Genomic DNA, 225,205 nt, shown 5'->3' with positions numbered 1-225,205 from the left:
GTGATGCGCAGCGTGCGCTGGTCGCCGTCGATGATCGCCTGGCTCTTCGGCGCCGGCAACTCCAAGCCGAAACCCAACGTGTCGACGGGAAAGCCGATCGCGGAAAAGATCGCGTTCGCCGGACGATAGGCCTTGACGATGTCGTGGCGGAAGAAGAAGCCGCCGACGCATACGCCCACGACCAGCACCAGCAGGAAGATCCACGCGCCCAACGGCGATTTCTTCACCGTCTTCGGCTGGCGCTGGCGCGGGACGATCTCCTCGTCCGGTCCCAGCGGCGGCTCGTCGTAGCCGGCGCTGCGCTCGCGCCCGGGCGGCGGGGGCGGCGGCTCGAAGGCGTCATCCGCGGTCTCGGAGCCGGGGCCGTACTTTCCGCCGTCGGCGAACGCGGGCGGCTCGAACTCGTCCTCGTCGACCTCGGCTGCGGGCGCGGGCTTGGGTTTGGCCGCGGTCTCCTGCTTCGTCGGCGCTTTCTTGGGCGCGGCCTTTTTGGGGCCGGCCTTGGGGGCGGGCGGCTTCTTGGGCGCAGCCGATTTCGGCGCGCCGCCCTCCTCACCGTCGTCGGGCGAAGCGAACCATTTGTGCGCGCACTTGGCGCATTTCACGGTGCGGCCCTGCGCGCCGAGCGCCTCGGGCTTCACCTTGAAACGCGACCGACAGTTGGGACATGTCAGGATCATACGGGGAATCGGCCTTTCCACAGCACGCTTGCCTTATAGGATGTTGCCCTGATTCGCGCAACAAAGCGTAGCCTTTCAAACGGCGCGCCGTCCGCTTTACGCCGCCCGCGCTTCCGTGCGATTGTGAACCATCGGCGCAGGGTCCGCCGTCGGGCTCCGGACGCCCGCGCGCCCCTACCCGTCCGACGCCGGAATCGTCAACCGCCCTCAGCGGCGCCCGCGAGCAAGGTCGACAGAGCCCGCATGATCCGTTTCGAAAATGTCGGCATGCGCTACGGCGCCGGTCCGGAGGTGCTGCACGACGTCAGTTTCGATCTGCCGCCGGGCGCCTTTCGCTTCCTGACGGGGGCGAGCGGCGCGGGCAAGTCTTCGCTCCTCAAGCTGATGTACCTGTTCCATCGGCCGAGCCGCGGACTGATCAACATCTTCGATCGCGATCTCAGCACGCTGAGCCGTGACGAACTGCCGGAGCTGCGTCAGCGCATCGGCGTGGTGTTCCAGGAGTTCCGGCTGCTCGACCACCTGAGCGCGTTCGAGAATGTGGCGCTGCCTCTGCGCGTCGCGGGGCGCAGCGAAGGCCAGATCCGTAAGCATGTGGGCGAATTGCTGGAATGGGTCGGTCTGAAGGATCACCTGAACGCGCGGCCGGCGACCCTGTCTGGCGGTCAGAAGCAGCGCGTCGCCATCGCGCGGGCGGTGATCAGCCGCCCCGCGCTGCTTTTGGCGGACGAGCCGACCGGCAATGTCGACGATCGCATCGCGATGCGTCTGCTTTACCTCTTGGAGGCGCTCAACAAGCAGGGCGCCACCGTGGTCGTCGCCACGCACAATCAGGCGCTGATCGACCGGTTCGACTACCAGCGTCTGCATCTTGAGGACGGCGTGCTGCACGCGCAAACGCCGCCGCGCGCGCCGCGGCCGGAACCCCGCGGCGGCGGTCTAGGCCTGGGGTCCCGGCGATGAGCGCGCGCGGCCGGGCGATCATTCCTTTCGCCCAAGATCCGGCGGGGCGGCTGATGCCGTGGCTGATCGGCTTCATGACCTTCGTCGCCGGATTGGCGCTGGCGGGCGCGCTGCTGTTGCACGATTTCGCCGAAAGCTGGAGCCAGGGGCTCGCCGACAGCATGACGGTCCAGATCCCGCCCCCGGCGGACGAAATGGGCGACGCCGTGGCGGCCGAAGCGCGCCTCGACCGGGCGGTGGAGGACGCGGTGAGGATCCTCGCCGACGCCCCCGGGATCGCCGCCGCCGAGCCGCTGCCCGGATCGCGCATCCAGGCGCTGTTGGAGCCCTGGTTGGGCGAGACGCTGGACCCCGCCAGCCTGCCGCTGCCGCGACTGATCGCGGTGGAGGTGGCGGATATGCAGGAGGTCGATCTAGCGGTGCTGCGCCAGCAGTTGCAGACCGTCGCTCCCGGGGCGGCGCTCGACGATCACGGGCTGTGGCGCGCGCGTCTGGTCGCCTTCCTGCAGTCCTTGCAGTTGGTCGGCTTGGCCGTCGTCGCGGTGGTGATCCTGGCCGCCGCGACGGTTGTCCTGTTCGCCACCCGCGGCGGTTTGCTGGCCCATCACGAAACGATCGAACTGCTTCACTTGATCGGCGCGTCGGACAACTTCATCGCCCGCCAGTTTCAGCGCCAGGCCCTGCGCGCCAGCCTGAAAGGCGGCCTCGGCGGCGCGTTGATCGCCGGACTCACGGTGATCGGTCTCGGCTATGCGGCGGCGGCGACCGGGGCGGAGTTGCCGGGTCCCGCAGTGCTCGATTGGCCGGACTGGCCCTATCTGGCCCTTTTGCCGCTGGCGACGGCGCTGCTCTCTCATCTCGCCGCGCGGCGCACCGTGTTGCGCAGCCTGCGTCGGATGCCGTGAGCCATGGGCGCGCCGCGTTTCTCGCCCCGTGAACGACGACCCTGGCGGCGCCGGCTGTTGGCGACGCTTTTGGGCGCCGGCGCGCTGGCCTGGGCGCTCGGCTTTCTGGTCTACGCCGCCGCCCTGCCGGACGAGGTCGCCGACCCGGACCGACCCACGGACGCGATCGTCGTGCTGACCGGCGGCAGCCAACGACTGGAGACGGGGCTGGAGCTGTTGAGCCGCGGCGCTGCGGATCAACTCTTCGTCTCCGGCGTCTATCGCGGCGTCGACGTCGCCGAATTGCTGCGCATCGCCCAGCAGGAGCCGGGTCGCCATGAATGCTGCATCCACATCGACTACAAGGCCGGCGATACGATCGGCAACGCGCGCGAGACCGCCGCGTGGATGGAAGGGCGCGGCTTCGTCTCGTTGCGTCTGGTGACCGCCGCCTACCATATGCCGCGCAGCCTGATGGAGTTCCGCACCGCCATGCCCGATACGGTGATCGTGCCGCACCCTGTCTTTCCGCCCAACGTCAAGCAGTCCGCGTGGTTTCGCAATCCGGGCACGGCCGCCCTGTTCGCCGGCGAATATACGAAATATCTGCTGGCCCGGGTGCGCATCGCCTTGGAGGCGCTGATCGGCGCGGCCAAGAGCCGCGCGGAGCCGGAGGCGGCCCGGTGACGGTCAAAGCCGCCCGGCCGATGGACCGCGTTCGCTCGATCGTCTTCGCGCTGACGTTCTATCCTCTGACCACGGCGATGTTGATCCTGCTGCTGCCGACGCTGCTGCTGCCGATCCGATGGGCGCGACCGGTCTGCTACCTTTGGGTCGATTTCTTCGATTGGATGAGCCGGCGCGTGCTGAGAGTGCGCTACCGCATTCAAATCGACCGCGAGGCCTCGGACGCGATCGCGCGCGGGCCGGTGATCTTCGCCGCCAAGCATCAGTCGATGTGGGAGACGCTGATTTTCAACGCCTTGCTGAATCGCCCCGCCTTCGTGCTGAAAGAGGAATTGACGCGCATTCCGCTCTTCGGGCGGTTCCTCAAGAAGTTCGAGATGGTGGCGGTCGATCGCACGGCCGGGGCGGCCGCGCTCAAGGGTATGGTCCGCCAGGCGCGCGACCAGATCGAGAAGGGCCGGTCGGTCGTGATTTATCCTCAGGGCACCCGGGTCGCCCCGGGTGAAAAGCGCCCCTACCTCCCCGGCGCGGCGGCGCTCTACAGCCAGATCGACGCGCCGGTGATCCCGATCGCCCTTGACTCCGGTCGGCTGTGGCCGCGACGCGCCTTCGTGAAGCGCGCCGGGACGATCACGGTCAAGGTGCTCGCCCCGATCCCGAAAGGTCTCGACCGGAAAAGCTTCCTGCAAATGCTTAAGGCCCGCATCGAACAAGCCTGTGGATAACGATGTGGAGGATTGCGGCCGCGCCGCAGGGTTTGCGGATTTTCGCCCGTTGGCCAAGCGTTTAACCGACTGCGTCGGCTGCCGAACTATTTGGCCCTCGGCAAACAAAGGCCGAACATCGTTTGACTCCGCCGCAACCCCGCCCCTATACTGAAAAAGATGAAGGATTTCTTATAGTTAATTCGCCGTTCGCAGCGTCGAGAGCAACCGCCGCCGGGCGGAAAAAGCCCGCGATTCCAAGAAGGTGCAGATCGTGACCGACGCGTTCTCCAGGCGCATTTGGGACATGAAGTACCGGCTGAAGCGTCCGGACGGCTCGCCTGTGGACAGTTCCATCGAGGACAGCTGGGACCGGGTCGCCGCGGCGCTGGCCGAGGCCGAGGACGCGCCCGATCGCTGGCGGCCGGTCTTCCGCGCGGCGCTGCAGGACTTCCGCTTCATGCCGGCCGGGCGCATTTGGGCGGGGGCCGGGTCCGACCGGGACGTGACGCTTTTCAACTGCTTCGTCATGGGGACGATCCCCGACAGCATTCCCGGCATCTTCGACGGGCTGAAGGAGGCCGCGGTCACCCTGCAGCAGGGCGGCGGCATCGGCTACGACTTCTCCACAATCCGGCCCAAGGGCGCGGTGGTGCGCGGCGTCGGCTCCGACGCCTCCGGCCCGATCAGCTTCATGGAGGTGTGGGACGCGATGTGCCGCACCATCATGTCGGCCGGCTATCGCCGCGGCGCGATGATGGGCGTCATCCGCTGCGACCATCCGGACGTGGAGGCCTTCATCGACGCCAAGGCCGAGGCCGGACGCCTCATCAACTTCAACATGTCGGTGCTGGCGACCGACGCCTTCATGGAGGCGGTCGACGCCGACGCGGATTGGGATCTGGTCTTTGGCGGGAAGACCTATCGCACCGTGCGCGCGCGCGATTTGTGGAATCGCATCATGCGCTCCACCTACGATCACGCGGAGCCGGGCGTGATCTTCATCGACCGGATCAACGCGCGCAACAATCTGGCCTATTGCGAGACGATCGCGGCCACCAATCCCTGCGGGGAGCAACCGCTGCCGCCCTACGGCGCCTGCCTGCTGGGCTCGATCAATCTCGCACGCTTCGTCGACCGGCCGTTCGCGGAGGACGCCGCGCTCGACGAGGAGGCGATGGCCGAGACGGTCGCGACCGCCGTGCGCATGCTGGACGATGCGATCGACGTCTCGCGCTTTCCGCTGGAGGCGCAGCGCGAGGAGGCGCAGGCCAAGCGCCGCATCGGACTCGGGGTGACGGGACTGGCGGACGCGTTCCTGATGCTGCGCGTGCGCTACGGCAGCGCGGACTCGATCGCCCTGACCGAGCGCTGGCTGGGAGGGCTGCAGCGCGCGGCCTATCGCGCGTCGGTCGAGCTCGCGAAGGAGAAGGGCGCCTTTCCGCTGTTCGACGCCGAGCGCTATCTGGAGAGCGAGACGATCCGGCGCCTGGATGCGGACGTTCGCGACGCGATCGCAGCGCACGGCGTCCGCAACGGCCTCGTCACCTCGATCGCGCCGACCGGCACGATCTCCCTGGTGGCGGACAACGTCTCCTCGGGCGTGGAGCCGGTCTTCTCCTTCCGCGCCAAGCGCAACGTGCTGGCGCCCGACGGCGGGCGGGAAAGCCATGACGTGGTCGACTACGCCTATCGCCTGTTCCGGGAGACGTTCGGGGCGGAGGCGGAGGTTCCCGGATATTTCGTCGACGCCCAAAGGCTGGCCCCCGACGATCATCTGGCGATCCAGGCCGCCGCCCAGCGCCATGTCGACAGTTCGATCTCCAAGACCGTCAACCTGCCCGCCGACATCTCTTTCGAAGCCTTCAAGGACGTGTACGCCAAGGCCTACGCGATGGGCTGCAAGGGGTGCACCACCTACCGTCCGAACGAGGTCACCGGCGCCGTGTTGAGCGCGAGCGCGGAGGACGAGCCGGCGTCCGCCGACGATCCGAGCCTGTCGGTCGAGCCGGCCGAGACGCCGCCCGCCCAGGGAGCGGCCGCCGAAAGCCGGCCGGCGGCGCGCCCCGACGGCGAGGTGGTCTATATGAGCGAGCCGCTGGACCGCCCTCAGGCCCTTGAAGGGCGGACCTACAAGCTGCGCTGGCCGGAAAGCGACCATGCGATCTACATCACGCTGAACGACATCCAAGAAGGCGGCGAGGGCGGCCGGCGCCGGCCGTTCGAGGTCTTCATCAACTCCAAGAACATGGAGCACTACGCCTGGACGGTGGCCTTGACCCGGATGATCTCCGCCGTCTTCCGCCGCGGCGGCGACGTCGCCTTCGTGGTCGAGGAGCTGAAGGCGGTGTTCGACCCGCGCGGCGGCTACTGGATGGGGGGCAAGTACGTGCCCTCTCTGCTCGCCGCGATCGGCGAGGTGATCGAACGCCACATGGTGGAGATCGGCTTCCTCTCCGCCGGCGAACGGCCCGGTCTCGGCGGCGATCCCGCCAAGCGCGCGGCGGCGCAGGCCGGCGGCCGGCCGGGCGCGCAATGCCCGCGCTGCGGCGAAGCCGGCCTGGTGCGCGAAGAGGGCTGCGACGTCTGCGCCAGCTGCGGTTGGTCGCGCTGCGGCTGAGAGGCGCGCTTTCCTTGCGCGCCGCGCGGACTCGCCCTAAGGCTTTCCGTCATGATCTTGCGCCGCTCCCTCCTCGTCGCGCTCGCCTTTCTCGTCCTCGCGACGGGCGGCTACGCCGTCTATTGGTGGATCGCCGCCGCTCAGGCCGAGAGCGCAATCGACCGTTGGATACAGGATTGGCGACGCGGCGGCTACACGGTCGAGACGGCGGCGCGCACCCTCGGCGGGTTCCCCGGCGTGGTCACGCTGGATCTAGACGCCGTACGGCTCATCGACCCCGAAGGCGTCTGGGCCTGGGAGAGCGATCGCCTGCGTTTCGAAGTACGACCCTGGGCGCCGACCGACTACCGCGTTGAGCTGTTCGGGACCAGTCGCCTCACAGCGCCGATCGACGGGACGCCGCGCCGCATCGATTTGGCGGCCGAGCGCGCGGTCGGCGGGGCGGAGATCGATTTGAACGGCGCATTGCGCCGCGCGACCTTGACCCTCGACGCGCTCGCGATCGACAGCGCGGACTTGGCGCTCGACGCGGCGGCCGATCGGGTCGTCGTCACGCTCGACCTGCCGGCCGCGCCGCCGACGGGGGCCGACGATCCCAGCGCCGAGCTGATGCTGAGCGCCGACGGCGTCGACCTGCCGCCGCGCCACGCCGGGCCGCTGGGCGATCGGGTGGAGCGGCTGTCGACCCGCATGCGCGTGATGGGGCCGGTGCCGCAGGCGGGCCTGCGCCGCGCGCTGACGCTGTGGCGCGACGCCGGCGGGCGCCTGGAGACGCCGTGGCTCCGCGTCGGGTGGGGGCCGCTCGGCCTCGACGCCGAAGGCCAGATGACGCTCGACGGCGAGCTGCGTCCCGCAGGCGGCTATCAGGCGCGGATCAGCGGTCTCGACGGCGCGATCGAACGCTTCCGAGAGGCGGGGCTGATCGACCCCACGGCGGCCCGGTTGCTGGTCGGCGGCGCGCGGCTGTTCGCCCGACAGGGCTCGGACGGGCGCGCCTATATCGAGATGCCGCTGACGGCGGAGAACGGCGGGCTCTATCTCGGGCCGATCCGGGTGGCGCAGTTACCGCCGGTCGTGCCCGCGCCGCGCGATCCGACGGCCCCGCCGCCGGTCGCCCCCGCCCCGCCGGCCGGCGCCGTGGAGAGCGAGGATCTGCCCGAGATCCAGGACCCGCCCACCGTCGGTCCCGACTTCCCGCGCGACGGATAGCCGACGCCCTCACACGCCGCCGGCGTCGAACAGCACCAACATGCCCCACAGCGTGAAAAGGCTGGCCGTCGTCGAGAGCGACACGGCCGTGGCCGAGATCGCCTGGCCCGTCCCGTATTTCGAGGAGAAGACGAACACCATCAGCCCGACCGGGAGGCCGGCGGTGATGGTGGCGATCTCCACCCACTCCCGCTCCAGGTGGAAGAGGTAGGTCGCCAGCAGATACGTGATCGCCGGGAAAAGCAGCGTTTTGGCGACGGTGACGACGCTCGCCTGCAGGACCCGCCCCTTAATCCCGTGGCGCACCAGCGAAGCGCCCAGGACGAACAGCGCGCACGGCGCGACCGCCGCCTGCATCATCCCGGCGATCCCGTTGACCGGCTCCGGCACGCCGAGCCCGGAGAGGTTGGCGGCGAGGCCGAGGAAGATGCCCACCAGGATTGGGTTGGTCACCAGCGATTTCGCGACGTTTCGCGGCAGATCGCGCAAGGTTGAGCGATCTTCGGCCCCCTGCTGGACCTCCAGCAGCAGCGTGGTGACGGTGAAGAACAGGAGCCCGTGCACCGACAGGATAAGGAAGAAAGGCAGCGCGCCCTCTTCGCCGTAGGCGGCCAGCGTGATCGGAATGCCGACCATCACCGTGTTGCCGAAGGCGCAGGCCATGCCGGTCAGCGTCTGCCCCATCGGCGGACGGCCGAAGGCGAGACGCCCGGTCAACATGCCGAAGCCGTAGAGCAGGATCGCGCCCAGATAGAAGCTGCCGAACAATCCCCAGGGCGGCGTCGCCGGCAGATCGGTGGTCCCGACCGTGCGAAGCAGCAGGGCGGGGACGCAAAAGTTGAAGACGAAGCTCGCAACCGCGTCCACTGCGCCGTCCTTGATCCAGCCGAGCGCACGCGCGACGGCGCCGAAGACGACGACGCCGAAGACCGGCAGCATGATGTCGAGCAGGATCTCCATGGGCCGCGCAGATAGCCCTAGCCTCGCCGGAAAAACAAGCGCCCGCGGTTGCCAGCGGGCGGGGTCCGTGGCACTGCTGTCCATGCGGCGTCGCGCCGGTCCCGGCGCGTCACGAAGGAGGCGACGAGCATGCCCGATCTTTGGATCTACGGACGCAAACCCGCAGCGACGATCCGCTATCGCCACGGCGGCTTCAACGCGACCTTTCCGATGAACGGCCACACGGTGGTGGAGCAGGCCGGCATCGAGCGCGAACGCGCCGCCCAGCGCGCAGCCCGCGAGGAGGCCGACCGCGAGCGCCCGCCGACCCCCGAGGGCTTCGAGGCGCAGAACGTCCTCTCCTTCCCCGAGCGCGCCGCGCGCGGCAAGCGCGGGTCGGGACCGGGCCGGCCCGGCAAGCGGCCCGGCGGCTATCGGGAGTGAGCGGCGGCGCGTCGAGCGATTTGTCACACGCGCGCAACCTCTTTACCGTACCCCTCGGCGCGCGGCGGCGCGATTTTTACAAGGACGTGATAATTCGCCGCGTCAGGCCACAAAATGTTGTGGCGTGAATCGGTTCGGGCTAGACTCGGTCCCGATCCCGCCCTCCCCGATCGAGCGGATCGAGAGGGTCGAGCGAGGAGAGCGCGTACTGCGATGCGGCTGAGCTTGAGCGAACACCCGGCCCTGGTGCTGAACGCGGATTTCCGTCCGCTCAGCTACTTTCCGCTCTCCATCTGGTCATGGCAGGAAGCGATCAAGGCGGTCGTCGCCGAACGGGTCAACGTCATCAGCGAATACGACCGCGCCGTGCACAGCCCCTCCTTCGAGATCAAGCTGCCCAGCGTCATCTCGCTGAAGGAATACATTCAACCGGCCCGCCGGCCGGCCTTCACGCGCTTCAACGTCTTCCTGCGCGATCGGCTGCTGTGCCAATATTGCGGCGATCCCTTCTCCGCGCCGGATCTGACCTTCGATCACGTCATTCCGCGCAGCCAGGGCGGCACGACGACGTGGGCCAACGTCGTCTCCGCCTGCGGGCCCTGCAATCTGAAGAAGGGCGGACGCACGCCGGGCCAGGCGTCGATGCCGCTGCTGCGACGGCCGTGCGAACCCTCGACCTTCGAACTGCAGGAGAACGGCCGCGCCTTTCCGCCCAACTTCCTGCACGAAAGCTGGCGCGATTATCTCTATTGGGATACCGAATTGGAGGAATGAACGGCCGGCGCCGGCGCGCGCGCCCGCTCAGAACCGCTCCGACAGCCAGATGGCGAGTTTCGACGCCCGCTTGATCGCGCCGTAGAGGATCGGATAACCGGCGGCGCCTTCCGCGCCGTGCTCCAGCCCGATGTCGCGGTGCTCCAGTTCTTCCTGACGGAAGCGCTCGATCGTCTCTTTCAACTCCGCCTCGTCGTCGGGCAGGGCGTCGCGCTGTTGGCGGTAGTGCTCGTCGATCGTCTCCTCGACCGCGACCGTGCAGGCCATCGCCGCCTTCTCGCCCATCAGCGCGGTGCCCGCGCCCAGCGCGTAGCCGGCGGCGTGCCAGAAGGGGCTGAAGATGGTCGGGCGCACGCGCCGGCGGGTCATGATCTCGTTGAACGCATCGAGATGCACCTGCTCCTGCGCCTGCATGTGGCGCAGCACCTCGCCGTGACGGCCCGCGCCGAGGACCCGCAACTGGCCCTCGTAGATCCGTTGCGCGCCGTATTCGCCGGCCTGGTCGACGCGGATCATGCGCTCGACCTCCTGGGCGCGCCGGCCGCGGAACCCCGGATCGCCCGGCAGGTATTTCGGCCCCAACCGGCTGTTGCGGCCGCGCGGGGCGGGGCTGTCGGTCGTCTGCGCGCTCATCGTCTCTCCTCAGTTGCTGCGCGCGCCGGCGCGACGCATCACGCCCACGATCAGCGCGGCGCCGCCCAGCGACAGCAGCAGATTGTAGGCCGCCATCGACAGGCCGAACAGGGACCACGGCGTTTCGTCGCAGCGCGGAGGCGGCGGCCCTTGCAGGGATTGCTTCAGGCCGCCGAGATCGCTCGGCAGCGCGGCCGCGCCGCTGCAGCCGCTGGGTCCGGCCCACCAGCCGTACTCAACGCCGACATGATAGCCGGCGAGCCCCGCGTTGCCGAGGAGCGCCAGAGCCGCCAACCCCAGCGCCACCGAGGCGACCAGCGGCGCGCGGCGTCCCAGAATCGCGACGCAGGCGAGCCCCAAGGCGATCCACCAGGGCAGGCGCTGATAGAGGCACAGCTCGCACGGCGCCAGACCGACCACATGTTCGAAATAGTTCGCCGCGCCCAGCGTTCCCGCCGCCAGCAGCGCGACGACGATCCCCAGCGCTGCGGGACGGGAGAGAGCGTTGATCGGGGCGGACGAAGCGGTCATCGCAGGAATACTCTCCTGGTCGCGAAGGGCGGCGGCGTCAGATCAGATACTTAATCGCGACGAAGCCGCCGACCAAGAGGATGAAGAACAGCGTCGTCATCAGCCCGAAGCGCTCTTCGATCAGCGTGCGGATCGGCGGGCCGAATTTCCACAGCAAGGCCGCGACCAGGAAGAAGCGCAAGCCCCGCCCCACGATCGAGGCGCCCGTGAAGGCCAGCGGGTCGAGCGCCAGCGCGCCCGAGGCGATGGTGATGATCTTGTACGGGACCGGCGTCAGCCCGCCGCCGAAGACGATCCACCAGCCATATTCGTGATAGCGCTCGCGCACCGACTCCAGCGCGCCGGGCGCGGCGTAGAGATGGACCAGCGGCTCGCCCAGCGTCTCGAACAGGAAATAGCCGATGGCGTAGCCGCCGAGCCCGCCCGCGACCGAGGCCGCGAGGCACACGGCCGCATAGAAAAACGCCCGGTTCGGCCGCGCGATCACCATCGGGATCAGCATCACGTCCGGCGGGATCGGAAAGAAGCTGCTCTCCGCGAAGGACACGACGGCCAGCCACCAGACCGCATGCGGATGCGCGGCCTTGGCCATGGTCCAGTCGTAGAGGCGGCGGAGCGGAGTGAGCATGGAGCGATCGTCTATAGAACAGCCGGCGCGCGCGCAACGCACAACAAGACGCCCTGAAAAGCTTTATATTTGCAAAATCGCTATTTTAAATTGAATGATCGCCGACGAAACGGCCTGGCGTCGCTCGCCATGCTGTGACGACGCGGCGCGCGCAGGAGCGGACGGATCATGACCACCGAAATGAAACTGCATCTTCACAACGAGACGAAAGCGGAGAATCTCTATCTCGCAGTCTATCAGCGACCGCTTTCTGGAGAGCCGGACGGCCTGAATTCGATCGCCTGGACGGTTCAGCCGCTGGGGCCGGGCCAGTCGGCCGACCCGGTGATCTATCGCTTCGCCTATCAGCTCTGGGCGGCGGAGACGACCGTGGTCGGCGACGCGTCGCGCCGCACCACGCTGGTCGACGCCGCGCCAGGCGAACGCTGGAAGTTTCTGCAAGTGGACGCGACCTTCACCGCGATGCACCGGGCCGAGGAGCCCGCGACGTCGCACGGGTATATTGAACTGTTGAACGAGTCCCCGATGATGATCGACGCCGGTTTGGCGGTGGACGGCCGGCCGCTGCTGGTCCGCGAGCGTTTGGGACCGCAGCAGATTGCGGCGATCACGCCGAACCATGAGCTTTGCATCGCCGCGATTCCCGAAATCCATACCGGAGACGCCTTGCCGGCAGACATGGCCAAGCGTCCCGGCGCCGTGATCGACTTCCTGGCGGCGCCGGGGCCGGTCGATCGCGATGTGCGGGTCCGGGACGCCGCCGACGGGGCCGGCGGGCTGACTTGGCAGGTGACGCCGCACATCCATTAGCCGGGTTCGGACCGCCCCCGCCCCCTCCCGCCTTGCCCTCGCCCGCGCTTTGGCGTAGCAATCCGGGCGATCATTCGACACACCGGCGCCGGCCTGTCGCGGGGCTCGCCCGCTTCGGCGCCCAGGGGAAGGGATCTCGTACTCATCATGGCCAGGAAAAAGATCGCGCTGGTCGGCGCGGGCAACATCGGGGGCACGCTGGCGCTGCTGGCCGGCCTGAAGGAATTGGGCGACATCGTTCTGTTCGACATTGTCGACGGCGTGCCGCAGGGCAAGGCGCTGGACATCGCGGAAGCCTCGCCGGTCGAAGGCTTCGACGCGAAACTGGCCGGCGCCAGCGACTACAAAGCGATCAAGGGCGCGGACGTCGTCATCGTCACCGCCGGCGTGCCGCGCAAGCCGGGCATGAGCCGAGACGACCTGATCGGCATCAACACCAACGTGATGAAAGCCGTCGGCGCGGGCATCAAGAAGAACTGCCCGAACGCCTTCGTCATCTGCATCACCAACCCGCTGGACGTCATGGTCGGCGTGCTGCAGCGCGAATCCGGCCTGAAGCCGGAGAAGGTCGTCGGCATGGCCGGCGTTCTCGACAGCGCGCGCTTCCGCTATTTCCTGGCGGAGGAATTCGGCGTCTCGGTCGAGGACGTCACGGCCTTCGTCCTCGGCGGGCACGGCGACAGCATGGTGCCGCTGACGCGCTACTCCACCGTCGCCGGCATTCCCGTGCCGGACATGATCAAGATGGGCTGGTCCACCAAGAAGAAGATCGACGACATCGTCCAGCGCACCCGCGACGGCGGCGCCGAGATCGTCAATCTCTTGAAGACCGGCTCGGCCTTCTACGCCCCCGCCTCCTCGGCGATCGTCATGGCGGAAAGCTACCTCAAGGACAAGAAGCGCGTGCTGCCGGCGGCGGCCTATTGCCGCAAGGAGTACGGGCTGAACGGCCTCTATGTCGGCGTGCCGGTTGTGATCGGCGCGGGCGGCGTCGAGAAGATCGTCGTGATTGAGATGACCAAGCCAGAGCGCAAGATGTTCGATCACTCGGTCGATCAGGTGAAGACGCTGAACGAGGCGCTGAAAAAGGTCGAGGCGGAGCAGAAGAAGGCGCCCGCCAAGAAGGCGGCCGCCAAGGAGGCTCCCGCGAAGAAGGCGAGCGCCAAAAAGGCCGGCGCCAAAAAGGCCGGCGCCAAGAAGGGCGGAGCCAAGAAGGCCGCCGCCAAGAAGAGCTGAGGCGAACGGGGCGGCGTCGCGAACGCCGCCCTTTCCGTCCTGACGCCCGCGCCGCCGCCATGGGGGCGGTTGAACGGCGGGGGTATGCTGCTAAAGTGCCCGCGGATCGCCGCCGCCCGCCGCCTGCGCGCTGTCAGGCGGACGATCGGCCGGGGAAGACAAAGAACCGACAGAACCGAAGCCGCGCCGGGTCCGGCCTATCGCCGCCGGGGCGCGTCTTGAGGACACGGGGAACCAGGAACCCATGAACATCCACGAATATCAGGCGAAGGAGTTGCTTCGCCGCTTCGGTGTGGCCGTACCGGACGGCAAGGTCGCCTACACCGCGGAAGAAGCCGTGCAGGCGGCCAACGACCTCGGCGGCCCGATTTGGGTCGTGAAGTCGCAGATCCACGCCGGCGGCCGCGGCGCCGGGCGCTTTCAGAACGATCCCGACGGCAAGGGCGGCGTGCGCGTCTCCAAGTCGATCGAAGAGGTTCGCGAGAACGCCAAGGCCATGCTGGGTCGGGTGCTGGTCACCAAGCAGACCGGCGCTGAGGGCAAGGAGGTCAAGCGCCTTTACATCGAGGACGGCTGCGACATCCAGCGCGAGCTCTACCTCTCCATGCTGATCGATCGGGCGACCAGCCAGGTGACGATCATGGCCTCCCAGGAGGGCGGCATGGAGATCGAAGAGGTCGCGGCCGAGAACCCGGACGCGATCTGCAAGGTTTCGATCGATCCCGCCAGCGGCATTTCCGGCTTCCACTGCCGGCGCATCGCCTTCTTCCTCGGCCTTGAAGGGCCGCAGATCAAAAGCTGCACGAAGTTCCTGACGGCGATGTACAAGGCCTTCATCGAGCTAGACGTCAGCCTGGTCGAGATCAATCCGCTGGTCGTCACCGGCATGGGCGACGTGATCGCGCTCGACGCCAAGATGAACTTCGACGACAACGCGCTGTTCCGTCATTCCGACGTCGCCGACATGCGCGACGTGGACGAGGAGGATCCCTCGGAGATCGAGGCCTCCAAGCACGAGCTCAACTACATCAAGCTCGACGGCTCGATCGGCTGCATGGTGAACGGCGCGGGCCTCGCCATGGCGACGATGGACATCATTCAGCTGAAGGGCGGCAGTCCCGCCAACTTCCTGGACGTCGGCGGCGGCGCGACGAAGGAGCGGGTGACCGCCGCCTTCAAGATCATCCTGTCGGATGAGAACGTCGAAGGCATCCTGGTCAACATCTTCGGCGGCATCATGCGCTGCGACGTCATCGCCGAAGGCGTGGTCGCGGCCAGCCGCGAGGTGAACCTGGACGTGCCGCTGGTCGTGCGTCTCGAAGGCACGAATGTCGAGCAGGGTAAGAAGATCATGGCCGAGAGCGGTCTGCCGATCATTCCGGCGGACAATCTGGCCGACGCGGCCGAAAAGGTCGTGGCCGCGGTCAAGGAGGCGAAGTAATGGCGGTTCTGATCGACGCGAATACGAAGGTCATCTGCCAGGGCTTCACCGGCGCGCAGGGCACCTTCCACTCCGAACAGGCGATCGCCTACGGCACCAAGATGGTGGGCGGCGTGACGCCCGGCAAAGGCGGGGGCTCGCACCTTGACCTGCCGATCTTCGACACGGTCGCGGACGCGCGCGCGAAGACCGGCGCCGACGCCAGCGTGATCTACGTGCCGCCCCCCTTCGCGGCCGACGCGATCCTTGAGGCCATCGACGCCGAGACGCCGCTCGTCGTCTGCATCACCGAAGGCATCCCGGTGCTCGACATGGTCAAGGTCAAGCGGGCGCTGACGGGGTCCAAGACCCGGCTAATCGGGCCGAACTGCCCGGGCGTCATCACCCCCGACGCCTGCAAGATCGGCATCATGCCGGGCCACATCCACAAGCGCGGCAAGATCGGCGTGGTCTCGCGCTCGGGCACGCTGACCTACGAGGCCGTCGCCCAGACCTCGGCGGCCGGCCTCGGCCAGTCGACCTGCATCGGGATCGGCGGCGATCCGGTGAACGGCACCAACTTCATCGACTGCCTGGAGATGTTCCTGGACGACGATGAAACAGAAGGCATCGTGATGATCGGCGAGATCGGCGGCACCGCCGAGGAGGAGGCCGCGGAGTTCTTCAAGCGGTCCAAGGTGAAAAAGCCGATGGTGGGCTTCATCGCCGGCGTGACCGCGCCCCCGGGCAAGCGCATGGGCCATGCGGGCGCCATCATCTCGGGCGGACAGGGCACGGCGGAGAGCAAGCAGGACGCGATGCGATCGGCCGGCATCCGCGTGGCGGACAGCCCATCGGCTTTGGGCTCCACGATGGTGGAAGCCCTGAAGGGCTAGACGGCGAAGCGCGCCGGCGCCGGCGGAAGACCGGCGCCGGCGTCGCGCTTTTGGGCGGACGGCCGATCCCCGGCGGGGGCTTGGGCAGGCGGCCGACGCCGGTTGACGAAGGAGCGCTGAGGGCGATGGCGTATATCGGCGAGAGCACACCGCTTTACGGGGCGAACGAAACCTATATCGCGGAGTTGTTCGAGAAGTGGCGGAACGATCCCGACGGGGTCGACGCGGGGTGGCAGGCCTTCTTCGAAAGCCTCGGCGACGAGGACGAGGTGCTGCTCGGCAACCACTACGGCCCCAGTTGGGCGCCGCGCCAGACCAAGGTCGTCGGCCGCAACGGCGGCGATCGGGGCGAACTGACGCTTTCGGACGCGCTGAGCGAGCCGGTCAAGGACGGCACCCCCTTCCAGCAGTTGCTGGACTACATGAAGGCCGGCGGCGGCGTCTCGACCGACGCCGACCGGATCCGCCAGGCGACGCTGGATTCGATCCGCGCCCTCATGCTGATCCGCGCCTACCGCATGCGCGGGCACACCGAAGCGAACTTGGATCCGTTGAATCTCGAACATCGCGCGGAGCATCCGGAGCTCGATCCCTCGACCTACGGATTCGGCGACGGCGATTGGGATCGGCCGATCTTCATCAACTACTATCTCGGCCTGGAAAGCGCGACGCTGCGCGAGATCGTCAAGATCTGCCGCGAGACCTATTGCGGCAGCATCGGCGTCGAGTTCCTGCACATTCAGGACGGCGAGGAGAAGAGCTGGATTCAGGAACGCATCGAATCCAGCCGGAACCGCAAGGACTTCACCAATCTCGGCCGGCGCACGATTCTCGAGCGGCTGACCCACGCCGACGTCTTCGAGACGTTCCTGGACCGCAAGTACCGCGGCACCAAGCGTTTTGGGTTGGACGGCGGCGAATCGCTCGTTCCCATGATCGAGCAGATCTTCAAACGCGGCGCGCAGCTGAACCTTGAGGAGGTCGTGCTCGGCATGGCGCACCGCGGGCGGCTCAACGTGCTCGCCAACCTGATGCAGAAGCCCTATCAGCAGATCTTCGCCGAGTTCGAGGGCATGCCGGCGAATCCGGATTCGGTGCAGGGCTCGGGCGACGTGAAGTACCATCTCGGCACGTCGGCCGATCGGGAGTTCGAAGGCAAGACCATCCACCTGTCGCTGACCGCCAACCCGAGCCATCTCGAGTGCGTCAACACCGTGGTGCTCGGCAAGGTGCGTGCGAAGCAGCGCCAGCGCGGCGACAGCGAGCGCGACAAGGTCATGGGCCTGTTGCTGCACGGCGACGCCGCCTTCATCGGCCAGGGCGTGGTGGCCGAGACCTTCCTGCTCTCTCAGCTGCACGGCTATCGGACGGGCGGGACGATCCACATCGTCATCAACAACCAGATCGGCTTCACCACCGCCCCGTCGAAGTCGCGCTCCTCGCCCTATTGCTCCGACATGGCCAAGACGATCGACGCACCGGTCTTCCACGTGAACGGCGACGATCCGGAGGCCTGCGTCCACGTCGCGAAACTGGCGATCGAATATCGGCAAAAGTTCAAGAAGGACATCGTGATCGACATGTGGTGCTACCGCCGCCACGGTCACAATGAGGGCGACGAGCCGATGTTCACGCAGCCCTTGATGTACAAGAAGATCTCCTCGCACCCGCGCGCCCGGCAGATCTACGCCGAGCGGCTGGAGGCCGAAGGCGTCGTCGAGCCCGGGACCGGCGACAAGATGGTCAAGGAGTTCGAGACGACGCTCGACGCCGAATTCGACACCGCCAAGGGCTTCAAGCCGAACCGGGCGGACTGGCTGGAAGGCAAGTGGGCCGGCCTGTCGATCGCGGAGAGCGGCGCGCGCCGCGGCGACACGGCCGTCGACATGGATCTCCTGAAAGAGGTCGGCTACGCGATCAGCCAGACCCCTCAGAACTTCACCGTCAACTCAAAGATCCAGCGTCAGCTTGAAGCCAAGCGCAAGATGATCGAGACCGGCGAGGGGATCGACTGGGGCACCGCCGAGGCGCTCGCCTTCGGGACCCTGTTGTGCGAGAGCACCTCGATCCGACTCTCCGGCGAGGACAGCGAACGCGGCACCTTCTCCCAGCGCCATTCTGTGCTGGTCGATCAGGAGAACGAGAACCGCTACGTCCCCCTCAACAACATCCGCATGGGTCAGGCGCCGTTCGAGGTGATCGACAGCCCGCTCAGCGAGTTCGGGCTGCTCGGCTTCGAATACGGCTACGCCTCGGCGGAGCCCCATGCGCTGGTCCTGTGGGAGGCGCAGTTCGGCGACTTCGCCAACGGCGCGCAGGTGATCATCGACCAGTTCATCAGCTCGGGCGAGGCCAAGTGGCTGCGCATGTGCGGTTTGGTGATGCTGCTCCCCCACGGCTATGAGGGCCAGGGGCCCGAGCACAGTTCCGCCAGGCTCGAGCGCTATCTGCAGAACTCGGCCGAGGACAACTGGCAGGTCTGCAACGTGACCCAGCCGGCGAACTATTTCCACGTTCTGCGCCGGCAGGTGCGCCGTAACTTCCGCAAGCCGCTGATCCTGATGACGCCCAAGTCGCTGTTGCGGCACAAGAAGTGCGTCTCCAAGCTGAGCGAGTTCGGCCCCGGCACGACCTTCCACCGGGTGCTGTGGGACAACGCCCAGCTGGAGGGGACGCTCGCCGCGGACGAGAAGATCAAGCGGGTCGTGCTTTGCTCCGGCAAGGTCTATTTCGACTTGGAGGCCGAGCGCGACCGCCGCGGCATCAAGGACATCTATCTGCTGCGGGTCGAGCAGCTCTATCCCTTCCCCTTCTACGCGCTCGGGCAGGAGCTCTCGCGGTTCCCGAACGCCGACATCGTTTGGTGCCAGGAGGAGCCGGAGAACATGGGCTCCTGGCAATTCCTCGATCGGCGGATCGAACGGGTGCTGGAAGAGATCGCGCACGGCCCCTGCCGTCGGCCGAACTATATCGGCCGCGACGCCGCCGCTTCGCCGGCGACCGGTCTCGCCAAGCGCCACCAGGCGCAGCAGGAGCATATCGTCGACCATGCGTTGAGCTTGAAGCCGATGACGGTCACCGTCGGCGGGGTGAAAGTCGGCGGAACGCCGGCGCTGCGCGCGGACGCCGAGCTGGAGCCCGGCTTCGGCGCCCGAACGGCGCCGGCGGTCAAGGGGACGTCGAAGCAAGCCGGCGGGACAAAGGCCGCGGTCAAGAAAGCGCCGTCAAAGAAGGCCGCGACGAAGTCCGCGGCGAAGAAGACGGCCTCAAAGAAGGCGTCCGCCAAAAAATCCGCGGCCAAGAAGACGGCGGCCAAGAAGGGGTCCGCGAAGAAGTCCGCGGCCAAGAAGGCGACGGCGAAGAAGGGCTGACGGCGAGCGCCGGTGCAGCCGCGCGCAACTTTCACAGGGAATGACGCGCCGCCTAGGGCGGCGTTCGAACAACGGAAGACGGGATTAGGTCCATGGCCACGGATGTGACGGTGCCCACGCTCGGTGAATCGGTCAGCGAAGCGACGGTCATCAACTGGTTCAAGGCGGTCGGCGACGCGGTCGAAAAGGACGAGGCGGTGTGCGAGCTCGAGACCGACAAGGTCTCGATCGAGGTCCCCTCGCCGGTCGCCGGCGCGCTCGCGGAGATCGTCGCCGAGGAGGGAACCGACGTCGAGGTCGGCGCCGTGCTCTGTCGCGTCGAGGAAGGGGCGTCCGGTTCCTCCTCCGGCGGCGGCGAGAAGGAGGCGCCGAAAGAGGAGGCCCCGAAAGAGGAAGCGTCTAAGCAGGATGCGCCTGCGGCGGCTTCGGGCGGCGGCCAGGCGGCGACGCACGAGACCCTGTCCCCCGCGGTCGCCAAGATGGTCGCCGAAAACGACCTCGACCCCTCGAAGATTCCGGCCACGGGTCCCAAGGGCAATCTCACCAAAGAGGACGTGCAGAATTACATGGCCGGCGGCGGCGAGGCCCAATCGGCCGCCGGCGCAAAGGCCGCGCAGCCGGCGGCCCAGGCGCCGGCGAAGAGCCCCGGCGCGCAATCCAAGCCCGCAGCGCCGAGCTACGAGCCGGCCGGAGACCGCCCCCTCGACCCGCGCGGCGAGGAGCGGGTCAAAATGTCCAAGCTGCGCAAGGTCATCGCGACGCGTCTCAAGGAGGCGCAGAACTCGGCCGCCATGCTGACGACCTTCAACGAGGTCGACATGGGGCCGATGATGGACCTGCGCGCCGAGTACAAGGATCGGTTCGAGAAGAAGCACGGCGTGAAGCTCGGCTTCATGAGCTTTTTCGTGAAGGCGGCCGTCGTCGCGCTGAAGGAGCTGCCGGCCGTCAACGCCGAGATCTACGGCGACGAGATCATCTACAAGAACTACTACGACATCGGCATCGCGGTGGGCACACCGCAGGGTCTGGTCGTGCCGGTGCTGCGCGACGCGGACAAGAAGAGCTTCGCGGAGATCGAAGGGTCGATCGCCGACTTCGGCCGTCGCGCCCGCGACGGCAAGCTGACGATGGCGGAGATGCAAGGGGGCACCTTCACCATCACCAACGGCGGCGTCTTCGGCTCGCTGCTGTCGACCCCGATCATCAACCCGCCGCAGTCGGGAATCCTGGGCATGCACAAGATCCAGAAGCGCCCGATCGTCAATTCCGACGGCGAGATCGTCGCCGGCAACATGATGTATGTGGCCCACTCTTACGACCACCGCATCATCGACGGCCGCGAGGCGGTGACCTTCCTGGTGCGCCTCAAAGACGTGCTGGAGGATCCTGCGCGTCTGCTTATCGACGTCTGAGGCCTCGCTCGTCGGCGCGACACCGGCCGGTTGGCGGCGCATCGTCCTCCGCGGCGGCGCCGCGCCCCGCGCCGTCCGGAAGAACGACGCCGACGGCGTCAGGGCGGCGGGCGGCCGAGACGCCGACCTTTCCAGACGCCGACCTTTCCAGACGGCGAGCCGCCCAGACGGCGCCCCGCCCGTCGCCGCCCCGCCCGTCGCCGGCCCCCCGCCGCCGCCCCGACGCCGCCCCGCCGCCGCCCCACCCGCACAGGGGGCCAAGTCTTTGGAGGTTCTGAATTGCATTACACATTTTGTGTAATAAAGCCTGAACCGCGCGCCGGCGCGTCCGCGTTCTACGCTCCTGTGTCGGGCTTCGCCGCGCCGCAGGTCGCCGGACCGCAGGCCGTCGGGCTGCACCTGACCGGGCGGCCGGCCGCCGCACCGCACGCGGCAGGGCGAGAGACGGCGGCGCCCGCATCCCGATCAGACGCGCGGCGCGGGCTTTCGAACGGAGCGCGGTCGTGAGCCGGGACACAGCGCGGACCGCAGCGCTAAAGGGCGCGCGACGCTGCGTCGGCGTGCCGGCGTTAGGCATCGGGCTTTCGATGGTCGGATTCGGCGCGCTGGCCGCGGATCTCGGCTTCTCAGGGCTGCAGGCGCTGCTGGCGACCGCTCTGATCTGGGGGCTGCCCGGTCAGATCGCCTACGTGGAGTTGGCGGCCGCGGGCGCGCCGCTTTCGGTTCTGATCGCCGGCGTCGCCTTCGCCAACATGCGGATGCTGCCGATGACCGTCACCGGCCTTCCGGCGGTTCTGGGGGACCGCCGCCCGGGTTTTGCGGGCCGCCTGCTTCTTGTTCAGTTCATGGCCGTCACGGCCTGGACGCAGATGAACGCCGACACGCCGGATCTGCCCAAGCCCGCGCGGCTTCCTTACTATCTCGGCTTCGTGGCGGTGCTGTACGCCGCCGGGCTCAGCGGCACGCTGATCGGCTACGCCGCCGGCGCGGTGCTGCCGGATCCGGCGATGCGGATCGCGGTCTTCATGACCCCGCTCTATCTGCTGCTGTTGGTGGCCGCGGCTCGCCATCCGACGAATCAGGCGGCGGTCGGATTGGGCGCGGTCTTAGGGATCGCCTTGTTTCCGCTGATCGGCGACGCCTCCGTGCTCGCCGCCGGGCTTATCGGCGGGACTGTCGCGGTCGCCGCCCGTCGACGCGCGGACCCGCGCGATGGCTGATCCGCTTCCCCTGTGGCCCCTCTTGGCCCTGGCCGTGGCCGCGACCTTCGTCTGGCGCTTCGCCGGCGTCGTGGTGGCCGGCCGGGTCGACGTCGAAGGACGCTTCTTCGCCTGGATCGCCGCCGTCGCCTACGCGATGGTGGCCGGGCTGATGGCGCGGGTCATCCTGATGCCGCGCGGCGACATCGCCCCGGAGACGCTGTGGCCGCGCGCGCTGGCGCTCGCGATCGGCTTCGCGGTCTGGAAACTGAGCGGGAAACGCCTTACCTGGGGGCTTGGCGCAGGCGTCGGGGCCTTCGCCGCTCTGGTCGCGTTCGGCCTCGCCTGAGGCGGCGCGGGCCGTCAGGGGAGAGTTCGGCCGCGATGCACGCCTTCACCGTCAGCGAACTGATCCGCGCGCCGATCGACCGGGTATGGGCCGTCGCCGGCGACCCGACCCGCTTTCCCGAATGGATGCAAGGCGTCGATCAGGTCGAGCCCCCGGACGACGGTCCGATGGAGGCCGGCGCCCGGCTGCCGATTACAGTGACCGACCGCGGCCAGACGCGGACCAGCACGCTTAAGCTCGTGGAGTGGGACCCGCCTCACGGCTTCGCCATCGCCGCCGGCAACGACAGCGCCGGCACCCGCTACCGTTACCGCTTCGAGCCGGCCCGAGACGGGACCGCCACCCGCGCCGTCCTGGAGGCCGACGTGATCATCCAGGGCAAATGGCGCTTCTTCGCGTGGCTTCTAAAGAAGGGCATGAAGCGCGCCGACGGCGGACAATTGCGCGCGCTGGCGAGACTTGCGGCGCCGTAAGGCGGCGTCAGATCGGCTTCGGCTCCTCCATCGCGTCGAGACCGTCGTCGCCCCTCTCCTTTTCCTTCGGCTTCAGCGGGTCGACGCGGCGGATGATGATGTCGCCGTTCGGCAGGATCTCCGGCGCTTCATAGGTCGGGATCGTCATCAACAGCATCTCCAGCGCGGAGACGATCTTGCCCAGCCCCTCGCGCGCCAGATCCTCGGGCGAGCCTTTCTCTTCAGCCCCGGCCGCGGCGGGGCCGGCGGCCAGGACGACGCAGATCGCCGCGGCGGACAGAAGACGGCTCGGTCGAAACATCGCTCTAACACCTCCTCAGACGCGGGCGGCCCTCACCACCCGAGATTATAGCGCATCATCAGCGTTGAGTTGACGGAACTCTCGCCGTCGCGCAGCGCCGGCTCGCGGAGCAGCGGGTCGAGGCCCATTTCGGTTCGGGCGTCCACGCTCAGCCCCTCGGTCACGGTGACGCCCGCCCCCAGGTCGAGGCTGTTGCGCACCGGCCCCAAAGCGGTGTTGGGCGCGGTCAGCGGATCGGCCACTTCGAAGACGCTGCGGGCCCCGACCTGAAGATCGACGCCAGGGCTCAACGAATCCGACAGGCTCGCGCCCAACGAGCCTTGCGCCGGATCGAACGGGCTGGCGATCGGCTTTCCCAATTCGGCCTTGGTCTTCAGCGGCCCGCGCCCGATCTCGGCGTAGGCCCCCGGCGTTTCACCCGCCTTCACGCCGACTTCCGCGCCCGGTCCGCTAAGCAGCCGACCGTCGAACGATTTCTGCGGGGCCGGCGCAGGCGCCGCGACGCCGTAGTCCGGCAGCGGAAGCGCCACGCCGCGGTGGTCCGTCGCCGCACGGCCCTCGAGCGCTGGGGAGACATCCGGGGGCGGGGCCTGCAGGGCGGGCGATGCGCTCGGCGTCGGCGTCATCGGCTGGGGGCGCGCCTGATCGGCCGCCAGCGCCGGCCCTGCGAGACACGCGAACGCCGTCGCCGCCACAGCGGCGCGCCATCCTCTGCGTCCTCTCGCATCCCGATGCATGCTCTGCCTCTCGTCCTCAGAAAGTCCTGTCGTCGCGCGGACCGGAGGTGGGCCTTTTCCCCCGGGCTTCCAAGATGCGGCCCGACGTCGTCGATGGGGATAACGCCCGATCATGGCGAGGGCGTGGCGCGGTCGCGGCGCTGGCGCGGCCCGCGGCGGCTTGCCGATCCGCCCCGCCTGCGGCATGGTGCGCGCCAGTTCGGACCGGATTTTCGCGAAGGGGGATCGGCAGATGAGTGACGCCTATGACGTCGTGGTGATCGGCGCGGGGCCGGGCGGTTATGTGGCCGCGATTCGGGCGGCGCAGCTCGGCATGAAGACGGCCTGCGTCGAGGCGCGCGAGACGCTGGGCGGCACCTGCCTCAACATCGGCTGCATCCCCTCCAAGGCGATGCTTCACGCCTCGCAGATGTTCGCCGAGGCCGGCGGCGAGATGGCGCATCTGGGGATCAAGATGTCGCCCAAGCTCGATCTCAAGCAGATGATGGCTCACAAGTCCGAGACCGTGGAGGCCAACGTCAAAGGCATTGAGTTCCTGTTCAAGAAGAACAAGGTCGACTGGATCCGCGGCTGGGCCAAGTTGGCCGGCGGCGGCAAGGTCGAAATCGCCGGCGGCAAGGATAAGGGCAAGACCGTCGAGGCCAAGCACGTCATCATAGCCGCCGGCTCCGAATCCACGCCGATCCCGAATGTCGAGGTCGATGAGAAGCAGATCGTCACCTCCACCGGCGCGTTGGAGCTGGGCAAGGTTCCGAAGCATCTGGTGGTGATCGGCGGCGGCGTGATCGGGCTGGAGATGGGCTCGGTCTGGCAGCGCCTGGGCGCAAAGGTCACGGTGGTGGAGTATCTCGACCGCATCCTGCCGACGATGGACGGCGAGGTCTCCAAACAGTTCCTGCGGATTCTGAAAAAGCAGGGAATGGAGTTCAAGCTGAAGTCCAAGGTGACCGGCGCCGAAAAGACCAAGTCCGGCGTCAAGCTGTCGGTCGAGCCGGCCGCCGGCGGCGACGCCGAGGAGATTCAGGCCGACGTCGTGCTCGTCGCGGTCGGTCGTCGGCCCTTCACCCAAGGGCTGGGCCTCGAGGAGGCCGGCGTCGAGACCGACAAGCGCGGCTTCATCCAGGTCGACGCCGGCTACCGCACCAATGTCGAGGGCGTCTACGCCGTCGGCGACTGCGCGCCGGGCCCCATGCTGGCCCACAAGGCCGAGGACGAGGGCGCGCTGTGCGCCGAGATGATCGCCGGCCAAAAGCCGCATCTCAACTACGACGCCATCCCGAACATCGTCTACACCGAGCCCGAGGTCGCCTCGATCGGCAAGACCGAGGAGGACCTGAAGGAGGCGGGGATCGAGTACGTCGCCGGCAAGTTCCCCTTCTCCGCCAACGGCCGCGCGCGGGCGATGCTGGCGACCGAAGGCTTCGTGAAGATCCTGGCCGACAAGAAGACCGATCGCGTGCTGGGCGCGCACATCATCGGGCGCGAGGCCGGCGGCATGATCCACGAGATCGCGCTGGCGATCGAGTTCGGCGCCTCGGCGGAGGATGTGGCCCGGACCTGCCACGGCCACCCGACGCTGAACGAGGCGGTGCGCGAGGCGGCGCTCGCGGTCGACGGCCGGCCGATCCACATTTAGGGCCGGGCGTGTGACGCCCCGGCCGCCCGCCGCCTCCCAGCCCGCCCTCGGCGATCGCGCCAGCGTCTTCATTCTGCTGGCCGCGGCCTGCGGCTTTTTGATGCTGCCCGTCGGCGACACCTTCGGAAAGATCATGGGCGAGGCCGGCGTGGCCCCGACCCAGATCGCCTGGGGCCGGTGGGCCGCGCAGACGGTGATCCTGACCCCCGTCGTCTTCTGGCTGTACGGCGCCCGGCCGGTTCTGCGGCCGACGCGGCTTGATCTCCAGCTGCTGCGCGCGCTGCTGATCGGACTCGCGACGATCTGCTACTTCACCGCGATCCGCGACGTGCCGTTGGCCGACGCGGCCGGCGTTCTCTTCATCGCGCCCCTGTTGGTGACCGCCCTATCGGCCCTGCTGTTGAAGGAGCATGTCGGGATCCGCCGCTGGTCGGCCGTGGTCGTCGGGTTTCTCGGCATGCTGCTGATCGTGAAGCCGGGCACAGGCGCCTTCCAGCCGGGCGCGTTGTGGGCGCTGGGCGCGGCGTTTCTGTTCGCCGGCTTCATGGTGCTGACGCGCCGCATGGCGGGACTCAACAAGCCGCTGATCACGCTATGGTGGGCGGGGGCGGTCAGCACCGTCGGCATGGGCGCGCTGATCGTCCCGATCTGGACGCCGATCGGCTGGGCGGAAATCGCCATGATGTGCGCCATGGGCGCGATCATGGCGCTCGGCCATCTGCTGATCATCTGGGCGGCGGACAGGGTGGAGGCGAGCGCGATGGCGCCGTTGCCCTATCTTGAAATGGTGATGGCGACGGTGATGGGCTATGTCGTCTTCGGCGACTTTCCGACGGCCGTCACCTGGGCCGGCTGCGGGATCGTCATCGCCGCCGGGCTTTTCGTCGTCTTCCGCGAGCGCCGCGCGGCGCCGCTGCCGGACCATTGAGCCCGCGCCCCGAGAGGCGTAGCATCGGCGCGTCCCCGAAACAGGAGAGCCGAGCGATGGCCGAACAACAATACGTATCCTGGACCCGCATGGAGGACGGCACGGCCGAGGATTGGGCGCTTCTCGACGAGAAGGAGCGCGCCTTCAACGCCGATCATGTGGACCGGGTTTTGGCGCAGCTGAAGACGCTGGACGTGGACTGGGGCGGCTACCGCGTCACCCGCTTCGAGCACTCGCTGCAGTCCGCGACGCGCGCCCATCGCGACGGCGCGGACGAGGAAATGGTGGTCGCCGCCTTGCTGCACGACATCGGCGACATCCTCTCGCCCTATAACCATTCCGAGGCCGCGGCCGCGCTGCTCAAGCCCTATGTCAGCGAACGCGTCCATTGGGTGATCAAGCATCACGGTCTGTTCCAGGGCTATTACTACAATCACTTCATGGGCGGCGACCGCAACGCCCGCGACATGCACAAAGACCATCCGTTCTACGAGGACTGCGTCTACTTCTGCGCCAACTACGATCAGAACGCCTTCGATCCCGACTACGACAGCGAGCCGTTGGCGTTCTTCGAGCCGATGGTCCGCCGCGTCCTGGCGACGCCGAAATTCGGTCATCTGGAATTGGGGAACGACGAGCCGGCGGCGGCGGAGTAGGGGACGGGACGCCTATCGTCCCTGCGCGACGTCGCCCCTCCCTGACGGACGTCGGGGTCCAGGGCGGTCCGCACCGTCGGCGCTCTGCCGCGCTCGGCCTCGTTTTTCATTAGAGCTTGGGCGTGGCGGCGATCCCCGCCGTCGCTCAAATCTGCAGAGCCGGCGTCGGCCCGTCCTCCTCCAACTCCCAGCGCGCCGTCCAGGCCCCGTCGTCCCGCGCCAAGACCAGGTAGTTGCGCTGGGCGACGTAGGTCGCGCGCTGTCCCGGCAGCGGGCGCAGGGCGATCGGATGCGCCGGCAGCGGCGCTTCGCCCAGCGAGGCGAGGAGCCCCAGTCCGCGGGCGTAGCCCTTGGCCGGGGCCGGATGGGTGACGCCGGAGGCGACCAACTGGTGGACCGGTCCGCCCTCGACGGCCAAGGTCCCGCGCGTCGCCAGATGGATCTCGCCGGAGAGCAGCGTCGCGCGCCGCCCGTCTGCGCGATGCAGGTCGATCACCGTCTGCAGGAAGCGCTTCCATTCGTCGCGGTGCGCGCGGCTCTGCCATTGGTCGCGCAAATCGTCCTCGTACTTCTGCATCGTCGGCGTCAGGATCATCACCGCCTCGACCCAGGAGAGCCGGGGGCCCAGCGCCGGCACGCTGGAGAGGATGAAGGCGCGCCCGCCGTCGGGACGCTCGGCGGCCGCGCGCGTCGCCTCCAGGAACCCGGCCCAGCCGCGCTTGCCCATCACCCGCCAGGGTCGGCGCTCCGAGCGCAGGTCCGGCGCGATCAGATCGACGCCGGGCAGCGCCGCCCGCCAGCCCAGGCTGCGGCCGCTCTGATCTATGCAGATCGACGGCGTCTCCTCCGGATGGGCGCCCATCTGAAAGACCAGGAAGCAAGCGCGCGCCACCTCGAACAGCACCTCGCCGATCTTGCGGTCCAGCTTCACCGCCGGCAGCGATCCCCAGCCGTCACAGATGTCGTGGTCGTCCCACATGGCGAGCGAGGGAATTCGCGCGCTGAGCCAGTCGAACGGCGGCTCCGCGAAGGTCTGGAGGTACCGCTCGAACAGGGTCTCATGCAGCGCCGCACGCGCGTCCTCCGCCGTCGCGGCGTCGACGTCCTTCGGCCGCGCCCGCTTGGCCCAGGCCTGCACGGCCGGATGGCATTCCAGGATTTCGTCGGCGTAGAGCTGATCGCCGCCGTGCAGCAACAGGTGGAAGGGACGTTCGGCGTGCTCCGCGGCCATGCACGCCCACATCGCGTTGCGCTCGGCCGGGTCGCGATCCCGGTCGCCGTGCTCCTGGCCGTTGCAAGACGCGTAGGCGAGCCGCAGGTCCCCGTCATAGGCGGCGTTGACGGGATAGGTCTCGCCCTCGAAACGGTATTCGCACGGCCCGCCGGCCGGCAGCGTGAAGCTGTAGCCGAAGGCGCGCCGCCCCGCGCCGGCCAGCAGCGCCCGAGGCGCGGCCGGCCCGCCCTCGGTCTCGATCGCCGGCGGAGTCTCGCCCTCGGGCCGCACCACCACGGCCGCGAGCCGCAGGCGTCCGCCCTCTAGTCCGCGGAAAAAGAGGATCGGGCCAAGCCGATCCGGCGTCTCGCCCCGCATTGCCTCCGCGCCGATCACCCGCACCCTCACGCTCCGTTCGCCCTCGCCCCCCTCTCAAATAGGGAGCGGATCGGGATCGCCAAGCGTGAGAAGGTCAGGCCAACAGCCGTGCGTCGAAAGGATATCGGGTCAGGTTCTCGACCCCGGTCTCGGTGACGACCACCTGGTCCTCCAGCTTGACGCCGCAGGGGCCGCCGACCTCGCCGAAATAGACCTCGACGCACAGGCACATGCCCGGCTCCAGCACGCCGTCATAGCCGCAGGCGCCCCAATCTTCGGGATAGCGCAGGGAGGGGTATTCGTCGCACAGCCCGACGCCGTGATACATCACGCCGTAACGTTGCTGACGGTACTCGGCCGGCAGTTTCTCGCCCCGCTCCATCAGTTCGCGAAAGGAGACCCCGGGTCCGAGCAGCGCCATGTTGGTCTGGATGTGCGCGTAGGCCCGCTTGTAGAGATCGCGTTCGTAGTCGCTGGGCGGCGCTTCGCCGATCTTCCAGGTGCGCGACAGATCGGCGCAATAGCCGTAGGGGCCGACCAGATCGGTGTCGAAGGCCAGGATGTCGCCGTCGCGCATGACGCGCGGTCCGCATTCCTGGAACCAGGGATTGGTCCGCGGACCGGAGGACAGAATGCGGGTCTCGATCCACTCTCCCCCGCGGATATGGTTGCCCCGCTGCAGCACGGCCCAGGCGTCGACCTCCGTCATGCCGGGTTGGGCGGCCTCCTCCATCTCGGCCATCGCGGCCTCGCACGAGGCGATGGCGCAGCGCATGGCGTTCAGCTCGTTCGCGTCCTTGATCTTGCGCGCGTGCTCGGTGACCGCTTGGCCCTCCAGCACGTGAAAGCCCAGGGCCTCCAGGGCGCGCAGGCCGGCGATCTCGATCTTGTCGACGGCGAGGCGCCGGGCCGCCGGCCCGCAGCGCTCGCGGACGATCTCCGCCACCTCGCCCGCGAAGCGCGCGGCGTGCTCAGCCCCGCGTTCGGCCGATTCGAAATAGAAGAAGCTCGCCCCGTGGCGCAGGTCCTTCACCAGCGGCAGGTGGGCGGAGAGATGGTCGCTGGCGTGAAAATCCCACAGCGTCACATGCCCGTCCGCCGTCACCAGACAGGCCCGGCAGGGGTTATGGGTGATCCACAGCTGCATGTTGGTCGTGTCGGTCGCGTAGCGGATGTTCAAGGGATCGAAGACCAGCAGCGCGTCGATCTCGCGCCGCGCCAGTTCGCCGACGAGGCGCGAGAGCCGATAAGCCCGCAGCCGCTCCAGATTGGGCGGCGTCAGGCCGAGCGCCGCCCACTCCTCGAAGGCGAGGTCGCTCGGCCCGATCTCGACCCGGTCGTAGTCGTTGGGCGTCCCGTCGGGCAGCGTCTCGCCATTGGCGATGCGTCGGCGCGCCGGCGTGCGATAGGGGTCGATCTTCCGGGCCGCGCCCACCACCAACGGATCCGCCGACATGCGCCTCGCTCCTTCCGACGCCGATCTCTGTGACGGAAAGAGGAAAACGCTTTTCGTCGGGGCGCAAGCGCGCCTGCGACACAAGCAGGTCGCATTTAGCCGCATCCCGCGAGAGCGAGGCGCGCTCAGACGCCGCGGCGACGTCCCGCCGACCCGCCGCCGCGCGTGCGCGCGCTCATCCAGCCGAGGAAGATCAGCCACAGCACCGGGGCGACGATCAGCGCGACGATCGCCAGCGTCTGCGTCGCCTCGTCGAGCCGGCTCACCTGGACGGCGCGCAGTCCTAGGCCCGTTCCGCCGCTGACCAGGGCCGTCAGCAGGGTCGCCGCCGCGATCGCCGGCATGTCGCTTGCGCCGAACCAACCGCGACGCTCGCCGAGAAACCACAAGGGAACCAACGCGACCGCGAGGCCGTACAGGGCCGCCGCCGACACGAAGCCGTTCATGTCCGTTTGTCTCCGAAAGCAGAGGCGGGATCGCCTCTCAGATCCAGAAGATGCGCCCGGGCCGTCGCGACCGCCAGGAGGCGAACGCCGGATATTTTCTAATGGGTGGCTCAACGCGCCTCGATGCGACGCACGAACTCACGCAGGATGGCGCTCCACAGCTCGTCCTTCAACACCTTGTCCTCGACCCCGGCGTCCAGATTGGGGTTGTCGTTGACCTCGACGACCATCGGGCCGCGCGGCGTCTGCTTGACGTCGACGCCGTAGAGGCCGCTCCCGATCGGCCGTGCGGCGGCGAGCGCCGCGTCGACGATGTCGGAGGGCGCGTTCTCGATCGCCACCGTCTCGAACAGCCCCTCGTCGTGGCCGCCGCCGTCCTCATGTTTGACGATCTGCCAATGGCCCTTGGCCATGAAGTATTTCGAGGCGTAGAGCGGCGCGCCGTTCAGCACGCCGATGCGCCAATCGTAGTCGGTCTCGACGAATTCCTGCGCCAGGATCAGGTCGGACTCCTTCAGCATCGCCTTGCCGATGCTCTCAAGCTCGGCCCGATCGCGCGCCTTCTTCACCCCGCGCGAGAAGCTGGAGTCAGGGATCTTGAGCACCATCGGGAAGCCGATTTCGTCGGCCGCGCGCATCAGGATCGCGCGATCCAGCACCAGCGTCTTCGGGGCCGGCACGGCGTTCGCACGGAACAACTCGGCCAGATACACCTTGTTGCAGCAACGCAGGATCGAGAGCGTGTCGTCGATGCACGGCATTCCCTCCGCCTCCGCGCGTTTGGCGAAGCGATAGGTGTGGTGGTCGAGATTGGTCGTCTCACGGATGAACAGCGCGTCGTATTCGGCGAGCCGGGGCAGGTCCTTGCGCGTGATCAGCTCGACCCGCACGCTGAGCGCGACGCCGGCCTTCGCCAGCTTGTCGAACGCCTTCGGGTTGGAGGGCGGCAGTTCCTCCTTCGGATCGTGCAGCACGGCCAGCGTGTAGCGCGGCGCGGCCTGGGCGTGCGGCGTCGGGCGGGCGCGGCGCGTGTAGCGGTCGAGGCCGCGGGCGAACAGCGCGCGGCCCGCCTCGTCCAGCTTCTTAAGCTTCGGCGCGTCGACGTCGAGGATGCGCCCGCCGCCCTCCGTCGTGAAACGGATGGAAAGGATGGGGCAACGAAACGCGTCGAAGGCGGCCCGCGCCAGCGGGGCCAGCGCGCTCTGGTCGCATTCGCCGAAACAGACCAGCAGAGGACCGTCCGGCGGGGCGTCCTTCAGACGCTTCAGCGCTTTCTGCAACGCTGCGTCCAGATCGCCGAGCGCGCGTGAATAGATCCGCTTCCATCCGACCCACAGCATCGCTTCCGCCGAGGGCAGCATCCGCTCGCCCCGCGCCTCAGCCAGCAACGAGATGTAATAGCCGAGGCCCAGATAGCGCGTATCGGCGCACAGATTGATCAAGCGCGCGCGCTTCGGCGTGCGGGTCTTGCGCGCGATATAGTCGCGCGCCGAGATCACGGTGCGGCCGGGGCCCGGGAAGTCGAAGCTCTTGGGATCGTCGACGACGATGATATGGGCGGTCATGCCTTCCGGTCGCTCGCTTTCGGTCGGATCAACAAGACTGCGCGCTGTTTGGCGCGGCCGTAACGGGTCATGCGCTCGAAGTCCGCGCGCGGGATCGGCAGCAGCATGCGGTCGATCTGGGTCTGCCACTCGTCCGTATCGACGAACGGGTCGTGCACGAAGACGAAGCGCTGGTCCATGTCGGCGACGACGACCCAGTGCGGCGTACGCTCCCGATCGAGGGCGTAGGTGCTGATCAGCACTATCGCAGCCGCGCCTTCGCCGAGCGCCTGCTCTATCTCGCCGAGGCTCAAGCCGGTCTCGGCGATCGGCACGCCGGCTTGCGCGCACTGCGCGATGTAGTCCTCCTGCACCAGCCGGACGACGGCCTTCTTGGCGGGCTTGCGCACCGAATGGACGAACATGACGTCCGGGTCGCGCACATGGACGCTGACCGGGAAGCCGCGCCGGCGCGCCGACAGCGCCAGACCGTAGGGGCTTGTGCCGCCGATGCCGCGGGTCATGAAGACGGTCGTGCTCTCGCGCCAGAGCCGCAGTTCTTCCGTCCGGTCGGCGCGCACCGTCTCGTCCAGCGCGCGCATCGCCATCATCAGGCAGGCCGGTCCGCAGGTGAAGCCCAGCGACTGCGCGATATAAGGAAAGCGCGCGGGGTCGATGGCGCGGTGCGGCGCCAACTCCTTTTCCATCCGGATCGCGTCGCCGGCGTCGTCGTAATAGGCCGTGTAGGCGCCGAACGGCGCATAGCCGGCGGCCTCGTAGAAGCGGATGGCGCGCGCATTGTCGGCGCGGACCTCCAGGCGCAGATGAACCACGCCCCGCTCCGCGGCTTCGGCCTCCACGGCCTCCAGCAAGGCGCGGGCGATTCCGCGACCGCGCTTTTCCGGCGCGACGGCGAAGGAATAAAGGCGCGCCAACGACGTCCCGCGGTGGAACAGGACCATCGCGTAGCCGACAACGCGTCCCGCCTCTCCCGCCACGCCCGGCTCTTCCGCAAGGATGGTCGCCTGACGTCCGCGTTTGAGCAAATGCCGGAAGTTCCGCCGGCTCAACCGATCCCCGTCGAAAGCGGCGTTCTCGACCGCCAGCAAGGCGTCGACATCCGTCAATTGCGCAGCGCGCAGCATCAGCGCGGGATCGCGGGCGTTCTTCGGGGGGGCGACCGACATTCTCCAACCCTCACCAGACCAGGCGGCCGGCGTCTTGTCGCTCGCAGGGGCGAGGCGGGGCGTGCGGTCGTCTTCTATCGCGCGCTCATGCGCTTGTTTCGCCGCGCTGTAAAGCGCATTTTCCGAAGCGTCGCCGCGGCGGCGCAGGGACGGCGGTAAGGGGGCCTCAACCTCGACTGAGAACGGGATTGCGCGGGCGCACGGCTGTCGCCTGCCTGAAACCGCCGCGATCGCCATGCGCGGCCGGACGCATGCGACGGCGCGACCGTCGACCGCCCCTTGACCGCGAGGCGCGCCGGCCGAAATGATTGGGTGTCATTTCTCGAAACGGAGCGCCGCCCATGTGGTTCCTCACCAACCCCGCCAAGCTGACGATGCCGAGCCCGGACGAGGCCCTGCCCGGCCGCGATCGCCCGATGCCGGTTTCGAACGAGCATTGGGTGACGGGCAAGCCGCTGAAGCCGCCTTTTCCGAAAGGCATGGAAAGCGTGCTGTTCGCCATGGGCTGCTTTTGGGGGGCGGAGCGCGTCTTCTGGCAGGCGCCCGGCGTTTATACGACCGCCGTCGGCTATGCCGGCGGCTACACGCCGAACCCGACCTACGAGGAATGCTGCAGCGGCAAGACCGGGCATACGGAAGCCGTGCTGGCGGTCTACGACCCGGGCCGGATCAGCTTCGCCAAACTTCTCAAGTTGTTTTGGGAAAGCCACGATCCGACCCAAGGCAACCGCCAGGGCAATGACGTCGGCACGCAGTACCGATCGGCGATCTACACCACGACCGACCCGCAACTGCGCCTCGCGCGCGAATCCGCGCAGGCCTACGAACAGGTGCTGAAAAGGCACGGGCAGGGCGCGATCACGACGGAGATCAAGCCGGACCAGACGTTTTATTACGCCGAGGAGTATCACCAGCAGTATCTGGCGAAGAACCCGAACGGCTATTGCGGGATCGGCGGACTGGGCGTGACCTGCCCGATGCCGGCGGCGGACCAGCCGGCCGCGGAGTGAGGGCCAAACGGGGCCGCCGTTGGAGTCGGGCCGTCGGAGGGACTCAGCCTTCCTCCTCAATCTCGTAGGGAACGGCCTCCGCCTGCTCCGGCGGCAGGACGGCGCCGGCGGGCGGCGCTTCCTTTTCGCCCGCCTTGGCCGCTTTTTTCGCGTCTTTCCGGATTTTCTTAGGGGCGTCCTTGGAGCCGACATCCGCGCCCGGGCCGTGAAAGTCCCGCACCCCGGCGGTCAGCGCGGCGCAGGCCAGGCGAATGTAGCGCGGGATCTCCAGATCCTTCCCGTCTCGCTCGCCCTTTTCATAATACTGAACAACGCGTCGTTTCAGGCCCAGAGCGTGCGCCGCATCCTTCTGCGAAAGCCCCAGGCTCTTGCGCCAGCGCTTGAAATCGTCCGGCTCCATAGAACGCCCGCCCTGTTGCGATCCCCGCTGACAAATAGCGCACGCCGTGCGCCTCCGCAACAACCTGATAGACGATTTCTGTTACATGTATATGACATTTAATGCGCACAGAGTGCGCTTATACTCTTGAATAGCGCACGAGGTGCGCTAATGTAGGAGTCCCATCAGCGCACCGTGTGCGCTTTTCATAGGACGGCGCGATAGGCCTCGTAACGGGTCCGGCGCGCCGCCCCGCCAACCCCGGCCGGCCGTCTTTGCGGGACCGGTCGGCGCGCCAGAAGGTGAAAGGAGGGCGGCTCTTATGTTCGCAACCACCATCGACCCGGGCGTCGAGATGACGCCGACCGTGGCCGGCACCCTGCTCTATATCGGCGAGGAGGGCGGCTATCGCGACGAACTCAGCTTCGCGCGGCGCGAAGGCGCGGCGAAGCTGCCGCGCGCCAAGCGCAGCCGCACCCTCGACTGGGCCGCTCGGCTCGTCTTTCATGTGGTGTATCCGGGCTGCGACGCCTACGTCACCGATCCGGTCGACGTCCACAAGCTGACCCGCGAGCACGATGACGCGCAGGTGGAGATTCTTCCGGTGCGCGCGGCCTGACCCGCGCCCGCCCGCCGCCGCCCCCGTCGCCCGCCCCCGTCGGCTGCGCCCGTCCGCCGCAACCGCGGCGCCAAAGCCGCCCTCCAACGCCGCTCCTCCAAAGCCGCGGGGCGGGTCGAGAGGCTTGACCGTCGCGAATCCGGGCGGTAGCGTCTCGTCAATGGTGATGACCGGCGGATACGCGCTCCTTCCGGAGCTCCTTCTTCTCGGCCTACTCTAAGGGTGGGCGCGGGGCCACGCCCCATGCGCACATCCCGAAGAGCCCAAGGCCGATCTCGCCCCGCCCGAGATCGTTTCTCCCCCGAGCCCCCGAGAAACCGAGAAGAACAGAATGACCCGCCGCCCGCACACCGCCGAAAGCCTGACCCGCCGGCCCTTGGCCGCGCTGATTTCGTGCGGTCGCACCCGACTTGACGCCCGACTTAGCGCTCGACTTATCGGCGGCCGTCGGACGCGCCCCGCGGCCCCCGGCGGTCGATCCTTCGCCGCAGCTTCGCCTTACCCGATAGAACAGAATGCGCCGCCGGAGAGCGGCGCCCGATGACGAGGACACGACCCATGAACCGCATGCCCGTCGAAAAGTACCGCATGTATGAGCGGATCGACCTGCCCGACCGGACCTGGCCCGGCAAGGTCGTGGACACGGCGCCGATCTGGTGCTCGGTCGACCTGCGAGACGGCAACCAGGCGCTCATCGAGCCGATGGGCCCGGAGCGCAAGCACCGCATGTTCCGCCAGCTCGTCGCGATGGGCTTCAAGGAGATCGAGATCGGGTTTCCCGCCGCCTCCGACACGGACTTCCGATTCTGCCGGGAGTTGATCGAGCAGAACCTGATCCCGGAGGACGTCACCGTCCAGGTCCTGACCCAGGCGCGCGAGCATCTGATCAAGCGCACCTACGAGGCGCTGGAGGGCGTGCGCCGCGCGGTGGTGCACGTCTATAACTCGACCTCCACCGCCCAACGCCGCGTCGTCTTCAACATGGATCAGGAGGGCGTCAAACAGATCGCCGTCGAAGGCGCGCGGATGGTGAAGGAGGAGTCGCTGCGGTTCCCCGACACCGACTGGGTCTTCCAATATTCGCCCGAGAGCTACACTCAGACCGAGATCGACTACGCGCTCGACGTCTGCGAGGCGGTGACGGACGTCTGGGCGCCGACGCCCGACAACAAGTGCATCATCAATCTGCCGGCGACGGTGGAGGTCGCGACCCCCAACGTCTACGCCGACATGATCGAATGGATGCATCGCCGCTTCACGCGCCGGGACTCGATGATCCTGTCAGTCCATCCGCACAACGACCGGGGCACCGGCGTCGCGGCCGCCGAATTCGCCGTGATGGCCGGCGCGGACCGCATCGAGGGCACGCTGTTCGGCAACGGCGAGCGCACCGGCAACGTCGACATCGTGACGCTGGGCATGAACATGGTCGCGACCGGCGTCGATCCGGGCCTAGACTTCACCGACATCCCCTCGATGCGCAAGGTGGCGGAGTACTGCAACCAGCTGCCGGTCCATCCGCGCCATCCCTACGCCGGCGATCTGGTCTTCACCGCTTTCTCAGGCAGCCATCAGGACGCCATCAACAAGGGCCTGAAGGCCGTGCGCGAGAGCAATTCCGGCGTCTGGGACGTCCCCTATCTGCCGATCGACCCGAAGGACGTCGGCTCCTCCTACGAGGCGGTGATCCGGGTCAACAGCCAGTCCGGCAAGGGCGGCGTCGCCTACATCATGGAGACCGACTACGGCATCCGCATGCCGCGCAATCTGCAGATCGAATTCTCCAACGTCGTCCAGGGCGTGGCCGACGAGACCGGCAAGGAAATCGCCTCCCAGATGATCTGGGACTCGTTCGAGCGGGAGTACCTCGCCAACGAGACGCCGTTCCAGTTCGTCGATCACCGCACCGCCAGCGACACCCACGCCAGCGAAGTGCGCACCATCATGGCGGTGGTGAAGCGCGACGGCGAGGAGCTCTCGATCTCCGGGCGCGGCAACGGACCGATCGACGCTTACGTCAACGCCCTCAAGGAGGAGGCCGGCGTCGAGCTGCAGGTCACCGACTACAGCGAACACGCGGTCGGCGAAGGGGCGGACGCCACCGCGGTGGCCTATGTGGAGACCCGCACCGGCGACGGCGAACGGCTGTTCGGCGTGGGCCGCCACCCGAACATCGTGACCGCCTCCCTCAAGGCCGTGACCTGCGCCGTCAACCGCGCCCATCGCCGTCAGCTGGAGCAGAAGGCGGCGGAGTGAGGCGGCGTTCCCCCAATCAGCCTCCCCCTTCATGGGGGAGGTTGGAGGGGGTGCGATCTTCGAGAAGACGACTGAGCCGGCGCGCCGCGCCGGGAGTTTTCCAGAGCGCCTTGCGGCGCCGACCGTCCTCAATTCCGTCGACCCAAGAGCCCGCGCGCGATCACCTGCGCCTGGATCTCGCCGGCGCCCTCGAAGATGTTGAGGATGCGCGCGTCGACCAGGAAGCGGCTGATCGGCGTATCCTCCGCATAGCCGATCCCGCCGTGGATCTGCAGCCCGTCGTCCGCGGCCGCCCAGGCGAGGCGCGCGGCCAGCAGTTTCGCCATCCCCGCCTCCACGTCGCTGCGGCGGCCGCTGTCCTTCGCGTCGCAGGCGGCGAAGGTCAGCTGGCGCACCGCCTGCAGCTCGGCCGCGATCAGCGCCAGCTTGTCCGAGACGCGCGGGAAGGCGATCAAGGGCTTGGCGAACTGCCGGCGCGTCGTCGCGTAATCGACGGCCGCCGCCAGCGCGCCCGCGGCGGTTCCGACGGCGCGCGCGGCGGTCTGGATGCGCGCGCTCTCGAACGTGCTCATCAGCTGCGCGAACCCCGCCCCCTCGACGCCGCCCAGCAGGTTCTCGACCGGCACGGCGAAATCGTCGAAGGCGATGTCGTATTCCTTCAGGCCGCGATAGCCGAGCGTGCGGATCTCCGCCCCGCGCAGCCCCGCGACGGGAAACGGGTCGTCCACGCTCCCGCGCGGCTTCTCGGCCAGCAGCATGGAGAGGCCCTTATGCCCGGCCTCGTCCGGGTTCGTGCGCACGAGCAGCGTCATCAGGTCGGAGCGCGCGCCGTGGGTGATCCAGGTTTTCGCGCCGCGCACCAGAAAGCGATCCCCGTCCCGCACCGCGCGGGTCTTCAGGTGCGCAAGGTCGGAGCCTACGTCAGGCTCCGTGAAGACCGCCGTCGGCAGACAGGCGCCGGAGGCGATTCCCGGCAGGAACCGAGCCCTCTGCTGCGCCGTCCCGTTCTGGGCGATCAGATCCCCCGCGATCTCGGAACGCGTGCCCAGCGAGCCGACGCCGAGGTGGGCCGCGCTCAACGCCTCGGTGACGATGCACATCGCCCGCTTGCCCAGGCCCAGGCCGCCGTGCGCCTCCGGGATCGTCAGCCCGAACAGTCCGAGGTCCGCCAGCGCCTCCAGCACGCTCTCCGGGATCAGCGCGTCGCGCTTGTGCCACGCTTGCGCATGGGGGGCGACATGGTCGGCGGCGAAACGCCGGAAGCTCTCGCGCATCAGCGCGCCGTCCTCGCCGCCGTCGGCCAGATCGTCGCCGGGATCGCCCCAGGCGCCGTCAGCCAGCGCCGCGGCCAAGTCGGCGCGGACCTCCGGCGCGCCGCCGGCCGCGATCATCCGGCGCACGGCCGGGTCGCCGGCCAGCACGCCGGCGGCCTCCGGGCAGCCCAGATCGTGGGGGCGCACCGTCTCGCTCTGTCCCATCGGCAGACCGTAGGCGGCGCGCGAGAGATATTCGGAAAAGGCGATCGCGTGCTGCAGGCGCTCCGCCCGGCCGAAGCGCCCGACCGCGTCCAGACGCTCCGCCCAATGCTGCAGCGCCGCCAGCGCCTCCGCGTGGGCGGCGAGCCAGGCGAAGCCGTGCGCGCGGCGTTGCTCGGCCTCGAGCCGCGCGAGGTCGGGCTTGCCGCCCGGATCTATCACCGCCTGCGCCAGAGCGGCGCGCGCGCCGGCGACGTAGCGGCCGAGCGCGTCCAGAGCGGAATGAGCGTCGGCGAAGGGATCAACGGACGTTTCGGTCTGCATGGCCCCGGATGATGCCGGGCGGGACGGATGCGTCAACTGAAAGCGACGCCCAAGCCTATGAGCCCCCCGAGACCGGCCTCGTCCTGCGAGACGGGCGGCCGCGCGCCCGCCGCAGGACAGACCCTCGAGCCTAAGCTTATGCACAACGCCTTCATTCCGGGGAGCGGCCGACAGGCCGCGTCTCGAAGAACGAGGGCGCGGTCGGCTCCTACTGCGGCGCGCCGCGATAGAAGCGCCAGAGGAAGATCGAGCCGGCGCTGCGATAGGGCGCCCAGTGGGCGACCAGAGCGCGCGCCTCCTTGCCCTTCGGCCGATCCTCCAGGCCCTTGAGGCGGCGCAGCGCCTCCTGCAGCGCCATGTCATCGGCCGGAAAAATGTCCGGCCGGCCCAGCGCGAACATTGCGTAGACCTCCGCCGACCATCGCCCGAACCCGCGCAGACCGGTGATCGCCTGGATCACCGCCTCATCCGTCATCGCCGGCAGATCGTCGAGCGGCAAACGCCCGTCGAGGACCGCCACGGCCACGCCGCGGCAATAGGCGACCTTGGGCCGCGAGAGACCGGCGCCGCGCAGCGCCTCGGGATCCAGGGCGAGCAGGCGCTCCGGCGTGACCGCGCCGTCCATCAGCGCCTGCACGCGCGCGTTGATCGCCCCCGCCGCCTCCTTCGAGATCTGCTGGCTGACGACCGCGTCGATCAGCGGCGCGAAGCCGTGCTCCTTCACCCGCGGCTCGGGATAGCCGACGGCTTCGAGCCCGCGGGCGACGTCCGCGTCCTGGGCGGCGAGCGCGTCGAGCGCGGCGTTGAGGGAGGCCTGATCGCGCATGGTCCGGATGCTGATAGCGCGTCCGGGCGCAAGACGCTATACCCGGAGCCATGAGGACGGACGCCGACCCTTCCCCCCCCGTCACGCGCTTCGCGCCGAGCCCGACCGGCCGGCTGCATCTGGGCCACGCCTATTCCGCGCTGGTCGCGGCCCAGGCGGCGGAAGAGGCCGGCGGAACCTTCCTGCTGCGCCTTGAGGACATCGATCAGGGCCGCGCGCGCGCTGAGTACGAGGCGGGGATAATCCAGGATCTGCGCTGGCTGGGGATCGACTGGCCTGAGCCGGTGCGCCGCCAGTCGGAGCATTTCGAGCTTTATCGGGAGTTCCTCCACGCGCTCGAGGAAGGCGGCGTCGCCTATCCCTGCTTTTGCACGCGCAAGGAGATCCAGGCGGAGATCGCGGCGTCCGACAGCGCTCCGCACGGACCCGACGGCCCGCTCTATCCCGGAACCTGCAAGGGTCTTAGCCGCAGCGAGATCGAGGACCGCTTGGCCGAGGGCCGCGCCTACGCCGTGCGCCTCGATATGACGAAGGCCGCGCGCATGGCCGGCCCGCTGAGCTTCGCCGACCGGCGCTTCGGGACCGTCGCGGTCGATCCGGAGAGCTGCGGCGACGTCGTGCTGGCGCGCAAGGACGCCCCCGCCAGCTACCACCTCTGCGTCACGGTCGACGACGCGCTGCAGGGCGTGACGCTGGTGACGCGCGGCGAGGATCTGCTGCATGCGACCCATATCCACCGCATTCTGCAGACCCTCTTGGGCCTGCCCGAGCCGCGCTATCACCACCACCCGCTGCTGACCGACGAGAGCGGCAAACGCCTCGCCAAGCGCGCCGACAGCGAAAGCCTGCAGGCGCTGCGCCAGGCCGGCTGGACGCCGGCGCAGGTGCGCGCCGAGATCGCCGGGCGCGCCGAGGTCGCCGAGAGAGCCCGGCGAGGCGCGCATGACTGAGGAGCCGGCCAAGTCCCCCTGCGACGCGGCCCTGGCGGCCGGCGTCCGGACCGCATTGGCCGAGGCGGGCCCGGCGCCGCCGCCGCCCGGCGCCGCTCCGCAGCCCCGTCGCCGGCGCCTTCCCGGATTCCTGGCCTTTGCCGGCGGCGCGCTCGGCGCCTCGGCGGCCGGTTATCAGGGGGCGGACGCCCTGAGCGTGGCGCTTACGGCGGCGACGTTCGCGCTGCTTACCTTTCTCATGGGACTGCGGCTGGCGCGTCGGATGCACCCGAACCAAGCGGCGGAATGGGTGACGGCGGCGCGACGACACGCGCTCACGGCAGCCGCCGCCGGGCTGTCGGCGAGCGGGCGTCTCTCCTCCGCCGATCGGCTGGCGGCGGAGGATGTAGAAAACCCGACGCTCGATCTCAGACTGCTCGCCCAGGCGGGCGCCGCGCCGCCGAGCGCCGCCGGCTATCTGGAGGAGGCGTTGGCCGGCCGGGCCGCGGGCGTATCCTACGCGCTTGGCGCGGTGGATCATGGAACGCCGACGGCGCAGCCTGGTTCGGAGATGCGCGGGCGCTTGCTGCAGATCGCGTGCGATCGCCAAGTCGAAGGCGCGGCTCTCATGACCTGGGAGACCGGCGCGCTGGCTGAGGCCGCACACGACTGGTTCGCGCGCACGCATTTGAACGCCCGCCCGGTTGCGCCGCCCGCGGGCGTCGACGGCGTGCGCGGGCAAAGCGCGAACGGGACCGCGCCCTTCTCCGACCTGCCGCGGGGCTTCTTCGACGCATTGGGCGGGCTCCTGGGGGGGCGTGACCAACCGCCCTTTTTGTTGGCGGCGACCGATCGCCGGCTGCTGCTCTATCTCCAAGGCGAGGGGGCGCTGACCGGGGACGAGAGCGCCCTGCGCGACGCGCTCACCCGCGCGCAGAGCGACCCGTCGGCGCTCGAGGGTCCGGCGCTGACCGCGGCCGAGGAGATCCTTGCGCTGCACCGCCTCGTCGCGACGCTGGCCGAGCGCTCACCCGCGTCGGAGGCCTGAACAGATTTCGGCGTAGTCCGGCTCTGCGTCCGGCGCGATCAGGCCGCGACGGATGAAGAAGTCGATCAGGACCAGCGCGCAATTGAATTTGAAGCGATCGGTCTCGCGCACGATCTCGATCACCTCCTCGGCCGGCAGACGCATAAAGGCGTGCACCTCCCCGTCCGCGGCCTCGGGCGTGAAGTCCTCCGGCAACTCCAGATCGAAGCAGAACATCTCGTCCGGCTTGAGCCCCGCGGGCAGCGCGTGGCGATAGCTGATCGTCCCGACCGCCTGCGCCCGGGCGGCGAGCGCGGGCGGGATCGCCGCCTCCTCGCCGCACTCCTTCACGAGATTTTCCTGAAGGCCGAGCTCGGCCGGCTGACCGCCGGCGACGGTGTTGTCGAGCTCGCCCGGATAGGTGGGCTTGTCGTGCGCGCGCTCGGCGATCCACAGATCGAACCCGCCGTTCGGCCGGCGGACATAGCCGGTCATGTGGACGCCCCAACTGCGCACGCCGAGAAACGGGGCCGCCGCACGCTCGATCGTCATCAGCGTCGGCCCCCCGTAGCGCTCGGCCACGCGGTAGCGTTCGCCCCGCCAGGCCTCGATATGGCCGGCCTCGGCCAAGTCGGCCAGCGCGCGATCGACCGCCGTCTCGGCCCGGGCGGGCTCGCTTTCAGCCAGCGCGATCCCAACGCCCTCCCGGCGAAAGGCGCCGTCATGGCGCGCCAGCAGCTCAAGGCGGTCGCGGCGCACCCAGCCGATCCGGCGTCCGAACCCATGAAGCCCGACGTAGTCCGCCATGTCGGCGTTGTTGCAGGCGGCGATGCGGTCGAGAAAGCTCATGCGCTTTCCGGCCTCCCTCTTACGCGGCGCGCACCGCATGCGGCCCGCGCGCGGCCGGCGCCTTGGCGCCGACCAAGGCCGCGCGTACGCCGACCATGGCGCGCAGGGTGTCGCCCACGATCGCAGCGCGGCCGGGGGCGAGGCCGGCGACCTGCAGGTCGAGGGTCAATTCCTCGCCGTCCTCGCTGAGGCTTGCGACCAGGCGGGCGGGCGTCAGACCCAGCTTGGCGACGGCGCCCAACAGGCGGGGCAAGGCGCCCGGCTCGGCGTCGGCAAGCACGGTGAAGCAGGCGGTGACGCTCTGGGATTGGGTCGGTTCAGAGACTGGCGACATATCGATCGCTCCTGACGGTTTCGCACAACGCATGACGAGAGGCCCGGCGCGCCGCAGCGGCCGGGGTCGTAATGCGCGGAATGGCGAAACGCGTGAAACGATCGATCATGGCGTTATCGGTAGCGCGGAACGAGATCAGGGGCAAGGGGAGTAAAATGGCCGACGAAAGGCCTCTTCCCGTCATAGGGGGAAGGTGGGAGGGGGAGTGCGATTTTCGTGATAAAATCGACCCGGCGCGACGCGCCGGGATCCGTCAAGCGCGCCTGACGGCGCCCGCCCTTTTCCGGCCCTGCTTCCACCAAACAAGAGGGCGGCCCCGGCTAAGTCGACACCACCGTCCCGAATCCCTTCTCGCGCGCGACTTTCAGGGCGTGAACGGCGATCGCCGTGTCCTGCACGCCGGTCCCGGTCAGGTCGCAGACCGTGATCTGGTCGGCCTCAGTCCGGCCGGGTTTCAGGCCGGCGACGATCTCGCCCAGCTCGGTGACCGGCATGTCTTCGGGCACAAGGCCCGCGCCGACGGCGTGATGCAGTTCGCCGAGGCGCGCGGATTGTTCATGCTTGTCGCAGACGAAGAGCTCGGCCTCCGCCACCACCTCTGGCGCCAGTTCGTTCTTCTGTTCGGCGTCGGCGCCCATCGCGGTGATGTGCAGGCCGGGATGGAGCATGGCGCGGTCGATCAAGGGCTTGCGGCTGGGCGTCGCGGTGACGACGGCGTCCGCCTCACGCACAAGCCCGGAGAGGCTTTCGGAGACGGAGGCCTGACGGCCGGTCAGCCGCGTGATCTCCTGCGCCGCCTTGGCCGCGCCGTCGGGATCGCGGCCCCAGACCAGGATGCGGTCCACCTTGCGCTCGAGGCAGAAGGCCTTGGCCTGCAGGCGGGCCTGCATGCCGGCCCCGACGATCCCCAGGGTCGAGACGCTCTCCGGCGCCAGACAGCGGGCGGCGACGGCGCCGGCGGCGGCGGTGCGCACGTCGGTCAGATAGCCGTTGTCCAGCAGGACGGCCTGGACGACGCCCGTCTCGGCGCTGTGGACGGTCATCAGGCCGTTCGTCGTCGCCAGGCCCTTCTTCGGATTGTCGAAGAAACCGGGGCTGACCTTGACCGCAAAGCCGTCGAGGCCCGGGACGTAGGCCGTCTTCACGTCCACCTCGCCGCGGCGCTCCTCCATGTCCATGCGCAGGATGGGGGGCATCTGGACGGGCTTCGTCGCCAGCGTCGCGAAAGCCTCCGCGATCATGTCGACCGCGCCGGAATCGAGCTCGACGCACGCGCGCAGCTCCTTTTCCGTCAGCACCAGAACGTCCGCCATCGCCTCCTCTCAACCCCGCCTTTACGCAGCCGCTTCCGCCGCGAGATCCACATCCTCGCCCGAGGCTATGCGCGTGAACAAGTCCATATCGACGTTGCGCCCGGTGACGATCACGGCGATGTGATCGCTGGGCCGCGCGACCTTTCCGTGCAGCAGCGCGGCGACGCCGACGGCCGCCCCGCCTTCGACCGCCAGCTGATGCTCGCGGTAAAGCCAACGCATGCCAGACGCGATCTCCCGCTCGTCCAGCAGGATCGTCTCGTCGACCAGATCGCGCACCATCGCGAAAGTGACCTGGTTGTCGAGGCCGATTCCGCCGCCCAGCGAATCCGCCAGGCTCGGCGCCTCCTCCACCGCGACAGGACGGCCGGCGGCGAGGCTCTCATGCATCGCCGCGCCGCGCGCCATGCTGATCCCGACGAGGCGCGCCTGGGGCCGCCGCGCCTTGACCGCGGCGGCGACGCCCGCGATCAGCCCGCCGCCGGAGAGCGGGACGAGCACAGTGTCGACCTCGGGCCAATCCTCCACGAGCTCCAGCCCGCAGGTCCCCTGGCCGGCGACGACGTCCCTGTGATCGAAGGGCGGGATCATCACCATCCCCTCCTGCGCGACCAGCCGCTCGGCCTCGACCGCCGCCTCGTCCTGGCTGCGGCCGACGATGCGGGCTTCGGCGCCCAACGCCTCGACGCCCTCGACCTTGTTGCGGGGAACGAGGGCGGACATGCAGATCACCGCCCGCACGCCGACCTGCGCGGCCGCATAGGCGACGGCGCGGCCGTGATTGCCGGTCGAGCAGCAGGTGACGCCGCGCGCCCGCTCGGCCGCGCCCAGGCTCAGGATGGCGTTGGTCGCGCCGCGCAGCTTGAAGGCGCCGGTCGCCTGCAGTTGGTCGAGCTTCAGGCGCACCTCGCGCCCCGTCTCAGCGCTCAAAGCGGGGCTCGCCACCAGCGGAGAATGGAGCACATGGCCGGCGATCCGGCGACGGGCGGCGTCGATGTCGGCGATCCCCACCGGAAGGTCTGCGGGCTGCGTCATGAGCCACACCATAGGGGCGCGCCCGCGCGCGCATCAAGCGTAGGTTGGACTTGCCCCCGTCGGGAGCGGTATAACCCGCGGAGCGACGGATGAAAGACTGGTTCGGGAGGCTCGCCTATGGCCGCGTTCGAGAAGAAGACTCTGAAGGACTGGGAAGCGCTGGTCGAGACGGAGACCAAGGGCCGGACCCCCGACGAGCTCGCCTGGCGAACGCCCGAAGGGATTTCGATCAAGCCGCTTTATACGGCGGACGACCTGGAGGGGCTGCCGCAGATCGGGACCCTGCCCGGCTTCGCGCCGTTCACCCGCGGGCCGAAGGCGACGATGTATGTCGGCCGGCCCTGGACGGTGCGCCAATACGCCGGCTTCTCTACGGCCGAGGAATCCAACGCCTTCTACAAGCGAAACCTGAAGGCCGGGCAGAAAGGGCTCTCCGTCGCCTTCGATCTGGCGACCCACCGCGGCTATGACAGCGATCATCCGCGCGTCGAGGGCGACGTCGGCAAGGCGGGCGTGGCGATCGATTCCGTCGAGGACATGAAGATCCTGTTCGACGAGATCCCGCTGGAGGAGATGAGCGTCTCCATGACCATGAACGGCGCCGTGCTGCCGATTCTGGCGAACTTCATCGTCGCCGGCGAGGAGCAGGGCTGCCCGCCGGAAAAGCTGAGCGGCACGATCCAGAACGACATCCTGAAGGAGTTCATGGTCCGCAACACCTACATCTACCCGCCCGAGCCCTCGATGCGGATCGTCGCCGACATCATCGAATACACGGCCGAGAAGATGCCGCGCTTCAACTCGATCTCGATCTCCGGCTATCACATGCAGGAGGCGGGCGCGACGCTGACCCAGGAGCTCGCCTTCACGCTGGCCGACGGGCTGGAGTATGTCCGCGCCGCCGCCTCCAAGGGCCTCGATGTGGACAAGTTCGCGCCGCGCCTCAGCTTCTTCTTCTGCATCGGCATGAACTTCTTCATGGAGGCCGCCAAGCTGCGCGCGGCGCGCTACATGTGGGCCGAGCTGATGAAGAAGGAGTTCCAGCCGAAGGATCCGCGCTCGCTGATGCTGCGCACCCACTGCCAGACCTCGGGCTGGTCGCTGACCGAGCAGGACCCCTACAACAACGTGATCCGCACGACGGTGGAGGCGATGGCGGCCGTGCTCGGCGGCGCGCAGTCGCTTCACACCAACGCCTTCGACGAGGCGATCGGGCTGCCGACCGACTTCTCCGCGCGCATCGCGCGCAACACCCAGCTGGTGCTGCAGGAGGAGACCGGGATCACCCAGACGGTCGACCCGCTGGCCGGCAGCTACTACGTCGAGAGCCTCACCGCTTCGCTGATCGAGGAGGCGCAAAAGCTGATCGATCAGGTCGAAGAGATGGGCGGCATGACCAAGGCCGTCGACGAGGGCTGGCCCAAGATGAAGATCGAGGAGGCCGCCGCCCAGCGGCAGGCGCGCATCGACCGGGGCGAGGAGGTGATCGTCGGCGTCAACAAGTACACATCGACCGACAAGGACGAGATCGACATCCTGGACGTCGACAACGCCAAGGTCCGCGACAGCCAGATCGCGCGGCTTAAAAAGGTGCGCGAGAGCCGCGACGAGACGGCCTGCCGCGCCGCGCTCGACGCGCTCTCCAAGGCGGCCGAGAGCAAGGAGGGGAACCTCCTCGCGCTGTCGGTCGAGGCCGCGCGGGCGCGCGCGACGGTCGGCGAGATCTCGGACGCGCTGGAGCGGGTCTTCACCCGCCACCGCGCGACCATCCGCTCGATCACCGGCGTCTACGGCTCGGCCTACGAAGGGGACGAGGGCTTCATGAAGATCAAGGATGAGATCGAGACCTTCGTGGAGGCCGAGGGCCGCCGCCCGCGCATGCTGGTGGTCAAGATGGGCCAGGACGGCCACGACCGCGGCGCCAAGGTGATCGCCACCGCCTTCGCCGACATCGGCTTCGACGTCGATGTCGGCCCGCTTTTCCAGACGCCGGAGGAGGCCGCCGCCCAAGCGATCGAGGCCGACGTCCACGTCGTCGGCGTCTCCAGCCAGGCGGCCGGCCACAAGACGCTGGTCCCGCAGCTGATCAAGGCCTTGAAGGCCGAAGGCGCGGACGACGTGCTGGTCGTCTGCGGCGGCGTCATTCCGCCCCAGGACTACGAGTTCCTGATGCAGGCGGGCGTCGCCGCCGTCTACGGCCCCGGCACCAACATCCCCCACGCGGCGAGCGAAATCCTTCAGCTGATCTCGAAGGCGCAGGCGCAAGCCGCGGAGTAGCGCCGCCCTCTCGAAACGCAGGTCTCCGATCCCTGACGAAAGTCAGGGTCCAGGGCGGCCCGCACCGACCGTAACCTGCGGCCCTGGGTTCTGATTGTCATCAGGGCGCGGGAGAGCAAGGCGGGGCCGAGCGCCCTCAAAACGCCCCGATCCACACCGCCAGATCGGTCAGGGTCTGCAGATAGAACCCGCCCGCCGCCGCCAGCGCGTCCGCGCCGATCGTCCAGAGGCCCCACAAAATCAGGGCGGCGGAGAGGAACGGCCCCGCCCACATCGCGCCGACCGCCAGCGGCGCCGCCACCGCCTTCCACGCCCGATCGCCGTCGGTCAACAGCCGCGCGGCCGGCCGGCGGGCCCAAAGCGGCGCCAGCGCCTGCGCCCCCAACAGGCTCAACCCGCCGTGCACCGCCGTCGGCACGATTGTGGAGAAGACCATGGCGTAGAGCCACCAATAGGCGTGCGGATCGCTGTGCAGCCCCGCGAACAGGACGCCCAGATCCAGAATCGGAACCCCCGCGAGCCCGTTGAGCCCGGCGATCGTCGCCGTCAACGCCGCCCCCAGCGCGAGGAACAACACCAAGGCAATCGCGAGGTCAAACAATCCATACAAGAGCGGTTGCTGTGCTCGCAGGCCCATGCGCATCAATGATAGGGTCGTAGCGTAAGCAAATGCGTTTCCGAGACCCGTCACGACTGGAATAACTGAAAACAAAATAAACATCCATCTAGAGGAAGGGGAAATATTATCTCATTGGATTATAACAGTCGTTAAAATCCAAAACAAAGGAAGTGAAATCAATGTAATTATTTGAAACGGAAAATCTTTTATGAGTGAAAAATAACAAAAGAAATAATAAGAACAAATATAGAAGATCCTATTAATAAATATGAAATATTATTATCGATATCGTTCTGAAATAAAATTATTCCAAACATGGTCCCTAACCCAATGAATCCAACCGCCAACGAAGAAGATTTTGATTCAATAAATATGCTAATTACCGCTACGGTAAGCGATAGAGCAATGGGTGCAATAAATGTTGACGCAATTATCATTATTGGAAATAGATATTTCATATTTATAAGAACAATAGGGTTTTTAATGTAGTAAACTGTTTCTTGTATATATTACAAAAACATAAAAAATAAAAATAATAAAAAAATAACTCTTACACCGCTCGAATCTTCTCCAGATAACAGAATATCTCCACCTAATTCTACATCGTAGCCGAGAATCCACCACAAAACCGGCAAAAATATAGCCCCCGACATTGCACTTTTGAGACCTGCGTCGAAGACTGGCGGTGTGCATGAGGCGCGAACGGTGGGGAGGAGACTGGCGTTGTTCGGCACGTTGTCGCAGAAGCGCCACCAGAGGAGTTTTAGTTGGCGGCCCGCGGTGAACGTGTAGAGCTGCGTGAAGCGCGCCTCGTTCAGCGAGCGGGCGATATGCGCGCGCGAGGGCGCGTCGAGGGTTCCGAGCCAGGCGACGAGGCTGAGCGCCAGCCAGGTGAGCGCCACGACGACGGCCCAGGCCGGCAGCGGCGCGATGCCGACGATCACCACCAGCACGGCGATCGGCGCGAAGGTCGCGCCGGCGCGCGCCCAATCGAAAGACGGCGGCTTTTTCTCCGGCTGATCGCTCACGCCACTCCCCCTCTCGCCCCGTGCGGTGCAGCTTAACCGAGCAAGGGCGGGCGGGGAAAGCGGAAGGCGGGCGCTTTTTTCCGTCTCCTTCTCGGGGGCAGAGGGGCGGCGGGGGAGACGGCGCGATAGCGCCGGTCCTTCTCCCCGCTCCCGCGCACGGCTGTCCGGGAAAATCTGCGGCTCAGGGCCATGACGCCGCGCAGTTTCTGGCCCCCACGTCGCGGCGACGCGGGACAGGCCTTCGGAGCCTTGCTCAACCGCGCCCTCGTCCTTCGAGACGCGGCCTGTCGGCCGCTCCTCAGGATGAGGGCTAAGTGCTTAATAATAAGTGCTTGATAAAAGGCTCAAGACCTCATCCTGAGGCGGGCGCGCCAGCGCCCGTCTCGAAGGACGAGGTCGGCGTCTAAAGGCGCTCCGGCGTCTTTCCGGACAGCAGCGCTCCGTGGGGAGAAGGGTGGACGAGGGTGCGCGATCTTCCGACAGGAAGATCCCCTCGGCGCTCGGTCGTAACGAAGGATGTCGTCCCGGGCGGCCGTCAGGCCGACCCGGGATCTCGCGAACAACGCTCGTTCCTCGAGATCCCGGCTCTCCGCTGCGCTTCGGCCGGGATGACAACCGTTTTAAATGAAGACGGGCGCCCCGATGACGGGCGGAGGCGGCGGCGTCGCGCAGGCCCGAAGCCTCCCCCCTTTACGGCGGAGGTGGGAAGGGGCGCCGGCGACTGCGCTCAGCGGAACTGATCGAGCAGCCGGTCGAAATAGTCGAGTTCGAGGTCGGGTCGGGCGCGGTCGCCGGCGCGGCGGCGGAGTTCGTCGCGGATCTCCCGGGAGCGCTGCATTTCGGTTGCGCTCGGCACCTCGACCTGGCCGTCGGCGGCGCCGCGGTAAGTGTCGGACGGCCGCCGGCCGAGCGGATCGGTCCCCTCCATGCCGCCCTCGCCGCCGGTCATCTGCTGGCCCATGCCGGGCTGCTGGGCGAAGCGCTCCATCATCGCCTCGCGCGCGGCCTCGGCGGCGGAGCGCAGCTGGTCCATCGCGCGGCCCTGCGGGCCGACGGCCTCGCCCGGGCGGCCTTGGCGCAGCTGGTCGGTCGACTGGCGCATCTCGCCTTCCGCATTGCCGAAGGCGTCGGGGATGTCCCCCATCATCTCGCCGAAGCGGCGCATGACGTCGCCCAGCTGACGGCGCAGCGCCTCCTGAAGGGCCGCGTCCGGCGAGGGCGCCTGCCCGTTCATCCGCCCGGAGCCGTTGCGGTTCTGGCGCTGATTTTCGCTCGGCAGGTCGGACATGCCGTTCTGGCCCTGCATGCCCTGGTCGCCCTGCTGCGACTGCTGGAAGGTGCGGTCCATCAGCTCCTGCTGGCCCTGCATGACGTCCTGCAGGTCCTGCATCATGTCCATCGCCTCGCGCGCCTGCGGCGACATCTGGGGCTGCACGCCGGCGCGCATGTTCTCCATCATCTGTTGCAGCTGGCTCAGCATCTGCTGCGCGGCGTCCTTCATGCCGTTGCGCATCATCTCGCGGATCTGCTCCATCATGTCGTTCAGATCCTGCGGCGTGACGCTGTTCGCCAGACTTTCCGGGTCGATCATCGGCGGCTGTTCGCCGCGCTCCTGCATCTGCTGCAACTGCTCGGCCATGGCCTGCATATACTCCTGCATGGCCTGTTGCAGCTCGTCCATCAGGCGCTCCAGCTCCGCCATGTCGGCGTCGCGCTCCAAGGCTTCCTGCAGCGCGCGCTCGGCCGCGCGCAGCCGCTCGAGGGCCAGCGAGGCGCCGCCGTCCTCGATGTAGAGCGCCGTCTCCCACAGCTGCTGGATGATCGCGTCGACGACCGCCTCCGAGGGCTCGCGCCCCCGGCGATCGAGGTCGAGGCGCCGCACGGCGGCGTTGAGCGACAGGAAGACCGCCGCATCGTCGCCATAGGCGGGGGTGTTCCAGGCGACGGCGTCGAGGCCGTCGCGCACCGCCTCGCGGTTGGCGACGGGATCCCAGGCGAGCTGCCGGCGGAAATCGACGATCGCTTGGGCGACCGGATGTTGGAAGACCCGCTGCGGCAGGGTGAGGCGGATCGGCTCGCTCTCCCCCGTCTGGCCGATCGCGTCTTCGGCGCTCAGCGTCATCATAACGTCGCCGCCGGCCCAAGGATGGGCCGTGAAGTCGCGGTAGCTGGTGAGCGCCTCGCCGTTGCGCGCCGCGCCGGGGGCCGGCAGGTCGACCGTCAGCCGCTCTGAATCGGCGCCCGGTCCGCCGACGCGCGCGAAGGCGGCCGAGACGCGCGTCACCCCGTAGTCGTCCGCGCCGACATAGGTGAGGCGCAGCGCCAACTGCGGCGTCGTGAAAGGCTCTTCGGTTACGGCGATCGTCGGCGCGCGGTCGGGCGTCAGCGCGATGCGCCATTCGGCCGCGGCCTGACCGGCGACATCGAGGCGATAGAGACCCTCGACGGCGAGCTCGGTCTCAAGCCTGCGGGCCTCGGGGCCGAACGGCTCGAAACCGATCTCGATCCCGTCCGGGCCGCGCAGCACCGGCTCGGCCGGCGCGTTGGCGACGCGCAGCGCCAAGACGGCCCCGACCGGCGCCGCGATCGTCTCCGACCCCGACGCGTCCGCGCCCCCCGCCGTCGCGGAGGCCGTCTCGGGCGCCTCCTCCCGCACTCCGGTGCGGTCGAGATAGATCGGCGCGAGGCCAGTATACTCCGGCGGCGCGATCCAGGCGTCGACCGCGACCTGGGCGGCGGCCTTGGCGTCTACGATCCGGGGGACGAAGGCGTCGGCGAGGCGCGTCGCGCTCTGCCCGCCGGACGCCAGCAACGCGGCCCCCAAGGCGGTGAAGGCGAGAAGCCGCAGCGCCTTCGGATCGCGTCCGGCGATCCGCGGGCTCGGCGCGCCGACCTTCAAGGCGGCGATCCGCGCGGCCGCCCGACGGCGATGTTCGGCCCACAGCGCCTGGGCCTGCGGGCTCGGGTCGCTCGGCCGGTCGGCCAGCGCCTCCAGCGGTCGGTCTCCCAGATCGTTGATCCGCTCAAGCCGCCGACGGGCCGCCAGGTCGCTCGGCGCCGTCAACCGCCGCACGGCCCGGATCGCCAGGACGATGAAGACCAGCGCGAAGAGCGTCAGCGCGCCGACGTGTCCCCAGAATCCGAGGGCCGGCAACAGGCCGGAAATCGCGAGCGCGAGAAACAGCGCGAAGAGCGCCGTCGGAGCCCACAATTCGGCCCAGGCGCGCTCCCAGGCCAGGGCCGCCCAGGACAGCGCGAGGCGTCGCGCCACGGCGCCCTCTCCGGCGCGCCGCGTCGCATCTTCCCCGCCGGCCCGCGTCAAACCGGGGCGATCGTCGGGTCCGCGCTCGGTCGAGCGCGCCGCGTCATCCCCCCGGTTCGGCGCATCGGTCATCCGTCGGCTCCCGCCGCCCTCCGGGGCGGCTCGTCGTCGGAGAGGGAGGATAGCGCCCCCGCCTCCGGCTTCAACCAGTCCGGCATCCTATCAAGCCCCAACAGCTCCTCATAGGTCTGACGCGGACGCACCACGGCGTAGCGGTCGCCGTCGACCAGCACCTCGGGCGCCAGAAGCCGGCTGTTGTAGGTGGACGCCATGACCGCGCCGTAGGCCCCGGCGCTGTCGAAGACCACGAGCTCGCCCGCCTCGATTTTCGGCAGGGCGCGGGCGACCGCGAAGGTGTCGCCGCTCTCGCAGACCGGACCGACCACGTCATAGGCGATCGTCTCAGCGGGCGCGGCCGGCTGTTTGACCGGGCGAATCCCATGATGGCCGTCGTAGAGCGCCGGACGGATCAGATCGTTCATCGCGGCGTCGAGGATGAGGAAAGTCTTCTCGCGTCCGGGCTTCACGAACAGGGCGCGGGAAAGCAGCACGCCCGCGTTGCCGACGATGAGGCGCCCCGGCTCCAGCATGATCGGCAGGCCGAGGTCGCCCACCGTCTCCTTCACCACCCGCGCATAGGCGTCCGGCGGCGGCGGAGCCTCGGCGTCGTAGGGAATGCCGAGGCCGCCGCCGAGGTCGAGATGCGCGATGTCGATCCCCTCGGCCTGCAGCGCGCGGGTCAGCTCGGCCACGCGTTCGAAGGCGGCGCGATAGGGGGCGAGGTCGGTCAGCTGGCTGCCGATATGGACCGCGATCGAGACCGGCGAGAGGCCCGGCAGCTCAGCCGCCCGGCGGAACGCGTCCGGCGCGTCGATCAAATCGACGCCGAACTTGTTCTCCTTCTTGCCGGTGGAGATCTTGGCGTGGGTCTTCGCGTCGACGTCGGGATTGATTCGGATTGCGATCTGAGCGGTGACGCCCAGGCTCGTCGCCACTTGGCTCAGCGTTTCAAGCTCGGGCAGACTTTCCACATTGATCTGCTTGATGCCCGTCTCCAGCGCGAAGGCGAGTTCCGCGGCCGTCTTGCCTACGCCGGAGAAGACGATCTTCTCACGCGGGACGCCGGCGGCCAGCGCGCGGCGCAGCTCGCCTTCCGAGACCACGTCCGCCCCGGCGCCGAGGCGCGCCAGCGTGGCGATCACCGCGAGATTGCTGTTCGCCTTCACCGCGAAGCAGACGGTGGCGTCCAACTCCTGTTCGGCGAACGGATCGGCGAAAACGCGGTAATGTCGGGTAAGCGTCGCCGTCGAATAGACGTAGACGGGCGTGCCCACCTCCTCCGCGATGCGCGCCAGCGGGACCCCTTCGACGTGCAGCGCGCCGGCGCGGTACTCGAAATGATTCATAACGCACTGTCCGGATCGCTGTTTGGGTTAGGCGTCGCGCCTTGCGGATAAGTGCGCGGATAGGGCGCCGGATCGCCGGGCGGCGCCTGCGGCGGGCCCTTCTTGCCGCAGGCGGCGAGCAAAAGCGCCGCGCCGCCCGCCAGCGCCAGGCGGCCCGCGGCGCGTCGGTCGATGGGGCGATCCGCCCGCTTCTTGCGCTCAGCCATCGCCGCGCCCTCCTTCGCCGATCGTCTCATAGGAACCGCTCGCGCGCCACTTCGGCGGCGGCGCGCACATTGTCGGGCGCGGTTCCGCCCAAACTCGTCCGGCTGGCCGCCGAGGCCTCCGGCGTGAGGACCGAGTATATATCTTCGGTGATCCGCCCTTCCACCGCCTGCATCGTCGCCAACGACAGATCGGCCAGACCGCAGCCCGTCTCCTCCGCCGTGCGCACCAGCGCGCCGGTGACGTGATGCGCCTCGCGGAACGGCAGGCCGAGGACGCGCACCAACCAATCCGCCAGATCGGTCGCGGTCGGAAAGCCTTTAAGCAACGCCGCGCGCATATTGTCCGCGTTCGGGCGCATGTCGTCGACCATGCCGGCCATCGCCGCGACCGCCAGCATCAGGCTGTCGGCGGCGTCAAAGACGGGCTCCTTGTCCTCCTGCATGTCCTTGCCGTAGGTCATCGGCAGTCCCTTCATCACGCTCGACAGCGCGACGAAGGCGCCCAGAATGCGGCCCGGTTTGGCGCGCACCAGCTCGGCCGCGTCCGGGTTCTTCTTCTGCGGCATGATCGAACTGCCGGTGGTGAAGGCGTCGGAGAGCGTAATGAAGCCGAACGGCTCCGACATCCAAATCACGATCTCTTCCGCCAGACGCGAGAGGTGCGTGGCGTGGATCGAGGCGGCGGCCAGGAACTCCAGCGCGAAGTCGCGGGCGGCAACGCTGTCCATCGAATTCAACGTCGGCCGGTCGAAATCGAGCGCACGGGCCGTCGCCTCCCGGTCGATCGGGAAACTGGTCCCGGCCAGCGCCGCCGCGCCCAGCGGGCATTCATTGAGGCGCTTTCGGCAATCGGCCATCCGGCCCCGGTCGCGCCCCACCATCTCGACATAGGCCATCAGATGATGGCCGAAGGTCACGGGCTGCGCCGCCTGCAGGTGGGTGTAGCCCGGCATGAGCACGTCGGCGGACGCCTCCGCCCGCTCGATCAAGGCGCGCTGGAGATCGGCCATCGCGGCCTCCAGCCCGTCGATCGCGCCGCGCAGCCACAGGCGAAAGTCGGTCGCGACTTGGTCGTTCCGGCTGCGCGCTGTGTGCAGGCGCCCGGCCGGCTCGCCGATCAGCTCTTTCAGGCGCGCCTCGACATTCATGTGGATGTCTTCGAGCTCCGCCTTGAAGGCGAAACGGCCTTCGCCGATCTCCGCCTCGATCCGCGTGAGGCCGTCCAGAATAGCGTCGCGATCGGCCTCCGCGATGATCCCCTGCGCGGCCAACATCGACGCATGCGCCTTGGAGCCGCGAATATCCTCGGTCGCGAAGCGCCGGTCGACGTCAATCGACGCGTTGATCTCCTGCATCACCGCAGCCGGCCCGGCGGCGAAGCGTCCGCCCCACATTTCGTTCGCGCTCATCCCGATCCTAATCCTGATCCTTTATGCGACCGCGCGCATCTTGCCCGACGCCGGCGCGGCCCTATACCGTTGCGCGTCGTCTTACCCTGACAGGAGACCGTTCGTCCATGATCGCCTCTGACCCGCCCGGCCGCCGGGGTCGCCCGGTGACGCGCCGACGCGCGTTGCTCACGGCCGGCGCCGCCGTCGCCGCGCCGTTCCTGGCGGGCGGCCCGCACCCGGCGGACGCCGCGGACTATCCGCCCACGGCCGGCGCCATGCAAGGCTTCGTGCTGCTGAAGCGCCGCCGTCCGGCGAGCGACGCCCCCTTCTTCGACGCCGACGGCGCCGTGCGCCATTTCAGCGATTTTCGCGGCCGGACGCTGCTGGTCAATTTCTGGGCCACCTGGTGCGCGCCCTGCATCAAGGAGATGCCCTATTTGGCCGCCTTGCAGGACGACCTGGGCGGGCCGGACTTCACGGTGCTGGCGATCAGCCAGGATCGCGGCGGCCCCGAGGTCGCCGAGCCCTTCGTTCGCGATCGGCTGGGCCTGCCGGCTCTGCCGCTCTACTACGATCCTAAACTGACCCTCGGCCGCGACATGGGCGTGCGCGGCCTGCCGACCACCTTCGCCGTCGACAAGCGCGGACGGACGGTCGGCTATCTGGCCGGACTCGCCGATTGGAGCGGGCCGGACGCCAAGGCCCTGCTGCGCCACCTGACGGCGGAGGACGAGGCCGCGCCGCTCGAAGAGGCGTAAACCGCGCGTTAACCAGCCCCGCCCCATATTGTTAAGCGTCTGAAACCGCGGGCCGCGAGCGACGCGGCGGAATACCGCGCCCAGCGCGCGCGTGCTAGGCTGCAGGCTTAAGGGCTGCAACGCGTCGTCGGATCGACAGGCGGGCGAGACGGCCCGAGCAGGCGAGGAGACGGACTTCATGCGAAGGCGAGGCGGTATGGGAGGCGCCGGTCGGATGGCGGGGCTCGCCGCGGCGGTGGGCCTCGGGCTGCTGTTCGCGCCGACCCTCGCGCCGAACCAGGCGCGCGCCGACATGCACCAAGGCGGGACGCTGGAGCGCATCAAGCAGAGCGGCCTGCTGCGCTGCGGGGTGATCCGCAGCGGCGTCGGCGTCTCCGAGATCGACGAGACCGGACGTTGGGTCGGCTTCTTCCCCGATTTCTGCCGCGCTTTGGCCGCCGCCGTCGTCGGCGATCCGGAGGCTGTGGACTGGGTGGAGGTCAATTACGTCGTGCGCTTCGAGGCGTTGACCTCGGACGCGTTCGACGTGCTGATGGCGAACACCACCTGGACGGCGACCCGCGATACGGAGCTCGGCCTCGCCTTCACCCACCCGATCTATTACGACGGGCAAGGCTTCCTGGCGCATCGCGATCTGGGCGTGACGCGCCTGGACGAGGTGGGGGAGGCGAGCGTCTGCGTCAGCCGCAACACCACGACCATCCGCACTCTGGAAGAATTGGTCCGCACCCGCCATCCCGGGCTCGTCATCAAGGCGTATGACAGTTCGGAGGGCGTCTACTCCTCCTTCTTCTCGCGCGAGTGCGATTTGCTCTCCCAGGATCGCGTGGCGCTGGTCTCGCAACGGCTCAACCGCGCGGCCGATCCGAGCGACTACGTCTTGTTGGACGACGTGGTCTCGAAAGAACCGCTTGGACCGGCGACGCGCACCGACGACGAGGATTGGTTCGACATCGTGCAATGGACGGTTTTCGCGCTGATCCTGGCGGAGGAGCACGGCCTCTCCAGCGGCGCGCTCGACTCGTTCGCCACGAGTGAAAATCCGGAGGTTCGCCGGCTGCTCGGCCTCGACGAGGGGGTGGGCGCCTTGTTCAAATTAGACGACGGGTGGGCCCGCCGCGCGATCGAGGCGGTGGGCAATTACGGCGAGATCTACGCGCGCAATCTGGGCGCAGGATCCGCGCTGAAGGTCGACCGGGGCCTGAATGCGCTATGGACCGAGGGCGGCCTGATCTACGCTCCGCCGCTCAGATGAGCGACGCGGGCGGCGGGCCGACGCCCCGGCCGCGCTTGTGAGGAGGACGGCGGTGCGCTGGTCCTTGCTATCGGTGCGGTTCGTGACCGCAATCGCCCTGTTCGGCGTGATCACCTGCGGCAGTCTGCTGGCCGCCTTGATCGCCTTTCAGGAACTGCGCGGAGGCTTCGATCGTCTGCAGAACCGCACCCTGCCCGAGCTGATCGAGGCCGGACGGATCGCGCAATACTCCCAGGCCATCGCCTCGACCGCCCCGCAGCTCGCCGCCGTCGACAGCGAGTACGCCCGGCGCACGGTGACCCACGAAATCGACGATCAGTTGCGCCTGCTGGACGAGTACCTTGCCGGGTTGGGCGTCGACGCCTCCTTGGCCGACGGGATCGGGGAGGCGGCGCTCGCGCCTATTCTGGCCGAACGCGATCAGCTGGTCGCCAATCTCGACGCAATTGACGAGACGGTCGCCGCACGCCTCGCCGTCGAGAGCCGCTTCAATCAAAAGCTCGGCGCGATGCGCAGCCTGTTGGAGCGCGCCTACGGCTTCCACGGCGCGGTGATCGACCGGGCGATGCGCGAGGTCGGCGGCGAAATCGCGCCCGAAGAACGCCGCAGCGTGGCGGCGGTCAACCGCTGGCTTGAGACCGTCGACCGGATGTTGCTGGAGGGGGTGACGCTGGCCGGGATCGAGAACCCCGCGCTGATCCGACGCAATGAACGGCGCGCCGGCGCCTTCCTCGACGAGGCGGAGAGCGGGCTCAGCGCGACCGAGCGCCCGCCGGCCTCGGTGATGCGCGAGATGGAGGCGTTGCTCGCCGCCGCAACGCCGATGCTGCGCGGGCCGGAGAGCATCTTCGCGTCCAAGGCGCGTCTGGCGGCGCTGCGCCGGGCGGAAGCCGGCCTGCTGGCCAAGAACAAGATGCTCGCCAACCGGTTCGTCGGCGCCTCGCGCGACCTGTCCGCAGCCCTGCAGCGACAGACGGAGGCGTTGAGCGCGCGTTTCTCCAACGCTGCACGCGAGAGCGCGCTGATGCTGGCGGCGATCGCGCTCTTGGGCGCGCTGGGCGTGCTCGGGATCTGGCTCTTCGTTCGACGGCGAATCCTGACACGCCTGGCGCGGTTGGGTCGGGCGTTGGAAACCCAGCGCAGCGGGCGCGATGCGGCGATCCCGACCGACGGCGAGGACGAGATCACCGAGATCGGGCGCGCCGCCCGGCATTTCGTCGACGCGGTGACCGAGCGCGAGCAGAGCTTGCGGGCCGCGAAGGAAGAGGCTGAGCGTCTGGCCGCCGAGGCGGAGGCGGCCAACCGCGCGAAGTCCGTCTTCCTTGCGAACATGAGTCACGAACTGCGCACGCCGCTGAACGCAATTATCGGCTTCTCCGATCTTCTCACCGACGGACGCGCGGGCGCGGACAAGACGAGCGAGTACGCCGCAGACATCAACGACAGCGGCCGGCATCTGCTGCTGCTGATCAACGATCTGCTCGACTACACCAAGATCGAGGCCGGTCAGCGCGAACTGGCCCCCGCGCCGATCGACGCCGAGCGCACCGTGCGCGACCTGGAGCGGCTGATCCAGGTCCAGATGCGCGAGCGCAATCTTAAAATCGCCTACGCCTTCCCCGATGACAGCCGCATCGAGGCGGATCAGACCGCCTTCCGCCAGGTGATCGTCAATCTGCTCTCCAACGCCGCCAAGTTCTCCTACGAGGGCGAGACGATCGAGGTCGGGGCGCGACGCGACGAAGCGGCCGGCCGCCTGGCGCTCTGGGTCGAGGATCGCGGGATCGGCATCGCGCCGGAGGAGATCGAGCGCGTCCTGCAGCCCTTCCACCAGGAGACGGCGAGCTACACCAAACGCTCCGGCGGCACCGGCTTGGGGCTGGCGATCGTCGACAGCCTGGTGCGCCTCCACGGCGGCGAGACGCAGATCGACAGCGTCAAGCACCAGGGCGCGCGCGTGACCGTCAGCTTCCCGCTGCTCAGCGCCGAGGAGGCGTCGGCGAGCCGGGAAGACCCGCCGGCGGAGGCGGCGGCGCAAGCCGGGGATTGAGGGCGGCTTCCCGGCGAGAGCGGGGACGCCATGTTTCTGTCGCGCCTCCCGCGTCCCCACGAAGGCGGGCCTCAGGAGGATCGCGGCGGCCGGCGCCGCTCGCTCACCGGCCGCGCATCTCCGCGCGGATCGCCAGCGCGATGCCGGCCAGGATCAGGACGCCGCCGGCGGCCGCGCCGGGCGGGATCGCCTCGCCGAGATAAAGCCAGCCGAACAGGCTTCCCAGCACCGGCTCGCCGAGGAGGCAGATCGCGACGAAGACCGGCGGCAGGGTGGAGAGGGTCCAATTGTAGCTGGTGTGCCCGATCACCTGGCTGACGAGGCCGAGCGCCGCGAGAGCCGCCCAGGTCTCGGCCGAATAGCCTGAGAGCGCCGCGCCGCTCGCCGCCGCGCCGAACAACAGCAGGATCGCGGCCGTCCCGTAACACAGGCTGACGTAGCTCGCCGTCGGCAGCACCGCGCGCGCCCCGCGGCCCGCAACCAGATAAAGCGCCATGCACAGCCCGCCGAAGGCGGCGAGCGCCAGGCCCAGCGGATCGCCGTCGACCCGGCTCGCCCCATCGAAGGCGAGGATTGCGGTCCCAGCGAGGCATAGGCCGATCGCCGCCAGCAGCGCGCGCGTCGGCGCGCCGCGGCCGGCCGCGACGTCGATCAGCGCGACCCATAAAGGCGTCAGGCTGACCAGAACCGTGCTCTCGGCGATGGTGATGCGCTCCAAGCTTGCGATCCAGCTGGCGAAATGCAGCGCCAGGAAAACCCCGGCGGCGAGCGAGATGAGCGCGGCGCGCTTCCCCGCGCCCGCCGCCAGCCCGGACAGCCGGCGCGCGGCCAGGATCCCGAAGGGCGCGAAGACCAGGGTGGCGAGCGCGACGCGCGCAAACGCGATAACCAGGCTGGGCGCGTCGGCGAGGCGAATGAAGATCACCGCGTGGCTCACCGCCGCGAGACCGACGAGCGCGATCAGCAGCGCCGCACGGCGCGACAGGCCCGGCGGATTGTCCAGCGGATCGGCGCTCATGACGCCTCGCTACCGGGTCGGACGCGGCACGTCCTGGGAATAGTCGTAGAAGCCCCGGCCGGTCTTCACGCCGAGCCAGCCGGCCTCGACATACTTCACCAGCAGCGGGCAGGGCCGGTACTTGCTGTCGGCCAGATCGCCGTGCAGCACGCCCAGGATGGCGAGACAGGTGTCGAGCCCGATGAAGTCCGCAAGCTCCAGCGGGCCCAGCGGATGCTTGGTGCCGAGCTTCATGGCGGTGTCGATCGCGGTGACCGTCCCCACCCCTTCATAGAGGGTGTAGATCGCCTCATTGATCATCGGCAGCAGGATGCGGTTGACGATGAAGCCCGGAAAATCCTCCGAGACCGCGATGGTCTTGTCGAGGCCGTGGGCGAAATCGCGGAAGGCCTCGAAGGTCTCCTCCGCCGTCGCCAGGCCGCGGATCAGCTCGACCAGCTTTACCGCCGGCACCGGGTTCATGAAATGGCAGCCGCAGAACTGCGCCGGCCGATCGGTCGAGGCGGCGAGCCGCGTGATCGAGATCGACGAGGTGTTGGAGGCCAGCATCGCCGCCGCCTTCAGATGCGGGGTGAGCTTCTTGAAGATGTCGCGCTTGACCTCTTCATTCTCGCTCGCCGCCTCAATCACCATGTCGCAATCCTTGAAGACCGCGTAGTCGGTCGCGGTCTCGATGCGCTTCAGCGCCGCGTCGGCGTCGGCCTGAGAGACCAGCCCTTTTCGCTCCTGGCGGCTCAGGCTCTCTCGGATTTTCTCCAGCCCGGCCTCAAGCGCCTCCTCGCTCGCGTCCAGCATGCGGATCTCGACGCCCTTCAGCGCCGAGACCAACGCGATCCCGTGCCCCATCTGGCCCGCGCCGATCACGCCCACCGTCTTGAACATCGCCGTCACTCCAACCGCCGCCGTCTTTTGTTGCGCCGCAACTATGAAACGGGCGGAGGGGGTTAGCAAGGAGAGTGCAATAGTCCGCGGGAAACCCTCTCCAGGGATAATCGACTGACAGTTTCTTGGAAGGACGAGTGTGTATGGGAAATGACACAAAATCGAAGCGAGGCGCGCGCTCTGGGCAAAGAACCCCAATACGACATGCAAACTCATGCCTTCACTTACAAGCTAATCAGAATGCGGAGGATTTATGATTCTGCCAGCCGATACGATTAGCGGTTCAGTTGAACCCTGAAAGAATTCGAAAACAGTGCCTGCCAAATGATTGATGAGCTTTTTGACTAAAGATTCCATTAGCAAGATTTCATTTTGATCGAGAAAACCCGGTCCCTCAGGGACATTAAACACGGGAAATGCAACCGAACGGTTCTCTCCGTCTATGAATATTGGATCAATTCTGAATTCCATAGCATCGAAATCTGAATGAGCGAAGGCCTTGTTTCTGAGATTCAAAATGCGTTCGTGAAGTTTTATTTGAGAAATATCCAAATATTCACTTAGATCAGTCATGGAAAGGGGCGAAACTGGTCCATACGCTCTACTAAAGGGGCGCGCGTAACTTACAATCGCTGTCATTTCGAAGCAGTAATGCCTGCGCAGATGAGCAAGCTCGCAATCTTCCTTTCGCTTAGGTTCTCTCAGGAACGTGAGCGCGCTGAAAGCACGCTCAAAATCGCGAAGGGAATAAACGACCCGAACAATTTGATGCTGCTTAAGGTTCTCCCTACTCGTCATCAATCGCCATCCCAATCTTGTGCAGATTGGACCAACTTTAGCGCGAAGGTTGAGCCACCTCCATCTAGTTACTCAAACTAAGTCGCTTAGATCCATCTGGGGTGTCAGAGTTTGCATCGGCTTCCCTCTTCTCCCAAATTAAGTGCATGAAATGGGTGGTTTCTCCGCGGGCTGTAACGGATCAACAATTCGATCACATACGAATGACCTCATTTGTATTGTTTTGCGCGGCGAGAAACTCCAAATGTCACTAAACGAATAGGGCGGCCCCTCAAGGAGCCGCCCTTCTCGTCGTCAGGCGTGAGCGCGCGTCGGCGCGTCAGCCGATCTTCTTCTCCAGCTCCGGCACCGCCTCGAACAGGTCGGCGACGAGGCCGTAGTCGGCGACCTGGAAGATCGGGGCTTCGTCGTCCTTGTTGATGGCGACGATGACCTTCGAGTCCTTCATGCCCGCCAGATGCTGGATCGCGCCGGAGATGCCGACCGCGATGTAGAGGTCGGGCGCGATGACCTTGCCGGTCTGGCCGACCTGGTAGTCGTTCGGCACGAAGCCGGCGTCGACCGCCGCGCGGCTGGCGCCGACCGCGGCGCCCAGCTTGTCGGCGACGCTCTCCAGGATCGAGAAATTCTCGCCCGAGCCCATGCCGCGGCCGCCGGAGACGACGATCTTGGCGGTGGCGAGTTCGGGGCGCTCGCTCTCGGTCATCTCGGCGCCGACGAATTCGGCGAGGTCCTGCGCCTCGGCGCCGTCGATCTTCTCGATCTCGGCCGAGCCGCCCTCGGCGGCGACCGCCTCGAAGGAGGTCATGCGCACGGTGATGATCTGGATCTTCTCGGCGCTTTCGACGACCGCGAGCGCGTTGCCCGCGTAGATCGGCCGCTCGAAGCTCGTCGGGCTGACGACGGCCGAGATGTCCGAGATCTGCTGCACGTCGAGGAGCGCGGCCGCACGCGGCATGAGGTTCTTGCCGAAGGTGTCGGCCGGGGCCAGCACGTGGCTGTAGTTCTCGGCCAGCTTGGCGATCATCGGGGCGACGGCCTCGGCCATCTGATGGGCGAAGCCGGCGTCGTCGGCGACGAGCACCTTCGAGACGCCCTCGATCTTGGCGGCGGCCTCGGCGGCGGCGTCGCAGTCCTGGCCGATGACGGCCACATGGATGTCGCCGCCAATCTCCTTCGCGGCCGCGACCGCGCTCAGCGTCGCCGCCCGGATCTCGCCGCCGTCGAATTCAGCAATGACCAGATTGCTCATGGTGATGTTCTCCTGATCTCAATCGCGTTCGAGGGCGGTCTCAGATGACCTTGGCTTCGTTCTTCAGCTTCTCGACCAACTCGTCGACCGAGCCGACCTTGACGCCGCCCTTGCGCGGCGGCGGCTCGGAGACCTTGACCACCTTCAGGCGCGGGGTCGGGTCGACGTCGAGGTCGGAGGGGCTCATCGCCTCGATCGGCTTCTTCTTCGCCTTCATGATGTTGGGCAGCGAGGCGTAGCGCGGCTCGTTCAGGCGCAGATCGACCGAGATCACGGCCGGCGTCTTCAGGCTGACGGTCTCCAGGCCGCCGTCGACCTCGCGCGTCACCTTAGCCTTGTCGCCCTCGATCTCCAGCTTGGAGGCGAAGGTGCCCTGCGCCCAGCCCAGCAGCGCGGAGAGCATCTGGCCGGTCTGGTTGGCGTCGTCGTCGATCGCCTGTTTGCCGCACAGCACGAGACCGGGGCCTTCCTTCTCGACGATCGCCTTCAGCATCTTGGCGACGGCGAGCGGCTCGACCTCGCCGTCATGCTCGACATGGACGCCGCGGTCGGCCCCATGGCGAGCGCGGTGCGGATCGTCTCCTGCGATTGCTTCGGGCCGATCGAGACGGCGACGACCTCCTCGGCCTGGCCGGCCTCCTTGAGACGGACCGCCTGCTCGACGGCGATCTCGTCGAACGGATTCATCGACATCTTGACGTTGGCCGTCTCGACGCCGCTGCCGTCCGCCTTCACGCGGATCTTCACGTTGTAGTCGACGACCCGCTTGACCGGAACCAGAACCTTCATCGCCGCATATCCTCCGCTCGATGATGCATGACCTCGCGCGCCGCCGGGGATGGATCGAGGGCCGCGCGCCCTTCCTCAGGAAACTTTCAAAGCGCCGATGTTTAGGACCCCGTCGAAAGGCGAGTCAAGCGACCGATCGTCGCCCCGACCCGCCGAATGCGGCCGGTCCGGCGCAGCGCCGCCCCGTTTTAGGAGTCCGGCATCGACGCCACGACCAGAAGCACGACTAATATCATCGCGACCACGACGAGGCGCTTCTGCTGTTCGACGTACTTCATGCCCTCTTCGGTGAAGCGCTCTTCCGCGCGCTTAAGCAGGCTGTCCTTGTAACCGAAGATCGGGACGCCCGGTTTGCGATGGCGCAGTGCGAAGACGTGCAGCACCATGCCCCACAGGCAGACGAGGAAGATCAATCCCAGCAACACCAACTGGGCGATCAGATGGAAGCTCATCTCCTCATTGAGCGCAATCTGCCCTTCCACCGTCCGGCTTCCCCCTTCGCCTTGCCGCCCCGCGGCCGCGTCTCAGCGATTCTTGCCGGGCACCCAGAGCACGTCGGCGCGCCCCTGATCGTTGACCGACCGGCCCATGACGAACAGCAGGTCGGACAGGCGGTTGAGATACTTCACCGCCTCCGCGTTGACCGCCTCGACCTCGGCGAGCGCGACGGTCAGCCGCTCCGCTCGACGGGTGACGGTGCGCGCCAGATGACAATAGGCCGCAGCCGGCGTTCCGCCCGGCAGAACGAAGCTCTTAAGCGTCTCCAGCGGCTCGTTCAGGCGGTCGATCTCGGCCTCCAGCTTGTCCACCTGCTCGGCCGCGATGCGCAGCGCGCCCTCGGCGCGCGCGCCGTCTTCCGGCGTGCACAGGTCCGCGCCCAGATCGAACAGATCGTTCTGGACGCGCGCCATAAGCTGGTCGAGCTCCGGCGCATCGACGAGATGCAGGCGAAGCAAGCCGATCGTCGCGTTCGCCTCGTCGACGGTGCCGTAGGCGTCGACCCGCAGATCGTGCTTGGCGCGCCGCGAGCCGTCGCCCAACGACGTCTCGCCCTTGTCTCCGCCGCGGGTGTAGATCTTGGAGAGCGTGACCATCACGTCCTTTCCGGCGGCTTCAACCGCCGTTCTTCAAAAGATAGACCGCGAGCACGAACATCAGCAGCGCGACGAACTGCATGATGACGCGCGCGCGCATCAGCTTGTTGGCCCATTTGGCGTTGAATTCGCCGCCGCGCGCCATTGCGAACACCCCGGCGAAGACGATGCCGAGCGTCATCACCATTGCGGCGACCATCAAAAAGATTGCGAAACCGGTCATATCACTCGCTCATATAGCTTCGACGCCCGCCCTCGGAAAGAGGCGGCGTCGGCCCTCTATTTCCGGGTCAGCGCCAGCGCCAGGCCCGTCGCGATCAGCAACGTCCCGGTCACCCGCCGGCGCAGCCGCGCCAACGCGGGATCGATCATATGACGGCGCGCCCGCCCCGCCAGCAGGGCGTACCCGCCGTCGAACAGGACCGCAAGCCCCATGAAGGTCGCCGCCATCAGGGCGAGCTGCGGCCCCGCCGGCAGCGCCGGGTCGAGGAACTGCGGAAAGAAGGCGAGATAAAACAGGATCGCCTTCGGATTGGTCACCCCCACAAGGAAGGCCTGCCCCATGACGGAGGCCGCCCGCGGGGCCGGCGTCGCCTCGCAAGCATGACCCGCGTCGCGCGCCCGCCATTCCCGGATTCCGAGCCAGATCAGGTACGCCGCGCCCAGATACCGCACGACGAAGGACAGATCCTGCAGCAGCGCCAGGATCGTCGTGATCCCAACGGTTCCGCAAACGATCAGTACGGCGGCGCCCGCGCTCGCCCCCGCCACCGCCTGGAGGCCCGCTCGGGCCCCGTGGCGCAGACTGGTCGCGACCACCAGCATGACCACCGGCCCCGGCATCAGAATCAGCGCGGCTGAGGCGAGAACGAAGGCGAAGAAACGGTCGGGGTCCAGCGGCATGCGGGGCGCTCCTTTCGAGGGTGACGCTAGACCGCGATCGCCGCCCCGTCGAGAGCGGCTGACGCCCCCTTGCGCCGCCCCCGGGTTAACGCCCACATATCGACCGTGTCCTATCTGTCCAGGCGCATAGAACCGACCGCCGCCCTGCCCGCGGCGGGTTTTTTGGCGACCGCAATCGCCTACGGGCCCGCGCGCATGGCTTACGGTCTGTTCCTCCCCGATTTGCGCGCGACCTTCGGCCTATCGACCGAACTGGCGGGACTGATCGCCTCGGCCGCCTTCGGCGCTTTCCTGGCCGGGCTTCCTCTGGGCGCCGCGCTGCTCACCTTCCGAGGGCCGCGGGCGCCGGTGCTCGTCGGCGGCGCGACGGCGACGGCGGGCCTGGGGCTCGCGGCCGTCGCCGAGACCACGGCGATGCTGGCCTCCGGCGTCGTGCTGGCGGCCTCCAGCGCGGGCTTCTGCTGGACGCCCTACAACAACGCCGCTGAGCGGATCGCGCCGCGCGAAAAGCGTGCGCACACGCTCTCCGTCATCAGCACCGGCACCACGGTCGGCGTCGCGATCGCAGGCGGTTTGGCGCTGGCGGCGGCGTTCAGCGGCTTGGGCTGGCGCGTCGCCTGGGTCGTTTTCGCCGGCGGCGCCCTGCTGATGACGCTGGCCAACATCCCGGCGCTGCGACCGGTCGCCGGCGACCCGGGAACGCAACCGGGCGCCGGGGCCGGCGTGCGAAGCTTGAAGCGGGCGGAGACGCGGCCGCTCGCCGTCGCCGCGGTCTCCTTCGGGATCACCAGCGCGCTCTACCTTTCCTTCGCGGTGGATCGGGCGACGACGGCCGGCGCGCTCGCCGTCGGGCCGTTGGACAGCGCGGCGCCCCTGCTGTTCGTCGCCTTCGGAATCGCCGGTCTGGTCGGCTTGGCGACGGGGGAAATCGAGAACCGCGTTGGGTTGCCCGCCCTGGTCTGGAGCCTGTTCGCCGCCTCCGCCTTGTCGTTCGCGCTGATGGCGCTGCGGCCCGGCGCCGGCTGGGCGGTTCTGCTTTCGGCGGCCCTCCAAGGCGCGGTCATCATGATGATGAGCGCGGTCTTCTCGTTCTGGAGCGCGCGGCTTTTCCCCCAGATCCCGTCCGTCAGCTTCACGGCCGTGCTGGTGCTGGTCGCGATCGGCAGCGTGATCGGCCCCGCGATCGGCGGCGTGGCGGCGGACGCCGGGACCGGCGGCTTCGGGCTGGAAGGGGTGTTCTACGCCGGCGCGGCGCTGTCTGCGCTGACGCCGCTCGGCCTCAGCGCGACGCTGATCGAACAGGCCTCCAGCCGGCCGTGGCGGCCGGGTCGGCGCAGCCGGACGATCTTCTCGGCGCCCGCCTGATCGGCGTTTCCGGGCTTCAGCCGATGTTCAATTCGGACCAGCGCCTCAGATAGATGCGGAACCAGGGGGCGAAGCGGCCGGGCTCGGCCTCCGCCTCACGCATCAGCCGCGGAACCGGCGCCCAGCGGACCGCCTGCACCTCCTCCGCCGCCGGATCGACGGGCCAATCCTCCGGCGCTTCGCCGCGGAAGACGACCACCTCTTCATGCTCGGTCAGGCCGCCGCCGACGTCCGCTCGATACTCGATGACGGCGGTGCGGGTGAGAGGCAGGCGCGCGCCCAGCTCCTCCCGCAGCCGGCGCTCCGCCGCGGCGGCGTGCGTCTCGCCCCAATGCGGGTGGGAGCAACAGGCGTTCGCCCACAATCCTCCGCAATGGTATTTGCCGTCCGCGCGCTGCTGAATCAGCATTTCAGCGCCGCGGAATACGAAGACGGAGACCGCCTGATGGCGCAGCGCGCGCTCATGCGCCTCCATCTTCTCGACCGGATAGAGGGCGCCGTCCTCCCGAATCGCGGGGATCAACGTCGGCGCCTTAGGCGGGATGCGGGTCATCGGCGGAACGCCTTCGCCGTCGGCCGGCTCAGGCCGCGACCTTCACCAGGCCCAGTTCGGCGTAGATCTCCTTCAATGCGCCGACGAGCGCGTCCATCTCCCGCTCGTCATGCAGCGGGCCGGGGGTGATGCGCAGGCGCTCCGTCCCCTTGGGCACGGTCGGGTAGTTGATCGGCTGGACGTAGATCGCATGCTCGTCCAGCAGCCGGTCGGAGATCTGCTTGCACAGCACCGGATCGCCCACCATGACCGGCACGATGTGGCTGGGATTCGGCAGATGCGGCAGGCCGGCCGCGTCCAGCTTGCGGCGCAGCGCGGCGACGCGCTTCTTCTGCAGGTCGCGCTCGTAGGAGCTGCCCTTCAGATGGCGCACGCTGGCCCAGGCGCCGGCGGCGATCGCCGGCGGCAGGGCGGTGGTGAAGATGAAGCCCGAGGCGAAGCTGCGCACGTAATCGCACAGCGCCGCCGAGGCTGCGATATAGCCGCCGACGACGCCAAACGCCTTGCCCAGCGTCCCCTCGATGACCGTGATCCGCTCCATCAGCCCCTCGCGCTCGGCGACGCCGCCGCCGCGGGGTCCGTACATGCCGACCGCGTGGACCTCGTCCAGATAGGTCATGGCCCCATACTTGTCGGCCAGGTCGCAGATCTCCTTGATCGGGGCGATGTCGCCGTCCATCGAATAGACGCTCTCGAAGGCGATCAGCTTCGGCCGGTCGGGATCGATCTCGGCCAGCTGGCGCTCCAGATCCGCCAGGTCGTTGTGCTTCCAGATGCGCTTTTCCGCCCGGCTGTGGCGGATGCCCTCGATCATCGAGGCGTGGTTCAGCGCGTCCGACAGCACGACGCAGTCCGGCAGCTTCGCGGCCAGGGTGCACAGGGTCGCCCAGTTGGAGACGTAGCCCGAGGTGAAGAGCAGCGCCGCCTCCTTGTAATGCAGGTCGGCCAGTTCGCGCTCCAACAGCACGTGATAATGGTTGGTTCCGGAGATGTTGCGCGTGCCGCCCGCGCCGGCGCCGCACTTGTCGATCGCGGCGTGCATCGCTTCGATCACAACCGGGTTCTGCCCCATGCCGAGATAGTCGTTGGAGCACCACACGGTCACATCCTCCGCGCCGCCTCCGTCGGTCTCGTCGCGATAGCGCCGAGCCCGCGGGAAGGCCCCGGCCTTGCGCTCCAGGTCGGCGAAGACCCGATAGTTGCCCTCGGCCCGGAGCATGTCGAGGCCGTCGCGGAAGAACTGCTCGTAATTCATTGAACCCTCCCGTTGCCAGGCGGGGTTGCGACCCCGCCCGCGCGGTTGAGCGCGCCCGTCCGTTCGAACACGTCTCGTTGACCGGGGACGGGCGTCCGACCGGTCCGATCTTCACGCGCCGAGCGGGCCTCGGCGGCGCGCATGGCCCAGCGCCACAGGGCCGTTTCCCTGAGCGGCAGAACCAGAAACCAATGCTCCAGAAAGCCCAGCAGCGCCAACGCCGCAAGAAGACTGAACGCCGCATGCTGGAACGCCCCCGCGCCGGGGTCGGCGGCGGCCCAGACGAGCCAGCCCACCAGCAGGGTCGCGAAGCTGACGGAGATAGCGAAGAAAGCCGTCACCCGCCGCGGCCCGAAGTGGCTCTTCAGGTAATCGACGCCGGGCGGCAGCATTTCCTCCGACAGATTGGGCACCCCGAAGAAGATGTTCAGCTTGGTCGAGAGCCGCATCGCGAACAGCAGCGCGAAGGTCCAGAACGCCACCTGATTCGGCGCGTCCCAACTGGCCGCCAGCATGGCGCCGGCGGTCGCGACCAGCGCGAACTCGTGATAGATCAGCGTCCCCGCCGCCAGGATGAAGCGCCGCACCCCCTTCGCGTCGGCCGGCCGCGGGCTCTTGTTCGGCCCGGTCACAGTTCCGGACAGGAAGAGAAGCTCGTTCCACCCCCACAGCGCCACGCCGGCGACGAAACCGAGATAGGCGGCCGCGACGTCGGTGCGGTCGGCCGCCCAGATCACGCCGATGAAGGCGAGCCCGGCGATCGCGCTGGCCGCCGCGGCGGTCCAGCGCTTAGCAGAGGCCGGCAGCCCGTCGACATAGAGCACCGCCCCGGTGCCGAACCACCAGACGAAGACGGCGCAGATCAGGGGAAGCAGATAGGCGGACATCAAGGGCTCCGAGCGCTCCTTATCGGCTCACCAGGCCGGCTGCAGACGGCTGGTCTCGGGCAGCGCGTTGGGCACGCCCGGCAGCACGTAGAGCCGCGCGAAGACCGCGGCCACCGCCGCCGTCAATCCGAGCTGCTTGGCGAAGCCGATCGGGCCGCCCTGCGCCTTCGCCCGGTCGAGCTTCACGCTGAGCTTACGCAGCCGCTCCAACCCCTCTCGGAAAGTCGGGTTGTCGAGATCGAGCTGCACCGGGAAGACCTGCTTCGAGATCTCCGAACAGATGTGGAAGACCTTGTAGTCGTACTCGGTCGGATCGACGCCCAGCGCCTTGTGGAACTCCGGGCGGGCGTGGTCGCGCACATACATGGTCGCGAACACCGCCAGCTGGAAGAAGCGCACCCACAGCTTGTTGCGGCCCTGCAGCAGGTGCGGGTTGGCGCGCATCAGCAGCGCGAAGGCCTCGCCGTGGCGGAACTCGTCATTGCACCACTGTTCGAACCACTTGAAGATCGGATGGAACATCCGGTCCGGGTTCTGCTGCAGGTGGCGGTAGATCGTGATGTAGCGGGCGTAGCCGATCTTCTCCGACAGGTAGGTGGCGTAGAAGATGAACTTCGGCTTGAAGAAGGTGTACTTCTTCGTCTTCGTCAGATAGCCGAGGTCGACGCCGAGCCCGAACTCCTTCAGCGCGTCGTTGATGAAGCCGGCGTGACGCGCCTCGTCCCGGCTCATCAGGCGGAACAGCTGGCAGATGTCGGGATTGGTCCCCCGGCGCTTCATCTCGGCGTAGAGCACGCAGCCGGAGAATTCGGCCGTGAGCGAGCTCACCAGAAAATCAAGCAGCTCCTGCTTCAGCCCCTCGGGCAGCGCGTCGATGTCGATCTCGTCCCAGCGCTCGTCCTTCTTGAAGTGGCGTTTGTTGTCGTCGCGCTCCAGATCGGCGATCAGGATGTCCCACTCTTCGCGCACCGGCTCGACGTCGATCCGGTCCAGCTCGTCGAAGTCGGTGGTGTAGAAGCGCGGGCTCAACACCGTGTTCTCCATGGCCTTCCGCGTGCTGTCGGACGGCGTCACGGATAGGGTTTCGATCGTCATACGGGCCTCCCCGAAGTAAAGCTGACTTCGAACATCTCGAAGACTTCCAGATCGCCGGTGACCTTGGTCCACCAGCGGCCGAGCGGGCCGGCGCGGCGCACCGTCGCCATACGCTCCAGCGTCAAACTCTCGCCGTAGGGAACCGCGATCGGCTCCCCGTGCACCTCGACCTTGTCGCCCGGATGGATCGGCGGGTCGCCGTCCAGCACCACATGGGCGTGCAAGCTCTCAAAGGTGTTTTGGATTTCGATCGTGCAGGGCACGTCGAACTGTTCGGTGAACAGGATGCGCGGCGTCTTCATCGCGAGGCTCCTTCGATCGTCATCAGGCGCGCAAAGGCTTCGGCGTTGGTGGGCCCGAAGACGCCCAGATCGATCACCCGCCCGGTGGCGAGATCGCGCATGGTGAAACGTCCGTCGGACCAGCGCACCAGCTCGAAGCCAGGGGCGGCGCCGACGTCGTTCAGCATGCGCTCGCGCGCCAGGCCGCGCAGGACGCCGCGGATGAAGTTTTCCTGGCCGACCTCGATCTCCGAGACAAAGGCCCCGCTGGCCGCGTCGCGGATCAGCACCCGGCCGTCGGCGGTGTCGGCGAAGGTGATCTGACGGGTGTCCACCACCTCCGACTGCGGCGCGGTGGTGAAGGGCGAGAGCACCCCCGTCCGCGCGCTGAACGCCAGCGCGAGCGCCGCCGCGATCATCAGGCCGGCGCCGATGATCGCCCAACGCGGCACGGCGTCGTGCGCGTGGGTCAGACGACGCTGGGGGTGATGATGGACGTCGGCCATGTCGGTCTCTCCTCAGATCGCCGTGCGGTTCAGCGGCTCGGGCTCGCGACCGCCGGCGAGCGCCCGCGGTTCGAGCTCTCCCCGCCCTCGGCCGCTTCGCCTCGTTTCGGGAAGGGCGCGGTCGCCCGCACCCCGCCCGTGGACGGTCGGGCGAGGCGCACCGGCGTGCTGGCCTTCTCCGCGCCCGCCTCGCCCTCGCTCTCCACGAACGCGGTGAGCGCGTCGGCCAGAATTCCGGCGGCCTTTTCGCTGTCGGGAAGCGCCTTCATCATCGGCTCCGGCTGCTTGAGGCGCCACGGCCGGGCGAAGGGCCACAGATGCAGGTAGGCGATGCGCTCCCCTTTGGCGAGCGCCAGCGGGATGTCGCCGTCGCCCGTGCCGTAGCGGCGGTGGCCCGCCCCTTCGACGCGCGCGAACGGCAGGTTGATCGCCATCGGCAGGGCCAGTCCGAAACGCATCACCACCCGACGGCTGGTGATGGTGAAGACGCTGGACCGGGCGTAAAGCCAGGCGAAGAGCGTCAACAGACCGATTCCCACGGCCGCGACGGGGATCAGCCCGGACGCGGCGATCAGCGCCTCGCCCACGCCGGCGCCGCCGTGCAGCGCCTCCGCAATGCGCCAGACCATCAGCACCGCGAAGTAGATCGCGACCTTGCGGACGTGGAAGCTGCGGACGGCGAGCCCTTTGAAGGACGGGGCGCCCTGCCAAAGGATCTTCTCCCCTTCCGGCGGCCGTTCGGGAAGCCCCCGGATCGGCTCGAAGGCGAAGTCGTCGTGACCGTGGGATTTGCTCATAACAGCGGCTCCGAGCGGCTGGGATCGGCGTAGAGATGACCGGCCGCGTAGTAGGCGGTGATCTTCTCCTCCTCCAGGCGGGTTACCTGATCGGGGTTCTTGATCTTCGGCACGTCGACGAAGTGCTCGCCCTTGATCGAGGCGACCTTGACCTTGCCGCCGCTGATGCGGGCCATGGTCATGGGCAGCAGCACCGAGCCGGCCTCACCGCCCGTATCGAGCTCGAGATAGCGGATCAGATGCTCCGCCCGGTCGATCCAAATCTCGGTGATCTTGCCGCCGACCTTGCCGTCGAAGCCCACGACCTCCATGCCGACCGGGTTCGGGTCCCGCTCGTCGACGTGGAAGTCGCTGGCGATCCGGTTCGGGACCAGCTTGGGCGTCCCTTCGTTTGTCAGGTCCGGCTGATCCTTCCGCTCGGCGTAGGAGCCCGGGCCGATGCAGTCCAGCATCGGGTTCTCGCCGGTTGGAACCAGCGGGGCGCCCGGCCATTTCGCCGCCGGCTCGCCCTTGATCGGACGGGTGTCGCCGACGCCGGTGGGCGCGCTGATCGTCTCGCCTTGGGCGGTGGTGTAGGTGACGGGGGCCGGCGGCTCCGGCCAGCCGATCACGCTGACGCGGCTGTTGGTCCGGTCGGAGTCCAGCGGATAGCCCTCCCGCTTGTTCTCCTTGACCAGATAGATGATCAGGCCGGCGAAGAAGACCCAGAAGACGTATAATACGACTTGGGCTACGTCGATGTAGCCGGTGATGTCGCCAATGGTGTCCATGATCCCATACTCCTCCTAAGCGGTCAGCCGGGGAACTCGGCCAGACCGAATTTGGTCCCGTCCTTCGCCGCGCCGCGCCCGGCGCCGCCGTCGCGGAACCGAACCAGCGGTCCGATCGCGGCGAGCGTTGCGAAGAGGAACAGGATCTCCAAGTGATAGACGAAGCCGTAGCCGACCGCGGGGTCGGTGAGCGCGGGGCCGAGCGCGCCGTCGGCGGCCAGAGCCGCGACCCAATCGCGCAAGCCCCCGCCCGCGAAGATGGCGAGGCCCGCGGCCGTCGCCTGCACGGCGCCCCAGGCGCCCAGCGCGATGCCGCTCAACCCGTCCTTGGCGAGCGCCATGGCGGCCGACAGCGTGCCGACGGCGAACAGGCCTCCGCCGAAGCCGATCAGCGTGACCCCCATGCGGAACAGCAGCGTCGACTGGAACGGATCGGCGAAGATGACGAGCGAGAAGGCGAAAATCCCCGCCAGCGCGCCGAGCGCGGCCAGGCGGTGCGCGTCCGTGCCGCGGGTCAGCAGCCGCGCGGCCAGCGCGAAGCCGACGAGCGTGCCGCCGGCGAGAAGCGCGGTCAGCGCCGTCGTCTCGCCGACGCTCAGGTTGAGGATTTCGCCGCCATAGGGCTCGAGCAGGATGTCCTGCATCGAGAAACCGGCGGTGCCCAGGCCGACCGCGACCAGCAGCCGCGTCGCGCGGCCGCCCTTGCTGAATTCCTTCCAGCTTTCGTCGAAGGCGACGCGCGGGCGGTCGGGGCGGGTCGCCTCCGGATTACGCGCCTCCTGTTTCCACAGCGCGATCCCGTTCAGGACGATCGTCACCACGGCCGCGCCCTGGATCACCTGGATCAGCGTCTGGTGGCTGTAGTCGGCGAGCAGCCAACCGAAGCAAAGCGCCGCCGCCACCATGCCGACCAGCAGCATGACGTACATCAGCGCGATGACCCGCGGGCGCGTCTCCTCGGTCGCCAGATCGGTGGCCAGCGCCAAACCCGCCGTCTGCGTGGTGTGCAGCCCGGCGCCGATCATCAGGAAGGCGAGCGCGGCGCCCGCCTGCCCCCAGGCCACGTCGCCGACGCCGGTTCCCGACAGCACCAGCAACGCGAACGGCATGATCGCCAGCCCGCCGAACATGATCATCGTGCCGATCCAGATGTAGGGCACGCGCCGCCATCCCAGGATCGAGCGATGCTGGTCCGACTTGTGCCCGATCAACGCGCGGAACGGCGCGAAGATCAGCGGCAGCGAGACCATCGCCGAGACCAGCCATGCGGCCACGCCGAGCTCCAGGATCATCACCCGGTTCAGCGTGCCCGTCAGCAGCACCACGGCCATGCCGATCGACACCTGGAACAGCGACAGCCGCACCAGCCGCCCCAGCGGCAGGTCCGGGGTCGCCGCATCGGCGAACGGCAGGAACCGGTGCGAGACGCGGCTCCATCCTTCGGCGATGATGACGGTGACGGGTTTCTGCATAGCGGTGCGCTCGTCAGCTCCGAACCAGTTCCTGGGCGTGGCTCATATAGAAGCCGCTGGTGATCTTCTCGCCGCGCCCGACGCGCCAATCGACGAGGCCGGCGTGACGGTCGATCCGCTTCGCCAGCCGGCCGCGTCCCACCGGTTCGATCGCGGGCGCGCGATCGCCGCGGGGGAACAGCCGGCCGACCGCGTGCATCGCGGCCAGCGCCGGCGTCTTGGGCGCGAAGGTGAAGACGATCGAGGTCTCGGTCCGATCGGCGAGACCGGCCAGCGCGCGGACCATGTCCGGCGTGTCGTAGTGGATCAGGCTGTCCATCGCGACGACATGGTCGAAGCGCCCCAGGTCGGGCGACAGCATGTCGCCGGAGGTGAAGCGGATCGACCCCTTGAGGCCGTCGACGGGCGTGCGCTCGCGCGCCAAATCCACCAGCGTCGGGGACAGGTCGATCGCGACCACCTCCGCCCCGCGCCGCGCGGCCTCCACCGCCAGCGCGCCCGTGCCGCAGCCGGCGTCCAGCAAGCGCTTGCCGCTCAGATCGTCCGGAAGGTAGGACAGCAGCGTCGCGCGCATGCGATCGCGCCCCGCCCGAACGGTCGCCCGGATCTTGCTGACGGGCGCGTCCGAGGTCAGCTTCGCCCAGGCGTCGGCCGCGGTGCGGTCGAAATATTCGGCGATCTGGCCCCGGCGGGCGGTGTAGCTTGCGGTGTCCATCGGACGGTCCCTACCTTTTCGACGTCTCTGCGTTTCCCTCGACCCGAGCTCAGTCAAAGCCCAGGAAGTCGAAGATCTCGCGATCCTTCATCGGCGTGGCCTCCAGCGGGTCGACCCCGTCCCAGAGCGCCTGCGCCAGCTTGAGATACTCTTCCTTGACGGCCTCCAGCGCGGGCGTGGACTCCATCTCGAAGATGACCGACTTCTTCAGGCGCGAGCGCCGGATCTCGTCGAGATCCTTGAAGTGGGCCAGCGTCTTGAGGCCGGTCGCCTCGTTGAAACGGTCGATCTCGTCGGTGGCGGCGCTGCGGTTGGCGATGACGCCGCCGACGCGGACCTCGTAATTCTTCGATTTCGCCTTGATGGCCGAGACGATGCGGTTCATCGCGAAGATCGAATCGAAGTCGTTCGCGGTAACGATCAGCGCGCGCTCGGCGTGCTGCAGGGGCGAGGCGAAGCCGCCGCACACCACGTCGCCGAGCACGTCGAAGATCACGACGTCCGTGTCCTCCAGCAGGTGGTGCTCCTTGAGGAGCTTCACCGTCTGGCCGACGACGTAGCCGCCGCAGCCGGTGCCGGCCGGCGGGCCGCCGGCCTCGACGCACATCACGCCGTTGTAGCCTTCGAAGACGAAATCCTCGACGCGCAGCTCTTCGGCGTGGAAGTCCACTTCCTCGAGCGCGTCGATCACCGTCGGGGCCAGCCGCTTGGTCAGCGTGAAGGTGCTGTCATGCTTCGGGTCGCAGCCGATCTGCAGCACCCGCTTGCCCAGCTTCGAGAAGGCGACGGACAGGTTGGACGAAGTCGTGCTCTTGCCGATGCCGCCCTTGCCGTAGACGGAGAATATCTTGGCGCCGCCGACATCGACGTCCGCCTGCGGGTGGAACTGCACGCTGCCTTCGCCGTCGCCGATCCCTTTGGCGGGACCTTTCGATCGCTCAAGCGTGCCGAGCGCGTAACTCATGCTGCGGCCTCCTCTTCATGGATCCCTTCAAGGCGGTTTTCGAGCTCCTCGCCCGCCGCCTTGAGCGCGGCGAGGGTTTCTTCGTCGGGCTCCCAATAGCGGCGCTCATGCGCCTCCAGGAGCCGGTTGGCGACGCGCGCCGACGCCTTCGGATTGAGGGTCGCGAGGCGCTTCCTCATGTCCGCGTCGAGGACGAAAGTCTCGGTCAGCTGCTGATAGACCCAGGGCTGCACCTGGCCGGTCGTCGCCGACCAGCCGAGCGTGTTGGTGACCTGCGCCTCGATCTGGCGCACGCCCTCATAGCCGTGCTTCAACATGCCCTCGTACCAGGTCGGGTTGAGCATCCGCGTGCGGGTCTCGAGCGCGACCTGTTCGGAGAGCGTGCGCACCTTGCCGTCGGCGCCGGTCTGGTCGGAGACGTAGACGGGGATCGCCTCGCCGCCGCGCGCGCTGGCGGCGGCGCGCGTGATGCCGCCCAGACTGTCGAAGTAATGGTCGATGGTCGTCACGCCGAGCTCGACCGACTCCAGGTTCTGATAGGCGAAGTCGACGCCGCCCAGCATATCCTTCAGCAGGTCTTCCTGTTGCGCCGGCTGACCGCCGCGGCCATAGGCGAAGCATTTGCGCTTGGCGAAGACGTCGCCCAGTTCCTCCTCGTCGTCCCAGGCCCCGCCGTCGACCATCTGGTTGACGTTGGCGCCGTAGGCGCCGTCGGCGTTGGAAAAGACGCGAAGGGCCGCCGTCTCGAAGTCGCAGCCGCGCCGGGCCTGATAGGCGAGCGTGTGCTTGCGCACGAAGTTCTGCTCCGGCGACTCGTCCGCGGAGGCGGCGAGCCACGCGGCCTCGGCGAGCAATTTCACCTGCAACGGCAGCAGATCGCGGAAGATGCCCGACAGCGTCATAACCACGTCGATCCGCGGCCGGCCCAATTCCTCCAGCGGGATCAACGCCGCCCCGGCGAGGCGCCCGAAACTGTCGAAGCGCGGGCGCGCGCCCATGAGCGAGAGCGCCTGGGCGATCGGACCGCCCTCGCTCTTCAGATTGTCGGTGCCCCACAGCACCAGCGCGATCGATTCCGGGAAGCCGGCGCCGTCGTCCAGGTGACGCGCCAGCAGGCGGCCGGCCTGGCGCGCGCCGTCCTCGACGGCGAAGGCGCTCGGCATGCGGAAGGGATCGAAGCCGTGCAGGTTGCGGCCGGTGGGCAGGACCTCCGGCGTGCGCAGCAGGTCGCCGCCCGGCGCCGGCGGGGTGTAGCCGCCGTCCAGCGCGTGCAGCATCGCCGGCAGCTCGCTGTCGCGGCCCAGATGCCCCGCGATCTCGGACAGCTTGGCGAAGGCGGCGCGGGTCTCCTTGTCGGCCTTCAGGCCGGCGGCCCTGATCGCCGCGTCGCCGCCCTTGCCCGCCAGCAGCGCGTCGAGCGCGGCGTCGCCCAGGTTCAGGGCGTGATTGGCCTCGGCGATGACGCGCAGATAGTCGGCGCGCTCGGCTTGTGCGACCCCGTCGCCCAGCACGTGCAGGCCGAAGGGGATCAGGGTCTCCTCCAACTCACGCACGTCGTCCTGCAGTCGGGCGATCTCGTCCGTCGCCTCGCCGGTCCAGCGGGCGTCGGCCGCGACGAGGTCGAGGGTCTGGGCTTGCGTCGCGATCAAGTCGGCGAGGCGCACGCGCTGATCGGCCTCCTCCGGCTCGGTCTTGCGCCAGCGCTCGATCGTCTCCTTCAGCTCGATCAGCCCTTTGTAGAGGCCGGCCTGCTTCAGGGGCGGCGTCATGTAGCTGAGCAGCGTGGCCGCCGAGCGGCGCTTGGCGATCACGCCTTCGGAGGGATTGTTGGCGGCGTAGAAGTAGAAGTTCGGCAGATCGCCGATCAGACGCTCCGGCCAGCAAGCGCCGGACAGGCCCGTCTGCTTGCCCGGCATGAACTCCAACGCGCCGTGGGTGCCGAAATGGAGGACGGCGTGGGCCGCGAAATCTTCGCGCAGGTAGCGGTAGAAGGCGCTGAAGGCGTGGGTCGGCGCGAAGCCCTTCTCGAACAGCAGGCGCATCGGATCGCCTTCGTAGCCGAAGGCCGGCTGCACGCCGACGAAGACGTTGCCGAGATGCAGGCCGTAGACGTGGATCGAGCGACCGTCGCTTTGCGCGCGCCCCGGGGCGGAGCCCCAGGCCGCCTCGATCTCTTTCAGATGCGGCTCGCGCTTGACGTGGTCGTCGACCGGGATGCGGTGCGCGACGTTGGCGTCGGCGCCGAATTCCGCCGTGTTGCCGATCAGCAGCGCGTCGCGCAGCGCGTCGACGCTTTCCGGGACCTCGACGGTGTAGCCGTCGGCCTTCAGGGCGTGCAGCGTGTTGAACAGGCTCTCGAAGACGCCGAGATAGGCGGCCGTGCCCGTCGCGCCGGAGTTCGGCGGGAAGTTGAAGAGGACGACGGCGATGCGGCGCTCGGCTTTCGCCGCCTGCTTCAACGTGATCTGGCGGGCCGTGCGCGCGACGAGCGCGGCGGCGCGTTCGGTGTCGACCACCATGCGCCGGGCGCCGGTCTGCGCGTCGCCGTCCAGGCTCTCGCGGCCGCCGAAGACGGTGGGCGCGATCGCGCCGTCCAGCTCGGGGATCGCGACCATTATGGTGCTCTCCACCGGCAGCAGGCCGCCGGACGAGCGCCGCCAGTCGGCCAGCGTCTGGAATTCGAGCGCATGGGCGGCGATGCACGGGACGTCCAACCGACGCATCATCTCGGCCGCGGCGTCCGAGTCGTTATAGGCGGGTCCGCCGACCAGCGAGAAGCCGGAGAGCGAGACGACCGCGTCAACGGTCACCCGCCCGTCGTCGTCGAAGAAGTAGGCCTCCGCCGCGGGGCGAGAATCCAGGCCGTTGGCGAAGACCGGGACGACGCGATACCCCGCCGCTTCGAAAGCGGCGATGACGCCGTCATAGTGCCCGGTGTCGCCGGCCAGCACGTAGGAGCGCATCAGCATCAGGCCGACGGTCCCCTTCGTGCGCTTGGTGACCTTCGGCAAATCCGCCGGATCATCGGTCGTGCGGCCCTTCAAGGTCGGGTGATAGAGGCCGACCTCGTGATAGTCGACCGGCGCGGCGGCGGGCAGCCGACCGCGGTAGATCTCGCGTTCCCCCGCCGCATAGCGGTCGATCAGAAAGCGCACCATGCTGGTCAGATTGTCGTCCGAGCAGGCGAGCCAGTACTGCATCGTCAGGAAATAGGCGCGCATGTCCTGGGCCGAGCCCGGGATGAATCGCAGGATCCGCGGCAGCCGGCGCAGCATCGACATCTGCTTCGCGCCCGAACTGGCGCCCGGCTTGGCGGAGCCTTTGAGGCGCTTCAGCATCTTCACGGCCGGCGATTCCTTGCCGCCCATGATGAAGCGGCCGAGCCGCGTGAGCTTGATCACCTCGCCCGCCGACATGCAGCAGACGATCGCGTCGCAGTTGTCGCGCCGCGCCTTCAAATCCTCCATCACCGCCTGGATGTGGTCTTCGATGAACAGCATCGTGACCACCAGGATGTCGGCCTCTGCGATCGCGCGCTTGGTCTCGGCCAGCGTCTCGGGCGCCTTCGCCCAATCGACGGCGGCGTGCAGCGACAACTCCAGATTCGGGACCGTCTGCACGAGTTCGGCGCGCACCCGGTCGACCGCCCCCAGCAGGTGGCTGTCCAGCGTGATGATCGCGACCTTGACGGGCGGCGCGCCCGTCAAGACCGCCTCACTTCCCGAAGTGCGCTTTTGCGTCATAGAGCACGTCCAGCGTGATGGTCTCGATCCCACGCTCGACCGCGTAGGATTCGGTGTTTCGGCGCGCCTTGCCGCGCACGAAAAAGGGAATCTTCTTGAGCTCTTTCTCCGCCTCGCCCGCCCAGACCGGCGCGCCGACGGGCTTGGCGTCGGACGGCGCCGCGGCATCGGCCTGGGCCGCGACGTCGGCCTGCGCCCGGGCGTCGGCGCGATCGAGCACCGCAACGTCGCCCGGCGCCGGCGCGGCCTCCGCCGGGGTCGCCCCCTCGGCGGGCCGGGCCTCGGGTTTGTGGCCGAGGTGAGACGGCGTGTGGTCGTTGAATTCGAAATCGTCGCGGAACATCCCCAGGAGATGCTCCTCCAGGCCCATCATCAGCGGGTGGACCCAGGTGTCGAACAGCACGTTCGCGCCCTCGAATCCCATCTGCGGGGAATAGCGGGCGGGATAGTCGTGCACATGGACCGGGGCGGAGATGATGGCGCAGGGAACGCCCAAGCGCTTGGCGATATGGCGCTCCATCTGGGTGCCCAGCACCAGCTCCGGGTGGGCCTCCTGGATCGCCTCCTCGACGTCGAGATAATCGTCGGTGATCAGCGCCTCCAGCCCGTAGCGCTTGGCGGCCGCGCGCACGTCGCGCGCCTGCTCGCGGCTGTAGGTTCCAAGGCCGACGACCTGGAAGCCGAACTCGTCGCTCGCCACCTCGGCCGCCGCGATCGCGTGAGCCGCGTCGCCGAAGATGAAGACCCGCTTGCCGGTCAGATAGGTCGAGTCGATCGAGCGGGAGTACCAAGGCAGCCGGGCGATTTCGCGCTCCAGCAGCGGGGCGGGATCGACGCCGGCGAGGTCGGCGATCTCCTGCACGAAACGCTTGGTCGCGTTGACGCCGATCGGGACCGTGCGCACCGCCGGCTGGCCGAACGCGCGCTCCAGCCACTTGGCGGCGGTGTCCGCCAGTTCAGGATACATCACGATGTTGAAGTCCGCGTCGCCCAGCCGGGCCACGTCCGCCGGCGTCGCGTTCAGCGGCGCGACGACGTTGATCTCGACGCCCAGCGCCTCAAGGATGCGCGTTATCTCCGTCACGTCGTCGCGATGCCGGAACCCGAGCGCCATAGGCCCGAGAAGATTGCAGCGCGGCGGCTGACCCTCGGGCCGGGCCGGGCGTTCCGTTCCCGGGGCCGGCGCGTGCGGGCTGCAGAGCGCGCGGGTCAGGTGATAGAAGGTCTCGGAAGCGCCCCAGTTCTCCTTGCGCTGGTAGGAGGGCAGCTCGAGCGGCACCACCGGCACCGGCAGGTTGAGCGCCTTGGCGAGGCCGGCGGGATCGTCCTGGATCAGCTCCGCCGTGCAGGAGGCGCCGACGATCATCGCCTGGGGCTTGAAGCGCTCGTAAGCGCCCTGCAGCGCGTCGCGGAAGATCACGGCCGTATCCGAGCCGAGGTCGCGCGCCTGGAAGGTCGTGTAGGTCACCGGCGGGCGGTGGTCGCGCCGCTCGATCATGGTGAAGAGCAGATCCGCGTAGGTGTCGCCCTGGGGCGCATGCAGCACGTAATGCAGATCCTTCATGCCGGTCGCGACGCGCATCGCGCCCACATGCGGCGGCCCTTCATATGTCCAGATCGTCAGCTGCATCGGCTCAGACCTTCAACCGGTCGCGCCGATCGAGCGGACGGTTGAACAGCTCGGCCAGGTCGCCGGCCTGCTCGTAGCCCTGGATCGGCGTGAAGACGAGTTCGATCGACCATTTCGTCGCCATACCCTCCGCCTCCAGCGGATTGGCGAGGCCGAGACCGCAGACCGTCAGGTCCGGCCGATCGGCCCGCACGCGGTCGAGCTGGAGGTCGACGTCCTGCCCTTCGCTGAGCCGCACGGTCGAGGGCAGCAGCTTCAACTCCTCCGAGAGATGCTCGCGATGCAGGAAGGGCGTGCCGACCTCGATCAGCTCGACGCCGCATTCGCGGGCGAGAAACCGCGCGATCGGCGGCTCCAACTGGCTGTCGGGCATGAAGAAAAGGCGCTTGCCGGCCAAGCGCTCGCGGTAACGGGCGACGGCGACCTCGGCGCGCTCGCGCCCGGGCTTGGTCACCTCATCGAAGCGCGCGGCGTCGACGCCCCAGGCGTTGGCCGCCGCCCGCAGCCAGGCGGTCGTGCCCTCGGCGCCCAGCGGCATCGGGGCGACCAGACGCTCCGCCCCGCGATCCTCCAGCGCGCGCGCCGTATCCGCCAGGAAGGGCTGCGCCAGCAGATAGCGCGTGGTCGGCCCGACGGGAGGCAGATCGCCCGCGCGACGCGGGGGCAGGAAATGGACGGGGCCGACGCCGAGCGTCTCGAAGGTGCGGCGGAACTGATCCTCCACCACGTCGGCGAGACAGCCGACCACCATCAGCGAGGGCTCCGCGCTGTCGTCCGCCGCCGGCATTTCCGGAACCAGCGAGGCGAGGCAGGCGTCTTCCCCCTGCGTGAAGGTCGTCTCGATCCCGCTGCCGGAATAGTTCAACACGCGCACGTCCGGCATATGGCGGCGCGACAGGCGCTGCGCGGCCCGGGAGAGGTCGAGCTTGATCACTTCCGACGGGCAGGACCCGACGAGGAACAGCATCTTGATGTCGGGGCGGCGCGCCAGCAGGCGGTCGACGCATTTGTCGAGTTCGTCGTTCGCGTCGGCCAGCCCGGCCAGATCGCGCTCGTCGATGATGGCGGTGCCGAAGCGCGGCTCGGCGAAGATCATGACGCCCGCGGCCGATTGGATCAGATGCGCGCAGGTGCGCGAGCCGACGACCAGAAAGAAGGCGTCCTGGATCTTGCGGTGCATCCAGACGATGCCGGTCAGCCCGCAGAAGACCTCCCGTTGGCCGCGCTCCTTCAGAACGGGCGCGTCCTGGCATCCGGCGTCCGGCGCGGCCTGCGCGCCGCTACGGCCCTCGGGGCTGACGTCGAGCGTATAGGCTTCAGTCATCCGGTCGCTCCCACGCCGAGCGCGTCCTGATTCGACGCGGCTTCGTCTTGGGCCGCCTGCTGCAGGCGGGCCTGACGAAGCTTCCAGAGGAATTGACCGGCGTTGACGACGTAGGTGGCGTAGGCCGCAAGCGCGAGCAGCATCTGATCGCGCCCGTCGCCCCAGCCGGCGAAGACCGCCGCGAGATAGGCGGTGTGCAGCGCCAGCACCAACATCGAGAAGACGTCTTCCCAGAAGAAGGCGGGGGCGAACAGCCAGCGGCCGAACACCACCTTCTCCCAGATCGAGCCGGTGACCATTATGATGTACAGGATCACCGTCTTGATCACGACCGACCAGGTCGCCAGCGCCAAGCCCTCGCCGGCGGCGAGATAGCGCAGCACCAACCCGAGGCTCACGAGGAAGACCAGGAACTGCAGCGGGGCGAGCACGCCCTGCACCAGCGTCCACTTCGTCTGATCCCGCCGGCGGCGTTCCTCCGCCGTGTATAGCCCGGTTTTCTGGCTTGTTTGCGCCATGGCCCGTGCGGACCCCCCTGTCTGCTCCTAGTCGACGCCGGATCGTTCAAGGCCGTCCGACGCCATTTAACGCTACAGAGTGTACGGAAAGGCGCGCGCATCTGTCAACAAAAGTTGACGTATATGAAAGCTTACATTTTTGACCGGATGCGTTATGATGCGGCCTGGACCCTGTCGGGCGATCGGCGGACGGCGCGGACTTCAACCGGCCGACAACCACGACGCAGACGGGGCCGCGGCGAGGACGATCGGCGCATGGGGCCGAACCTCGCCGTCGCCGGATCCGAGGCGCAAAGACGTCGGACCGGCGCGTTCGCCGCGTCGCCTAGCCGGGCTGGAGCAAGCTCGCAGGCGGCGGCGCAGGGCGGGCGGCTGCATATCGGATGTACGACCCGTCCGATCCGCAGGCCGGCTTTCGCCCTCTCGGCCGGACGCGATCAGGGGTGAGCGAGAGCGCGAGTCGAAGCCCCTCTTCTTCCGCGCTGGATCGAGGGTGGAGTCGAGCGCCGGTCGGAAGGCCGGGCGGCGCGCGCCGGGAGCCGAGGGTCGAGGAAGGGGAGCGACGATGGCCACGACCTCGTCCATGACTTTACGAGCCGCCGAAGCGGCGGATCTGGCGGAATCGGGCGCGGAATCCTGTCCGCGAATCGTCTATAGCGAGGCTGAACACGCCGCCTCGCCGCCCGCTCCAGAGCGTCGAAAGGCCGAGGCGCGGGTGCTGAACCGAACCATCGAGGACGAGATCATACCCCGTCTGCTGAACGCCCACGCCGCCCCGACGGCGCTTTCCGCCCCCGCGGACGGGCGCGCGGACGCGTTCCCATCGCGCGCGCCCTCGTCTTTGTTGGAGGCGGACGACGTGCTGCGCTTCGCCGAGCGGCTGGTCTCGCCCGATGCGGACGCCGCCTCGGCCTATCTCGCGACCCTGCGTCGGCGAGGGCTGGCCCTGGAGGAGCTTTTCGTCGATCTTATGGGGCCGGCCGCGCGCGAACTCGGCGACGCATGGAGCGACGATCGCCGGTCGTTCGCCGACGTGACGCTCGGTCTGTCGCGGCTTCAAACGATGCTGCGCTCCTTGAGCCCGGCGTTCGGCGACGTCGGCTCGGCGCGTCCGGCGCCGGACGCCCAGCCGCGACGCATTCTGCTGGCGCCCACACCCGGCGAGCAGCACACGTTCGGCGTCTCAGTGGTCGAGGAATTCTTCCGGCGCGACGGCTGGGAGGTCGTCGTCGACGGCGCGGCCGCCGAGGGTTTGCTTGTCTCCACGGTCTCGCTCGAACGCTTCACCGTGGTGGGTTTGTCGCTTTGCCGGGACGACTTGATCGGCGCGCTTCAATCGGCTATTCGCTCGATCCGTCAACATTCCCTTAATGCTGACGTGTCTATTCTGGTTGGCGGTCGCGTCTTCGCGGACGACCCGACCTTGGCTCGCCGGATCGGCGCCGACGCCCATGCGACGGACGCGCGCGATGCGGTCGACAACGCGGAAAGATTGATCGGCGCTTCGGCGTCCGTCTGAGCGGCCGGCCTGATCGGCCGCTCTGAGAGGCCCGAGGAAAGTGAATACGGCATGCAGAGCTTGGCGCCCACCGATGAGAAGGCCCGCTTCAAGGATCCGGAACGGTTCCTCGGGGCTCTAGACGTCGTCGGCGCCGGGCGCCTGATCGCCGCGGCTTCGGATGTCGCCTTGGTGCTTGACGCCGACGGTGCGATCCTCGACGCCGCTTTCGGAAGCAGCGAACTGGCGAGCCACCTCAGCGACGAATGGATCGGGCGCAGCCTGTCGGACGTCGTGACCGGCGAAAGCCGCGCGAAGATCGACGCCCTGTTGGCTGATTCCGCCGGCGGACAGACTCGGTGGCGTCAGGTCAATCACCCGGTGGACGACGGCGTCGACGTGCCGGTCAAGTACATGGCCGTTCCGCTAGGCGACGGGCGCGTGCTGGCCGTGGGACGCGAAATGCGGGCGCTGGCCGCCCTGCAGCAGCGCCTCGTCGACACCCAGCTCTCGCTCGAGCGGGAATACGCCCGGCTGCGCACGGCCGAGACCCGCTATCGCCTGCTGTTCCAGATCGCCGCCGAGGCGGTGCTGATCGTCGACGCGGCCAATCACAAGATCGTCGAAGCCAACCCCGCCGCCGCCAAACTGTTGAACAGTCAAGCGAAACGCTTGATCGGCGCCAATCTCTTCAAGAATTTCGAAGGCCCTAGCGCGCAGGCGCTGGACCAGTTGCTCGCGCGCGTCCGCGAGACCGGGCGGCCGGGCGACGCCTCGGTCACGATCCGCGGCGCGGAGCGCGCGCTCTCGCTCTCGGCCTCGCTGTTCCGGCAGGACAGCCTGTCGATGTACCTGATCCGCATCACCCCGGAGTCCGCCGGCGAAGACATGGCCGGCGACGCCGAGATGCGCGCGGTCGCTCATGTGGTGAGCCACGCGCCCGACGCGTTCGTCGTGACCGACTTCGCCGGTCGGGTGCTGAGCGCGAACGGCGCCTTCCTCGACATGGCCCAGGCGCCGAGCGAGGAGCTGGTGCGCGGCGAGACGTTGGAGCGCTGGCTCGGCCGGTCGGGCGTCGACATGAACGTGCTGATGGCGAACCTGAAGGAGCACGGCTCGATCCGGCTCTTCGCCACGACGCTGCGCAGCGAGTACGGCACCGACATCGAGGTGGAGATGTCCGCCGCCGCGGCGCGGGAGTCCGATCCGCCGTGTCTCGGCTTCCTCATTCGCGCGGTGGAAGGCCGCGTCCCGGCCGATGCGCCGGGCGAGACCCTGTTGCCGAAATCGGCCGAGCAGCTGACCAATCTGGTGGGCCGCGTGCCGCTGAAGGACTTGGTGCAGGAGACCACCGACATCATCGAACGGCTGTGCATCGAGGCCGCCCTGCGGCTGACCGGCGACAACCGCGCCTCGGCCGCCGAGATGCTGGGCCTCAGCCGGCAGAGCCTCTACGTCAAACTCCGTCGGCACGGCATCGGCAATCTGGAGTGAGGCGGACGGGACGTACCGCACCGTCGCGCATCTGTCATTAAAACGTGACAATTTCGCCTGCGCTGAGTGTCTCGTTTGATTGACACCCGCTGCGCCGCGCCGTACCATTCCGGTCATGGACAGCACCGTAACCCCTGCGCCGCCCCAGCGGTTTCCTGAGCCTTCGGCGGCCTTGACGCTGTTGAAGCCGATCACATGGTTCGCGCCGATGTGGGCCTTCATGTGCGGCGTCGTCTCCTCAGGGGCGCCGATCCTGGAGCGCTGGGAATACGCGCTGCTCGGAATCGTGCTGGCGGGACCGCTGGTCTGTGCGGCCAGTCAGGCCGTGAACGACTGGTTCGACCGCCATGTCGACGCGATCAACGAGCCGGACCGTCCCATACCCTCCGGCCGGATTCCGGGACGCTGGGGCCTTTACATCGCGATCGTCTGGACGATTCTCTCGGCGCTGCTGGCGCTGGCGCTAGGGCCCTGGGTGGCGGTCGCCGCCGCGATCGGCCTGGTGCTGGCCTGGATCTACAGCGCGCCGCCGCTTCGGCTCAAGATGAACGGCTGGACCGGCGCGGGCGCCTGCGCCGTCGGCTATGAGGGCATCCCCTGGTTCACCGGCGCGGCCGTGATGCTGGGCGGCTTCCCGCCGTGGGAGATCGTGGCGACGGCCGGGCTCTACAGCCTCGGCGCGCACGGCATCATGACCTTGAACGACTTCAAGGCGGTCGAAGGCGACCGGGAGATGGGCATCAAATCCCTGCCGGTGACGCTCGGCGTCGATCGGGCCGCGAAGCTCGCCTGCTATGTCATGGCGCTGCCGCAGATCGCGGTCTTTATATTGCTGGCGTGGCTCGACGCGCCGTTCTACGCGGCCGGGATCGGGCTTCTGTTCGCCGCCCAGATCGCCCTGATGCCGCGTCTCCTCGCCAATCCGAAGGAACAGGCGGCCTGGTACAACGCGACCGGCACCTCGCTTTACGTCCTCGGCATGCTGCTTTCCGCCTTCGCGCTGTCGAGCGCGCTGAACGCGCCGGCGGGAGGCGTGTGATGCGCGCCGACGCTGACCTGAAACCGATGGGTTGGCTCGGCATCGTGCGCTGCGGCCTGGTCCAGGTGGCGCTGGGCGCCGTGGTGGTGCTGACCACCTCCACCCTCAACCGCGTGATGGTGGTGGAGCTGGCGCTGCCCGCGATGCTTCCGGGCGCGCTGGTCGGCTGGCACTACGCGGTGCAGCTCTCCCGACCGCGCTGGGGTTACGGCTCCGATATGGGGGGCGCGCGCACGCCTTGGATCGTCGGCGGCGTGGGCGTGCTGGCGCTGGGCGGATTCTTGGCGGCGGTCGCGACCTATGTCATGGGATCGTCGACCGCGCTGGGGGTGACGCTCGCCATCCTCGCCTTCACCCTGATCGGCGTGGGCGTCGGCGCGGCGGGCACCTCGCTCCTGGCCTTGCTGGCGACGCGGGTCGGACCGGACCGGCGCGCGGCGGCCGCCACCATCTGCTGGCTGATGATGATCGCCGGCATCGCGACCACCGCCGGGATCTCCGGCGCCTTCCTCGACCCTTTCACGCCGGAGCGGCTGCTCGCCGTCTCGGCCGTCGTCGTCGGCTCCGCTTTCGTTCTGACCGCGTTGACGCTGTGGCGCCTCGAATCGCGCTCGGCCGCCGTGCGCAAGCCGACCGGCGACGCGCAGAAGGCCGACCGGCCGCCGTTCCGACAGGTGATCGCCGAGATCTGGGCGGAGACCGACGCCCGGCGCTTCACCGTCTTCGTCTTCGCCTCGATGCTCGCCTATTCGATGCAGGATCTGATTTTGGAGCCGTTCGCCGGCCATGTCTTCGCCATGACGCCGGGCCAGTCGACGCAGCTGGCCGGCGTGCAGCACGGCGGCGTCTTCGTCGGCATGGTGCTGGTCGGCGTCGCCTGCAGCGGCTGGGCGCGCGGACGGCTCGGCACGCTCAAGGACTGGACGGTCGGCGGCTGCCTCGCCTCCGGCGCGGCGCTGGTCGGCGTGGTTTTGGGCGCGATGGTCGCGCCCGACTGGCCGATCCGGGTCAACGTTTTCCTGCTGGGCCTGGCCAACGGGGCCTTCGCGGTCGCGGCCATCGGCTCGATGATGAACCTCGCCGGCGCGGGCAAGGCCCGGCGCGAGGGCGTGCGGATGGGCCTGTGGGGCGCGGCGCAGGCGATCGCCTTCGGCCTCGGCGGCTTTCTGGGCGCGGCGTCGGTCGATCTGGCGCGCACCCAACTGGCTTCGGTCGAAAGCGCCTACGCGGTCGCTTTCGGCGCGGAGGCCGTGCTGTTCGTGATCTCGGCCGCGCTGGCCGCGCGCGTTGCGGCGCCGCGATCGAGAGACGCGGCGCACGGCCCGCCGCATGAGAGCGAATCCACGGTCGCTTCCGCCGCCGGCCCACAGCCGTCGCCGGCCGAATGACGTAACCGACCGCCTTTCGAGGGGAGGGAGTAGAGCCATGTTCGACAGCGTTGAGGATCTGAAACCGACCGCCGAGCGTTCTGCGGCCCTGCCCGCCGACATCCCGTCCTACGACGTCGTCGTGGTCGGCGGCGGCCCGTCGGGGGCGACCGCCGCGGAGGAGCTGGCCCGGGCCGGACGCTCCGTCCTGCTGCTCGACAAGGCGGGGCGAATCAAGCCCTGCGGCGGCGCGATCCCGCCGCGACTCGTGCGGGACTTCGACATTCCCGGCCATCTGATCGTGGCGCGAATCAACACCGCGCGCATCATCTCGCCGACCGACCGGGAAGTCGACATGCCGATCGACGGCGGCTATGTCGGCATGGTCGATCGCGAGGACTTCGACGAGTTCCTGCGCGAGCGCGCGCGCGAAGCCGGCGCGACCCGCGTCGACGGGCGCTACATTCGCGTCGACCGCGACGCCGACGGCGCGGCCGTCGTGCGCTACGCGGCGAAAGGCGCCGACAAGGACGCCGAACCGGCCGCGGCGCGCGCCAAGCTGGTGATCGGCGCGGACGGCGCCAACTCCGCCGTCGCCAAACAGGAGGTTACGGACAACAGCCGCAACCCCTGCGTCTTCGCCTATCATGAGATCATCGAGATCCCGCAGGATTTGGCCGCCCAGGACGCGCGATACGACGCGGTGCGCTGCGACGTCTATTATCAGGGCAAGCTCTCGCCCGACTTCTACGCCTGGGTCTTCCCGCACGGGACCAAGGCCAGCATCGGCACCGGAAGCGCCAACAAGGGCTTCTCCTTGCGCGGCTCGGTCTCCGATCTGCGCAAGGCGGCCGGCCTCGACGGCTGCAAGACGGTGCGCACGGAAGGCGCGCCGATCCCGTTGAAGCCGCTCAAGATCTGGGACAACGGCCGCGACGTGCTGCTGGCGGGCGACGCCGCCGGCGTGGTCGCCCCGGCGTCCGGCGAGGGCATCTACTACGCCATGCTGGGCGGGCGGCTCTCGGCCGAGGCGGGCGAAGCCTTCCTCGCGACCGGCGAGACCAAGGCTCTGAAGCGCGCGCGCAAGACCTTCATGAAGGAGCACGGCCGGATCTTCTGGATCCTCGGGATCATGCAGAACTTCTGGTACAACAGCGACAAGCGCCGCGAGCGGTTCACCACCATCTGCGCCGATCCCGACGTGCAGCGCCTGACCTGGGAAGCCTACATGAACAAGCGCCTGGTCCGCGCGAAGCCGGCGGCCCACGTACGCATCTTCTTCAAGGACATGGCGCACCTGCTCGGCCTCGTCTCGGCGCGCTGAGCCGAGCCGCATGAGCGAGGAACCGGGCTGGCTTCTGAGCCCCGAGCGGGCGATCGACCTGATCGTGCTGCTGACGGTCGTCGAGGCTGCGGTTCTCGCCTGGCTGTGGCGGGCCAAGGGCCGCGGGATCGCGCCGGGCCGCCTGCTGCCGACGTTGGCGGCGGGGCTTTTTCTGCTGCTGGCCTGCCGCGCGATCCTGATCGAGGCGCATCCGGGCGTCGTCGCTCTCGCCCTGGCGGGCGCAGGCGCGGCGCATCTGCTGGATATCCGGGGACGGTGGCGGTAAGGGTCGGAAGCGCCCTCATCCCCGCGGGCTTAGAATGCCGTCCCGGCCGGAGCTGAGCGAAGGGCCGGGATCTGGCGGTCTGCGCGCGCCCAGCAAGATGCCGGGTCGGCCTCGCGGCCGCCCGGCGTGACAGTCGAGTCGTATGAAGAGCGGGCGTCGTCGGTGGAAAACGCAACCGCCCCTTCCCGCTACTCCGCCGCCGCGGCGGTCTCACCCGCAACCAAGTCGGTGATCGCCGCGCGGTCGAGGCCGGTGCGGCCGATCACCACGATCTCGGTGCGCCGCTCTTCGCCGGGCTTCCAGGCGCGGTCGAAATAGCGTTGCAGGCGCGGGCCGACGCCTTGGACGACCTCGCGGCGTTCGACCCCCGGCCGGTCGATGAAGCCTTTGACGCGCAGCACGTCATGCGCCTCGATCGCCCGGATCAGCCGGGCCTCAAGCGCGGTCGAATCCTCGATCGCGCCGAGACGCAGCGTGAAGCTTTCGAAATCGTCGTGATCGTGATCGTCGTCGGCCGCGTCGTGATGGCTCTTGCGGGCGTCCAGATCGTCCTCCGCCTTGGCGTCGAGGCCGAGCAGGACGGTCGGATCGACCGCCGCGTTCTGCGCGTGGACGAAGCGCACGCCCGGCCGCAGGCTCTTCGCCATCTCCGCCTCCAGGCGGCGCACGGTCTCGGCGTCGATCAGGTCGGTCTTGTTCAGCACCACCATGTCGGCGCACAGCAACTGATCCTCGAACACCTCCTCGAGCGGGTTCTCGTGATCCAGCGCCGGGTCCGCCTCGCGCTGCGCCTGGACGGCGCCCTCGTCGTCGGCGAAACGGCCCGACGCCAGCGCGTGCGCGTCGACGACCGTAATGACCCCGTCCACGGTGACGCGCGCGCGCACCTCGGGCCAGCTGAAGGCCTTCACCAAGGGTTTGGGCAGGGCCAGGCCCGACGTCTCGATCAGGATGTGCTCGGGCGGGTCGGGACGATCCAGGATCTTCTCGATCGACGGCAGGAAGTCGTCGGCCACCGTGCAGCAGATGCAGCCGTTGGCGAGCTCGACCACGTCGTCTTCGCCGCAGCCTTCGATCCCGCAGCCCAGCAACAGCTCACGGTCGATGCCCAGGTCGCCGAACTCATTGATCAGGAAGGCCAGGCGCCGGCCGTCGTTGCGCTCGATCATATGGCGGATCAAGCTGGTCTTGCCGGCCCCCAAGAAGCCGGTCACGACGGTGGCGGGAATGCGTTGGGCCATCGGCCTCTCCTCAGTCTTTCACAGTCTTTCGCGCGCTCAGCCTTTGAGGCGCATCGGCAGGCCGGCGGCGACGAACTCCACCCGGTCGGCGGCGTCCGCGACCCGCTGGTTGATCCGGCCGGCTTCGTCCCGAAAGCGGCGACCCAGCGCAGTCTCCGGGACGACGCCCAAGCCCACTTCGTTGGAAACGACGATCACCGGCCCGGCAGCGCCCTTCAGCGCCGCGACCAGCGCCTCCGTCGGCCCCGCCAAATCTTCGTCCGCCAGCATCAAGTTGCTGGTCCACAGCGTCAAGCAATCGACCAGCAGCACGCGATCCTCCGACGTCTCGCGCCCGATCGCCTGCGACAGATCGCGCGGCGCCTCGACCGTCGTCCAGTGGTCGCCGCGCTCGGCCTTGTGCGCGTCGATGCGCGCGCGCATCTCGTCGTCGAAAGCCTGGGCGGTGGCGATGTAGATCGGGGCCAAAGCGCGGCGCTCGAACAGATCCTCCGCCGCCGCCAGCGCGCGGCGCGTCTTGCCGCTGCGCGCGCCGCCGAGGAGGAACAGCACGCCGCGATCGAACGGGGCCGGCGTCATTTCAGCCTCTCGATCGCCGCCTGGCCTTCGATCCCGCCGTCGATCACGCTCGGCGGGGCGGTGGCGACCAGTTGGAAGACCAGCGCGCAATTGACCGGCAGATCGAAGGGCGCGACCTCGATCCCGCGCTCGTAGCGGGTGATCTGGGGCGTCCCCTCGGGCGCGGGTCCGAAGGCCTCGACGAACTCGGCCGCGAGCAGCCGGGCGTCCTGGGGGAAGGCGACCGTCAGCGGGCGCAGATGGTTCTCCGGCGCGATGCGCCAGGCCCCGCGGTTCATGACCGCCAATCGGATCAGATGCGCGCGCTTCCGCTCCTTCGGCTTGAGCGCCGCCAGCATCGCCTGAAAGGTCTCCGCCAGCTTGTCGTTCGCCTCCTCTGCGCGTTCACAGACATAATCGTAGCTGTATTCCCACGTCTGAGGTTTGGCGCCCGGCTTGCGGGCGAACTTCCACATCAGAAAAAAGAAGCCGAGGACCAGCAGCGCGCCGAACCAGCCGCGAGGGTTGGTCAGATGCTCCTCGAACATCGGCGTCAGGCCTTCGGCGCTACGGGCGCGGCGGGCGCGCGGTTGACCATCACCACCCGCCACATCCGGCGGTCCTGATGACCGTCCGGCGCCGCGCCGCGCTCCACGATCCGGTCGAGGCGGGTGACGCTCAGATTGTCGATCGCGAAACCGAGCGCCCCTTCCGCATCGAGGCCGAGCGCCAGCGCCAGCGCCGCGCGGATGGTGCCGCCGTGGGCGACGCAGACGACGTCGCGCCCGGCGTGGGCGTCCGACAGACGCTCCACCGCCTCCGCCACCCGAGCGATCAAGTCGGCGAAGCTTTCCCCCTCCGGCGGGCGGAAATAGCCGGGGCAGAGCCAGAAATGATGGCCGGTGAACGCCTCGTCGCGCTGCAGGTCTTCATGGCGAAGGCCCTGCCAGACGCCGAAGCTCTGCTCGCCCAGCGCCGGCTCCACCAGCGGCTCCGGCAGATCCAGGCCGGCGGCGCGGATCGCGTCCGCCGTCTGATGGGTGCGTTTCAGTTGGCTGGTCACCAGCGCCGAGCCGTCCGGCAACAAGGCCGCCAGACCGTCGAAGGACCCGCGGTCGTCGGTCTCGCAGTCCAGATCCTGCGCCCCGTAGATCCGGCCCTGATTGACCGTGACCGGCGCGTGCCGCACCCACCACCATCGCGTCACCGTCGCCGTCATGGCCGCTCCAACTCGCTCAAAAACCCGCTCGAAACAAGAATCAGTAGGACAAGGCCGCCGCGGCGGTCAGCAGGACGGCGATCTCCACCGCCTGCTCCGCCGCGCCAAGCACGTCGCCGTTATAGCCGCCCAACTTCCAGCGCGCCACCAGCGCGAGCTTCACCGCCGCGATCGACGCCAACAGCGCCGCCGCCGGCCCGGCGCCCGGACCCAGCAGCAGCGGCAGCGCCAGCGTGCCGAGCCCCGCGGCGATGACGGCGCGATCCGCGCTGGGCCGGCCCGCCATCGCCCCGAGGCCCGTGGCGCTGGCCCGAGGCGTCAGATGCATGATCGCCGGCAACGCCCCGCGCCCCGCCGCCGCCGCGGCGACGAAGGCGAGCCATGCGGCCTCCGCGCCGGCCCCCTCGACGATCGCCGCCAGACAGGCCGCACGCAGCCCGACTGAGATCACGAGGCCCAAGGCCCCGAACCCGCCGATGCGGCTGTCGCGCATGATCTCCAGCCGCCGGGCCGGATCGCGCCCGCCCCAAAGGCCGTCGAGCGTATCGGCGAGCCCGTCCTCATGCAGCGCGCCGGTCAGCGTCGCGCTCGCGCCGAGCGCCAGCAACCCGGCCGCCAGCGGCGGGACGCCGAGCGCCGCGGCGAGGGCCAGCACCGCGCCCGCCCCGAACCCCACGCCCAGGCCGACCAGCGGGAAGGCCCAAGCGGCCTGGCCGAGCGGTCGGGCGTGCGCGCTTGACGTCGCCGGGACCGGCGCGCGCGTCAGAAAGGCGAGCGCGCACAGAAGGTCGCCGACGAGCGCGCCGAGCGGAGAGGAGGACGGTTCGGTCTTGCCGGTCATGATCGGAGTCTCTAAGCCTGCGGACGCGCGGGCGCAATGGCGAAAGGCCGGGCGCGCCGCGGCTTTCTTGCCGGATTTTTTGAAAGACGAGGGCGATGAGCGACGACCAGACCGCCGAACCCGGTCCCGAGGCCGACCTGGAGGAAATCCGGGGCCTGATGCGCGCGATGCCCGGCCCGGACAAGGCCGCGGCCGACGCCGCCCGCAGCCGCGAGACTGAGTTGACCAAACCCGCCGGCGCGCTGGGTCGCCTGGAGACGATCGCCGAATGGGCCGCCGCCTGGCAGGGCCGCCATCCGGCGAAGGTCGATCGACCGCGGGTCGCGGTCTTCGCCGCCAATCACGGCGTCGCGGCGCGCGGCGTCTCGGCCTATCCCGCAGACGTCACCGCCCAGATGGTCGCGAACTTTCAGCGCGGCGGGGCGGCGGTGAACCAACTCTGCGCGGTTCACGACGCGGAGCTGCGCGTCTACGAGATGGCGCTGGACCACCCGACGTTAGACTTCACGCTGGAGCCCGCGATGGGGGAGGCGGACGTCGCCACGGCGCTGGCCTACGGCATGATGGCGGTCGAGGAAGGGGTCGACCTGCTGTGCCTCGGCGAGATGGGGATCGGCAATTCGACCAGCGCCGCGGCGCTTTCCTGCGCGCTGTTCGGCGGGGCGGCCGCAGACTGGACCGGGCCCGGCACGGGCGTTCAGGGGGATGCGCTGACCGCCAAGATCAAGGTGGTCGAGGCCGGCGTAGCCCTGCACGCCCAGGCGGCGGCGGACCCGTTCGATCTGCTGCGCCGGCTGGGCGGGCTGGAGCTGGCGGCGATCGCCGGCGCCGTGATCGCGGCGCGCATGGGCCGCGTCCCGGTGATCCTCGACGGCTTCGCCTGCACCGCCGCGGCGGCGATCCTGCAGGCGATCGACGAGACGGCGCTGGATCACTGCCTGATCGCGCATCGCTCCGCCGAGCCCGGCCACGGCCGCCTGATGCAGGCGCTGGGCAAGGAGCCGTTGCTCGACCTGGGCATGCGGCTCGGCGAAGGCTCGGGCGCCGCGGTGGCGCTGGGGGTCGTCAAATCGGCGATCGCCTGCCACGCCGGCATGGCGACCTTCGCCGAAGCGGCGGTCAGCGGCCCCGCAGCCTGATCGGCGGCCGGCTCATGACCGCCGACTTCATCGTCGAGGATCAAGGCCCGCAGCTGGCGCGGCTGACGCAGGGCGCGGACCGGCGAATCGATACGCACGCCAGCGCCGTTTTTCTGAAGGGCGCGCATGTCTACAAGCTCAAACGCGCCGTGCGCTTCAGCTTCATGGATTTCTCGACCGCCGAGAAACGTCGCGCGGCCGCCGAGCGGGAGGTGACGCTCAACCGCCGCACCGCGCCCGACCTCTATCTCGGCGTGGCGCCGATCGTCGCCGGCGAGGAGGGAGCACGTCTCGGCGAGATCGGCGAGACGCCGAGCGCGGCGCTCGACTGGGTCGTGGTCATGCGCCGCTTCGACGAGGACAGCTTGTTCGATCGGCAGGCGGCCGACGGGCGTCTGACGGCGGCGAAGCTGTCGGATCTGGCCCGCGAGATCGCGCGTTTTCACCGCGAGGCGGAGCGCGTCAAAGATGTCGACTGGGCGTCGGCCGCCGCCAAGATCGCGCGCGACACCATCCAGGACATGCGCGCCGACGACGGTCTTGATCGGCGGGCGGTGGAGCGGTTGGCGCGCGGGACCGAGAAGGCGCTCGCCGAGCGCGCCGAAGCGCTGGCCGCGCGCTCGGCCTCGGTGCGGCGCTGCCACGGCGATCTGCATTTGCGCAACATCTGCGAGATCGCCGGGCGGCCGACGTTGTTCGACGGCATCGAGTTCAACGACGCCTTCGCGAACATCGACCCGCTCTACGACCTCGCCTTCCTGCTGATGGACCTGGATCATCGCGGGCTGACGCCGGAGGCGGCGCTGGTTCGCGACCGCTGGCTGGAGGTCTGGGACGATCCGGCGGGACAGGGTCTGTCGCCGCTGTATCTCTCCATGCGCGCGGCGATCCGCGCCAAGGTGAGCGCCGCCGGCGCCGCCGTTCAGGAAGACCCGCAGGAGGCGGCCGCGATGCGCGAAGAGGCCGCGCGCTACCTCGCCCGCGCCGCGGACCACCTGAGGGCGAAGCCGGTGCGGCTGATCGCGATCGGCGGCTTTTCCGGCTCGGGCAAGTCCACGTTGGCCCGCGCGATCGCCCCCTCGGTCGGCGGCCCGCCCGGCGCCGTCGTCGTTCGCACCGACCAGCTGCGCAAGGCGCGCTTCGGCGCGGCCGAGACCGCCCCCCTGCCCGCCGACGCTTACGACGAGGCTGTGAGCGTCGCCGTCTACGCAGAAATGGAGTCGCGCGCCGCCGCGCTCCTCGCCGAGGGGGTCGGCGTTATCGCGGACGCAACTTTCACCCATCCCGAGAGCCGCGCGCGCATCGAGGCGGCGGCGCAGGCGGCCGGCGTCCCGTTTCAAGGGCTGTGGCTGGACGCGCCCGCCGAGGTGATGGCCGCGCGCATTGCGGGGCGGCGCGGCGACGCGTCCGACGCCGACGAAACGGTGCTGAAGGCGCAGTTGGAGGCCGGCGCCGGGTCGGTCGACTGGCCGCGGTTGACGGCCGATCGCTCGATTTCCGATCTTTCCGGGCGCGCTTTGCGTATGCTGGAGAGAGATGACGGACGCGACGCGAGATAATCCGGCCGAAGACCTCGGCCGCCCCCACCGCCCGGGTCCGCCCGTGGGCGCGCCGGTCGCCGACCGGTTCGTCGAGCGCGGCGGGTCCGCCACGCGTCCGCCGCCCGGCCGTCGGGTCGCCATTCACCCGCGCACGCTGCTGTTGATTCGGTGGATCGCCGTGGTCGGCCAGGCGGTCGCGGTGCTGACGGTGCATGATGCGCTGGGTTTCGAGGTCGCGCTGATCGAATGCTTCGCGACGATCGGCGCGCTGGCGCTGTCCAACGTCTGGCTTTGGATCACGGCGCCGCCGGGACCGGGCCGCATGGCCGAAGGCCGCGCGGCGTTGGTGATGGCGTTCGACCTGGTGCAGTTGGGCGCGTTGCTCGGCTTCACCGGCGGGCTCGCCAATCCGTTTTCGATCCTGATCCTGGGACCGGTGGTGGTGGCCGCGACGATCTTGTCGCGCCGCTCGGCCGCCTGGATGATCGCCTTGGCGACCGTGATCGCAAGCGCGCTCGCCGTCCTCCATTACCCGCTGCCCTGGGGAGCGAACCCCTTGCTGTTGCCGCCCGCCTATATCCTGGGCGTCTGGACGGCGCTGGCCGTCGCGCTCAGCTTCATCGGCGCCTATATCTGGTCGGTGACCGACGACAGCCGGCGCCTGTCCGCCGCCCTGGCCGAGACCGAGTCGGCCCTGGCGCGCGAGCGCGAGACCTCGGCCGTCGGCGCGCTGGCCGCAGCGGCGGCGCACGAATTGGGCAGCCCTCTCGCCACCATCGCGGTGGTGACCAAGGACCTGAAAGCCGAGGTTCACCCGGACGATCCGCTGCGCGAGGACATCGAGCTGCTGCATGAGCAATCGCAGCGCTGCCGCGACATTCTGGTCGGGCTCGAGCGTCGGCCGCTCTCGGACGTCGGCGGCCGCGACAAGGCGGCCGATCCTTATGAGCGGCTGACGCTGACCGGCCTGATCGAGACGGCGGCGGAAAATCACGTGCCGGAACGCGTCGAGTTCGCCATCGTCGCCGACGAGGCCAATGAGGGGTCCGAGCCCTGGGTGCTGCGCCGACCGGAGCTGCTGCACGGGCTCGGCAACCTGATCTCGAACGCCGGCCAGTTCGCGCGCCGGCGGGTCGAAATCCGGCTGCATTGGTCGACCGAGCGGGTGAGCGTCGCCGTGAAGGACGACGGACCCGGCTTCGCGCCGCAGGTTCTGCAGGCGTTGGGCGAGCCCTACATGTCGACCCGCGCCGGACGGGACGGCCATCTCGGCCTCGGCGTCTTCATCGCCACGACGCTGTTGGAGTCGGTGGGCGGACGGCTTGTCTTCCGGAACCGTCGGGGCGCCGAGGCGACGGTCGAATTCGAGCGTCGAACGCTGGCCCAGGGCGCGGAAAAGCCTACATAATACGCCACGGAGCGCGCCGCCCTCCCGTCGACCGGTCCGGGTCGGAGGAAATGGAAAAGCGGCGCTCCCGGATGGAAGCGAGGTGAAAGATGCCTGCCGAAGAATTGCAACGCGCGGCGCCGGACGCCGTGCAGGAGCGCACATTGCTGATCGTGGATGACGACGCCCCGCTGCGCCGACGGCTCGCCCGTGCGATGGAGCAGCGCGGCTTCGAGGTGACGGACGCGGAAAGCGTGACCGCCGCCGGCGCCGCCGCGGCCGCGGTCAAGCCGGCCTATGCAGTGGTCGACATGCGGCTCGACGACGGCAACGGGCTGGAAGCGGTCGACGCGCTGCGCGACGCGCGCCCCGACATGCGCATCGTGATGCTCACCGGCTACGGCAACATCGCGAGCGCGGTCACCGCCATCAAGCGCGGCGCGGTCGATTATCTGGCGAAGCCGGCCGACGCGGATCAGATCGCGCAGGCGCTTCTGGCCGACGGGGCGCGTGAGTTGCCGCCGCCGCCGGAGGAGCCGATGTCGGCGGACCGCGTGCGTTGGGAGCACATCCAGCGCGTCTTCGAACAATGCGATCGCAACGTCTCCGAGACCGCGCGGCGGCTCAAGATGCATCGCCGCACGCTGCAGCGGATCCTGAACAAGCACGCGCCGCGCGGCTGAGCCTCCGGCTCAATCGGCGGCCTCCGCACGCTCCGCTGCGAGTTGCGCGCCCAGGCCCTCGCGATAGGTGGGAAAGGCGAGCGCGACGCCGAGCTCCCGTTTGATTCGGTCGTTCCGCACCCGCTTGTTGTCGCGGTAGAAGCTTTTCGCCATGTCCGAGAGCTCGGCCTCGTCGAACGGGATTTCCGGCGGCGGCGTCTCGCCCAACAGCTCGCAGGCGTGCGCGATCACGTCCTGCGGCGGCGCGGCCTCGTCGTCGCAGACATTGTAGGCCGCGCCGTCGTGCGGGCGATCGACCGAGGCCTCGAGCACGCGCGCGATGTCCTCCATATGGATGCGGCTGAAGACCTGACCCGGCTTGACGATGCGCCGCGCCTTGCCCTGACGGACGGTGTCGAGGGCGCTGCGGCCCGGGCCGTAGATCCCCGCCAAACGGAAACTCATGACCGGCCCGGCGTCGGCGAGCGAGAACCACGCGTCTTCCGCCTGCACCCGCCGCGCCCCGCGCGCGCCGGTCGGGGTGCGCGCGCTGTCTTCACTGACCCAATCGCCGTCGCGGTCGCCGTAGACGCCGGTGGTGGAGAGATAGCCGATCCACTCGAACGGCGCGGCGGCGCGGATCGCCGCTATGTGATGACGCAGCACGGGGTCCCCTTCGGAATCGGGCGGCACGGACGACAGCAGATGGCTGGCGCGGGCCAACGTCCGCTCGGCCGCCGCGATCGGCGCGGTTCCGTCGAACAGATGCGCCTCGATTCCATCCGCCTCGAGCCGCGCCTTCTTCTCGGCGCTCCGGCAGGTGGCGGCGATCTCGAACCCGCGCGCGCGCATCCGCCGCGCGAACGCCGCGGCGGAGAAGCCGTAGCCGAAGATGAACAGCCGTTTGGTCATGCCCGCTCCCGTCCGACCTACACGAGGGCGCGCCTGGGGGCTTGCGCCGGCGCGCCGCGCCGTCGACTTTAGGGCCATGACCAACCGCTCTCAAGCCGCCCTCATCGGCCTCGCCCTGACGAGCCTCGCCGCCGAACCGCCGCCTGCGGCCGCGCAGGAGATCGAAACCCTGCAGGCGCGCGAATACAAAGCCTGCATGAGCTTGATCAACGTCGACCCAGACCAGGCCTTCGAAGCCGCGCTGCAGCTGCAGGACCGCGGCGGCGGCGCGCCGGCGAAGCATTGCGCGGCCGCCGCCTTGGCCGCCGCCGGCCATCATGAGGAGGCGGCGACGCGATTCGAAGCGCTGGCCGTCGAAATGCCGGACAGCGCGACGCCGGCCATCGTCGCCGACATTCTGGGCCACGCCGGCCTGGCCTGGCTGAACGCAGGCGCGCCCGGGAAGGCCTACACGGTGCAGACCGCCGCCCTTGATCTTGCTCCCGAGTCGCCGGACATCCTGATCGACCGGGCCGTGGCGCTGGCCGACCTGAACCGGCTTTGGGAGGCGATAGACGATCTCGACCGCGCGCTTGAGTTCGATTCGACGCGGGTCGACGCGCTCACCCTGCGCGCCTCGGCCTATCGGCAGTTGGAGGTGCTCGATCTGGCGATGGAGAGCGCCAACCGCGCGCTCGACCTCGATCCCGACAATCCGGAGGCCTTGCTGGAACGCGGCGCCGTGCACCGTCTTGCGGGCGATCTGGATGCGGCGCGCGCCGATTGGATCCGGCTGATCGAGAAACATGACGGCCGCCCGGCCGCGGAGATGGCCCGGCGCAATCTGGACTCGCTCGACTTCGGCCCGCCGACAGGATCCGAAAGCCCGGAGGCGCCGGTCGAGAACTGAGCCGCGCCCCTGGATACCGCATTGATTGAGGCGGCATTTTGGCGCGCCCGCGGCGCTTTCGCCTTGATCGTCCCCCCGACGCGCAGGTACACTCCGCCTCGGTCGAGACCGCCTGCGACAGGCGGCCGTCGTCCTTTTTTTCATCGAGCGAGAGGCTGCCACGTGACCGATCAGGCGACGACCCGAGTTCACTCCGCCCGCGCCAAACCGTCCCGGACCCGGACCGGCTGGACCCGCCGCGCGACGGGCGCCGTCGCGGCGCTTGCGATGGGCGTCGGCCTCGTCGGCGCCGCGCAGGCCGCCTGCACGCAGGGGATCGAATCGGGCACGCTCGCCAAATCGGTGCGCACGCTGCAGTCCGACTTGATGGTCGCCGCGCTGTCCTGCAACGAACGCGCGATGTACAACGCCTTCGCCGTCGGCTATCGCAGCGACCTGCAGCAGCACGGCCGCGCGCTGAAGTCGCACTTCACCAACAATTACGGCGGCACGGGCGTCAAGAAGCTGAACGCCTACGTGACGGAGCTCGCGAACGATGCGTCGATCCGCCACGCTCAGACCGGCTCCGCGTACTGCACTGCGGCCGCGTCGGTCCTGGAAGAGCTGATGGCCGACGGCGCGAAGGTCGATCTCGGCCTGTACGCGCTGCGCTACGCCATCGCCGTGCGCCCGCAGCTGGCGCAGGAAATCGCATCCGCCGCGGGCGGTCAGGCGGGCTGCGACGAGCTGATCGCGCTGAACCTCCCGGCGACCGACTAATCGCTCGACGCCGCTGGCGAGACGAAAAAACCCCGCCGTCGATACGCGACGGCGGGGTTTTTCATGCGCGCTCGGGCGCGACGGATTAGATGTTCTGCTTCACCCAGTCGCTGAGCGCGCCCTTCGGCACGGCGCCCACCTTGGTGGCGACCACCTGACCGTCCTTGAACAACATCAAAGTCGGAATCCCGCGCACGCCGTATTTGGTCGGCGTCTGGGGATTGTCGTCGATGTTCAACTTGGCGACCGTCAGATCGTCCATCTCATCGGAAATCTCCTCGAGCGCCGGTCCGATCATCTTGCAGGGGCCGCACCATTCGGCCCAATAGTCGACCAGAACAGGCTTTTCCGCTTTCAGGACCTTCTCCTCGAAATCGCTGTCGGAAATGGGCACGGTGCTCATCGCGCTCTCCTTAATCGTCGCAAACGACCGCGCCAGGCGGCCGCGTTTGCGGGAATGACCGGGTGCTGCAAGTCTTCTGATCGCTCGCTCGTCTTCGAATCTAAGAAGCGGTCGGTAGAGGGTCAAGCGATTGCGCGCGGCGCAGGCGTTGTGAGCGCCCATCACAGACCGACGAGAAAGGCCGCCCGCGGCGCAGCGCCGGGGCGGCCTTGATCGAACCGGTCGATCGGGCGCGGATCAGTCGCGCCAGAAGGGCTTGTCGGCCTCGCCCAGCGCGCGGGTCCGGTCGATGCCGATGTCGCGCAACAGGTAGTCGTCGAGCTCGGCCAGATGGCGACGCTCGGCGGCGCGCTTGCGCCACTTGGCGCCGGCCCGGGCCGCGTCGTCGATCAACATGCCGGCGCCGGCGATCGCGCCGGCGACGGCTTCGACCAACAGCATGGCCGACCCGGCCATAACGCCCCCGAAATCCATCGCCCCCGGGGAGGCGGCGCCCGGCGCCTGCCGGGTCCCGTTGACGGTGAACATGATCTTTCTCCTTATCTATCTTTGTGGGTTTCACCGCGCCGCCAACCCGTTTTTGTGCGGCGCAGCATCATCTCTATGCCCCGGAAAATAGGGATTTCCGGACGCCTCTCAAGGGATATCTTTTCATGAGTGAAATTAGTTTTTATAATCCGAAGTGACGAGCGTCACACTGCGAGTCCCGCCATGCCAAAGCGCCTGCCCCCGCTGAAACCCCTGCGCGCCTTCGAAGCCGCGGCTCGGCACCTCTCCTTCACCCAGGCGGCCGCCGAGCTGAACGTGACCCAGGCCGCGATCAGCCATCAGATCAAGCAGTTGGAGGACGCGCTCGGGGCGGCTTTGTTCCGACGCATGAACCGCGCCTTGAAGCTGACGGAGGAGGGCGAGGCCTTTCTCCCCGCCGTCTCCCAGGCGCTGGAGACGGTGGCGAGCGCAGCCGAGCGCATCCGGACGCCGCAGAAGGCCGGGCCGTTGACGGTCAGCGTCTTGCCCTCCTTCGCCTCAACTTGGCTGGTGCCGCGGCTGTCCCGCTTTCGCCAGCGCGAGCCGGAGATCGACATTCGGCTGTCGGCCGACTACGAGCTCGCGGATTTCGACCTCGACGACATCGACGTGGCGATCCGCTGGGGCAAAGGAGACTATCCCGGCCTGGCGGCCGAGCGCTTCATGACGGAGGAGTTGTTCCCCGTGTGCAGCCCGCGCCTGGTGCTGGAGGGGCCGCATCCGCTCAAGACGCCGGCGGACCTTAAGCACCACACGCTGCTGCATGACGACGTGCTGACCGACTGGCGCGTCTGGCTGCTGGCGGCGGGGGTGAACGACGTCGACCCGGACAAGGGACCCAGCTTCAACTACTCCGACTTGGTGCTGCAGGCTGCGATCGACGGCCAGGGAGTGGCGCTGGGTCGATCGTCCCTGGCGCACGACGCGCTGGCGCGCGGCCAGTTGGTGCGCCCCTTCGGGATCGCATTGCCGGGCGATTACGCTTATTATTTCGTCTGTCCGTCCTATGCGGTTCAGCGCCCCAGGATCAAGGCGTTCCGGGACTGGCTGTTCGAAGAGGCCGACCGCGATCGGCGTCAGGACGAGGAGATCCCGCGCCTCGGAGCGCGTGACGACGAGGCGCCCGACGCATAGAGCGCGGGCGCGAAGGGGAACGAGATGCTGCTGCGATTCGCGCTGATCGGTCTGATCGTGACCGGCTTTTTCCTGGCCTCGGACGCGATCCCCTGGGCGCTCGCGCAGATCGGGCGGGAGGATCAGGTCGCCTTCCTGGACGCGCTGCTTATGCCGGCGCTCATCCTGTTCGTGTTGCTGACGATCTGGGGACTGGTGCAGAAGTTCGGGCGCTAGGCGCCGCGGTTCAGCGCGTTGTCTCCGCCACGCGCGCGGCGGGCAGCCGCAACGTGACCGCCGTACCGCCTTCCGGCAGCGGGTCGAACGCAAGACGCCCGTCATGCATGTCCAGAAAGGACTTTGCGAGATAAAGCCCGATACCGGATCCTTCATGCGGGCGATTCAGTCCGCTGTCGACTTGATAGAACGGAAGGGTGATCTTGTGGACTTCCTCGGCCGGGATTCCCGGACCCCGGTCGGTCACCCGGACCAGATAGTCGCCCGAGTTCGGATCGCGGACGCCGCGCAGCGTGACGATCTCCCCAGGCGGTGAGAATTTCAGGGCGTTCCGCACAATATTGAGAGCGGCCTGTTGGAGCAGCGCCGCATCGACGTCGAGCGTCGCCTCATCCGCCTCCTGGTAATCCAGCGAGACCCGGCTGTACGCCGCATCCATGCGGGCCAGTCGCGCCACCGCTCTCAAGAAGCTGCGGGCCGAGGTCGGGGACGGGCGCATGGCGACCGCGTTCCGTTCCAATCGGCTGACGTCCAGCACGCTCTCGATCAGGGTCAGCAGATGTTTGCCGCTTTCGTTGATGTCCCCCGCATAGTCGACGTAGCGCGGCTCCCCGATCGGCCCCATGATCTGGTCGGCGATGATCTCGGAAAAGCCGATGATCGCATTGAGCGGCGTGCGCAGCTCGTGCCCGATCATCGCGAGGAAGCGGGATTTCGCCTGGCTCGCCTCCTCGGCCCGCTCGATCGCGGCCCTGAGGGCCAACTCTGCGGCGTATTGCTCGGTGACGTCCTGGCTCACGCACGTGACCGCAAAGCCGTCAGCCCCGTGCAACCGCGTCATCCGCGTCTGCATCATGCGGGTCGCGCCGTCGGACAGCGTGACGGCGTGCTTGAGGTCGAGCGCGTCCTCGCCCGCCTTGAGACGGGAAAGAGCGTCCGCGAAAGCCTCCCGATCCTCGGGCGGCAGCATATCGGTCAACGCCGTCAAGGGCGCAGTCTGCGTCTCGGGGGCCCACCCGACGATCCGAAGGAACCCCTCCGAAGTCTCAAGCGCCTCTTCGCCCGCCCGCAATCGCCAATGCCCGATCTTGGCGAGCGCTTGGGCCTCGCGCAGGCGGGCCTCTTTGATCCGCAATCGCTCGCTCGCACGCGTCAGCGCCGTGACGTCGCGACCTTCCGGGATCATGAACTCCAATGCGCCGGATTCGTCGAAGACGGGACGTAGGGAGAAATCGAAGGTCCGCAGATCCCCGTCCGGCGCGCGGAGCAGAATCTGATCCCGGACGAACGCGCCCGCCTGGGCGCGACTTACGGCGCGGCGGACCTGCGCCGCCGCCGCTGGAAGCTCGTAGAACCAGGGCGTCGCATCGAACGGGAGGCCTCGGACGTCCGCCGCTTCCGCGTCGATGAAGTCCAGCGCGCCGCGGTTGACTTCCAGCATTCGTCCCTCGGGATCGAGCATGCCGACAAACTGATAGGACATGTCGAACAACGCGCGGAAGCGCCGTTCGCTCTCCTCCAGCCGCCGCTCGGAGGCGCGCTCTTCGCTCAAATCATGCAGGATCACCGCGTAGCCGCCGGCGTCCTCCGCACCGGCGCGGATGACAGAGGCGCGCGCCGGGAATTCCTCGCCGTTTCGGCGACGGCCCAAAATCTCTCTGCGTCCGTGCATCCAACGCGCAGTCGTGCCCTCCGTCCGGAAGCGCGCCGCATGCTCGCGATGGACGGCGCGGAGCCGCTCGGGAATCAGCATGTCGATGGGAGCGCCGAGCAGGTCCTCGCACGACCAGCCGAAAGTCGCCTCCGCGCCCGCATTGACCCGCCGGATGAGGAGAGACTCGTCGGTGACAAGGACCGCCAGCGGCGCCGCATCGACGAAACGCGCGATCAACGCATCCGACTCGCGAGCGGCCCGCTCCCGCCTGCGCTCCGCGGTCACGTCTTCCTGATTCGCGATGTAGCCGTAGGGAACGCCGTCGCCCCCCTTCAACGGGGCGATCGACCAGCGCATCACGAAAGGCGAGCCGTCGCGCTTGTAGTTGAGGGTTTCGCCTCGCCAAATCTCGCCGATCCGAAGTCGGCGCTTCATATCGGAGAAGATCGTGCGGTCCGTCTTCGGCCCCTGAAGCGCTCGAGGCGAGCGACCGACGATCTCCTCGCGCGGCCAACCGGTCATTCGTTCGAACGCCTCGTTGACGTAAAGAATTCTCGGTCCGGGAGACGTGAGGTCGCTATCCGTTATCAGCACGGCGTTCGGCGCAGCGTCGAGCAGGGCCGTCTGCTCCCGCGTGAAGGTCGTCGAGGGTCGCATCATTTTCCGTAAACTTTCACCCATGAGTGTCCCCGCGCGCTCGCAGACCAGAGGCGCATCGGGCCGCCGGGGTCCTCGGCGCGATCAGGCGCCGCGAATCCGTGCGAGCATTTTCCGGCGCAATCGGTCGTGGGGTGAGTGGGGCGCATCGAGACTCTGGGTTTCGAGATGCCGCTCCGCCCATGCGAGAAACGCCGCCGACCCGCCCGAGAGATAGCGATCCAGGCCTGTTTCAAGCGCAGCGAAGGCGGCCTCGATCCTGTCGAGCGACTCGCGAGCGCGCTGGAGGTTCGCGTCAAGCAACGCCGCCTCTTGGCGCGAAAGGTCCAACGTCGCTTCGGCCCGCGCCACCTGCGCGCCGAGCGTCTCCCCCGCGGGGCGCGGGGACGGACCGAAGGAAGGGAAGAACGGGGTGTCGTCGCGCGAGGGCATCGGGACCTCCATGGGAAAGGGAAAGCGCAAGCAATAGCCCGTCCGAGGACGGCCGGGCTTCAGGCTGAAGAAGACCGTAGACCGTGAAGCGCGTCCCGCCGGCCGCCGATCACGGCGACGGCCGGCGGAACGGTGCGGCCGGCGTCAGGCGACGAGCTTCAGATCAGCCCCCTGAGCGCGCGCGTCGTCCTCTTTCATGTCGCGGACATAGTCGGTGATCGAGACGTTCAGCTGGGCGCTGAGCTCGGCGATCTGCTTCGCCGTCGCAGTGACCTGGTCGGCGGCCGAGGCCGTCGACTGCGCCCCTTCACGCAGGCCCTCGACATTGCCGGCCACCTGATCGACGCCCTGGGCGGCCTCCTGCACGTTGCGGGAGATCTCCTTCGTCGCGGTCGTCTGCTCCTCGCTCGCAGACGCGACGGTCGTGGCGATCTCGGTGAGCTGCTCGATCGACTCGGAGATCGCGCCGATCGCCGGCACCGCCTCCGCCACGCCGGTCTGCATCGCCTTGATCTGGTCGGCGATCTCGTCGGTCGCCTTTGCGGTCTGCTCTGCGAGCGACTTGACCTCCTGGGCCACGACGGCGAACCCCTTGCCCGCCTCCCCGGCGCGCGCCGCTTCGATGGTCGCGTTGAGCGCGAGCAGATTGGTCTGCGCCGCGATGTCGGAGATCAGTTGGACGACCTGGCCCACACGGTCCGCCTCGCCGCGCAGCGTCTCGACCCTGACCGACGCCTGCTTCGAACGCTCGGCCGTGCGGTCGGCGATTTCCGAGGTTCTGGCGATCTGCTGGCCGATCTCCTCAATCGAAGAGACCATCTCCTCGGTCGACGCGGCCACCGTCTGCACGTTGGCCGAGGTCTGGGTGGCGGCGGCCGAGACCGTCTCGGCCTGACCGCTGGTCTCTTCGGCGACGGCGGCCATCTGCTGCGCCGCCCGTTCCAGTTCTTCCGAGCCGGAGGCGAGCCCGCCCATCAGCTCGCCCACCTTCTGTTCGAAGATCCGGGTCAGCTCGATCACCTCGAGCGCCCGCTTCTCCTTGCGCTCCGCCTCGGAGGCCTTGGCCTCCTGCTCGCGTCGCTGGGCCTCGAGCATCCGCTCGCGCTCCCGGCCGTTCTCGCGGAACACCAGCATCGCCTGCGCCATGTCGCCGATTTCGTCCTGGCGCGTCGTTTGCGGAACGTCGACGGCGAGGTCCCCGTCGGCCAATTGGCTCATGCCCTGCGTCAGCTCCACGAGCGGGACCGAAACGCGTCCTCCCAAGAACAGGCCGAGCCCGAGACAGGCGATCGCAAAGACGATGATTAAGCCGGCGGTCAACAGGGCGGCCTCATCGACGCGCGCCAACGCTTCGTCGGCGTCCTTCGTGGCCAGGAGCGCATAGTCGACGCCGCGAACGCTGAGCGGCTCGAACGCCACGATCTCCCCCCCGAAGCGGCTGACGCCGCTTTCGCCGGCCAACGCCGCCGTGACCGCTGAATTGTCGATTTTCCGATCGAGAATGGCCCCTTCGGTGAAGCGCGTGTCGTTGCGCACCAGGCGATCCTCGCCGACGAGCAGCGCCTCGCCGGTCTCGCCAAGGCCGGTGCCCTTGCTCATCACGGCGTTGAATCGATCGATGGGCATCTGAAAGACCAGCGCGCCGACAGGCGCTCCGTCCTTCATGATCGGCGCCGAGACGAAGCTGGCCGGGGCCCCGGCCGAGGGGGCGTAGGGCCGGAAGTCGAAATAGCTGACCTGCTCGGCCGACCCCGCCTTCATCGCGGCCCGGTAGGCTTCGCCGAGGTCGGTCTCCTTATAGGCGCCCGTGTTCAGGTTCGTCGCGTAATCCGACTCTTTGTAGACGGAGTAGACGAGGTTGCCCCGCGAGTCGAAAAGAAAGACGTCATAGTATCCGCCTTCCAGCAGCATCCGGCGAAAGGTCGGGTGATGTTCGGCATGGGCGCGCGAATAGGTCGATCCGTCGTCCGCTGCGACCAGAAGGTCCTTTTGGCCTTTCGGATTGGGGTTCTCGCTGATGTAGAGCCGTTGCAGCGTCGTCTTCGGATCGCCGTCGACCGTGCTCCATCCGAAGACGAACGCCTCAAGCGCCCGGAGCGTTCCCGGCGCCTGTGCAAGGTATCTGAGATCGCTCTCGACCCCGTCGAGATATTGCCCGATCGCATCGACGCGGGTCTTGGCGACCGCCGAGAGTTGAGCTTGGGCCTCGGCCGTGAGCGCTTGACGCTCTGCGAGCAATGAGCTGAGGCCGATTGCGAGGCTGGCCGCCAAGGCAGGCAGCGTGATGTACAGGGTGAGTCTCTTAGATAGACGCATGCCGCGGATTCCCTATCGCCGGTTCCCGAAACGATTCGGGGCTGGTTTGAAGACTAGGAGAAACGGAGCCGGGATGCGGACAAGAACGCCGCATCGCGTGCTCTCTCCCTAGAAGCGCTTGCTCGGTACGACTTCTTTACGTCGGCGCGAAACGACTAGACCGCCCCCAAATAGGGGTCTGGTAATCTTACGTAGAGCAAGGATTTGGACGGTAAAATATTACCGCACCCGACATGTTTACCGCGTTTCGCAAGGGATCGCCTTATCGGACGTCAAACTCGGTGAACCCCGGTCGCGGCGAGGAATCGCTGAAAGGATCGAGACTGAGCGTGAATTAATGAGGCGCCGCGCAAGGCCGCGCAAACGGGGACGCGCCCGGCGCGAGTCCGCCGAGGCCGCAATACCGGCGGGCGTTGGAACCGCCGCCGGAAGGTCAGGCGCAGCGCCCGCCCCGCACGGCTTTTACGCCGCCGCGTCCGGCGCCGGCGCCGACTTCGTCTTCTTCGCCGGCCAGTTCACCAGCAGGATGCCGGCGGCGACCGGGATCAGGCCGATCAGGTCGCTGTCGCTGACCGGCTCCGACAGGACGACCCAGGCGATCAGCATGGCGATGCCGGGGTTGAGGAAATGGAAGGTGCTGGCCGCCGCCGCGCCGGCCTTGCGGATCAGCGCAAACCAGAGCAGCAGCGTCGCGAAGGTCATGACGATGGCGGTGTAGGCCTGGGTCCAGACGAAGGTCCAGGTGAAATCGATCCAGAACGGCTCCAGCAGCAGCGTCGCGGGCAGCAGCACGACCGAGGCGGCGCCCGCCTGCACCGCATTCATCGCCAGCGGGTCGGCCTCCGCCCCGCGCTTCTTGTAGAGCACAGTGCCGATCGCCAGACACACCATCCCGAAGGTCGCCAGCATCAAGCCGGTCGGGTCGTCGATCACCACGTCCTGGCCGAGCCGCGAGCCCAGAATGTACCACGCGCCGCCTACGCCGAGCGCGAGGCCGGCGAGCTTGAGGAGCGTCAGCCGCTCTCCCAACACCGGCCAGGCGAGCGCGGCGGTGACCAACGGCATCAGGCTGGCGATCATCGCCACCATCGCCGACGAGGTCGTGCGAAAGGCGAGATAGCACATGCCCAGATAGATCGCGTTGTTCAGGATCCCGAGCCAGATCGCCGTCCACAGGTCGCGCCGGTTGTTCGGCAGGCCCCGGCGCAGCACCGCCAACACCGCCCACATCACGAAGAAGGCGAGGGCGAATCGGATGGTCAGAAACAGGATCGGCGGGGCCGTCTGGATCGCGAATTTGCCGACTGTGAAGGCGGAGCTCCACAAGGTGCAGAAGGCGACACCCAGAATCAGAACCTGCCAATTGAGCCGCATCGCCGCTCAGTCCTGCTTGAGGCGCATACGCCACAGGCCTTTGAAATCGTCCGGGTCGACGGCTTCGCCCTTGCGGACGATCTCGATCCGGCCGGCGCGGGCGAGGAAGATCGCCTGCTGCTTCACGGCGTGGCGATACCGCTTGTAGAGATCACGGCCGTCGTTCGGCTTGCGCTTGGTCTCGGCGAAGGCGCGTGCGGCGTCGTCCGGGGCCAGCGTTTCGCCCTCGGCGAGCCGCGACAGTTCGGCGAGGATGGTCTCGGCCACCGGGTCGAGACGGTCTTGGGAATCGGTCATGGTGTGAGAGCTTCCGCGGGCCAATGCGAGGGGATCGAGGCGCGAACGGCGCGCACTATGGACGCGCCGCGCCGGGCTGTCCATATTGGCGCGGACGGGCGAGCGGTCCGATGACGCGAACGGGCCGACGGCCCGGCTGGCCTCAGCGAGCGGGAGAAGCGACGTGGATCCGGCCTTCACCAATCTTCTGACGGCGACGGCGAGCTTCGTGGGCGGACACTTCCTGCTGTCCAGCCTCCCGGTGCGAATGGCGCTGGTGGAGCGGATCGGCGCCAACGCGCATCGCATCCTCTATTCCATCGTGGCGGCGGCGACGATCTATTGGATGGTCTCCGCCTACAATGACGCGCCGTACTTCGAGCTCTGGGCCTATTCCACCGGCCTGCGCCATCTGCAACTCGCGCTGATGTTCCCGGCCTGCCTGCTGCTGGCGGCTGCGGTCACCAGCCGCAGCCCGACGGCCGTCGGCGGCGAGAAGATGCTGAGCGATCCCAAGCCGCCGGCGGGCGTGCTGACGGTCACCCGCCATCCGATGCTGTGGGCCTTTCTGATCTGGGCGATCGCCCATCTGCTCGGCAACGGCGACGTGGCGAGCGTCATCTTCTTCGGCGGGTTCGCCGTCCTGTCGGCCGGCGGTATGGCCCATATCGATTTCCGCCGCCAAGCGACGACAGGCTCCGACTGGGGGCCGATCGCCTTGGGCACCAGCGCCATCCCCTTCCTAGCCGCCCTGCAAGGGCGCACAAAGGTCGATTGGGCGGGAATCGGCGTCGCGCGACTGGCGCTGGGCGTCGCGCTTTACGCCGCGCTTCTGGTGCTCCACCCCTATCTGGCCGGGGTCGCCCTGGTCGACGTGTTCTAGGCGTCCGAAGCCGTCCGGCCTAGGTCGCCTCTTCGACCTCGTCGCCCATCTCCTCGATGTCTTCGCCGGCGCCCTCGATTGTGTTCTCGCAGGCCGCCAAGCCCAGCGCGAACAGCGCGGCGAGGACGAGGTTCAGCAGCGGGTGCGGGGTGCGGGTCGTCATGATCGATCTCCTCCGTCAAGGCCTGTTGCTTCGGCTGCCGAACCATATGGGCCCGGCTCGCCGCGCTTCAAGCGACGCGCCGGCGATCGCGCGCGATCGCTGTTGCGGGCCAACGCGTTGACGGCTATAGCGAAAGCGCCATGATGCTGCTTTATCACCTCTGGCTCTCGCCGTTCTGCCGCAAGGTGCGTCTCGCGCTCGGCGAGAAGCAATTGCCGTTCAAGATGCAGGTCGAAAAGGTCTGGGAGCGGCGCGACGATTTCCTGGCCTTGAACCCCACCGGGGAATGCCCGGTGTTGGTCGACGAGGACGGCAATCGCATCTGCGGCAGCCAGGTGATCGCGGAATATCTCGACGAGATGTATGGCGACCGGCCGCTGATGGGCACCGGGGCGGTGGAGCGCGCGGAGGTCCGCCGGTTGATCGATTGGTTCGACCGCAAATTCAACCAAGAGGTCGGCGTCAATCTGGTGGACGAGAAGATCATGAAACGCTTCCTCGGCCTGGGAGAGCCGAGCTCGTCCGCGATCCGCGCGGGCGGCCGCAACCTGCATATCCACCTCGCCTATATCGACTGGCTGGCGGAACGGCGCAGCTGGCTCGCCGGCGAGGAGATGACGCTGGCCGATCTGACGGCGGCCGCCCACCTCTCCACCGTCGACTATCTCGGCGACGTGCCCTGGGACGATCACCCGGAGGCGAAGAACTGGTACGCCCGGATCAAGTCGCGACCCGCCTTCCGCCCGCTGCTGGCCGACCACATCCCCGGCGCCCCGCCGCCGCGGCACTATGCGGATCTGGATTTCTAGACCTCCCCGCAACAGCGGCTCGCGCCGCATTCCCGGCGCGCGCGCTTTGGCGCGCCCGCATGCTTGCCGCCTCGGCGCCGGCGTGAGATCGTTCGGACACTCAAACAGGACATCCAGGCGGGAGGATGCGCGATGAAACTGACGGAAGCCGATCTCAAGCGGTTCGAGGAGGAGGGCTACCTCTTCCTTCCCAGCCTGTTTTCGCTGGACGAGGCGGCGATGCTGCTGGCCGAGGCGCAAGCGATCTACGGCCAGGAGCGCGAGGAGGTCTGGCGCGAAAGCTCGGGCGTCGCGCGCACCGCCTTCGCCGCCCACACCTATTCAGAGCCCTATCGGCGCCTGGGCCGGCACCCGCGGCTGGTGGAGCCGGTCGAGCAGCTGCTGGGCGAACAGCTCTACATGCATCAGTTCAAGATCAACGCCAAGGCCGCCTTCGACGGCGAGGTCTGGCAGTGGCACCAGGACTATGGAACCTGGCAGCGCGACGACGGCATGCCGGAGCCGAGAGCGATGAATATCGCGCTCTTTTTGGAAGAGGTGACGCCGGCGAACGGCCCGCTCCTCTTCATTCCGCGCTCGCACCAACAGGGCGTGTTCGAGGCCGGACACGATCTGGAGACGACGAGCTATCCGCTGTGGACGCTCGACCGCGAGACGGTCTCGAAGCTGGCGCAAGAGGGCGGGCTTGAGGCGCCGGTCGGCCCGCCGGGCTCGGTCGTAATGTTCCACGGCAATCTTGTGCACGCCAGCCCGCCGAACATCAGCCCCTTCAGCCGCACCATCGTCTATCTCAGCCTGTGCGCGGTTTCGAACCACATCACAAAACACACGCGCAAGGAATGGATCGCGCACCGCGACTTCACGCCGATCGAGCCGCTGGCGGACGACTGCCTGGGCGAACTGGTCGAGGCGCGCCGCGCCCGCGCGGCGGAATAGACGGAGCGCACGAGAGACCCATGAACCTGCATCATCTGCTCGGCGCGCGGGCCGAGGACGGCCGACCCGTGCGCGTCGGCCTGATCGGCGCCGGCAAGTTCGGCGCGATGTTCCTGTCCCAGGCCGGGCGGCAAAAAGGCTTCCACGTCCAGGCGATCGCCGACCTTTCGCCCGACCGGGTCCGCACCACGCTGGAGCGTATCGGCTGGGACCCGGCGCGCGCTAAGGCCTCCAGCGCTGCCGATGCGCTGAGGACGGGGGGGACCTGGGTCACCGAGGACTCCGCCGAACTGATCGGCGCGGACGGGCTGGAGGTCGTGATCGACGCCACGGGCAGCCCGGCCGCCGGCGTGCGTCATGCGCTGGCGGCGATCGACGCCGGCCGCCACGTCGTCATGGTCAATGTCGAGGCCGACGTGCTGGCCGGGCCGCTCCTGGCGCAGAAGGCGCGGGAGGCGGGCGTCGTCTATTCGATGGCCTACGGCGATCAGCCTGCGATGATCGCCGAGATCGTCGACTGGGCCCGCACCGCCGGCCTCGACGTCGTCTGCGCAGGCAAGGGGACGAAATATCTGCCCGCCTACCACAAGGTCACCCCGGACGACGTCTGGACCCATTACGGCCTGACGCCGGAGGCGGCGCAGGCCGGCGGCATGAACCCGCAGATGTTCAACAGCTTCCTCGACGGCACCAAGTCCGCGATCGAGATGGCCGCCGTCGCAAACGCCTGCGGCCTGACGCCCCAGCCCTCCGGCCTGCAGTTCCCGCCCTGCGGCGTCGACGATCTGCCGCATGTGCTGCGTCCCTTGGAGGACGGCGGTTCGATGCCGCACAAGGGGACGGTGGAGGTGGTCTCCAGCCTGGAGCGCGACGGACGCCCCGTCTTCCGCGACCTGCGCTGGGGCGTCTATGCGGTGTTCGAGGCGGGAAGCGACTACGTCCGCCGATGCTTCGCCGAATACGGCCTGCACACGGATTCGACCGGAACATACGCCGCCATGTACAGGCCCTATCACCTGATCGGGCTGGAGCTTGGGATCTCGGTCGCCAGCGCCGCGTTGCGGGGCGAGCCCACCGGCAGTTCGCTGCATTGGGCCGGCGACGCGGTCGCTTGCGCCAAGCGCGATTTGAAGGCCGGCGAGCGGCTCGACGGCGAGGGCGGCTACACGGTCTACGGCCGCCTCATGCCCGCGGGGGAGAGCAAGCGCCTCGGCGCGCTCCCGATCGGGCTGGCGCACGGCTGGACGCTCAAGCGCGACGTGACCGAAGACCGGCCGCTCACCTACGCCGACGTCGAGATCGACGAGAGCGACGCCGCCTATCAGACGCGCCGCGCCATGGAGCAGGCGTTCGGATAGGGCGCCCAGGCGTCCGCCTTGCTCCCCCTCATAGGGGAAGGGCTTTTCAAAGGGAGAAGCAGCCATGCCCAAGACCGTCCTGATTACCGGCGGCTCGCGCGGGATCGGCGCGGCCTGCGCCAAGCGCCTGGCCGCCGACGGCTGGGACGTGGCGATCAGCTATCGCGCGCGCCGCGAGGAGGCCGAGGCGGTCGTCCGCGCGGTCGAGGCCGCGGGCCGCAAGGCCCTCGCCCATCAGGCGGACGCGGCCGATCCGGATCAGATCGTCGGGCTGTTCGAAGCGACGGACGCCGCCTTCGGGCGGCTCGACGCGCTGGTCAATAATGCGGGCGTCACCAGCCCGCCTGGGGCCTTGGCCGATTGTTCGACGGAGGAGCTGAAACGCAGCTTCGACGTCAACGTGCTAGGCGCCTTCGTCGCCGCGCGCGAGGCCGTGCGGCGCATGGCGACCGGGCGCGGCGGCTCGGGCGGCGTGATCTGCAATCTCTCAAGCGTCGCGGCGCGCCTCGGCAGCCCCGGCGAATACATTCAGTACGCCGCCGGAAAAGGCGCGATCGACGTGATGACGGAAGCGCTGGCGAAGGAGGTCGGGCCGGAGGGCGTGCGCGTCGTCGGCGTCGCGCCCGGCGTGATCGAGACGGACATCCACGCCTCGCAAGGCCAGGACGACAAGCCCGCGCGGGTCGCCCAATCCACGCCGCTGCGCCGGAACGGCCGGGCGGAGGAGGTGGCCGACGCCGTCGCTTGGCTGCTGTCGGCCGCGGCCGGCTTCGTCACGGGAACCACGCTGGGCGTCACCGGCGGGCGATAAGGGGACGAGGCGATGAAGGCGATCCGCCTGGAAGAGGATTTCGGCCTGGAGAATCTGCGCCGGGTCGATCTGCCCGACCCAGAGCCCGCGCCCGGCGAGGCGGTGATCGCGATCCAGGCCGTCGCGATCAACCCGCGCGACCGCATCATGATGATGGGCGGCTACGGCCGCATGGGCGGCAAGCCGCCGTTGATCCCGCTGTGCGACGGGGCGGGCCGGATCACCGCCGTCGGCGAAGGGGTCGAGGGCCTCAAGGAAGGCGATTTCGTCGTCCCCGCCTACAGCGTGACCTGGCCGCACGGCGCGCCCGACGCCGAGGCCCACCGCGGCGCCCACGGCGGCCCGCGCGACGGGACGATGCGCGCGCTGATGCCGGTCCCCGCGCAGGCCGTCCTGAAAGCCCCCGCCCATCTGACGCCCGCCGAGGCGGCGAGCCTGCCCTGCGCCGGCGTGACCGCCTGGAGCGCGGTGGTCGAGCAGGCCCAGATCAAGCCGGGCCAATGGGTCTTGTGCCAAGGCACCGGCGCGATCTCGCTCTTCGCGCTGCAGTTCGCGAAGCTGGCCGGCGCGCGCACGATCCTGACCTCCTCCAGCGACGAGAAGCTGGAGCGCGCGAAGCCGTTGGGCGCCGACCATCTGATCAACTACCGGCGCGATCCGGACTGGCACAAGATCGCCCGGGAGCTGACCGACGGCGTCGGCGTCGATCACGTCGTCGACGTCGGCGGTGCGGCCACGCTGGATCAGTCGGTCTCGGCCGTGCGCTCCAGCGGGTCGGTCAGCCTGATCGGGGTGCTGGGGGGATCGGCCCCGCCCCTCAACCTCGGCAAGGTGGTCACCCGAAACGTCCGCCTGCAGGGCGTGACCGTCGGCGGCGCCGACATGGCCCGGCGCATGCTGGCGGCGATCGACGCGTCCGGCATGCGCCCGGCCTTGGAGACCGAGCGCTTCGCCTTCGAGGATCTCGCCGGCGCGCTGGCCCGCCTTGAGGAGGGGACCCATTTCGGCAAAGTGGTGTGCGAGGACTTCTAGGGCGCCGTCACTGGGCGGCCGCCGAGGTCTTCGGCTCCGCGGCGCTTGTCGGCGTTTGCGCGGAGGCGGTCTCCGCCGACGGCAGGATGACCCGCGCGCAGGTCCAGGCGCCCCACTCGCTCTCGATCTGGAATCGCCCGCCCATCGCACGGGCGAGTCGACTGACGATGGCGAGGCCTAGGCCCGCTCCCTCGCCCGTCGTGTGATAGCCGCCGTCCACCTTGGTGAAGGGCTGGCCGAGATCGGCGATCTTCGAAGCGGGAATGCCGCAGCCGTCATCCTCGACCCGAATCTCCATCCGGCCCGGTCCGGCCGGGCGGGCCGACAGCCGCACGCTCCCGCCGGGCTTGGTGAACTTGATCGCGTTCGAGAGCAGGTTCAGCAGAATCTGCGTCAGGGCGCGCCGATCGGCGAGCGCGGTCAAGGCGCCGCTGTCGACAATTTCCAGCGCAAGCCCCGCCTGCTCGACGCGCCCCGACATCACGCGCACGGCGTCGGCGAAGGCCCCGGCGGCCTGAACCGGCTCCAGCGTCAATTTCGGCGCCCCGCGCTCGAGCTGGGCCAGATCGAGCATGTCGTTGATGAGGGAAAGCAGGTGCTCGCCGCTCATATGAATGTCGTCGAGATAGGCGCGCCGTTTGTCCGACGGCAGGCCCCCCGGCTCCATCGCGCGCATCAGATCGGCGAAGCCGATGATGGCGTTCAGCGGCGTGCGCAACTCGTGGCTCAGCGTCGCCAGGAACCGTTCGCGCGCCGCCATCGCCTCGTGCGCCTGTCCGAGAGCGTTCGCGAGTTGCGCCTGCTCTTCGATCGTCTCGGTCACGTCCATGTTGACGCCGTTGGCGGCCGCCGGCCTGCCGCGCTCATCCAGCGTCACTTCGCTGCGCGCGCGCACCCACCGCACGGCGCCGTCCGTCTTTCGCACCACGCGGAACAGGAATTCGAACGGGACGTCGCCTCGACTGTTGGCGAGGAAGGCGGCTTCTGCGGCCGGCGCGTCATCGGGATGGAGGCGGTCGCGCCAATCCTCGAAGACGCCGCGAAACTCCGCCGGGTCGAGACCGAAGATCTCGAACATCTTGTCGGTCCACTCGAGCCGGCCGGTCTGGAAATCGTAACGCCAGCAGCCGATGCCGCCCGCATCGGTCGCGAGGTCGAGGCGATTCAACAGCTCGCGCATCTCGCCCTGCCGCTTGGCGCCGCGCCATTGCGCGCCCAGCAGACCGGCCGGGACCGCAAGACAGATCAGCGCCAGCGCGACGAGCTCCAGCCAATGGGCGGCAAGCCAGTCCCCGAAGAGGCGATCGCTGGCGTAGCCCGCCACCAGGGTGAGCGGCGCCTGCTCGGAGGTGAGCCACAGGTTGCGGCGGCTGCGCGCATCGGTGTAGGCGGGCGTGAACTCGGCCACGCCGCTGCGCGGCGCGCCGGCCTCCAGGATCGATCGGACGAGCGGGCCGCCGCTGACGTCCCGGTTGATGATCCCGTCGACATGCGGCCAGCGCAGCCAGATCGTGCGCAGCCCTTTGAGCAGCGCGATGGCCGAGCCGTCTTGAACGGCCAAGCGCCGCCACCCGGCCAACAGCACGTCCAGATCGACGCACAGCGCGACCGCGCGGCGCGCGTCCAGCGGTTGGATCATCGCCGCGCGGATCGACCCGTCGGGGCGGCGCACGCTCGGCCCCAGATAGGTGCGCAACGGGCTGGCGTCCTGGAAGCGCGAGACGATCGCCTGCGGATCGACGCCCGCGCCGCAGGCCGACGCCGCCTCGGGCGTCGCCGCGACCTCGTCCGCGCGGTCGGCGGTCAGCGTGATCAAGGCCAACTTGCTGCGACAGTCCGGCGCCGGTTCGTCCGCGGCGAGTTCACAGGCCAGCGCGGGCAGCGTCCCGACCCCGTCCTCGGCCAACCGACGCACGGCGTAGCTCAAGGTCGAGCTTTGGATCGACAGATACGCATCGAGCGTCACCATCGATTCCTGCACCAACATCAGCAGGCGCTGGTCCGCCTCCGCCTTGTGGCCGCGATAGCTGGCCTGCGCCAGCAGCGCGCCCAGGATCGCGAACAGCAGCGTCGCCGCCAACGCCGTCGCCAGCGACAGGCGCGACAAGGGTATGGTCATGCTCGGCATAGAACGATCCGCCCCCACCCGGCCTTCGCCGCGCCCGCACGCCCGACGATCCAACCATCGCGAGCACTATACTATCCATTTCGTGAATAAGGTCTTAATACTTTCGGCTCGGCCGGCGCGCGCCCCTTTCGAGCGCGGAGCGTCGATCGCTCGCGGGTTGGCGGCGCAATCGCCGACGGATCGGCGGGACGCAAACGATTTGACGCTGTTCGACCCGCGACGTCCGGAAAGGCGCGCGCAGCCGTAACGGAGAGCCGGGGCGAGGGATCAGCCCTGCGCGCCGCGGACCGCCTGCACCCGGTCCCACAGCCGCGCCAAATCGGCGTCGGTTGAGAGGCGATGGTCGCCGCCCTTGATCGCCTCCAGCGCGACCGAGGGGGCCTCCACCAGGTCGACGACCCGGCGCGCGTGGTCGAAGGGCACGATCTCGTCGGCCAGCCCGTGCAGGATGTGGACCGGGCCGGCGACCGGGATCGGCGGGCCGTCCAGCAGCTCATGCGCCGCGGACTCCTCGATCAGGCGCGCGGTGATCGGGTAGCTTTCGTCCGCGAACTCGGACGGGCGATCCCACAGGCCGGTCTCCTCCAGCGCGCGGCGCGCGTCCGCCGGCAGGCTGGGCAGCATCAGTTTGCGCGGGAAGTCCGGGGCCGGCGCGATGAGCGCCAGGCCTGCGACCCGATCGGGCCGGGCGCGGGCCAGCAGCAGCGCCATCCAGCCGCCCATCGAGGAGCCGACGATCACCTGGGGTCCCTCGGTCAGCCGATCGAGGACGAAAAGCGCGTCGTCGAACCAGGCGCCGATCGCGCCCTCGGCGAAGGCGCCGGAGGAGCGGCCGTGGCCCTGATAGTCGAAGCGGGTGAAGGCGACGCCCGCCTCGGCCGCGCGGGCGTGTAGGAAGGTCGCCTTGCCGCCGTCCATGTCGGAATGGAAGCCGCCGCAGAACAGCGCCCCCGGACGCTTGCCGCTCTCGCGCCGGTATGCGATTTTCGCGCCGTCCGGCTTGGCCGCGACCTCGACCCGCTCTTGCATGGCGCGCGTTCCTCTTCCGCTCGGCCTATTCGCTGGTTCGTCGAAGGATCTTTAGCATGGCCCACGCCGGCCCCGAAAGCGACCCGGCCCCGCCCGACGGCGCGCGCGCCGCGAAGCCGCGCACGCTGCTGCAGGTGGTGCCCTCGCTGGTCACCGGCGGGGTCGAGCGCGGGACGGTCGATGTCGCAGCCGCCGCGGCTCGGGCCGGCTATCGGTCGATCGTCGCGTCGGGCGGCGGGCCGATGGTGCGCGAGCTGCTGCGCGCCGGCGCCGAGCATATCGAGCGACCGCTGCAGTCGAAAAACCCGCTGACCCTCAAGCGCAACGCCCAATGGCTCGCCGAGCTGGTCGGGCGCGAAGGGGTCGATCTGGTCCACGCCCGCTCCCGCGCGCCGGCCTGGAGCGCCTACTGGGCGGCCCAGCGTACGCAGACCCCGTTCGTCACCACTTTCCACGGCACCTATTCGCTGAACGCGCCGGGCAAGAAATCCTACAATTCGGTGATGACCCGCGGGGATCGCGTGATCGCCATCAGCAGCTTCATCGCCGAGCATATCCGGACCCACTACGAGCTGGACGCGACGCGCCTGCGCACCATCCCGCGCGGCATCGACGCCGCGCTGTACGATCCGGAAGCCGTGTCGGCCGAACGCGTGATCCGCCTGGCCGAGCGCTGGCGCCTGCCGGACGGGATGCCGATCGTTCTGCTGCCCGGCCGGCTGACCCGCTGGAAGGGGCAGCTGTTGCTGATCAAGGCGCTGACGGCGGTGGAGGAAGGGCCGGTGCGCTGCCTGCTCGTCGGCTCCTCGCAAGGGCGCGAGGCCTATCGCCGGGAGTTGGAGGCGACCGCCCGAGAGCTGGGCGTCGCCGACATGGTTCATGTGATCGAGGATTGCGACGACATGCCGGCGGCTTACAAGCTGGCCGACGTCGTCGTCTCCGCCTCGACCGACCCCGAGGCTTTCGGGCGCGTCGCGGTCGAAGGCCAGGCGATGGGCCGCCCGGTGATCGCGCCGCGTCACGGCGGCGCCGTCGATCAGGTGCGCGAGGGCGAGACGGGCTGGCTGTTCAAGCCGAGCGATCCGTACGACCTGGCGCTGAAAATCGACCTCGCCCTCAAACTGTCTCCGGAGGCGCGGGCGGCCATGCACGCCGCCGGCGTGGAGAACGCCCGCACCCGTTTCACCAAGGAGCGCATGTGCGCCGACACGCTCAAGGTCTATGACGAGCTGCTGGGCCCGATGGACGGCCCGGCGGGGGAGAGCGCGACGTGACCCGCGCGCCCGTCGAGGCCGGGCGCGTGCTGGTGATCAAGCTGGGCGCGCTGGGCGACTTCATCCAGGCGCTCGGCCCGATGCGCGCGATTCGCGACGCTCACCCGGACGCGGAGATCACGCTGCTCACCACCGCGCCCTTCGCGCCCCTGGGCGAGGCGTGCGGCTTGTTCGACGCCGTCTGGACGACCGTGCGCACCCGCGACCCGCGCAAGCTCTGGGCGCTGCGCCGACGCCTCATCGGCGGGCGGTTCGAGATGATCTACGATCTGCAGACCTCCGACCGGTCCAGCCTGTTCTGGCGTCTGATGTGGCCGCGGCGACCCAAGATGTCCGGGATCGCGCGCGGCTGCTCCCATCCCCACGACAATCCGGCGCGCGACCGGATGCACACGGCGGAGCGCCAGCGCGATCAGCTGGCCCGGGCCGGGATCGCGGACGTCCCCGCCCCGGACCTCTCCTTCATAGAGGCCGACCTATCCGGCTTCGATCCGCCAGAACGCTTCGCGCTTCTGGTTCCCGGCGGGGCGGCGCATCGGCCTGAGAAGCGCTGGCCGGTCGAGCGGTTCGCCGAGCTCGCGCGGCGGCTGGCGGCGGAGCGCATGACGCCCGTGCTGATCGGCGCGGGCGCCGACGCGACGGCGACCGGCGCGATCAAACAGGCCTGCGCTCCGGCGGTCGACCTGACGGGGCGCACGGACTTCCTGACCCTGGGGGCGCTGGCGCGCCGCGCCGCGCTCGCCGTCGGCAACGACACCGGGCCGATGCATCTTTTCGCGGCCGCGGGCTGCCCCTCGCTCGTTCTCTACGGCCCGGCGAGCGATCCCGCCTTGTGCGGCCAGCGCGGGCCGGCGGTCGACATCCTACGCGTTGCGGACCTTGGGGCGCTCGACGTCGAGACCGTCCTATCGCGCGCCCGCGCGCTGAGCGCGGCGGCCTGAGCTGGCGGCCTGAGTTGGCGGCCTGAGCCGGCGAAGGCGCATCCGGCCCCTTGCGCCGACGCCGGCCGCACCCTAAAACCGCGCCGGTTCTCACGCCGAATCCGCTGTCGCGAAGGGGGGTTTCCGCATCATGTCCCAGTCGGTCAAAAAGGTCGTTCTCGCCTATTCCGGGGGGCTCGACACCTCGGTCATCCTGCGCTGGCTGCAGGATCACTACGGCGCGGAGGTGGTGACCTTCACGGCCGATCTCGGCCAGGGCGAGGAACTGGAGCCCGCGCGCAAGAAAGCCGAGATGATGGGCATCAAGCAGATCTACGTCGAGGATCTGCGCGAAGAGTTCGTGCGCGACTACGTCTTCCCGATGTTCCGCGCTAACGCGCTCTATGAGGGCACATATTTGCTCGGCACCTCGGTCGCGCGCCCGCTGATCGCCAAGCGCCAGATCGAAATCGCCGAGGAGACCGGGGCCGACGCCGTCTCGCACGGCGCGACCGGCAAGGGCAACGATCAGGTGCGCTTCGAGCTCGGCTACTACGCCCTCAAGCCCGACATCAAGATCATCGCGCCGTGGCGCGAATGGGACCTGACCAGCCGCACCAAGCTGATCGACTACGCCGAAAAGCACCAGATCCCGGTGCCCAAGGACAAGCGCGGCGAGCCGCCCTTCAGCCAGGACGCCAACCTGCTGCACATCTCCTCCGAGGGGAACATGCTGGAGGACCCCTGGGTCGAGCCGGACATGGATCTGGTGCTCTCCCGGATGGTCAGCCCGATGAACGCGCCCGATCAGGCGGAGGAGATCACAATCGATTTCGAGGCCGGCGACCCGACCGCGATCGACGGCGAGAAACTCTCCCCGGCCGCTCTGCTGACCCGGCTCAACGAGCTCGGCGGCAAGCACGGGGTCGGCTGCATCGACATCGTCGAGAACCGCTTCATCGGCATGAAGTCGCGCGGGGTCTATGAGACGCCCGGCGGCACGATCCTGTTCCACGCGCGCCGCGCGATGGAATCGATCACGCTGGACCGCGGCGCGATGCACCTGAAGGATGAGCTCATGCCGCGCTATGCGGAGCTGCTCTACAACGGCTTCTGGTTCAGCCCCGAGCGCGAGATGATGCAGGCCGCGATCGACGTCGGCTCCCAGAAGGTCACCGGCTCGGTGCGCCTGAAGCTCTACAAGGGCAACTGCATCGTCACCGGCCGCAAGAGCCCCAACAGCCTCTACGACGCCGACATCGTCACCTTCGAGGAGGACGACGTCTACGACCAGCGCGACGCCGAAGGCTTCATCAAATTGAACGCGCTGCGCCTCCGGCTTCGGGGGCGGTTGCAGGGGCGGTAGTCCCCTCTCCCTTGGCATAAGGCGCGGCGCGCCAAGGTCATGAAACCGCGCGGACTCCGACGCTTTCCCAACCCATCACAGAGGCGCCGCCATTCGTCGGCGGAGGGGATTTGTCGTCCACAAGAACGTTAAGGACGAGCAACCCCTCGTCGGATAGCAGCATCGTGATCCGCAATCCGGGTTCCTGCACCTTGTAGATTTCGTACGGCGCCTTGAGCTGGCGCTCGAATGGATCCTCGATCGGCGTCAAACGGCCGGCCTCCAACTCGTTCAACAGATAGTCTGCGCGCCGGCGCAAGTGGGTGGGCGCGCGGGCGAGAGATTGCGTCGCAACAGAGGAAAGACGAACTTTTCGCGAATATACCGGCCCTTTGCGTTGCACGTTCCTCCACCCCGCCCCCATTGTCGCGCCTCCATCTCGGTCCACCGTGCGTGCGGTCGATCTCTTATGAGATGGGGTGATGTAATAAAATTTGCAATATGTAAAAAAATTACGAATTCGAATTCCCACAAAAGGTTTCCAGTGCGCCGGCGCGGACGAGCGGATCGCGCAGTTTGAGCGTGCACTTGAAATCGACTTTTTCCGTTTGATTGGTGCGTCGGTTCTGGCGCTGCAGCGTGGTAACATCAGTCTGATCGTAAAACAGTTTGGTGAGAGCGCAGATCTTCGCCTCCATATCCAAACTGTAAAAGGCCTTGTTCGGGTCCGCCGGGCACTTGAGCGCAGCGGCGCGAACCTCCAGGAGCTTGGAGGAGGGGCGGTGCTCGACAAAGCCGGCTTTCTGCAGATTGGTCTCCGACGGCGAGCCGGGTCGAGCGACGGCGAACCAGCGCCCGTAGCGTTCTACGCCCTCGCCCTGGTCGCCGAGCGTGGTGTTCACCGCGCCATGCAGGGCCAAGGAAGCGCACAGGAGGTTCTGAAAGCCGACCGGGGAGAAGCCCCCGAGAGCCCCGGTGATAAGCATGGATCCGATTTCGAAGAACTCTCCATCGCCATACTCAAAGACCGCACCGCCCCCTTCTATCCGCCCATCGCGAAGCAGCAGGTGAATGAAGGATTGTTCGGCGGAATGGACGAAGACGGGCGCCGGTCTAGCCTTCACTTCGCCGGACTTGTCGGATTGCATGAACGTGCGAACGTCGGAAACTTCTTGCGGTGCGGCTGCCCTGAACTCGATAATACTGCTCATTCCTCTCCCCTTTGGAACACCCGAAACCCTTTTACGGGCATGATATCGACAATGCAATCTATAGGATGCGAGACATTGACATGCTCGGCGGTGAATCGTAAATTAATTGCATGTTGAAAAGATCGAGACTAAATGTGAGCTCGATTGCACGGCGGAAAAATTGGCCGAGCCAAAGGCAACCAATCGCTTTGGCCCCGGCCTCGCCGTTCGTTCACTGACGACGAATGACAATGCCAATGAACGCTGAACGCGTGTCGTCCTGCTTCGAGGTGCACCGCATGGCTCGTAACGCTTGCGGCGCCAAATCGTTGTTGCCGGACGGACACCTCACCGGAGAGCCGCCCCCGTTCTACAACGGCGCGGCTCCAATATTCAATGAGAGGCGATGGACAATGCCAGCTGTACTGGAAACCCCCGGCCCGTTTGCTGAGCTTCAAGTCAACACGCTTAGATCCTATGCGGGTCTGCTCGAGCAGGTTGACGGCAAAGATCTCAAGCGCTTCCAGGAAGCAATCGCGATGGCGAAGAGAAACGGTATATCGAGCCGTCAATTGGCGGCCACCCTTGAAGTAAGCGAAGCGACGATCAGCCGCTGGGCTCAAGGAAAATCCGCTCCGCAACCATTCATGAGGCCGATTATTCTGTCCTGGATACGAGAGAAGGCCCTAGAGATGGCGGATGCGCTTTCTGAGGACAATTCATTGTTGCTCGACCATACAGGATAACCAACAGCTACAAGGCTCCCCTGATCGAATGATCAGGGGAGCCTCTATACTTCGCGCCTTGCTTGGTCTTTCGCCGCGGATAAGAATGCTGGTCCTCGAAGTAAATTGAACCCATTTCCGAGAGACTTGATATGCCAGAGGCCGCTTCCGTCGCGCCGCCGGAGTACGGCGCGTTTCCCGCCTACGTCCGCCCCGCGGTGACGGGGATAGAGACGCAGCAGATCCTGGCGGTCTCGCAGATCGCGCTGGGCGACAAGTCGGTGATCCCGCTTTGGTACGGCGAAAGCGACGTGCCCACGCCGGATTTCATCTGCAAGGCGGCGCAGGACGCGCTTTCCGCCGGCGAGACCTTTTACAGCCACAAGCGCGGCACGCCCGAGCTGCGCGAGACGCTCGCCGGCTATATGAGCGACCTCTACGGCCGGGAGATCGGCGTCGACCGCGTCTCTGTCACGGCGAGCGGCATGTCCGGCATCATGCTGCTCTTTCAGTGTCTGATCGATCCGGGCGACAACGCGATCATCGCCTGTCCGGTCTGGCCGAACGCGCAGTCGGTGGTGCGCGCGCTGGGCGGCGAGGCGCGCTTCCACAGCCTGGACCGGGTTCCCCCGGCCGAGCGTGGGGACGAGGGCGGCGGCTGGCGCCTCGACGTGGAGGCGCTGAAGGCCAAGTGCGACGCGCGCACCCGCGCGATCTTCGTGAACTCGCCCAACAACCCGACCGGCTGGGTGTTGCCGGCCGACCAGATCGCCGAGCTCCTCTCCTTCGCGCGGGAGCGCGGGATCTGGATCATCGCCGACGAGGTCTACGGCCGCATGGTCTATGACGGCCGGGCCGCGCCCAGCTTCCTGGAGCAGGTCGAGCCGGACGATCCGGTCTTCGTCGTCAACAGCTTCTCCAAGAGCTGGGCGATGACCGGCTGGCGCGTCGGCTGGACCGTCCATCCGCCGCAGTTCGGCGAATTGCTCGGCAACATGATCGAGTTCAACTATTCCTGCGTGCCGCCCTTCGTGATGCAGGCGGCCGACGTTGCGATCCGCGAAGGCGAGCCCTTCGTCCGCCGCATGGTGGACTATTGCCGGGAGAGCCGCGACATCGTCTTCGACGCGCTGCCGGGCCTGCCGCACGTGGCCGACTGCGCGCCGCCGGACGCCAGCTTCTACGCCTTCTTCCGGATCGACGGGACGCAGGACCGCACGCTCGCCTTCGCCCAACAGCTGGTGCGCGAGGCCAAGGTCGGCGTCGCGCCCGGCACCGCGTTCGGCCCCGGCGCGGAGGGCTGGTACCGCCTGTGCTTCGCCCAGAAGCCGGAGACGGTCCGCGAGGCCGTGCGGCGGCTCGGCGAGGCGCTGGAGCGGCTTTGAGGGCGCGCGTCGCCGGTCCCCTGAAGACGGCGGCCCGTCGGGCCGGCCTTGGTTCCGGCCCAACAGCCTCACGCGCATGCAGCGCCGCCCGCCGTTCCCCCGGCACAAGGCCGGGGTGACGGTTCCTGAAGCGTCCCCCTCCCCTTTCCCCAGGGAGAGGGGCCATGCGCTCACCCCCACCCCGCCAAGGCGACGCCGGCGACCGCGATCCAGCCGAGGGCGCAGGCGATCACGTAGAGGCGTTGGGCGCGTCGGATGTCGCGCGCCTCGAGGCGGGCGCGGCCCGACCCGATCCAGGCGGCCTCGCTGACGCCGCCGGGGTAGCGGCGCGGGCCGCCGAGCGCGAAGTCGTAGGCGCCGGCCATCGCGGCCTCCGGCCAGCCGGCGTTGGGAGAGGCGTGCTTGGGCGACTCCTTGACCATCCAATTGAGCGCGCGGCCGGCCGCCGCGCCGGGCGCAAAGGCGGCGCCGATCCCGATTAACAGGCCGGAGAGGCGCGCGGGGATGTAGTTCGCCGCATCGTCGAGGCGCGCCGCAGTCAGCCCGAAGGCCTTCAGCCGCGGGCTTTTGTAGCCGAGCATGGAATCGAGCGTGTTGATCGCCTTATAGGCGAAGAGTCCCGGCAAACCGAGCAGCAGATACCAGAAGGCGGGCGCCACCAGGCCGTCGGCGAAATTCTCCGCCAGCGATTCGATCGCCGAGCGCGCGACGCCGTGGCGGTCCAACTGGTCGGGATCGCGGCCGACGATGTGGCGCACGGCCTCGCGGCCCGCCTCCGCCCCGCCGGTCTTCAGCGCCTTCGCGACCCGGCCGACATGATCGTAGAGGCTTCGCCCCGCCAGCATCACCGCGACCAGCGCCGCCTCCGCCGCCATGCCGTACGGGAAGGAGGCGAAGAAAAGATGCAGCCCCCAGCCGATCGCCGCCCAGACGCCGACCACGACGCCGACGACCACCGCCCCGCGGATCGTGCGGTCCAGCCGCCCGCGTTCCGCCCGATTGAGCTTTTTCTCCAGCCAGTCGATCGGCTTGCCGATCAGCACGACCGGGTGAGGCAGCGCCGCCCACAGCCAGCGCGGATCGCCGATCAAGGCGTCCAGCGCCAGCGCCGCCAGCAGCACCAGCGCAGGATCGAGCGCGCCGGGCGCGCCGTTCAGGATCGCGACGGGATCTGCGAGGGTCATCGACCGAGGGTCATCGCCCGCTGCGTTGAACCTTGGGCGGCGGCGGATTGCGCGAGCGCGAAAGCTGCTGCAGCACAGAATCCAGGTGGCGGCCCTGGAACATGGTGATGCCCATGCCCTGGCCGGTCTTCACCATCGCCTCATTGTCGCAGCGCGCAAGGATGATGCGGCCTCGCCCGACGCGCTCCACCTGTTTGGCGATGTCCTCGCGCCGCTCCGGATCGCCGCCCTGATCGAACACTTGGCTGGCGTTCAGCTTCACCAGATCGGCGCTGAGGCGCTGGCGGTCGATGAACGGAATGAGATCGTCGGACACGCCGTCGATGCAGATCCGGTAGCCCTTCTCCCGCACGAAGTCGCGGGCGAAGAGGTAGCCCTGAAAGTCCGCCAGGATGTCGATCAGCTGCAGCTCGACCACCAGCGTGCCGCGCCCGCCCATGCGCAGCGAATTGTCGAAATCCAGGAACTCCGGCGCCAGCAGGGTCGCGACGTTGACGTTGATCGAGAAGGAGCTGTGCAACGAGCTGTCGTCGGCCCGGGTCAGCATCTTCAGGACCCGTCGATCCAGCGTCTGGGTAAGGTGCTGAAAAAGCCACCGGTTGGCCGCGAGGTTGACCTCGGGCAGCACGGTGCGCGCCAGATCGATGATCGAGATGAAGAGCTCGTTGAAGATCGGCTTGGGCGGGCTGTTCTCCGCCACCGCGCAAATCGCCTGTCGGCGAAAAACGGAGGAGAGGTCGGCGCGCTCCAGGAACTGCTCCAGCTTGCCGAGCTGCTCCGGGCTCAACGGCCGGCGACTGTCCTCGACCGTGTCGCCCGTCTGCTCCGCCATCTTCTGAAGACGCTTCTGGCGCTGACGCTCCTCCTCGAAGACGCTTTCGCACAGCTCCTGAAACCGGTGGTACTGACCCTCGATGTTGTAGAGGGTCGCAAAGCGGCCGTGCCCCGCCTCGTCCTCCGGATCGTGCATGGTCAGCGGATCTTCGCTGAACAGATACTTCAGGCGCATCACCGCCTCGTCGAGCTGCGGCAGCGTCGCGCCTTTGGTGACGAAGATGATGTCGTTGTTGCCCAGCAGGAAGATCTGGCCCTCATAGGCCTGCACGAACTCCTCGATCGTGTTGATCGCGATGCGGACGTGATGTTCGCGCCGATTCTGCGGCTTCAGGCGCGACAGATGCACATGCACCGCACGGCGCCCCTCGCGGTGCCGTTCAAGGCGCTGGACATAGTCCAGCAGCAAATATTCCTGACTGGGTAGATTGCCTTCACGCGCCATCGTCGTTCCGCTTCTCCGTCCCCTCGCCGTCCAGCCGGCGTCGCGCGCGCCGCCGTCTCCGCGTCCCCCTTCGCCCCCGCGCCAGACGCCGAGCCTAGCCGCTCCATCCGCTCAGGGAAAGCGGCATGGCCGATCGGCGCCCCCTCAAATGGGGGCGCCGCCGCGGTCGTTTCTTCGTTATCCCAAACCGGTCGTCGGCGCGCCTCGCGCGGTCCCGATCCGTCAGGAGAAGCCCTATGCTCGCTGTACGCCGCCGCGGTGTCGCGTTCTCCCTCGGTCCGCTCGTCGCGTTCGCGGTCCTGATCGCGACGGCGCTCGGACCGGCGCCCGCCGCGCCGGCCGACGACGGGCGTCCGATCCTGAGTGTGGACGGCGCGGTGACGGACGGCCCCGTCGTCTTCGATCTGGCCGCGCTCACGGCGTTGGGACCGGTCGAGCTTTCGACATCCACGCCCTGGACGGAGGGCGTGCGCCGCTTCGTCGGCGTTCCCCTCGCGGCCGTACTCGACGCCGCCGGGGCGGAAGGCGACAGCCTGCGCGCCCGCGCCCTCAACGACTACGCCTCCGCCATGCCGATCGCGGACGCGATCGGGCGAGGCGCGCTCCTCGTCTGGGAGATGGACGGACGGCGGCTCAGCGTACGCGACAAGGGGCCGTTGTGGATCCTGTTCAATTTCGACGGGGATCCGGCGGTTCGCACAGACGCTTATCTCGCGCGCTCGGTCTGGCAATTGAGCCGGATCACGGTGGAATGAGCGCGACGAGCGAGCCGATGGCCCGCATGCGTCGGGCCGCCCCAACCCGGCCGGCCGGCAGGCGCGGCTATGCGGCGCGTCGAACGTTGGGGCGGCTCGTCGTCTCCCGCGCGACGCTCGCCGCCGTCGCGGCCGCCGCGCTCGGCGTCGCGGTGTTTTCGGCCCTCGCCTACGAGACCTATTCCCGGCTCAGCGCGCAGACGGTGGAGTATCGGGAAAACCTGCAATGGGGCCTCTATCAGCTGCAGAAGGAGCTGTTGAGCGCCCTGCTGGACGCCGAACGAGCCGCCGCGGGCGAGCCGATCGCGGCGGCCGATCTGTTGCTCGCCTACGATATCTTCGTCAGCCGCCTGACGCTGTTGCAGCAGGCCGACGTTTTCGCCGCGGTGGTGAAAGATCCGCTCATCGCGCCGGCCGTCGCCCAAACGGCCGAAACCGTGTCCGCGTTGGACGCGGCGCTGGGCCGGCGCGGCGGCGCGGCGGTCGAGGGCGATCCGAGGGTCATCGCCCGCCTGTTGATCGCCCATCTGGGGCCGCTGCGCGATCCGCTCCAGGACATGACCGTCGCCGCCGCCAGCCGGACCATGCAGCTGAACACCGCCCAGAACGCCGAATTGCAGCACCTGCTGCTGGTGATGGAAGCCGTCTTTCTGCTGGTCGTGATATTGATCGCGGCGACCGGCTTCGCGGCGGTCGCGGCGTTTCGCCGGATCGAGGCCAAACAGCTCGCGATGCGATTGCATGAGGAGGGGCTGCGGGCGGCGAAGCTGCAGGCGCTGGGCGCGCTCGCCGGCGGGGTCGCCCACGAGATCAACACGCCGGCGCAGTTCGTCTCGGACAATTTGACCTTCGTGCAGGAGGGGATCGACGACCTTCTCGCGTCGGAGGCGCCGAAAGACGCCGACGCGCAGGCGCGTCGCGACTATTTGCGCGCGGAGCTGCCGCAGGCGCTGGCCGAAATGCGGAGCGGCCTGACGCGCATCGGGGACATCACGCGGGCGGTGCGGCGCTTCACCTACGCCGACGACGGCGATAAGGCCGAGGTCGATCTCAACGCGGTGGCGCGCACCACGCTCACGCTCGCGAAAAACGAGATCGGCGGCGCGATCCGGGTCGACCTCGACTTGCCGCACGCTCCGGTCCTGGTGCGCGGCCGCGCGGGCGAACTCAGCCAGGTCGTCCTCAACCTGCTGACCAACGCAGCCGACGCCGTGCGCGAGCGCGTGATGCAGGAAGACGCGCCCCTGCGCCCGGGGCTGATCCGCCTCAGTCTTTCGACGGCGGCGCGCGGCGCCGGCGGCGGTCCGTGCGTCCGGCTGGTCGTCGCAGACAACGGCGCCGGGTTGGATCAGGCGACGCTGGCGCGGGTTTTCGATCCTTTTTTCAGCACAAAGCCGCCGGGTCGAGGCGCAGGTCAGGGCCTGTCGATCTGCCGCAATATCGTCGAAGGCCGTCACGGCGGCCGGCTGACGTTGGACGGCGCGCCCGGCGCCGGGGCGCGCGCGACGGTCGAACTGCCGGCGGCTTAATCCGAACGGGTCGGCGCGCCGGCCCCGCCGGGCGTCACATAGGATTTGACCGTCGGGATGCTGTTGCGGAAATCGAAGTCCTCGCTCAGCGGCTGGTTAGCGGGTTTCGGCACGCAGACGATTGAGGCGCGCCTCGAAACGCGCCTCGCGATCAGCGCTCAAATCCTCTTCGTTGCGCCGCAAAACCTCTTCGTCGATCCGAACGTCGTTGTTCGTCACCCCCGGATTCACCGGCAGAACCGGCGCGTCGGCGAAGTCCGGCTTCTTGTCTCGACCAGCCATGAAGGCTTTCCCTCGTCTCTTCTCGGGTCCGTGACGGGGTCAATGGGGCGCGGCGATTAGACCGCCCGCCCCCTCTATTTTGGCGAGCGCATCTTTATGCCGAATTGGGGCGCTCCTGCAGCCGTCCGGACGCCGCCTCACCCCCGGTGCAGCCACCACCGGCTCTCGTTGATGGAGAAGATGGGCTTGTAGTGGGTGACGCGGTTGGCCTCGATCACCTGACCGATCTGATTGTCGAGCAGCCAGGCCTTGCCGTCGATATAGACCACCAGAACGGCGTGCGGGATCTTCAGATTGAGGTCCTGCAGCACGACGATGCGCATCTGGTCCTTGGGGAATCCCAGATGGGCGAGGGAGACGTATTTCGCGAAGGCGTAATCCTCGCAGTCGCCGTTTCGGTAGAGGAACTGGCGCGGCGTCGCCCAATAGTCCTTCTTGTTGTAGTTCACGGGATCGAGAATGTAGAGCCACTTGTTGAGGTATTCGTTGACCAGCTGCAGCTGCTCCATCGGGGGGCGCTGGGCGATCTGCTTCAGAAAGATCCGCCACCGCGCGGTGTGGCATTTCTCGTTCGCGCTGGGCTGGCAGACATTCAACTCCGCCGGCGCCTCGTCCTCGTAGCGCGCCAGCGCGTCGGTCCATTTGTTGAATTTTTCGAGCTTGTCGGAGCTGATCTCGTTGGTGCCGAACAGCTTGTAGCCGGCCGCCTGCGCGGGACCCGCGGGCGCTAGGAAAAGCGCGGCCGTCAACAGCCCGGCGGCGGCCAGCAGGGCCAGGGGGATGGCGCGTCGCGTCGTCATCTACAGCTCCCAAACGGCGCGGGATCGCCGCGCTTCCGCGAGACGCCGGCGCGCGGCCTCCCCACCCGTCGACCTCTATGACCCGAGCGGCGACGGGGTTCAAGTCCGTATCGCGCCGCGCCCGGCGATCTCTAGTAGAGTGCCGCGGATCAATCGGTTACGCTGTGCGCGCCGTCACAACAGGCGGCGTCACAAAGGGGCGGTCCGACGGAGGGCAGGCGTCGGGACCCCTCGAGGGGGAAGGACTTAGGGTCTTGAGCAGCAGCGACGCGGCGGTCAAGGCGGCCGGCGCCGATCAGGGCGGCAAAAGCGCCGCCGTCCGCATGCTGGCGACCGGCGCGGCGCTCGTCGTCGCGGCGGCCGTCGGCTTCTATCTCGTCTTTCAATTCACCGAGGCGGAGCGCGAGCGCGAGCTGCGCGACTGGCAGTCGCGCATGGCGATCGTCGCCGACAGCCGCTTCGCCGACATCGACCGCTGGCTCGACGGGCAGTTGGAGGATCTGCGCGGCGTCGCCGACAACCAGTCGGTCCAGCTCTATATGACGCTGTTGCACGAGGAGGGCGCGAGCGCCGGCGACGAGGACGCGCCGGCCGAGCTCGGCTATCTGCAGAACCTGCTGACGGTGGTCGCCGACCGCGCCGGCTTCACCGGCGAAATTTCGGGACCCGAGGTCAACGCCAACGTCAACCGCGTCGGCGTCGCCGGGCTGGCGTTGGTGGCCGACGACGGGTTGATCGTCGTCTCAAGCCCCGGCTTCCCGCCGATCCAAGGTAAGATTCAGAGCTTCCTGGCGGAGCTTGAGCCCGGCTCGGCCGGGATCTCGGACATGTATCTCAACGCCTCCGGCAACCCGGCGATGGCCTTTGCGGTTCCCGTCTTCGCGCTGCAGGCGGAGGAGAGCGCGGCGACCCAGCTCGCCACCGTGATCGGCGTGAAGGAGGTTGGGGACGAGCTGTTCCCGCTGCTCGAACAGCCGGGCGCGACGGAGGAGACCTCGGAGACGCTGCTGGTGCGCCAGAGCGGGCAGACGGCGGAGTACCTGACGCCGCTGGCCGACGGGACGGGGCCGCTGAAGACCAAGCTCGCCATGGACACGGCCGGGCTGGCCGCCGCCTGGGCGATCCAGACCCCGGGCGGCTTCGCGATCCGCACCGATTACGACGGGAACGAGGTGCTGGCGATCAGCCGGGGCTTCGAGCAAGTGCCCTGGACCCTGCTCTATAAGGTCGATCGCTCGGAAGCGCTGGCCGAGAGCGAAGAGCGCCTCAACACCCTGATGATCGTCTTCGGGCTGATCATCCTGCTGGTGCTCGGCGGCATGGTGGCGCTCTGGTACTACGGCACCTCGAAGCGCGCCAACGAGGCGGCGACCCGCTTCGAACAGCTGGCCAAGCGCTTCCAGGGTCAGCGCAACTTCATGCATCTGGTGACCGACAGCCAGCCCAACGTCATCGTCATCATGGACGAGCACGGGCATTTCCGCTGGTTCAACCAGAAGGCCCTCAACCTCGCCCGGATGGAGCGGGGCGACATGTTCGACAAGCACGTCTCCGCCGTCCTCGGCCCGGTGGAGGGCAAGCGCATCGCGGGCTGGGTGAAGGAGACCCTGGATAAGGACGAGGCGCAGAGCTTCACCCATGAGATGGAGCTGGGCGAAGGCGGCCCGCGGGTCTATCGCTCCGACCTGATCCCGCTGCCCGCGCGCGAGGATTTCCCGCCCGGCGTGCTGATGGTGAGCCAGGACATCACTGACAGCGTCAAGGAGCGCGAGCGCCGCGAAAACGCCATGCGCCAGCTGGTGGAGACGCTGGTCTCGGTCGTCGATCAGCGCGACCCCTACTCGGCCCATCATTCGGCGCGCGTCGGCCGCGTGGCCCGGGCGGTGGCGGAGGAGATGGAGCTCGACCGCACCCTGGTCGAGACCACCAACATCGCGGGCAACCTGATGAATCTCGGCAAGATCGCCGTGCCCTCGGAGGTGCTGACCAAACAGGGCCAGCTCACCGACGAGGAAATGCGAATGATCCAGCAATCGGTGCTGACCAGCGCCGAGATGGTGCGGCGCATCGACTTCGACGGCCCGGTTTACGAGACGCTGGCCCAGCTGCAGGAGAATTACGACGGCAGCGGCGGCCCGCAGGGCCTGAAGGGCGAGCAGATCGAGGTCACGGCCCGCATCGCCGCCGCCGCGAACGCCTTCGTCGGCATGGTCTCGGCGCGGGCCTGGCGCTCGGGCATGGATTTCGACAAGGCGGTCGACATCCTGCTGCAGGAGGGGAACAAGAAGTTCGACCGCTCGGTCGTCGTCGCGCTCGCCAACGTCCTCGACAACCGCGGCGGCCGCGACAAATGGGCCGATTTCGGCGAGCCGCCGGAGGACGACCAGCCGCCGCCGGCGTGAGCGGCCTAAAACCTCCGCAGCACCGGCAGTTCCGGGATCAGGGTCTCCGGCTCCTGGTCGAGGGCTATCTCGATGTGCGCGGAGAGGACGTGCGTCAGCCGGCCGTCGGCGGCGCCCAGCGGCAGGTCGAGGCCCATCACCTTGATGTGGGCGCGCTCGTGCTGGTCGAGCCGGCCGGCGGCGATCCCGATGAAGGGATTGGCGGCCATCGCCTCGAAATAGGCGAATTCGACCAGACGGAAAAGGTCCGGATTGCGCGATTCGCCGCCCAGCGTCTTGCCCGTGTAGTCGACCCCCCACCAGCGCGTCAGCTCCGTCCCCCAAAGCCGGACGCGCAGATCGAAGGGCGCTTGCGTCACCTCGGCGATGAAGACGCGCCCCAGCCACGCCGTCAGATCGTAGAAGTCGAGCGCCGCGCGCGGCGGCAGGACGGCGCCGGCGGGCCGGCGCGCCCGCCACAGGGAGACGAGATCGCGGAACGGCCCGAAACGCTCGGCCTCGCCCTCAAGCGGGCAGGCCAGATAGCGCCACGCCAACAATTCATGCGCGTCAGAACTCATGCCGTCCCCGGCGTCTGCGCCGCGACGGCGCCTCTCGCCGCCAAGCCGCGCCGGCCTCTCGCGCCGCCCGTCCCAGTGCGGAGGCACCCTACGCGCCGGGGACGCAAAGGAAAAGGGCGAGACCGGGAGGCCCCGCCCTTTCCTTCGCCATTCGGCCGGCGATCGGGCTGAACGACCGAGCGAGCGTCCGGCCGCCGCGCGCCGGCTATTCCAGGGTCACCTTTCGTGAAAAGCGCGGCCGAAAGCTCGCCTCCGCGGTCAGCGTTTGCGTCGTCATGTCGTCGAACAGCACCGGCCGGTAGATGAAAGCCGCCTCGGCGATGATGATCGAATGACCGGCCTTTATAAGGTTCGGGTCGGCGATCGCGGCCGTCCCGCCCTCGACGCCGACGGCGCTGGCCCACGCCCCGGAGCCGGAAGCGCGCTGCCACTCGACCACCGGATCTCCGCCGTCCGCCGGCCGCACGACGGAGGTGACGACGACGCGCGCGTCGGCCTCCAAAGCGAAGGGGCGCGCGACCTCCCGCGCGGCGGCGAACAGGTCGTCGAGGTCGCCGGCGTTCATCACCTCGGTCCGCGAGGCGAGGTCCGCGACCGTCATCGCGGCGCGCTGCAGCTTCTGCCCCACCAGGAAATATCGCCCGACCTCGAATCCGCCGAGCAGCAGCATCATGAGGATCGGCATGATGACGGCGGTTTCGACCAGCACGCCGCCATCGCGTCGGCGCAGGAACCTGAGGAAGCCGGTCGTCATGCGCCCTCCGTCCCCTCAACCGCCGGTCGCCGGGTCGAAAGGCTCGTTCCGCACGGCGATCGAGGCCGCCATGTCGACGCTCGCGCCGAAGCTGTCCATCAGCAGCCCGGTCATCATGCCGCGCTGATAGCGCACGCGATAGACCACCACCTCGCCGGGCCCCCCCGCCCCGGCGGCTCCCATGTCCGAATCCCACTGGCCGTTGCCGTTCACGTCGCTGAAACCTTCGCCCGGATCGAAGGCGCCGTTGCCGTTGGCGTCGTCGAAGGGTTCGGGCCGGCCGACGTCGGCGAATCTCGGATAGACCAGCACGTCGATGTCGTCGGTCGTGATCTCGACGAGGCCGAGCGAGCCGTCTCGGATCTTCTCGACGATCACCTCCTCGCGGCTGATCCCGGTGGTGGTCTGGCCGGTCAGCCCGAACCGCGAGGCCGAGCGCACCGCCCCCTCCACCACCGCATTGGTGAAGAGCAACATCGCCAATTCAAAGATCCCGATCATCGCCAGGATCAAGATCGGCGCGGCGAAGGCGAACTCCAGACTGGCGGACCCGTCGGGCCGCCGCAAAAAGGCGCGCAGCATCGGCCCTCTCCTAAAACAGGGCGTCCATAAAGCGCGCCAGGCGGCGCGGAAGGCAAGCGGGATCGCCCGGGATTTATCCGAGATTTGAGGCGATTTGTGTGTTAACTATCTGGCATTTCATGATTTTTTTAAGCGATGGTGCTGGCCTTTCGTCGCCGTCCGCGCTCATATCGGCCTTCTGAGACGTCAAGGATGAGGATCGATGATCCGCGCCGTCGTCGCACATCTCTCGCGCGCTTGGTCGCGCTTTCTGCACGCCGAGGGCGGCGGCGCGGCGCCGTTGCTCGCGCTCGCCGTGATCCCGATGGTGGGCGCGATCGGCCTTTCGGTCGACGCCATGCGCGGCTACACGCTGAAAAGCCAGCTCGTCCACGCGCTGGACGCGGCGGCGCTGGCCGGGGGCAAGGACCTCGATCCCGATACGGTCGACCAGACCGTCAACGCCTTCTTCGAGGCCAATCTGCCGGCCGATTTCATGCGCGCGGCCATCGACGGCCCGACGATTACGATCGATTCCGCCCAGGAGACGATCCGCGTCGCCGCCAGCGCCGAGATCCCGACCACCTTCATGCAGGTGCTGGGGCAGGATCGCCTGCGGGTCGGGGCCGAAACCGTGGTCCAGCGCAGCGTGCGCGGCATGGAGCTGGCGCTGGTGATGGACAACACCGGGTCGATGCGCGGCGGCGGCAAGATCGATGCGATGAAGGCGGCCGCGCAGGAACTGGTCGACATCCTCTACGGCGACCGGCAGACCGTGGACAACCTTTGGATCTCGGTCGTGCCCTACGCGGTGGCGGTGAATGTCGGCGACGTCAACAGCGCCTGGCTCGACGGCTACGATCCCAGCCTTTACGCGGGGACAAGCTGGAAGGGGTGCGTCGAAGCGCGCGCCGCCCCCGGCGATCAGACGGACGATCCGCCGTCCGTGGCCGGTTGGTCGCCCTACTTTTATCCAACCGACGTGGACAATGTCTGGCCGCCGATCAACGACGCGAATTCGGCGCAGAACAACGGCGCCGGCCCCAATCTCGGCTGCGCCTCGCCGATCACGCCGCTCACCGACTGGCGCCAGGACGTGGAAGACGCCATCGCGGCCATGGAGCCCTGGCATCGCGGCGGGACCATGGGCAACCTCGGCCTTGTCTGGGGATGGCGGACGATCTCTCCGAAATGGAGAAGCCTATGGGGGCTGAACACGCCCGCCGACATGCCCTTTGACTATGACAAGCCGCTCATGGACAAGGTGGTCGTGATGCTGACCGACGGCGTCAATCAGTTCTACGATCACGAAGGCGGCGGCCCTGACGGTTCCGACTACGGCGGCTACGGACGGGTCGGCTGGGCGCGGCTTGGAACCGCGAACCGCGCCGACGCCGAGGATGAGGTCGACGCCCGGATGGCGGCCGCCTGCGCGGCGATGAAGGCGGAGGGGATCATCATTTTCACGATAACCTTCCAATTGACCCACGGGCCCACCCGCGACCTCTACCGCACCTGCGCGTCAAGCGCCGATCACTATTACGACAGCCCGTCGAACGACGAACTCTCGGTCGTCTTCCAGGAGATCGGCTCCGAGCTCAGCAACCTGCGGATCGCGCAATAGCCCGGCCGCGGGCTGCTATCCCGACAAAAAAGGGCGGAGCCGCACGGGGCCCCGCCCTTCTTTTTCTTCTCCCGGCCGCCGGGCGTCACCCCGCCTTGCGGTTCTGCCGGTTGTCGATCAGGTCGTCGACGACGCCCGGATCGGCCAGCGTCGAGGTGTCGCCCAGGCTGCCGTATTCGTCCTCGGCGATCTTGCGCAGGATGCGGCGCATGATCTTGCCGGACCGGGTCTTCGGCAGGCCCGGCGCCCACTGCAGCCAGTCGGGGCTGGCGATCGGTCCGATGTCCTTGCGGACCCACTGGACGAGCTCCTTCTTGAGGTCGTCCGACGGCTCCTCGCCCGCATTCAGGGTGACGTAGGCGTAGATGCCCTGGCCCTTGAGGTCGTGCGGCGCGCCGACGACGGCGGCCTCCGCGACCTTTGGGTGACCCACCAGCGAGCTCTCGATCTCGGCCGTGCCCATGCGGTGGCCGGAGACGTTGATCACGTCGTCGACCCGGCCGGTGATCCAGTAATAGCCGTCTTCGTCCCGGCGGCAGCCGTCGCCGGTGAAATAGCGGTCCTTATAGGTCATGAAATAGGTCTGCTCGAAGCGTTCATGGTCGCCGTAGACCGTGCGCATCTGACCGGGCCAGCTCTGCTTGATGCACAGATTGCCCTCGGTCGCGCCTTCGAGCGGATTGCCCTCGTTGTCGACGATCTCCGGCTCGACCCCGAAGAACGGCCGCGTCGCCGACCCGGGCTTCAACTCCGTCGCGCCCGGCAGCGGCGTGATCAGGATGCCGCCGGTCTCGGTCTGCCACCAGGTGTCGACGATCGGGCAGCGGCTGTCGCCCACCACCTCGTAGTACCAGCGCCAGGCCTCGGGATTGATCGGCTCGCCGACGGTCCCCAGGATGCGCAGGCTTTTGCGCGAGGTCTTCTTCACCGGCTCGTCGCCTTCGCGCATCAGGGCGCGGATGGCGGTCGGCGCGGTGTAGTAGATGTTGACGTCGTGCTTGTCGATCACCTGCCAATGGCGCGAGGCGTCCGGGTAGTTCGGCACGCCCTCGAACATCAGCGTCGTCGCGCCGTTTGAGAGCGGCCCGTAGACGATGTAGCTGTGTCCGGTCACCCAGCCGACGTCGGCCGTGCACCAGTAGATCTCGCCGTCCTTGTAGTCGAAGACGTACTGATGGGTGATCGAGGTGTAGACCAGATAGCCGCCGGTCGTGTGCTGCACGCCCTTTGGCTTGCCCGTCGAGCCGGAGGTGTAGAGGATGAAAAGCGGGTCCTCCGCACCCATCTCCTCGACCGGGCAATCGGCGCTCTCGCCTTCCGTCGCCTCGTGATACCAGACGTCGCGGCCGTCCTTCATCTCAACGTCGGCGCCGGTGCGCTTGACGACGAAGACGGTCTCGACCGACGGACAGGTCTCCAGCGCCTTGTCGGTATTGCCTTTGAGCGGCACTTTGCGGCCCCCGCGCAGCCCTTCGTCGGAGGTGATCACGGCTTTGCATTCGGAATCCTGGATGCGGCCGGCCAGGCTGTCCGGCGAGAAGCCTCCGAAGACCACGGAATGGATCGCGCCGATGCGCGCGCACGCCAGCATCGCGTAGGCGGCCTCGGGGATCATCGGCATATAGATGCAGACCCGATCGCCCTTGCTCACGCCTTTCGCCTTCATCGCGTTGGCGAGCTTGCAGACCTCCGCGTGGAGCTCTTTGTAGGTGATCTTCTTGTCCTGATCGGGCTCGTCGCCCTCCCACAGGATCGCAACCTGATCGCCGCGCTTCTCCAGGTGACGGTCCACGCAGTTGTAGCAGGCGTTCAGCGTGCCGTCGTAGAACCACTTGATGGAGACGCCCGGCGCCGTGAAGTCGACGTCTTTCACCTTGGTGAACGGCTTGATCCAGTCGACGCGCTTGCCGTGCTCGGCCCAGAATCCTTCCGGATCCTCGACCGACTGCTTGTACATTTTCTGGTAGTCGTCGTTGTCGATCCAGGCGGACTTCGCGATGTCGCCCGGGACCGGATAGGTCTCGACTTCGGACATGGGCTTCCCCTCTGCTCTTAGAGACGGACCGGTTTGCGGCCCTTTATCCTTCGGCGCCGCGCGATCGTCGGCGCGCCGCCCTCGTTGTTAGTCGGCACTTTGCCGAACTCTCGCCGGGGCTTCAACAGACGCGAGGACCCGCAGGCCCCGCAATCCGGCGCTTTTGCCGCCGGCGCATGCGATTCTCACCCGCTGCACCTAAGAAGAAACTGAGCGATATCAATCTTTCGCTAACCCTTTAGGCCTATCTTGGCCGCGATCGACCCGGCGCGCCGGGTCGATCGCTTCATCATACTTTGCAAGAGAGGCCGCTCCGAATCATGGCCAAGTACGCCGTCGCGCCCACCGGGCGCGCCCGCACCTTCGGGGAGAACGAGATCATCGTCTCCAAGACAGACCTGAAGGGGCGGATCACCTACGCCAACGACGTCTTCCTGAAAGTCGCCGATTTCACCGAGTCCGAGGTGCTGGGACAGCCGCATTCGATCGTGCGCCATCCGGACATGCCGCGCGCCGTCTTCAAGCTGCTCTGGGACGTGGTCGAGGCCAAGCGCGAGATCTTCGCCTATGTCAAAAACATGGCGAAGGGCGGCGATCATTACTGGGTGTTCGCCCATGTCACGCCCAGCCTGAACGCGCGCGGCGAGATCGTCGGCTATCATTCGAACCGCCGCAGCCCCACCGACGCGCAGGTAGCCGCAATCGAGCCGATCTACGAGGCGCTGCTGGCCGAAGAGAAGCGCCACGCCAACGCCAAGGACGGCCTCGCCGCAAGCCGGCGTCTCTTGGAAGACACCATCGCGAAGACGGGAATGCCCTATGAAGAATTTATTTTCGCGCTCTGACGCCGGGCGCGGCGCCTTGTCGCAAGAGATCGCGCGCACGGTCGAAATCTGCAAACGCGCCGCCGCCGGCGACATGGAGGCGCGCGTCGTCGGGATCGACGAGGCGGGTCAACTCGCCGAGCTGCAGCATTCGGTCAATCATCTGCTGGACGTGGTCGACGCCTTCACGCGCGAGTCGGAAGCGTCGCTGAAGCATGTCGCCGACGGCAAGTTCTTCCGCCGCATTCTGCTGCGAGGATTGCAGGGCGAATTCCGCCGATCCGCGCAATCAATCAACGAGGCGGTCGAATACATGCAGAAGCGCGACCAGCGCGTGACCCAGATGGCCGATCAGTTCGAAAACTCGGTCAAGGGCATCGTCGACATCCTCGCCTCCGCCGCCACCGAGATGGAGGCGACCGCCGGCGGCATGCAGAGCCAGGCCGCCGGGACGTCGGACCGCGCCGAGACCGTCAAGGGCTCGATGGAAAGCGCCAGCCATAATGTCGAAACCGTGGCCGCCGCGGCCGAAGAGCTCGCCGCCTCCACCGAAGAGATCGGCCGCTCCGTCTCGCGCTCGACGGACGTCACCGCCAAGGCGGTCGACGCCGCCGCCGACGCCGACAGCAAGGTCGACGGCATGACCAAGGCGGCCGGCCATATCGGCGAGGTGATCGACCTGATCCGCGACATCGCCGATCAGACCAACCTGCTGGCGCTCAACGCCACCATCGAGGCGGCGCGCGCCGGCGAGGCCGGCAAGGGCTTCGCCGTCGTGGCGAACGAGGTGAAGAACCTCGCCGCCCAAACCGCCAAGGCGACCGAGGAGATCACCCGCCAGGTCAACGACATGCAAGGCGCGACCGGGGAGGCCGTCGCCGCGATCCGCGAGATCGGCCGCATCATCGACGAAACCCAGCAGATCGCCTCCACCATTTCCGCGGCTGTCGAGGAGCAAGGGGCCGCCACCCAGGAAATCGCCCGCAACGTGCAGGAGGCCGCCGGCAGCGCCCGGGAAGTCTCCGAGACGATCGGCGAGGTCTCCGACGCCGCCCAGGAGACCGGCCGGTCGGCCGCCGACGTGCTGCAGGCGGCCGGCGAACTCTCCCAGCAGGCCGAGAGCCTGCGCAGCGCGGTCGAGGATTTCCTCAACACGATGCGGGCGTAACCCTCTCCGACCAAGGGAGAGGGGGATGAAACGCCCCGCCCCCTGGTCCCCGCTTTCGCGGGGGATTGGACTCTCTTCGGCGAGGCCAAGGAGCGCGCCGTCGGCTCCCCTTTCCTCTCCCATCAAGGAAGACGGAGACGAGAGGCTTTGCCGCGGCGCCGGCGCGTGGTCGAATGCGGGCCATGAGCAATTTCCTGTTCTACGACTTCGAGACCACCGGCCTCGCCATCGGCTTCGACCAGGTGCTGCAGGCGGCCGCGATCGCGACCGATCCGGATCTGAACCCGATTCCCGGCGCGCGGCTGAACGAGCGTTGCCGGCTGCTGCCGCACGTCCTGCCCTCGCCGACCGCACTGTGGGTGACCGGCGTCGAGCCCGAGGGGCTGGAACAGGCGGATCACAGCCATTGGGAGCTGATGGCGGCCTTCGAGCGGTTCGCGAACGCGTATGCGCCGACGATCTTCGTCGGGCACAATTCGATGGGCTTCGACGAAAGCGTGCTGCGCCACGCGCGCTTCCAGAGCCTGCTGGACCCCTACCTCACCAACAAGTTCGGCAACCGGCGCGGCGACACCATGCGTTGGGCCCGCGCGGTCTGGCTGTTCCGACCCGAGGACATGACCTTCCCGCTGACCGAGGCCGGCCGGCCCAGCTTCAAGCTGGGCGTCTTCGCAGCCGCCAACGGCGTCGCCTTCTCGGAGGAGGAGGCCCACGACGCGCTGTACGACGTGGAGAAGACTGCGGAGCTCGCCGCCGCGATCCGCCGGCTCAGCCCGCCGGTCTGGCAAGCCATGCTGGACAATACCGCCAAGCAGCAGGCCCAGCGCCTGATGGAGGAGAGCCTGTTCTTCGCCGGCGGCCATGTCGATCGCTACAACACGCAGCACCGCTTCATCGGCGCCTACGCCGGCTTCTTCCAGTCGGAGGCGGCGGTCTGGGATCTGGCGCACGATCCGGACGACTACGCCGAGCAGGACGTCGACGCGCTGGCGACACGGATCGGCTGGGCGTCGAGCGAGCCGATCAAGCCGATGCGGCTCAACGCCCAACCCTACGCCTGCCCGACGGCGGTCCCGAGCCAGGCCTATTTCGACGGGCTGCCGGCTTTGGGCGAGGCCGAGTGGACGCGCCGCGCCAAGCGCCTCAAGGCGAACGGGCGTCTGCGCCAGAAGATCCTGCAGGCGATGCAGGCCAAGGCCGGCGCGCGCGCCGAGGAGGCGCCGGGCGACCATGTCGAGCAGCGCCTCTATGACGGCTTCATCCCGCGCGGCGACGAGCCGAAGATGGCCCGCTTCCTGGACGCGCCGCCCGAAGAGCGCGCCGAGCTGATCCATCAGTTCGAGGACAAGCGCCTCGCCTCCTTCGCCCGTCGAATCGTCCATATCGAGAGCCCGCACGCGCTCAGGCCCGAGACCCGCGCGAAGCTCGACCAATGGCGGCGCGCGCGTCTGACCGGCGAGGAGCCCGCGCCCTGGACCACCTTCAAAAGCGCGCGCGCGGAGCTGGCCGAGCTGCGCGCGGCCGAAGGCGATCAGCCGCTGTTCGGCCGGATCGAGGCGTGGCTGGCCGAGCGCGAGCGCGCGCTTTCGGACGAGCCGTCGCCGGACAAATCCGCCGATTGATCCGTCTTGCGCGCGGGCGCGCCGCGGCTAGGCTCGCATCCGCCGTTCAACGCTTCCCAGAAAGGCCGCCAAGCGTGGCGCATCCCCCCATGCAAGACGCGCAAGTCCGCCCGGCGGCCGGCCCGATCTGGGCGCTTGCGGTCTCGCAGACGATCGTCTGGGCGGCGGTCTATTACATGTTTCCCGCGACGCTGCTGCAGGTGCAGGCCGAGACGGGCTGGTCGAAAGCCGCGATCACGCTCGCCTTCACCCTGGCGCTCGGGATCTCCGCCCTCGCCTCGCCCGCCGCGGGGCGGTTGATCGACCGGGGCCGCGGCGTCGCGGTGCTGGCCGGCGGCGCGGCGGCCGGCGGCGCGCTGGTCGCGGCGCTCGGCGCGGCGCTGGGGGCGGGCGCGCCCTATTGGCTCTTCATCGCGCTATGGCTGGCGCTCGGGCTCGTGATGGCGGGGGCGCTCTACATCCCTTGCTTCTCGCTGGTGACCCGGGCGCGCGGCGCCGGGGCGCGCCGGGCGATCACGCTGATCACGCTGGTCGCCGGTTTCGCCGGGACGCTCTCCTTCCCGGCCGCGCATCTGTTGGCTGAAGCGTTCGGCCTGCCCGGCGCACTGGTTGCGCTCGGCGCGGCGGCGCTCGCCGTCGGTTTTCCGCTGGCGCTATGGGGGGCGCGGCGCCTGGAGGGCGAGCGCCGCGCGCGGCCGGCCCCGAGCGGCGCGCCCGACGCGCGCCCGACGCAGGGGCGCTGGTGGCTGGGCGCGCCGGCCTTCTGGCTGTTGAGCGGCGGCTTCGCCTGTCTGGCGCTGACCCACGGCGTGTTAATCAACCACCTGCTGCCGATCCTGGCGGAGCGCGGGGTCCCGTCAGAGCTCGCCGTGCTGGCCGCGGCCTCGGTCGGGCCGATGCAGGTTGCAGGACGCGTCCTGATGCTGGCGGTCGAGCGGCGCGCGTCGAGCCGCACCATCACGCTTGCCTGCTTCGCGGCCTTGATCGGCGCGCCGGCCGCCTTGCTGGCGGCGGGGGGCGGGCCGATTTGGCTCGCGCTCGCCGTCGCGCTGTTGGGCGCGGGCGCGGGCGTCGTCAGCATCATGAAGCCGACGACCCAGCGCGACATCCTGGGGGAGGCCGATTTCGGCGCGGTCTCCGGCGCTATGGCCGTCCCGTTCCTGGCGGCCTTCGCGGCCGCCCCCTTCGTCGGCTCGCTGGTCTGGGAGGCCGGCGGCTACGATCTCGCGCTCGCGCTGCTGGTCGGGGTGTCGAGCCTCGGCGCGGCCGCGTTCTGGGCGGCGGGTCCCTCCCGCGCCGCGGGCCGCTAGGCGCGCTTAAAACGCGACGTCGCGCGCGCACGCGCCCAGCGAGAGCGCCGCCTAAAGCGCCTCGTCTTCCTCGTCGTCGCCTTCGCGCATGGCCTGCGCCAGGCGGCGCAGATTGACGTTGGCGGTCAGGCCCTCCTCGAGGGCGAGTTCGAAGCTGTCCTTGATCTCGCCCAGCGCGTGGCCGCAGATCGCCAGCTGCTCGGCCGCGGGGGAGCTTTTCTTATCCGCCGGCAGGGCGGCCAGCTTCTGCTCCACCGCCTCCTTGGCCCGCATCAGGCCGTTGATCCGGTCGTCACCGTCGGCGCTGGAGATGGCGATGGTCTGCTCCTGCGCCAATTCGCCCGCCATGGCGACCAGCGCGTTGCGCTCGGCCAACTGCGTATCGGCGTTCAACTTGCCGGCGACCAGCCGCAGGATCGCCGGGATATTGTTTAGCAGGATCGTCTCCACACGCTCTGACATGCGCCCTTCCCCTCGCCTAACGTCGCTTCGGCTCGCCGCCTCTCTGCGGGCCGATGTCGGGGCGGATAGCTAGACCGTCAAGGCGGACCGGGCAAGCCGGCGCGACCGGTCGGACCGCGGGCCGTTGCGCGGCGGTCACAGATGTTGCGCCGCGCCGCCGCTTGTCTTTCCGACGCGGTGCGGCGAAAAGGAGGCGTCCGCCGCCCCGCTTTCCAGGGAGAGTTTCACGATGTCAGACGCCTCTGCAGCCCCGCCGCCCGGCGATCCGGCGGCCGCGCGATGGCGCACGCCGCTCGTCGTGATCGCAGCCGGCTGCCTGATCTCGCTGGTCGGCTTCGGCGTGCGCTCCGCCTTCGGGCTGTTCCTGGAGCCGATGACGCTGACCCAGGGCTGGAGCCGCGAGACCTTCGCGCTGGCGATGGCGCTGCAGAACCTGTTCTGGGGGCTGGGCCTGCCCTTCGCAGGCATGCTGGCGGATCGCTACGGCGCGCCGAAGGTGTTGGCCGGCGGGGCCGTCGTCTACGCCCTCGGCGTTTTCGGCATGGCGGAGTCGGAAAGCGGCCTGGCGCTGCAGTTGACCGCCGGCGTCGTGACCGGCCTCGGCGTCGCCTTCACCGCCTTTTCGCTGGCGCTCGCCGCGATGGCGCGGGTGGCGGGACCGCAGCGGCGCTCGCTCGCGCTCGGGCTGGGGACCGCGGCGGGTTCGCTCGGCCAGGTGCTGTTCTCGCCGTTCGGGCAGGCGCTGATCGCCGGCGTGGGCTGGCACGACGCCCTCGTCGTTATGGCGCTGTCGTCGCTGGTCATCCTGCCGCTCGCCTTCATCCTGCCGGGCGCCTCGAAGGAGACCGGCGATCCGCTGCCCGATCTCGGGCTCGGCCATGCGCTCCGGGAAGCGGCGGGCCACCGCGGCTACGTGCTTCTGACGATCGGCTTTTTCGTCTGCGGCTTTCACGTCGCCTTCATCACGGTGCACTTCCCGGCCTATGTCAGCGATCTCGGCCTCGACCCCCGGATCGGAGCCTGGGCCTTGTCGCTGATCGGGCTGTGCAACATCGCGGGCTCGCTGCTCAGCGGCGCGTTCGGCCAGCGCTGGTCGAAGCGCTGCGGGCTCGCCGGGATCTACTTCCTGCGGGCGATCGCCATCTTCGTGCTGCTGATCTCGCCCAAGACGCCGGCGGTGATCCTGATCTTCGCCGCCGTCATAGGGATCCTGTGGCTTTCCACGGTGCCGCTGACGACGGGCATCGTCGCCCAGATCTTCGGGGTGCGCTACATGGCGACGCTGTTCGGCGTCGTGTTCCTCAGCCATCAGATCGGCAGCTTCGCCGGGGTGTGGCTGGGCGGCTATCTCCACGACGCCGTCGGCTCCTATGACGCGGTCTGGTGGGCCGGCGTGGTCTTGGGGCTGCTGGCCGCCGCCCTGCATCTTCCGATCGACGAGCGGCCGCTGACGCGCAAGCCGCACACGGCTACGTCTTAAGCCGCGCGCGCCCCGCGACCGGCTGCGGCATGGGCAGCAGGCGCGGGCGCATGACCCGGCGGGCCTGGCGCGCGGGCGTGGCGGCGTAGATCTGCTTTTGCGCCTCGACCAGATGGACGCCGCCCAAGGTGGCGAAACCCTTGCGGCCGATCCGCTCCCAGGCGGGCGCGGCGTGCAGCAGCCACGACCAGCGCGCCGGCGGGATGTAGAGCGCGCGCGAGGCGTGGGTCGGATCGAACTGACCGTCGCGCAGCAGACGCTGCAGCTGGGAGCGGCTGAACGGCTTGCCGTGGCCGAACGGGGTGCGCTCGCTGCGCGACCAGAGGCCGCGGCGCGCCGGGACGACGGCCAGGAGCCGCCCCTTGCCGTTCAGCACGCGCCAGCATTCCCGCATCAGCGCGCGCAGATGCTCGGTGTTCTCGACCGCATGGACCAGCAGCAGCCGGTCGACCGACATGTCGGGAAAGGGCAGGGCCGCATCGTCGGACAGCACGGCGCGGTTCGCCGCGCCGCGCGGCCAGCGGGTGACGCCCTGATGGGCCGGCATGACGGCGATCAGCCGCTCCGCCTCGCCGTCGAACTGCTTCATATAGGGCGACGCGTAGCCGAGGCCGACGACCACGTCGCCGCGCACGTCCGGCCAGATCCGGCGGATTTCGAGCCGGATCATCTGGCGCGCGGTCTTGCCGAGCGCGCTGCGGTAGAAATCATTCAGGTCGACGACGTCAGTCCACATAGCGTCCCCACTGCGCCGCCCGACGCCCGGCCCGATGCGCCTCGCTACGCGGCGGCCCCACTATAGCGAAGAGATCGCCTGAGCGGCGCCCCCTACAAACCGGCCGATGGGCGCTTAGGTGGGGGGACGAGTGCGGCGGCGCCAGGGGCGCGCTCGGGCGTCGTCGAAATCCATCAGAGCGAGACATCATCGAAAAGGAGCCGCGCCATGCCGACAAGCCGCATCCGATCCCTGAAACATCTCTGCGCCGCCGGCGTCGCCGCGCTGGCGCTCACCGCCGCGCCGGCCGTCGCCCAGCAAGCCGCCGATTCTCAGGGCGCGCAGGCCCAGGGCCAACAGCAGCAACAAGTGCAGGTCTCGCCCGAGAAGCTGCGGAAGATCGAACGTCTGTTGGACCTGACCCGCGTCGAGCGCACGGTCGAGACGATGGCGCCGATGGCCTCGCAACAGATGGGCAAGATGTTGGAGAAGCGCGCGCCCAAGATGGGCGAGCAGCAGCGCGCGCGGTTGATCCAGACGGCGGCCGACACGTTCCGCGCCGGCCGGGACGAGCTGACCGAAGCGTTGATCCCGATTTACGCCCAGACCTTCACGATGGAGGAGCTGGACCACATGCTGGCGTTCTACGACTCGCCGACCGGGCAGTCGATCTCGCAGAAGCTGCCGCAGGCGGTCGGCGCCGCGCGTCAGATCAGCCGCCAGTGGAGCCAGCAAATGGCCCAGCAGGCGATGGCCGAAGTCCGCGACGAAGCGGCCGACATGGGCTACAAGCTCTAATCGCTCTATTTGAGCGCGTGAGCTTGAGCGCGTGAGAGCCGAGCGCAGCCGCCCGGGCGGGAGAAGGGGCTTCTCTCGCCCGGGCGGCTGCGCTTAACTGCGCCCGCGGGTGAAACAGGATTGATGGAGGATCGCTCAGAATGAGCTTGGACGTTCGTCAGATAGCCGTGCTGACCGACAATTACATCTATCTCGTCCGGGAGAGCGAGACGGGCGCCGTCGCCGTGGTCGATCCCGCCGTCTCGGAGCCGGTCCTGGCCGAGGCCGAGCGGCTCGGCTGGCGCATCACGCACATCCTGAACACCCACCACCACAACGACCATGTCGGCGGCAACCAAGCGATCAAGCAGGCGACCGGCTGCACCATTGTCGGTCCGCGCGCTGATCGCGAGCGAATCCCCGGCATCGACGTGGCGGTGGGCGACGGCGACGTCTACGATTTCGGCGCCGCCCGCGCGACGGTCTTCGACACCCCCGGCCACACCAAGGGCCACATCGCCTTCTGGTTCGCCGACGCGTCGGCGCTGTTCTGCGGCGACACCCTGTTCGCGCTGGGCTGCGGACGGTTGTTCGAAGGCACGCCCGCGCAGATGTGGAAGAGCCTCGGCAAGCTGAAGGCCCTGCCCGACGACGCGAAGGTCTACTGCGCGCACGAATACACGCAAACCAACGCCCGCTTCGCGCTGAGCCTGGGCGAGGACAATCCCGCCCTCGCCGCACGGGCGGAGGAAATCGACCGCACCCGCGCGGCCGGCGCACCGACCGTCCCCTCGACGCTGGGCGAGGAAAAGCGCACCAACCCCTTCCTGCGCGCCGACGAGGTCGCGCTCGCCGCCGCGCTGTCGATGCGCGAGGCCGCGCCGGTCGACGTGTTCGCCGAAGTGCGCCGCCGCAAAGACGATTTCTAGCCCCGCCCCTTCAACCCGCCCCCGCCCCAGCCTGGCGGGCCGTCCGGCCGCGCCGCGCTCATCCGGAGTTCCGCCCTCATGAAGCTCTATTACAGCCCCACCTCTCCCTATGTCCGGAAAGTCATGGTTTGCGCGATCGAGCGCGGGCTGAAAGACCGGATCCAGCTTGAGAAGACCGACGGATTCGGCGAAAGCCACCGCGCCGCCAACCCGCTCGCGAAGGTGCCGGCGCTGGAGCCGGACGAGGGCGCGCCGGCGTTGTTCGACAGCCTGGTGATCTGCGACCATTTGGACCGCATCGGCGACGCGCCGCGCTTGATCCCCGACGGCGCGAAGGACGGGGGCAAAGCCCGCGACGGGACGTTGCGCCGGCATGCGATCGGCCAGGGGATGACCGATGCGGCGCTCTTGATGCAGGTCCAGAGGGTGCGCAACCAGCGCCTCGAACATCCGATCCCCGACGACTGGTGGATGGAGCGCCAACGCGAGGCGATCCGCGCCAGCGTCGACCGGATGGAGCTCGAGATCGACGAATTGTCGGCGGCCTTCGAGCTCGGCGCGATCTCAGTCGCGACCGCACTCGGCTATCTCGACTTCCGCTTCCCCGACTTCGGCTGGCGCGACCAGGCGCCCCATCTGGCCGAATGGTTCAAGCAGATCGCCGAGCGCCCCTCGATGGCCGAGACGGCCCCGCCGGAGTCGTGACCCGCATGGCGAGCGACGCCGACGCCAAGGCGCTGATCGCGCGGCTGGAACTCGAGCCCCATCCCGAAGGCGGCTGGTTCCGCGAAACCTACCGCGAGGCCCCGGAAGGCGGCGGCCGCGGGCGCATGACGGCGATTTATTATCTGTTGGAGGCCGGAGACCTCTCCGCCTGGCACCGGGTGAGCGACGCCGACGAGATCTGGCATTTCTACGCCGGCGCGCCCTTGGCGCTGACCCTCTCGCCCGACGGCGCCGACGCGGAGGCGAAGCGCCTGGGGCCGAACGTGCTGCAGGGCGAGGCGCCGCAGATCCTGGTCCCCAAGGGCTGGTGGCAGACGGCCGAAAGCCTGGGGCGCTGGACGCTGGTCGGCTGCACGGTCGCGCCCGCCTTCTCCTTCGACGGCTTCGAGATGGCGCCGCCGGACTGGCGGCCGACCCCGCGTCCGCCGCGCGGCGGCTGACGGGAGAGGCGGACGGCGGTGGATCCGAAACTCGCGAGCCTCGCCGCGGCCCTCGTTCCGCACGGTCTGCTATTGCGCGGCGGCTTCCATCCCGGCCCCGAAGACGGGTTCGAGGACGCGGCGACGCTGGTGATGATCGGCGCTGCGGGCCCGGCTTTCTGGCGCGCTTTCGAAGCGTACGCGTACGAAGACGGCGCCCCGCACCCTATGGACCGCTGGACCCGGCGGACTCTGACGCCGATCGCCGGCGCGCTCGACGCGCGGGCGCTGTTTCCCTTCGACGGACCGCCCCATCATCCGTTTCAGCGCTGGGCGCAGCGCGCGGAGGCGGTGCATCCCTCGCCGTTGGGACTATTGATTCATCCGGAATACGGACTGTGGCACGCCTATCGCGCGGCGTTTGCGTTTCGGGAACGGCTGGACCTACCGACGCACGCGCGCCGCCCCAGCCCCTGTGCGTCCTGCGCGGAGCGCCCGTGCCTCAGCGCCTGTCCCGTCGGGGCCTTTTCGGCCGAGACGGGCTACGACGTCCCCGCCTGTACGTCGCACCTCCGCTCGCCGCAGGGGGAGAGCTGCCGAACCGCCGGCTGCCAGGCGCGCCGCGCCTGTCCGATCGGACGATCGTACGCGTACGATTCCGCCCAAGCGGCCTTTCACATGAAGGCCTTCGAGCGGGCGCGGGACTGAGCGCCGTCCCGGCGGCCGGCCGGGCGGAGCGGCGTGCGCGCGTCCGGCGTCTTGCAGGCGCGCATCCGATGGCGTATATGCCGGCTTGCGTTACGGTCGCACGCAGCGGTCAACGCATCCCGCGGCGCCGTTCGCCGCCCTTGGTCGGGGCGAGGCGGCGCCAAATCGAAATCGAAGCGCACCACGATGTATTCGGGCGCCGCGCCGTCTTTCGGGCTTACCCGCGCGAGCGCCCCGCTTTGAACAGAGCCCCGTTTGGTGGACGGGACTGGAAAGGAGCGAATGAGGCCATGGTCGCCTTAACCCTTCCTGACGGCAGCGTTAAATCCTATGACGGGCCGGTCACGGCGCAAGCGGTCGCCGAAGAGATCGGCCCCGGCCTCGCCAAGGCGGCGATGCTGGCCAAGGTCGACGGCGTCGAGTGGGACCTGAACCGCCCGATCGATCACGATGCAAAGCTGGAGCTTGTCCGCAAGCAGGACGAGGAGTCGCTGGAACTGATCCGCCACGACGCCGCGCATGTGCTGGCGATGGCGGTGCAGGAGCTGTTTCCCGGCACGCAGATCACTTTCGGTCCGGCGACGGAGGACGGCTTCTACTACGATTTCCATCGCGACGCCCCCTTCTCGACCGAGGATTTCGAGGCGATCGAGCAGCGCATGCGCGAGATCGTCGACCGCGACGTCCCGATCGAACGGGAAGTGTGGACGCGCGAACAGGTCGCCCGTTTCTTCGAGGAGAAGGGCGAGCGCTTCAAGGCGGAATGGGTCTGGGAGCTGCCCGAGGGCGAAGAGATCACGATGTACCGTCAGGGCGACTGGATCGACCTGTGCCGCGGCCCGCATCTGCCCTCCACCGGCAAGCTGCCGAAGGCGTTCAAGCTGATGAAGCTGGCCGGCGCCTATTGGCGCGGCGACGCCTCCAAGCCGCAGTTGCAGCGCATCTACGGCACGGCCTGGCGCGACGAAAAGGAGCTGAAGGCCTATCTCCTGCGCCTCGAGGAGGCGGAGAAGCGCGACCACCGCAAGCTCGGCCGCCAACTCGACCTATTCCATATGCAGGACGAGGCGCAGGGCTCGATCTTCTGGCATCCCAAGGGCTGGACGCTCTACCGCCAGGCGGAGCGCTACATGCGCGCGCGTCTGGAAGAGGCGGGCTATGTCGAGGTGAAGACCCCGCAGCTGGTCGACCGCGCGCTGTGGGAGCGCTCCGGCCACTGGGATAAATTCCGGGAGCACATGTTCATCGCCGAGGTCGACGAGGGCGGCGACGGCCGTCTTGAGGACACGCACCACCTGGCGCTGAAGCCGATGAACTGCCCGGGCCACGTTCAGGTCTTCAAGCAGGGCATCAAGAGCTATCGCGACCTGCCGATCCGCATGGCCGAGTTCGGCGCCTGCCATCGCTACGAGCCGCACGGCGCGCTGCACGGGCTGATGCGCGTGCGCTCGTTCGTGCAGGACGACGCCCACATCTTCTGCACCGAGGACCAGATCGAGGCGGAGACGAAGGATTTCATCGACCTTCTGATGTCGGTCTACAAGGATTTCGGCTTCGAGGACGTGCGCATCAAATTCTCCGACCGCCCGCCGGTGCGCTCCGGCACGGACGCGGTCTGGGACAAGGCTGAGGCGGCGCTGAAGGCGGCCACGGAGAAGGCCGGCGCCGCCTACACGCTGAACCCCGGCGAAGGGGCCTTCTATGGCCCGAAGCTGGAGTTCGTGCTGCGCGACGCGATCGGCCGCGACTGGCAGTGCGGCACGCTCCAGGTCGACTTTGTGCTGCCGGAACGCCTCGACGCCACCTACATGGCGGACGACGGCCAGCGCTACCGCCCCGTCATGCTGCACCGTGCGATCCTGGGCTCGTTCGAACGCTTCATCGGCATCCTGATCGAGCAGTTCGCCGGCAAGTTCCCGATGTGGCTCGCGCCCGTTCAGGTCGCGATCGCCACGATCACGAACGAAGCCGACGGCTACGCCGAACAGGTCGCCGCAGCCTGCCGCAAGGCGGGTCTGCGGGTCGAAACCGATCTTCGCAACGAGAAGATCAACTTCAAGATCCGCGAGCATTCGGTGGCCAAGACGCCCGCCGTCTTCGTCGTCGGCGCCCGCGAGGCGGCGGAGGGAACCGTCGCCGTGCGGCGTCTCGGCGGGAAAGCGCAGGAAATTCTTGCGCTTGACGAGGCGATATCTATCCTTAAGCAAGAGGCCGAGACGCCCGGCGCGGCGTAACTCGTCGGCCGGCCGCGCGCCGGCGGCGCCGTGTTCGCCGGCGGCCGGCCTCGTGTTTTTGCGAAAGGGGCCCGGCCCGTCCGGGTCCCGATCATTCGTGCAACTAGGCAGGCGCCCCGACGACGGCGCCGGGAGGAAGTCATACGTCGACCCCACTACGCTCCGCCCCCCACCAAGGAGGGCCCTCGCGTCAATGAGGAGATCCGCGTGCCGGAGGTGCGCGTGATCGATTCGGAGGGCGAACAGCTCGGAATCCTGTCGATCGCGGATGCGATCGCCGCGGCCGAAGAGGCCGGTCTTGACCTCGTGGAGGTGTCGCCGACGGCGAAGCCGCCCGTCTGCAAGATCTTGGACTACGGAAAGTTCAAGTACGAGCAGCAAAAAAAGAAGAACGAGGCCAAGAAGAAGCAGAAGACGATCGAGCTGAAAGAGATCAAGTTCCGCCCGAACATCGACCAGCACGACTACGACACCAAGATGAAGTCGATGCACAAGTTCATCGACGAGGGCGACAAGGTGAAGGTCACGCTGCGCTTCCGCGGCCGCGAGCTGGCCCACCAGGAGTTGGGGCTCGAAGTCCTCAATCGGGTGCGCGACGACATGGCCGAGAAAGCCAAGGTCGAGCAAAATCCGAACATGGAAGGCCGTCAGATGGTCATGGTGCTCGCCCCGCGCTGAGTGAGGCGCCCCGCGCCTGATCGAGGCTTGCAGCAAGAGGCCCCCGCGCGATCGCGGGGGCCTTTTTCGCGGGGCGCGCCCGACCCCTCGCTCTGATCCGGACGACGAGGGGTCGGGCGAGCCGCCTCTCAGCCGCGCGCCGCGCGACGGCGCAGGCGCGCACGCACGAAAGCCAGCAGCAGGGCGAACAGGGTCAGCGCCAGCGGGATGGCGGCGATGTTCAGGAACTCGACCCGAGCCTGGAGCCGCTCCACCTCCTCGCGCAGCTGGAAGGTGACCCGCCGCAGCTCGCGCCGGGTCTCCAGCAGCCGCTCGGTGAAGGCCTCGACCGCCTCGGCCGGGCTGCGCCCCTCCAGGATCTCCGGGCCGGCCTCGCCGTCGCGGATGCGGCCGAGCTTCTCCTCGAGGGCGGCCATCTCTTCGCGCAGCCGGCGCTCTTTGCTGCGGAACGCCTCTTCCGCCGCGCGGCGCAGATCCTGAATCACCTCGAACGGTCGCTGGCCGGTGCCGCGGCTGCGCAGCGAGATCAGTTCGTCCGAGCCGGCGAGGTAATCGAGCGCGTTGACCAGGAACGCGCCGTTGTCGGTCACAGGGACGAAGGTCGGACCGTTCGGACCCGGGCGCTCGCGCACCCAGTAGCGATCGACCAGCATGTCGGCGTCCGCCACCAGGATCACGTCCAGACCCGTCGCGGCCTCCGCCAGATGGGCCGGGCGCTCGTAGTCCGGCTCGGGATTGCCCTCTGGGAAGGCGCTGGGCGCGCGGCCGGTGAGGCGGGCGGCGACGGTGAAGCGCCGCTCCGCCGGCTGGTATCCGTCGAGGAGCGCGAGCGCGTCCGGCGGGGCCAGCGCGTCGGTGTCGAGCCGCATCGCCTGCGAGCTGGTGCGGATCAGCGGCTCCAGCGCCAGCGGCGAGTCCTCCGCCAGGCGGATCTCGCCCGGCGTCGGGATCAGCATGCCGTTGACGTCCTGCGTCAGCGGGTGGCTGGGGTTAAGGTGGATCGGCTTCGGCTCCAGCCAGGCGACGTAGGGCGCGATCGTCGGGTCTTCATCGGTCCCGACATTAACCCGCCGGCCCATCGTGCGATCGCCGATCACCACGCCTTCCGGCACGTCGACGCCCCAATTGTTGAGGATGCGCTCGAAGTCGCTTTCGGTCTCGACCGCCAGCATCCCGCCCATGCGGCTACCCTGCACCGCGGTCTCGTGCCAGGGGTCGACGAACAGGAGCGCCTTGCCGCCTTGCAGCAGATACTGGTCGATCTCGTACAGCATCCGGTCGTTGAGATTCGCCGGATGCAGGATCAGCAGCACGTCGGGCGTGATCCGGCGGAAGTCCTCGCGCCGCCACATGCGCTCGATCTGAAAGAAGTCGCCGGCGTGCGGGATGATCGCCCAGGGTTCCGGCCGGCCGCCGGCGAGACGCTCCTGGAAGCTGCCGAAGACCTCCGAGCCGGAGACGACGCCGACTGTCGGCTGATCGGGATTGAGGACCCGGTGGATCATCTTCGCGACGTCGTATTCGAGAAACCGCTCGCGCTCCAGCTGGAAGACCGGCAGGGCGACCCGAAACGTCTCGGCGTCGGGATCCTCGGGCGCGGTGCGCACGACAAGGCCGAAATAGTATTTGTCGCCGTCGGCCGCGAGCCGGATTCCCTGCAGCCCGGCGTCGACCGCCGCGTCCTCCTGCGGGGAGAACGGCGTGACCTCGACCGTCTCGAGGCTCAGCGCGCCGTCGGCCTCCTCCGCCATCTCGGACAGCAGGTCGCGCACGCGTTGCGCGAAGGGCGCGTAGACCGGCGCCTCCTGCGCCAGCGCCGGGGAGAGATACAGGGTGAGCTCGACCGGCGTCTCAAGGGTCGAGAGCAGGTCGACCGTCCCGTCGGAGAGCGTGTAGAGCCGATCCTCGGTCAGATCGATCTTTAGACCGCTTATCGGGCGCAGCAGGGCGGTCAACGCGATGAAGGCCGCGGCGGCGATCAGGATCGCGACCGCCCAGCCGCCGGGCCGACGGATTTGCTGACGCAGCGTGTAGGCGGGTCGTCCGGCCATCCCGTCAGCTCCCCTTCACACGTTCGATCGCCGCCCAGTTGGCGAACAGAAACAGCGCCGTCAGCGAGACGAAGAAGACGATGTCGCGCAGATCGACGACGCCCTTCATCACGTCCTGGAAGTGCGTCAGGAAGCTGAGCGAGGCGATGAAGGCGGTCGCCTGATCGCCCGCCCACGCGGAAAAGACGTTGAGCACGAGGGGCGAGCCCGCCACCGTGAGGAGGAAACAGACCGCCGCCGTCACCACGAAGGCGATCACCTGGTTGCGCGTGAGCGCCGAGATGAAGGCCCCGATCGACAGATAGGCGCCCGCCATCAGGAAGCTGCCCAGATAGCCGGCCGCGATCACCCCATGGTCCGGCCGCCCCAGATAGGCGACCGTCAGCCACATCGGGAAGGTCAGCGCCAGCGCGAGGCCGGTGAAGACCCACGCCGCCAGAAACTTGCCCAACACCGCCTGGCCGGTGGTGATCGGCAAGGTCAGCAACAACTCAATCGCGCCGCTGCGGAGGTCCTCCGACCACAGCCGCATCGCCACCGCCGGGATCAGCACCAGATAGAGCCAGGGGTGGAAGGTGAAAAAGGCGTTCAGATCCGCCTGATCGCGCTCGAAGAAGCCGCCCATATAGAAGGTCAGCGCGCCGGCCATGCCGAGGAAGACGGTGATGAAGATATAGGCGAGCGGCGTCGTGAAATAGGCCGCCATCTCGCGTCGGAAGACGCTCCACACCGCCCTCATCGCGTCAACTCCCGAAACACGAAATCGAGCCGCCCGCGCAGCACTTCGAGCCGGTTCACGCCGATCCCCGCCTCGCGCAGCGCCGCCGCCGCCTCGGCCGCGATTTCACCGCCGGGGGCCCTCGGCGTCGCCAGAAGCGCCGGCGCTTCGCCCGGCTCGGCCGCGACGGCGCCGACGCCCGACACTCTCGCCATGGCGGCCTCCGCCGCTTTGATCTGGCCCGGCTCGGCCAGCGTCACGCGCACGGCGTTGTGCTGCGGGTCGCGTCGCTCAAGGTCCTGGGGCGCGCCGTCGGCCAGCAGCCGGCCGCGGCCGATCACCACCGCGCGGGTGCAGATCGCCTCCACCTCCTCCAGGATATGGGTGGAGATCACGATCGCCTTGTCGCCGCGCATCTCGTTGATGAGGCGACGCACCTCCTGCTTCTGATTGGGGTCGAGGCCGTCGGTCGGCTCGTCCAGAATCAGCACTTCGGGATCGTGCAGCAACGCCTGGGCTAGGCCGACCCGACGCTTGTAGCCCTTGGAGAGGGTCTCGATCGGCTGGCGCATGACGCCGCCGAGGCTGGCGCGCTCGGCCGCGCGGCCGATCGCGGCGACGCGCGCCCGGCCGTCGATCCCGCGCACGGCGGCGATGAAGGACAGGAAGCTCTGCGGGGTCATGTCGGGCCAGGCCGGCGCGCCTTCGGGCAGATAGCCGAGGCGCGTCTGCGCCTCGACCGGCCGGGCGGCGACGTCGATCCCGCAGACCTCGGCCCGGCCGGCGCTGGGCGCCAAATAGCCGGTGACCATCTTCATGGTGGTCGACTTGCCTGCGCCGTTCGGGCCGAGGAAGCCCAACACTTCGCCGCGCGCGACGGACAGAGTGATTCCGTCGACGGCGGTCAGACCGCCGAACCGCTTGGTCAGCCCGTCCAGCGCGATCATGCTCATGAAATCGGCGATCCGATCGCTCCCGCCCGTCAGTCCTGGTAGCGCTCTTCGCGCCAGGGATCGCCCTCGTTATGGTAGCCGCGCACCTCCCAGAAGCCGGGCTTGTCCTCGGCCGAATAGGTGATGCGCTTCACCCATTTCGCGCTTTTCCAGAAGTATTTCTTCGGCACGACGACGCGCAGCGGGCCGCCGTGATCGCGGCTCAGCGGCTCGCCCTCCCAATGGGTCGCCAACATCGCCGTCTCGTCCTCGAAAATCGCGCGCTTCAGGTTGGTGGTGTAGCCGTCATGCGCTTCGAAGAGCACGAACTTCGCTTCCGGCTTCGGCCGCACCAGGCGCACCAGATCGGCGACCGCGACACCGTCGAAGCGGTTGTCGTAGCGCGACCAGGCGGTGACGCAGTGGATGTCGACGGTCTGGGAGAAAGGCGGCAGCGCGGCGAGCGCCGCCCAGTCCAGGGTCACCGGGTTTTCCACCAGCCCGTCGATCGACAGGCGCATTTCCTCGCGCCCGATCTCCGGCTGAAGGCCGAGATCGAGCACCGGCCAGCCGTCCACCTTGCGCTGGCCCGGCGGCAACCGATCGCGCGCCGGATCGCCCGCCTCGCCGGTCAGCAGGCGCCCCTCCTCCGCCCATTTCTCTTTCGAGCGGACCAATTTTTCCTTGAAGCGGCCGATCATGTCCCGTCGCTCTCCCCGTTGAGCCGAGCGGTAAAATCGAGAGGAAGGCCTGCAATTTCAAGCTTTTTCGGCGGCGGCCGGGGTCACAGCCGCCGCCTCCGGCCAGGACTCCCTCGCTCCCCCTTCATGGGGAGAGAGGGAGAAGACGCGTCCTCACACCGTCAACTCGCCCGCCTCATGTCGCGCCAGCACGTCCTCCGGCGCGGTGGGGCGGCCGAACAAGAACCCTTGCGCATAGGTGATGCCCGCCGCGCGCAGGAGCTGGGCGGTCTCGCCGTCCTCGACCCCTTCTCCGATGGTATGGATGCCGTTCTTCGCGCAGCGCTCCGCCAGCATCTCAACCATGTCGCGCTTCTCCGAGCCCTTGGCCATATGTTGGATCAGCGTCTTGTCGAGCTTGAGGTAATCCGGCTCCAGCTGCATCAGCGTGTCGATATTGTTGTAGCCCGAGCCGTAGTCGTCGAGCGCGATCTTGAAGCCGGCGGAGCGATAGAAGTTTACGATGCCGCGCAGGTGCCCCATGTCCTTGACCCGCTCGCTCTCGACGATCTCGAAGATCACCCGCTCCGGCGGAATCTCCGCCTTGACGATCGCGTTCACGGTCGTGCGCAAGCACACGCCCGGATCGTAGACCGACCCCGGCATGAAGTTGATGAAGATCTTGGCGTCGCCCGGCAGCCGCGCCGCCGTCTCCACCGCCGACAGTCGCGCCGAACGGTCGAGATTAAAGAAGATCCGCGGGTCGCTGGCACTTTCGAAGACGGTGGCCGGCGACAGGATTTCGCCGTCATGATCCAGTCCGCGAAAGAGGTATTCGTGCCCGATCGGCGCGAAGCCTTCCTCCAGGCTGACGATCGGCTGGCGGTAGGAGGTGTAGCGCTTTTCCTCCAACAATGCGATCAGCCAGTCGCCCCGCAGGCGCTGCATCATCCGGTCCAGGCTGACGACGTTGCCGAACTCGCCCAAGCTCGGCTGCTCGCTTTCGGTCATCAGGATCCGAGTGTCCGTGGCCTCGCCGTCGGTCAGCAGACCGGAGAGGCTGACGATGAACCGGTTCGGCTCGCTCACATCGACGCGGATATAGCCTTCGACGACATTGTTGTCATACGCGAACCCCTGTTCGTCGAGATAGTGCGCGATCTTGTAGAGCGTGTGCCCTTGCGGCGGCCAGACGAAGGCTTTCTGAAGGGTTTCCAACTTATCCGGCAAAGTGCAGGCGAGGCAGGGCATGAAAGGGCGTCTCCGATCAAAAAGGGGCCAGGGGCGATCGCGCGTCACGACGTCATGATGGTGAATACGAAAGAGGGCGCCCGGCGGATCGGCGCCCGAGCGCGCTTGATTATCCGCGCCCGCGTTCCCACACTAAGGACGGGCCGAGCGCGGCGCCGCTGAAGCGGGCCGATAAAGCGCAGATCGGCCGGGATCTCGTCCTTCCGCGACGGGCGGCGCATCGGCTGCGGCGATCCGAGGCTCAGCGCGGCAAGGGGTGGAGGAGGTCGCCGCCATGACTCGTATGACGTTGCTGAACAGCCCGCTGATGCTGGGCTTCGAACATGTCGAAAGAACCCTCGATCGGGTGTCGAAAATGTCCGCCGAGGGCTATCCCCCCTACAATATCGAGCAGTTGAGCGAGACGCGCCTGCGCATCACGCTGGCGGTGGCCGGCTTTGCGGAGGAGGATTTGAGCGTCCACCGCGAGGGCGACCAGCTGGTCGTCGCCGGCCGACAATCGAGCCGGGACGACGACCGCGTTTTCCTGCATCGCGGCATCGCGGCCCGTCAGTTCCAGCGCAGCTTCGTTCTTGCCGACGGGATCGAAATCGAAGGCGCGACGCTGGACAGCGGTCTGCTGCATATCGATCTCAGCAGGCCGCTGCCCGAAAGCCGCCGACAAACCATTCCGATCGGCGTCGGCGGGCGCGCGCGCCAAACGCTCGACGTCGACAGCGACCGGGACGCGTAAGCGCGCCGCGGCGGGCGCCTACGCCGCCCGTCCGGCGCGGTGATGGGAGCCGTCGCCGCGGCTGACGACGCTGTCGGTCGGCAACACAGCGCCGGGCGCATAGTCGGGCCGCATGTCGAGCAGACGGTAGAGCGCCGCCAAATCGCCCGCCTCATAGCCGTCGAGGGCGTGGAACAGCTGGGCGTAATCCTCGACCACCCAATAGGTCTCCTGGAAATCGTCGATCCGGTAGTCGGTCGCCAGCAACCGCTCGCGCTCGAACCGGATCCGGTTCGGCGACGGGCTTTCCAGAGCGAAGCGCGTCTCGGTCGCGCTGGAGACGATGCCGGCCCCGTAGATCTTAAGGTCTTCGCCCGGGCGTTTGATCAGCCCGAACTCGACCGTATACCAGTAAAGCCGCGCCAGCCGGGCGATGTCGCCGGTCTTGAGCGCCGTCGACCCGGCCTTGCCGTAGGTCTGGATGAAATCCGCGAAGATCGGATCGGTCAGAAGCGGGACATGGCCGAACAGGTCGTGGAACAGGTCCGGCTCTTGCAGATAGTCGAGCCGCTCCGGCGTCCGGATCCAGCGGGTCACCGGGAAGACCCGGTCGGCCAGCATGGCGAAGAACTGCGCTTCGGGAATAAGCCCGGGAACGCCGACGATCTCGAAGCCGGTGCGCGCGGCCAGGACGCGGTTCAGGTCGCGGAAGTCCGGGATCCGGGCCGCCGCCTCGGCGCCCAGGCCGCCGACCAGCGCCTGCAGCCCGTCGAGAAACGGCTGATCCACACGCCCCGGCAGCAGCGAGCGCTGGCGCTCGAACAATGTGCGCCAGACGGCGTGTTCGGCCGGCGAATAGGCGGCCCAATCCTGGTCCACGACATAGCCGTCATAGCGCGCGCCCGGATTCGGCGCCGCGTAGTAGGGGCTGTCGCCCAGCTTGCCGGCGGGGTCGACGGCGCGGGGATAGAGCGGATCGGTCATGGCGGCCTCCTCAGCAAAGCCTGAAACGCGCAAACGGCGTAGGGTTCAGTATGGGACCTCGGCGAGGAAAATTCTTTGCATTTTTGCCCTGAAGCATCTTAGAATTGACTATGTTCTTCGATTGAACGGCGCTTCATGGAAAAAAATTGGTCGATTGATGAGACGGATCGGCGGATCCTGCGGCTGCTGCAGCGGGATTCCGGCCTCTCGGTCCAGGCGGTGGCGGATACGGTCGGCCTCTCGCTCTCCCCCTGCTGGCGGCGGATCAAGCGGCTCCGGGAGGCCGGCGCGATCACCGGCCAGGTCACGCTGGTCGATCCGAAGGCGGTGGGGATCGCGCTCACCGCGCTCGCCAACGTCTCGCTCTCGGATCATCAGGACGCGACGGTGGCCGCCTTCGAACGCGCGGTGGAAAGCTGGCCGGAGGTTTTGGAGGTTCATGCGGTGACCGGCGACCGCGACTATTTCCTGCGCATCGCCGTCCCGGATATGGAGGCCTATGAGCGCTTCCTGTCGGCCAAGCTGTTGAAAGAGCCGTGCGTCGCCTCGGTCACCTCGCGCTTCTCCTTGCGCCGGGTGAAATACACGACGGCGCTGCCGGTGTAAGCGGCCTCAGCGCCGCGCCGCCTGATGCTCGCGCCGAGCGACGTAGAGGGCGGCGCCGGCGATCAGCAACGCGCCCGCCCAGGTGACGAGGTCGCTGACCTGCGCGAAGAAGACCCAGCCGATCAGCGCGGTGAAGGGCAGGCGCGCGTAGTCGAAGGGCAGGACGACCGAGGCGTCGGCGCTCTCGAACGCCTTGGTGAGCGCGATCTGGCTGAGCGCGCCGATCGCGCCGATCCCCGCCCCGATCGCCCACATCGCGGGCGTCATCGGGACCCAGACCAGCGCCGCCGGGACGGCCGTCAGCGCCGTCAGCATCAAGGAGGTGTAGAGCACGATGCGCTGCGCCGGCTCGGTCCGTGTCAGCGTCTTCACCAGAAGCGCGGCCGAGGCCATGCCGGCGGCGGCCGTCAGCGCCCAGAGCGCGCCGACCTCCACCGCCGCCATGCCCGGGCGCAGAATCACCAGCACGCCGATGAAGCCGATCAGGATCGCGCTCCACCGGCGCAGACGCACCGTCTCGCCCAGGATCAGCGCGCTGCCGGCCGTCGCGATCAGGGGCGCTGTGAAGGTGATCGCCGTCGCCTCGGCCAGCGGCAGGGTGGCGAGCGCCGACATCCAGCCGATGACGCCCACCGCCGCCGCGAGCCCGCGCACCAGGAACAGGCCGGGCCGCGTGGTCTTGAGCCACGCCGGCCCCTCGCGCAGCACCACGGGCGCGATGATCGGCGCCATGACCAGCAGCGCGAACAGGCTGCGCAAAAAGGCGATCTGCAGCGGCGGGAAGCCGAGATCGGCGGCGAGACGCACCAACCCGTTCATGGCGCTGAACATCAGGGCCGCCAAGGTCATCAGCGCGGCGCCCGCGAGCGGACGGTCCTTGGCGGGGGGCGCGAAGGCGGGCAGGTCGCTTTCCGCCCGGTCGGGGGCGGGGTGCGCCCGCGCGGGCGGTCGATCCGTCCTGCGCTCCCGCTCCATCGCCCGGCCCTCTCCTCACGGCGCGCCCGCCAACTTGGCGGCCCCTATTCGTCGTGCTATCCCGGACGCGGTCTGGGTACAAGCGCCCGCCGCGGCGAAACAGCTGTGACGCGGAGCGTCCCGGCCGCCCGTTGCCGATCCAACTCTGGGAGAGACGAGCCGATGAGCGCACCGCTGTGGACCCCTTCCGAGGAGCGCGTCGCGAACGCCAACCTGACCCGCTTCATCGCCGAGGTGAACCGCCGTCACGGCCTGGCGCTCGCGGGCTACGGCGATCTCTGGACCTGGTCGGTCGAGCATATGGAGGATTTCTGGATCGACTTCTGGGAGTTCGCCGACATCAAGGCCGAGACCCGCGGCGAGCGGGTGCTGGTCGACGCCGACAAGATGCCCGGCGCGCAGTTCTTCCCGGACGCGCGGCTGAATTACGCCGAAAACCTGCTGCGCCGGCGCGACGACGCGGACGCCATCGTCTTTCGCGCCGAAGACAAGGTCGAGCGCCGGATGAGCTGGCGCGCGCTTTACGATTTGGTGAGCCGACTGGCCGGCGCGCTGAAGGCGGCGGGCGTCGAGCCGGGCGACCGCGTCGCCGGCTACATCCCCAACATGCCGGAGGCGACGGCCGCGATGCTGGCGGCGAGCGCGATCGGCGCGGTCTGGACCAGCTGTTCGCCAGATTTCGGCCAGCGCGGCGTCCTCGACCGCTTCGGCCAGTCGACGCCGAAGGTGCTGTTCTCGGCCGACGGCTATTTCTACAACGGCAAGACGCACAGTTCGCTCGCCAAGCTGCCGGAGATCCTGGCCGAGCTGCCGTCGGTGGAGCGGGTGGTGATCCTGCCGCTGACCGAGGACGCGCCCGACGTCTCCGCCGTGCCGCGGGCGAAGACGCTCGCCGACTTCGTCGCCGACCATCCGGCGGGCGAGATCGCCTTCGAACAGCTCCCCTTCAACCACCCGCTCTTCATCATGTATTCCAGCGGGACGACCGGCGCGCCGAAATGCATCACCCACGGCGCGGGCGGCACGCTCTTGAACCAGGTGAAGGAGCATCTGCTGCAGTGCGACGAGAAGCCGGGCGACCGGGTCTTCTACTTCACCACCTGCGGCTGGATGATGTGGAACTGGCTGCAGACCGCGCTCGCGGCCGAGGCGGCGATCATGCTCTATGACGGCTCGCCCTTCTATCCGGACGGAAACGTTCTGTTCGACTTCGCGGCTGAGGAGAAATGGACGCTGTTCGGCACGTCCGCCAAATATCTCGACGCGCTGGCCAAGGGCGGCTACCGGCCGAAGGATGCGCACGACCTCTCCAGCCTGCGCACGATCTGCTCCACCGGCTCCCCGCTGGCGCCGGAAGGCTTCGATTACGTCTATGACGCGATCAAGCAGGACGTGCAGCTGGCCTCGATCGCCGGCGGGACGGACATCATCGCCTGCTTCATGGCGGGCGACCCGACGGGCCCGGTCTATCGCGGCGAGATCCAGCGCCGCTGCCTCGCCATGGCGGTGGACGTGTTCGACGACGAAGGAAAGCCCGTGCGCGGCGAGCAAGGGGAGTTGGTCTGCACCAAGCCCTTCCCCTCGATGCCGATCGGCTTCTGGGGCGACGAGACGGGGGAGCGCTACAAGGCCGCCTATTTCGAGGATTTCCCCGGCGTGTGGACCCACGGCGACTTCGTCGAGCTGACGGAGCATGACGGGATCGTCGTCTACGGCCGCTCGGACGCGACGCTCAATCCCGGCGGGGTGCGCATCGGCACGGCCGAGATCTACCGCCAGGTAGAGAGCTTCGAGGAGATCCTGGAATCGATCGTCATCGGCCAGCAGTGGGACAACGACGTGCGCGTCGTCCTGTTCGTGCGCATGCAGGAGGGGTATGAACTGACCGACGCGCTGCGCGACCGGATCAAGAAGCACGTCCGGTCCATGTGCACGCCGCGCCACGTGCCGGCCAAGATCGTCGCGGTCTCCGACATCCCGCGCACCCGCTCCGGCAAGATCACCGAACTCGCGGTGCGCGACGTGGTCCACGGCCGAAAGGTCAAGAACAAGGAGGCGCTGGCGAACCCGGAGGCGCTGAAGCTCTACGAGGCGATTCCCGAACTGCAGGAATAGGGATCGCGCCCACGCCCTTGCATGAGGCGAAAGGGATAGACGGGATCTCGCCTACCCTTTCGGCTCCTCCACGTCGAACAGCTCGGCCGCCGCCAGCGTGGCGATGTCGTGCAGCTTGTGGTGCTTGGGGTCGTCGAGATCGACCAGGTTGGAGATGCGCGCGTACATCTCCGGGATGACCGTCTCCGAGCCGGTCTCGAGCCGTTGGCGCACGCCGTAGCGGATGCGCGCGCGCTCCTCCTCCGACAGTCGGCTCATCATGCCCTTGGTGATCCAGATGCGGCCGTCGGTGCAGAAGTCGGAGAGGCGCGCCGCCCGGTTGATCGTGTCGCCCAGCGCGGTGAACTCGATGAAGGTCGGGCCCTCGAAGGTGCCGAACCACTCCTCCCCCTGATCGAGGCCGATATTGAGGTGCAGGTCGGTCAGCCAGTTCTTCTTGCGCTTCCAGTCGCGGCTCACCTTCTCCATCGCCGCCTGCATCTCGAAAGCGCAGCGCACGGCGTTCATGAGGTAGTTGGAGTCCGGCTGCGGCAGGAAGTAGTAGAGCATGCCGTCGCCGGCGTGCTTGCCGTAGGTCGCGTAATATTTGCGCAGGTAGGGCTGCATCGTGGTCCAGATCGAGTTGATCAGCTCGAAATACTGCTCCGGCGGCAGCTCCGCGCAGATCCGCATCGAACTCTGCAAGTCCGCGACCAGCACCGCGAGCGGCGTCACGTAGGGCCGGCGCACGCGCAAGAGATCGCGGATCACGACGTCCCGGCGGCGCAGCCAGGAAAGGAAGCTCTCCTGCTCGCGCTTCTCCGGGGCGACGGTGAAGAAGATCCCCTCGCGGAAGAAGGTGGCGTAAAGCTTGTGCCAATCGGGCGCCGCCTCGCGCGGCGCGAGATTGACCTCCACCTCGCTCGTCATGCGGTGCGCGCCGATCGGCTCCACCCGATCGTAGAGCTGGCCGAGCAGTTCCGCTTCGCGGCTCTCCAGATCGGGGTTGCTGAGAAAGAGATAGGTCTTGCTGGCCCGCTTCTTGGCGATCGCCAGATGGAACTGCAACATCTCCGGCAATCCGTCCGCCTTGCGCACTGTCGAACTGCCCATCAGCAGGCTGAACAGGCTCGAATGCTCGATCGCGCGGGGCAGTCCGTCGCGGCGGTCGAACAGCCGCTCCAGCGCCGGCGCGTTCGCCCATTCGACCTGGAACTTGTGATTGACCAGATAGGCCGGGGTCGAGAGATCCTCGACCGTCAGATGGCGCAAGGCGCTGCGCGCGCCGTCCTCTTCGCCGCTCTCGCCGGCGTGCGCGCGCCCGCCGTTCAGCGCCGTCACCGTCCCGCTGGGACGGCCCGCCCCGTCGGAACGGCCAATACGGTCGTCGTCCGTCATCGCCCCTCTCCCTCTCGCGCCCGGCCTTTCTGCCGGCGAGCGGGCCGCCCGCGCCCCTTCTGGACGCCGGCCGCCGGTTTCTCCCAAAACCGAACCGAGACCCGCCCGTCTCTCCTAATCAGGACGAGTCCTTAGCGAATTCTTCACCATTTTTTGAAAAAAGGCAACAAAAAGCTTGTTTTCACTTGGTTTTTCTTAAGGCGGACGCAAGATGTTGGGGGCGTAGACCAGCAGGCCACAATTGGAGCCCGCTGTAAGGCCGATTTCTAGGCGCATGGACGCGGACGAACGATTCCCAGCATAGTCTGTTGCGGCTATAGCTTCGTCATTCGAGGCAGCACCTTAAGAAGTGCACGCAAAGATACATGCGTTGAGTATTTTAAACTTCATGAGGTTGACATCATGGTCTATGTAGCAATCATGTTTGCTTCGAATTGAGTCGTGTTTTAGAAGGGTAAATACCTTGAGCCTTCTTCTTTTGTGGAAGAGCAATCCAGAAGGTCTTGCTCAGTACCGCCTTCGCCAAATCGTGGCGATGGCTGGAACCGGCGAGCTTTCAGATCGAGGGACCTCGGCGCAGGAGTTTCGTGAATTTATCGCGCAACAAGAACTAATCCGACTGCAGGAATTTGTCCGAGAAGCTTTAGAGGATGGCTTTTCGAATAGCGGGTTCGCTTTACAGGATATAGTAAATGAGTTCGGTCGGCGCTTAGAATACGATGTGGAGTTTGGCCGATACCGAGGTACACGCGGTCCTGGAGGTTTTGATGGTCTGTGGAGGTCGCCTGACGGTTGGAGCCTGATTGTAGAAGTTAAGACGACTGACTCATATCGAATCAATCTTGATACGCTGGCGAATTACAGACGCGAGCTTGTTCAAGCTGGTCGCATTGACCCCGAACGTTCATCTATTCTTATAGTTGTGGGCCGAGACGACACGGGTGATTTGGAAGCACAGGTGCGCGGATCCCGTCACGCTTGGGATACTCGGATTATCAGCGCGAAGAGCCTTGGACAACTGGTCACCCTCCGCACCAAGGCAGATGATCATGCGACAGCCCGGCGTATCCGCAATCTATTGGAACCGGTAGAATATACACGATTAGATGGTTTGATTGAGACTCTCTTCATAACAGCTGAAGATGTTAGCGGAAGTTCGGACGCGCAAGCTGAGGAAGATTCATCTGACACGCAGGAGGAGGGCGGAGTCGTTGAAAGCCGAACGCAACGGCGCACGGCGCAAAGAGATATAGATGCGTTGAGGAACATCATACTGCAAACGCTGCACCTTGATGTAGTTGGCGAAAACCTCATTAAACGAAGCAAAGCGACATATTGGAGCGCGGATAGAGGCGTGAGAGTTTGTTGTACAATTTCAAAGTATTATGAAAGAACGGATCAATATTGGTATGCTGTTCATCCACAATGGGTGGAATTTCTTGATGAGGCGCCGAACGAATCGTATGTCGTCTATGGTTGCGTCGATAAGAATTTTTTCTTTGCTGTGCCCCACAGTGTACAAAGAGAGATTCTTGATAGGTTGAACAGCACTGAGCGACCAGATGGCAGAATGTATTGGCACATACACCTGGCGGAATTCTCTGAAGGTGATTGGCGAATCAAAATCCCAGGCGACGAAAACGGCCTTCCGGTGAACGAGTACCGGCATTTTCTAAAAGATCATCGGTAAACGCCTACACCCCCAACGCGCGCGCCAGGCGCTCGACGTGCGCGGCCGTCTCCTCCTCCGGCACGGCGGCGTAGCCGAGCAGCAGGCCCTGGCCGCCGAGGCTTTCGGCGTAGAAACTTGAAAGCGCGGAGACGTTGACGCCGGCCTCCGCCGCCAGGCGGCGGGCCGTCTGGTCGTCCATCCGGGCGGTCAGCTTGGGCGTCAGGCGGGCGACCAGATGCATGCCGGCCTCCGCCGGCTCGATCGCAAGCGCGTCGCCCAGGCGCGCGCGCACCGCCGCGAGCAAGGCGTCCTGCCGATCCTTGTAGCGCTTGCGCATGCGCCGGACGTGGGCGGCGAAGTGCCCCTCCTCCATGAAGGCCGCCAGCGCCGGCTGCGCCACGGTCGACGGGTGGTCGTCGAGCGCCGTGCGCGCGAAGCGGAAGGGGTCGATCAGATCGGCCGGCGCGACCAGATAGCCGATGCGCAGGCTGGGGAACATCACCTTGGAGAAGGTGCCGATATAGACGACCCGCCCGTCGCGGTCCAAGCCCTGGAGCGCCGCCAGCGGGCGGCCGGCGTAGCGGTATTCGCTGTCGTAATCATCCTCCAGGATCCAGCCGTCTCGGCGCTGCGCCCAGTCGAGCAGCATGAGCCGGCGGGCCAGCGTCATGGTGATCCCCAACGGATACTGCAGCGACGGCGCGACGCAGGCGAGCTTGGCCTCGGGCGCGCAGCGTTCCGCCCAGGCGACGTCCATGCCCTCCGCATCGACCGGGACGGCGATCTGGCGCGCGCCCGCCGCGGTCAGCGCGCCGCGCACGCCGGAGTAGCCCGGCTCCTCCACCAAAGCCGCGTCGCCCTCGTCCATCAGCACATGCGCCGCAAGGCCGATCGCCTGCTGCGCGCCGGAGACGACGATCACCTGCTCCGCCTCGCAGCGCACGCCGCGCACCGCACGCAAGTATCGGGCGATGGCCTGGCGCAGCGGCAGGTAGCCGGCCGGCTCCGCATTCGCCAGCAGATCGCGCGGCGGCCGGCGCCAGGCTTTGCTCATCAGCCGCGACCAGACGTCGAAGGGAAAGGCGTCGAGATCGGGCAGGCCGGGCGTGAAGGCGACGCTTTTCACCCCGCCGACCTTGCGCAGACGCGCCAGCCGATCTCCCCGATTGGAGAGGCCGCGCCGACGCGGGTGGGCCGCGAAAGGTTCCGGCGCCTCGATCTGGCGCGCCGACAGGGCGTCCTCCGGCAGTTCCTCGGACACGTAGGAGCCGGCGCCCACGCGCCCCACCAAATAGCCTTCCGCCAGCAACTGATCGAAGGCGCCCGTCACAGTATTGCGTGAGACGCCGAGATCGCGGGCGAGCGTACGGGTGGAGGGCAGGCGCGCCCCGGCGGACAAGCGTCCCGAGAGGATCAGATCGCGCAGCTGGTCGTATAGCTGGCGGTGCAGCGGGAGCGACTCGTCGCGCTCCAACGCCAGCGGCAGCAAGGCGGCGTCGGCGGCGCGTCGGGCCATGATCTCTCTCCGCAGGACCGTCAAAATGGCACTATCACTTTGCCGATTACGGCGCTGGCGGCCAAGCCAATTTTAGCGCCTTCTGCGAGCGCCCGCGCGCCGTTCCCTGGAGCCAGTTCCGATGACCGAGAGCCTGCAGACCGACCGCACCCGCTTGCGCCGCGCCCATGAGCGCGGCGCTTACGACCGCGACGCCGTTTACGCCGTCCTCGACGCGACGCCGATCTGCACGGTCGCCTACACGATCGCGGGTCAGCCCTTCGCCACCCCGACGATGCATTGGCGCGACGGCGACCGGCTTTATTGGCACGGCTCCGCCGCCAGCCGGATGCTGCGGACCGTTCGCGAGGCGCCGCCGGTCTGCCTGACGGTCGCCCTGTTCGACGGGCTGGTGCTGGCGCGCAGCGCGTTCCATCATTCGGCCAATTACCGCTCGGCCGTCGTGTTGGGTCGGGCGCGCCCGGTGGAGGACGCCGCGGAGAAGGAGGCGGCGCTCGACCTGTTGATGGCGCGCGTTGCGCCCGGGCGACTGGCCGAGGTGCGGGGCGCCACGGCCCAGGAAATCAAGGCGACGACCGTCGTCTCGATGCCGATTGAGGAGGCCTCCGCCAAGATCCGCACCGGCCCGCCGGTCGACGACGAGGCGGATTACGACGCTGTCGACGCCTGGGCCGGCGTGCTGCCGATCCGCCAGATCTGGGGCGCGCCGATCCCCGATCCGCGTCAGGCCGCCGACCGACCTGTCCCGGATTATCTGAGCCGGCTCGTCCGCGCCGCGCTCTGACCGCCGCCCGAACACTTCGCTCAAGGAGACCGCGTCATGCCCGACCCGACCATTCGCACCGTCGCCGCGCCCGACTTCGACGCGTGGCGGCCGCTCTATCTAGGCTATGGAGACTTCTACAAGGTCGCGATGAGCGACGAGACGCTGGCCCGGGTCTGGGGATGGCTGACGGACCCGGACCACGTGCTGGAAGGGCTGGTCGCAGAGGATGCGGACGGCCGCCTGGTCGGTCTCGCCCATTTCCGGGCGATGCCGAGCCCGCTGCGCGCGATCGAGGTGGGATTCCTGGACGATCTGTTCGTCGATCCCGCGGCGCGGGGCGGGAAGGTCGGCGAGGCCTTCTTCGCGCGCCTCGAAGAGATCTGCCGGGAGCGCGGCTGGCCCAAGATGCGCTGGATCACAGGCGACGACAATTATCGCGCCCGCACGCTCTACGACCGGATCGGGGTCAAGACCAGCTGGAACCTCTATGAGCTGACGGCCGACGCCTAAGTCGCGCCGTCCAGGAAACCCCAACCCCCGTCGGCCCGGTCGGGGCGCCGGCGCCGCGAGATCGAGCGTCGGGGGTCGGTCAACCGCGCGCCCGTCCCGAAGGACGAGGCCGGCGCCCGGCGGCGCGCCTAGCTCCCGTCCAGCATTCCCCGAAGTTTGTAAAGCGTCTCCAACGCCTCGCGCGGACTCAGATCGTCCGGGGCGACCGCCTTCAGCGCCTCCTCTACCGGCGAAGGGTCGGCCGGGCCTTGCGCGCGCTTCGCCGGCTGGCTCATCGCGCGGAACAGCGGCAGGTCGTCGACGAGGCGCGTCGCCGCGCCCGACTGCTCCCCCGCCTCCAGCGCGCGCAGCACCTCCTCCGCCCGGGCGACAACCGGCTCTGGCAGGCCGGCGAGCTTGGCGACGTGAATGCCGTAGCTCCGGTCGGCGGCGCCTGAGCCGACTTCGTGCAGGAACACGACGCGTCCCTCGAACTCCTTCACCCGCATGCAGTGCGGCTCCAACGCGTCCAGCCGTTCGGCCAGCGCGGTGAGCTCGTGGTAGTGCGTCGCGAAGAGCGCGCGCGCCTGCGCGACCTCGTGCAGATGTTCGACGCAGGCCCAGGCGATGGACAGCCCGTCGAAGGTCGCCGTCCCGCGCCCGATCTCGTCCAAGATCACGAGCGAGCGCTCGCTCGCCTGATTGAGGATGGTCGCGGTCTCGACCATCTCCACCATGAAGGTGGAGCGCCCGCGCGCCAAATCGTCGGCCGCGCCGACGCGGCTGAAGAGGCGGTCGACGACGCCGATATGCGCGCGCTCGGCCGGCACGTAGAGGCCGGCCTGGGCCAGGATAGCGATCAGCGCGTTCTGCCGCAGGAAGGTCGATTTACCCGCCATGTTGGGACCCGTCAGCAGCCACAGCCGCCGGTCGCGCGCCAGATCGCAGTCGTTTGCGACGAAGGGCTGCGGGTCGGCCTGGGCGGCCAGCGCCGCCTCGACCACCGGATGCCGCCCGCCGTTTATCTCGAAGGCCAGACTGTCGTCGACGACGGGCCGGCAGCAGCGCCGATCGACCGCCAGGTCCGCCGCGCCGGCGGCCAGATCGAGGCGCGCGATCGCCGCCGCGGCCGCCGCGATCGCGCCGGCGCGCTCCAGCACCTGGGCGACCAGGGCGTCGAACAGCTCCTGTTCGACGGCGAGCGCGCGGTCAGCGGCTTCCGCGATGTCGCGCGCGAGGTCCCCCAACTCGACCGTCGTGAAGCGCACGGCGTTCGCCATCGATTGCCGGTGGATGAAAGGCTCGCAGTCCAGCTTTTCGGCGTTCTTGGCCGTCACCTCGATGAACCAGCCCAGCACGTTGTTGTGCTTGATCTTCAGGCCGTCGACGCCGGCCTCCCGGCGATAGCGCGCCTCCAGATTGGCCATCAGCCGGCGGCTTTCGTCGCGCAGCTTGAGCAGTTCGTCCAGCTTCGGCGCGTAGCCGGCCGCGATGAAGCCGCCGTCGCGGGCGCTCGGACCGGGCTCCGGTTTCAGCGCGCGCTTCAGCTCGTCCACCAGCACGTCGTGGACCCCGAGATCGGAGAGCGCGCTCTCGATCTCCGGCGGCGCCGGCTCGCTCGCCCCGGCGGCCAGGGCCTTCAGCTTGGCGCTCAACGCCAAGCCGTCGGCCAGCGCCGCCAGATCGCGCGGCCCGCCGCGACCGAGGCTGAGGCGCGAGAGCGCGCGCTCCAGATCCGGCGCGCCGCGCAGCATCTCGCGAAGGTCGGCGCGCAGCCGGCTTTCCTCGACGAAGAAGCCGACCGCATCGAGGCGCCGGCCGATCGCCTGCGGGTCGGTCAACGGGGCCGACAGCCGCTCCGCCAACAGGCGCGCGCCGGGACCCGTGACCGTGCGGTCGACGGCCGCCAGCAGACTGCCCTGACGATCGCCCGACAGCGTGCGGGTCAGCTCCAGATTGCGGCGAGTCGCCTGGTCTATTTCCAGCAGCGCGCCGGCTGCGAGCCGCTTCGGCGCCGAGAGTCGCGGCAAGCGGCCGACCTGGGTCAACTCCAGATAATCGACCAGCGCGCCCAGCGCAGCCAGCTCCGCCCGCCCGAAGGACCCGAAGGCGTCCAGCGCCTCCACCTCGAACAGCTGCTTCAGGCGCCGTTCCGCATTGACCGAATCGAAGCGGCTGTCGGGCAAGGGCTGCACCAGCTCCCGCCAATCCGCGAGCGTCGCGGCCGCGCCGTCTCCGCCCTGCGTCAGCTTCTCCGGAGCCAGCAACTCGCCCGGATCGACCCGAGCCAGCGCCGCCGCCAAGGCCTCCGTCGCAACCGGCTGGCAGGCGAGCTCGCCCGTCGACATGTCGCACCAGGCGAGGGCCAAGTCGGCCCCGGCCCGCCCCAACGCCGCCAGGTAGTTGTGCGCGCGCGCGTCGAGCAGCGTCTCTTCGGTCAACGTGCCGGGCGTGACGACCCGCACGATCTCGCGCGCGACGACCGATTTGCCGCCGCGCTTTTTAGCCTCGGCCGGGTCTTCCGTCTGCTCGCACACCGCGACGCGGAAGCCCTTCTTGATCAGGCGCGAGAGATAGCCTTCCGCCGCATGGACCGGGACGCCGCACATCGGGATCGGCTCGCCCTTGTGCTGACCCCGCTTGGTCAGCGTGATGTCGAGCGCGGCGGCCGCCTTGCGCGCGTCCTCGAAGAACAGCTCGTAGAAATCGCCCATGCGGTAGAACAGCAGCGCGTCCGCATGGCTCTCCTTGATGGCCAGATACTGGGCCATCATCGGGGTCGTCTTCTCATCGGGCGCGGCGGGCTGATCCATGGCCGCCAAGGTAAAGGCGCGCTCGCGCGGCGAAAAGCCCCTCCGCCTCGGCGAAAGGGGGGCGGGCTGTGGGCGACCGCCCGTCTCGCCGGCGCCTTGAGATGCGTCGCCTCGGCCTTGAGCCGGGGGAACGGCGACAGGCGCCGGCGCCGCGAGACGCTGTCGGGCCGGACCAAGTCCGGCCCGACGGGAGGGCGCGCGCCCCGTCTTCACCCCCACCGATCGAGCAGCGCGTCCTCGAGAAGCGCGAGCCGCGGGCCGTCGGTCCAGACCAGGGCGCAGCGCACCGGACGGCCTGGATAGATCTCCCCCAAGAGACGACGGTAGAGCGCCATCTGGCGCAGATAGGCGGCCGGCGCGTCTTTCGGATCGGCGGGCGGCGGGCGCAGCGTCTTGTAGTCGGCGATCAGGACGGCCTCATCCGTCACCCGCAGCCGGTCCACCTGGCCCGCGATCACCGGGCGGCCGCCGTCCGCCTCCTCGGGGCCCAATCCGACGATCGGCGCCTCCGCCCGGCTTCCGGGCGCGAAGAGCTCGGCGAGCGCCGGCGCTTCAAGAACCGCCATGACCTCGTCCGCCAGCGCCGCGGCCTCGTCCTCGCTCAACCCGTGGGCCGGGCGGGCGAGATAGGTCTGCGCCGCCGCGCGCCGGCGCGCCGCCGGCAAGTCCGGCAGGGTCTGCAGCAATCGGTGGACCAGCCGCCCCCGCCGGAAGGGCAGCACCGCGCCCGCGCCCGGCGCGCCGCCGCCGCCGGCCAGGAGGGGCGAGCGCACGGGCGGGTCCTCCTCCGCCGGACGCGAGGGACTCAAGGGGCGCGGCGGGGAAGGGTCCTGCGGCGGCGGGCGGTCGATCCAGTCGGGCTGGGGGGCGGCCGGCGGGCCGGCGACGGCGGTCTCGGCGGCGGCGACCTCTGCGGCCTGGGGGCGCTCGAAGATCAGCCGCTCGCCGGTCCAGGCGACCGGCGCGGCGGGCGCGATCACGGCGTCGGCCTCGCGCCGGAAGCCGGGCGCGTCGGCCAGCCGCTCCAGCCCCGCTTTCGCCAGGCGATGCCAGCAATCGTCGGCCGGCGCCGTCTTGCCGTGGAAGCCGCACAGGATCAAACGATCCTGCGCCCGCGTCATGGCGACGTAGAGGAGGCGGCGATACTCCTCTTCGCGCGCGCGCTCCTCGTCGAGCTTGAGGTCGAGGGCGAGCGATTCCTCATACCGGCTCTTCGGCGTCCACAAGGGCAGGGTGCGCAGGCGGCCCGCCTCGTCGCGCGCGTCGAACCACCGCAAGGCCGGGCCTTGCCCGCCGCGCGGCTTGGAGACGGTGTCGGGAAGGATCGCCACGGGCGCCTCCAGGCCCTTTGCGCCGTGGACGGTCAGAATGCGCACCTCGTCGCGCTCGCCCGCCTCGAGGTCGCGTTTGATCTCCGCCTTGCCGCGCGCGAACCAGGCGAGGAAGCTCTGCAGCGACGGCGGCCCGCTGCGCTCATGCTGCAGGGCGAGCGAGAGAAATTCCTCGATCGGATCCTCGGCCTCGGTTCCCAGCCGCGCGATCAGCGCGCGTCGGCCCGGCAGCCCGCCGCCGTCGGCGGCCAGCGGCGCCGGGGCCTCGCGGGTCAGCGCGTCGTGATAAAGCTCGAAGGGCGGGCGCTGGTCGGCGTCGGCCATCAGACCGGCGAGCCAATCGACCGCCCCCTCCATCTTGGGGTCGCGCTTCGCCGCGGCGCGCAGTCGGCGCCACAGGCTCTCGCCCTCGCGCCCGTGCGCCAGCCGGAACAGATCCTCGTCGTCGAACCCGACAAACGGGCTTTTCAGCACGCAGGCGAGGTTGAGGTCGTCCTCCGGCATCAGCAGCACGTGGCCGAGCGCGATCAGATCCATCACCGCAATCTGCTCGGTCAGCACCATGCGGTCGACGCCGGCCACCGGCACGGAACGGCGCTTCAAGGCGCGCACCAGCTGGTCGACGAAACCGGTGCGATGGCGGACCAGCACCATCACGTCGCCGGCGCGGATCGGCCGGCCCAGGCTCTCGATCGTCTCGCCCCGGCCGATCCAGCCGGCGACCTCTTCGGCGATCCCCTCGGCGAGTCGATAGCTCGGGCTGTCGGCCGCCGCGCTCGCCTCGGGCGGGGCCCAGGCGTCCTCCTCTCCCTCCTCCTCGGCGGGCGCGACGAGGGGCCACAGCTCGACCCGCCCGCCGGCGCCGACGCGCTGCGGGCGGTGCCGCACGGCCCGGCCCTCCTCGCCCACGCCTTGGGCGGCGGGCGCTTCGGCGAAGGTCGCGTCGACCGCCTGCAGCACCGCCTCCGTGGAGCGGAAGGAGAAGTCGAAATCGACCCCGCGAAAGGTCTGGCGCGCCGCCTCCGCCCGATCGGCGAAATGGCCGCGCATGGCGCGAAAGGCTTCCGGATCCGCGCGCTGGAAGCTGTAGATCGACTGCTTGCCGTCGCCGACCGCGAAGACGGTGCGCGGCGCCGGCCCGGCGATCCCCTCGCCGGAGAAGAACTCTTCGGCGAGCGCGCCGACGATCTCCCACTGCTCCGGATTGGTGTCCTGCGCCTCGTCGATCAGGATGTGCTCTAGGCCCTCGTCCAGCTTGAACAAGACCCAGGCCGGCACGTCGGCGCCCGCCAGCATGTCGCGCGCCTTGACGATCAGATCGTCGTAGTCGAGCCGCGCGCGCGCCGCCTTCGCCCGGGCGTAGGCGTCCAGGATCTGCGCCCCGAGGCGGATCAGCCCGCCCGTCGCCTCTGCGGTCGCCTGGATGCGCTGGCGCTCGTCGGCCAGCAGCAGCCGGCGCTGCTCGGCGCGCAGCACCTCTTCCGCATCCGGCGCGGCCTCGATCGTCGCCTTGGTCAGCAGGTTCTTCTTCGGCGCGTAGTCGCCGGTCAGGAACTGGCTGCGATAGCGCGAGAACAGCTCGACCCGCCCCTCCGGCCCGGCGGCCAGCCAGGCGAGCACGGTGCGCGCCAGCTCCTGCTCGCCCTTGCCCTTTCCGTGTTCGAGGACCGTGCGCGCGCTGGCCTGCAGGGTCATGAGCTCGACCGCCGCATCCTCGCAGGCGCGTCGGACCGCCTCCTCCTCGCTCACGCCCGGCTCGGCGCCGAGCGCGCGCTCGACCGCGGCGACGGCGCCGTCGACGTCGCCGGCCGCGCCGAGCGCCCGGGCGAGGCGCGCGCGCTCGCCCGCCAGCGCGCGCATCAGATCGGCGAACTGCTCCTCATTGACCCGGCGCGTGACGGCGGCGAGCGCGCGGGCGATTTCCCCGCCCCCTGCATCCGCCGGCGCCGCGCCGTCCACCTGCGCCGCGCGCAGGACGGTGTCGCGCGCGGTGCGCATCAGGTCGGCCGCCTCACGCTCCTCCATCACCTCGAAACGCGGCGAGACGCCGGCCTCCAGCGGAAAGCGGCCGAGCAGCGACTGGCAGAAGCTGTGCACCGTCTGGATCTTGAGCCCCCCTTCGGCGTCCAGCACGGTGGCGAAGAGCGTGCGCGCGCGCTCCAGCTTCTCCGCGTTCACGCCGCCGCCGTCGAGCGCTCGGATCTCCGCCTTCAACGGCTCGTCGTCGAGGCCCGTCCACCGGCCGAGGCGCTTGTTGAGCCGGTTCGCCATTTCGGCCGCGGCGGCCTTGGTGAAGGTGATGCACAGGATGCGCTCCGGCTTGGCGCCGTTCACCATCAGCGCCAGCACCCGGTCGGTCAGCACCTTCGTCTTGCCGCTGCCGGCGTTCGCCTCGACCCAGACGCTGGCGGTCGGATCGGCGGCGCGCTGCTGGATGGCCGTGGGGGAAAGCTCGCTCATCCCTCGCCTCCCCCGAGGTCGGCGCGCGCCCATTCGGCGACGCGGGCGAGGTGGGCGTAGTCGTTGAAGCGGGGCGCGCGGGTCGGGCGCGGCAGGGCGGTGTAGGGGCGGCTCTCCTCGTCGAAGGCGGCGACCAGGCGCTTCAAACCGTCCTGCGCCTCGAGCGCGACCTCGCCGATATTGACCTTGGGCGCCTTGATCTCGCCCGGCGGGTCGCCGCCGGACAGCCGCCAGAAGGCGAGTTCCACCACGGCGGCCGGGGCCAGATCCTTGAAGCCCCCTTCCATCGCCATCGCCGCTTCGAGCGGCAATTGCGGGGCGTAGCCGGCGGCGAGGTCCTTGGCCGTCGGAGGCTGACCGGTCTTGTAGTCCAGGATCGCGTAGCCGCCGCCATGCACGAGATCGATGCGGTCGGCGGTCGCGGTCAGGGTGAAGGGGCCGGCCGGCCCGTCGAGGCGCAATTCGCCGCGGATTTCAGTCGCGCTTTTGACCAGGCCCTCCGCACGGCGCGCGCGCTCGGCGGCCAGAAACCAGCGCGCGATGCGCTCGAAGCGCGGCCACCAGAAGGCGCGGACCTCAGGCCGGTCCAGCGCGTGCGGACCGAACGCCGCCTCGCCGCAGCGCAGAAGGGCGTCCAGCGCCTGCGCATCGTCGGGCAGCGCGCGCTCCGGCGGATAGGCCGCGACGAATCGGTCGAGGGCGTCGTGGATGAACGAGCCGCGCTCGGCCGCGCCGAAGTCGGCGTCGATGTCGTCCAGCTTGGCGAGGCCAAGGATGCGCTCGGCGTAGATCGCGTAAGGGTCGCGCAGCCACGCCTCTATGCGCGTCACGGACAGGCTGCGCGGGCGGGCCGCGACCGGGGGCGTCGGCGCCGGCGGCTTCAGCGGCGCGCTGCGCTCCTGGTCGTGCAGGCTGCGCTCCCAGGCGAGGAAATCAGCAGCCCGGCCGAGATTGGGGCCGAGCCGGTCGGCGAGTCCGGCGCGCGCCAGCACGACGGCGAGCCGCTCAAGCCACCGGCTGGCGACCGTCGGCTGGCCGTCGACCTTGGCGGCGCGGGACAAGAGCACCTGCGGCGCGGCGAAGGCTTGCGCGAAGTCGTGCGCGGCCAGCCCGATGCGCCGCTCCAGCGCCGGCAGGCCGAAATCGCGGCGCATCGGCCGCGACATCCAGGGGTCGGCCTCCGGCTCCGGCGGCCAGGTCCCTTCGTTGAGGCCGCCCAGAACCACCACATCGGCGTGCTGAAGGCGGGCCTCCAACGGCCCCCAGATGAAGACGCGCGGATGCCGGCCGTAGGCGGGTCGGACGACGGCGCCGCTCATCAAGGCCTCCAGCAGGGCGGGGTAGTCCCCGCCGGGGATCGGCTCCATCACCGGGTCGCCGCCCGCGCCGGGCGCGGCGGCGTCGAGCGCTTCGGCCGTCAGCTCCGCCAGCGCCTCGCCCTCCTCCCCGCGCCACAGGCGGCGCGCGCCCTCATCGGCGTCGCTGGCGGCGACCGCCTCGGCGGCGGCGACATGAGCTTCGATCAAGGCCGACAGATCGGCCTGCGTCTCCGCGGCCAGCAGCCGCCGCAGCGGCTCCAGCGCCGACTCGATCCGGGCGATCAACGCTTCCGCCCGCGCGGCGTCGAGCCAGCGCCGCTTGAAGCGATCCTCGGCGGCTTCGGCGAGCGCGGCGCGCAGGCCCTTCGCCCCCGGTCCCGGTTTCGGTCCGCGCAGGATCGCGCGCTCCAGATAGCGCACCTCGCGGCGCAAGGCGGCCGGCGCCAGCCCGAGGCCCGCGAGCGGGTGCTTCAGAAGCGCCAAAAGCGGGATCGGCGCGAAGCCGGTCAGCGCGGTCTCCGCGACCAGTCGAAAGAAAACCCCGGTCTGGCTCTGCGCCAGCGGGCGGCCGGCCGAATCGTCCACCGCGATTCCCCAGCGCGCCAGCGCGGCGGCCGTGCGCCGGGCGAGGTTGCGGTCGGGCGTGACCAGGGCGGCGGTGCGTCCGTCCGTCTCCAACGCCTCGCGCAGCGCCAGCGCGATCGAGCCCGCCTCCGCCGCCGCGCTCGGCGCCTCCAGCCAGGCGACGCCGTCCGCGGCCTCGGCCGGCAGGTCGCCGGCGCGCCGCCAGGCGGCGGTGGTGCTGGCGGGCCGCAAGGCTTCCGCGATCAGCGCGGCGCGCGCCGCGCGGGCCGGGTCCGCCTCGGCGTCGCCGGGCGCGGGCCAATCCGGGATCTCCGCGCGCGACAGACCCAGGCGTGCGATCAGACGCGACAGGCCGTGCTGCGGGTGGCTGGGATCGCCCTCGACCGCGCGCCAGGCCGCCTCGCCCAATCGGCGATCCAGCCCCGGCAGCACGACGCGCCCGCGCGGCAAGGCCGCGACCGCGTTCAGCAGATCGGCCGTCGCGGGGATCGAGCCGGTCGAACCGGCGGCGACGACGTCGAGGTCCGGCGGGTCCTCCGCCCAGGCCTCGGCCTGGGTCCGGATCAGACGGTTGCGCCGGTCCGCCGGGTCCAGCGCGCCGATCTCGGCCAGCATCGGCGGCCAGGCGGTGCGCAGGATCGACAGGAAATCGACGGTGAGCCGCCAGTGATCGGCGTAGAGATCGGGGACCAGCGCTGACACCTGATCGAGACTGAGGCCTTCGGTCTGCACCTGATCGAGGAGCCGCGCCAACTCGTCGGCCAGCATCAAGGCGCGATCCGGCGAGGGGCGGTCGCGCTCGGCCGCACCGCCCAGAACCGGGGCGGCCATGATCAGGCGCGCCAACAGGAAGCGCCGGCGCATCGGCTGAATCGCCGGCGGCAGCTCGAGCAACTCCGCCCCGGCCGAGGCGGGATCGCCGACAGCGCCCAGGATCAGTTCCTCCTCGTCGACGTCGCCGATCGGCTGCATGCGCGGCAGCAGCAGGGCGCGGCCGTCGCTCGCCCGTAAGAAGGCCTCGCGCAGGCTGCGGCAGGCGCGCCGAGTGGGCAGCAGGATCAACGTGTCGGCGAGGCTCTCCGCCCCGCGCGGATGGGCCTCAGCCTCCGCCAGCAGGCCGGCGGCCAGCGCATCCACGAAGGGACGGGTCGGCGGGATGGTGTAGACGGACGACACGGCGATGGGCGGCTTTCGCGCTGAGCGGGAAAAATCGACGGCCGGCAGTGTGACGGGATTCCGCCTAGCCGTCCATGTCGGCTCCGCCTAACCGTCCATCTCGGCTCCGCCGTCGGCGGCGGGCGCCTTGCGCGGGCGCCGCAGCAGGCGCTTCACCTCGCGCAGGTCCGCCGCGCCGGTCGCCTGAGCGGCGGCGAAATAGACCGCCGCGCCGCCCGCGACCAGGATCGCCAGCGCCGGGATCCGCAACAGCGCCGCGTCGGCGAGCCAAGCGTCCAGCGCAACCGCGCCGCCGACCAGGGCGCCCGCCATCAGCGCGCTCGCCGCGGCCATGCGGGGCAGACGCCGCGCCAGTCGGGCGTCGGCCCGGAACAGCCCGCGCCGGGCCAGGAGCGCCGCCAAGGTCGCCGCGTTGACCCAGGCCGTGATCGCGGTCGCCAGCGCGATCCCGGCGTGGGCGAGCGGACCCATCAGGATCAACGCCAACACGACATTGAGGACGACCGCCCCGGCGGCGATCTGCACCGGGGTCTTGGTGTCCTCGCGCGCCCAGAAGCCGGGCGACAGGGCCTTGATCAGCACATAGGCGGGCAGCCCGATCGCGAAGGCGCGCAGCGCGTCTGCGGTCGCGGCCGCGGCCTCCGCCCCGAAGGCGCCGCGTTGAAACAGCACGGTTACGATCGCGTCGGGAATGGCGATCAGCGCCGCCGCCGCCGGGAGGGTCAGAAGCAGCGAGATTTCGAGCGCCCGGTTCATGCTGCCGGCCGCGGCCTCGGTCTCCCCCGCCTTCAGCTGGCGCGAGAGCAGCGGCAGCAGCGCGATCCCGACCGCCACGCCGACGACGCCGAGCGGCAGCTGGTTGACCCGGTCCGCATAGTAGAGATAGCTGACCGACCCTTCGGCGAGCGTGCTGGCCAGCACGTCCCCGACCATCACGTTGATCTGGACGACGCCCGCCCCGGCGACGCCCGGCGCCATCAGCACGCCGAGCCGCTTCACCCCCAGCGTCAGGCGCGGACGCGGGACGCGCGGCAGCACGCCCGCGCGCTTCGCCGCCAGGGCCAGCATCGCGAACTGCAACGCGCCGGCCAGCGCCACGCCGTAGGCGAGCCCGGGGCCGGGTTCGGGGACGACCCCCCAATAGATCAATGCGGTCGCCGCGATCAGCACGATATTGAGCAGGATCGGCGCGGCGGCGGCGGCGGCGAAGCGGCCGTTGGCGTTGAGCGCGCCGGCCAGCAGCGCCGACAGGGTCATGAACAGAAGATAGGGAAAGGCGATCCGGCCGAGTTCCACCGTCAGCTGAAACTTCTCCGGATCGGCGCGAAAGCCGGGCGCGATCGCGCTCATGATCCACGGCATCGCCCCCATGGCGAGGATCGTGAAGACCAACATGAAGAGGGTGAGGGCCGAGGCGACCTCGCCGGCGAAGGCGCGCGCCTCCTCCGGCCCGGCGGGCGCGTCGGGGGCGTCGTCGGGTCCGCGCTCAAGCCGGCGGGAATAGAGCGGGACGAAGGCCGCGTTCATCGCCCCCTCGCCGAACAGCCGGCGGAACAGGTTGGGGAACTTGAAGGCGATGAAAAAGGCGTCGGTCACCTGACCCGCGCCCAGGACATTGGCGATCGCCACGTCCCGGATGAATCCCAGAACGCGGCTTATCATCGTCCAGCCGCCGACGGTCGCGATCGCCTTGAATAACGCCATGGCGTCTCGGATACACCCATTCGCGCCCGCTCGCCAGCGGCGGCTTGAAGGCGACTTCGGGGCGCGCGCCGATCCGCCGCGCAGAACGCGGCGTAAAAGCCGGCATGGGAAAGATGCGAAAAAAAGCCGACCTGCCGCACAAGACCTGCGCCGCCTGCGGCCGGCCTTTCGCGTGGCGCAGGAAATGGGCGGCGGTGTGGGACGAGGTTCGCTACTGCTCCGAGGCCTGCCGGCGCGCGCGCGGCAAAGCCTAGCGCGTCGCCGCCGTCGCGATCTCGGCGAAGATGGCGTCCAACTCGGCCGCCATCTCGGCCAGCCCGGCGCCGTCATAGGGCGCGAAGACCGCCGAGGGCGTGCGATAGGTCAGCGTCGCCAAGCCGGTCTCGGGATCTTCGGTCAGGTAAAAGCGTATCGGCGCCTCGATGCCCGCCGGAATCGAGGCCTCCAGCATCCGCTTGGCGAACTCGGGCCCGTAGACGCCGGCCACCATATTGCCCGGAATCTCCTCGCCGAAGCGATTCCTGACGCCGACGGTCGCGCTGGCGCGGGTGACCACAAAGACGCGCTCCTGCGCCGCCACCGCTTGGTTGAAGGCGGCGACGAGATCGGCGTAGCTCTTCTGCGTCTCGATCACCCGCACGCCGTCATAGGGATAGCCCGCCTCAGCGGCGGCGGGCGGCGGACCCGCCGCCCAGAGAGCGGCGGCGAGCGCGAGGGCGGCGGCGGGCGCGGCGAACGGCGGGCGGATCGTCATGGCGCGTCTCCTCGGGTCTCGGCGATCGGACGCAACCCTAACGCCGCCGGCCGCCTTCTCGGAAATGACGATCGCGTTATCCGGGGCCGCCGCTTGGCGTTGACTTCCCGCGCGGTCCGCCGCACGCTTTTCCCATTCGGGCGCCGGCGGGCGATCCGCAAGGGGGCTTGCGGGCCGCGCGCGCTCTGAGCGAAGAGCGACCGGCGGGTGATTTAGGGCGACGCATGAGCGGGCGATCCGGCCGAAAGGCCAGCCGACGCGATGACGGGCGCGACCAGGACGGCGGAGAGGGCGCGCGCGCCGCGCCGCCGAGTCTGGTGCACGCCACCGCGCTCGCCGTCCGCGTCGACGGGGGCCCGGGCGCGAGAGCGACGCGGGATTTCGGCGTGCTGCTGCGCGGTCCGTCCGGCGCGGGCAAATCCGACCTCGCCTTCCGGATGATCGAGGCGGGCGACGCGCGCCTGATCGCCGACGACCGCACCGACCTGACCCTCGGCCCGTCCGGCCCGATCCTTCAGGCGCCGCCGGCGCTGGCCGGACGGATAGAGCTGCGCGGCCTCGGCGTCGCGGCGCTTCGTCCGGAGGAGTGCGCGGCCTCGGCCGGGCTGAGCCTGATCGTCGACCTGGTCCCGCGCGCCGCGGTTCCACGATTGCCTGAGCCGCTGCGGGAGACGGTGCTGGGCGTCGCCGTCCCCGCCCTTCGCCTGCACGCTTTCGACGTCTCCACCCCCGCGAAGATCCGCCGCGCGCTGGCGCTGATCGCGTCGCGGGAGACCGGCGCGGACGGCGCGGACGACGACGCCGACGCCGACGCAATCGGCCCGCTTGTGAGCGGGAGCGCGTCATGACCCGCGGCGGCCCCGATCTGGTGCTGGTGACCGGCATGTCCGGCGCCGGGCGCTCCAGCGTGTTGAACGTCTTGGAGGACCTGGGTTTTGAGGCCGTCGACAATCTGCCGATCGGGTTGATCGACCGACTGGCGGCGGCCGCGCGGGAGGGCGAGGAGCGTGCGCCGATCGCGCTCGGCGTCGACATCCGCACGCGCGATTTCGACCCCGCGGCGATCGAGGCGCTGCAACGCCGGCTTGGGGCGGGGGACGGCCTGAAGCTGCGCACCCTTTTCCTGGATTGCGACGACGAGCAGCTGATCCGCCGCTTCGCCGAAACGCGCCGGCGTCATCCGCTGGCCGCCGACCGCCCGGTGGCCGACGGGATCAAGCTGGAACGGCGCGCGCTGGCGGCGCTGCGCGACGTCGCCGACGTGGTGCTGGACACGACGGAATTGACGGTCTGGGACCTGAAGCACCGCATCAAGACGCTGTTCGCCGATCCGAACGCGGCCGAAGACGGCCCGACCGTGACCGTGATGTCGTTCGCCTTCCGTCGCGGCGTCCCCCGCGAGGCGGATACGGTCTTCGACGTCCGCTTCCTCGACAATCCGCATTACGATCCGGATTTGCGCCCGCTGACGGGGCTGAACGGCGCCGTCGGCGCGCACATTGCGGCCGATCCGGATTTCGAGGGGTTCCTCGCCGAGGCGACGGCCTTGCTGGACCGCGTGCTGCCGCGCTACGAGCGCGAGGGAAAGAGCTATCTGACGATCGCCGTCGGGTGCACCGGCGGGCGCCATCGCAGCGTCTACACCGCGGAAAGGCTGGCCGACCGGCTGGCCGATGCGGGCCGGCGGGTGAATCGCTTCCACCGCGATTTGCCCGCCGACGAGCGGGACGCGGGTCCGGCGTCCGAGGCGAAACGCGACGGAATTGGGAAGGAGCGGGTCTGATGATCGGCATGGTTCTGGTGACCCACGGCAATCTGGCCGCGGAGTTCGTCTCGGCGCTGGAGCATGTGGTGGGGGAGCAGAAGCAGATCGATGCGGTCTGCATCGGCCCCGACGACGACATGGAGCAACGCCGCGCCGAGATCCTGGAGAAGGTCGGCGCGGTCGACGCGGGCGAGGGCGTCGTGCTGCTGACCGACATGTTCGGCGGCACGCCCTCGAATCTCGCGATCTCCATCATGGACAAGGCCAAGGTGGAGGTGATCGCCGGGCTGAATCTGCCGATGCTGGTGAAGCTCGCCTCAGTCCGCGGGCAAGAGCCGCTGGACCGCGCGGTCGCCGCCGCCCAGGACGCCGGCGTCAAGTACATCAACGTGGCGAGCGCCCTTCTGACCCGATAAAGCGGAGCCTATGAAAGAAACCGTCCCCGCCCCCGTCCCCGCCCCCGTCCCCGCCGAGTCGGCCATGCCCGCCCGTACGCTGACCATCTGCAATCGCCGCGGCCTGCACGCCCGCGCCGCGGCCAAGTTCGTCAAGACCTGCGAGACGTTCGAGGCCGACGTCGCGGTGGAGAAGGACGGCCAAAGCGTCGGGGGCCTCTCGATCATGGGGTTGATGATGCTCGGCGCGCACCCTGGCGCGCAGATCACGGTGAGCGCCGAGGGCGCGGACGCCGAGGCGGCGCTCGACGCGCTGCAGGCGCTGGTCGAGGCCGGCTTCCACGAGACCGATTGAGCCGAACAGGGTCGCCGCGGGGGACGAATCGTCGATGGCCGAAAAACGGGCCGAAGAACGGGTGCTGCAAGGGATCGGGGTGTCGCCCGGCGTCGCCGAAGGGCCGCTGATCGCCGTCGACCTCGGCGGCCTGCAGGCCTCGGTCCGGCGCGTCAAGGCGAAGGAAACCGCCGAAGAGGTCGCCCGGCTGGAGGCGGCGCTGGAGACGGCGCGCCGACAGTTGAAGGCCGCGCGCCTGCGGGGGCGCCGCCGCAAGGGCCCGGCCGCCGAAGAAATCGGTATGGTGCTGGAAGCGCATCTGCAGATGCTTTCCAGCTCGCGTCTGGTGCGCGGCGCGAGAGCGCGGATCGAGCAGGACCGGCTGAACGCGGAAGCCGCGCTGATCCGGGAAATCGAGGCGCTGGCCCAAGGCTTCGAGGCGATGGCGGACGGCTATCTCGCCGAGCGGGCTGAGGATGTGCGCGAGGTCGGCCGCCGCGTCCTGCGCACGCTGCAGGGCGGCGCCACGAATCCCTTCCAGACGCTGCAGGAGGGCGCCCTGGCGGCGGCCGGCGCGGTGAGCCCCGCCGACGTGGCCCAGATGAACCCGCAACGCGTCGCCGGCTTCGCCGCCGCGCTGGGCGGCGCGCAAGGGCACACGGCGATCCTGGCGCGCTCGCTCGGCCTTCCGGCGGTGCTCGGCGCGGTCGGCTTGATGGAGGCGCTGGCCGAGGCGGCGCGCGACCGCGAGGAGGCCGCGGCCAAGGGTCGCGACAGCCCCGGCGTGCCGGCGATCCTGGACGGCGCGGAGGGCGTCGTCGTTCTGAACCCGAGCGACGAGACGCGCCGACGCTATCGCGAGCGGCGCGCGCGGCTGGCGCGCGAAGCGCGCAAGCTTGAACGGCTGCGCGACCGACCGGCAGAGACCCGCGACGGTGTGCGCATCGCCCTGCAGGCCAATCTCGACCTGCCGATGGAAGCCGCGGCGGCGCTGGAGAACGGGGCGGAGGGGGTCGGCCTGTTCCGCACGGAATTTCTTTACATGAACGTCGACCGTCCGCCGGACGAGGAGGAGCAGACCGCCGTCCTGTCGGACGTGGTCGAGGCCATGGCCGGGCGAACCGTCACCATCCGCACGATGGACGTCGGCGGCGAGAAACTGACCCGCGCTTTGGGACCGGACGTGGCGGGCGGCGAAAACCCGGCGTTGGGACTGCGCGCGATCCGGCTGTCCTTGAAGGCGCCCAAGCTGTTGGAGGTGCAACTGGCGGCCATCCTGCGCGCGGGCGCGCGGGGGCCGGTGCGCATCCTGCTGCCGATGATCACCACGCCGGGCGAAGTGCGCCGGGTGCGCGAGGCCTTGAAGAAGGTGCGCCGCCGCCTGACCCGCCAAGGCGTCCCCCAGGCTGAGGACGTCCCGCCGCTGGGCGTGATGATCGAGACGCCGGGCGCCGCGCTGTCGGCCGACGCGCTGGCGCAGGTCAGCGACTTCTTCGCCATCGGCACCAACGATCTGACGATGTACACGCTGGCCGTCGACCGCGCGGACGAGCAGGTGGCGGCGCTTTACAATCCGCTGCACCCGGCGGTGCTGCGGCTGATCGAGTTTTCGGTCCAGGCGGCCTTACGCGCGCGCCTGCCTGTCAGCGTGTGCGGGGAAGTGGCCGGCGACCCGCGCTTCAGCGGTCTGTTGGCCGGCCTCGGCGTGCGGGACCTGTCGATGAGCGCGCCCGCCATTCCCCGCGTGAAGCAGCGGGTGCTGACCCTCGATTCGGCCGCCTGCGCGCAGCGCGCCCGCGCCATCGTCGACAGCCCGGATTCGGGCCGTATCGCCAGCCTGTTGGACGATTTGAACGGGCTGGGTTGACGCCGCGGCGGACGCGTCTCCCCGTCAGTGCAAGGGCTTTGCAGCCTCGGCGCGGATAGGGCAGGCTAACGGGCGCAAAAAGGCGGCGGGCGCGCTTAGAAGCCCTACGAAAAAAGCCCGCGCCAAGCCATCAAGGGAGGCGAACACACCATGACGTTCCGAAACGGTAAGACCGCGCTGGCCGGACTGCTGACGGCCGCCGGCGTTGCGTTGGCGGCGCAGGGCGCGCTGGCGCAAGAGGTTACGCTGCGCCTGCACCAGTTCCTGCCGCCGCAGGCGACCGTGCCGTCCAAGGCGATCGACCCGTGGATCGAGGCGGTCGAGGCTGACTCGGGCGGGCGCATCGAAATCCAGCATTTCCCCGCCATGCAGTTGGGCGGCGCGCCGCCGTCGCTGTTCGATCAAGCGCGCGACGGGGTGGTCGACATCGTCTGGACCGTGTTGGGCTACACGCCCGGGCGCTTCAACAAGACGGAGGCCTTCGAACTCCCCTTCATGGTCACGACCGGCGAGGCGACCAGCCGCGCCTTCCACGAATATGTGCAAGCCAACGCCTTGGACGAGTTCGCGGACGTCCAGCCGCTGGTCCTCCACACCCACGGGCCGGGCTTGCTGCACGTGCGCGGCGACGGCGTGGCCTCGCTCGACGACATGGAGGGGCTGAAGGTCCGCGGGCCGACCCGTGTCATCACCGGCATGCTGGAGGCCCTCGGGGCCTCGGCCGTCGGCATGCCCGTGCCGGCCGTGCCGGAGGCGCTCTCCAAGGGCGTGATCGACGGCGCGGTGATCCCGTGGGAGGTGACCGTGCCGCTGAAGATCCCCGAGCTGGTCGACACCCACACCGGCTTCGAGGGCGCCAACGGCCTCTACACCGCGACCTTCGCCATGGTGATGAACCAGGACGCCTACGACGCGCTGCCGGACGACCTGAGGGCGGTGATCGACGCCCATAGCGGGGTCGAGGCCGCGGCCATGTTCGGGGCCGCCATGGACGCCGGAGACGCCGTCGGGCTGGAGCGCGCGCAGGCCGGCGGCAACACCATCCGCATGCTGGACCCGGCCCCCTGGAAGGAGGCCGCCCAGCCGACGATTGACGGCTGGATCGCCGAGATGAACGAAGCCGGCCACGACGGCGCGGCGCTGGTCGAGGAAGCCCGCGCGTTGATCGAGAAGCATTCGAAGTGAGGCGACGCCGGTCGGGGGGCCTTGCGCTTCCCGATCGGCCGACCCGCGCTCTGCGTCGGCCCGGCCGAAGAGCCGGGCCAACCGGTGCATGACGCCCCCGTGCGAGCGAAGGTCATCCAGCGGTTCCCCCGGCTCTTCGGCCGGGACGACGAGAGCGGAGCCTCATATCCTGTCATTTGCTGAAGCGGCCTCTCCATGCTCCACCGCCTGATCCATCGCCTGGCCGCCGCGCTTGCGCTTGCGGGCGGGGCCGTGCTGGTCGCCATGACGGCGCTGACCGTCGCCAGCGTGACCGGGCGGGCGCTGATCCCGCTCGGGCTGGATTCCGTGCCGGGGGCCTATGAGTTGGTGGAGCTCGGCTCCGCCTTCGCGATCTTCGCCTTCCTGCCCTGGTGTCAGCTCAATCGCGGCCACGTGACGGTCGATCTGGCGATGAACCTGGTCGGCTTTCGCGGCAACCGGATCGCCGACCTCCTCGCCAACCTCCTGATGACGGCGGCGGCGGGCGTGCTGGCCTGGCGCTTGTGGCTCGGCATGTTGGACAAGCAGCGCTACGGCGAGACCACCTACATTCTGGGTCTGCCGCTGTGGATCGGCTACGCCGCCGCGGCCGTCGGCGCGATCCTGTTCGTGATCGTCAGCGCCTACACCGTCTGGCGCAGCGCGGCCGAATGGCGCGCCGGGCGCTGGCTTGAGGACGGCGGGCGATGAGCGGTATCGAGCTCGCGCTGCTCTCCTTCCCGGTGCTGATGGCGCTGATCTTCCTGCGCATTCCCATCGGGCTCGCCATGCTGCTGGTGGGTTTCGCCGGCGTCTGGCTGGTGACGGGCAGCGAGCGGCCGATCCTGGCGCAGCTCAAGACCACGCCGTTCGACACCTTCTCCAGCTATTCGCTCTCCATCGTGCCGCTGTTCCTGCTGATGGGGCAGTTCGCGACCAAAGGCGGCATGTCGCGCGCGCTGTTCCGCGCGGCCGAAACCTGGCTCGGCCACCGCAAGGGCGGGGTGGCGATGGCCGCCGTCGGCGCCTGCGGGGCGTTTGGCGCGATCTGCGGCTCCTCGCTGGCGACGGCGGCGACGATGGGCCAGGTGGCGCTGCCCGAACTGCGGCGCTTCGGCTATTCGGGGGCGCTGTCGACCGGCTGCCTCGCGGCCGGCGGCACGCTGGGCATCCTGATCCCGCCGTCGGTCATTCTGGTGATCTACGCCATCCTGACCGAACAGAACATCGCCAAGCTGTTCGTCGCCGCCTTCATCCCCGGCTTCCTGGCGGCCTTCGGCTACATGCTGACGATAGCGATCTACGTACGCCTGAAGCCCGACGCCGCGGGTCAGCGCCCGAAAAGCGAAGGCGGCGAGCGCTGGCGCGCGCTGATGGAGGTCTGGCCGGTCCTGGCGATCTTCCTGATCGTGATCGGCGGCATCTACGCCGGCTGGTTCACGCCGACCGAAGGCGCGGCCGTCGGGGCGGCCGGCACGGGTCTCGTCGCCTGGATCAACGGCGGGCTGGACCGTCAGGGTCTGAAGGAGGCGCTGCTCAAGACCGCGATTTCCACCGGCATGATCTTCTTCATCATCCTGGGTGCGGCGGTCTTCAACAGCTTCCTCGCCTTCTCGCAATTGCCGCAGGCGGCGGCCGGCTTCGTCGGCGAGCTGGGGTGGAGCCCCTGGCTGGTGCTGACGGTGATCCTGATGACCTATCTGATCTTCGGCTGCATCATGGATTCGCTCTCCATGATCCTGCTGACGATCCCGATCTTCTTCCCGATGGTGATGGCGCTCGATTTCGGGCTGACGCCGGAACAGACGGCGCTTTGGTTCGGCATCCTGGTGCTGATCGTGGTCGAGGTCGGCCTGATCACGCCGCCGGTGGGCATGAACCTGTTCGTCATCAATTCGATGGCGGACGGGGTCTCGATCGGCCAGACCTACCGCGGCGCCGCGCCCTTCATCTTGAGCGATTTCGTCCGGGTGGCGATCCTTGTCGCCTTTCCCGGGATCACGCTCGCTCTGGTCGAGCTGTTGTTCTAGGGAGGCGGCGATGACCACGACCCGAACCCAAGTCTGCATCATCGGCGCCGGCCCGGCCGGCCTGCTGCTGGGTCAGCTTTTGCACAAGGCGGGGATTGAGGCGGTGATCCTTGAGCGCCGGTCGGCCGAGTACGTGCTGAGCCGCATCCGCGCCGGCGTGCTGGAGGAGGGGACCGTCGGGCTGCTCGATCGCGCCGGCTGCGGCGCGCGGGCGCACGCCGAGGGGTTGCGGCACGAAGGGGTCAATCTCTCCTTCGACGGCCGCCTTCACCGCATCGACCTGGCGGCGGCGACGGGCGGAAAGTCCGTGCTGGTCTACGGCCAGACGGAGGCGACGAAGGATTTGATGGACGCCCGCGCGGCGGAAGGTCTGGTCACGCACTACGAGGCGGAGGAGGTCGAGCCGCACGATTTCGACACGGATCGTCCTTTCGTCACCTTCGCCCAGGGCGGCGCGACGCAGCGCATCGACTGCGACGTGATCGCGGGCTGCGACGGCTATCACGGCGTCAGCCGCCCGAGCGTCCCGGATGACGCGATCCGCACCTATGAGAGGGTCTATCCCTTCGGCTGGATGGGAATCCTCGCCGACGTCCCGCCGGTGGAGGAGGAGCTGATCTACGCCAACCACGAACGCGGCTTCGCGCTGTGCTCCATGCGCAGCCGCGCCCGCTCGCGCTATTACGTGCAGTGCCCGCTGGACGACAAAGTCGAGGACTGGTCGGACGATCGCTTCTGGGACGAGCTGCGCCGGCGCCTGCCGGCGGCGACCGCGGAGGCGGTGACGACCGGCCCCTCGATCGAGAAGTCGATCGCCCCCTTGCGCTCCTTCGTCGCCGAGCCCTTGCGGTTCGGGCGGCTGTTCCTGGCGGGCGACGCGGGCCACATCGTGCCGCCGACCGGGGCGAAGGGACTGAACCTGGCGGCGAGCGACGTGCATTATCTGGCCGACGCGCTGACCGCCTTCTTCCTGGAGCGCGACGCCGGCGCCCTCGAACGCTATTCCGAGCGCGCGCTAGCCCGGGTCTGGAAGGCGGTGCGCTTCAGCTGGTGGTTCACCTCGATGATGCACGTCTTTCCCGACCAGGGCGCCTTCGGCCAGAAGATCCAGGAGGCGGAGCTCGACTATCTCACGGGCTCAGACGCCGCGACGACCTCGTTGGCCGAGAATTACGTGGGCTTGCCTTACTGAGGGCGCGGGCGCCCCCGCGAAGGCGGGGGCCTCAGGCGGCTCGCGCTGCGGTCCGAGCGCGCCCGAAAAGGCCCCCGCCGTCGCGGGGACTCCCTCCGGCTTTCGGCGGCGCTCCAGCCTCCCCGCGAAAGCGGGGACCTGATGGCGTCGCGGACCGATTGTCGTCCCGGCCTTGCCGTCAGAGCGATCGATCAACGCGCCGCCTTTGACGCAATCCCCGCCGCCCCCTATAGAGCGGCCATGACAGAGCCCCCTTGCCTCGAGATTTTGGCCAAAGCGGAAACCGGCGGCCTGCCCGCCCGGCGCGCGGCCTTCCAGCTGCTGGCCGCCGTCGCCATGCGCAACCAGGCCTTAGACGACGCGTTGGAGAAGACGCCGGCGCTGTCCGAGATCGCCGAGGCGCGCGACCGCGCTTTCGCGCGCGCGCTGGCGCTGACCGTGCTGCGCCGGCAGGGGCAGCTCGACCAACTGATCGACCGCTATCTGGCCCGCGAGCCCAAGGGCAAGGCCCAGTCGGTGCGTCTCGTCCTGCGCCTTGGCGCCGCGCAGCTGATCTTCCTTGGCACGCCGCCTCACGCCGCGGTGGCGACGTCGGTCGACCTGGCGGAGGCCGAGACTCTCGCGGCCTTCAAGGGGTTGATCAACGCCATCCTGCGCAAGATCGCCAAGGACGGCGCCGATGTCGCGCGCAAACAGGAGGCCGGCCGGCTCAACACGCCGGCCTGGCTGCGCGAGTCGTGGGAGAGCGCTTACGGCCAGGCGGCCGCGCGCGCGATCGGAGAGGCGCATCTGGCCGAGCCGCCGCTCGATCTCACCCTGAAGCCGGAGGAGGACGCCGCCCTTTGGGCCGATCGCCTGAGCGGAACCGCGTTGGAGCCGCAGACGGTGCGCCTACCCGCCACCGGCGACGTGCGCCGACTGGCGGGATTCGACGAGGGCCGCTGGTGGGTGCAGGACGCCGCCGCCGCTCTGCCCGCGCGCCTCCTGGAGGCCGCGGCCGGCGGACTTTCCGGCAAAGACGTGATCGACCTGTGCGCCGCGCCCGGCGGGAAGACGGCGCAGCTCTGCGCCGCCGGGGCGAGGGTGACGGCCGTCGATCGCTCAAAGCCCCGGCTCGCGCGGCTGACGGAGAATCTCCAGCGCCTCGACCTGTCGGCCGAGGTGATCGCCGCCGACGCAGAGACCTGGCGGCCCGAGGCGCCCGTCGACGCCGTCCTGCTGGACGCGCCCTGCAGCGCGACCGGCACGCTGCGCCGGCATCCGGACATCGCGCAGCTGAAGGGCCCGGCCGACGTCGCGCGCCTGGCCGCGCTGCAGCGCCGTCTGATCGTCGCGGCGCTCGCCATGCTCAAGCCGGGCGGGCTGTTGCTCTACGCCACCTGTTCGCTGCAGCCGGAGGAGGGAGAGCGCGCGATCGCCGAGCTGCTCGACGGCGCTCTCGACGGGGCCGGCCCATGCGCTATGCTGCCGATCGAGGCCGCCTGGCTCGGCGGCTTCGTTGAGGCCCGAACGCCGTCGGGCGGGCTGCGGACGCTGCCCTACATGCGGGGCGAGGCGGGCGGCTGCGACGGGTTCTATGCGGCCTTGATCCAAAAGCCGGCGGGGTGACGGTTTCCCCGCCTCATAAGCGTGAGCGGGAGGAAACAGACATCATGCGGCTGAAAGACAAGATCGCGCTCGTCACGGGCGCGGCGTCGGGCTTCGGCGAAGGAATCGCCAAGCGCTTCGCGCAAGAGGGCGCCAAAATCCTGGTCGCCGACATCCAGGACGAAGCGGGCCGTCGCGTCGCCTCGGAGATCGGCGAGGCCGCGACCTTCGTCCATTGCGACGTCACCCGCGAGGCCGATTGGAAAGCCGCCGTGCAGGAGGCGATCGACCAGTTCGGCCATCTCGACATCGTGGTCAACAACGCCGGCTACAGCCACTACAACCAGCCGCTGCTCGACGTCGACGAGGCGGAGTTCGACCGCGTCTACGCGGTCAATGTGAAGAGCCTGTACCTCTCCGCGCAGGTCGTCGTGCCGGTCTTCCGCGCGCAGGAAGGCGGCTGTTTCCTCAATATCGCGTCCACCGCCGGCGTGCGGCCGCGGCCGGGCCTCAGCTGGTACAACAGCTCGAAATTCGCGGCGATCGGGATCACGAAATCCATGGCGGTCGAACTCGCCCCGGAGAAAATCCGAGTCTGCGCGCTGAACCCCGTCGCCGGCGAGACGCCGCTGCTGGAGCGCTTCATGGGCGAAGACACGCCGGAGAAGCGCGCCGCCTTCAAAGGCACCATCCCGCTGGGCCGGCTGTCGACGCCGACCGACATCGCCAACGCCGCCCTCTTCCTGTGCTCCGACGAAGCGGAATTCCTGACCGGCGTCTGCCTGGAGGTGGACGGCGGGCGCTGCATCTAGGGTCCGGCCTTCTCTTCCCCCTCCGCCTTCATGGGAGAGGGTCGGAGAGAGAGCGGGCGCCGTCAGGCGCAAGAGACTGATCCCGGCGCAGCGCCGGGTCGATTTTCTGGTCGAAGATCGAGCCGCTGCAACCTGCCCCTTAAAGGGGGAAAAGAGCGCCCTTTACGCCGTCTCCGCCTCGCGGCGGCGACGGTCGCGTTTGCGCTCATGCGGGTCGAGGATCGCCTTGCGCAGGCGGATCGATTTGGGCGTCACCTCGACGCGCTCGTCGTCCTCGATATAGGCGAGCGCCTCCTCCAGCGTCCGGCGGATCGGGTTGGTCAGCCGCACCGCGTCGTCCTTGCCGGCGGCGCGGATGTTGGTGAGCTGCTTGCCCTTCAGCGGGTTCACTTCTAGGTCCTGGCCCTTGTTGTGCTCCCCTAAGATCATGCCGGGATAGACGTCCTCGCCCGCGCCGATGAAAAGCGGGCCGCGCTCCTCCAAGTTCCACAGCGCGTAGGCGACGGCCTTGCCCTGTTCGGCGGAGATCAGCACGCCTTCGCGCCGGCCGGGGATCGCCCCCTTGTAGGGCGCGTAGCCGGTGAAGAGCCGCGAGATGACGCCGGTGCCGCGCGTGTCGGCCAGGAACTCGCCCTGATAGCCGATCAGCCCGCGCGAGGGGATGGTGAAGGCGAGGCGCGTCTTGCCGCCGCCCGACGGGCGCATTTCGGTCAGTTCGCCCTTGCGCAGGCCCAGCTTCTCGACGACGACGCCGGAGAACTCCTCGTCGACGTCGATCTGCACCTCCTCCATCGGCTCGAGGCGCTCGCCGCCCTCGCCGGTCTGGAACAGGACGCGCGGCGGACCGACGGTCAGCTCGTAGCCCTCGCGGCGCATGGTCTCCAGCAACACGCCCAGCTGCAATTCGCCGCGGCCCGCCACTTCATAGGCGTCCTTGTCCGCGGTCTCGGAAATGCGCAGCGCCACGTTGCCTTCCGATTCCTTCTGCAGCCGGTCGCCGATCATGCGGCCGGTCAGCTTGTCGCCCTCGCGGCCCGCCAGCGGGCTGTCATTGACCGAGACGGTCATCGCCATGGTCGGCGGCGAGATCGGGCGCGCCGGGATCGGCTCCGAGACGCCCTGCTCGCAGATCGTATCGGCGACCGTCGTCTTGGAGAGGCCGGCGACGCAGATCAGGTCGCCGGCTTCCGCGCGCTCCACCGGCTCGCGGTTGAGGCCGCGGAAGGCCAGCAGCTTGGTCAGCCGCGCGCGCTCCAGCTCCTTGCCCTCGCGCGACAGCGTGCGGACCGTCTGGCCCATTTGCACCGACCCGCTTTCGATGCGGCCGGTCAGGATGCGGCCCAGGAACGGATCGTATTCCAACGTGGTCGCCAACATGCGGAAGGGACCGGAGGGATCGGCGTCGGGGGCCTTCACATGGCTTTCGACGGTCTCAAACAGCGGCGTGAGGTCGTCGCGCGCCGCGTCGATCTCGCGCGTCGCCCAGCCTTCCTTGGCGGAGGCGTAGATCACGGGGAAGTCCAGCTGTTCCTCGTCCGCGTCGAGCGCCGCGAATAGATCGAAGACCTGATCGACGACCCAATCCGGCCGGGCGTCGGGCTTGTCGACCTTGTTGACGACGACGATGGGTTTCAGGCCCAAGGACAGGGCCTTCATCAGCACGAACTTGGTCTGGGGCATCGGCCCGTCGGCCGCATCGACCAGCAGCAGCGCGCCGTCGACCATGGAGAGGATGCGCTCCACCTCGCCGCCGAAATCGGCGTGGCCGGGCGTGTCGACGATGTTGAGGCGCAACCCTTTCCAGTCGACCGAGGTGCATTTCGCGAGGATGGTGATGCCCCGCTCGCGCTCCAGATCGTTGGAGTCCATGGCGCGCTCCGCCACCGCCTGGTTGGCGCGCACCGCGCCCGATTGCTGCAGCAGCCGGTCGACCAGCGTCGTCTTGCCGTGGTCGACGTGGGCGATGATGGCGATGTTGCGCAGCTGAGCCGCCGTTTTGGGCGCGCTGTCGGTCATGGGTTCGTCCTTGTCCGCAAGAGAAAGCGGGCGGGCGGTCTGCTCCGCCGGCCCCGCGGGCGTCCTATACGCCTATACCGACCGCACTGCAACAAACCGCGCGCCCGGCGGCGTCCCGCCCCCGCGCGAGTCCGGGCGCGAGAGCTTCGCCTCTAAGCGCGCAGCTCCTGCAGGAACTCGTCCACCTGTCGGCCAAGCTGAGCGGCCTGGCCGTCGAGCGCGCGCGAGGAGGTCTGCACCTCGCGCGCGCCGGCGCCGGTCGATTCCGAACGCTCGCGCATCACCGCAACGGAGCGCGAGGAGGCGTCGGAGCTCGAGGACGCCTCGCCGGCGGAGCGGGCGATCTCGCCCGTCGCCGCCCCCTGCTCCTCCACGGCGGAGGCGATCGCCGCCGCGATCTCGTTCAGCTGACGGATCACGTCTTCGATCTCCTGCATCGCGTCGGCGGTCTGGCCGGTCGCCTCCTGCACGCCGCCGATCTGCGCGCTGATGCGTTGGGTCGCCCGGCCGGTCTGCTCGGCCAGCGACTTCACCTCCTCGGCCACGACGGCGAAGCCCTTGCCGGCCTCGCCGGCGCGCGCCGCCTCGATGGTGGCGTTGAGCGCCAACAGATTGGTCTGCTCCGCGATCTCGGAGATCAGCTCGGTCACGTCGCCGATCTCGCGCGTGGCGCCGACCAGCTCCTCCATCCGCCGGACCGCGGAGGTCGCAAGCCGTTCGGCCCGCACGGCGATGTCGGTCGAGGTTTGAACCTGCTTCGAGATCTCCTGAATCGACGCCCCGAGCTCCTCGGCCGAGGAGGCGACGGTCTGCACCGAGCCGGAGCTTTCGGCGGTCGCCTGTTCGGCGCGCCCGGCCTCCTCGACGGCGCCGTCGACGCTCTCCACCATTTGGTCCGCAGTGCCGGAGAGCCGGCGTGCAGCCTCACGCACCTGCTCGACCACGCCCTTTACCGAGTCCTCGAACCGGGCCGCCAGCGCCAGCTGAGCCTCGCGCCGTTCGCGCCGCTGGGCTTCGCGGGCTTCAGCCTCGCGGGCTTCGACCTGCTTTTGCTCGGCTTGCAGCTCGCGCACGCGCTCGGCGTTCTCGCGGAACACTTCTACGGCCCGGGCCATAGCGCCGACTTCGTCCGCGCGGCTTTGATACGGCACCTGAAGCGCCAGATCCCCCTCGCGCATCCGATCCATCACGCCGCTCATCACGGAGATGGGACGGGAGACCGAGCGGCCCAACAGCACGGCGAGAATCAGCCCGCCGACGACCGCGCCCAGCACCGCGGCCGGGATGATCGATTGCTCCACCTGCGTGCGCGCGGCGATCTCATCGTTAATCGCTTCGACGGCCGCCTCGACCGCGGCGCCGAAGCCGGCGCGCGCGACCGCGCCCTCGTCGACAGCCTGACGCTTGGCGGCGTCGGCGGCGGCGAAGCGGGCGAAACCGGCCTCGAAAGCGGCGGCGTTCGTTTCGATCTCGTCAACCTGGGCGAAGGCTTCAGGCTCCAGCGGCAGCACCAGGATCGCGGACGCCGCCTGCCGCAGCGCCGCAAGCCGTTCGACGACCTCGTCGGCGAGCGCCTCACGCTCGACGCCGGGCTGCGAATAGATTTGCACGACGCCGTCCAGCGCGCGCGCCGCGCCCGCGATGCGCCCGGCCTCCCGCAGCAACTCGCCCGAGGCGCGCGCCAGCGCGAAGCCCTCATTCTCCGCCGCCGCGAGCTCCTCGAACGCCTCACCCTGACGGCGGATGACGGCGCCGGTGAAGAGTTGCGCCTTGGCGATCATCTCCGCCATCGCCTCATGCCGGGCGGGCGGCGCGAAAGGCTGGGACAGCAGATCGCCGAATTCGGTCTGCAGCGCGCGCACGGTGCTCAACACCGTCTGACTCGGGCGCTCGTCCGGCGTGCCGGTCGTGAAGTCGGCCAGGATCTCCGCCTTTTCGACGGTCGCCTCCAAGAGCGCCGCCCCCGCCGTGCGGTCCGCCTCGTCCCGGTCGTTGCGGAACTGCAGATGGTGGATGCGCACCTGGGCGAGGTCTGTGTAAATCGCGCGCGCGTCGCTCAAGATCATCTGCTGGGTCTGACGCTGGGCGCGGACCTCGGAGAGCGCCTCCCGGGCGCTGGCGCTTTTCGCGTCCGCTTCGGCGGCGAGCGTCTCGGCCGCGCCGATCAGGCTGGCCGCGCCGGCGTCGAGGGCGGCCTTCTCGTCCGCGTAGCGCCGCACCTGCCCGATCAGCGCGCCGAGCGCCTGGTCAAGCGCGGCGAGCTCGGCGTCCGCGGCGCGCAGAGACCCGGAACCCGCCTCGATCGCCTCCTGGTCGATCAGGCCGGCGATCGCCGTCTCCAAGGCGGCGATCTCGCCCGCGGCGCGCTCAAGGGCGGACGGGTCGTTCTCGAGCGCGCCGCGTTCGATCGCGGCCCCGGTCTCGCTCGCCGACAATTCCAACGCTGCGATTTCGGTCTTGGCGTCGAGAAAACCGGTCAGCGCGCCGATGCCGAACCAGCCGAAGCCGCCAACCACCATAACGAGAAAAATGACAGCGGCGAATCCGGCCGCGATCTTATGCGTAAGTCTCATCGAACCCTCATCCCAAGGCGTTGACGCTTTTGACGCAGAGGATAGGCGCGCGCCTGTTAACGCCCCCTTAACGGGCGCGGGTTTTCCGATGCAACCTCTATAAAATGCACGATAATAGCGGCGCGCCGGTCGCGCCCGCCGGCGTCTGGCCGGAGGGCCGCGACGGGTCTATTCGGCGACCGGCTCAGGCTCCGCAGAGATCTTGGCGAGGTCGAGCGTCACACGCATGACGCCCGGATCCTCCAGGTTCTCTTTCAACCGGAAGCCGAGATCGCGGCACATGTCGAGCATGGCCCGATTTTCCTTGAGCACGTCCCCGGTGAGCCGGCCGATCCCCGCCTGGCGCGCGTACTCGATCAGCCGGCGCATCAGCGCGTAGCCGAGGCCGCGGCCCTTCATGTCGCGGCGCAGCAGGATGGCGTATTCCGCCTCCGTCAGGTCGGCGTCCGCGAAAAGCCGGGCGACGCCAGCGATGTGCTCGTGCTCCGGCGCGCGCTCGCAGACCGAGTCCGCCGTCTCGGCCGGGCCGTCGGGTTCCGGGACGACGGCGGCGAACGCCATCTCGCGGGCGTAGTCGATCTGCGACAGGCGGGCGGCGAGCTGATCCGGCAAGCGCTTCATCGGATGCAGGAAGCGCAGCCGGATGTCCTCCGGATCGCTGCGGTCGACCAGCTCTTTCAGGTTCTCCTTGTCCTCCGGGCGCACCGGACGGACCTGGATGGGCGAGCCGTCCCGCAGAGAGAGCGTCCCCTCTTGCTCGCGCGGATAGGGGCGGATGGCGAGCCGGGCGTGCGGCGGGCGCGACTCCGCGGCCACCTTGATCCGCGCGTCCAGCGCGACGACGCCCTCGGCGTCGGCGATCAGCGGGTTGATGTCGAGCTCCTTCACCTCCGCGAAATCGATGGCGAGCTGGCCGACCCGGATCAGCGTGTGGCGCAGGGCGGCCAGATCCGCCGCCGGCTCGGCGCGATAGCCCTTCAGCAGGCGGTAGACGTCGGTCTCCTCAATCAGGCTTTCAGCCAGCACGTCGTTCAAGGGCGGCAGGCCGGTGGCGGTGTCGCCGACGACCTCCACTTCCTTGCCGCCCTTGCCGAACAGAATCACGGGGCCGAACTGCGGGTCCTCGTTGACGCCGACGATCAGCTCGTGCGCGCCGGGCCGGCGCACCATCTCCTGAACCGTGACGCCCTCGATGTCGGCGTCGGGATAGTCGCGGCGCAGACGCGTCAGCATCTGCTCGGCCGCCTCGCGCACCTGCTCGGGCGTCTCGAGGTTCAGGACCACGCCGCCGACGTCGGATTTGTGCGTGATGTCCTTCGACAGCACCTTGACCGCAACCAGATCGCCCATCTTGAAGCCGCGCGCGACGATGTAGGCGGCCTCGGCGTCGGGCGCGGTGTAGGTGCGCGCGATCGGCACGCCGTAGGCGTCGAGGATCGATTTCGCCTCGGCCTCCGAAAGCCACGCGCGCTCCTCGGCCAGGGCCCGATCGATGATCTTGCGCACAGCCGCCCGGTCCGGCTCGGCGCCGAGGCGGTCGGTGGTCGGCGGGGCCTGCATCAACATGGCCTGGTTGCGGTTGTAGCGGACCACATGCATGAAGGCGCGCACCGCCTCCTCGGCCGTGTTGTAGGTCGGGATTCTCTTTCGGATGAAGAGCTTGCGCGCCTTTTGCGCGGCGTTGTCGCCGAGCCAGGCGGTCAGCACCGGCTTGTGCTGGCGCGGCAGCGCGCCGACGATCGCCTCCGCCGCCTCGCTGGAATCCGCGATCGCGGTCGGACAATTGACCACCAGCACCGCGTCCGCGCCCGGGTCGCCCAGCAAGGCCTGCAGCGCGGCCGTGTAGCGCGCGCCCGGCGCGTCGCCGATGATGTCGACCGGGTTGCCCTTGCTCCAGGTCGCAGGCAGGCAGCCGTTCAGAGTCTCGATCGTCTCGTCGCTGAGGCGGGCGAGACGGCCGCCGCGTTGCATCAGCGCGTCGGTGGCCAGCACGCCGATGCCGCCGCCGTTGGTCAGGATCGCCAGCCGATCGTCGATCCCGGCGTTGAGCCGGCGCAGCTCGGACGACAGCGTCTGCACCGCGTCGAACAGCTCCTGCATGTCGAAGACCCGCAGCATGCCCGCGCGGCGGAAGGCGGCGTCGTAGACCGAGTCGGCGCCGGCCAACGCGCCGGTGTGGCTGCTGGCGGCCGCCGCGCCCTCGGCGAAGCGCCCGGCCTTGATGACGACGACCGGCTTGGTGCGCGCGGCGGCCCGCGCGGCGGACATGAACTTCCGCGCGTCGCCGATCGCCTCGATATAGAGCAGGATGGCGCGCACGTCCGGGTCGGTCGTCAGGTAATTCAGCATGTCGCCGAAATCGACGTCGATTTTGTCGCCCAGACTGACCAGATGGGAAAAGCCGATGCCGCGGCTGGCCGCCCAGTCGCTCACCGCCGTCAGCATCGCGCCCGACTGGCTGACGAAGGCGAGGTCGCCCGGCGGCGGGCAGACGTGGGAGAAGCTGGCGTTGATGCCGACGCCGGGCACCATCAGGCCCAGGACGTTCGGCCCCAGAATGCGCATCGGGCCGGCCGCCTCCTCCAGCGCCTTGCGGCGCTGCGCGCCGACGGCGTCGCCGCCTTCGCCGAAACCGGCGGTGATGACGCAGACGGCTCGGGTTCCGCGCGCGCGAAGCTCGGCGACAGCCCCGGCGACGGCGTCGGCGGGCGTCGCGACGATCGCGAGGTCGGGCGCATCCGGCAGGCTGGCGATGTCCGGCCAGGCGTAGACGCCGCCGATCGAGCGGTGCTTCGGGTTGACCGGCATGATCGGGCCGTCGAATCCGCCGTCCATCAGGTTGCGCGCCAACACCGCGCCAACCGATCCAGGCCGGTTCGACGCCCCGATCAGCGCGATGGATTTCGGATGGAAAAAGGTGTCCAGGTCGCGGACCGACATCGTCACAGCACCTCCCGAAGCGCCTCCCGATACGCTTGGGTCGTTTCCTCTCCGAAACAGCAGAATGTCACTTTTGTGACGTTTTTCAGCGCGTCGCTTGCCGCGACGGTTCTGACCGCGATGCGTGCGGCGCGGTCGACGGGAAAGCCGTAGACGCCGCAACTGATCGCGGAAAAGGCGACCGTGCGGCACTCATGCCGCGCCGCCAACTCCATCGCCTGACGGTAGCATCCGGCGAGCGCCTCGTCTTCCCCCTTGTCGCCGCCCGACCAGACCGGCCCGACCGCATGAATGACGTATTGCGCCGGCAGCTCGAAGCCCGGCGTGATCCGCGCCTCGCCGGTGGGGCAGCCGCCGATCTCGCGGCAGGCCTCCAACAGCTTCGGCCCGGCGGCTCGGTGGATCGCCCCGTCGACGCCGCCGCCGCCCTTCAACTGCGTGTTGGCGGCGTTCACGATCGCGTCGACCTCCAGCGCGGTGATGTCGGCCTCGCGGAGCTCCAGCTTGTCGGCGAATTTCTCGGCCATGGTCTTCGTCTCCTGCAACGGCGGGCGTTGCGGGATAGGTGGGCGCGCGAGCGCCGATCGACAATGCGCCGCGCGGGTCAGTCCCCGTCGGCCTCGCGCGAGGCCAGGATGCGTTCAGCCGTGGCCATGGCGCGGGTCGGCCCCACGCCCTTCTCGTCGGCCAGCTTTATCGAGGCGTCGATCATCCGCGCCGCCTCGTCCGGGCCGCCCCAACGGGCCACCTTGGCCCATTTGTCCTTCTCCAGGTCCTTATAATGCGTGAAGAAGTGGGCGATCTGGTCGAGCAGGATCTTCGGCAGATCGCGATAGCCGGTGACGTCCTCGTAATAGGGATGCAGCTTGTCATGCGGGACGGCGAGGATCTTCTCGTCCGTACCCTTCTCGTCCTCCATCAGCATAACCCCGACGGGGCGCGAGCGCACGATGCAGCCCGGCACCACCGGATTGCGGCCGACCACCATCACGTCGATCGGGTCGCCGTCGCCGCACAGCGTATGCGGGATGAAGCCGTAATTGGCCGGATAATACATCGCCGTGTGCAGGAACCGGTCGACGTAGAGCGCGCCCGAATCCTTGTCGAGCTCGTATTTCACCGGCTCGGCGCCCATCGGCACCTCGATGATGACGTTGACGTCGTGCGGCGGGTTTTCGCCGACGGCGATAAGATTGATGTTCATGGGACTGGCCCTTTTCGTCGCGGCGGGCCGGCGGCGCGCCCGGAATTGCTGCGGCGCAACATGGCGAAGCGCGCCGCCCCTCGCAAGGCGTAATCGCGTCGCGTGCCTTAATCGCCCGCGGCGGCGGCCGCTCTCTCCGGCCGCCGGCGCATGAGATAGCGCAAAAGCAGGAGCCCGGGTAGGGCCATCAGCGCCGTGGTCGCAAAAAAGACCGGCCAGCCGAGGGCTTCGGCCAGATAGCCGCTGCCGGCGGCCATCAGCGAGCGGCCTTGCGCCATCACGGAGGTGAGCAGCGCATACTGCGTCGCCGTAAAGGCCGTGTTGCATAGCGCCGAGAGATAGGCCACGAAAGCGGCCGAGCCCAAGCCGCCGGCGAAATTGTCGACCGCGATCGCGACCGTCAGCACCGAGACGTCCGGCCCGGCCAGCGCCAGCCATGTGAAGGCGAAATTGGTCAAGGCCTGCGCCGCGCCGCCGATCATCAGCGCGGGATACAGGCCGAAGCGCTTCACCAACAGGCCGCCGCCGATCACGCCGGCCACCGTCGCGCCCAGGCCGAAGACCTTGGTGACGGCGGCGATTTCAGCGCCGGAGAAGCCGATGTCGACGTAGAAGGGGTTCGCCATCGCCCCGCCGATCGCATCGCCGAACTTGTACAGAAGCGCGAAGACCAGGATCGCCAGCGCGTCGCGGCGGGTCAGGAACTCGCGGAAGGGGTCGACGACGGCGCGGGTCAGTTCGGCCTGCAGATCGCGCTTGGGGCGCTGCATCACCTCCGCGGCGTGCGCGCTCTTCGGTTCCGGCGCGATCAACACCGCCGCCATGCCGAGGCCGACGGCCCCCGCCATCGCCGCGAAGACGACCGGCCAGCCGACGAAATCCGACAGGCCGATGGCGCCCGCGCCGGCGATCAGCCCGCCGATGCGCCAGCCCATCTGGGTGGCGGCCGCGCCGGCGCCCTGCTCCTCCTCCTCCAGCAACTCGATGCGCAGCGCGTCGATCACCACATCCTGGCTCGCACCCAGGAATCCGACGGCGCAGGCGATCGCGGCGACGATCCACGGCGCCTCGGCCGGGTCGGTAAAGCCGAGCGCGACGATGGCGCCGATCAGCGCGAGCTGAATCGGAACCGCCCAGCCGCGGCGCCGACCCAGCGCCTGGAAGAGCCGCGGCGGCGGGAGGCGATCGAGGGCCGGAGCCCAAAGAACCTTCCAGGCGTAAGGCAAGGCGACCAGACCGAACAGGCCGATCGCGCTGAGATCGACGTCGAGTCGCGCCAGCCAATAACCGAGCGTCGAGACGATCAGCACATAGGGCAGGCCGCTTGCGATCCCCATGCCGAAGATCGCGAGCACGCGGCGCTCGCCGTAGACGGCCAGCGCGTCACGCCAGCGCGAGAAGGAGGCGGGGTCGCTCATGGCCGCGGAGCATACGCGGATTCGCGCGGCGTGTTAGAGGGTTCGATGAGATGACCGGGGCGAGCCGTCTTGGGGGGCGCCCCGCGCAAGCGGGGCGCCCTCAGAATTTCGCGGCGGCGGCGGCGTCCCGGCCGAAGAGCCGGGACAACCGGAGTCCGAGCGACGCGCCGTCACCGGTTGGCCCGGCTCAAGGCCGGGTCGACGCGGTATCGGCCGGCGTTTCAAACCCGCTTCTCCGGCGAACGCCGCCTTCAAAAGAATCCGCCGCCGCCGTGCCGCCGGTCCGTCGCCTCACCCGCAGCAGTTGCCCGGCAGGCTGTGGGCGGCGTGGCCGGAATGGTCGCAACACCCGCCCTTCCACCACTCCGCCCCGCGGCCGTGGCAGTATTTTCCGTCGGCCTCGACCATCTGCATGAAGAGCGGATGATAGTCGCGGCAGATCTCGAGCTCCTGCTTGACCCACTTCAGCGGGTCCTTTGCGTAATGCTCGACATAGTCGCCCTTCATGTTGAGGCCGGGCACGGCGGGGTTCCAGCTTTCGTCCAGCCACAGGTCGGCGTCGCCGTACTTCTCGGCGATCTTCCGGATCTCGGGGTCGTCGAGCGCCTTCAGGCGGCCGTCCTCGATCACCGGCTCGTCGCCGCCGGCGTGGCTTGCGATATAGGTCGGGAAATAGAGGTGCAGGTGCCAGTGGCCGACCAGATGGCCCATGCGCGCCGCGCGGCGTTCGTCCATCGAGGAGATGATGGTCCCGAAGCCCATATGAATGACGCCCGAACGCACCCGCTCGTAGAGGCAGTTGACGAAGCCCGACGGGAAGTCCTTTCGCGGGCGGTGGATGTGCGGGTTGGTGCCGATTGAGGCCTCCCACCAATACATCAGCCCTTTGCCGGGGAAGCCGGGATACTCGATGTCCTTGGTGCGCTCCATCACGTCGCGCAGCTTGTCGCCGAAGGCGCCGCCGGCGTTGATCTGGGTGATCTTGGAGCCCTCGACCGTCAACTGGGTCCAATCGCACGGCGCGATGTGGTTGGTGGTGCCGGCGATGATTCCCTCGCCGTCCTCCTTGCCCTTCAGATAGATCCAGGGCCGGCCGGTGATGTGGCCGGGCAAGTAGGTGGCGCCGAACTTTTCGTTTCCGGCCCAGGTCTGGGCGACGATGTCGCGGTTGTAGCCCTCGCGCTTCTGATCCCAATAGCCGTCATGGTTGGTGAAGGAGATGTCGGTTCCCTCGGGGTCGGTGATCCGCACGCGCTGGGCCGAGCGCACCCGGTCCCAGGTCCAAAGATCGATCGCCGTCAGCAGCTCCGCCGGCATCGTGTGGGCGGGCGAGGCCAGGATTTCCGGCGTGATGAAGGGCATGCGCTGAATCTTGACGTCGGTGTCCTTCAGAACCGGCCCGCCGTAGCCCATCAGGATTTTCTCGAACTCCTGGGATTTCGCGATGCGGTCCCATTCGTCCATCCATTCCGCCAGCTCCTTGGTGCGGAACAGATAGTAGTCGACCTCGTCCGCCCCGACCCACTGCTTCACCGGGCCGCGGTCGATGTATTTGATGGTGTAGTCGACCTTGTACTTCTCGAAGATCTTCTTGCAGGCCTCGACGACCATCTCGCTGTGCCAGTTGTCGACGCGCAGCAGCACCTTCTCTCCCGGCTTCAGATCCCAGCAGGCGTTGAGGCCGTGATTGTAGGGGCGCGTCGCCACATGCTCGAGATAGGGGAGCAGCTGATCCGAATGGGTCACCTCGACGAAGGGCGGGCAACGCGGCGGCCGGCTCTGCTTCAGGGGCGGCGCCTCGAACCGAGGCATTTCGCCGACTTTGGGGCGCTGCGGCGCGTCGTAGGGCATCGGATCCTCCCAGGATTTCGCTCGATCGGCGCGCGTCGGCTGCGGCTTTCCCTTGCCGAAACGCGTGATTGCATACAATCTTGGCCGCGCGACCCGGACGGAGCAAGTGAAACCGCCGAACGTCCGTAGTTTTGCATGCAAAAAGGATCCGGCGCGATGACCCGGCAGTTGGACGAGGCCAAGGCGGATCTGCGGCGCGGCATCTATGACGGCGCCTTCGCCGCCGGCCGGCCCTTGCGCGAACAGCAGGTGGCCGAGCGGCTCGGCGTCAGCCGGACGTTGGCGCGCCTGGCCATGGCGGAGCTTGAGACCGACGGCCTGCTGGTCCGCGCGCCCAACCGCGGCGTCACCGTGCGCGCCTTCTCGCCCGAAGAGGTGCGCGACGCGATCCGCGTGCGCGGTGAAATCGAAGGCGTCGCCGCACGCTTCGCCGCCGAGCGCGGCCTTGACGCCGAAGATCGCGCGCGCTTCCAAGACGCGATGGCCAAGGGCGAGGCCTTGTTGGACCGCGACCTGGCGGACGCCGCGGCGCGCAAGGCGTGGGTCGCGATGAACGCGGCCTTCCACGCCGCCGTTCTGCAGGCGGCGCGCAACGAGGCGCTGGAGGCCGCCTATCAGCGCGTCGCGGCCATGCCGCTCGCCTCGCCCGACGCGATCCTGTTCGACGCGGACGATCTGACGGCGACGCGCCGGGCGCTCAGCCTCGCCCACTGCGATCACCAGCGGGCGCTGACCGCGATCGAGGCCCGCGAGGGCGAACGCGCCGGCTGGCTGATGCGCGAACACGCCCGCCGAAGCGCCGAGAACAAACTGCATCTGCTGAGCGAGCGCAGCGGCTACCGGCGGCTCAGCGCGCTGCCCGGCGGCAAGCTGGTGCGCCCGGCCTTCGGGTGAGGGCCGCTCCGCGCGCCGAGCGGAGCGCGGCCAGGCGGTCTCTCAGCGACCCATCCCCCGTCTTTTCGGCCGATGGAATCCGGGCTATGACGGGCGCATGGGCGAGGGACCGCTTTTCCGATACCGAACGATGGTCGCCGAGGGCGCACTCGAAGCGGAGTCCGTCCAGGAGTTGGCGGCCGAGAAGCTGCAGAGCCTGCACAACGCGCTCAAAGGGTACGCCCCGCAGAAGGGCGGCGGCGGGCTGAAGGCGCGCCTCGGCCTGGCGCGCCGACGCCAGGAGCCCCCGCAGGGCCTCTATCTCTACGGCGGCGTCGGGCGCGGCAAATCGATGCTGATGGATCTCTTCTTCGAGGAGGCCCCGGTCGCGCGCAAGCGGCGCACCCATTTCCACGAATTCATGCTGGAGGTGCACGAGGCGCTGCACGCGCGCCGCAAGGCCGGCGGCGGCAAGTCGGACGATCCGCTGCCCAAGATCGCCGCGGACATCGCGGGCGAGACCTGGCTGCTCTGTTTCGACGAATTCTTCGTCACCGACATCGCCGACGCGATGATCCTGGCGCGGCTCTTCGGCGCCTTGTTCGAGGAAGGGGTGGTGGTCGTCGCCACCTCCAACTGGCCGCCCGACGATCTCTACAAGGACGGTCTTCAGCGCGAGCGGTTCCTGCCTTTCGTCGACTTGCTGAAAAGCCGTCTCGACGTCCTGCACCTGTCCTCGGCGACCGACTATCGGATGCTGAGGCTCAAGACCATCAAGACCTATTACGCGCCGCTCGGCCCCGCCTCGACCAAGGCGTTGGAGAAGGCTTTCGCAGACCTGACCGAAGGCGCGCGGGCGCAGGCGCACGACGTCGTCGTGCGCGGGCGCACGGTGCGGCTGCCCAAGGCCGCCCGCGGCGTCGCCTTCGCAAGCTTCGCCGAGCTGTGTGAAAAGCCGCGCGGGGCGGAGGATTATCTGGCGCTCGCGAGGGACTTCCACACCATCGTCCTGGACGGCGTGCCGCGGCTCGTCGCCGACCGGCGCAACGAGGCCAAGCGCTTCATGACGCTGATCGACGCGCTGTACGAACATCGCTGCAACTTGATCATGGCCGCCGACGCCGACCCGCCCGACCTCTACCGTGAGGGAACCCACGCCTTCGAGTTCGAGCGCACCGTCTCGCGCCTTCATGAGATGCAGTCGCGCGACTACCGCGCCCTGCCCCATCGGATCCTGGAGCGCGAGGACGGCGGCGGGCCCGAAGGGGGCGGCGGCGGGCCCGAAGCGCGCGGCGCCGATTCCGCCGATTGACCGCAGCGCCCGCGCGCCGTATCTAAGCGGCGTCAGCCGTGCGGGCGTGGCGGAATTGGTAGACGCGCTGGACTCAAAATCCAGTTCTGGCGACAGAGTGTCGGTTCGAGTCCGACCGCCCGCACCACGCTTTCTCCCGATCGACCGCCCCGTCAAGCGCCGCGCCGCCCTCCCGGACCAGACGCGCTTCCGCCCGCCCCCCCAAATGGGGGGCGCGCGTCAGGCGCTGCGACGGTATCGATCGCCCGTCGGTTAAATGAACGGGAGGCGCGACATGGGCGGCGAGACTTTGTTGGACGAGTGCATCGTGGATCAGATGGCCTCCCTAATGCCCGGGGCGGCCGGCGACGAGTTTCGGGGAACGCTGCGCCACGCGACGGAGCGGCTGGTGTCGGATCTGGAGCGCGACGCGCTCTCCGCGCAGTCGTTGAGCTTCGCGCTGCACAGCCTGCGCGGCATGTGCGCCAATGTGGGCTTGCGCGCGGTCTCAGAACGCGCCGGCGCGCTGCAGTTGGCGGCGCTGGAAGAGCGGCTGCCCGCGGATGCGGCGGACGAGTTGCGCCGATTGATCGGCGCCTCGCTCGACGCGTTGGAGGCGCGGCTGGGCGAAATCGCCCGCAAGGCGGCCGCCTGAGCGGCCTGTGCGCCGAGCGCCGAAGTTTCGCGGCGCCGGCGCCGAATCGTCATCTTTCGATCTGTTGACCCCGTCGTTCAGGCGCCAATTTGGCGAGGCGGACGAAGCTCAATCGAAAGGAGGACGACATGATCCGCACCGCCGATCGGAAACAGACCGCCCCCGCCCAATTGGTCGCCGGCTTCGCAGCCGGCCTCGCGGCGCTCGGTCTCGTCGCCGGCGCCGCAGGGGCGGCTGACTCGACCGCGACATCGACCGTCGTCGACCTGGAAGGCTGGGACGCGACGGCCGTGCAGGACGACTGGCGCGGGGCCGTGATGTTGGGCAACGACGTCTTTACGCCTGACGGCGCCGAAGTCGGCGACATCGAGGAAATCCAGGTCGACCGGGACGGCTTCGTCAGCGGCGCGATCGTCGAGACCGACGGCGCGATCGCCGACTACCCGAAATACTTCTTCGCCGATCTGGGCGACATCCGCTTCAACGACGTCGACGAGACCGCGACGCTCACCATGAGCCTTGCGGACGTGCGCGCTATCGAAAAGGTCGACCGGCCCGAACGGGTCGACGTCGAGATGCACTACAAGGTCTCCGACCTCCTCGACATGCAGGTCGCGACCGAGAGCGACGGTCATTACGGCGAAGTGGTGGACGTTCTGTTCGACGGGCCGGCCGGCGCGCTGTCGGCCTTCGTGATCGAATCGGACGGGCGCGCTGGACGACGCTTCGCCTTGCCGAACGAGGCGGATTGGGTGCTCTATGACGAGCGCCGCATCCAGGCCCCCTATAGCGCCGACGAACTCGGCCGGGTCGAGACCTATGAGCCGGCGGCCTCTTAAAGGCTAGAGGCGGGGCCGCGAGGCGGGCTCAGCCCGTCTCGCGCGCGCTCGCCACGATCAACTCCGCAAAATCGGACAGGAAGACGGACCCTTTGACCGTCCTTTGGATCAGGACCGACCGTCGGTCCTGATCGTCCTGTTTTCGGCGCACCAACCCCAGCTCCGAGAGGCGATCGAGCGCGCGCGTGACGGCCGGCTTGGCGATGTTGAGGCTCTCCGAGAGACCGCGCACCGTATGCGGCGGGTCGGCGAGATAGACCGTCATCAAGACCGCGCTTTGCCGCGCGGAGAGATCGGGGCCGTCCCGGCGCACGCTTTCGCTGACCGCGCCGCGCCAGAGCGCCAGCGCCTGGGAGGGGGAGATCTCGATGCTCATGACCGGGTCGTTCAGCCTTCACGTCAAAGCGGTTTTCGTTTCGGAACCGAATTGAGACTAGGGCGCTTTATGCGCGCTGGCAATGCGCCGGCGCCGGCGGCGCGCCCGGTCCGGCGAGGGGCGCCGGCCGGCTCAGCCGTAGCGACGCCGCAGCATCTCGAAGACGGCGCGCGGGCTTTGCGCTTCGCCGCCTTCGGGACGACCGGGCTTGGTCTTGGCGTTCCAGGCCATGACGTCGATGTGGAACCAAGGCACTCCCGGCTCGACGAAGCGGCGCAGGAAAAGGCCCGCCGTGATCGCGCCGCCGTATCCGCCGGGCGGCGCGTTGTTGAGGTCGGCCACCTTGCTGTCGAGCTGGCTGTCGTAGGCGTCGACCAACGGCAGCCGCCAGAGCGGATCGGCCACAGCCTCGCCGGCGTCGGCGAGATCCCGGGCGAGCGCGTCGTCGTCGGTGAAGAGGGCCGGCACCTCCGTCCCCAACGCGATGCGCGCCGCGCCGGTCAGCGTCGCGAAATCCATCAGCAGATCCGGCGTCTCCTCGCAGGCGAGCGCCAGCGCGTCGGCCAATACAAGGCGCCCCTCCGCGTCGGTGTTGCCGATCTCCACCGTCAGCCCCTTGCGCGAGGACAGCACGTCGAGCGGGCGGAAGGCGTCGCCGGAGACCGAATTCTCCACCGCCGGGATCAGCACTCGCAACCGCACCTTCAGCTTCGCCGCCATAACCATATGGGCGACGGCCAGGGCTTGCGCCGCCCCGCCCATGTCCTTCTTCATCATCAGCATGGCGCCCGACGGCTTCAGGTCGAGCCCGCCGGTGTCGAAGCACACGCCCTTGCCGACGATCGTCAGCTTCGGGTCGGACGCCTTGCCCCAGGTCAGGTCGATCAAGCGCGGCTTGCGGCTCGACGCGCGGCCGACCGCATGGATCATCGGGAAGTTCTCTTGCAGCAGATCGTCGCCGACCACGGTCTTGCACTGGCCCTTGAACTTGCGCGCCAGCGCCCGGGCGGCCGTCGCCAACTCGCCCGGCCCCATGTCGCCGGCGGGCGTGTTGATCAGGTCGCGGGCCAGATAGACGGCCTCGACCGCAGCCGACGCCGCCGCCTTGTCCGCGCCGGTCGGCCAGACCAGCGTGCGCGCGCCCTCATCGCGCTTCTTGTACCGCTCGAATCGATAGGCGCCCAGGCCCCAGCCGAGCGCGACGCGATCGGGGTCCGCCGCTTCCGCGCCGTCGGCCAGCGCGTAGCGTCCGGCCGGCAGGGCCGTCGCCGCGCCGCCCCAGGACCAATGGTCGTCCGGGCCGCTGACGCCGACCAGCGCGCCCGCCGGCGCGCCGGTTTCATCCGGATAGACGGACACGGCGCCGGGGGAAGCCGTGAAGCCGGTGCGCGCGACCCAGCCGGCCAAGCTCTTCGGGCCCAGTTTCACGGCCGCGTCCAACCCGTCCTTGGTCACCGGCGTGAGGGTCAGCGTCGACTTGTCCGGTCGCGCGGCGAAGCAGCTGAGGTCGGCCATGAAAGGAAGGCTCCGGGGACGGTTGGCGGGGCGCGGATCGCGCCGATGGATTTAGCGCGTCCGCGTCCGCACGTCCACCGACCGCGAGAGGCGCGGGCGCGTTCAGCTCAGCAGCCCGGCGGCTCCAGCCGACGCACCGCGGTCAGCTCCGCCTCCATGACGGCGAGGCCGAGGTCGAGCGTCATGCGTCCGGTCACGCCGTTCTCAAAGAGATCGCCGATATAGGTGTAGACCGGCGCCGAGTCCGGCTCGGCCAGCGGAAAGAAGGAGGTGACGGCGCGCAGCATGCGACCCTGCGCCAACTCGGCGTCGCCGGCGATCTCCCCCGTCGGCGCCTCTGGCGCGCCGGCGGCCAGATCGACGACCAGCATCGCCCCTTCCTCGCCGCCGTCGAACAGCCGTTGGGAGACCAGCCTCTCGCCGTCGAACAATCCGCGCATCGAGACCAGCGCCCCGCTCACCGGGAACTGCACCCCCGCCGGCAGGTCGAGGGTGAGGCCGCGCGGGCGCTCGAACTCGACGACGCCGCCGGTCGCGCTGCGGCGCGCGTCGCCGCGGGTTTCGCTGAAAAGTCGGCCGTTGATCTCCTGACGCTGACGAAAGGCGAGCGTTCCGCCGGCGCCGTCGTCTGCGATCGTCTCGTCGTACCGGCTGCGATTGGCGATCCGCATCTCGCCCTGGTCCTCGGTTTCGATCGCCGCCTGCAGGTCGGTGTCGAGGCGCCAGCCCGCGCAGGTCTTCGCGATGCGGACGAGGAACACCCCGCCTGCAGAGCCCGTGTTGGCGCCTTTGATCTCCAACAGCGAGAGATCGTAGCGCGCCTCATGCGGCGTCAGATCCGCCGCCCGGGCGCCGGCGACCGGCGGGGCGAGGCAGAGCAGGAGCGCGAGCGAGCCGGCGAGCGCAAAGGCGACGACCGGGGCGCGGGGAAAGGCCAAGTCGATCATGGCGGCACCATAGCCCATGGCGCGCCGCTTGTCGGCCCCGTCCGTTGCGACCTTTCGCCCGTTGATTATCGGCGCAAAAGTTGGTCAAATTGACAGACGTCGGCGTGAGATCGGCTGGACAGTGGGGTGGGACCCGAGATGCAGGAAAAGCGGCTGGACATCCACAATTCCGACACGCCCGCCTTGTGTCGGGCGTGCGAGGCGCGTCACAACGGCATTTGCGGCGCGCTGCGGCCGGACGAACTGCTTAGGCTCAGCCGCCACACCACGACGCGCACCTTCCCGGCCGGCGCCCAGTTGATCGGGGAAGAGGAGCCGGTCGAAACCTACGCCAACGTGCTGCGCGGGGTCGTGAAGCTCACGAAGATGATGGCGGACGGTCGCCAACAGATCGTCGGGCTGCAGTTCGCCCCCGATTTCGTCGGCCGTCCCTTCCAGGACGCGAGCCGGGTCGGCGCGGAGGCCGCCTCGGACGTGACGTTGTGCATTTTTCCCAAGGGCTCGCTCGACGCGATGTTGAAGGAGCAGCCGGGGATGGAGCACCGCCTGCTTCGTCAATCGCTGAACGAGTTGGACGAAGCGCGGGAATGGATGCTGACGCTGGGCCGAAAGACCGCCGAGGAAAAGGTGGCGAGCTTCCTCTACATGATCGCCTGCCATATCGACCCCTCCAACGACGTCGCCGAGTCCAATCGGGCGCAGTTCGATCTGCCGCTGACCCGCGCCGACATCGCCGATTTCCTCGGCCTGACGATCGAGACGGTCAGTCGCCAGTTGACCAAGCTGCGCAAGTCCGGCGCGCTCGAGATCGAAGCCAACCGCCGACTGACGATTCCCGACATGGCGACGCTGAAGGAAATATCGGGGAGTTGATCGCGGGACCCGACGGCTCGCGACGGCGAAACGCTCTCCATCCTTTAAAGCCATCCTGCAAAACCTCGTCGCCGCGGCGCGGGGACCGACGTCGGAGACCCGGTGTCACGCGACCCGCGGGCGCGCAAGCCTCACCGCCTCAGGCGGGGGCTCCGCTGTTGCAAAAGGCGGGTCTGTCGGTTTCACAGGACGACCGGCGCGGGGAGCCGCGATCGTTTCCAGCGCCCCAAGCCGCCGATTCGGGGGCGCCCGAGCGCGCTCAGACCTTCTTCCAAAGCTCCGCGGCGAGCGCGCGGATCTCCTTGGCGGCCTGGCTCGAGGATTTATGCTCCTCGGCGCTCAGGCCGCGCTCCATCGCCTCCGCGAAGGCCACGCGCGCGCCCAGCGTCGCTTTGGCGAGCGCCACCTCGTAGTCGGCGAGCTTTTCCATCATCCGATCGGTGAGCAGCGCCCGGGGCGGCACCCGATTGAGCGCCAGGATCGCAGCGCGCTTTTCCTTCGCCGCCATCTCAAGCGTCGGCCGCGTGGCCCACACATCGAGCGGACTGGGCTGCGTCGGAATCACCACCAGATCGGCCGCGCGCACGGCCACGCGCGCGTCCGTCTCGGCGTGCGGCGGGCTGTCGACGACGACGACGTCGTACTCGCGGGCGAGCGCCTCGATCGTCTTCGCCGCCCGCCAGCCGGTGACGTTCTCAAAAGCGAGGCCGCCGGCCGCGTCGCCCAGCGTCTCCCGGCGCATTTCGAACCAGGCCGCGAGACTCGACTGCGGGTCGATGTCGACCAGCGCCGTTCGCTTCTTCTTGCGCAGCCAGGCGACCGCCAGGTGGGCCGCAAGCGTCGATTTGCCCGCGCCCCCCTTTTGCTGCGCCACGGTGAAGATCTTCGCCGCCATCGCGTCTGCGCTCCCGCCTTTGTCCGACGGGCGATACTCTCGCAGGGGTTCGGGTTTTTCGCAACTGCGAGATGGGCGCGGCGGCGCTTGCGCGCGCGCGTCGGGCTCGGCATAACCCGAAGCCGTCATGACCCGCACGCTCCCCCTCGCCGACCCCGGCGCGATTTCGGAGGCCGCGCGCCTGCTGCGCGCCGGCGGCCTGGTCGCCTTTCCGACCGAAACCGTGTACGGCCTGGGGGCGATCGCGACCGACGAGACGGCGGTCGCCGGCATCTTCGAGGCGAAGGGGCGCCCGCGCTTCAATCCATTGATCGTGCACCTCCCGGAGCGCGCGCGCGTCGACGAGATCGCCGAGATAACGCCGGACGCGGCGCGTCTCGCCGACGCCTTCTGGCCCGGACCGCTCACCCTGGTGCTGCCGCGAAAGGCGGGGGCCGACCTGTCGCTGCTCGCCAGCGCCGGGCTGCCGACGATCGCCGTGCGGGTTCCCGCGCACGAGGGCGCGCGCGCCTTGCTGGAGGCCGTGGACGCGCCGGTCGCCGCGCCCAGCGCCAACGCCTCGGGACGGCTGAGCCCGTCCACCGCGGCGCATGTGGCGGCCTCGCTCCGCGATCGGGTGGATCTGATCCTGGACGGCGGGCCGTGCGCGGTCGGGTTGGAGAGCGCCATTGTCGATGCAAGCGGCGCGCGTCCGGCGCTGCTCCGCCCCGGCGGCGTCGCGGCGGAGGAGATCGAGGCGGCCTTGGGACGCCCCCTTCTCCGAGCCGACGAAAGCGGCGCAGACGCCGGCTCGCCGAAGGCGCCGGGCATGTTGGCGAGCCATTACGCGCCCGGCCTGCCGATTCGGCTCGACGCGCGCGCGCCGCGGCCCGGCGAAGCGTTCCTGGCGTTCGGGGCCGACGCGCCGGCTGCGGCGGCGGCGAACCTCAGCCCCACCGGCGACCTGCGCGAAGCGGCGGCGACCCTGTTCGCCTTGCTGCACGAGCTGGACGATCCGACGCGCTATGCGGGGATCGCGGCGGCCCAGATCCCGGAGGTCGGCCTGGGCCGCGCGATCAACGACCGCCTGCGCCGCGCCGCCGCGCCGCGGGGCTAAGGCGGCGCCGGCTCATGAACCGGCGAGCCGCCGCACGGCCTCGACGAGGCGCGCGTCGAGCGCCGCGCGTGCGGCGCGGTGCCAAGCGCGGGCGGCGGCTTCGGCCGCGTCGGGCGGATCGGCGGCGAGGCGATCATAGGCTGCGCGCGCCTTGAAATCCGAGACGTACGCGGCGAACGCGTACATTTCCTCGTCCCGCCCCAGAACATAACCCGCCAGGCCGACGCCGTAGTGCATCGTTCCGGTTTTCGCCCAGAGACGTACGGCCGTTTCCGGATGGTCATATCGCTCGGCGAGCGCGCCTGCCCAACCGCCCGGGGTCAGCAACGCCGGCAACGGCCGCTCCGCCGGATCGGGTCCGAGCGGCCGCGCGTACGCGTACGCCAGAAGCGCGACCATCTGGCGCGGCGTGATCCGCGCTTCGGCGCTGAGGCCGGAGTGGTTCGGCAACAGAAATCCCGACCAGTCGACATGCGGCAGACGCGCGCGCAGATGCTGCGCCGTTCCCGCCGCCGCGGCCCGCAGCGAGGTCGGGCTTTCACCGCGCGCCCTGGCCGCGGCGAGGCCGAGAAGTTCGGCGGCCGGGTTGCTGCTGCTCTCCAACACGCTCTGCACGACGGCGTCGCGCCGGGCGCTTTCGACCCGGGCCAGCTCCACCGGACAGGCCGCGCCGCCGGCGGCGGCCAACCCGCCCCGCCGCGGCGCCGGCAGCGCCGCGCCCAACGGCGCCGCCATCATCCGGAACAGCCGGGCGGCGGACAGGGCCGGGTCCGCCACCGGCAGCCAGACCTCGCCCTCCGCTTGGCGACGGTCTTTCGCGGCGGCGGCGGCGGCGCGACGATCGCCCGATCGGGTCCCGCCGAGGTCCGGGACGAACCAGCTGCGCCCGTCCGCGCGCCACTCCAGGCGATGCGCGCCCTCAGCCGCCATCAGGCCGCTGATCGGCGGATTGTAGGCGGCGTCCGCCGGTTGCGCCGGCGCGATGGCGGGCAGGTTCGGAACGACGCCTGGATCGGCGAGATACGGACCGTCGACGGCGCGCAAGCCGGCGGCGCGCGCCCGAGCGGCGAGCGTGAGCCAGTCGTCCAGATCCGCCGTCGGGTCGCCGCCGCCGACTAACGCGAGGCCGCCCGCGACCACGCCCGCCTCGTCCGGCGGGGAGAGCGCGCACAGACGGGTGACAAAGCGATGACCGGGCGCCAGCGCGTCGCGCGCGACGATCGCCGTCGCCAGCTTGATCGTAGAGGCCGGAATGCTGGGCGCGTCCGGGCGGCGGGCGGCCGTCGCGACGCCGTCCGACAGCCGCACCATGAACAGGGCCGGCGCATCGGCGGCGATCTGCGGCTCGGCGCTTCCCAGGGCGACGCCGCCCTCCGCCGCGCCGTCGCCCGGGCGGGGCGGCTCAAGGCTGCACCCGACCAGCAAGGCGGCGAGCGCACAGGCGGCGAGCGGGCGAACGCGGCGGTCTGCTCTCATGACGGCGAGCCTAGCCGTACGGCCGGGCGGCGAAAAGCCGCATCCCGGCCCTCGCGCCCGGCGCGGACGCTTGCGATGCGCGGTGTGTCGGTCTACCTAATCGCGTGCGACCGAGCGCTTTCGCAAGCTGTTGGAAAGGAGCGTCGCGCCGATGCCGTCCGAGACTTTGACGCCCGCCGAAACGCCCGCCGCGCCGCCCGAGGCGGTTGACGCGGCTCTCGCGCGCATCCGCGAGAGCCTGGACGAGCGCGGCTGGGTCGACGATCCCAAGGAGCTTGAGCCCTGGCTGGTCGACAGCCGCGGACTCTATCACGGGAAGTGCCTGGGCATGGCGCGCCCGAAGTCGACCGAGGAGGTCGCCGCCGTCATGCAGGCCGCCTACGCCGGCGGCGTGCCGATCGTTCCTCAGGGCGGCAACACCGGCCGCGTCGCGGGCGCGACGCCGGACGGGTCGGGCCGGATGCTGCTGATCAACTTGGCGCGGATGAACAAGGTCCGTTCGATCGATCCCGCCAACGACACCATGACGGTCGAGGCCGGCTGCATCCTGAAGACGCTGCAGGAGACCGCCGACAAGGAGGATCGCCTGTTCCCGCTCAGCCTCGGCGCGGAGGGCACCTGCCAGATCGGCGGCAACCTCTCCTCCAACGCCGGCGGCATCAACGTACTGCGCTACGGCAACGCCCGGGATCTGGTGCTCGGCCTCGAAGTGGTGCTGCCGGACGGGCGCGTCTGGAACGGCATGACGGCGTTGCGCAAGAACAACACCGGTTACGATCTGAAGCATCTCTTCATGGGCTCGGAGGGTACGCTCGGAATCATCACGGCCGCCGTGCTCAAGCTCTTCCCGAAGCCGAAGACGCGCGCGACCGCGTTGGTCGCCCTCAGCGATCTGGACGCCGCCCTCACCCTGCTGGCCGACGCCAAGGCGGCGGGCGCCGGGGCGCTGACCAGCTTCGAGCTGATGCCCGGCTTCGCGTTGGACTGGGCGGAGCGGCTGGTCGACGGCGCGCGCCGGCCCTTCGAGGAGACCTACGACTGGACTGTGCTGCTGGAGTTCGCCGGCGAGGCAGCGGTCGAGGACGCGATGCAGAATTTGCTGGAAGGCGCCTTCGAGGCGGAACAAGTGATCGACGCCGTGATCGCCCAATCGGAGGATCAGCGCGGCCAGCTCTGGTTCCTGCGCGAGGCGATCGTCGACGCGCAGAACCGTGAGGGCGCGCAGATCAAGCACGACGTCTCCGTGCCGGTCAGCGCGGTGCCGCGCTTCATCCGCGAGGCGGCCGACGCGGTCGAGGCCGCGCTGCCCGGGACGCGCCCCTATCCTTTCGGCCATGTCGGCGACGGCAACATCCACTATAATCTGAGCCAGCCGAAGGATATGGACGCGGACGCGTTCCGCGCCAAAGCGCCGGCGCTGCACCGCGCCGTCCACGACGTGGTCGCGCGCCTCGACGGCTCGATCAGCGCCGAACACGGCGTCGGCCGGGTTAAGCGCGGCGAGTTGGCGCGCTACAAGGACCCGATCGAACTGGATATCATGCGAGGGTTGAAACGCTCTCTGGACCCGAAGGGTCTTATGAATCCCGGCGCGCTGCTGCCGGATGTCGACCGATAAGACGCCGAGAACCGGTTCCAGACCGTGAGACCGGACTCGGCCCGCCGCGGGACGTCGCTCCCCGGCGCGCAGGACATGAGGGGTTGGAACGCCGATGTACACCGCACCGATCGCCGATATGCGCTTCGTGCTGAACGATCTGGGGATGCTGGGTCAAGTCCAGGCGCTGCCGGGGGGCGAGGACGCCTCGAGCGACCTGGTCGACGCCGTGCTGGAGGAGGCCGGCAAGCTCGCCCGCGACGTGCTGGCGCCGACTAACTGGGACGGCGACCGCGAGGGCGCCAAGCTCGAGAACGGCGTGGTGCGCACGCCCAAGGGCTTCCGCGACGCCTATAAGGCCTATGTCGAGGGCGGCTGGAACGCCGTTCCGTTCCAGCCCGAACACGGCGGCCAGGGGCTGCCCTGGACGGTGGCCTCTGCGGTGCAGGAGATGTGGCAGTCGGCCAACATGGCCTGGGCCTTGTGCCCGCTGTTGAACCAGGGCGCGGTCGAAGCCCTGCAGGCCCACGGCAGCCCGGAGCAGCAGTCGGTCTACCTGCCCAAGATGATTTCCGGCGAGTGGTCGGGCACGATGAACCTGACCGAGCCGCAGGCGGGCTCCGACCTGTCCCAGGTGAAGACCCGGGCCGCGCGCGAGGGCGATCATTACCGCATCCGCGGCCAGAAGATCTACATCACCTACGGCGAGCACGACATGGCCGAGAACATCGTCCATCTGGTCCTCGCCCGCTGCGAGGACGCGCCGGCCGGCGTGAAGGGCATCTCGCTCTTCATCGTGCCGAAGTTCCTCCCCGACGAGACCGGCGCGCCGGGCGCGCGCAACGATCTGCGCTGCGTCTCGCTGGAGCACAAGCTCGGCATCAACGGCAGCCCGACCTGCGTCATGGCCTACGGCGACGACGAGGGCGCGATCGGCTATCTGGTCGGCGAGGAGAACCGCGGCCTGGAATATATGTTCACCATGATGAACAACGCGCGCCTCAACGTCGGACTGCAAGGCCTCGCGATCTCGGAACGCGCCTATCAGCAGGCGCGCTCCTACGCCCTCGACCGCCGCCAGGGCCGCGGGCCCGACGGGACGCCCAACGCGCCGATCGTGAGCCACGCCGACGTCCGGCGGATGCTGATGACCATGCGCAGCACGGTGGAGGCGATGCGCGCCCTGGTGCTCGACGCCATGGTGATGCTGGATGTCGCCCATCGCCATCCGGAGGAGGGCTACCGCGCCTTCGCCAAGCGCCGGGTCGATCTGCTGACCCCGGTCGTCAAGGGCTGGTGCACCGACATGGGCGTCGAGCTCAGCTCGATCGGCCTGCAGGTGCACGGCGGTATGGGCTTCATCGAGGAGACCGGCGCCGCCCAGCATTATCGCGACAGCCGCATCCTGCCGATCTACGAGGGCACCAACGGCATCCAGGCGAACGACCTGGTCGGCCGCAAGCTGATTCGCGACGGCGGCGAGGGCGTCAGCGAATATGTCGACGAGCTGCACGCGCTGATCAACCAGCTGAACGAGCGCGGCGGCGACGACATGGCCGTGATCCGTCGGCAGTTCGCCAACGCGGTCGACGCGCTCGACAACGCGACCGGCTACATCCTCGACCACGCGGCCGACGATCCGGACAAGGCGCACGGCGCCGCCGCCTATTATCTGCGGCTGTTCGGCATCGTCGCCGGCGGGGGCATGATGGTGCGCGCCGCGATCGCGGCCGAGGACAAGGTGCTGCGCGCCGACGACGGCGAAACCGGCATCGACCGGGATTTCTACGCCGCCAAGCTCGCGACCGCGCGCTTCTACGCCGAGAACGTGCTGCCGCAGGCGGCGGGTCTCTCGGTCCCGATCATGCAGGGCGGCGCGACATTGCGCGCCATCCCGGATGAGGCGCTCTAGCGCCGCGCTCTTGCTCGCCCTCGCCCTGACGCTCGCGGCGGCGTCCGGGCGCCCTGCGCTCGCGCAGGGGTCGAGCGATCGGACGGCGGTCGAGGCCGGGCGCTGCGGCTCGGTCGATCTCGTCTTCGCAATCGACAAGACCTACTCCATCGGCCGCGCCATCGGCGAGGCGAAGGCGGAGGCGCGCCGGCTGCTCGATCTTGTGGAAAAGGTTTCCGACGGCGATTTCCGCCTCGGCCTCGTCAGCTTCCGCGACTATATCGACGTCGATCTCGACCTCACCCCGCCGGGCGAGGGCGACGCCGCGGCGACCGCCTTCCGCCGCGCGCTCTTCGCCATCCGCGCGGAGGGCGGCAAGGGCGGGCCGGAGGCCTCGGACGAGGCGCTGGCGACCGCCGTCGACGGGATAGCCGCCGGCGGCGACCGCCCGCAGCAGGGCGACTTCTCCGGCGACTGGCGGGCGCGCTCGCGCATCCTGGTGCTGATCACCGACCATCTGCCCGGCGGCTTCGACGACGCCTTCCGGGCGGGGGAGGACGACGCGAACGCCCGCGCGGTCGCCTCGCGCGCGCTCGCCCGCGGGATCCGCATCTCCGCGATCTACATCCCCACCACCGGCGACCGCCCGACGCCCGATCCCCTGAAGGCGGAGATCCTGCGCAGCTACGCGCTCTTGACCGGCGGGCTCTTCCTCCAGATCGAACGCTCCGGCCAGGGCGCGGCGGAGGCCGTCGCGGAGATCATCGCCGCTTGCGGCGCGAAGACGGTGTCGTAGCACCTCACTGGGCATTCGTTTATTCGACGAATGATTTTGTTTGGATAGCGTTCTGAAATTGATCTTTCGTTTGTCTAATTAGCGAACGCAACTCGCTTGCAGATCTCCACAGATCTGGATCATCCCAGCTAATCTCCGCGCCCTCCCTTAAAGTTCGCGAGCCATGGGCAAAAGCGTTTCGGTGGGTTAGTATACGCTCATCAATTATAACCTTTTTTGTAGAAAACCAGAATGATGGCACTCCCAAATTTTTACAAATTGATTCGGCCCGAGAAGTATTGAGATTATCATCAGTCATTATAATTGCATCTTGCGCATCAGATATATCTGAAAATCTTTGTTCTCCGACCGCATTTAAATACTTAATAAATGTATCATAATTTTGATTTCCTAAGCTTGATTTCCTGTAACAGCAAAATATTATCCTAAGCCTTAACTCCTCTTTGACATCAGTCCACTTTACTATTTTTCTTTTTACACAAAAGGCGATATAATTCAGCAATAACTCTGCGCAGTACTTGAAATGACCCTCCCAATGAGAGTATGTAACAAGTATAGTTTTTTTGAGGTCAACTATATCTTTTTTTCTTAAATCGTCATAATCCATTGTTCTTAGCTCTTTTTCACGCCAAAGCCAGTCTTCTGAAATCAACTCGCATCGTTCGTCGGCGTTCATTCTATTAGGCCTCTGAGAAAAAATTTCTTCCAAACTCAAGTGTTTTTGGTAAGCGTCGAGCAGTAGATACCCCTTGGCCATATATTCCCTGAGTTCTTTCGTCGCTCCACGCGCCGCAAATTTTCTCGCGCAACCATTCGGCCCCGTATTCCTCTACCAAATCTATGTTGTAAGCGACCCCTAATGCAACCATCTCAAATGCCGAGATAAGGAAAGGCCCAACAAATCTTTTCTTATTTGGATCATATCTACGCAAACTACTGTCATCAGCCGCTTCACGCAAAATACAAAAGGTTCTGTTAAACAAGTCTCTATCTTTCTCTAAAGAAAACTCCTCCCTTGCAAACTCTAATCGCATCTGTGTTGTCAAAAATTGACCAAGATCGCCGATTTCTTTTACGTCGTCTATTGGAATCGATCTTAAAATTAGAAATCGTAGAACAATCTCAAGATCATAACGTTCCATAAGAGCCTTTTCAGGAATCGGACACGCAGTCTGGAAATCTTCATTTTTTGATAGCTCTTCAAATTCTCTGAATGCTTCTGAGTTAATCATAATTAAAATGCAGTTTCGGACCTCCTGATCGGAAAGTGGCGTTCCTCCTGTATTAACCCTCTGAAATAACTCATATTTTGCTTGGGAATCGCTGTCCCGCAAAAGAAATTTTATATCGATTTTTTCTTGTCGAAAAAACTTCTGAATTTCCGGTCCAACCGTATTCGGATTCTCTAAATCCCATACCTTATCCTTCAAAGACGGCAAATATTGCGCGGCTTCAAGTGTCAGCGGAGGCATTAATTTTTCTTCTTCATCCTTTAATTCACCCATGAACTGCAAAATTGTTGATATTCTTTGCAAGCCATCAACAACGTCCAATACACCATCATCGCGTTGAAATACAAAAATTGACGGTATCGGGATTCCAAGAAGAATTGATTCAATAAAATTGGTCTTTTGTTTAATTGTCCATCGTAAGAATCGCTGAAATTCAGGGTGAATATCAAGCTCACCATCTTTGTACAGCAAAACCAATTCTCGAATCGAGATTGGATAACTGTCTGTTTTGATGTTATTGCGGGCTTGATCAAGTTCGGTCTTAAGCGTCACGTTTTCCTCCTTTGCAGCTCAGATTAGCCTGCAAGCAATCCGCTAAAAAATCAATTCACGCCACCAAACACCCCTGCCAATCACAAATAGCAAGAGATTCGTCTACCGCTAGATCTGCGCCAACTTCTTAACGAACCCCTTGGTTCGCATCCTGCACGATGAAAGCAAATTCCTTCTATTCAAAGGCCGTCCCTCCGCGTATGTGTCCTTCAAAATGTAATTCGATTCTTTAGCACTTTTGGCCTCTTGTAAGGTGCATGGTGTGTTTGAAGGTAGGCTCAATCAAAGGAAGCCTCCAAGGCTTAAATTCCTCATCGGCCACCTCCATCTGATCCGGCTCGCCCACATGACGGCGTCTGAGATCGCCCGCCCGACGACTGCGCGCTCGCCCACGCCGACCCCGCACCGATCGCCCGCGCGCTGCGCCGCTTCCAGGCCGCCGCCGGCCTGAAAGTCGACGGGCTCGCGCGGCCCGGCGGGCCGACCGACGCCGCGCTCGACAACCGCCGCCGGCGCGTCTGGCGCTTGGCCGCGCAAGGCCGCCGGCCGGAG

At 68.5% G+C, this 225,205-nt stretch carries 201 protein-coding genes, 1 tRNA gene and 2 pseudogenes (1 of these 204 cut by a window edge); 99 read left to right on the top strand and 105 right to left on the bottom strand.

The window, feature by feature from the left end; translation table 11 throughout:
- A protein-coding gene (locus RIB45_RS03330) for an MJ0042-type zinc finger domain-containing protein (RefSeq protein WP_350048755.1) crosses the window boundary here: on the bottom strand, positions 1-680 show its 5' portion. 301 nt of this gene lie to the left of the window's left edge; only the first 680 of its 981 coding nucleotides appear in the window; its start codon is at positions 678-680; the stop codon falls past the left edge of the window.
- Between the two features lie 243 nt (positions 681-923).
- On the opposite strand from RIB45_RS03330, the gene ftsE reads away from it, so the two are divergent.
- The 6 genes from ftsE to RIB45_RS03300 all read left to right on the top strand — a co-directional run bounded on the left by ftsE (position 924) and on the right by RIB45_RS03300 (position 7,747).
- Entirely contained in the window at positions 924-1,643 is a 720-nt protein-coding gene (ftsE, locus tag RIB45_RS03325; protein ID WP_350048753.1) for a cell division ATP-binding protein FtsE, read from the top strand.
- Positions 1,640-2,548: a cell division protein FtsX gene (locus tag RIB45_RS03320; protein ID WP_350048751.1), complete on the top strand. Its 909-nt coding sequence runs from the start codon at positions 1,640-1,642 to the stop codon at positions 2,546-2,548. The genes ftsE and RIB45_RS03320 overlap by 4 nt, the downstream gene beginning before the upstream one ends.
- Before the next feature lie 3 nt (positions 2,549-2,551).
- On the top strand, positions 2,552-3,214 hold the full coding sequence (locus RIB45_RS03315) for a YdcF family protein (RefSeq protein WP_350048749.1): 663 nt from the start codon (positions 2,552-2,554) through the stop codon (positions 3,212-3,214).
- Positions 3,211-3,939 (top strand): lysophospholipid acyltransferase family protein, encoded by a 729-nt coding sequence (locus tag RIB45_RS03310; protein ID WP_350048747.1) that lies wholly within the window; start codon positions 3,211-3,213, stop codon positions 3,937-3,939. The genes RIB45_RS03315 and RIB45_RS03310 overlap by 4 nt, the downstream gene beginning before the upstream one ends.
- Positions 3,940-4,225: 286 nt before the next feature.
- Positions 4,226-6,538 (top strand): adenosylcobalamin-dependent ribonucleoside-diphosphate reductase, encoded by a 2,313-nt coding sequence (locus RIB45_RS03305; RefSeq protein ID WP_502882551.1) that lies wholly within the window; start codon positions 4,226-4,228, stop codon positions 6,536-6,538.
- Positions 6,539-6,589: 51 nt separating this feature from the next.
- Positions 6,590-7,747: a DUF2125 domain-containing protein gene (locus tag RIB45_RS03300; RefSeq protein WP_350048743.1), complete on the top strand. Its 1,158-nt coding sequence runs from the start codon at positions 6,590-6,592 to the stop codon at positions 7,745-7,747.
- A 9-nt stretch (positions 7,748-7,756) separates the two neighbouring features.
- Here the strand turns inward: RIB45_RS03300 and RIB45_RS03295 are convergent, their stop codons facing one another.
- Positions 7,757-8,707, bottom strand: a complete 951-nt coding sequence (locus RIB45_RS03295; protein WP_350048741.1) for an AEC family transporter — start codon at positions 8,705-8,707, stop codon at positions 7,757-7,759.
- A gap of 129 nt (positions 8,708-8,836) precedes the next feature.
- On the opposite strand from RIB45_RS03295, the gene RIB45_RS03290 reads away from it, so the two are divergent.
- The gene (locus tag RIB45_RS03290) at positions 8,837-9,130 is read left to right on the top strand and encodes a hypothetical protein (protein ID WP_350048739.1); all 294 of its coding nucleotides are present in this window, start codon (positions 8,837-8,839) and stop codon (positions 9,128-9,130) included.
- Positions 9,131-9,343: 213 nt separating this feature from the next.
- Positions 9,344-9,904: an HNH endonuclease gene (locus RIB45_RS03285; RefSeq protein WP_350048737.1), complete on the top strand. Its 561-nt coding sequence runs from the start codon at positions 9,344-9,346 to the stop codon at positions 9,902-9,904.
- A 27-nt stretch (positions 9,905-9,931) separates the two neighbouring features.
- Here RIB45_RS03285 and RIB45_RS03280 read toward each other — a convergent pair whose 3' ends face one another.
- The 3 genes from RIB45_RS03280 to RIB45_RS03270 are packed head-to-tail and all read right to left on the bottom strand — an operon-like array spanning position 9,932 to position 11,696.
- Positions 9,932-10,537 carry a demethoxyubiquinone hydroxylase family protein gene (locus RIB45_RS03280; RefSeq protein WP_502882546.1) on the bottom strand — a complete coding sequence of 202 codons (606 nt, stop codon included), beginning with the start codon at positions 10,535-10,537 and terminating at the stop codon, positions 9,932-9,934.
- A 9-nt stretch (positions 10,538-10,546) separates the two neighbouring features.
- Entirely contained in the window at positions 10,547-11,068 is a 522-nt protein-coding gene (locus RIB45_RS03275) for a disulfide bond formation protein B (RefSeq protein WP_350048735.1), read from the bottom strand.
- A gap of 37 nt (positions 11,069-11,105) precedes the next feature.
- A complete protein-coding gene (locus RIB45_RS03270) occupies positions 11,106-11,696 on the bottom strand; it encodes a YqaA family protein (RefSeq protein ID WP_350048733.1) in 591 nt (196 codons plus the stop codon).
- Between the two features lie 168 nt (positions 11,697-11,864).
- On the opposite strand from RIB45_RS03270, the gene RIB45_RS03265 reads away from it, so the two are divergent.
- The 9 genes and pseudogenes from RIB45_RS03265 (at position 11,865) to RIB45_RS03225 (ending at position 22,862) form a co-directional block, all read left to right on the top strand.
- A complete protein-coding gene (locus RIB45_RS03265; RefSeq protein ID WP_350048731.1) occupies positions 11,865-12,506 on the top strand; it encodes a RhiA family protein in 642 nt (213 codons plus the stop codon).
- 147 nt (positions 12,507-12,653) lie between these two features.
- A pseudogene (mdh, locus tag RIB45_RS03260) lies at positions 12,654-13,598 on the top strand (malate dehydrogenase); the annotation flags it as partial.
- 388 nt (positions 13,599-13,986) lie between these two features.
- The gene (gene sucC, locus RIB45_RS03255) at positions 13,987-15,183 is read left to right on the top strand and encodes an ADP-forming succinate--CoA ligase subunit beta (protein ID WP_350048729.1); all 1,197 of its coding nucleotides are present in this window, start codon (positions 13,987-13,989) and stop codon (positions 15,181-15,183) included.
- Positions 15,183-16,058, top strand: coding sequence for a succinate--CoA ligase subunit alpha (sucD, locus tag RIB45_RS03250; RefSeq protein WP_350048727.1), 876 nt, complete (start codon positions 15,183-15,185; stop codon positions 16,056-16,058). Before sucC ends, sucD begins: the two co-directional genes overlap by 1 nt.
- A gap of 125 nt (positions 16,059-16,183) precedes the next feature.
- Positions 16,184-19,429, top strand: coding sequence for a 2-oxoglutarate dehydrogenase E1 component (locus RIB45_RS03245; RefSeq protein WP_350048725.1), 3,246 nt, complete (start codon positions 16,184-16,186; stop codon positions 19,427-19,429).
- A 92-nt stretch (positions 19,430-19,521) separates the two neighbouring features.
- The gene (gene odhB, locus RIB45_RS03240; RefSeq protein WP_350048723.1) at positions 19,522-20,841 is read left to right on the top strand and encodes a 2-oxoglutarate dehydrogenase complex dihydrolipoyllysine-residue succinyltransferase; all 1,320 of its coding nucleotides are present in this window, start codon (positions 19,522-19,524) and stop codon (positions 20,839-20,841) included.
- 503 nt (positions 20,842-21,344) lie between these two features.
- The gene (locus RIB45_RS03235; RefSeq protein WP_350048721.1) at positions 21,345-22,061 is read left to right on the top strand and encodes an AzlC family ABC transporter permease; all 717 of its coding nucleotides are present in this window, start codon (positions 21,345-21,347) and stop codon (positions 22,059-22,061) included.
- Positions 22,054-22,389, top strand: coding sequence for an AzlD domain-containing protein (locus RIB45_RS03230; RefSeq protein WP_350048719.1), 336 nt, complete (start codon positions 22,054-22,056; stop codon positions 22,387-22,389). Before RIB45_RS03235 ends, RIB45_RS03230 begins: the two co-directional genes overlap by 8 nt.
- A 35-nt stretch (positions 22,390-22,424) precedes the next feature.
- Positions 22,425-22,862 (top strand): SRPBCC family protein, encoded by a 438-nt coding sequence (locus RIB45_RS03225; protein ID WP_350048717.1) that lies wholly within the window; start codon positions 22,425-22,427, stop codon positions 22,860-22,862.
- 7 nt (positions 22,863-22,869) lie between these two features.
- On the opposite strand, the gene RIB45_RS03220 is transcribed toward RIB45_RS03225, so the two are convergent.
- On the bottom strand, positions 22,870-23,163 hold the full coding sequence (locus tag RIB45_RS03220) for a hypothetical protein (protein WP_350048715.1): 294 nt from the start codon (positions 23,161-23,163) through the stop codon (positions 22,870-22,872).
- Between the two features lie 32 nt (positions 23,164-23,195).
- A complete protein-coding gene (locus RIB45_RS03215; protein WP_350048713.1) occupies positions 23,196-23,858 on the bottom strand; it encodes a hypothetical protein in 663 nt (220 codons plus the stop codon).
- Positions 23,859-24,132: 274 nt separating this feature from the next.
- Here RIB45_RS03215 and lpdA point away from each other — a divergent pair, with 274 nt between their 5' ends.
- Genes lpdA through RIB45_RS03200 form a run of 3 tightly spaced genes read left to right on the top strand, consistent with a single transcriptional unit; the run spans position 24,133 to position 27,120 of the window.
- Positions 24,133-25,536, top strand: coding sequence for a dihydrolipoyl dehydrogenase (gene lpdA, locus RIB45_RS03210; protein ID WP_350049085.1), 1,404 nt, complete (start codon positions 24,133-24,135; stop codon positions 25,534-25,536).
- 10 nt (positions 25,537-25,546) lie between these two features.
- Complete coding sequence (locus RIB45_RS03205; RefSeq protein ID WP_350048711.1) at positions 25,547-26,464, top strand: DMT family transporter; 918 nt, start codon at positions 25,547-25,549, stop codon at positions 26,462-26,464.
- 56 nt (positions 26,465-26,520) lie between these two features.
- Entirely contained in the window at positions 26,521-27,120 is a 600-nt protein-coding gene (locus RIB45_RS03200) for an HD domain-containing protein (RefSeq protein WP_350048709.1), read from the top strand.
- Between the two features lie 145 nt (positions 27,121-27,265).
- Here the strand turns inward: RIB45_RS03200 and RIB45_RS03195 are convergent, their stop codons facing one another.
- From RIB45_RS03195 to RIB45_RS03175, 5 genes are all read right to left on the bottom strand, one after another.
- Positions 27,266-28,741 (bottom strand): alkaline phosphatase D family protein, encoded by a 1,476-nt coding sequence (locus RIB45_RS03195; RefSeq protein WP_350048707.1) that lies wholly within the window; start codon positions 28,739-28,741, stop codon positions 27,266-27,268.
- A gap of 64 nt (positions 28,742-28,805) precedes the next feature.
- Positions 28,806-30,167, bottom strand: a complete 1,362-nt coding sequence (locus tag RIB45_RS03190) for a M24 family metallopeptidase (RefSeq protein WP_350048705.1) — start codon at positions 30,165-30,167, stop codon at positions 28,806-28,808.
- Between the two features lie 125 nt (positions 30,168-30,292).
- The gene (locus tag RIB45_RS03185) at positions 30,293-30,613 is read right to left on the bottom strand and encodes a hypothetical protein (RefSeq protein WP_350048703.1); all 321 of its coding nucleotides are present in this window, start codon (positions 30,611-30,613) and stop codon (positions 30,293-30,295) included.
- 110 nt (positions 30,614-30,723) lie between these two features.
- Complete coding sequence (locus tag RIB45_RS03180; protein WP_350048701.1) at positions 30,724-32,178, bottom strand: RimK family ATP-grasp domain-containing protein; 1,455 nt, start codon at positions 32,176-32,178, stop codon at positions 30,724-30,726.
- Positions 32,175-33,344: a peptidase C39 family protein gene (locus tag RIB45_RS03175; protein WP_350048699.1), complete on the bottom strand. Its 1,170-nt coding sequence runs from the start codon at positions 33,342-33,344 to the stop codon at positions 32,175-32,177. The genes RIB45_RS03180 and RIB45_RS03175 overlap by 4 nt, the downstream gene beginning before the upstream one ends.
- Before the next feature lie 341 nt (positions 33,345-33,685).
- Between RIB45_RS03175 and msrA the strand changes: the two genes are divergently transcribed.
- Positions 33,686-34,354: a peptide-methionine (S)-S-oxide reductase MsrA gene (gene msrA / locus RIB45_RS03170; RefSeq protein ID WP_350048697.1), complete on the top strand. Its 669-nt coding sequence runs from the start codon at positions 33,686-33,688 to the stop codon at positions 34,352-34,354.
- A 43-nt stretch (positions 34,355-34,397) separates the two neighbouring features.
- Here the strand turns inward: msrA and RIB45_RS03165 are convergent, their stop codons facing one another.
- The gene (locus RIB45_RS03165) at positions 34,398-34,754 is read right to left on the bottom strand and encodes a helix-turn-helix domain-containing protein (RefSeq protein ID WP_350048695.1); all 357 of its coding nucleotides are present in this window, start codon (positions 34,752-34,754) and stop codon (positions 34,398-34,400) included.
- Positions 34,755-35,055: 301 nt separating this feature from the next.
- On the opposite strand from RIB45_RS03165, the gene RIB45_RS03160 reads away from it, so the two are divergent.
- Entirely contained in the window at positions 35,056-35,352 is a 297-nt protein-coding gene (locus RIB45_RS03160; RefSeq protein ID WP_350048693.1) for a hypothetical protein, read from the top strand.
- Positions 35,353-35,910: 558 nt separating this feature from the next.
- Positions 35,911-37,608 carry a 2-isopropylmalate synthase gene (leuA, locus tag RIB45_RS03155; protein WP_350048691.1) on the top strand — a complete coding sequence of 566 codons (1,698 nt, stop codon included), beginning with the start codon at positions 35,911-35,913 and terminating at the stop codon, positions 37,606-37,608.
- Between the two features lie 128 nt (positions 37,609-37,736).
- On the opposite strand, the gene RIB45_RS03150 is transcribed toward leuA, so the two are convergent.
- Positions 37,737-39,407, bottom strand: coding sequence for an acyl-CoA dehydrogenase family protein (locus RIB45_RS03150; RefSeq protein WP_350048689.1), 1,671 nt, complete (start codon positions 39,405-39,407; stop codon positions 37,737-37,739).
- Between the two features lie 208 nt (positions 39,408-39,615).
- Positions 39,616-40,233 carry a DNA-3-methyladenine glycosylase family protein gene (locus tag RIB45_RS03145; RefSeq protein WP_350048687.1) on the bottom strand — a complete coding sequence of 206 codons (618 nt, stop codon included), beginning with the start codon at positions 40,231-40,233 and terminating at the stop codon, positions 39,616-39,618.
- Between the two features lie 50 nt (positions 40,234-40,283).
- On the opposite strand from RIB45_RS03145, the gene gluQRS reads away from it, so the two are divergent.
- Together gluQRS and RIB45_RS03135 are read left to right on the top strand one after the other, a co-directional pair.
- Positions 40,284-41,183 (top strand): tRNA glutamyl-Q(34) synthetase GluQRS, encoded by a 900-nt coding sequence (gluQRS, locus tag RIB45_RS03140; RefSeq protein ID WP_350048685.1) that lies wholly within the window; start codon positions 40,284-40,286, stop codon positions 41,181-41,183.
- Positions 41,176-42,210: a hypothetical protein gene (locus RIB45_RS03135; protein WP_350048683.1), complete on the top strand. Its 1,035-nt coding sequence runs from the start codon at positions 41,176-41,178 to the stop codon at positions 42,208-42,210. Before gluQRS ends, RIB45_RS03135 begins: the two co-directional genes overlap by 8 nt.
- Here the strand turns inward: RIB45_RS03135 and RIB45_RS03130 are convergent.
- The 4 genes from RIB45_RS03130 to eutB all read right to left on the bottom strand — a co-directional run bounded on the left by RIB45_RS03130 (position 42,190) and on the right by eutB (position 45,720).
- Positions 42,190-43,038, bottom strand: coding sequence for an NUDIX hydrolase (locus RIB45_RS03130; protein WP_350048681.1), 849 nt, complete (start codon positions 43,036-43,038; stop codon positions 42,190-42,192). The genes RIB45_RS03135 and RIB45_RS03130 overlap by 21 nt on opposite strands.
- 19 nt (positions 43,039-43,057) lie before the next feature.
- Positions 43,058-43,372, bottom strand: a complete 315-nt coding sequence (locus tag RIB45_RS03125) for an ACT-like domain-containing protein (protein WP_350048679.1) — start codon at positions 43,370-43,372, stop codon at positions 43,058-43,060.
- A 320-nt stretch (positions 43,373-43,692) separates the two neighbouring features.
- Positions 43,693-44,685 carry a cyclodeaminase gene (locus RIB45_RS03120; protein ID WP_350048677.1) on the bottom strand — a complete coding sequence of 331 codons (993 nt, stop codon included), beginning with the start codon at positions 44,683-44,685 and terminating at the stop codon, positions 43,693-43,695.
- 21 nt (positions 44,686-44,706) lie between these two features.
- A complete protein-coding gene (gene eutB / locus RIB45_RS03115) occupies positions 44,707-45,720 on the bottom strand; it encodes a hydroxyectoine utilization dehydratase EutB (RefSeq protein WP_350048675.1) in 1,014 nt (337 codons plus the stop codon).
- A 117-nt stretch (positions 45,721-45,837) separates the two neighbouring features.
- Between eutB and scpA the strand changes: the two genes are divergently transcribed.
- Positions 45,838-47,997: a methylmalonyl-CoA mutase gene (gene scpA / locus RIB45_RS03110; protein WP_350048673.1), complete on the top strand. Its 2,160-nt coding sequence runs from the start codon at positions 45,838-45,840 to the stop codon at positions 47,995-47,997.
- Between the two features lie 136 nt (positions 47,998-48,133).
- Here the strand turns inward: scpA and RIB45_RS03105 are convergent, their stop codons facing one another.
- From RIB45_RS03105 to argH, 6 genes are all read right to left on the bottom strand, one after another.
- Entirely contained in the window at positions 48,134-48,574 is a 441-nt protein-coding gene (locus tag RIB45_RS03105; protein ID WP_350048671.1) for a hypothetical protein, read from the bottom strand.
- Between the two features lie 551 nt (positions 48,575-49,125).
- Positions 49,126-49,644, bottom strand: a complete 519-nt coding sequence (locus tag RIB45_RS03100; RefSeq protein WP_350048669.1) for a hypothetical protein — start codon at positions 49,642-49,644, stop codon at positions 49,126-49,128.
- Positions 49,645-50,371: 727 nt separating this feature from the next.
- A complete protein-coding gene (locus tag RIB45_RS03095; protein ID WP_350048667.1) occupies positions 50,372-52,915 on the bottom strand; it encodes a TIGR02302 family protein in 2,544 nt (847 codons plus the stop codon).
- A 119-nt stretch (positions 52,916-53,034) separates the two neighbouring features.
- Complete coding sequence (lysA, locus tag RIB45_RS03090) at positions 53,035-54,372, bottom strand: diaminopimelate decarboxylase (RefSeq protein ID WP_350048665.1); 1,338 nt, start codon at positions 54,370-54,372, stop codon at positions 53,035-53,037.
- Entirely contained in the window at positions 54,369-54,578 is a 210-nt protein-coding gene (locus tag RIB45_RS03085; protein ID WP_350048663.1) for a hypothetical protein, read from the bottom strand. Before RIB45_RS03085 ends, lysA begins: the two co-directional genes overlap by 4 nt.
- 26 nt (positions 54,579-54,604) lie before the next feature.
- Complete coding sequence (argH, locus tag RIB45_RS03080) at positions 54,605-55,987, bottom strand: argininosuccinate lyase (protein ID WP_350048661.1); 1,383 nt, start codon at positions 55,985-55,987, stop codon at positions 54,605-54,607.
- A gap of 107 nt (positions 55,988-56,094) precedes the next feature.
- Here argH and RIB45_RS03075 point away from each other — a divergent pair, with 107 nt between their 5' ends.
- The 3 genes from RIB45_RS03075 to RIB45_RS03065 all read left to right on the top strand — a co-directional run bounded on the left by RIB45_RS03075 (position 56,095) and on the right by RIB45_RS03065 (position 60,032).
- Positions 56,095-56,727, top strand: coding sequence for a TlpA family protein disulfide reductase (locus RIB45_RS03075; protein ID WP_350048659.1), 633 nt, complete (start codon positions 56,095-56,097; stop codon positions 56,725-56,727).
- A 214-nt stretch (positions 56,728-56,941) separates the two neighbouring features.
- Positions 56,942-57,982: an amino acid ABC transporter substrate-binding protein gene (locus RIB45_RS03070; protein ID WP_350048657.1), complete on the top strand. Its 1,041-nt coding sequence runs from the start codon at positions 56,942-56,944 to the stop codon at positions 57,980-57,982.
- Positions 57,983-58,034: 52 nt separating this feature from the next.
- Positions 58,035-60,032, top strand: coding sequence for an ATP-binding protein (locus RIB45_RS03065; RefSeq protein ID WP_350048655.1), 1,998 nt, complete (start codon positions 58,035-58,037; stop codon positions 60,030-60,032).
- A gap of 103 nt (positions 60,033-60,135) precedes the next feature.
- Here RIB45_RS03065 and RIB45_RS03060 read toward each other — a convergent pair whose 3' ends face one another.
- The 9 genes and pseudogenes from RIB45_RS03060 to RIB45_RS03020 form a co-directional block, all read right to left on the bottom strand.
- Positions 60,136-61,050 carry a DMT family transporter gene (locus RIB45_RS03060; protein ID WP_350048653.1) on the bottom strand — a complete coding sequence of 305 codons (915 nt, stop codon included), beginning with the start codon at positions 61,048-61,050 and terminating at the stop codon, positions 60,136-60,138.
- A gap of 9 nt (positions 61,051-61,059) precedes the next feature.
- Positions 61,060-61,932: a 3-hydroxybutyryl-CoA dehydrogenase gene (locus tag RIB45_RS03055; protein ID WP_350048651.1), complete on the bottom strand. Its 873-nt coding sequence runs from the start codon at positions 61,930-61,932 to the stop codon at positions 61,060-61,062.
- A 231-nt stretch (positions 61,933-62,163) separates the two neighbouring features.
- Positions 62,164-62,730, bottom strand: coding sequence for a hypothetical protein (locus RIB45_RS03050; protein WP_350048649.1), 567 nt, complete (start codon positions 62,728-62,730; stop codon positions 62,164-62,166).
- A 319-nt stretch (positions 62,731-63,049) separates the two neighbouring features.
- Entirely contained in the window at positions 63,050-63,982 is a 933-nt protein-coding gene (locus RIB45_RS03045) for an electron transfer flavoprotein subunit alpha/FixB family protein (RefSeq protein WP_350048647.1), read from the bottom strand.
- 40 nt (positions 63,983-64,022) lie between these two features.
- A pseudogene (locus tag RIB45_RS03040) lies at positions 64,023-64,771 on the bottom strand (electron transfer flavoprotein subunit beta/FixA family protein).
- A gap of 188 nt (positions 64,772-64,959) precedes the next feature.
- Positions 64,960-65,253, bottom strand: a complete 294-nt coding sequence (locus tag RIB45_RS03035; RefSeq protein ID WP_350048645.1) for a hypothetical protein — start codon at positions 65,251-65,253, stop codon at positions 64,960-64,962.
- Positions 65,254-65,295: 42 nt separating this feature from the next.
- Entirely contained in the window at positions 65,296-65,865 is a 570-nt protein-coding gene (locus tag RIB45_RS03030; protein WP_350048643.1) for a cob(I)yrinic acid a,c-diamide adenosyltransferase, read from the bottom strand.
- Positions 65,866-65,884: 19 nt separating this feature from the next.
- Positions 65,885-66,088: a twin transmembrane helix small protein gene (locus tag RIB45_RS03025; protein WP_350048641.1), complete on the bottom strand. Its 204-nt coding sequence runs from the start codon at positions 66,086-66,088 to the stop codon at positions 65,885-65,887.
- Positions 66,089-66,144: 56 nt separating this feature from the next.
- On the bottom strand, positions 66,145-66,768 hold the full coding sequence (locus RIB45_RS03020) for a LysE family translocator (protein ID WP_350048639.1): 624 nt from the start codon (positions 66,766-66,768) through the stop codon (positions 66,145-66,147).
- Between the two features lie 105 nt (positions 66,769-66,873).
- Here RIB45_RS03020 and RIB45_RS03015 point away from each other — a divergent pair, with 105 nt between their 5' ends.
- A complete protein-coding gene (locus RIB45_RS03015; protein WP_350048637.1) occupies positions 66,874-68,133 on the top strand; it encodes an MFS transporter in 1,260 nt (419 codons plus the stop codon).
- Positions 68,134-68,149: 16 nt separating this feature from the next.
- On the opposite strand, the gene RIB45_RS03010 is transcribed toward RIB45_RS03015, so the two are convergent.
- Genes RIB45_RS03010 through bchF form a run of 15 tightly spaced genes read right to left on the bottom strand, consistent with a single transcriptional unit; the run spans position 68,150 to position 84,643 of the window.
- Positions 68,150-68,686: an isopentenyl-diphosphate Delta-isomerase gene (locus tag RIB45_RS03010; protein WP_350048635.1), complete on the bottom strand. Its 537-nt coding sequence runs from the start codon at positions 68,684-68,686 to the stop codon at positions 68,150-68,152.
- 28 nt (positions 68,687-68,714) lie between these two features.
- Positions 68,715-69,941 carry a 5-aminolevulinate synthase gene (gene hemA / locus RIB45_RS03005; protein WP_350048633.1) on the bottom strand — a complete coding sequence of 409 codons (1,227 nt, stop codon included), beginning with the start codon at positions 69,939-69,941 and terminating at the stop codon, positions 68,715-68,717.
- Positions 69,938-70,828: a putative photosynthetic complex assembly protein PuhE gene (gene puhE, locus RIB45_RS03000; protein WP_350048631.1), complete on the bottom strand. Its 891-nt coding sequence runs from the start codon at positions 70,826-70,828 to the stop codon at positions 69,938-69,940. Before puhE ends, hemA begins: the two co-directional genes overlap by 4 nt.
- Before the next feature lie 27 nt (positions 70,829-70,855).
- Entirely contained in the window at positions 70,856-71,923 is a 1,068-nt protein-coding gene (gene acsF, locus RIB45_RS02995; RefSeq protein WP_350048629.1) for a magnesium-protoporphyrin IX monomethyl ester (oxidative) cyclase, read from the bottom strand.
- Complete coding sequence (locus RIB45_RS02990) at positions 71,920-72,225, bottom strand: O2-dependent cyclase accessory protein (protein WP_350048627.1); 306 nt, start codon at positions 72,223-72,225, stop codon at positions 71,920-71,922. The genes acsF and RIB45_RS02990 overlap by 4 nt, the downstream gene beginning before the upstream one ends.
- The gene (gene puhC, locus RIB45_RS02985; protein ID WP_350048625.1) at positions 72,222-72,710 is read right to left on the bottom strand and encodes a photosynthetic complex assembly protein PuhC; all 489 of its coding nucleotides are present in this window, start codon (positions 72,708-72,710) and stop codon (positions 72,222-72,224) included. Before puhC ends, RIB45_RS02990 begins: the two co-directional genes overlap by 4 nt.
- Positions 72,711-72,739: 29 nt before the next feature.
- Positions 72,740-73,507: a photosynthetic complex putative assembly protein PuhB gene (gene puhB / locus RIB45_RS02980; RefSeq protein ID WP_350048623.1), complete on the bottom strand. Its 768-nt coding sequence runs from the start codon at positions 73,505-73,507 to the stop codon at positions 72,740-72,742.
- Positions 73,504-74,277, bottom strand: coding sequence for a photosynthetic reaction center subunit H (puhA, locus tag RIB45_RS02975; protein WP_350048621.1), 774 nt, complete (start codon positions 74,275-74,277; stop codon positions 73,504-73,506). The genes puhB and puhA overlap by 4 nt, the downstream gene beginning before the upstream one ends.
- 23 nt (positions 74,278-74,300) lie before the next feature.
- On the bottom strand, positions 74,301-75,749 hold the full coding sequence (locus RIB45_RS02970; RefSeq protein ID WP_350048619.1) for a BCD family MFS transporter: 1,449 nt from the start codon (positions 75,747-75,749) through the stop codon (positions 74,301-74,303).
- Between the two features lie 13 nt (positions 75,750-75,762).
- Complete coding sequence (bchM, locus tag RIB45_RS02965; protein WP_350048617.1) at positions 75,763-76,464, bottom strand: magnesium protoporphyrin IX methyltransferase; 702 nt, start codon at positions 76,462-76,464, stop codon at positions 75,763-75,765.
- A gap of 49 nt (positions 76,465-76,513) precedes the next feature.
- Positions 76,514-77,428 carry a ferredoxin:protochlorophyllide reductase (ATP-dependent) iron-sulfur ATP-binding protein gene (bchL, locus tag RIB45_RS02960; RefSeq protein WP_350048615.1) on the bottom strand — a complete coding sequence of 305 codons (915 nt, stop codon included), beginning with the start codon at positions 77,426-77,428 and terminating at the stop codon, positions 76,514-76,516.
- Positions 77,425-81,171: a magnesium chelatase subunit H gene (locus tag RIB45_RS02955; RefSeq protein WP_350048613.1), complete on the bottom strand. Its 3,747-nt coding sequence runs from the start codon at positions 81,169-81,171 to the stop codon at positions 77,425-77,427. Before RIB45_RS02955 ends, bchL begins: the two co-directional genes overlap by 4 nt.
- Positions 81,143-82,801 (bottom strand): ferredoxin:protochlorophyllide reductase (ATP-dependent) subunit B, encoded by a 1,659-nt coding sequence (gene bchB / locus RIB45_RS02950; RefSeq protein ID WP_350048611.1) that lies wholly within the window; start codon positions 82,799-82,801, stop codon positions 81,143-81,145. Before bchB ends, RIB45_RS02955 begins: the two co-directional genes overlap by 29 nt.
- A 4-nt stretch (positions 82,802-82,805) precedes the next feature.
- On the bottom strand, positions 82,806-84,125 hold the full coding sequence (locus RIB45_RS02945) for a ferredoxin:protochlorophyllide reductase (ATP-dependent) subunit N (RefSeq protein WP_350048609.1): 1,320 nt from the start codon (positions 84,123-84,125) through the stop codon (positions 82,806-82,808).
- The gene (gene bchF, locus RIB45_RS02940) at positions 84,122-84,643 is read right to left on the bottom strand and encodes a 2-vinyl bacteriochlorophyllide hydratase (protein ID WP_350048607.1); all 522 of its coding nucleotides are present in this window, start codon (positions 84,641-84,643) and stop codon (positions 84,122-84,124) included. Before bchF ends, RIB45_RS02945 begins: the two co-directional genes overlap by 4 nt.
- Before the next feature lie 565 nt (positions 84,644-85,208).
- Between bchF and RIB45_RS02935 the strand changes: the two genes are divergently transcribed.
- The 6 genes from RIB45_RS02935 (at position 85,209) to RIB45_RS02910 (ending at position 91,651) form a co-directional block, all read left to right on the top strand.
- Positions 85,209-86,162 (top strand): cobalamin B12-binding domain-containing protein, encoded by a 954-nt coding sequence (locus tag RIB45_RS02935; RefSeq protein ID WP_350048605.1) that lies wholly within the window; start codon positions 85,209-85,211, stop codon positions 86,160-86,162.
- Positions 86,163-86,213: 51 nt separating this feature from the next.
- Complete coding sequence (gene ppsR, locus RIB45_RS02930; protein WP_350048603.1) at positions 86,214-87,635, top strand: transcriptional regulator PpsR; 1,422 nt, start codon at positions 86,214-86,216, stop codon at positions 87,633-87,635.
- A gap of 115 nt (positions 87,636-87,750) precedes the next feature.
- Positions 87,751-88,674, top strand: a complete 924-nt coding sequence (gene chlG / locus RIB45_RS02925; RefSeq protein ID WP_350048601.1) for a chlorophyll synthase ChlG — start codon at positions 87,751-87,753, stop codon at positions 88,672-88,674.
- Entirely contained in the window at positions 88,674-90,062 is a 1,389-nt protein-coding gene (locus RIB45_RS02920) for a BCD family MFS transporter (protein WP_350048599.1), read from the top strand. Before chlG ends, RIB45_RS02920 begins: the two co-directional genes overlap by 1 nt.
- Positions 90,063-90,099: 37 nt before the next feature.
- A complete protein-coding gene (locus RIB45_RS02915) occupies positions 90,100-91,365 on the top strand; it encodes a geranylgeranyl diphosphate reductase (protein ID WP_350048597.1) in 1,266 nt (421 codons plus the stop codon).
- A gap of 10 nt (positions 91,366-91,375) precedes the next feature.
- On the top strand, positions 91,376-91,651 hold the full coding sequence (locus RIB45_RS02910) for a hypothetical protein (protein WP_350048595.1): 276 nt from the start codon (positions 91,376-91,378) through the stop codon (positions 91,649-91,651).
- Between the two features lie 188 nt (positions 91,652-91,839).
- Here RIB45_RS02910 and cobW read toward each other — a convergent pair whose 3' ends face one another.
- The 5 genes from cobW to RIB45_RS02885 are packed head-to-tail and all read right to left on the bottom strand — an operon-like array spanning position 91,840 to position 95,510.
- Complete coding sequence (gene cobW / locus RIB45_RS02905) at positions 91,840-92,892, bottom strand: cobalamin biosynthesis protein CobW (protein WP_350048593.1); 1,053 nt, start codon at positions 92,890-92,892, stop codon at positions 91,840-91,842.
- 36 nt (positions 92,893-92,928) lie between these two features.
- A complete protein-coding gene (cobU, locus tag RIB45_RS02900) occupies positions 92,929-93,471 on the bottom strand; it encodes a bifunctional adenosylcobinamide kinase/adenosylcobinamide-phosphate guanylyltransferase (protein WP_350048591.1) in 543 nt (180 codons plus the stop codon).
- Entirely contained in the window at positions 93,468-93,998 is a 531-nt protein-coding gene (locus RIB45_RS02895) for a hypothetical protein (protein ID WP_350048589.1), read from the bottom strand. The genes cobU and RIB45_RS02895 overlap by 4 nt, the downstream gene beginning before the upstream one ends.
- Positions 93,999-94,003: 5 nt before the next feature.
- Positions 94,004-94,669, bottom strand: a complete 666-nt coding sequence (locus RIB45_RS02890; protein WP_350048587.1) for a histidine phosphatase family protein — start codon at positions 94,667-94,669, stop codon at positions 94,004-94,006.
- A 40-nt stretch (positions 94,670-94,709) separates the two neighbouring features.
- The gene (locus RIB45_RS02885; protein WP_350048585.1) at positions 94,710-95,510 is read right to left on the bottom strand and encodes an adenosylcobinamide-GDP ribazoletransferase; all 801 of its coding nucleotides are present in this window, start codon (positions 95,508-95,510) and stop codon (positions 94,710-94,712) included.
- A 95-nt stretch (positions 95,511-95,605) separates the two neighbouring features.
- Between RIB45_RS02885 and cobT the strand changes: the two genes are divergently transcribed.
- From cobT to RIB45_RS02865, 4 genes are all read left to right on the top strand, one after another.
- Positions 95,606-96,649: a nicotinate-nucleotide--dimethylbenzimidazole phosphoribosyltransferase gene (gene cobT / locus RIB45_RS02880; protein ID WP_350048583.1), complete on the top strand. Its 1,044-nt coding sequence runs from the start codon at positions 95,606-95,608 to the stop codon at positions 96,647-96,649.
- A 14-nt stretch (positions 96,650-96,663) separates the two neighbouring features.
- Entirely contained in the window at positions 96,664-98,208 is a 1,545-nt protein-coding gene (locus tag RIB45_RS02875; RefSeq protein WP_350048581.1) for a bifunctional aminoglycoside phosphotransferase/ATP-binding protein, read from the top strand.
- Positions 98,186-99,598, top strand: a complete 1,413-nt coding sequence (locus RIB45_RS02870; protein ID WP_350048579.1) for an ActS/PrrB/RegB family redox-sensitive histidine kinase — start codon at positions 98,186-98,188, stop codon at positions 99,596-99,598. Before RIB45_RS02875 ends, RIB45_RS02870 begins: the two co-directional genes overlap by 23 nt.
- Before the next feature lie 89 nt (positions 99,599-99,687).
- Positions 99,688-100,260 (top strand): ActR/PrrA/RegA family redox response regulator transcription factor, encoded by a 573-nt coding sequence (locus tag RIB45_RS02865; RefSeq protein ID WP_350048577.1) that lies wholly within the window; start codon positions 99,688-99,690, stop codon positions 100,258-100,260.
- Between the two features lie 9 nt (positions 100,261-100,269).
- Here RIB45_RS02865 and RIB45_RS02860 read toward each other — a convergent pair whose 3' ends face one another.
- Positions 100,270-101,151, bottom strand: a complete 882-nt coding sequence (locus RIB45_RS02860) for an SDR family oxidoreductase (RefSeq protein ID WP_350048575.1) — start codon at positions 101,149-101,151, stop codon at positions 100,270-100,272.
- Positions 101,152-101,227: 76 nt separating this feature from the next.
- On the opposite strand from RIB45_RS02860, the gene RIB45_RS02855 reads away from it, so the two are divergent.
- Together RIB45_RS02855 and RIB45_RS02850 are read left to right on the top strand one after the other, a co-directional pair.
- A complete protein-coding gene (locus RIB45_RS02855; RefSeq protein WP_350048573.1) occupies positions 101,228-102,040 on the top strand; it encodes a tetratricopeptide repeat protein in 813 nt (270 codons plus the stop codon).
- Between the two features lie 162 nt (positions 102,041-102,202).
- Positions 102,203-102,799: a hypothetical protein gene (locus RIB45_RS02850; protein WP_350048571.1), complete on the top strand. Its 597-nt coding sequence runs from the start codon at positions 102,203-102,205 to the stop codon at positions 102,797-102,799.
- An 85-nt stretch (positions 102,800-102,884) separates the two neighbouring features.
- Here the strand turns inward: RIB45_RS02850 and trxA are convergent, their stop codons facing one another.
- Both trxA and RIB45_RS02840 read right to left on the bottom strand, forming a co-directional pair.
- The gene (gene trxA / locus RIB45_RS02845; RefSeq protein ID WP_350048569.1) at positions 102,885-103,202 is read right to left on the bottom strand and encodes a thioredoxin TrxA; all 318 of its coding nucleotides are present in this window, start codon (positions 103,200-103,202) and stop codon (positions 102,885-102,887) included.
- Positions 103,203-103,439: 237 nt separating this feature from the next.
- Positions 103,440-103,730 carry a DUF1127 domain-containing protein gene (locus RIB45_RS02840; RefSeq protein WP_350048567.1) on the bottom strand — a complete coding sequence of 97 codons (291 nt, stop codon included), beginning with the start codon at positions 103,728-103,730 and terminating at the stop codon, positions 103,440-103,442.
- 183 nt (positions 103,731-103,913) lie between these two features.
- Here RIB45_RS02840 and RIB45_RS02835 point away from each other — a divergent pair, with 183 nt between their 5' ends.
- Positions 103,914-104,864: a transcriptional regulator GcvA gene (locus RIB45_RS02835; RefSeq protein ID WP_350048565.1), complete on the top strand. Its 951-nt coding sequence runs from the start codon at positions 103,914-103,916 to the stop codon at positions 104,862-104,864.
- A gap of 24 nt (positions 104,865-104,888) precedes the next feature.
- Positions 104,889-105,080, top strand: a complete 192-nt coding sequence (locus RIB45_RS02830) for a hypothetical protein (RefSeq protein WP_350048563.1) — start codon at positions 104,889-104,891, stop codon at positions 105,078-105,080.
- A 10-nt stretch (positions 105,081-105,090) separates the two neighbouring features.
- Here RIB45_RS02830 and RIB45_RS02825 read toward each other — a convergent pair whose 3' ends face one another.
- The 5 genes from RIB45_RS02825 to RIB45_RS02805 all read right to left on the bottom strand — a co-directional run bounded on the left by RIB45_RS02825 (position 105,091) and on the right by RIB45_RS02805 (position 111,810).
- Complete coding sequence (locus RIB45_RS02825; protein WP_350049084.1) at positions 105,091-107,391, bottom strand: PAS domain-containing sensor histidine kinase; 2,301 nt, start codon at positions 107,389-107,391, stop codon at positions 105,091-105,093.
- Between the two features lie 84 nt (positions 107,392-107,475).
- On the bottom strand, positions 107,476-107,823 hold the full coding sequence (locus tag RIB45_RS02820) for a hypothetical protein (RefSeq protein ID WP_350048561.1): 348 nt from the start codon (positions 107,821-107,823) through the stop codon (positions 107,476-107,478).
- A gap of 144 nt (positions 107,824-107,967) precedes the next feature.
- Positions 107,968-110,139 carry a methyl-accepting chemotaxis protein gene (locus tag RIB45_RS02815; protein ID WP_350048559.1) on the bottom strand — a complete coding sequence of 724 codons (2,172 nt, stop codon included), beginning with the start codon at positions 110,137-110,139 and terminating at the stop codon, positions 107,968-107,970.
- Positions 110,140-110,601: 462 nt separating this feature from the next.
- Positions 110,602-111,513, bottom strand: coding sequence for a DMT family transporter (locus RIB45_RS02810; RefSeq protein ID WP_350048557.1), 912 nt, complete (start codon positions 111,511-111,513; stop codon positions 110,602-110,604).
- 6 nt (positions 111,514-111,519) lie between these two features.
- Positions 111,520-111,810, bottom strand: a complete 291-nt coding sequence (locus RIB45_RS02805) for a DUF3253 domain-containing protein (RefSeq protein ID WP_350048555.1) — start codon at positions 111,808-111,810, stop codon at positions 111,520-111,522.
- Positions 111,811-111,973: 163 nt separating this feature from the next.
- On the opposite strand from RIB45_RS02805, the gene RIB45_RS02800 reads away from it, so the two are divergent.
- Positions 111,974-112,672: an NnrU family protein gene (locus tag RIB45_RS02800; protein ID WP_350048553.1), complete on the top strand. Its 699-nt coding sequence runs from the start codon at positions 111,974-111,976 to the stop codon at positions 112,670-112,672.
- Between the two features lie 19 nt (positions 112,673-112,691).
- On the opposite strand, the gene RIB45_RS02795 is transcribed toward RIB45_RS02800, so the two are convergent.
- Positions 112,692-112,835, bottom strand: a complete 144-nt coding sequence (locus RIB45_RS02795) for an entericidin (RefSeq protein WP_350048551.1) — start codon at positions 112,833-112,835, stop codon at positions 112,692-112,694.
- Between the two features lie 140 nt (positions 112,836-112,975).
- On the opposite strand from RIB45_RS02795, the gene fzlA reads away from it, so the two are divergent.
- The 5 genes from fzlA to RIB45_RS02770 all read left to right on the top strand — a co-directional run bounded on the left by fzlA (position 112,976) and on the right by RIB45_RS02770 (position 117,781).
- Positions 112,976-113,644 carry an FtsZ-binding protein FzlA gene (gene fzlA, locus RIB45_RS02790; protein ID WP_350048549.1) on the top strand — a complete coding sequence of 223 codons (669 nt, stop codon included), beginning with the start codon at positions 112,976-112,978 and terminating at the stop codon, positions 113,642-113,644.
- Between the two features lie 132 nt (positions 113,645-113,776).
- Positions 113,777-114,580, top strand: coding sequence for a phytanoyl-CoA dioxygenase family protein (locus tag RIB45_RS02785; protein WP_350048547.1), 804 nt, complete (start codon positions 113,777-113,779; stop codon positions 114,578-114,580).
- Between the two features lie 20 nt (positions 114,581-114,600).
- Positions 114,601-115,938 (top strand): NAD(P)H-dependent oxidoreductase, encoded by a 1,338-nt coding sequence (locus RIB45_RS02780; protein ID WP_350048545.1) that lies wholly within the window; start codon positions 114,601-114,603, stop codon positions 115,936-115,938.
- A gap of 64 nt (positions 115,939-116,002) precedes the next feature.
- Positions 116,003-116,749: an SDR family oxidoreductase gene (locus RIB45_RS02775; protein ID WP_350048543.1), complete on the top strand. Its 747-nt coding sequence runs from the start codon at positions 116,003-116,005 to the stop codon at positions 116,747-116,749.
- Positions 116,750-116,761: 12 nt separating this feature from the next.
- Entirely contained in the window at positions 116,762-117,781 is a 1,020-nt protein-coding gene (locus RIB45_RS02770; protein WP_350048541.1) for a zinc-dependent alcohol dehydrogenase family protein, read from the top strand.
- 7 nt (positions 117,782-117,788) lie between these two features.
- Here RIB45_RS02770 and RIB45_RS02765 read toward each other — a convergent pair whose 3' ends face one another.
- Both RIB45_RS02765 and RIB45_RS02760 read right to left on the bottom strand, forming a co-directional pair.
- Positions 117,789-119,909, bottom strand: a complete 2,121-nt coding sequence (locus tag RIB45_RS02765) for a sensor histidine kinase (protein WP_350048539.1) — start codon at positions 119,907-119,909, stop codon at positions 117,789-117,791.
- A 267-nt stretch (positions 119,910-120,176) separates the two neighbouring features.
- Positions 120,177-120,938 carry an alpha/beta hydrolase gene (locus RIB45_RS02760; RefSeq protein WP_350048537.1) on the bottom strand — a complete coding sequence of 254 codons (762 nt, stop codon included), beginning with the start codon at positions 120,936-120,938 and terminating at the stop codon, positions 120,177-120,179.
- A gap of 56 nt (positions 120,939-120,994) precedes the next feature.
- Here RIB45_RS02760 and RIB45_RS02755 point away from each other — a divergent pair, with 56 nt between their 5' ends.
- The 3 genes from RIB45_RS02755 (at position 120,995) to RIB45_RS02745 (ending at position 124,498) form a co-directional block, all read left to right on the top strand.
- Positions 120,995-122,212 carry a glycosyltransferase family 4 protein gene (locus RIB45_RS02755; RefSeq protein ID WP_350048535.1) on the top strand — a complete coding sequence of 406 codons (1,218 nt, stop codon included), beginning with the start codon at positions 120,995-120,997 and terminating at the stop codon, positions 122,210-122,212.
- Positions 122,209-123,153 carry a glycosyltransferase family 9 protein gene (locus tag RIB45_RS02750; RefSeq protein WP_350048533.1) on the top strand — a complete coding sequence of 315 codons (945 nt, stop codon included), beginning with the start codon at positions 122,209-122,211 and terminating at the stop codon, positions 123,151-123,153. The genes RIB45_RS02755 and RIB45_RS02750 overlap by 4 nt, the downstream gene beginning before the upstream one ends.
- 130 nt (positions 123,154-123,283) lie before the next feature.
- Complete coding sequence (locus tag RIB45_RS02745; RefSeq protein ID WP_350048531.1) at positions 123,284-124,498, top strand: argininosuccinate synthase; 1,215 nt, start codon at positions 123,284-123,286, stop codon at positions 124,496-124,498.
- A gap of 37 nt (positions 124,499-124,535) precedes the next feature.
- Here RIB45_RS02745 and RIB45_RS02740 read toward each other — a convergent pair whose 3' ends face one another.
- Both RIB45_RS02740 and RIB45_RS02735 read right to left on the bottom strand, forming a co-directional pair.
- Entirely contained in the window at positions 124,536-124,772 is a 237-nt protein-coding gene (locus tag RIB45_RS02740; protein ID WP_350048529.1) for a hypothetical protein, read from the bottom strand.
- A gap of 217 nt (positions 124,773-124,989) precedes the next feature.
- Entirely contained in the window at positions 124,990-125,688 is a 699-nt protein-coding gene (locus tag RIB45_RS02735) for a hypothetical protein (protein WP_350048527.1), read from the bottom strand.
- A gap of 236 nt (positions 125,689-125,924) precedes the next feature.
- Between RIB45_RS02735 and RIB45_RS02730 the strand changes: the two genes are divergently transcribed.
- Positions 125,925-126,413 (top strand): helix-turn-helix domain-containing protein, encoded by a 489-nt coding sequence (locus RIB45_RS02730; protein ID WP_350048525.1) that lies wholly within the window; start codon positions 125,925-125,927, stop codon positions 126,411-126,413.
- A gap of 131 nt (positions 126,414-126,544) precedes the next feature.
- Complete coding sequence (locus tag RIB45_RS02725) at positions 126,545-127,777, top strand: pyridoxal phosphate-dependent aminotransferase (RefSeq protein ID WP_350048523.1); 1,233 nt, start codon at positions 126,545-126,547, stop codon at positions 127,775-127,777.
- 170 nt (positions 127,778-127,947) lie between these two features.
- Here RIB45_RS02725 and cbiB read toward each other — a convergent pair whose 3' ends face one another.
- Complete coding sequence (gene cbiB / locus RIB45_RS02720; protein ID WP_350048521.1) at positions 127,948-128,961, bottom strand: adenosylcobinamide-phosphate synthase CbiB; 1,014 nt, start codon at positions 128,959-128,961, stop codon at positions 127,948-127,950.
- 10 nt (positions 128,962-128,971) lie between these two features.
- The gene (locus RIB45_RS02715) at positions 128,972-130,240 is read right to left on the bottom strand and encodes an EAL domain-containing protein (protein ID WP_350048519.1); all 1,269 of its coding nucleotides are present in this window, start codon (positions 130,238-130,240) and stop codon (positions 128,972-128,974) included.
- A 236-nt stretch (positions 130,241-130,476) separates the two neighbouring features.
- Between RIB45_RS02715 and RIB45_RS02710 the strand changes: the two genes are divergently transcribed.
- Both RIB45_RS02710 and RIB45_RS02705 read left to right on the top strand, forming a co-directional pair.
- A complete protein-coding gene (locus tag RIB45_RS02710; protein ID WP_350048517.1) occupies positions 130,477-130,995 on the top strand; it encodes a putative pterin-binding protein in 519 nt (172 codons plus the stop codon).
- Positions 130,992-132,524 carry a sensor histidine kinase gene (locus tag RIB45_RS02705; RefSeq protein WP_350048515.1) on the top strand — a complete coding sequence of 511 codons (1,533 nt, stop codon included), beginning with the start codon at positions 130,992-130,994 and terminating at the stop codon, positions 132,522-132,524. The genes RIB45_RS02710 and RIB45_RS02705 overlap by 4 nt, the downstream gene beginning before the upstream one ends.
- A 96-nt stretch (positions 132,525-132,620) precedes the next feature.
- On the opposite strand, the gene RIB45_RS02700 is transcribed toward RIB45_RS02705, so the two are convergent.
- A complete protein-coding gene (locus RIB45_RS02700; RefSeq protein ID WP_350048513.1) occupies positions 132,621-132,806 on the bottom strand; it encodes a hypothetical protein in 186 nt (61 codons plus the stop codon).
- A gap of 137 nt (positions 132,807-132,943) precedes the next feature.
- Positions 132,944-133,606: a transglutaminase-like cysteine peptidase gene (locus tag RIB45_RS02695; RefSeq protein ID WP_350048511.1), complete on the bottom strand. Its 663-nt coding sequence runs from the start codon at positions 133,604-133,606 to the stop codon at positions 132,944-132,946.
- Between the two features lie 254 nt (positions 133,607-133,860).
- On the opposite strand from RIB45_RS02695, the gene RIB45_RS02690 reads away from it, so the two are divergent.
- Complete coding sequence (locus RIB45_RS02690) at positions 133,861-136,008, top strand: HD domain-containing phosphohydrolase (protein ID WP_350048509.1); 2,148 nt, start codon at positions 133,861-133,863, stop codon at positions 136,006-136,008.
- A gap of 5 nt (positions 136,009-136,013) precedes the next feature.
- On the opposite strand, the gene RIB45_RS02685 is transcribed toward RIB45_RS02690, so the two are convergent.
- From RIB45_RS02685 to RIB45_RS02675, 3 genes are all read right to left on the bottom strand, one after another.
- Positions 136,014-136,568, bottom strand: a complete 555-nt coding sequence (locus tag RIB45_RS02685; RefSeq protein ID WP_350048507.1) for a PAS domain-containing protein — start codon at positions 136,566-136,568, stop codon at positions 136,014-136,016.
- A gap of 205 nt (positions 136,569-136,773) precedes the next feature.
- The gene (locus RIB45_RS02680) at positions 136,774-137,322 is read right to left on the bottom strand and encodes a TadE/TadG family type IV pilus assembly protein (RefSeq protein WP_350048505.1); all 549 of its coding nucleotides are present in this window, start codon (positions 137,320-137,322) and stop codon (positions 136,774-136,776) included.
- 15 nt (positions 137,323-137,337) lie between these two features.
- On the bottom strand, positions 137,338-137,904 hold the full coding sequence (locus tag RIB45_RS02675) for a TadE/TadG family type IV pilus assembly protein (RefSeq protein ID WP_350048503.1): 567 nt from the start codon (positions 137,902-137,904) through the stop codon (positions 137,338-137,340).
- 202 nt (positions 137,905-138,106) lie between these two features.
- Between RIB45_RS02675 and RIB45_RS02670 the strand changes: the two genes are divergently transcribed.
- Complete coding sequence (locus tag RIB45_RS02670; RefSeq protein WP_350048501.1) at positions 138,107-139,507, top strand: pilus assembly protein TadG-related protein; 1,401 nt, start codon at positions 138,107-138,109, stop codon at positions 139,505-139,507.
- Positions 139,508-139,592: 85 nt separating this feature from the next.
- Here the strand turns inward: RIB45_RS02670 and acs are convergent, their stop codons facing one another.
- On the bottom strand, positions 139,593-141,542 hold the full coding sequence (gene acs, locus RIB45_RS02665; RefSeq protein WP_350048499.1) for an acetate--CoA ligase: 1,950 nt from the start codon (positions 141,540-141,542) through the stop codon (positions 139,593-139,595).
- Positions 141,543-141,862: 320 nt separating this feature from the next.
- Between acs and RIB45_RS02660 the strand changes: the two genes are divergently transcribed.
- The 4 genes from RIB45_RS02660 (at position 141,863) to RIB45_RS02645 (ending at position 146,466) form a co-directional block, all read left to right on the top strand.
- Positions 141,863-142,387 (top strand): PAS domain-containing protein, encoded by a 525-nt coding sequence (locus RIB45_RS02660; RefSeq protein ID WP_350048497.1) that lies wholly within the window; start codon positions 141,863-141,865, stop codon positions 142,385-142,387.
- Positions 142,362-143,534, top strand: coding sequence for a methyl-accepting chemotaxis protein (locus RIB45_RS02655; RefSeq protein ID WP_350048495.1), 1,173 nt, complete (start codon positions 142,362-142,364; stop codon positions 143,532-143,534). Before RIB45_RS02660 ends, RIB45_RS02655 begins: the two co-directional genes overlap by 26 nt.
- Before the next feature lie 182 nt (positions 143,535-143,716).
- On the top strand, positions 143,717-145,156 hold the full coding sequence (locus tag RIB45_RS02650; protein WP_350048493.1) for an exonuclease domain-containing protein: 1,440 nt from the start codon (positions 143,717-143,719) through the stop codon (positions 145,154-145,156).
- Between the two features lie 89 nt (positions 145,157-145,245).
- A complete protein-coding gene (locus RIB45_RS02645) occupies positions 145,246-146,466 on the top strand; it encodes an MFS transporter (protein ID WP_350048491.1) in 1,221 nt (406 codons plus the stop codon).
- Between the two features lie 51 nt (positions 146,467-146,517).
- Here the strand turns inward: RIB45_RS02645 and RIB45_RS02640 are convergent, their stop codons facing one another.
- The gene (locus RIB45_RS02640) at positions 146,518-146,928 is read right to left on the bottom strand and encodes a hypothetical protein (protein ID WP_350048489.1); all 411 of its coding nucleotides are present in this window, start codon (positions 146,926-146,928) and stop codon (positions 146,518-146,520) included.
- A 229-nt stretch (positions 146,929-147,157) separates the two neighbouring features.
- On the opposite strand from RIB45_RS02640, the gene RIB45_RS02635 reads away from it, so the two are divergent.
- Complete coding sequence (locus RIB45_RS02635; protein ID WP_350048487.1) at positions 147,158-148,408, top strand: MFS transporter; 1,251 nt, start codon at positions 147,158-147,160, stop codon at positions 148,406-148,408.
- Here the strand turns inward: RIB45_RS02635 and RIB45_RS02630 are convergent.
- Positions 148,398-149,144, bottom strand: coding sequence for a methyltransferase domain-containing protein (locus RIB45_RS02630; RefSeq protein WP_350048484.1), 747 nt, complete (start codon positions 149,142-149,144; stop codon positions 148,398-148,400). The genes RIB45_RS02635 and RIB45_RS02630 overlap by 11 nt on opposite strands.
- 207 nt (positions 149,145-149,351) lie before the next feature.
- Here RIB45_RS02630 and RIB45_RS02625 point away from each other — a divergent pair, with 207 nt between their 5' ends.
- The 7 genes from RIB45_RS02625 (at position 149,352) to infC (ending at position 155,594) form a co-directional block, all read left to right on the top strand.
- Positions 149,352-149,921: a DUF2059 domain-containing protein gene (locus RIB45_RS02625; protein WP_350048482.1), complete on the top strand. Its 570-nt coding sequence runs from the start codon at positions 149,352-149,354 to the stop codon at positions 149,919-149,921.
- Positions 149,922-150,061: 140 nt separating this feature from the next.
- Positions 150,062-150,829: a hydroxyacylglutathione hydrolase gene (gloB, locus tag RIB45_RS02620; RefSeq protein ID WP_350048480.1), complete on the top strand. Its 768-nt coding sequence runs from the start codon at positions 150,062-150,064 to the stop codon at positions 150,827-150,829.
- Between the two features lie 78 nt (positions 150,830-150,907).
- Positions 150,908-151,534: a glutathione S-transferase family protein gene (locus RIB45_RS02615; RefSeq protein WP_350048478.1), complete on the top strand. Its 627-nt coding sequence runs from the start codon at positions 150,908-150,910 to the stop codon at positions 151,532-151,534.
- Between the two features lie 5 nt (positions 151,535-151,539).
- Positions 151,540-151,995, top strand: a complete 456-nt coding sequence (locus RIB45_RS02610) for a cupin domain-containing protein (RefSeq protein WP_350048476.1) — start codon at positions 151,540-151,542, stop codon at positions 151,993-151,995.
- An 18-nt stretch (positions 151,996-152,013) separates the two neighbouring features.
- Positions 152,014-152,682 carry a ferredoxin gene (locus tag RIB45_RS02605; protein WP_350048474.1) on the top strand — a complete coding sequence of 223 codons (669 nt, stop codon included), beginning with the start codon at positions 152,014-152,016 and terminating at the stop codon, positions 152,680-152,682.
- Positions 152,683-152,972: 290 nt separating this feature from the next.
- Positions 152,973-154,916, top strand: a complete 1,944-nt coding sequence (gene thrS, locus RIB45_RS02600; RefSeq protein ID WP_350048472.1) for a threonine--tRNA ligase — start codon at positions 152,973-152,975, stop codon at positions 154,914-154,916.
- 141 nt (positions 154,917-155,057) lie between these two features.
- Positions 155,058-155,594: a translation initiation factor IF-3 gene (infC, locus tag RIB45_RS02595; protein WP_350049083.1), complete on the top strand. Its 537-nt coding sequence runs from the start codon at positions 155,058-155,060 to the stop codon at positions 155,592-155,594.
- A 128-nt stretch (positions 155,595-155,722) separates the two neighbouring features.
- On the opposite strand, the gene RIB45_RS02590 is transcribed toward infC, so the two are convergent.
- From RIB45_RS02590 to RIB45_RS02570, 5 genes are all read right to left on the bottom strand, one after another.
- Complete coding sequence (locus tag RIB45_RS02590; protein WP_350048470.1) at positions 155,723-157,645, bottom strand: Gldg family protein; 1,923 nt, start codon at positions 157,643-157,645, stop codon at positions 155,723-155,725.
- Between the two features lie 4 nt (positions 157,646-157,649).
- Positions 157,650-158,384, bottom strand: coding sequence for an ABC transporter permease subunit (locus RIB45_RS02585; protein ID WP_350048468.1), 735 nt, complete (start codon positions 158,382-158,384; stop codon positions 157,650-157,652).
- Positions 158,381-159,316, bottom strand: coding sequence for an ABC transporter ATP-binding protein (locus tag RIB45_RS02580; protein WP_350048466.1), 936 nt, complete (start codon positions 159,314-159,316; stop codon positions 158,381-158,383). The genes RIB45_RS02585 and RIB45_RS02580 overlap by 4 nt, the downstream gene beginning before the upstream one ends.
- A 29-nt stretch (positions 159,317-159,345) precedes the next feature.
- Complete coding sequence (locus RIB45_RS02575; protein ID WP_350048464.1) at positions 159,346-159,996, bottom strand: sulfite oxidase-like oxidoreductase; 651 nt, start codon at positions 159,994-159,996, stop codon at positions 159,346-159,348.
- A gap of 153 nt (positions 159,997-160,149) precedes the next feature.
- Positions 160,150-161,226 (bottom strand): EAL domain-containing protein, encoded by a 1,077-nt coding sequence (locus tag RIB45_RS02570; protein ID WP_350048462.1) that lies wholly within the window; start codon positions 161,224-161,226, stop codon positions 160,150-160,152.
- Positions 161,227-161,500: 274 nt separating this feature from the next.
- On the opposite strand from RIB45_RS02570, the gene RIB45_RS02565 reads away from it, so the two are divergent.
- Entirely contained in the window at positions 161,501-161,959 is a 459-nt protein-coding gene (locus tag RIB45_RS02565) for an Hsp20 family protein (protein WP_350048460.1), read from the top strand.
- 18 nt (positions 161,960-161,977) lie between these two features.
- Here RIB45_RS02565 and phhA read toward each other — a convergent pair whose 3' ends face one another.
- The gene (gene phhA, locus RIB45_RS02560; RefSeq protein WP_350048458.1) at positions 161,978-162,922 is read right to left on the bottom strand and encodes a phenylalanine 4-monooxygenase; all 945 of its coding nucleotides are present in this window, start codon (positions 162,920-162,922) and stop codon (positions 161,978-161,980) included.
- A 135-nt stretch (positions 162,923-163,057) separates the two neighbouring features.
- Here phhA and RIB45_RS02555 point away from each other — a divergent pair, with 135 nt between their 5' ends.
- Positions 163,058-163,528, top strand: coding sequence for an Lrp/AsnC family transcriptional regulator (locus RIB45_RS02555; RefSeq protein ID WP_350048456.1), 471 nt, complete (start codon positions 163,058-163,060; stop codon positions 163,526-163,528).
- 6 nt (positions 163,529-163,534) lie between these two features.
- Here RIB45_RS02555 and RIB45_RS02550 read toward each other — a convergent pair whose 3' ends face one another.
- On the bottom strand, positions 163,535-164,503 hold the full coding sequence (locus RIB45_RS02550; RefSeq protein ID WP_350048454.1) for a DMT family transporter: 969 nt from the start codon (positions 164,501-164,503) through the stop codon (positions 163,535-163,537).
- Between the two features lie 162 nt (positions 164,504-164,665).
- Between RIB45_RS02550 and RIB45_RS02545 the strand changes: the two genes are divergently transcribed.
- A complete protein-coding gene (locus tag RIB45_RS02545; protein ID WP_350048452.1) occupies positions 164,666-166,618 on the top strand; it encodes an acetoacetate--CoA ligase in 1,953 nt (650 codons plus the stop codon).
- A gap of 51 nt (positions 166,619-166,669) precedes the next feature.
- Here the strand turns inward: RIB45_RS02545 and RIB45_RS02540 are convergent, their stop codons facing one another.
- Complete coding sequence (locus RIB45_RS02540; RefSeq protein ID WP_350048450.1) at positions 166,670-167,995, bottom strand: adenylate/guanylate cyclase domain-containing protein; 1,326 nt, start codon at positions 167,993-167,995, stop codon at positions 166,670-166,672.
- 463 nt (positions 167,996-168,458) lie between these two features.
- Between RIB45_RS02540 and RIB45_RS02535 the strand changes: the two genes are divergently transcribed.
- The gene (locus RIB45_RS02535; protein ID WP_350048448.1) at positions 168,459-169,685 is read left to right on the top strand and encodes a hypothetical protein; all 1,227 of its coding nucleotides are present in this window, start codon (positions 168,459-168,461) and stop codon (positions 169,683-169,685) included.
- A 4-nt stretch (positions 169,686-169,689) separates the two neighbouring features.
- Here the strand turns inward: RIB45_RS02535 and pdxR are convergent, their stop codons facing one another.
- Positions 169,690-171,183, bottom strand: coding sequence for a MocR-like pyridoxine biosynthesis transcription factor PdxR (gene pdxR / locus RIB45_RS02530; protein WP_350048446.1), 1,494 nt, complete (start codon positions 171,181-171,183; stop codon positions 169,690-169,692).
- Between the two features lie 121 nt (positions 171,184-171,304).
- Between pdxR and RIB45_RS02525 the strand changes: the two genes are divergently transcribed.
- Complete coding sequence (locus RIB45_RS02525; RefSeq protein ID WP_350048444.1) at positions 171,305-171,967, top strand: pyridoxamine 5'-phosphate oxidase family protein; 663 nt, start codon at positions 171,305-171,307, stop codon at positions 171,965-171,967.
- Between the two features lie 36 nt (positions 171,968-172,003).
- Entirely contained in the window at positions 172,004-172,459 is a 456-nt protein-coding gene (locus tag RIB45_RS02520; RefSeq protein ID WP_350048442.1) for a GNAT family N-acetyltransferase, read from the top strand.
- Positions 172,460-172,587: 128 nt separating this feature from the next.
- Here the strand turns inward: RIB45_RS02520 and mutS are convergent, their stop codons facing one another.
- The 4 genes from mutS to murJ all read right to left on the bottom strand — a co-directional run bounded on the left by mutS (position 172,588) and on the right by murJ (position 183,826).
- The gene (gene mutS, locus RIB45_RS02515; RefSeq protein WP_350048440.1) at positions 172,588-175,251 is read right to left on the bottom strand and encodes a DNA mismatch repair protein MutS; all 2,664 of its coding nucleotides are present in this window, start codon (positions 175,249-175,251) and stop codon (positions 172,588-172,590) included.
- Between the two features lie 209 nt (positions 175,252-175,460).
- On the bottom strand, positions 175,461-179,042 hold the full coding sequence (addA, locus tag RIB45_RS02510) for a double-strand break repair helicase AddA (protein WP_350048438.1): 3,582 nt from the start codon (positions 179,040-179,042) through the stop codon (positions 175,461-175,463).
- Positions 179,039-182,122, bottom strand: a complete 3,084-nt coding sequence (gene addB, locus RIB45_RS02505; RefSeq protein WP_350048436.1) for a double-strand break repair protein AddB — start codon at positions 182,120-182,122, stop codon at positions 179,039-179,041. The genes addA and addB overlap by 4 nt, the downstream gene beginning before the upstream one ends.
- An 87-nt stretch (positions 182,123-182,209) precedes the next feature.
- Positions 182,210-183,826, bottom strand: coding sequence for a murein biosynthesis integral membrane protein MurJ (gene murJ / locus RIB45_RS02500; protein WP_350048434.1), 1,617 nt, complete (start codon positions 183,824-183,826; stop codon positions 182,210-182,212).
- A gap of 113 nt (positions 183,827-183,939) precedes the next feature.
- Between murJ and RIB45_RS02495 the strand changes: the two genes are divergently transcribed.
- A complete protein-coding gene (locus RIB45_RS02495) occupies positions 183,940-184,080 on the top strand; it encodes a DUF2256 domain-containing protein (RefSeq protein WP_350048432.1) in 141 nt (46 codons plus the stop codon).
- Here the strand turns inward: RIB45_RS02495 and RIB45_RS02490 are convergent.
- Positions 184,077-184,580 carry a DUF302 domain-containing protein gene (locus RIB45_RS02490; RefSeq protein WP_350048430.1) on the bottom strand — a complete coding sequence of 168 codons (504 nt, stop codon included), beginning with the start codon at positions 184,578-184,580 and terminating at the stop codon, positions 184,077-184,079. The two genes, RIB45_RS02495 and RIB45_RS02490, sit on opposite strands and share 4 nt — an antisense overlap.
- 224 nt (positions 184,581-184,804) lie before the next feature.
- Here RIB45_RS02490 and RIB45_RS02485 point away from each other — a divergent pair, with 224 nt between their 5' ends.
- From RIB45_RS02485 to RIB45_RS02435, 11 genes are all read left to right on the top strand, one after another.
- Positions 184,805-185,428: an HPr kinase/phosphorylase gene (locus RIB45_RS02485; protein WP_350048428.1), complete on the top strand. Its 624-nt coding sequence runs from the start codon at positions 184,805-184,807 to the stop codon at positions 185,426-185,428.
- Positions 185,425-186,363, top strand: a complete 939-nt coding sequence (gene rapZ, locus RIB45_RS02480) for an RNase adapter RapZ (protein ID WP_350048426.1) — start codon at positions 185,425-185,427, stop codon at positions 186,361-186,363. The genes RIB45_RS02485 and rapZ overlap by 4 nt, the downstream gene beginning before the upstream one ends.
- On the top strand, positions 186,363-186,761 hold the full coding sequence (locus RIB45_RS02475; RefSeq protein ID WP_350048424.1) for a PTS sugar transporter subunit IIA: 399 nt from the start codon (positions 186,363-186,365) through the stop codon (positions 186,759-186,761). The genes rapZ and RIB45_RS02475 overlap by 1 nt, the downstream gene beginning before the upstream one ends.
- A gap of 64 nt (positions 186,762-186,825) precedes the next feature.
- Positions 186,826-187,095, top strand: a complete 270-nt coding sequence (locus RIB45_RS02470) for an HPr family phosphocarrier protein (RefSeq protein ID WP_502882550.1) — start codon at positions 186,826-186,828, stop codon at positions 187,093-187,095.
- Between the two features lie 34 nt (positions 187,096-187,129).
- Positions 187,130-188,941 (top strand): phosphoenolpyruvate--protein phosphotransferase, encoded by a 1,812-nt coding sequence (gene ptsP, locus RIB45_RS02465; RefSeq protein WP_350048420.1) that lies wholly within the window; start codon positions 187,130-187,132, stop codon positions 188,939-188,941.
- A gap of 150 nt (positions 188,942-189,091) precedes the next feature.
- Positions 189,092-190,126 carry a TRAP transporter substrate-binding protein gene (locus RIB45_RS02460; protein WP_350048418.1) on the top strand — a complete coding sequence of 345 codons (1,035 nt, stop codon included), beginning with the start codon at positions 189,092-189,094 and terminating at the stop codon, positions 190,124-190,126.
- A gap of 195 nt (positions 190,127-190,321) precedes the next feature.
- The gene (locus RIB45_RS02455) at positions 190,322-190,837 is read left to right on the top strand and encodes a TRAP transporter small permease (protein WP_350048416.1); all 516 of its coding nucleotides are present in this window, start codon (positions 190,322-190,324) and stop codon (positions 190,835-190,837) included.
- Positions 190,834-192,156, top strand: coding sequence for a TRAP transporter large permease (locus RIB45_RS02450; RefSeq protein WP_350048414.1), 1,323 nt, complete (start codon positions 190,834-190,836; stop codon positions 192,154-192,156). The genes RIB45_RS02455 and RIB45_RS02450 overlap by 4 nt, the downstream gene beginning before the upstream one ends.
- A 10-nt stretch (positions 192,157-192,166) precedes the next feature.
- The gene (pobA, locus tag RIB45_RS02445) at positions 192,167-193,348 is read left to right on the top strand and encodes a 4-hydroxybenzoate 3-monooxygenase (RefSeq protein ID WP_350048412.1); all 1,182 of its coding nucleotides are present in this window, start codon (positions 192,167-192,169) and stop codon (positions 193,346-193,348) included.
- A gap of 240 nt (positions 193,349-193,588) precedes the next feature.
- The gene (locus RIB45_RS02440; RefSeq protein ID WP_350048410.1) at positions 193,589-194,956 is read left to right on the top strand and encodes an RsmB/NOP family class I SAM-dependent RNA methyltransferase; all 1,368 of its coding nucleotides are present in this window, start codon (positions 193,589-193,591) and stop codon (positions 194,954-194,956) included.
- Between the two features lie 44 nt (positions 194,957-195,000).
- On the top strand, positions 195,001-195,747 hold the full coding sequence (locus tag RIB45_RS02435; protein WP_350048408.1) for an SDR family oxidoreductase: 747 nt from the start codon (positions 195,001-195,003) through the stop codon (positions 195,745-195,747).
- Positions 195,748-195,909: 162 nt separating this feature from the next.
- Here RIB45_RS02435 and typA read toward each other — a convergent pair whose 3' ends face one another.
- The 7 genes from typA to RIB45_RS02400 all read right to left on the bottom strand — a co-directional run bounded on the left by typA (position 195,910) and on the right by RIB45_RS02400 (position 207,749).
- On the bottom strand, positions 195,910-197,763 hold the full coding sequence (gene typA / locus RIB45_RS02430; protein WP_350048406.1) for a translational GTPase TypA: 1,854 nt from the start codon (positions 197,761-197,763) through the stop codon (positions 195,910-195,912).
- 152 nt (positions 197,764-197,915) lie between these two features.
- The gene (locus RIB45_RS02425) at positions 197,916-200,336 is read right to left on the bottom strand and encodes a methyl-accepting chemotaxis protein (RefSeq protein ID WP_350048404.1); all 2,421 of its coding nucleotides are present in this window, start codon (positions 200,334-200,336) and stop codon (positions 197,916-197,918) included.
- Between the two features lie 168 nt (positions 200,337-200,504).
- Entirely contained in the window at positions 200,505-203,276 is a 2,772-nt protein-coding gene (locus RIB45_RS02420; protein ID WP_350048402.1) for a bifunctional acetate--CoA ligase family protein/GNAT family N-acetyltransferase, read from the bottom strand.
- Positions 203,277-203,278: 2 nt separating this feature from the next.
- Positions 203,279-203,803, bottom strand: a complete 525-nt coding sequence (locus tag RIB45_RS02415) for an O-acetyl-ADP-ribose deacetylase (RefSeq protein WP_350048400.1) — start codon at positions 203,801-203,803, stop codon at positions 203,279-203,281.
- A gap of 77 nt (positions 203,804-203,880) precedes the next feature.
- Positions 203,881-204,480 (bottom strand): inorganic diphosphatase, encoded by a 600-nt coding sequence (gene ppa / locus RIB45_RS02410; RefSeq protein WP_350048398.1) that lies wholly within the window; start codon positions 204,478-204,480, stop codon positions 203,881-203,883.
- Between the two features lie 107 nt (positions 204,481-204,587).
- Positions 204,588-205,898: an AmpG family muropeptide MFS transporter gene (locus RIB45_RS02405; RefSeq protein ID WP_350048396.1), complete on the bottom strand. Its 1,311-nt coding sequence runs from the start codon at positions 205,896-205,898 to the stop codon at positions 204,588-204,590.
- Between the two features lie 291 nt (positions 205,899-206,189).
- Positions 206,190-207,749, bottom strand: coding sequence for a hypothetical protein (locus RIB45_RS02400; protein WP_350048394.1), 1,560 nt, complete (start codon positions 207,747-207,749; stop codon positions 206,190-206,192).
- A gap of 156 nt (positions 207,750-207,905) precedes the next feature.
- Here RIB45_RS02400 and RIB45_RS02395 point away from each other — a divergent pair, with 156 nt between their 5' ends.
- The 5 genes from RIB45_RS02395 to RIB45_RS02375 all read left to right on the top strand — a co-directional run bounded on the left by RIB45_RS02395 (position 207,906) and on the right by RIB45_RS02375 (position 211,407).
- Positions 207,906-208,643: a GntR family transcriptional regulator gene (locus RIB45_RS02395; protein ID WP_350048392.1), complete on the top strand. Its 738-nt coding sequence runs from the start codon at positions 207,906-207,908 to the stop codon at positions 208,641-208,643.
- A gap of 97 nt (positions 208,644-208,740) precedes the next feature.
- Positions 208,741-209,934 carry a cell division protein ZapE gene (gene zapE, locus RIB45_RS02390; RefSeq protein ID WP_350048390.1) on the top strand — a complete coding sequence of 398 codons (1,194 nt, stop codon included), beginning with the start codon at positions 208,741-208,743 and terminating at the stop codon, positions 209,932-209,934.
- Between the two features lie 40 nt (positions 209,935-209,974).
- Positions 209,975-210,061 (top strand) — tRNA-Leu (locus RIB45_RS02385).
- 147 nt (positions 210,062-210,208) lie between these two features.
- The gene (locus RIB45_RS02380; protein ID WP_350048388.1) at positions 210,209-210,568 is read left to right on the top strand and encodes an Hpt domain-containing protein; all 360 of its coding nucleotides are present in this window, start codon (positions 210,209-210,211) and stop codon (positions 210,566-210,568) included.
- Positions 210,569-210,696: 128 nt separating this feature from the next.
- Positions 210,697-211,407: a PRC-barrel domain containing protein gene (locus tag RIB45_RS02375; RefSeq protein ID WP_350048386.1), complete on the top strand. Its 711-nt coding sequence runs from the start codon at positions 210,697-210,699 to the stop codon at positions 211,405-211,407.
- A 28-nt stretch (positions 211,408-211,435) separates the two neighbouring features.
- Here RIB45_RS02375 and RIB45_RS02370 read toward each other — a convergent pair whose 3' ends face one another.
- The 3 genes from RIB45_RS02370 to RIB45_RS02360 all read right to left on the bottom strand — a co-directional run bounded on the left by RIB45_RS02370 (position 211,436) and on the right by RIB45_RS02360 (position 214,263).
- Positions 211,436-211,783 (bottom strand): MarR family transcriptional regulator, encoded by a 348-nt coding sequence (locus RIB45_RS02370; RefSeq protein ID WP_350048384.1) that lies wholly within the window; start codon positions 211,781-211,783, stop codon positions 211,436-211,438.
- A gap of 132 nt (positions 211,784-211,915) precedes the next feature.
- Positions 211,916-213,298 carry a leucyl aminopeptidase family protein gene (locus RIB45_RS02365; protein ID WP_350048382.1) on the bottom strand — a complete coding sequence of 461 codons (1,383 nt, stop codon included), beginning with the start codon at positions 213,296-213,298 and terminating at the stop codon, positions 211,916-211,918.
- Between the two features lie 107 nt (positions 213,299-213,405).
- Positions 213,406-214,263, bottom strand: coding sequence for an EipB family protein (locus RIB45_RS02360; RefSeq protein ID WP_350048380.1), 858 nt, complete (start codon positions 214,261-214,263; stop codon positions 213,406-213,408).
- 120 nt (positions 214,264-214,383) lie between these two features.
- Between RIB45_RS02360 and RIB45_RS02355 the strand changes: the two genes are divergently transcribed.
- Positions 214,384-215,118 (top strand): Crp/Fnr family transcriptional regulator, encoded by a 735-nt coding sequence (locus RIB45_RS02355; protein WP_350048378.1) that lies wholly within the window; start codon positions 214,384-214,386, stop codon positions 215,116-215,118.
- 259 nt (positions 215,119-215,377) lie between these two features.
- Here the strand turns inward: RIB45_RS02355 and parA are convergent, their stop codons facing one another.
- Positions 215,378-216,013, bottom strand: coding sequence for a ParA family partition ATPase (parA, locus tag RIB45_RS02350; RefSeq protein ID WP_350048376.1), 636 nt, complete (start codon positions 216,011-216,013; stop codon positions 215,378-215,380).
- A 127-nt stretch (positions 216,014-216,140) separates the two neighbouring features.
- Here parA and RIB45_RS02345 point away from each other — a divergent pair, with 127 nt between their 5' ends.
- Positions 216,141-217,109, top strand: a complete 969-nt coding sequence (locus RIB45_RS02345) for an L-threonylcarbamoyladenylate synthase (RefSeq protein WP_350048374.1) — start codon at positions 216,141-216,143, stop codon at positions 217,107-217,109.
- 12 nt (positions 217,110-217,121) lie between these two features.
- Here RIB45_RS02345 and RIB45_RS02340 read toward each other — a convergent pair whose 3' ends face one another.
- Complete coding sequence (locus tag RIB45_RS02340; RefSeq protein ID WP_350048372.1) at positions 217,122-218,585, bottom strand: D-alanyl-D-alanine carboxypeptidase; 1,464 nt, start codon at positions 218,583-218,585, stop codon at positions 217,122-217,124.
- Between the two features lie 151 nt (positions 218,586-218,736).
- Here RIB45_RS02340 and RIB45_RS02335 point away from each other — a divergent pair, with 151 nt between their 5' ends.
- The 3 genes from RIB45_RS02335 to RIB45_RS02325 all read left to right on the top strand — a co-directional run bounded on the left by RIB45_RS02335 (position 218,737) and on the right by RIB45_RS02325 (position 222,869).
- Positions 218,737-220,203 carry an FAD-binding oxidoreductase gene (locus RIB45_RS02335; RefSeq protein ID WP_350048370.1) on the top strand — a complete coding sequence of 489 codons (1,467 nt, stop codon included), beginning with the start codon at positions 218,737-218,739 and terminating at the stop codon, positions 220,201-220,203.
- Between the two features lie 94 nt (positions 220,204-220,297).
- A complete protein-coding gene (locus RIB45_RS02330; protein ID WP_350048368.1) occupies positions 220,298-222,094 on the top strand; it encodes an acyl-CoA dehydrogenase in 1,797 nt (598 codons plus the stop codon).
- Positions 222,081-222,869 (top strand): vWA domain-containing protein, encoded by a 789-nt coding sequence (locus tag RIB45_RS02325; protein ID WP_350048366.1) that lies wholly within the window; start codon positions 222,081-222,083, stop codon positions 222,867-222,869. Before RIB45_RS02330 ends, RIB45_RS02325 begins: the two co-directional genes overlap by 14 nt.
- A 19-nt stretch (positions 222,870-222,888) precedes the next feature.
- On the opposite strand, the gene RIB45_RS02320 is transcribed toward RIB45_RS02325, so the two are convergent.
- Together RIB45_RS02320 and RIB45_RS02315 are read right to left on the bottom strand one after the other, a co-directional pair.
- A complete protein-coding gene (locus RIB45_RS02320; protein WP_350048364.1) occupies positions 222,889-223,545 on the bottom strand; it encodes an MAE_28990/MAE_18760 family HEPN-like nuclease in 657 nt (218 codons plus the stop codon).
- A 4-nt stretch (positions 223,546-223,549) separates the two neighbouring features.
- A complete protein-coding gene (locus RIB45_RS02315) occupies positions 223,550-224,653 on the bottom strand; it encodes a GmrSD restriction endonuclease domain-containing protein (protein WP_350048362.1) in 1,104 nt (367 codons plus the stop codon).
- Between the last annotated feature and the right edge of the window lie 552 nt (positions 224,654-225,205).

Origin of the sequence: Marivibrio sp. (genome assembly GCF_040218065.1) — a bacterium.
GTDB lineage: Bacteria > Pseudomonadota > Alphaproteobacteria > UBA8366 > Aestuariispiraceae > Marivibrio.
Note: the sequence above shows the minus strand (reverse complement) of the source record. Positions and strands in the feature narration are given on the sequence as shown.

Bases quoted from the DNA above. Each gene is read 5' to 3' on its own strand.
- RIB45_RS02830 (WP_350048563.1), top strand. From the start codon at position 104,889: ATGCTGCTGCGATTCGCGCTGATCGGTCTGATCGTGACCGGCTTTTTC.
- RIB45_RS02320 (WP_350048364.1), bottom strand. From the start codon at position 223,545: ATGAACGCCGACGAACGATGCGAGTTGATTTCAGAAGACTGGCTTTGG.
- RIB45_RS02710 (WP_350048517.1), top strand. From the start codon at position 130,477: ATGCTCGCTGTACGCCGCCGCGGTGTCGCGTTCTCCCTCGGTCCGCTC.
- RIB45_RS02990 (WP_350048627.1), bottom strand. From the start codon at position 72,225: ATGAAGACGCCGCGCATCCTGTTCACCGAACAGTTCGACGTGCCCTGC.
- bchF (WP_350048607.1), bottom strand. From the start codon at position 84,643: ATGGCGCAAACAAGCCAGAAAACCGGGCTATACACGGCGGAGGAACGC.
- RIB45_RS02460 (WP_350048418.1), top strand. From the start codon at position 189,092: ATGACGTTCCGAAACGGTAAGACCGCGCTGGCCGGACTGCTGACGGCC.
- RIB45_RS02575 (WP_350048464.1), bottom strand. From the start codon at position 159,996: ATGATCGGCCGCTTCAAGGAAAAATTGGTCCGCTCGAAAGAGAAATGG.
- RIB45_RS02745 (WP_350048531.1), top strand. From the start codon at position 123,284: ATGTCCCAGTCGGTCAAAAAGGTCGTTCTCGCCTATTCCGGGGGGCTC.
- RIB45_RS02735 (WP_350048527.1), bottom strand. From the start codon at position 125,688: ATGAGCAGTATTATCGAGTTCAGGGCAGCCGCACCGCAAGAAGTTTCC.
- bchM (WP_350048617.1), bottom strand. From the start codon at position 76,464: ATGGACACCGCAAGCTACACCGCCCGCCGGGGCCAGATCGCCGAATAT.
- RIB45_RS02760 (WP_350048537.1), bottom strand. From the start codon at position 120,938: ATGCAAGAGCGGGTCGAGGTCGCGGCCAAGCCGGACGGCGCGAAAATC.
- RIB45_RS02490 (WP_350048430.1), bottom strand. From the start codon at position 184,580: ATGACGATCCGCCCGCCGTTCGCCGCGCCCGCCGCCGCCCTCGCGCTC.
- RIB45_RS02485 (WP_350048428.1), top strand. From the start codon at position 184,805: ATGAGCGGGCGATCCGGCCGAAAGGCCAGCCGACGCGATGACGGGCGC.
- RIB45_RS02325 (WP_350048366.1), top strand. From the start codon at position 222,081: ATGAGGCGCTCTAGCGCCGCGCTCTTGCTCGCCCTCGCCCTGACGCTC.
- parA (WP_350048376.1), bottom strand. From the start codon at position 216,013: ATGGCGGCGAAGATCTTCACCGTGGCGCAGCAAAAGGGGGGCGCGGGC.
- RIB45_RS03280 (WP_502882546.1), bottom strand. From the start codon at position 10,537: ATGAGCGCGCAGACGACCGACAGCCCCGCCCCGCGCGGCCGCAACAGC.
- RIB45_RS02730 (WP_350048525.1), top strand. From the start codon at position 125,925: ATGAACGCTGAACGCGTGTCGTCCTGCTTCGAGGTGCACCGCATGGCT.
- RIB45_RS02955 (WP_350048613.1), bottom strand. From the start codon at position 81,171: ATGACGCAAAAGCGCACTTCGGGAAGTGAGGCGGTCTTGACGGGCGCG.
- RIB45_RS02555 (WP_350048456.1), top strand. From the start codon at position 163,058: ATGGAAAAAAATTGGTCGATTGATGAGACGGATCGGCGGATCCTGCGG.
- RIB45_RS03060 (WP_350048653.1), bottom strand. From the start codon at position 61,050: ATGAGCGCCGATCCGCTGGACAATCCGCCGGGCCTGTCGCGCCGTGCG.
- RIB45_RS02935 (WP_350048605.1), top strand. From the start codon at position 85,209: ATGGCCACGACCTCGTCCATGACTTTACGAGCCGCCGAAGCGGCGGAT.
- RIB45_RS02715 (WP_350048519.1), bottom strand. From the start codon at position 130,240: ATGGCGCGTGAAGGCAATCTACCCAGTCAGGAATATTTGCTGCTGGAC.
- RIB45_RS02360 (WP_350048380.1), bottom strand. From the start codon at position 214,263: ATGGGCTATGGTGCCGCCATGATCGACTTGGCCTTTCCCCGCGCCCCG.
- puhB (WP_350048623.1), bottom strand. From the start codon at position 73,507: ATGAGCAAATCCCACGGTCACGACGACTTCGCCTTCGAGCCGATCCGG.
- RIB45_RS03130 (WP_350048681.1), bottom strand. From the start codon at position 43,038: ATGAGCTTTCTCGACCGCATCGCCGCCTGCAACAACGCCGACATGGCG.
- cobW (WP_350048593.1), bottom strand. From the start codon at position 92,892: ATGGCCCAACGCATTCCCGCCACCGTCGTGACCGGCTTCTTGGGGGCC.
- RIB45_RS02970 (WP_350048619.1), bottom strand. From the start codon at position 75,749: ATGCAGAAACCCGTCACCGTCATCATCGCCGAAGGATGGAGCCGCGTC.
- RIB45_RS02725 (WP_350048523.1), top strand. From the start codon at position 126,545: ATGCCAGAGGCCGCTTCCGTCGCGCCGCCGGAGTACGGCGCGTTTCCC.
- RIB45_RS02365 (WP_350048382.1), bottom strand. From the start codon at position 213,298: ATGGCCGACCTCAGCTGCTTCGCCGCGCGACCGGACAAGTCGACGCTG.
- RIB45_RS03085 (WP_350048663.1), bottom strand. From the start codon at position 54,578: ATGGCTGAGCGCAAGAAGCGGGCGGATCGCCCCATCGACCGACGCGCC.
- addA (WP_350048438.1), bottom strand. From the start codon at position 179,042: ATGAGCGAGCTTTCCCCCACGGCCATCCAGCAGCGCGCCGCCGATCCG.
- RIB45_RS02590 (WP_350048470.1), bottom strand. From the start codon at position 157,645: ATGGCCGGACGACCCGCCTACACGCTGCGTCAGCAAATCCGTCGGCCC.
- RIB45_RS03275 (WP_350048735.1), bottom strand. From the start codon at position 11,068: ATGACCGCTTCGTCCGCCCCGATCAACGCTCTCTCCCGTCCCGCAGCG.
- RIB45_RS02655 (WP_350048495.1), top strand. From the start codon at position 142,362: ATGAAGAATTTATTTTCGCGCTCTGACGCCGGGCGCGGCGCCTTGTCG.
- RIB45_RS02425 (WP_350048404.1), bottom strand. From the start codon at position 200,336: ATGAGACTTACGCATAAGATCGCGGCCGGATTCGCCGCTGTCATTTTT.
- RIB45_RS02660 (WP_350048497.1), top strand. From the start codon at position 141,863: ATGGCCAAGTACGCCGTCGCGCCCACCGGGCGCGCCCGCACCTTCGGG.
- hemA (WP_350048633.1), bottom strand. From the start codon at position 69,941: ATGAATTACGAGCAGTTCTTCCGCGACGGCCTCGACATGCTCCGGGCC.
- RIB45_RS02705 (WP_350048515.1), top strand. From the start codon at position 130,992: ATGAGCGCGACGAGCGAGCCGATGGCCCGCATGCGTCGGGCCGCCCCA.
- RIB45_RS02890 (WP_350048587.1), bottom strand. From the start codon at position 94,669: ATGACGGCGACGGTGACGCGATGGTGGTGGGTGCGGCACGCGCCGGTC.
- lysA (WP_350048665.1), bottom strand. From the start codon at position 54,372: ATGAATCATTTCGAGTACCGCGCCGGCGCGCTGCACGTCGAAGGGGTC.
- RIB45_RS03245 (WP_350048725.1), top strand. From the start codon at position 16,184: ATGGCGTATATCGGCGAGAGCACACCGCTTTACGGGGCGAACGAAACC.
- RIB45_RS02540 (WP_350048450.1), bottom strand. From the start codon at position 167,995: ATGACGGACGACGACCGTATTGGCCGTTCCGACGGGGCGGGCCGTCCC.
- RIB45_RS03270 (WP_350048733.1), bottom strand. From the start codon at position 11,696: ATGCTCACTCCGCTCCGCCGCCTCTACGACTGGACCATGGCCAAGGCC.
- acs (WP_350048499.1), bottom strand. From the start codon at position 141,542: ATGTCCGAAGTCGAGACCTATCCGGTCCCGGGCGACATCGCGAAGTCC.
- leuA (WP_350048691.1), top strand. From the start codon at position 35,911: ATGAACCGCATGCCCGTCGAAAAGTACCGCATGTATGAGCGGATCGAC.
- trxA (WP_350048569.1), bottom strand. From the start codon at position 103,202: ATGAGCACCGTGCCCATTTCCGACAGCGATTTCGAGGAGAAGGTCCTG.
- RIB45_RS03025 (WP_350048641.1), bottom strand. From the start codon at position 66,088: ATGACCGGTTTCGCAATCTTTTTGATGGTCGCCGCAATGGTGATGACG.
- RIB45_RS02455 (WP_350048416.1), top strand. From the start codon at position 190,322: ATGCTCCACCGCCTGATCCATCGCCTGGCCGCCGCGCTTGCGCTTGCG.
- RIB45_RS02585 (WP_350048468.1), bottom strand. From the start codon at position 158,384: ATGAGGGCGGTGTGGAGCGTCTTCCGACGCGAGATGGCGGCCTATTTC.
- RIB45_RS02340 (WP_350048372.1), bottom strand. From the start codon at position 218,585: ATGAGAGCAGACCGCCGCGTTCGCCCGCTCGCCGCCTGTGCGCTCGCC.
- RIB45_RS02580 (WP_350048466.1), bottom strand. From the start codon at position 159,316: ATGAGCATGATCGCGCTGGACGGGCTGACCAAGCGGTTCGGCGGTCTG.
- RIB45_RS02815 (WP_350048559.1), bottom strand. From the start codon at position 110,139: ATGCGTCTATCTAAGAGACTCACCCTGTACATCACGCTGCCTGCCTTG.
- RIB45_RS03175 (WP_350048699.1), bottom strand. From the start codon at position 33,344: ATGTCGGTCGCCCCCCCGAAGAACGCCCGCGATCCCGCGCTGATGCTG.
- cobU (WP_350048591.1), bottom strand. From the start codon at position 93,471: ATGACGCCGGCCCCGTTCGATCGCGGCGTGCTGTTCCTCCTCGGCGGC.
- RIB45_RS02775 (WP_350048543.1), top strand. From the start codon at position 116,003: ATGCCCAAGACCGTCCTGATTACCGGCGGCTCGCGCGGGATCGGCGCG.
- RIB45_RS03305 (WP_502882551.1), top strand. From the start codon at position 4,226: ATGAAGTACCGGCTGAAGCGTCCGGACGGCTCGCCTGTGGACAGTTCC.
- RIB45_RS02920 (WP_350048599.1), top strand. From the start codon at position 88,674: ATGCGCGCCGACGCTGACCTGAAACCGATGGGTTGGCTCGGCATCGTG.
- mutS (WP_350048440.1), bottom strand. From the start codon at position 175,251: ATGGATCAGCCCGCCGCGCCCGATGAGAAGACGACCCCGATGATGGCC.
- eutB (WP_350048675.1), bottom strand. From the start codon at position 45,720: ATGACGCAGCCCGCAGACCTTCCGGTGGGGATCGCCGACATCGACGCC.
- RIB45_RS02355 (WP_350048378.1), top strand. From the start codon at position 214,384: ATGCAGGAAAAGCGGCTGGACATCCACAATTCCGACACGCCCGCCTTG.
- RIB45_RS02685 (WP_350048507.1), bottom strand. From the start codon at position 136,568: ATGAGTTCTGACGCGCATGAATTGTTGGCGTGGCGCTATCTGGCCTGC.
- pdxR (WP_350048446.1), bottom strand. From the start codon at position 171,183: ATGGCCCGACGCGCCGCCGACGCCGCCTTGCTGCCGCTGGCGTTGGAG.
- gluQRS (WP_350048685.1), top strand. From the start codon at position 40,284: ATGAGGACGGACGCCGACCCTTCCCCCCCCGTCACGCGCTTCGCGCCG.
- RIB45_RS03200 (WP_350048709.1), top strand. From the start codon at position 26,521: ATGGCCGAACAACAATACGTATCCTGGACCCGCATGGAGGACGGCACG.
- RIB45_RS03075 (WP_350048659.1), top strand. From the start codon at position 56,095: ATGATCGCCTCTGACCCGCCCGGCCGCCGGGGTCGCCCGGTGACGCGC.
- RIB45_RS03125 (WP_350048679.1), bottom strand. From the start codon at position 43,372: ATGTCGCCAGTCTCTGAACCGACCCAATCCCAGAGCGTCACCGCCTGC.
- acsF (WP_350048629.1), bottom strand. From the start codon at position 71,923: ATGACGATCGAAACCCTATCCGTGACGCCGTCCGACAGCACGCGGAAG.
- puhA (WP_350048621.1), bottom strand. From the start codon at position 74,277: ATGGACACCATTGGCGACATCACCGGCTACATCGACGTAGCCCAAGTC.
- RIB45_RS02610 (WP_350048476.1), top strand. From the start codon at position 151,540: ATGGCGAGCGACGCCGACGCCAAGGCGCTGATCGCGCGGCTGGAACTC.
- murJ (WP_350048434.1), bottom strand. From the start codon at position 183,826: ATGGCGTTATTCAAGGCGATCGCGACCGTCGGCGGCTGGACGATGATA.
- odhB (WP_350048723.1), top strand. From the start codon at position 19,522: ATGGCCACGGATGTGACGGTGCCCACGCTCGGTGAATCGGTCAGCGAA.
- RIB45_RS02945 (WP_350048609.1), bottom strand. From the start codon at position 84,125: ATGACTGAAGCCTATACGCTCGACGTCAGCCCCGAGGGCCGTAGCGGC.
- lpdA (WP_350049085.1), top strand. From the start codon at position 24,133: ATGAGTGACGCCTATGACGTCGTGGTGATCGGCGCGGGGCCGGGCGGT.
- RIB45_RS02395 (WP_350048392.1), top strand. From the start codon at position 207,906: ATGACCCGGCAGTTGGACGAGGCCAAGGCGGATCTGCGGCGCGGCATC.
- puhE (WP_350048631.1), bottom strand. From the start codon at position 70,828: ATGTCCGCCTATCTGCTTCCCCTGATCTGCGCCGTCTTCGTCTGGTGG.
- RIB45_RS02375 (WP_350048386.1), top strand. From the start codon at position 210,697: ATGATCCGCACCGCCGATCGGAAACAGACCGCCCCCGCCCAATTGGTC.
- RIB45_RS02865 (WP_350048577.1), top strand. From the start codon at position 99,688: ATGCCTGCCGAAGAATTGCAACGCGCGGCGCCGGACGCCGTGCAGGAG.
- RIB45_RS03285 (WP_350048737.1), top strand. From the start codon at position 9,344: ATGCGGCTGAGCTTGAGCGAACACCCGGCCCTGGTGCTGAACGCGGAT.
- RIB45_RS02450 (WP_350048414.1), top strand. From the start codon at position 190,834: ATGAGCGGTATCGAGCTCGCGCTGCTCTCCTTCCCGGTGCTGATGGCG.
- RIB45_RS02675 (WP_350048503.1), bottom strand. From the start codon at position 137,904: ATGCTGCGCGCCTTTTTGCGGCGGCCCGACGGGTCCGCCAGTCTGGAG.
- RIB45_RS02635 (WP_350048487.1), top strand. From the start codon at position 147,158: ATGTCAGACGCCTCTGCAGCCCCGCCGCCCGGCGATCCGGCGGCCGCG.
- RIB45_RS02380 (WP_350048388.1), top strand. From the start codon at position 210,209: ATGGGCGGCGAGACTTTGTTGGACGAGTGCATCGTGGATCAGATGGCC.
- RIB45_RS03185 (WP_350048703.1), bottom strand. From the start codon at position 30,613: ATGAACGGCTTCGTGTCGGCGGCGGCCCTGTACGGCCTCGCGGTCGCG.
- RIB45_RS02825 (WP_350049084.1), bottom strand. From the start codon at position 107,391: ATGCGACCCTCGACGACCTTCACGCGGGAGCAGACGGCCCTGCTCGAC.
- RIB45_RS02565 (WP_350048460.1), top strand. From the start codon at position 161,501: ATGACTCGTATGACGTTGCTGAACAGCCCGCTGATGCTGGGCTTCGAA.
- gloB (WP_350048480.1), top strand. From the start codon at position 150,062: ATGAGCTTGGACGTTCGTCAGATAGCCGTGCTGACCGACAATTACATC.
- ftsE (WP_350048753.1), top strand. From the start codon at position 924: ATGATCCGTTTCGAAAATGTCGGCATGCGCTACGGCGCCGGTCCGGAG.
- puhC (WP_350048625.1), bottom strand. From the start codon at position 72,710: ATGGCCGACGTCCATCATCACCCCCAGCGTCGTCTGACCCACGCGCAC.
- RIB45_RS02370 (WP_350048384.1), bottom strand. From the start codon at position 211,783: ATGAGCATCGAGATCTCCCCCTCCCAGGCGCTGGCGCTCTGGCGCGGC.
- RIB45_RS02855 (WP_350048573.1), top strand. From the start codon at position 101,228: ATGACCAACCGCTCTCAAGCCGCCCTCATCGGCCTCGCCCTGACGAGC.
- RIB45_RS02765 (WP_350048539.1), bottom strand. From the start codon at position 119,909: ATGCCGAGCATGACCATACCCTTGTCGCGCCTGTCGCTGGCGACGGCG.
- RIB45_RS03070 (WP_350048657.1), top strand. From the start codon at position 56,942: ATGGCGGGGCTCGCCGCGGCGGTGGGCCTCGGGCTGCTGTTCGCGCCG.
- cbiB (WP_350048521.1), bottom strand. From the start codon at position 128,961: ATGACCCTCGCAGATCCCGTCGCGATCCTGAACGGCGCGCCCGGCGCG.
- RIB45_RS03030 (WP_350048643.1), bottom strand. From the start codon at position 65,865: ATGGTCACGCTCTCCAAGATCTACACCCGCGGCGGAGACAAGGGCGAG.
- RIB45_RS02695 (WP_350048511.1), bottom strand. From the start codon at position 133,606: ATGACGACGCGACGCGCCATCCCCCTGGCCCTGCTGGCCGCCGCCGGG.
- RIB45_RS02885 (WP_350048585.1), bottom strand. From the start codon at position 95,510: ATGACCGGCAAGACCGAACCGTCCTCCTCTCCGCTCGGCGCGCTCGTC.
- RIB45_RS02870 (WP_350048579.1), top strand. From the start codon at position 98,186: ATGACGGACGCGACGCGAGATAATCCGGCCGAAGACCTCGGCCGCCCC.
- scpA (WP_350048673.1), top strand. From the start codon at position 45,838: ATGGCCGCGTTCGAGAAGAAGACTCTGAAGGACTGGGAAGCGCTGGTC.
- RIB45_RS03315 (WP_350048749.1), top strand. From the start codon at position 2,552: ATGGGCGCGCCGCGTTTCTCGCCCCGTGAACGACGACCCTGGCGGCGC.
- RIB45_RS02625 (WP_350048482.1), top strand. From the start codon at position 149,352: ATGCCGACAAGCCGCATCCGATCCCTGAAACATCTCTGCGCCGCCGGC.
- RIB45_RS03165 (WP_350048695.1), bottom strand. From the start codon at position 34,754: ATGGAGCCGGACGATTTCAAGCGCTGGCGCAAGAGCCTGGGGCTTTCG.
- RIB45_RS02330 (WP_350048368.1), top strand. From the start codon at position 220,298: ATGTACACCGCACCGATCGCCGATATGCGCTTCGTGCTGAACGATCTG.
- RIB45_RS02785 (WP_350048547.1), top strand. From the start codon at position 113,777: ATGAAACTGACGGAAGCCGATCTCAAGCGGTTCGAGGAGGAGGGCTAC.
- RIB45_RS02550 (WP_350048454.1), bottom strand. From the start codon at position 164,503: ATGGAGCGGGAGCGCAGGACGGATCGACCGCCCGCGCGGGCGCACCCC.
- RIB45_RS02770 (WP_350048541.1), top strand. From the start codon at position 116,762: ATGAAGGCGATCCGCCTGGAAGAGGATTTCGGCCTGGAGAATCTGCGC.
- msrA (WP_350048697.1), top strand. From the start codon at position 33,686: ATGTGGTTCCTCACCAACCCCGCCAAGCTGACGATGCCGAGCCCGGAC.
- RIB45_RS02805 (WP_350048555.1), bottom strand. From the start codon at position 111,810: ATGACCGATTCCCAAGACCGTCTCGACCCGGTGGCCGAGACCATCCTC.
- RIB45_RS02810 (WP_350048557.1), bottom strand. From the start codon at position 111,513: ATGCGGCTCAATTGGCAGGTTCTGATTCTGGGTGTCGCCTTCTGCACC.
- RIB45_RS03010 (WP_350048635.1), bottom strand. From the start codon at position 68,686: ATGACCCGCATCCCGCCTAAGGCGCCGACGTTGATCCCCGCGATTCGG.
- RIB45_RS02420 (WP_350048402.1), bottom strand. From the start codon at position 203,276: ATGTCGGTCCGCGACCTGGACACCTTTTTCCATCCGAAATCCATCGCG.
- RIB45_RS02520 (WP_350048442.1), top strand. From the start codon at position 172,004: ATGCCCGACCCGACCATTCGCACCGTCGCCGCGCCCGACTTCGACGCG.
- RIB45_RS03120 (WP_350048677.1), bottom strand. From the start codon at position 44,685: ATGGCGGACGTTCTGGTGCTGACGGAAAAGGAGCTGCGCGCGTGCGTC.
- phhA (WP_350048458.1), bottom strand. From the start codon at position 162,922: ATGACCGATCCGCTCTATCCCCGCGCCGTCGACCCCGCCGGCAAGCTG.
- RIB45_RS03225 (WP_350048717.1), top strand. From the start codon at position 22,425: ATGCACGCCTTCACCGTCAGCGAACTGATCCGCGCGCCGATCGACCGG.
- ppsR (WP_350048603.1), top strand. From the start codon at position 86,214: ATGCAGAGCTTGGCGCCCACCGATGAGAAGGCCCGCTTCAAGGATCCG.
- argH (WP_350048661.1), bottom strand. From the start codon at position 55,987: ATGAGCGCGAACGAAATGTGGGGCGGACGCTTCGCCGCCGGGCCGGCT.
- RIB45_RS02680 (WP_350048505.1), bottom strand. From the start codon at position 137,322: ATGACGACCGGCTTCCTCAGGTTCCTGCGCCGACGCGATGGCGGCGTG.
- RIB45_RS02440 (WP_350048410.1), top strand. From the start codon at position 193,589: ATGACAGAGCCCCCTTGCCTCGAGATTTTGGCCAAAGCGGAAACCGGC.
- RIB45_RS03020 (WP_350048639.1), bottom strand. From the start codon at position 66,768: ATGCCGCTGGACCCCGACCGTTTCTTCGCCTTCGTTCTCGCCTCAGCC.
- RIB45_RS02400 (WP_350048394.1), bottom strand. From the start codon at position 207,749: ATGCCCTACGACGCGCCGCAGCGCCCCAAAGTCGGCGAAATGCCTCGG.
- sucC (WP_350048729.1), top strand. From the start codon at position 13,987: ATGAACATCCACGAATATCAGGCGAAGGAGTTGCTTCGCCGCTTCGGT.
- RIB45_RS02700 (WP_350048513.1), bottom strand. From the start codon at position 132,806: ATGGCTGGTCGAGACAAGAAGCCGGACTTCGCCGACGCGCCGGTTCTG.
- ptsP (WP_350048420.1), top strand. From the start codon at position 187,130: ATGGCCGAAAAACGGGCCGAAGAACGGGTGCTGCAAGGGATCGGGGTG.
- typA (WP_350048406.1), bottom strand. From the start codon at position 197,763: ATGACCGACAGCGCGCCCAAAACGGCGGCTCAGCTGCGCAACATCGCC.
- RIB45_RS03180 (WP_350048701.1), bottom strand. From the start codon at position 32,178: ATGACCGCCCATATCATCGTCGTCGACGATCCCAAGAGCTTCGACTTC.
- RIB45_RS03135 (WP_350048683.1), top strand. From the start codon at position 41,176: ATGACTGAGGAGCCGGCCAAGTCCCCCTGCGACGCGGCCCTGGCGGCC.
- RIB45_RS02405 (WP_350048396.1), bottom strand. From the start codon at position 205,898: ATGAGCGACCCCGCCTCCTTCTCGCGCTGGCGTGACGCGCTGGCCGTC.
- RIB45_RS02630 (WP_350048484.1), bottom strand. From the start codon at position 149,144: ATGTGGACTGACGTCGTCGACCTGAATGATTTCTACCGCAGCGCGCTC.
- fzlA (WP_350048549.1), top strand. From the start codon at position 112,976: ATGATGCTGCTTTATCACCTCTGGCTCTCGCCGTTCTGCCGCAAGGTG.
- RIB45_RS03220 (WP_350048715.1), bottom strand. From the start codon at position 23,163: ATGTTTCGACCGAGCCGTCTTCTGTCCGCCGCGGCGATCTGCGTCGTC.
- RIB45_RS02840 (WP_350048567.1), bottom strand. From the start codon at position 103,730: ATGTTCACCGTCAACGGGACCCGGCAGGCGCCGGGCGCCGCCTCCCCG.
- RIB45_RS03160 (WP_350048693.1), top strand. From the start codon at position 35,056: ATGTTCGCAACCACCATCGACCCGGGCGTCGAGATGACGCCGACCGTG.
- RIB45_RS03045 (WP_350048647.1), bottom strand. From the start codon at position 63,982: ATGAGCAATCTGGTCATTGCTGAATTCGACGGCGGCGAGATCCGGGCG.
- RIB45_RS02895 (WP_350048589.1), bottom strand. From the start codon at position 93,998: ATGTTCGAGGAGCATCTGACCAACCCTCGCGGCTGGTTCGGCGCGCTG.
- RIB45_RS03290 (WP_350048739.1), top strand. From the start codon at position 8,837: ATGCCCGATCTTTGGATCTACGGACGCAAACCCGCAGCGACGATCCGC.
- zapE (WP_350048390.1), top strand. From the start codon at position 208,741: ATGGGCGAGGGACCGCTTTTCCGATACCGAACGATGGTCGCCGAGGGC.
- RIB45_RS02835 (WP_350048565.1), top strand. From the start codon at position 103,914: ATGCCAAAGCGCCTGCCCCCGCTGAAACCCCTGCGCGCCTTCGAAGCC.
- RIB45_RS02415 (WP_350048400.1), bottom strand. From the start codon at position 203,803: ATGGCCGAGAAATTCGCCGACAAGCTGGAGCTCCGCGAGGCCGACATC.
- ppa (WP_350048398.1), bottom strand. From the start codon at position 204,480: ATGAACATCAATCTTATCGCCGTCGGCGAAAACCCGCCGCACGACGTC.
- RIB45_RS02640 (WP_350048489.1), bottom strand. From the start codon at position 146,928: ATGTCAGAGCGTGTGGAGACGATCCTGCTAAACAATATCCCGGCGATC.
- RIB45_RS02820 (WP_350048561.1), bottom strand. From the start codon at position 107,823: ATGCCCTCGCGCGACGACACCCCGTTCTTCCCTTCCTTCGGTCCGTCC.
- RIB45_RS02915 (WP_350048597.1), top strand. From the start codon at position 90,100: ATGTTCGACAGCGTTGAGGATCTGAAACCGACCGCCGAGCGTTCTGCG.
- RIB45_RS02345 (WP_350048374.1), top strand. From the start codon at position 216,141: ATGACCCGCACGCTCCCCCTCGCCGACCCCGGCGCGATTTCGGAGGCC.
- cobT (WP_350048583.1), top strand. From the start codon at position 95,606: ATGAGCGACGACCAGACCGCCGAACCCGGTCCCGAGGCCGACCTGGAG.
- RIB45_RS02475 (WP_350048424.1), top strand. From the start codon at position 186,363: ATGATCGGCATGGTTCTGGTGACCCACGGCAATCTGGCCGCGGAGTTC.
- bchB (WP_350048611.1), bottom strand. From the start codon at position 82,801: ATGCAGCTGACGATCTGGACATATGAAGGGCCGCCGCATGTGGGCGCG.
- sucD (WP_350048727.1), top strand. From the start codon at position 15,183: ATGGCGGTTCTGATCGACGCGAATACGAAGGTCATCTGCCAGGGCTTC.
- RIB45_RS03190 (WP_350048705.1), bottom strand. From the start codon at position 30,167: ATGTCGGCGGATCCGTTGGTGGTGGGCGCGGCCCGGAAGATCGACCCC.
- RIB45_RS02650 (WP_350048493.1), top strand. From the start codon at position 143,717: ATGAGCAATTTCCTGTTCTACGACTTCGAGACCACCGGCCTCGCCATC.
- RIB45_RS03295 (WP_350048741.1), bottom strand. From the start codon at position 8,707: ATGGAGATCCTGCTCGACATCATGCTGCCGGTCTTCGGCGTCGTCGTC.
- RIB45_RS03230 (WP_350048719.1), top strand. From the start codon at position 22,054: ATGGCTGATCCGCTTCCCCTGTGGCCCCTCTTGGCCCTGGCCGTGGCC.
- RIB45_RS03300 (WP_350048743.1), top strand. From the start codon at position 6,590: ATGATCTTGCGCCGCTCCCTCCTCGTCGCGCTCGCCTTTCTCGTCCTC.
- RIB45_RS02645 (WP_350048491.1), top strand. From the start codon at position 145,246: ATGCAAGACGCGCAAGTCCGCCCGGCGGCCGGCCCGATCTGGGCGCTT.
- pobA (WP_350048412.1), top strand. From the start codon at position 192,167: ATGACCACGACCCGAACCCAAGTCTGCATCATCGGCGCCGGCCCGGCC.
- RIB45_RS02545 (WP_350048452.1), top strand. From the start codon at position 164,666: ATGAGCGCACCGCTGTGGACCCCTTCCGAGGAGCGCGTCGCGAACGCC.
- rapZ (WP_350048426.1), top strand. From the start codon at position 185,425: ATGACCCGCGGCGGCCCCGATCTGGTGCTGGTGACCGGCATGTCCGGC.
- RIB45_RS02860 (WP_350048575.1), bottom strand. From the start codon at position 101,151: ATGACCAAACGGCTGTTCATCTTCGGCTACGGCTTCTCCGCCGCGGCG.
- RIB45_RS02780 (WP_350048545.1), top strand. From the start codon at position 114,601: ATGAACCTGCATCATCTGCTCGGCGCGCGGGCCGAGGACGGCCGACCC.
- RIB45_RS02615 (WP_350048478.1), top strand. From the start codon at position 150,908: ATGAAGCTCTATTACAGCCCCACCTCTCCCTATGTCCGGAAAGTCATG.
- RIB45_RS02910 (WP_350048595.1), top strand. From the start codon at position 91,376: ATGAGCGAGGAACCGGGCTGGCTTCTGAGCCCCGAGCGGGCGATCGAC.
- RIB45_RS02875 (WP_350048581.1), top strand. From the start codon at position 96,664: ATGACCGCCGACTTCATCGTCGAGGATCAAGGCCCGCAGCTGGCGCGG.
- bchL (WP_350048615.1), bottom strand. From the start codon at position 77,428: ATGAGTTACGCGCTCGGCACGCTTGAGCGATCGAAAGGTCCCGCCAAA.
- RIB45_RS02435 (WP_350048408.1), top strand. From the start codon at position 195,001: ATGCGGCTGAAAGACAAGATCGCGCTCGTCACGGGCGCGGCGTCGGGC.
- RIB45_RS02670 (WP_350048501.1), top strand. From the start codon at position 138,107: ATGATCCGCGCCGTCGTCGCACATCTCTCGCGCGCTTGGTCGCGCTTT.
- chlG (WP_350048601.1), top strand. From the start codon at position 87,751: ATGGACAGCACCGTAACCCCTGCGCCGCCCCAGCGGTTTCCTGAGCCT.
- RIB45_RS03320 (WP_350048751.1), top strand. From the start codon at position 1,640: ATGAGCGCGCGCGGCCGGGCGATCATTCCTTTCGCCCAAGATCCGGCG.
- thrS (WP_350048472.1), top strand. From the start codon at position 152,973: ATGGTCGCCTTAACCCTTCCTGACGGCAGCGTTAAATCCTATGACGGG.
- RIB45_RS02755 (WP_350048535.1), top strand. From the start codon at position 120,995: ATGGCCCACGCCGGCCCCGAAAGCGACCCGGCCCCGCCCGACGGCGCG.
- RIB45_RS03055 (WP_350048651.1), bottom strand. From the start codon at position 61,932: ATGTTCAAGACGGTGGGCGTGATCGGCGCGGGCCAGATGGGGCACGGG.
- RIB45_RS03150 (WP_350048689.1), bottom strand. From the start codon at position 39,407: ATGCAGACCGAAACGTCCGTTGATCCCTTCGCCGACGCTCATTCCGCT.
- RIB45_RS02495 (WP_350048432.1), top strand. From the start codon at position 183,940: ATGCGAAAAAAAGCCGACCTGCCGCACAAGACCTGCGCCGCCTGCGGC.
- RIB45_RS02795 (WP_350048551.1), bottom strand. From the start codon at position 112,835: ATGACGACCCGCACCCCGCACCCGCTGCTGAACCTCGTCCTCGCCGCG.
- RIB45_RS03050 (WP_350048649.1), bottom strand. From the start codon at position 62,730: ATGACGAGTAGGGAGAACCTTAAGCAGCATCAAATTGTTCGGGTCGTT.
- RIB45_RS02335 (WP_350048370.1), top strand. From the start codon at position 218,737: ATGCCGTCCGAGACTTTGACGCCCGCCGAAACGCCCGCCGCGCCGCCC.
- RIB45_RS03265 (WP_350048731.1), top strand. From the start codon at position 11,865: ATGACCACCGAAATGAAACTGCATCTTCACAACGAGACGAAAGCGGAG.
- RIB45_RS03145 (WP_350048687.1), bottom strand. From the start codon at position 40,233: ATGCGCGATCAGGCCTCCCTCAACGCCGCGCTCGACGCGCTCGCCGCC.
- RIB45_RS02570 (WP_350048462.1), bottom strand. From the start codon at position 161,226: ATGCCCTGCCTCGCCTGCACTTTGCCGGATAAGTTGGAAACCCTTCAG.
- RIB45_RS02525 (WP_350048444.1), top strand. From the start codon at position 171,305: ATGACCGAGAGCCTGCAGACCGACCGCACCCGCTTGCGCCGCGCCCAT.
- RIB45_RS02470 (WP_502882550.1), top strand. From the start codon at position 186,826: ATGCCCGCCCGTACGCTGACCATCTGCAATCGCCGCGGCCTGCACGCC.